This window comes from Delftia sp. HK171, from assembly GCF_001886655.1.
Taxonomy (GTDB): domain Bacteria; phylum Pseudomonadota; class Gammaproteobacteria; order Burkholderiales; family Burkholderiaceae_C; genus Comamonas; species Comamonas acidovorans.
This window is the reverse complement of the sequence record NZ_CP018101.1, coordinates 1819801-2043895: the sequence shown is the minus strand read 5'-3', so window position 1 is coordinate 2043895 and position 224095 is coordinate 1819801. Positions and strand designations below refer to the sequence as shown.

Sequence of the window (224095 nt, the reverse complement as noted above, 5' to 3'; positions counted from 1 at the left end):
CGCCCGAGCCCCGGATGGACAGCCGCGTCTCCGGGCCGTGGCGCGTCTGTGCGAGCACGCCCGGCGCGTAGGCCAGTGCATCGGCGGCGGTGCTGGCACGCCCGGCCGCGTAGCTGGCTGCATCGATGACGGCCGTGCCGCCTGCGCGCTGCGACAGCTCATCGCGCGCAGCCTGCACGGCCTGGGCGGCGCGGGCCTCGGGCGTGGCGGCGGCGCCGCGGGCGCGCACCTCCACATCCGCAAGAACAGGTTCTGCCTGGGCCAGGGCGGAGGATGCCGCGCAAAGGCCTGCGGCGCCGGCCAGAGAAAGTGCAAAGCTCTTCATGCAGCCCCCAGGATCTGCCGCAGATCGGCCGCGCAGTCCTGCGCGTCCTGCTCATGGCGGAACGCCACGCGCAGCCGGCCCTCGGGATCGAAGACATAGGTGATGGCCGAGTGGTCCATGGTGTAGGACGCACCCGTGGGCACCTTCTTGTAGAAGACCTTGAATTCCCTGGCAACCTCGGCCGTCTGCGCCTCGTCACCGCGCAGCGCGACAAAGCCGGGGTCGAAGGCGCCCACATAGGCCTTGAGCACCTGGGCCGTATCGCGCTCGGGATCGATGGTGATGAAGGCCACGGCCAGGCGGGCACCATCGGCGCCCAGAAGCTCGCGTATTTCCAGCGCGCGCGTCAGCGCCGTGGGGCAGACATCGGGGCATTGGGTGAAGCCGAAAAAGACCATCAGGGCCTGGCCCTTGAAGTCGGCCAGCGTGCGCTCGCGCCCATCGGCATCGCGCAGGCGGAAGTCCCGGCCGTACTGCGCGCCGGTCAGGTCGATGCCCTTGAACGGCACGGTGGCGGGCTTGCAGCCGGCCAGCAGCGCCAGTGCGGCCAGGCCGCCGCCAAGGCAGGCGCGGCGAGACAGGGCAACGGGAGCAACGGATGGGAGGGTCGAAGAAAAATCGGCGGCGCGCTGCGGCGCCGCATGGCAATCGGAACGGAACATGGCTTCCCTGCGTGGAATCTTGGCGAAGCCGCACCGCCAAGGCTGCGCCCAGCCGGTGCGGCAATGTTCTGAGACAGGCCAGCGGCCAGACAGCGCGGGACAGCGCTGCACAGCAGCCGAGGGCTCAGGCGATCAGCAGCAGCAAGGGAGGCCCGCGCGGCGGCAGCGGCGCGCCGACCAGGGAGGCAATGCGGGCAGAGACGATGGGCTGCAGCGCGCGGCCCAGCGGCTGCGGTTGTGCCCAGGAGGGGGAGACATGCGCGGGCGGCGGCGTCACCGCCAGGCACAGCGGGCAGTCCAGCGAATGCTGGGCAGACACCGCCTGCCCTTCTTCACCGTTGACCACGACCAGCTTGACGCTGCCGCCAGCCGTGCAGACCAGCTCCATGGCCTGCGGGTGCACCAGGGGCGATGCAATGGCCAGGCCCAGCGTCAACGCGAACCACGCCATGACCAGGCGGGCCAACGAGACGGAGTTGCGCAGGGCGTGCATGGCTGGGGATTATGGGGCTGAGATGCCGGATATGCGTGGTATCCGTAGCCGCCCGCCCGCATGGGCCATCCCATAATCGCCTTTTCCCCAAGCAGTGACCGCCATGTCGAAACTCCATGTTGTGCAGCAGGGCCAAGGCCCGGCCCTCGTTCTGAGCCACGCGCTCGGTTGTGACCTCCAGATGTGGGACGGCGTTGCCCAGGCGCTGGAAGACCGCTTCACCGTGGTGCGCTACGACCACCGGGGCCACGGCCGCTCGCCCGCCATCGGCGAGGCTTTCGACATGAACGACCTGGCAGACGACGCAGCCGGCGTGATCGAGGCGCTGGGCCAGGGGCCGGTGCACTTCGTGGGCCTGTCCATGGGCGGCATGACGGCCCAGGCCCTGGCCGTGCGCCATCCGGCGCTGGTGCGCAGCATCACCATCGCCAATTCGGCCAGCTACTACGACGAGGCCGCGCGCGCGGGCTGGCAGGCGCGCATTGCCACCGTGCACGACCAGGGCGTGGCGGTGATTGCCGACGGCGCCATGCAGCGCTGGTTCACCCCCGAATTCCGCACCGGGCAGGCGGCCCGCGTGGCCACCTTGCGCGCAGGACTGGAGGCTTTGGCGGCCAAGCCCTATGCGGCCGCCTGTGCGGCCGTGGGCGGCATCGATTTTCGCGAGAGCAATCGGCGTATCGCCTGCCCCGCGCTGCTCATTGCGGGCAGTCGCGATGAGGCCACGCCGCCTGCCCTGTCCGAGGACATGCAGGCGCAGATTCCGGGCGCGCAGCTGGTGTCGCTGCCCGCCGCGCATTTGAGTGCCGTGGAAATGCCCGTGGAGTTTGCGCGGTTGGTGAGCGACTTTGTCGCGCAGGTCCGCTAGATCTGCAGCCCCACCCCAACGGTATGCGCGCGCTGAGCGAAGTCGCTATCGTGGAGGACATCACGGAGGGCACCAGGGCCGGCACCAGGGCCGGCATCACGGCCGGCAGATCAACTCCGCCACGTCCATCAGCAGGGCTTCATCGATCTGCTCGCGCAGGTCCACCGCCAGCCTGCGCCGGTAGAACACGCCCAGGTCCAGCCCCACGCCCAGCGCGCGGATCTGCACGTCGCCCGCGCGCTCGTGCCGGGCGATGACCTGGCGCAGGTGCTGATCCAGGTAGTGCTCGTCGTTGGCCTGGTGCGTGGCCGTGTCCATGGGGCAGCCGTCCGAGATGACGAGCAGGATGCGGCGCTGCGCGGGCCGCGCCAGCAGCCGCTCGCAGGCCCATTCCACGGCCTCGCCATCCACGCCCTCGCGAAAGAGGTCGGGCCTGCGCAGCGCGGCAATGCCGTGGCGGGCGTGGCGCCAGGGTTTGGCGGCATCCTTGAAGACGATGTGCAGCCGCTCGTTGAGCCGCCCCGGGATGTGGGGCTGGCCCGCGCGCTGCCAGTCGCGGCGGGCGCGGCCGCCGTTCCAGGCCTGGGTGGAAAAGCCCAGCACGTCCACCGGCACGCCGGCCATGGACAGCGCGCGGCCCAGCAGGTCCACCAGCAGGGACAGCGGGCGCGCATGCGCCTTCATCGAGCCCGAGCAGTCCAGCAGGAGGGCCACGGCCGCATCGCTGACGGGGCGCGGCAGCTCGTTCCTGAAGATGGCGCGCTGCTGCGGATCGCTGACCAGTTGCGCCAGCCGGCTTGCATCCAGGTGGCCATCCTCCAGGCCGAACTGCCAGCCGTCGTGGCGCGGCACGGCCAGGCGCTGCTGCAGGTGGCGGGCCAGCCGGCCCGCGTGCAAGCCGCTGCGCGCCAGCTCCTCATCCATCTGCCCGCGGAACTCGGCCAGTTGCGCTGCGCGGATCAGCTCGGCCGCCTGCGCCTCGCGGTCGTAGGCGCGCGTGAACACGCGGTAGCTGTGGGCCGAGCCGGCCCAGGCGCGGCTGTCGCCGCTGAGCGCCACGGGCGGCGCATCCAGGCTTTGCGATTCAAAGTGCAGCGGCAGCGCGAAGCTGCCCCGCCGGCGCGGCCCGCCAGCGCCGCGCGGCGCCTCTTCCTGGGCTGACCGCACGGCCTGCCCCACCCAGCGGCTGATGGCCAGGGCCGGCGCAATGAAGGCCTGCTGGTCCTGCCGGTGGCGGCGCAGCAGGGCCCACTGCGCGCCCAGTTGCGCCGACAGGCCGGCGCGCGTGGCCTCGGCCAGGTCGGCCAGGGCATCGGGCGGCTCATGGCCGCTCAGGCGGCTCCAGGCGGTCAGCGCCACGGTGAACAGCAGGATGCCCAGGCTGCTTTCGGTCAGGCCCGAATCGGCAAAGGCCTGGCTCCAGTGCACAAAGCGCGCATGCAGGTTGGCGCGTGCGCCGGGCCATTCCTCGGGCGCCAGGCTTTCCACGCGCAACTGCTCCAGCAGTTCGAACACCAGCCGCTCCACCGGGTCTCCGGGCAGGTGGCGCGCGTGCAGGCCGGCATCGCTCAGCCGCAGGCGCAAACTGGCGCCGTCGAGCAGGCCGCGCTGGTCGGCCAGTTGAGCGGGCACGTCGGATTGGTGGGCCGCTGCCAGCACCACGGGCGCCGTGCCCCGGTACAGCGTCTGCCCGCTCCATTGCAGCGAGGCGTCGCCCGCCATGGCGCGCAGCAGCGCGCCGCCCCAGGCCTCCATGCGCGCCAGCGAGGGGGATGCCTCAGCAGGCATGGGCGGGCTCGTCGCGCAGCGCCAGTTCCTGGCCGAAGCAGCGCTGGAAGTACTCGGCCACGATGGCCCGCTCGGCCGGCTCGCACTTGTTGAGGAAGGACAGCTCGAAGGCCAGCCGCAGGTCGTGGAAGATCTGCGCGTTCTCGGCCCAGGTGATGACGGTGCGCGGCGACATCAGCAGCGACAGGTCGCCCACCGCAAATCCCTTGCGCGTGAGCGCGGCCAGCGCCACCATGGCGGCCACCTGCTCGCGCCCCTGCGGCGTGGCCAACTGCGGCACGCGCGCCAGCACGATGGCGGCCTCCTCGGCCGGTGCCAGGTAGTCCAGGCTGGTGACCAGGTTCCAGCGGTCGAGCTGGGCGTGGTTGAGCATCTGCGTGCCGTGGTACAGGCCGCTGAGGTTGCCCTGGCCCAGGGTGTTCATGGTGGCGAAGAGGCGGAACTGCGCATGCGGCTGGAGCACGCGCTTTTGGTCCAGCAGGGTGAAGCTGCCCTCGCGTTCGAGCACGCGCTGGATGACGAACATCACATCGGGCCGGCCCGCGTCGTATTCATCGAAGACCAGGGCCACGGGCCGCTGCAGTGCCCAGGGCAGGATGCCTTCCTGGAACTGCGTGACCTGGCGGCCCTCCTGCAGCACGATGGCGTCCTTGCCCACCAGGTCCAGCCGGCTGATGTGGCCGTCGAGGTTGACGCGCACGCAGGGCCAGTTCAGCCGCGCCGCCACCTGCTCGATGTGGGTGGACTTGCCCGTGCCGTGCAGCCCCTGGATGACCACGCGCCGGTTGTGCGCAAAGCCGGCCAGGATGGCCAGCGTGGCCTGCGGGTTGAAGCGGTAGGCCGGGTCCACGGCAGGCACATGCTCGCTGCGTTCGGCAAAGGCCGGCACCTGCATGTCGGTGTCCAGGCCGAAGGTCTCGCGCACGCCAAGTGTGCGCGTGGGATGCATCAGGGTCAGCTCAGTCATCGTCAGGGGCTCCCGGGGGGACTTCGTCGTTGATGCGCGCAATCGCCTCGGCCGCCGCGCGCAGTTGGGGAAGAAAGGACAGCGCCCGCTCGCGCGTGAAACGCATGATGGGCGCCTGCACGGCCAGCCCCATGTTCGAGGGGCCGCCCTGGATGGAGGGCACGAGCACGCCCAGGCACAGCAGGCCGGGCAGGAACTCCTCGTTGTCGAAGGCATGGCCCTGGGCGCGCACCTGGTCCAGTTCGGCGTCCAGCGCGTCGAAGGCCGTCAGCGTGTTGGCCGTGAAGCCTTCCAGCGGCACGGCCGACAGCAGCCGCCTGCGCTGCGCGGGCGCCATCTGGCTCAGGAACAGCTTGCCCGTGGCCGAGCAATGGGCCGGCACGCGCGAGCCCGGGTGCAGATAAAAGCGCAGCGGCGCGGGCGTTTCCACGCGGTCCAGGTAGAGCACCTCGCTGCCCGAGAAGGCGGTGATGTTGCAGCTCTCGCCGATGTCGCGCACCAGCTGGGCCAGCACCGCGTGGCGCGCGCCATGCGTGGTGTTGTTGAGCAGCACGCTCTCGGCCAGCCGCATCAGGCGCCGGCCTGTGCCGTAGTGCCGGCCATTGCCCTCGCGCTGCAGGATGCCCGCGCCTTCGAGCTGCTGGAGCATGCGGTGCATGGTGGGCTTGGGCAGGCCTGTCTCCTCGACCATGGTCTGCAGCGTGAAGGGCTCGTTCTTCTGGGCAATGGCCTCCAGCAGGGCGAACAGCCGCAGGTTGGGCGTGTCGCCATCGATACGGGCAGGGATGGGGTCACGGGTGTTCATGGTGTTGGTCATCATATGTTTTTCAATTTTTCGAGTCAATTTGTTCCGAAAAAAGAAATTTGTTTGACATCCAGGCGAAGTCAGTCCTAGACTTGCGCCGTAATTTCTTTTTTCGGAACATTAAGTTCCATTTTCAAGGAGACAACATGACTGCAGCCAACAATCGTACGGTGGTCGAAGGCGTCCAGAAGATGACCCCTTCCGAAGCCTTTGTGGAGACCTGCGTTGCCAACGGCGTCACGGAGATGTTCGGCATCATGGGCTCGGCCTTCATGGATGCCATGGACATCTTCGCGCCCGCCGGCATCCGCCTGATCCCCGTGGTGCACGAGCAGGGCGCGGCCCACATGGCCGACGGCTATGCGCGCGTCTCGGGCCGCCACGGCGTGGTGATCGGCCAGAACGGCCCCGGCATCAGCAACTGCGTGACCGCCATCGCCGCCGCCTACTGGGCCCACAGCCCCGTGGTCATGATCACGCCCGAGACCGGCACCATGGGCATGGGCCTGGGGGGCTTCCAGGAAGCCAACCAGCTGCCCATGTTCCAGGAGTTCACCAAGTACCAGGGCCATGTCTGCAACCCCAAGCGCATGGCCGAGTTCACGGCCCGCTGCTTTGACCGCGCCATCTCCGAGATGGGCCCCACACAGCTGAACATTCCGCGCGACTATTTCTACGGCGAAGTGCAGTGCGAAATCCCCAAGCCCATGCGCGTGGAGCGCGGCTCGGGCGGCGAAAACAGCCTGCAGGCCGCCACGGAACTGCTGGCCACGGCCAAGTTCCCCGTGATCCTGGCCGGCGGCGGCGTGGTCATGGGCGATGCGGTCGAGGAATGCAGGCAGCTGGCCGAGCGCCTGGGCGCACCCGTGGTCACGGGCTATCTGCGCAATGACGCCTTCCCCGCCAAGCACCCGCTGTGGGCCGGCCCGCTCGGCTACCAGGGCTCCAAGGCCGCGATGAAGCTCATCGCCCAGGCCGACGTGGTGATCGCGCTGGGCTCGCGCATGGGCCCCTTCGGCACCCTGCCCCAGCACGGCATGGACTACTGGCCCAAGAACGCCAAGATCATCCAGGTCGAGGCCGACCACACCAACCTGGGCCTGGTCAAGAAGATCTCGGTCGGCATCCACGGCGACGCCAAGGCCGTGGCACGCGAGCTGGGCCGCCGCCTGCAGGGCCAGACCCTGGCCTGCGACGCCACCAAGGCCGCGCGCGCCGACACCATCGCCACCGAGAAGGCGGCCTGGGAGAAGGAGCTGGACGAGTGGACGCATGAGCGCGACCCCTACAGCCTGGACATGATCGAAGAGGCCAAGGGCGAGCGCACGCCCACGGGCGGCCAGTACCTGCACCCGCGCCAGGTGCTGCGCGAGCTGGAAAAGGCCATGCCGCCGCGCGTGATGGTCTCCACCGACATCGGCAACATCAACTCCGTGGCCAACAGCTACCTGCGCTTCGACGAGCCGCGCAGCTTCTTCGCGCCCATGAGCTTCGGCAACTGCGGCTATGCCCTGCCCACCATCATCGGAGCCAAGTGCGCGGCGCCCGACCGGCCGGCCATCGCCTACGCCGGCGACGGCGCCTGGGGCATGAGCATGGTGGAGATCATGACCGCCGTGCGCCATGACATTCCCGTCACGGCCGTGGTCTTCCACAACCGCCAGTGGGGCGCGGAAAAGAAGAACCAGGTGGACTTCTACAACCGCCGCTTCGTGGCCGGCGAGCTGGAAAGCGAAAGCTTCGCGGCGATTGCCAGCGCCATGGGCGCCGAGAGCATCGTGGTCGACCAGATCGAGGACGTGGGCCCGGCGCTGCAAAAGGCCATCGACCTGCAGATGAACCACGGCAAGACCTGCGTGATCGAGGTGATGTGCACGCGCGAACTGGGCGACCCGTTCCGCCGCGATGCGCTGGCCAAGCCCGTGCGCTTCCTCGAAAAGTACAAAGATTTCGTCTGAAGCTGTCTGACACCCCCTGAGGCGCTGCGCGCCTTCCCCCTCTCTACCCGCTGCGCGGGGGAGGGGGACGACACCCTCGGTGCGGGGCGGCCCTTCCTCGGTGTCCCTGGGATGGGCCGCGCCGGTTTCATGCGCCTGGGTGAAGCGCAAGGCCCTCGAAAGCCGATTCCCAGATTCCCTGCGTTGCTCGCGCCGGGCCCTGTACTTTCCCGCAGGAGCTTTCATGGTCCCCCCACTTTCACTCGCCGTGGCCGCCGATGATGCGCCCGCCACGCACCGCCCCCATCTCCAGCACTTGCTCGACCAAGCCAAGGCGCAAGGCCCCATTCCGGTGGCCGTGGCCTATCCCTGTGATGCGGGCTCGCTGCAGGCCGCCATGCAGGCCGCGCAGGCGGGCCTGATCACGCCGCTGCTGGTGGGCCCCGAGACACGCATCCGGGCGGCGGCCCAGGCAGCCGGGCTGGATCTGGCGGGCGCCTGCATCCACTCCACAGCCGACGATCCGCGCGCGGCGGCGGCCCAGGCGGCGGCGCTGTGCGGCAGCGGCCAGGCCCGCGCGCTGATGAAGGGCAGCCTGCACAGCGACGAGTTGCTGGGCGCTGCCGTGGCGCGCGAGGCCGGCCTGCGCGGCAGCCGCCGCGCCAGCCATGTGTTCGTGATGGACCTGCCGGGCTTCGAGCGCCCGCTGCTGATGACCGATTGCGTGGTCAACATCTTCCCCACGCTGATGGACAAGCGCGACATTGCGCAGAACGCCATCGACCTGGCCCGTGCCATCGGCATTGCGCGGCCCCGCGTGGCCGTGCTCTCGGCGGTGGAGACGGTCAACCCCGCCATTCCCGGCACCATCGACGCGGCCGCGCTGTGCAAGATGGCCGACCGGGGGCAGATCAGCGGCGCCATCCTCGACGGGCCGCTGGCCTACGACAACGCCATCTCGCTGCGCTCGGCGCATCACAAGGGCATCGTCTCCGATGTGGCAGGCCAGCCCGACGTGCTGCTGGTGCCCAGCCTGGAGGCCGGCAACATGATCTACAAGCAGCTGGTCTACATGGCCGATGCCGAGTGCGCGGGCCTGGTGCTGGGCATGCGCGTGCCCATCGTGCTGACCAGCCGTTCGGACTCGGTGGCCAGCCGCATCGCGTCCTGCGCGCTGGCCGTGCTGGCCGATGCGGCGGGCGGCAAGGAGCAGCCATGAGCCAGGTTCAAGCCCCGTTGGCAGCACAGCCGCCCGTGCCGCGCATGCTGCAATGGCTGAAGCTCCTGCCCGGCACAGGCCTGTCGGGCGTGATTGCGCTGGCAGCCACCTTCGTCTCCACGCTGCACGGCGGGCCGCAACTGCTGTTCGCGCTGTTCTTCGGCGTGGCCTTTCACTTCCTGAGCCAGGACGCGCGCGCCAAGCCGGGCATCGAGTTCTGCGCACGCGGCGTGCTGCGCCTGGGCGTGGGGCTGCTGGGTGCGCGCATCACGGCCACGCAGATCGCGGGCCTGGGCTGGACCACGGCGCTGATCGTTATCGCCGCCGTGGTCACCACGCTGCTGTGCGGCACGCTGCTGGGCCGGCGCCTGGGCCTGACGCGGCCGCAGGGCGTGCTGTCGGGCGGCGCGGTGGCCATCTGCGGCGCCTCGGCGGCGCTGGCCATCTCCTCGGTGCTGCCGCGTGACAAGGACAGCGACCGCTTCACGCTGACCGTGGTGGTCACGGTCACCGTGCTGTCCACGGCCGCCATGGTGCTGTACCCGCTGGTGGCGCGCGCCCTGCATCTGCCGCCCGAGCTGGCGGGCCTGTTCATCGGCGGCACCATCCACGATGTGGCCCAGGTGGTGGGCGCGGGCTACACCATCGACCAGGCCACGGGGGACTACGCCACCATCGTCAAGCTGTTCCGCGTGTCCATGCTGGCCGTGGTGGTGGTCATGGTCTCGGCCCTGTTCAAGCGCCAGCGCGAGGCTGCGGCCGAGCAGCACCACGGCAAGAAGCCGGGCCTGGTGCCCTGGTTCCTGTGGGTGTTCGTCGCGCTGGTGGCCATCAACTCGCTGGGCTGGGTGCCGCCGGGCCTGCAGCACCAGTTGAGCGACCTGTCGCGCAACTGCCTGGTGCTGGCCATTGCGGCCCTGGGCCTGAAGACCTCGTTCCAGCAACTGGCCCAGGCCGGCTGGCGGCCTTTTGCACTGCTGGTGGTGGAGACGCTGTGGATGGCGGCCTTCGTACTGATCGCCATCGAGTTCGAGATGCGGTGAACGCAGGCGCAACACGGCAGTTTTCCAGGGCCCGCCATGCGCGGGCCCTTTTCATTTCTCATGGAACCGGCGCATTTGATGTTCGCGCATTGAGGTGATACATTTGCACACAATTTTTTGACGCACATCAACGCCCAACACGAGCCGTGAACGTTCTTCGCAAGCAAGCCGGCAGATTCCGCAGACGCACTGCCATCCAGGTCCTCGCCCTCCTGCGCAGGCAACAACCCCTGCAAGCTGCCTTGCTGCGGCTGCTTCCGTGCCTGCTGCTGCTGGCCGGCTGCGCCGTGCTGCTGGACTCCCTGGTGCCCATCCCGCTGTGGGCCATCGCCGGCCTGACCGGGGTCATGGCGGGCTACATCGCCCACAACTGCCAGGCGTTTGTTGCATCCCAGCGCAGGAAATCCATGCTGCGCCATCTCGCGCGCTGCTGCCTGCTGCACGCCCAATGAAACACAGGCGTCCGGGTCGTCAGGCGCCGCTGCTGGCATAGGCCGTCAGCGCCTGCGCGACCGCCTTGAAGACCACGGCGCAGCGCTCGCTCTTGCGCAGGTCCTCATGCATGGCCACCCAGGTATCGAGCTTCCATGAGAATGCCTGCGGCAGCACCCGTACCAGGCCCGCGTCCCTGGCCGCCAGCGCTGACTGGCAGATGCCGATGCCAAAGCCAGCGCGGATGGCGCCCAGCTGCGCCAGGTCGCTGTCCGAGCTCAGCGCCATGGCCTCGCGCGTGAACATCGGAAACTGCTGCTGAAACCTGCGGATGAAGGCGTTCTCATGGTCAAAGCCGATCAGCGAATGCCCGGCCAGCTCCTGCAGCGAAGCCGGCACGCCATGCCTGGCCAGATAGCTCTCATGGGCATGCAGCCCCAGTTCGATGGCGCCGATATGGCGGGCCACCAGCGCCTCCTGCTGCGGCCGGAACATGCGCACGGCCACATCGGCCTCGCGGCGCAGCAGGTCATCGACCGCGTTGGACAGCACCAGCTCGATGCGCAGTTCAGGATGGGCCGCGCGCAATTGCGCCAGCACGGGCGGCAGCAGCTCCACGCCCACGACCTCGCTGGCCGTCAGGCGCACCGTGCCGCGCACGCCCGCGCCATGGCTGGCCGCCACGCGGCGCAGCGCGGCAGCCGTTGCGGCCATGCTGGCCGCATAGGGCTGCAATTCATAGGCCGCCTCGGTGGGCGCGAAGCCATCGGACGAACGGGTGAACAGTTGCAGGCCCAGCGCCGACTCCAGCCCGTCAATGTGCCGGCCCACGGTTGGCTGTGCCAAGCCCATGGCCCGGCCCGCCGCTGACAGCGACCCGGACTCCAGCACCTGCAAAAAGCTGCGATACCACTCCCAATGGGGTTCCGACATCACTGATCCATTCATTTATGCATGGACACCAGAAGATTCTAGGCAATTTTCCTTTTGCAGCGTGTTGCGGACACTGGCGTGGTCACCACAGGACACGCACCATGCCATCCATTGCACTTTTCGGCGCCGCAGGCGCCATCGGCCAGAGCCTGGCCGCCGCGCTCAGACAACAGGGCCGCGCCTATCGCGTGGTCGGCCGCAACGCAGCCAGCCTGCGCCAGACCTTCGGCGCCGATCCCCTGGCCGAGATCGCCACCTGGAACCCGGATGTCGCCGGCTCCATCGAGGCGGCCGCCCACGGCGTCGACACCCTGGTCTACCTGGTAGGCGTGAACTACTGGCAGTTTCAATTGCATCCCGAACTGATGCGCAAGACGCTGGAAGGCGCCATTGCCGCAGGCGTGCGCCGCATCGTGCTGATCGGCACCGTCTATCCCTACGGAAAGGCCCGCACCCTTCCCGTGGCGGAAGACCATCCGCGCGAGCCCCATACCTTCAAGGGCCGCATGCGCAAAGCCCAGGAGGACCTGCTGCTGCAAGCCCATGCACAGGGCCGCATCGAGGCCACCGTGCTGCGCCTGCCCGACTTCTACGGCCCCGGAGTGCACAACAGCCTGCTGCACGGCGCCTTCGAGGCGGCGGCCCACGGCGGCCGGGCCGACATGATCGGCCCGCTGGACCGTCCGCACGAGTTTGTCTATGTGCCTGATGTGGGCCCCGTCGTGGCGCGCCTCATCGACACGCCGCAGGCATTCGGCAGGGTCTGGCACCTGGCTGGCGCGGGGGTGATCACGCAGCGCGACATCGTCTCGGAGATCGAACGCCTGAGCGGCAGGCCGTTGAAACTGCGCATCGCGGGCAAGACCGCGCTGCGCCTGGCCGGCCTGTTCAGCCCCTTGATGCGCGAACTGGCCGAGATGCACTACCTGCTGACCGATCCGCTGATCATGGACGACTCGGCACTGCACGCCCTGCTGGGCCCCATCGCCAAGACCCCCTACGCCCAGGGCATACGCGCCACGCTGGATGCCGCCAGGGCGGGCTCGGGCTCAGCTGTGAACTCCAGCCCGCAGCAGGCCACGGCCTGAAAACAAAAAAGCCCTGACAGCAGAACTGTCAGGGCTTTTGTCTATCTGGCAGGGGAGGAAGGACTCGAACCCTCGCATGCCGGAATCAAAATCCGGTGCCTTTACCAACTTGGCGACTCCCCTAGAAGACGTAAATTCTAATACGTTTTTTTGGGCCGAAATCCAAAATTCAGAAAATTTGGTCCAAAACGTTCTTCAATCATTCCGGCGCCAACGCGGCATCCAGCTGGCCACGAATCGCCTGCTGCCCCGCCGCCGTGAAGCAGCCAATGAAGACAAAGGCGGACCCGGCCACCTGCGCCGCGCCCAGATCCGCCACGCGCAGCCGGCCTCCCACCACATGGATTTCTTGCAAAGGCTGCTGCCCCCGCAGCCGCACGATGCCCTTGGCCCGCAGCAGCGGCACCGGCAGGGTGCGCAGTGCCTGCCTGAGGCGCTGCTTGTCGAATTGCCGGTGCGTGGTGTACGAGAAACTGGTGATTCCTGCCATCCCGGCAAGACCTGCCGTGCCATCCACGGCCCTCTTCCAGGCGCCACCTTCACCCGCAAGCGCACCCAGCAGGCGCTGCGGGTGCTGCGGTTGGCGTGGCAGGGGCACAGCGTCCAGGAAGACGGCCAGGGGGATCTCGCCGCCCTGTGTGGTCAGCACCATGGTGTGCGGGGCGATCTCGGCCAGGCGCTGCCTTGCCTTGCCGATCATCGGCGCGCCGGCCAGGTCGGCCTTGGTCAGCACCAGCGCCGTCGCGCCGGCGATCTGGCGGCGGACCATGTCGCCGACCAGCGGGTCGCACAGTTGCTCATCGACGTCCTGGACATCCACCGCCACCAGGATGGCGTTGAGCTGCAGTGCGGGGTCGAGCATGCCGACATGGGCGATGCGCACGGGGTCGGAGACGCCGCTGGCCTCGATGACCAGCAGGTCCGGGCGGTCGGGCCGCACGCCCACGGCGGCCAGGGCCTCGGCCAGCCGCCCGCCGATGGAGCAGCAGATGCAGCCGTTTTCCAGCTGCAGCACGTCGCTGCTGCGTGTGCGGATCAGGGCGGCGTCGATGTTGATCTCTCCGAAGTCGTTGACCAGCACGGCCACGCGCAGGCCATCGGCGCGCTCCAGCAGCCGGTTGAGCAAGGTGGTCTTGCCCGCGCCCAGATAGCCGCCCACGACGACCATGGGAATGGGCGCCCGCTGCGCCGCGGCGGCCGGCGTGCTCATGGCAGGGACCCGGGCGCGGGGAAGATGCGGCCGCCCAGCACGGTGCCCCAGACCTTCACATCCTTGAGCGTCGCTGGCGCCACCGCGCGGGGATCGTCTTCCAGCACGGCGAAGTCCGCCAGCTTGCCGGGCTCGATGCTGCCCACGCGCTGCTCCAGCTTGAGGGTACGGGCCGCGCCCATGGTGATGGCATGCAAGGCATCGTCCACCGACAGGCGCTCGGCCTCGCCCAGCACGCGGCCTGAAGCGGTTTCGCGCTGCACGGCGCACCAGGCGGTGAACAAGGGGTTGATGGGGGTGATGGGCGCATCGGAGTGCATGGAAAAGTCCATGCCCAGGCGCCGTGCCGTGCCCGCCGCATTCATGCGCGACGCCCACTCGATGCCCACGGTCTGCCCGGCGTGCGCATCGCCCCAGTAATAGAGGTGGTTGGAGAAGAAGTTGACGCACATTCCCAAGCGCGCGGCGCGCTGCAGCTGGGCGCTGCTGGCCAGCTGGCAGTGCTGCAGGGTGTGGCGATGGTCGGCGCGCGGGTGCCTGGCCAGCAGGTCCTCGATCACATCCAGCACCACCTCGGTGGCCTCGTCTCCGTTGGTGTGAATGTGCAGTTGCAGCCCGGCCAGGTGGAAGGGCTCGAACAGCGCGGGCAGCTGCGACGGCGGAATCAGCCACAGGCCGTTGGGCTGCCCGCCCGCGTAGCCGGGAGCGCGCAGGCGCGCGGTGAAGCCCTGGATGGAGCCGTCCACAATGAACTTGACGGGGCCGAACTGCAGCTTGTCGCTGGCCGACGATGCGGCAGCGGCGTGCACGCGCGCGGCGCCGCCTTCCGGGTTGCGCTGCGGCGCAAAGGCCGGGACGATGCGCAGCGGATAGGCCGCGTCACCCGTCACCTCGCGCAGCGCGGCCAGGCCCTGGGGCGAGAGATCGCTGACCAGGTCGGTGGCCGTGGTCACGCCCGCGAGCTGGGCCACGCGGCCGAACTTCCAGATCGCCTCGCGCTGCTCGGCAGCGGCCAGCGACAGCGCGCTGCCGATCACCTTCTGTACCGGATACATGGCGGCGAACTCCTGCAGCTCGCCCGTGGGCTGGCCCTCGGCGTCCTTGTGGATGCCGTCGATATCGGTGTCCTCGTCGATGCCGGCCAGCGCCAGCATGGCCGAGTTCACATTCATCAGGTGCACGCTGGCGTGCAGGATGACGATAGGCCGCGTGCGCGAGACACGGTCCAGCTCGCGCACCGACAGCCGGCTGCTGCCAAAGAGGATGGGATCGAACCCCCAGGCCAGCAGCGTGGCCTGCGCGTCGGGCAGGGCACGCTCGGCCTCGGCCAGGCGGGCCAGCACGGCGTCCAGCGTGCGCAGGCCGGGCCACAGCCGCCCGTCGGGATCGCGGCGGTCAAAGTAGCCCAGGTAGACCGCATCCCACATGGCGCCTTCCATCAGGTGGCTGTGGGCCTCGATCAGGCCGGGCATGAGCACCTTGCCGCGCAGGTGGTCGATGCGCTCGGCATCGGGCCAGGCGGCCATGTCGGCCTCCCCGCCCACCGCCAGCACCGTGCTGCCCCGCACGGCCACATGGGTGGCCTGTGGCTGGGCCGGGTTCATGGTGAGGATGGTGCGCGCCGCGAAGATGCGCACGCGCTCGCTGGTTTCGTGGTTCATGGGGATGTTTCCCTCAGGCGGTCTTGACGTGCGCCGCACGCGGCAGGCAGTGGACGATGGCCGTGACCAGCAGATTCAGCGCCAGGCTGATGAAGCCCAGGTTGATGCCGCCGAAGTCCGGTTGCTGCAGGTACAGCACGATGGCCAGCGCCTGCCCGCAGACGATGCCCAGGGCAATGGCCAGGGGCCGGATGCGCCAGCCAAACAGGATGGCCATCATTCCCGGGAAGAACTGCGTCACGCCGTAGTAGGTGGTGTTGATCAGGGTCAGCATCAGGTTGGGCGTGAGCAGCGTCATCACGATGGACAGCAGCAGGTAGATGACGATCACCACCTTGGCGCCCTGCTTTTGCTTGGCCTCGGGCAGGCCGGGCAGCAGGTTGCGCGCCACGATGGGGCCGATGGCCAGGCAGATGCCCGCCAGCACCAGCAGGCCCGACAGCGCGGCGCCTGCGGCGACCAGGCCCAGCAGCCAGTCGGGCAGCAGGCGCACGGCAGCGGCGAAGAAAGCCTCGTTGGGCGATGCCAGTTCCAGGTTCTGGCTGATGGCGTAGTACGAGGCCAGCACCAGGAACGGGTACATCAGCATGTACAGCGGCATGGCGATCTGCGTGCGGCGGATGGTGTGCGAACTCTTGGCCGTGAAGAAGTTCTGCACGGCGAACGGCATCATGTAAAAGCCCAGCGCCTGGAACAGCATGGTGCTCATGGAAAAGCGCAGCTGCGTATCGGTCATGTGGTTGCTGACCTTGGCACTGGCGGCGGCGAACACATCGCCCACCCCGGCATGCCAGCCCACGGCCACGCCCGTGGCGATGATGGCCACCACCATGAGGATGTCCTTCAGGATGGCGATATAGGCCGAGGCACGCACGCCCGAGATGGCGATGTAGGTGAAGGCCAGGCCCGCCGAGATCAGCAGCAGGTGCAGCGGCTGGAAGTTCCAGCCCAGCCCCTTGAGCGCCGCCACCAGCCCCGTGAACTGCAGCTGGCCCCAGGGCAGCAGGAACAGGATGGCCGAGCCGGCCACGATCAGCTCCAGCGCGCGGCTGCCGAAGTGGCCCTTGAACAGGTCCGGCAGCGTGATGGCGTTGTGGCGCAGGCCGGCCTTCCAGATCATGGGGCCGAGGAAGTAGCCCAGCGGATAGGCCAGCAGGATGTAGCCCAGGAACCAGACGCCATAGGTCGGCCCCTTGGCGTAGATGCCGCCCGGAAAGCCGACCATGGTGCCGATGCTGTAGATCTCGCCGGCGGCGAGGAAGAACACCAGGTAGGCGCCGAACTGGCGCGAGGCGACGAAGAAGTCATGCACGCTTTGCGCACCCTTGCCGGTGCGGGAACGGATGGCCAGGTACAGGGACAGTGCGATGAAGCCCAGAAAGACTGCGGTGGTCATGGCGGTGCTCCGTTCAGGCCGACTGCACGTCGTCGGCTTCGTGGCGGTCGAACATCAGCCAGCACACGAGCATGCACAGCGACGTCAGCACGAACCACATGAAGATCCACAGGTAGATGAAGGGCACGCCGAACACGAAGCGATCGACGGACGCGACCCAGGGAAGCAGGCCGATCACCGCGATGTACGGGATGCCTATGCCGATGAACAGCTTGAGCATGATTTGTCTCCTTTGCTCCGATGAAAGAGTTGGCGGTTGTGGCCGCTCTATAGGACGTTTCAATGTCCATGGATGCGATCTTAGGAAGTGCCTACCTATAATTCAAATGAGAAATTTGCCAACAAACCATGAGGACTTCGCATGGATACCCAGAAGCTGCGGCACTTGCTGGCCATCGTCGAGCACGGCACTTTTTCAGACGCGGCGCGTGCCGTGCACCTGACCCAGCCGGCGCTGAGCCGCAGCATCCGCGCGCTGGAAGACGAGCTCCGGGCGCAGCTGTTCGACCGGGGCGCGCGGCGTGCCCGGCTGACGGTCTTCGGCGAACTGGTGGCCGAGCGCGCACGCCGCATGCGGCTGGAGGAAACCCAGCTGCGGCGCGACCTGGAGCTGCTGCGCGGCGGCCAGGAGGGTGCACTGGCCATTGGCGTGGCGCCGGCCCCGGCGGCACTGCTGCTCAAGCCCTTTCTGATCCACATGGCGCAGGCGCATCCGCGCATCAAGGTGCGCACCGAGATGGGTGCCACCAGCGCCCTGCTGGAGCTGCTGCGCAATGAGTCGATAGACGCCATCGTCGGCGACGCCTATGTGCTGCGCGCCGCCGAGGACGTGGACATGGAGCTGCTGGGCGAGTTGCCCGCCGGCCTGGTCTGCCGCGCGGGCCACCCCGTGCTGCAAAACCCCGGCATGGACGAGATCCGCCGCTACCCCCTGGCCACCACCACGCTGAGCACGGCCATGGCGCGGCAGCTGGCCGAGCTGTGGGGCGAGGGAGCCGAGCCCGACAAGCTGTTCACCCTGCACTGCAACAACCTGGAACTGCTGCGCAGCGTGACCCTGGCCACGGACACCTTGCTGTTCGGCGTGCTGTCCATCACGCGCCAGGAGCGCGCCAGCGGCACCATGGCCGAAGTGCCCCTGCCCGCCGATCCCCGGCGCTGCGGCCGCTACGGCATGGCGCGCATGGGCGCGCGCAGCCTGTCACCGGCGCTGGAAACCGTCTATGCATTCACCCGCACGCACTGGCGGGAGCTGTCCGAGCACGACCAGTGAAGCCGGGCAGGCGCAAGTCATGCGTCAGCCCGCGCCAGCGGCAATGTCTGCGTGCGCAGCCACTCCAGCACCAGGGCGAAGCGGGCCTCGTCATGCACCGGCCTGGGTGACATAAGCACGTAGTGCGAGCCGTCGGCCACAAAGCCGCGCGGCGCGCACAGGGTGCCGCTGGCCAGATCGTCGGCCACCAGCGCCAGCGGCCCGATGGCAATGCCCGCCCCGGCAACGGCAGCCTGCAGGCTCAGGTAGAAATGCTCGAAGCGGGCCTCGCGCCCGGGCTGCAGCGGCACGCCGGTCAGCTCGCTCCAATGCCGCCATGCGTCCGGGCGCGATGCCGTGTGCAGCAGCACGCCGCCCAGCGGCCCGGAGCGTGCCAGCGTCTTCGCAAGTGCAGGCCGGCAGACGGGACCCACGTGCTCCTGCAAAAAGGGCTCGGCAACCACATCGGCGCCCATGTCGAAATCCGCGCGGCGTATGGCCAGATCGATGCCTTCACGCGCAAAGGGCACCGAGCCGCCGGCCGACACCAGGCGCAGCTCGCGCTGCGTGCCGATCGCTTCCTGCAAACCGCTCAGGCGGGGAATCAACCAGCGCATCAGAAAGGTGGGCTCGCAGGACAGCACCAGCGGCCGGTCCGGCCCGGCGGCCTGCCGCGCACGGCCCAGCGCGCCGCGCAGGCGCTCCAGCGCCAGGGCCACCTCCTCGGCCAGCACACGCGCCGTGGGGGTGGCAATGATGCTGCGGTTGCTGCGCTGGAACAGCGCAAAGCCCAGCGCCTCTTCCATGTCGCGCACGGCGCGGCTCACGGCGCCATCGGTCAGGTGCAGCTCGCGCGCGGCCTTGGAAACGCTGCCATGGCGCACCGTGGCTTCGAAGGCACGCAGGGCGGACAGCGGCGGCATATGGGTGGGTGGGGCCATGGGACTGGAGGGCGGCATCGGACACATCGGACACATCGAAGAAAGGGAGTGGAGAGAAATTTCAATTGACTTTTGATCAACTGAATACTGAATCCATATCGATTTTCTGCAGTGCGATTTTCATGCAAAGTACCTCCATCGATTGAGCTTTCAGCAATGACCATGAATGAAGCCCCCGCCATCGCCCCCGCACCCCTGGCCATCACCATGGGCGATCCCGTGGGCATAGGCCCCGAGATCATCGTCAAACTGGCCATGGACCCCGCCCGGCCCCGTGCGCCTTTTTTCGTCATCGGCGACACGGGGCGGCTGCAGCGGGCAGCCGACATGCTGGGCGTGCAGCCGCGCATCCACGCCATCGATACGCCGGCCCAGGTTCCCGCCACCGTGCCACCCGCCACCGTCTTCGTGCTCCAGACCGGGGACCGGCTGCCCGCGGACCTGGCCTGGGGACGCATCGATGCGCGCGCCGGGGCCGCATGCCATGCCTACATACAGCGCGGCATCGACCTGGCCCTGGCCGGCGAAGTCGCAGGCCTGGTGACCGCACCCATCCACAAGGAGGCGCTGCGCGCCGCGGGCTGCCCCCACCCCGGCCATACCGAGATGCTGGCCGAGCGCTCGGGCACACGCGACTTCGCCATGATGCTCGCCAATGACGAGCTGCGGGTGCTGCTGGTCTCCATCCATGTGCCGCTGCAGCAGGCCATTGCCGCAGTCACGCCGGACAACGAACTGCGTGCCATCCGCCTTGCGCACCGGGCCTGCCGGGCGTTCGGCATCGCCCGGCCCCGTGTGGCCGTGGCGGGGCTCAATCCGCATGCCGGCGAGAACGGGCTGTTCGGGGACGAGGACCGCTCGGTGATCATCCCCGCCATTGCGGCCGCACGGGCCGAAGGCATAGACGCCAACGGCCCCTGGCCGGGCGACACGGTCTTCATGCGGGCACGCCGGGGCGAGTTCGACGTGGTGGTCGCCCAATACCATGACCAGGGGCTGATTCCCGTGAAGTACCTGGGCGTCGAGCAGGGCGTGAACATTACCGTGGGCCTGCCCTTCGTGCGCACCTCGGTGGACCACGGCACGGCCTTCGACATCGCCGGCACGGGCCGTGCGGACCATGCCAGCCTGGCCTGCGCGCTGCGCCAGGCCGCGGCCATGGTGCAGGCGGGCCGCTCCGGCGCCAGCGGACAGGCGCAGCGCCCGGACTTCATCTTCATGCTCACGCAGCAGGACAAGACCATTGCCGATGCGCGCGAGCGGCTGCGCGAAGTGCTGGCCCAGGGCGTGCGCCATGTGGGCTTCAAGGACATAGGCCTGCCCCTGCCACAGCTGCGCGAGCTGGCCCGGGACATCCGCGCGGGCGGTGCCAGGGTCTATCTGGAAGTCGTCAGCCTGGACGAGGCCAGCGAGGTGGCTTCGGCCCGCGCGGCGGTCGAGCTCGGTGTGGACGTTCTCATGGGCGGCACGCGCCCCGAGGCGGTGCTGCCCGTGCTGCGCGGCAGCGGCATTGCCTACTATCCGTTCCCCGGCAGGATCAGCGGGCATCCGAGCGTGCTTTCAGGGCCGGCCGAGGACATCGTGGCCAGCGCGCGCCGCATCGCGGGGCTGGAGGGCGTTCATGGCCTGGACCTGCTGGCCTACCGTTTCCGGGGCGACGTGCCGGCCCTGATCAAGGCGGTCTGCGATGCGGTGGACAAGCCCGTGGTCGTGGCCGGCTCCATTGATCGCAGCGAACGCATCGCGGCCGTGCTTGCCAGCGGTGCCGCGGGTTTCACGGTAGGCACCGCCGCCTTCGAGGAGACTTTTCCAGCCGCGCGGCCCGGGCTGGCGGCGCAGTTGCAGGCCATACAGGCGCTGGTGGACTGAGAGCGGGCCGGCCATCGCGCGCACCTCCCGCACCTCTGACAACGCACGCAACTCTCGCACCTCCCGTGCCTGCCACGCCTCCCGCACATTCCGCGCGCCGGTGTCATGGGCCAGCAACTGGCGCCGCTCGGCTTCGGCCAGGCGGTGGGTCTTCAGCCGCTGGACCACATGGAACTGGCGCTTCTTGGTCATGAGGGACGCGCCGCCTGCAAAGCCTTCCATGCGGCTTGCCGCCTTGCCATGCTGCGGGGCATTCCAGGGGTACAGGCCTGCCACCAGGGTCACAACGACAGCCAACGCCATGACCACGAGCGCCCGCCAGGGTGCCCGGGGTCTGCGTTGGCCTTGCCTGTGATGCGCCTGAGAGTTCATGAAGACAGGGCAAATGATTGCGGCAGCTTGCATTGGTGCAGGTGCTTTAGCCTGCATCAATGAACCTGGCCTGATACCAGTCCAAAAACCAATCAGAACCTGGCGCACTTCAGTTGCGCCATTCCTTGATTCTCCAGCAGCCGGAATCTGATGAGAACCCTCGTTTTCCAACAGATGCATTGCCTGAAAACGGAGATAACGCCCAGCAGCCTCTATTGCCGCATGAAAAACAAATGATTCATTGCTATCAATAGAAAACCTGAAACCCATCCATGGCAAAAAAGCAAAGCCCGCCAACTGCCCTCTGGGCACTGCCAGCCAGGGACCGCAACGCCACAGATGAACATCGAATAGCATCACCCTTTCCCCTACCATCCGGCAGCATGCCGTCCTACTGGATAAACCATGCCATTTAGGGAACGATGATATTCACCCTGAATACCTCTCATTCGGCACACCATTGACAACGGCCGGTCTTTGAAGTGCAGCGCCGGTATTTGCAGGGCCCAATCGATGGCTGCACGCATTCAGCCATTTTCCGCGGTTTTGTGATCAGTTGTTTTGGCCATATGGCTTGGCATCCGATGAATAAAGCAGGGATCTTGGTTGATGATTCGAACGCTGCCGCGGACCGTTGCCGGCCCCGCTGGAGTCTGGTCGCGCCTGCCGCTCGCGTGCCTTGGGTGGAGCCTGGCAGCCGCTCCCGTCTTTCTGTGCGGCGCACAGGCGCAAACACCTTCTTCGGCGGCCGTTGCCGGTACCTCCATGGCTGAGGCACGCATCGAATCCCTGGACCGCGACCAGGCCGAGCAGGCCCGGCTCAAGGCACTCTCCGAAGGGGCCGCCCCTGCCTACCAGGACCGTTTCATGGATCCGGACGAGATCGCACAGTCCGCTGCCGCCCAGCCCGAAACCGAGCAGCCCGAGGGCTTTCGCGCCTGGGTGGTGGAAAGCCGCCTGGGCCTGGGCGAATCGCGCACCACCGGCTATGGCCGCCAGCGCGCCACAGAAATCGGCCAGCGCCTCGAATACCGCCGCGAGACACTGAACTACGGCGAGTTCACCCTGCAGGCCGAAGGCCGGCACCTGAGCGGCGACAACTTTGGCAATGGCCTGAGTACTGGCGGCTTGAGTATTGGCGGCCTGGGCTATGCCCGGCAAGCCACGAGCGAGCGCTTCACGCTGCGCAACCTTGGCTTTCCGCTGACCACGCAGACCTTCGCCGACACGGCCGTGGGCGACCTCTACAGCGAGCTGACCGATGGCCTGGCGCGCAACTACCGGCTGTCGCTGGGCTCGACCACGGTGCGCGGCGCCTCGGCGCGCATCTTCCGCCCGGATCTGGACCTGCGCGCAGGCTACGGCCAGCGCGGCCTTCTCACGGGAGGGCCCTACCCCGGGTTCGAGAAAAACCAGGGCACGCTGGGCTGGCTGGGCGCCACCGTGCGGCTGGATGGCCCCTGGTTTGCCGCCTTCCAGCTGGACCAGGCCGACGATATTCCCGCCTACTACAGTCCCAGGCACTACCCCGGCGATGACACGCAATACGACCCCGGCTCCGCCCTGGGCCTGGGCAGCAAGCGCGTGACCAGCTGGGCCGCCTCGCTGGGCTACGGGCGCGGCGTGCTGCGCGATGGCGACTTCAGGCTCCGCACCACGCTGCTGGGCAGCCGTACCAGCGCGCCCCTGTCCTCTCCAGCGGCAGGCACCGCCGGCATGGAGGGCCGTAGCGCCCAGGGCCTGTTCATCGAGGCCAGTGCGCGCGCTGGCGCCTACCGCCATGAATTCGGCCTGCATGCAGCCCAGCCCCAGCTGCACTTTGGCGACTACGCGCTGTCCAGCGCGGCGCGCGGCGCCTATTGGCGCGTGGACCGCCATGTCACCCGCCTGAGCTGGGGCATGGGGCTGGACTACGAACGCACGCCGCAAACCACGGCGCAGGATGCAGGCTTTCAACTGTCGGGCTACCGCCGCCTGGGGGCGAATGGCAATGCCCAATACCAGTTCGACCGGCACACGGCCGTGGGCGGCAGCTTCAGCGCCTACCAGACGCGCAACGATGCGGACACCGCAGGCGGCGGCCAATCGCGCAGCCTTTATGGCAGCGCGTTCTACCAGACCCGCTTTTTCGACTGGCCGCGCAGCCGCTTCATGCTGACCGTCCGGCGCAACGAGCTCATCGTGCTGGGCGACTCCTCCGCGACGGGCCAGGAAGTGCAGTGGGAGCAGGACTGGGCCGGTGCACGCCAGGCAACGCTGCGGTCCGAGCTCACCACCACGCTGGGCTATGCGCGCGACCGCAGCGGCGGCATGTCGCGCAACTATCCAACGGCCGGGCTGCAATGGCGCTACTGGCTGGAAAGCGGGCTGCAGCTGGCCGGCAACCTGCGCTACACCTCGCAAAGCGGCAGCCTCTACACCAGCCGGGGCCTGTCGGGCTCGCTGTCGGCCGAGAAGGAACTGGGCCGGGGCTGGCGCATGGGCTTCATGGCGCACTTCAACCAGGCCCGGTCCTCGCTGCTGCCCACGCCCTCTTCCCTGCCCAACCTCTACCGCAGCGACGAGAAGACCGCCTATGTCTACCTGCGCTGGGAAGGCAGCGCGGGCACGGCCTATGCGGCCGCAGGCGCACCCGGCGAAGGCGTGGGCGGCGGCAGCCTGTCCGGCCGCGTGTTCTACGACGCCAACCGCGACGGCGAACAGCAGGCGGGCGAGGTGGGCGTGGCCGGCGTCGAGGTGGTGCTTGACGGCCGCTACCGCACGGTGACCGACCGCGATGGCCAGTTCGAATTCCCGGTGGTGCCCACGGGCCACCACCGGCTGTCGCTCACCCAGGAAAGCGTACCGCTGCCCTCGGGCGCCTCCGGCGACAACACCAGCAGCGTGCACGTGCCCCTGCGCGGCCAGGCCTCGGCGTCGATTGCCGTGGTCAAGGTGGGCGAGTGAGTGAATGAGTGAATGAATGAGTGATTAAGGCGCACAGGCTTCCCAGGCAACCCGTTCCATCCAAGGAGATTCCATGAACCGAACACCCATCGCCCAACGCCTGCTGGCCGCATCGCTCGGCGGCCTCGGCCTGGCCCTGACCACGTTGCCTGCCATGGCCGAGAGCCAGTACGGATCGGGCACCGGAACCATCACGGCCCAGGCCAAGGTCAACCTCAGCGTGACCGTGCCCAAGCTCATCTTGCTGCGCGTGGGCTCGACCAATACCACGGTGGACACGGTGACCTGGACCTCGACGCTGAGCATCCCCGGCGTACCCACCACGCCGCTGGCCTCCGTCAACAACACCAACGTGGACTGGAACGGCGCCGCGCCCACCGTGGCCACCGCCTCGGCTGCCGCCACGCTCACGGTCTATGCCTGGACCAATGCCGGCGCCGGCACCATCAACTGCGCGGTCGGCGCCTGGAATGCCACGGGCGGCCCCGCCAACGCGGACTTCACCGTCACGACCACCGGTAACCTGCCCCACCCCGGGCCCAATCTGGGTGCCTGCGCATCCACCTCGTTCCCCTCCAACGTGGTTGCTACGGGAACCTGGGCATATGCGCTGGGAGGTACGCCGGCCAGCTGGGCTGCCAATACCTATACCAACGTCATCACGTATACGGCCCAGGGCATCTGATGGACAAGGCATTGCCTCGCCTGCTGGCCGCAGCGGCCCTTGCCGTTGCCGTGCCGCCCGTGCAGGCCGTCTTCACCATCGTGACCGACAACGATCCCCTCAACTACAGCCTGACGCTGCGCGTGGGCACGGCCGGCGCCACGGTCGATACCGTGGCCTTCAGCGTCACGGGGGCCAATGTCGGCCTCACGCCGGCCCCTGTGACGGGCACGCCCAGCATCGGCATCTCCGTGGCGCCCACACGCCCCATGCTGGGCACGGCGATCTCCAGGCCCGTGACGCTGGTCGTCGATTCGAGCACCGCCCTGGCATGCCAGTCGGGAGGCTGCGGTAGCGCGACGATTCCCTTCAGCAAGATCAGCTGGGCGGCCACCGGCAACGACACCGCCGCCTCCGGCGACATACAGAGCGGCCGCTTCACCGCCAGCGCCAGCCAGACCATCGCCAGCTACAACGCCAATGCTTCGTTCTGCACGGGCATCCTCTGCCCTGCGTTGGGCTGGACTTTCCAGTCACGGCAACTGACCGGCACCGTGCTGCAGTTCACCTACGACAACGACGTGGTCTACCCGGGCGGCAACTACAAGGGCACCGTGCGCTTCACGGCATCGATGGTATGAGGCGGTTGGCCTGGCCGCTCCTGTGCATGGCACTGGCCTGGGCCACGGCCCTCGCGGCGCATGCCGAAGTGGCGCGGCTGGACGACTCGGCCTCGCCCCGGTCCCAGGTGCGCAGCGACTTCGCCCGGGCCAGGGTTGTCGGCGAACGGCTGCTGGAGCTGCCCATGGGACGCATCGAATACCGGCTGGCCACGGCGCCCCATGTCGGCCGCACGGCGCGCATCTTCTATGTAATTCCCGCCCTGGTCACGGGCCTGCGCTCGCCTGCGGGCATGCAGGTGCAGTGGCACGGCAACGGCGTGTTTGCAGGTGGCACGGGCCGGCCCGGCGACCGGGTCCAGGTCTGGAACGGCGTGGTCCGCACGCCCTGGATGGCCGAGGTTTTCGACATCACGCTGCACATCGACCCCGCCGAGCTGCGCCTGACCCGGGGCTCGGCGCTGAGCTTCGAGTCCTACTTCGAGATCGAGACCCTGCCATGAAAGCCCCTCCCATCGCCGTTTCACTGGCCCTTCTGATCGCCTGCAGCGGCGCCGCCGCCGCACCGTTCGAGCTGGCCGTGGCGCCCTCGCGTTTCGAGCTGTCGGCCAAGCCGGGTGCGCGCACGGGCCAATCGCTGGACATCCACAACCTAGCCTCGGCACCCACCGAGGTGGCCATGCGCACCATCGACTGGACCTATTCCGACACGGGCGACATCACCTACCACGACGAACTGCTGCCCGGCAGTTGCCGGCCCTGGGTGCTGCTGGAGCGGCGCAGCGTCACGATTGCAGGCCGCAGCAAGAAGGCCTTCCGCTTCCAGGTGGAGCCGCCTGCCGATGCGCCGCGCGGCGAATGCCGCTTCATGATCGCCATCGAAGGCGTGGAGCCCGCGCAGCAGACCGTCATACGCAGCGGCGGCGCCAGCCTGAGCCTGCCTGTCACGGGCCGCATCGCGGTGGCCGTCTACGTGACGCTGGGAGGCGCTGCGCCCCAGCTGGACATTCGCCAGCTTTCCATGGCCGAAGACGGCAAGACGCGCCGCGCCCTGGTCACCGTCAGCAACACCGGCGATGCCCATGGCCGGCTGGAAGGCAGCCTGGACGCCGTGGACAACAAGGGCCGCCGCTTCGAACTGGTGCCGGAAGGCACGCCCATACTGCCCGGCCAGACACGCACGCTGGCCCTCATGCCCAAGGGTGAAGACGGCGAGCCCGCCCCGCAGCCCGTGTATCCAGTCAAGGCCAAGGGCAGCCTGGACTGGGAAAAAGGCAGCTTCAAGATCGATGTGGAACTGAAGTGATGGCAACCAGGACGATGGCGTGGCTGGCCCTGTCCATGGCGCTGGGCAGCCTGGGCCACACCGTGCATGCGGCGTCCAGCACCACAGGCCCCAGCCTGCTGGTGCCGCTGAGCACCTCGGTGAACCTGGACTTCACCATCGCCATCGACAAGTTCATCTTCTTTCGCATAGGCGACGGCACCTGGCCCACGCCCGGCGGCACGACCAGCAGCGTGGCCTTTGTGCTCGCCCCGTCCATCCCTGGCGTGCCCACCACGCCCGTGGCGGGCAGCAACACCTCGGTGAACTGGAGCGGCGCGGCCCCCAGCTTCAGCATCACGCCCAGCGGCAATGTGCTGCCGGTGGAGGTGCGCAGCAACGCAGGCCAGGTCACGCTGCGCGCCACCGCCACCACGGCGCTGGCCAGCGGGGCCAATACCATCCCGCTGTCGGAGATCACCATCGCCACCAGCGACAGCAACCTGCCCGCGCCGCTCATACCCAATACGGGAACGGGCGCAGCGGTCAACGTGGTGGCCACCGCCTTTGCGGGGCTGGTCACCCAGCGCACGGCGAACTGGACCCTGTCCTATGCCAACCTGGCCTCCCGCAGGGCAGGCACCTACACGGGGCAGGTCACCTTCACGGCCAGTTCGCCCTGAGCGCCCTGAGCGCTCTGGGCGCTTTGGGCGCGCTCAAAGGCCCAGGTACAGCGCAACCAGCGACACAGCAGCCGGCACTGCCTGCACCCAGAGGATCTTGCGGCTGGCCGTGGCGGCGCCATACACGCCGGCCACCAGCACGCAGATCAGGAAGAAGTACTTGAAGCCCAGGCCATCGGCCCCCTGGGCCAGCCCCCAGATCAGCCCGGCGGCGAGAAAGCCGTTGTACAGGCCCTGGTTGGCGGCCAGTGTCCTGGTCTGCTGGGCAAATTCGGGTGTCAGGCCAAACGCGCGGCGTCCGGCCGGCTTGTCCCAGAGAAACATCTCCAGCACGAGGATATAGACATGGATTGCGGCGACGATGCCGATGAGTACGTTGGCCATCTGGGATGGGAAGAAAGTGGACAGGCCTCTGTATACGGGATGCACCCACACCCGTCCATGGCCGCTGTGCTACACAGGGCCTGCCACCACCCCTTCCCTGTCACCCGGAAGACTTGCTGCCGGGGTGCGACGGTTTTTCCGCGCCCTGCGCAGGTGCCACGGCACCAGCGGCCGCACCGCCCAGCGCACCGGCCACGCTGCCTACCGTGCCACCGACCACCACGCCCACCGGGCCGGCAATCGCAGCACCCGCCGCAGCGCCTGCAGCGGCTCCGGCCAGCACGCCGCCGCCGATGAATACCGAGCGCGACTCGCGCTCTGCATCCTCGGGCGACAGTTCGAACTGCGCGGACGCATCGGGGTCCTGCGAAGGAACACCGTGGCCGGGGCGTGCCTGCTCGGCAAGGTCTTCATCCTCGGGGCATCCGTGGACACCGGCTGGATGGGCTGGATGGGTTGGATGGATGGCTTGTTGCTTGCATTCATGGGGCTCTCCTTCGGGGCATGCGACACGCATGCGGGACTGCATGCGCTTCATTGCCCTGTGGTTTTTGTTGTACGCCTCGCCCTGCCGCGCCGCAGCCGGCCCAGGCTACTGCCCCGCGTCAGCCAAGGCCCGCAGCCCCGCCGACCTTGACTACAGGGGCTCGTAGGACCTGGCCTCCGCCGCCCAAGGCACCTCCTACGCCCGTCGCGGCGGCCCGACTACCCGGTGCCCGCAGATGCCGTCCTAAGCTAGAACCCAGAAGCACACAGGCTTCGACTTCGCCAGGCGATGCACAGGTTTTCTTGACAGGCCGGCTACCGCGCCCCATTCAAAGCCGCATCGCTCAGCCGCCAGACGCACCGCGCTGGCGGGTCAGCACAAACCCACTCACTGGAGAACGTCATGGTCACACCCAACACCGCATCGAGCGTCATTTCTTCCGAAACCGTCAGCGGCACCAATGTCTACAACCCGGCAGGCGACAAGCTGGGGACCATAGACACGCTGATGATCGACAAGCTGTCCGGCAAGGTGCGCTATGCCGTCATGGAATTCGGCGGCTTCCTGGGCATCGGCACGGATCGCTATCCGCTGCCCTGGGAATCCCTCAAGTACGAGCCCAACATGAATGGCTACGTGGTGTCGCTGACGCGTGAGCAACTGGACAACGCGCCCCGCTACGAGCGCGATACGGCTCCGGCATACACCGATGAATATGGCCGCCGCGTGAACGACTACTACGGCGTGCCCTACCTGTAAATCCCGACCCTTGCGGTCTTTGACACAGCCCCGTTCGCGGGGCGTTTTCTTTGGCGCGGATAGCTGCCAGCGAATGGCCAAGGAAGAACGCCCTGCGCGACTTCACTCCCTCATTCCTGGAGAACTGCCATGAATACCACCCCACCTGCCATCGACTACAAGGCTTGCATGGACGCCTGCCAAGCCTGCGTCATTGCCTGCAATACCTGCGCCGCCGCCTGCCTGGAGGAGTCAGACGTCCAGATGATGGCCGCCTGCATTGCCCAGGACCTGGAGTGCGCGCAGATCTGCGAACTGGCCGTGGCCGCAATGGCGCGCCATAGCCCGCATGCGTCGGACATCTGCCGCCTGTGCGCCCAGATCTGCCAGGCCTGCGCCGACGAATGCAGCAAGCATTCCCACGACCATTGCCAGACCTGCGCGGCAGCCTGCCAGCAATGCGCCATGTCGTGCAATCTCATGGGCATGCAGTCGCACTGACACGCCTGGCATGGGCCATGACAGCCGCCCTGGCAGAAATCCTGCAAACACGCAGGAAAAAACGCCACCGGCGCTGTCGCCAAACGCCACGCCTTCGCGGAACCGGGCCTGCCTACACTTTGATGCATATCCAGCACACAGGAGGCAATCATGGCACTCGAAATCAGCGCAGAGGAACGGTTCTTCACCCTGCTGAACCAGTTGAAGCACATGCCTCCCTGCTCATCCCGCCAGGAGGCACACGACATGCTGTTGCTGCTCTGGATGCGCATCTGCGAAGGCGCCGGCGCTCGCCGTGAATTGCTCAACCGCATGCGGCAACGCACGCTGTGCGCAGAACATGGCTGGAAAAACCTCGACAAAAGCCCTTGCCATCTGGATTCGGACACCCTTCCGGGCATCCGCATCTATCTGCATTCCAACGGCACCATCGTCATTCAAAGACAGGGGGGAGCGCAGGATTCCGAAATCCTGCACTTCAGCTCCAGGCGCGAATTTGCCGAGGCCTAGGCCCGGTCCGCGCGCAGCGCATGGGGGCAGTCGGAGCAGAGGCTAGGTGCAAACACCAACGATGTCCCACATGCGACATGGGCCCTGTCTCCATAGAATGCGTCATTGTGTAGCACACTATCCATGAGGAATACATGACAGCAGATTACAAAACCCTCCTCCAGCAGAAGGCCGAGCTTGAGGCAAAGATCGCCGCCACCCTGAAGGCGGAAAAAGGCGGAGTCATCGCCAAGGTCCGCGAACTCGTCGAGCAGTTCGGTCTGACCCAGGATGACATCTTCAGCACCGGCAAGGCCAAGTCCGCCAGCATTGGCGTGGCCAAATACCGCGACCCCGCCAGCGGAGCCACCTGGACCGGCCGGGGCAAACCGCCGCGCTGGATTGAAGGCAAGGACCGCAAGGCCCTCGAGATCTGAGCACGGCCCGCCAACGCGGGCCTTTTTTATGGCCGCAACTGCCTGCTGCGCGAGAACGTGAGCATCCAACTACTGCGCGAGGTATTCGCATCCACCGGCGAAATCGGCTTTACCTGCCACGTCCGCGCTGATGTGGTGATTCCCTACCCGCAGACCTTCGCAGTGGTCAAGGTCGTGCGCGCGTAAGCACAGCCAGGCCCAGATACAACAAAGCCCCGCATGGTTCGCCCAGCGGGGCTCTTTTGAAACATATAGTCAATGCAGCGGAGTGCCCGAGCTGGTCTTAGGTCCAATTGCGAAGAGGTGCATTAAGCCATTCTCCACAGTAGAAGTTATTTGAAGCCCAAGATTGATTGGCTAGCCTCGTAACAAAAACTATGTCATTTCCGTCAACAACTCGAGTTATCAAATCTCTCACTTGGCTTGCTGTCTGGGTTGTGTCAAGCAACCAAACAGACTCCATGCCTTTGAGATAGCCCCCTGATTCCCCGGCCCCGTCCTATCGCTTATCTTTGAAGATAGGAACAGGACTGTGCATATGACTAGGCATACGGAGTCAGTAGAGGTAGTCGTGAAGGACCAGCGCCGCAGGCGCTGGTCTCTCGCAGAGAAGGCGGCGCTGGTGCGCCGAACCTACGAACCAGGCATGAGCGTGTCATTGGTCGCTCGGCAGGAAGGCGTTTCGGCTGGACTGCTGTTCCAGTGGCGCAAGCTCGAACGGCAAGGTGCTTTGACCGCCGTCTCCGCTGGCGAGGCAGTCGTGCCCGCATCCGAACTGGCGGCTGCTCGCGCGGAAATCGCCAAGCTGCAGCGCGTGCTCGGCAAGAAAACCTTGGAGAACGAAATCCTCAAGGAAGCCGTGGAGTACGCCGCAGAAAAAAAGTGGATTGCGCGCTCGCCCTTGTTGCCCGGGGACGACCAGTGAAGACGGTTTGCCGGACGATGGGGCTGGCGCGCTCGCATGTGCGCGACCTGCTTGGGCGCGGTGAAGACTGGACCGATGGCCGCAGCCATCGCACACCCAGCGACGATGCCGGGCTGCTCGCCGAACTGCGCCAGCAAATTGCCGACTTGCCCAGCTATGGCTACCGACGTGCCTGTGCCTTGGTGAACCGCCAGCGTGCGGCACGGGGCGCCCCGAGGGTCAATGCCAAACGCGTCTATCGCGTCATGGCACAAGCCGCTCTGCTGCTGCCCAAGGCGCCTCGCCGGCGCCAGTCCGCACGCTCGCATGAGGGCCGTGTTGCGGTCTCGCGCAGCGACCTTCGATGGTGCTCCGATGGTCTGGAAATCAAGTGCGATTCAGGTCAGACTGTGACGGCCACCTTCACCAAGGATTGCTGCGACCGTGAGGTGATGGCTTGGCGCGCGTGGGAGGGCAAAGGGCTGCCAGGTGAGCCGGTACGCGAGATGCTCATCGAGGCCGTGGAGCGCCGCTTCGGCTCGGTCGAAGCGGTCCCGCAGGGCCAGGAGTTGGAGTTCCTCAGTGACAACGGCGGTGCCTACATCGCCGCCGAAACGAGGGCGCTGGCACGCGCGCTGGGCCTGAAGCCCATCAACACTCCCGTCTGCAGCCCGCAGAGCAACGGCATGGCCGAGAGCTTCGTCAACACCTTCAAGCGCGACTATGTGGCGCGCATGGACCTGAATGACGCGCAGACGGTACTGGCGCAACTGCCTGCGGCCTTCGAGCACTTCAACGAGGTGCATCCGCATTCTTCGCTGAAAATGCGGTCGCCTCGGGAGTTCAGGCGGCAACAGGCTGCAGGGGCTGACCAGCTGCTTTATTGCGAATAGGGTGGGGTCGGGAATACGGGGGCGACATCACCTTTGCAGTAGTTGTATTGCTTCAGCAGGCTGTGCAGCGGCTCGTAATTTCGACCTGGGTTCTTCAAGTCGTAAGTCACCAAAAGTATTGCCATTGAGTCCTCCTAATGGAGCTCGAAACTTATCAGCATTTGCTTACAACTGATGTCAGGGTTTCTTTGGACTCATAGCCACCCAACCTCTCTCACCTCGCGCAGACGACTCACGAAGCAATCATTGACTGCCAGGAGAACGCCTCGGGCGTGCAGGCGCGCCGCTGCAGTTGCTGGAGGCGATAACAGGGCCACGATCTTCCTGGGGCGCCCCAGGGGCATCCGCAGGGCGGCCAAGGGGTAGGGGGCGGCCAAAGTCCGGAGCCTTTGCCGACCTAGACCGCCCTATTCCTCACGCGCAAAAAATTCCCCCCGTTTGAATTTTGTTAATCAAACAGAAACGCCCCGAAACCCAACATCCATTCGGGTTTTCGGGGCGTTCCGATTCTTTGATTCCTTGATTTTTCGTTAAAGCTTTAACATCCAGCCATCGCACCTGACGATGCCCAGCAAGGCGTCAAACTGGTGACTCATTCAAGGTCCACTTGGCAAGACGGTCCCGGAAACCGATCGAGGCAGCAACCGCATCAAACAGCTTGATAGCGAAGTTCTGCAGCAGTGGGTAGTGAGGGATAGTCTTCGCTCCTGTCACGATGTACTCCAGCTCCTTCGTGCTGTACATCACATTGAGCAAAGTCAGCACAGACTCGTCCAGGGCGTGCGATTGAAGCAATGAGTCGAGCCCGTTTTCCTTGCTGGCTGTGAAAGCCTTCTCCAAGTCATGGCCCAGCTTACGGCGAAGGTGCTCAAGCGTGACGCCCTTGCTCAGCAGAAAAGCCTTGAAGGTGAGTTCCAAGCCATGACCCAAGAGATATAGGGCAGGGACAGGGGGCATGACCATGCGGGAATCTAGCTGGGCCGCACGTTCGTACACAACGAAGGCAGCCTCCAGGAACTCATGTCCGTAGCGGACCATCCCCATGGGCATCGTTCGCCCAAGATCGTCATGCGGATCGGGTTGGTTCGCTTGACTGGCCATCGCTTCATCCAGTGATGGGTAGATTGATGGGACAACAAAAAAGCGCCTCGGAAGGCGCTTGTTTGCTGACACATTGGCGGAGAGGGAGGGATTCGAACCCTCGGTACGTTCGCACGTACGCCTGATTTCGAGTCAGGTACAATCGACCACTCTGCCACCTCTCCGCAGCGTCGAAGCTGAAATTATAGCCTAAAAATTCAGGCCTTCAGCAAAGTCTGTCCACCCATGTACGGGCGCAGCGCCTCGGGGATGGTCACCGAGCCGTCGGCGTTCTGGTAGTTCTCCAGCACCGCCACCAGCGTGCGGCCCACGGCCAGGCCGGAACCGTTGAGCGTGTGCACCAGCTCGTTCTTGCCCTGGGCATTCTTGAAGCGTGCCTGCAGGCGGCGCGCCTGGAAGGCCTCGCAGTTGGAGACCGAGCTGATCTCGCGGTAGGTGTTCTGCGCAGGCAGCCAGACTTCCAGGTCATAGGTCTTGGCCGCGCCAAAGCCCATGTCGCCCGTGCACAGGCTCATCACGCGGTAAGGCAGGCCCAGCTTCTGCAGCACGGCCTCGGCGTGGCCGGTCATTTCTTCCAGCGCCTCGTAGCTCTTTTCCGGATGCACGATCTGCACCATCTCGACCTTGTCGAACTGGTGCTGGCGGATCATGCCGCGCGTGTCGCGGCCGTAGCTGCCGGCCTCGGAGCGGAAGCAGGGGCTGTGGGCCGTGAGCTTGATGGGCAGCTGGTCCTCGGCCACGACCACGTCGCGCACGAAGTTGGTCAGCGGCACCTCGGCCGTGGGAATCAGGTAGAGCGCCGCGTTGTCGGGCACGGGCTCGCCGTCCTGGCCGCCCTTCTTGGCGGCGAACAGGTCGCCCTCGAACTTGGGCAACTGGCCCGTGCCCTTGAGCGAGTCGGCATTGACGGCGTAGGGCACATAGCACTCGGTGTAGCCATGCGAGTCGGTCTGCAGGTCGATCATGAACTGCGCCAGGGCGCGGTGCAGGCGGGCGATGGGGCCCTTCATCACGGTGAAGCGCGAGCCCGACAGCTTGACGCCCATGTCGAAATCCAGGCCCAGCGGCTGGCCCACGTCCACATGGTCCTTGACCTCGAAATCAAAGGTCTTGGGCGTGCCCCAGCGGCGCGCCTCCACATTGCCGCTTTCGTCCGCACCGACGGGCACGCTGTCGTGCGGCAGGTTGGGCACGGCCAGCAGCATGGTCTGCAGCTCGCCCTGGATCTGCTCCAGGCGCGTGGCCGACTGGTCCAGCTCGGTCTTGAGGCTGCCGACTTCGGCCTTGGCGGCCTCGGCAGCGTCCTTCTCGCCCTTGCCCATCAGCATGCCGATCTGCTTGGACAGCTGGTTGCGCTTGGACTGCAGCTCCTCGGTCCGCGTCTGCAGGGACTTGCGCTCTGCTTCCAGGGACTGGAAGGCCTCCACATTCAGGAAGGCCTGGGGCTTTTTGCGGGTCTCCAGCCGTGCGACGGCCGAGTCAAGGTCTTTGCGAAGAAGAAGGATATCGAGCATAGCCGGCAATTTTAGGCGGTATCGCCATGGCAGCGCCCGCCCCTGGGCGTTGGGGGTCTTGCCGCTACAGAAATCCCGCGCCAGCGCCGATACTTCCGATATGCCGCCCACAGCGGTTTGCGCACCCGGGAGCACCCATGTTTTTTGTCTTCGGTCCCAACGGACAGATGTTTCGCGGTCCCGCCGAGCGGCTGGGCCAGGTGGCGCCCGTGCGCCGCGTACAACGCCCGCAGGCCCTGCGCACGCGCTCGGCCGATGTGATGGCGGGCGACGCCACCGCCTCGTTCCCCGCCATCCTGGCCGACCTCGCGGGCCAGCCTGCCGCCGCGCCGGAGCCCGCTCCGCGGCTGCGCGGAGCGGTCGATGCCTACCTTTCCACGGAAAAAGGCCCCAGCCAGCCACGCCAGCCCCTGCAGACCGTGGCCGACGTGATGAGCCACGAGGCCGTGACGGTATCGCCCGAGGCCGGTGTCAACGACGCCTGGCGCGTGCTGGCCGAGCACGGCGTGGCCCAGGCGCCCGTGCTGGATGCCGGTGGCCGCGTGGTCGGGCTGCTGCTGCGTGCCGACATGGCGCCGCTGGACCTGCTGCCCGAGCCCGGTGCGATCAAGGACGCCATTGCCCTGGCGCGCCGGCCCGTGAACGAGGTCATGATCTCCCCCATTCCCACGGTGGCCACCACCACCGACCTGCGCCGCGTGGCCGGCGTGCTGCTGGAGACCGGCCTGCCGGGCCTGCCCGTGACCGATGAGCAGGGCCTGCTGGCCGGCTTCATCAGCCGCACCGACATCCTGCGCGCCGTGGCCTCCGATCCTCCGCTGGATCTGTGGAGCTGAGGCTTTCGGCCCCACCATGCAAAACGGGCGCCAGGCGCCCGTTTGCTTTTTGGCCAATGTCCGCTGCGCCTGCGGTTCAGCCGCCCGTCTCGGGCTGCTTGCCCACGGAGATCTCCAGCCCCGTGGCCGCGTCGATCTTCAGGCCCTTGGGCAGCGGGAACTTCACGGTCTCCTCGATGCCATCCATCTTGCGCACCGACAGCGCGCCCAGCTGGCGCAGGCGCTGGATGACCTCGTCCACCAGCACCTCGGGGGCGGAGGCCCCGGCCGTCAGGCCCACGCGCCCGGCATTGGCAAACCATTCCTCGCACAGCTCGCCCGCGTTGTCCACCATGTAGGCGGGCGTTCCCAGGCGTGCGGCCAGCTCGCGCAGGCGGTTGCTGTTGGAGCTGGTGGGGCTGCCCACGACGATGAGCACATCCACCTGCGGCGCCAGCACCTTGACGGCGTCCTGGCGGTTTTGCGTGGCATAGCAGATGTCCTGCTGCTTGGGCTCGCGCACCTGCGGAAAACGGGCGCGGATGGCCGCCGTGATGCCGGCGGCATCGTCCACCGACAGCGTGGTCTGCGTGACCACGGCCAGCTTCTCGGTCTGGCGGGGGGTGACACGGGCCACATCGGCCTCGTCCTCGACCAGGTGGATGCCCTCGGACAGCTGGCCCATGGTGCCCTCGACCTCGGGATGCCCCTTGTGGCCGATCATCAGGAACTCGTAACCTTCCTTGGCGAGCTTGGCCACTTCCACATGCACCTTGGTCACCAGCGGACAGGTGGCGTCGAAGATGGAGAAACCGCGCCGCCGCGCCTCTTCCTGCACCGCCCGGCTCACGCCGTGGGCGCTGAACACCAGGGTGGAGCCGGGCGGCACGTCGTCCAGCTCCTCGATGAAGATCGCTCCCTTGGCCTTGAGATCGTTGACCACGAAGGTGTTGTGCACGATCTCGTGGCGCACGTAGATGGGCGCGCCGAACTTGGCCAGCGCACGCTCCACGATCTCGATGGCGCGATCCACGCCGGCACAGAAGCCCCGGGGCTCGGCCAGCAGGATTTCCTGGGGCGAGGTCGAATCCAGCACCTCAGAGCACCCCGATGATCTGCACTTCGAACGTCACCGGCTGGCCCGCCAGCGGGTGGTTGAAGTCGAACAGCACGGCGCCGTCCTCGCGCACCTGCACCACGGCGCCCGCGTAGCTGCCCAGGCCGTCGGGCGTGGGGAACTGCACCACGTCGCCGGGCGCGTACTGCTCGTGCGGGTCGCCCAGCTCGTTCATCAGCTTGCGCGCCACCCACTGCATCATGTCGCCGTTGCGCTCGCCAAAGGCTTCGCCGGCCGGCATCTCGAACGTGGTGCGCGTGCCTTCGGCCAGGCCCAGCAGGCGCTGCTCGACGGCGGGCGACAGCTCGCCCGCGCCCAGGGACAGCGTGGCGGGCTTGTCATTGAAGGTGTTGATCACATCGCCTGCAGGCCCGGACAGGCGGTAGTGCAGCGTGAGGAACGAGCCGGTCTGGACCGTGGGGAGGGCCGAGGAAGAAGCGCTAGAGGTCATGGAAGTCCCGATAAACTGGCCCGTATTGTAGAAAAACATCCATGCCCCCACGCCCCGTGCAACGGTGTCCCTGCGGCGCCCCCACCTGGCTGAACCATGGCTCTCAAAGACCTGCCCGCCCAGGCCCAGCCGCGCGAAAAGCTCGCGGCGCGCGGCCCCTCGGCGCTTTCCGATATCGAACTGCTGGCCATCGTGCTGCGCACCGGCATGGCCGGCAAGGGCGTGCTGCAGCTGGCCCAGGAACTGCTGCAGCTGCCCGGCCGGGCCGGCCTGTCCGGGCTGCTGCAGGCCGGGCACGCCGACCTGAAGGCCATCAAGGGGCTGGGGCCTTCCAAGTGCGCACAACTCCTGGCCGTGCTCGAACTGGCGCGCCGCGCCATGGCCGAGCAACTGCGCGAGCGCCCGGCCCTGGCCTCGCCCGAGGCCGTGGCGCGCTACCTGCAGCTGCACCTGGCGGCGCGCCAGCATGAGGTGTTCGCCGTGCTGTTCCTGGACGGCCAGCACCGGCTGATCGCGCTGGAAGAAATGTTCCGGGGCACGCTCACGCGCACCAGCGTCTACCCCCGGGAGGTGGTGCTGCGCGCCCTGCACCACCATGCGGGCGCCGTCATCCTGGCCCACAACCATCCCAGCGGACAGGTCCAGGCCAGCGCCGCCGACAAGGCCGTCACGCAGAGCCTGCAGGCCGCCCTGGGCCTGGTGGACATCCAGGTGCTGGACCATGTGATCGTGGCGCCCGGTGCCTCGCTGTCCATGGCCAGCGAGGGGCTGATGTAGGCAGACTCTGTAAAATGAGAAAAATTCTCATTTGCAAAACCGCTGCACCATGCCCTCCCCGTCCACCGCCGACCCGGTGCACACGCTCTACGTCGCCCACCATGACTGGCTGCACGGCTGGCTGCGGCGCAAGCTGGGCAATTCCCACCAGGCCGAGGACCTGGCGCACGACACCTTCGAGCGCGTGGTGGCGTCCCGGCAGGCCCATGCCATCCAGGAGCCGCGCGCCTACCTGACCACGCTGGCCCAGCGGGTGCTCTACAACTTCTGGCGCAGGCGCGAACTGGAGCAGGCCTGGCTCGATGCGCTGGCCACGCTGCCCGAGGAAGTGGCGCCCTCCCCCGAGGACTACGCCCTGGTGCGCGAAGCCATCGAGGCCCTGGACCAATGGCTGGACGGCCTGCCCCCGAAGGTGCGGCAGGCCTTCTTGCTGCGCCGGCTCGACGGCCTCAAGCACGCAGAGATCGCCGAAGCCATGGCCGTGTCCATTGCCACGGTGGAGCGCTACATGAAGCAGGCCCTGGTGCACCTGTACCTCTCCCCGCAGCCCTTCCCCGGTTGATCGCCTGCATGGATGCCGCCACCGATCAGGCCATCGACTGGCTGGTGCGCCTGGACTCGGGCCACGCCAGCGATGACGACCGCCGCGCCTTCGCCCATTGGCTGCGCCAGTCGCCCGGCCATGCCCAGGCCTGGGCCATGGTGCAGCAACGCCTGTCCGCCGGGGTGGAGCCCGCCCTTGTGCAGTTGCGCCGGCAGGGCGGGGGCACGGCGGCCCTGGGCCTGCAGGCGCTGGTGGCGCCCATCCCGAAGGCCGCGCGCAGGCGCGGCCTGTTGCGCGGTGGGTTGGCCGCCCTGCTGGCCAGCACCGCCACGGCCTGGCTGGTGCACCGGCAAACACCGCTGACCACGCTGGCCGCCGACCTGCGCACGGGCACCGGCCAGCGCAGCCACCACCGGCTGCCGGACGGCAGCGAGATCGAACTGGACGCCCGCTCGGCCGCCGACATTGCCTACAGCGACACCCGCCGCCTGGTGCGCCTGCGCGAAGGCGCGCTGCTGGCGCAGGTGGCTGCCAGCGCGCCGGGCCAGCCCCTGCGCCCGTTTGTCGTGCAAAGCGCCCAGGGCACGGCCCAGGCGCTGGGCACGCGCTTCATGGTGCGCCAGGCAGAAGGCAGCACCCTGGTGCATGTGCTGGAGCACAGCGTGCTGCTCACCAGCCTCAACGGCCGGCAGCACCGGCTGCAGGAGGGCCGCAGCGCCTGGATCGACGCCGACGGCATCCGCACGCAGGACACCGCCCACCTGGCGCCGGCCGCCTGGGCCGACGGCGTCATCGACGTGCGCGACCAGCCGCTGGGCGAGGTGATCGACGCGCTGCGGCCCTACCAGGCCGGCATCATCCGCATCAGTCCCGAGGCCGCGCGCCTGCGGATCTTCGGCGTGTTCCAGCTGGCCCGGCCCGACCAGGTGCTGCAGGACCTGGTGGACACCCATCCCGTCAGCGTGCGCCGCTGGGGGGACTGGCTGACGGTGATCGACGTGCGAGACCGGTCCGCTTGAATCTTTTTTGCGCCGCGTGAGGGGTTTTGCCGCCCTTGTCGCACATACGGAATGAAAGCCCTTCATTTCCACCGCAACGACAAGGACCTCCGACTCCATGGCCTCCGCACGCCGCCCTCTCCGTACCCCGCAGCCTGGCAGCACGCCCGCACACCGCAGGCCGAGCCCGCCCTCGCTGCTGCTGCCCGTGGCCGCCGCGCTGGCCTGGTCGCTGTCCGCACCGCCGCAGGCCTGGGCACAGCCGGCGGCGGCCAGCAAATCGCAGGCAGCCGCCACGCTGGAATGGGACCTGCCCGCCGGCGCGCTGGACGACTCGCTGGCGCGCATCGCCCGCCAGGCCCAGCGCAGCATCAGCGCCGATCCAGCCCTGCTGGCCGGCAAGCGCGCGCCCGCCATCCGGGGCAGCTACAGCGTGGAGCAGGCCGCCCAGCTGGCGCTGGGCGACAGCGGGCTGCGGCTGGCACGCACGCCCCAGGGCACGCTCACGGTGCTGGCCTCCGCCGCCGCGCCCGCGGCGTCACCGGCCACGGCAGCGCCGGGCCGCGCCCAGGACCATGCGCTGGCCGAGGTCAAGGTGGTCGCCCAGGCCGACCGGGCAGGCACGACCGAAGGCACGGGCAGCTACACGGCGCGCGGCCCCAGCGGCGTGGCCACGGGCCTGGCGCTGAGCGTGCGCGACACGCCGCAGTCGGTCAGCGTGATGACCCAGCAGCGCATGGAGGACGAAAACCTCACCAGCATCAGCGACGTGCTGGCGCGCGTGCCGGGCATCTCCACCTCGGCGCTGGGCACCGAGCGCAGCAACGCCAATGCGCGCGGCTACCCCATCACCAACTACCAGCTCGACGGCGTCAGCACGCACACCGAATTCCTGGGCCTGGACGCCCTGCCCACACAAAGCATTGCCGACATGGCGCTGTACGACCGCATCGAGGTGCTGCGCGGCGCCTCGGGCCTGACCACGGGCGCGGGCGATCCGTCCGGCATCGTCAACATGGTGCGCAAGAAGCCCACGGCGCAGTTCCAGGGCTCGGCCGAGGCCAGCGTGGGCGCCTGGGGCAACCGGCGCGGCGTGCTGGACCTGTCCTCGCGGCTCAACGCCTCGGGCAGCGTGCGCGGCCGCCTGGTCGCCGTGCACCAGGAGGGCGACAGCCACATCGACTTCTACAGCAAGAAAAAAGACGTGCTCTATGGCGTGATCGAGGCCGACCTCACCTCCACGCTCAAGCTCACCGCCGGGCTGGACCACCAGCGCGGCCGCTCGCGCGGCTCCATGGCCTACCTGGGCTTTCCGCTGTTCAGCAGTGATGGGCGGCAGACCGACTTCCCCGTCTCCTTCAACCCGGCCAGCCGCGACAACCGCTTCAACACCGACTCCACCAGCGCCTTCGTCACGCTGGAGCAGGCGCTGGCCAACCGGTGGCAGCTCAAGCTCTCGGCCAACTACCTGCGCTCCAACCAGCGCGAAGACGCGGTCTACCTGGCCGTCAACAACAGCCTGTTCGACCGGGAGACCGGCGATGGCCTGTCGCTCAACGCCGAGCGGCGCGACTATCGGCTGCGCAACAAATCCGTGGACATCAACCTGCGCGGCCCCTTCAACCTGGGCGGGCGCGAGCACGAGGCGGTGCTGGGCTTCGACTACACCGACTTCCAGAGCCTGACCGACGGCAGCTTCGACATCACGGGCCTGCGCAACAAGCCCGTCAACATCTACCAGTGGGACAGCAGCGGCAGCCCGGTGTTCGGCGACCGCTTCGTGGTCTTCGACAGCACGCGCCGCCAGACCAGCCTGTACGGCGCCGGCCGCTTTGCGCTGGCCGACGACCTCAAGCTCATCGTGGGCGGCAAGCTGTTCAACTACGACAGCGACTACCGCACCGACACCACGGATGGATACCACCAGACCTCGCCCTCGTCCGAACGCCGCGTCTTCACGCCCTACGCAGGCCTGGTCTACACGCTGAACCCGCAGCACACGCTGTACGCCAGCTTTGCCACCATCTACAGCCCGCAGACCTCGCGCGACCGCAACGGCTCCTTCCTGGACCCGCAGGAAGGCAACACCTACGAGGCCGGCATCAAGAGCGAATTCCTGGACGGGCGCCTGGCCACCAGCGCCGCCGTCTACCTCATCCGCCAGGACAACCTGGCCGAGTCCGATCCCGGCCAGTTCATCCCGGGCACCACCACCACCGCCTCGCGCGCCATCAAGGGCGCCAAGACGCGGGGCCTGGACCTGGAAGTCAGCGGCGCCATCAACCGCCAATGGTCGATTGCCGCCTCCTACAACTTCAGCGCCTCCGAAGACGCCACGGGCCAGCGCATCAACACCACCTTCCCGCGCCAGATGGCCCGCCTGTGGACCACCTACCGCATGCCCGGCGAATGGCGCAGGCTGACCTTGGGCGGTGGCGTCAACTGGAGCAGCGGCATCGAGTACAGCGGCGAAGCCTGGCAGGTCGGCAAGCAGGTCAGCGCGCGTCAGGCCTCCTACGCCGTGGCCGGGCTCATGGCGCGCTATGACGTGAGCGACCAGCTGTCGCTGACGCTGAACGTCAACAACCTGTTCGACCGCAAGTACATAGCGGCCATGTCCGGCTGGTGGTACTCGGGCATGTACGGCGCGCCGCGCAACGTCCAGGTCAGCGCCCGCTATCGCTTCTAGGCTCGCCGGCCATTGAGAGGGCGCCATGGCCGCCGGGGTGCCGAAATTGCGGTACAACCGGCGTCACCATGACTTTGAAAGCCACCAGCCTGCAGGACCTCGCGCCAGTGCGCCGCGCACTGGCCGAAGCCGCCGCCCAAGAGGCCCTGCTCCAGCAGCAGCGCGCCGAGGCGGCGCGCCGCCTCCTGGCCGAGCAAAAGCTGTTCGAAAACACCGTGGGCCCGGTGCATGCGCTCAAGTCCGCGCACGCCCGCCACCTCCACGCCCCCGAGCCCCCCGAGCCGCTGCCCCTGCAGCTGGAGCTGGACGAGCAGCGCGTGCTGCAGGAGGCCATGAGCGACGAGTTCGACGTCAGCACCCTGCTGGACACCGACGACCAGCTCAGCTTCCGGCGCCCCGGCATCGGCCTGGACGTGACGCACAAGCTGCGCGCCGGCCAGTGGAGCATCCAGCGCCAGCTGGACCTGCACGGTCTGCGCGTGGACGAGGCGCGCGAGGCGCTGGGCCAGTTCATCCGCCTGTCCCACCGCACCGGCATACGCTGCGTGCGCGTGGTGCACGGCAAGGGCCTGGGCTCGCCGGGCAAGACCCCCGTGCTCAAGGGCCGCGTGCTGCGCTGGCTGGTGCAGAAAAAGGAAGTGCTGGCCTTTGTGCAGGCCCGCCCGGCCGAAGGTGGCGCGGGCGCCCTGGTCGTCCTGCTGCAGCCGGGCAAGCGCCAGCTGTACTGAAGGCGTGGATGGCGTGAACGGTGATGGGGTTCAGGCCGCGGCCACCGCCGCCGCCTTGCGCGCCCGCCCTATCACCAGCGCCATCACCGCCGCCACCAGGCAGGCCAGGCCGGCCGCATACAGCGCGGGCGTATAGGTCAGCAGCAACGTGCGCGTCAGGCCCGCGCCCCAGGCAGCGGTGGCCGCGCCCAGCTGGTGGGCCGCGAAGATCCAGCCGAACACCAGCCCCACCTTCTGCGGCCCGAAATGCTGGGCCGTGAGCTTGACCGTGGGCGGCACCGTGGCGATCCAGTCCAGCCCGTAGAACATGGCGAACAGGCCCAGGCCGTAGAAGGTGAACTCCGAATGCGGCAGCCAGAACAGCGACAGGCCGCGCAGCCCGTAGTACCAGAACAGCAGCTTGCGGTTGTCGTAGCGGTCCGACAGCCAGCCCGACAGCACGGTGCCCACGAAGTCGAAGGCCCCCATCATGGCCAGCACCGACGCGGCGGGCACCGCGCCCATGCCGTTGTCGCCGCACAGCGAGATGAAGTGCGTCTGCACCAGGCCGTTGGTGGACAGGCCGCAGATGAAGAAGGTGCCCGCCAGCAGCCAGAAGGTGCGGTTGCGCGCGGCCTCGGCCAGCACCTTGAAGGGCGTGCCGAAGTTCATGGCCATGGCCGGTGGCGGCGGGGCCGATGTATCGCCGCCAAAGGGCGCCAGGCCCAGGTCCGAAGGCCGATCCCGCACGAACAGCAGGGCCAGCACCGCGATCAGGGCGCTGGCCACGAACACCGGCACCGTGGCCGAGCGCCAGCCCCAGTGCTCGATCATCCAGGCGGCCAGCGGCAGGAAGGCCAACTGCCCCGTGGCCGCACTGGCCGTGAGCACGCCGATGACCAGGCCCCGCCGCGCCGCAAACCAGCGGTTGGCCACCACGGCGCCCAGCACCAGCGCCGTCAGGCCCGTGCCCATGCCCAGCAGCAGGCTCCACAGCAAAAACAGATGCCACAGCTGCGTGGCCTGCGTCACCATCGCCATGGCGCCGCCCACCAGGGCCAGGCCCATGCACATCACGGCACGCAGGCCGAAGCGCTCCATCATCACGGCGGCAAACGGCCCCAGCAGGCCGAACAGCGCAAAGCGCAGCGCCAGGCTGCTCGATATCTGCTCCGTACTCCAGCCGAACTCGCGCGACAGCGGCTGCAGCATGGCGCCCGGCAGGCCCAGCGCCGCCGACATGGTCAGCATGGTGAGGAAAGTGATGGCCGCGACCAGCCAGCCGTAGTGGATGCCGCGCCGCTGCAGCCAGCGCGCCGTGGAGTTGGAGAGCATGGGAGTCTCTTCGGGGGTTGGGAATTCGGTAGGGCCTACGCCTGCGGGCCGTCTGCAGCGTTGCCATCGCCATCGAGCAGCACCAGGCATTCGTCGATCAGCGCATGCAGGGCCGCCACGCGCTCCAGGCCCACGCGGGCGTTGAGCTCGTTCTGTGCGGTCTTCCAGCTTTGCTTGGCCTCTTCGCGCTTGGCCTGGCCCGCGTCGGTGATGTGCACCAGGCGGCTGCGCTGGTCCTCGCCCTGGCCCATGCGCACCCAGCCGGCGTCGATCAGCGGCTTGAGGTTGCGCGTCAGCGTCGAGGCGTCCATGCGCATGCGCCGCGCCAGGTCCGAGGGCCGCACCGGACCGGCGGCCAGCACATGGCTGAGCAGCGAGTACTGCGTGATGCGCAGCCCCGTCTCGTTCAGATGGGCGTCATACACCTGGCCCACGCTGCGCATGAGCTGGCGCACGCGGTGGTTGGTGCAGCCCTGGGGCACGGCGAGGATGTCTGGATTCACTGGCATGGCGCAGATTATTGCATATACAACTGTTGTAGATACAATAATATCCACGCCGCCATCCCAGACAGCCTGGCGCCCGCACTTTTCCCAATGAAAGAGAGACATTCCATGGACACCCGCACCCACTCCCCGGAGCAGGCCGCCCACAGCCTCACCTCCAGCGCCACTTCCAGCGCCACCACCGGCGCCATCTCCCCTGCCCTGCAAGCCTGGCTGGACGAGGAACAGGCGGTCACCCTCCGGCTGGACGCCGGCCCCGGCGCAGGCGTATCGCGCCCGGACCAGGTCGCAGGCCGCAGCGGGCTGGAACTGATGCAGGCCATGCTGCTCGGCGAGCTGCCCTACGCGCCCATTGCACGCACGCTGGACTTCATGCTGATTTCCGTGGGCGAAGGCAGCGCCGTCTTCCAGGGCCGCCCCGGCGCCAACCACCTCAACCCCATGGGCACGGTGCACGGCGGCTGGTTCGCCACCTTGCTGGACTCGGCGCTGGGCTGCGCCGTCCACACCTGCATGCCGCCGGGCCGGGGCTACACCACGGCCGAGCTGGGCGTGAACCTGGTCAAGGCCCTGACCCCGCGCGTGCCGCGCGTGCGCGCCGAAGGCCGCGTGCTGCACTGCGGCCGCCAGCTGGCCACGGCCGAGGCGCGCCTGGTCGGCCCCGATGGCACGCTCTACGCCCACGCCACCACCACCTGCCTGGTGTTCGAGATGCCTCCTGCGCGGTGAGCACGCTGAACAAGCCGAGCACGCTCAACACGCTCAGCGCGCAGAAAGCCGCCACCAATGCAAAAAGCCCCGTGCGCCAGGCACGGGGCTTTTTCCTTGCCGGTCCGGCTTACTTCGACAGATCCAGGCGGTACTTGGACGTGCCCTTGCCCGAGCCGTCATCGGCCGCCACCAGCGAGATGTTGGCCAGGCCCGCCGCCTGCGCCACCGGCAGCGCGTTGGCGCCGGAGCTGAACACCACGTTGGCCGAGGTGGCCACCTTGGTGAAGCGCCAGCTCTTGGCCGCGCCATTGGCAGCACGCGTGATGCTGCCCTTCTTGCGCACGTAGCCGATCACCACGTCGCGGTTGGCGTCCGGCGAGGCCCAGATGGCGCTGGAGCCGTCGAGCTTGGCGATGAAGCTCTTGCCGCTGGTGGCGCGGTAGTTGTTCGTGGCGATCACGAACTCCTGCGCCGGGTCGATGGCCTTGCCCAGGTACTGCAGGTTCCTGATGCGGCTGCCCACGGGCTGGGTCACGTCGATCTCGTACTGCACATCGGCCGTGGTGAACATGTCGAAGTTGTAGCCCGGGAAGGTGCTGATCAGCTGCTGCTCACCCGTCTTGGCCGGATCGATCTGGTTGAAGCGCTTGGCAGCGGCCTCCAGCCAGTCCTTGATGTCGGCGCCATTCACCTTCACCGCATACACGGTGTTGGGGTACAGGTACAGGTCGGCCGCGTTGTAGATGGCCAGCGGGCCCACGGCCACGTCGGTGTAGTCGGCGCCGCCCTGGAAGCCCGACTTGAACGGCGCGCTCACCGACAGCACGGGCAGCTGCGCGTACTGCGGCAGGCTGGCCTTCACATAGTCGGCCACATAGTCGCGCTGCGCCTGGTTGACGATCTGGATGGCGCCCGGGTCGCCCACATCGGCGAACAGCGTGCTCATGCGGAAGTCCGTGCTGCCGATGGGCGTCTTCACGTACTGGATGGCGGCCTGGTGCTGGCTCTCGATCAGCGGCGCCACCGTCGGGTCCACGGCCACGTAGGTGGCCTTGCCTGCGGCGTCCTTGCCGGTCTGGATATTGCGCAGCTCGCTCTTGCCCGCGCTCTTGTCCACGCTCCACTGCTTGCCGTCCCACTTCAGCGCCAGCTGGATCACGCCCAGCGCCTTGCCCCAGGAACTGGCCATCACCGACTGCACGCCGTTGATGGTGCCCGCCTTGTTGTCCACGCCCGCCTGCGTGAACGCCGGCGTGGCCGCCGCATCGGGGAACACGCTGTGCTGGTGGCCCATGACCATGGCGTCGATGCCGGCCACCTTGCTCAGGTGCAGGCCGGGGTTCTCCATCGTCGGCGAGTAGGCCGCGCCGTCCAGGCCGCCGTGCAGCATGGCCACCACCACATCGGCGCCCTTGGCGCGCATCTCGGGCAGGTACTTCTGGGCGGACTCCACGGCGCCTTCGGTGTAGAGCTTGCCTTCCAGATAGCGCTTGTCCCAGTTCATGATGCCCGGCGTGGTGAAGCCGATCACGCCGATCTTGATGGGCAGCTCCACCGCCTTGCCATCCTTGTCCTTGGCCGCGATCTTGCGCTCCAGAATCACGTAGGGCTGCACCAGCGGCTGCTTGGTCTTGCTGCTGTAGACATTGGACAGCGCCATCGGAAAGCCATTGCCCGCGCACTTGAGCGCCTTGTCCACGCCGTCCACATCCAGGCCGCCGCCCAGCACCTGGTTCAGGAAGGGCAGGCCGTAGTTGAACTCATGGTTGCCCAGCGTGCCCGCATCGAAGCCCAGCGCGCCCATGGCCTTGTACATGGACAGCTGCTGCGTGCAGGGGATCTTGGCCACCTCGGCCTCGTAGTCGGCCAGGGCCGTGCCCTGGATGGTGTCGCCGTTGTCCACCAGCAGCGTATTGGCAAACTCCTTGCGCGCCGCACGCACCAGCGTGGCCGTGCGCTCGAAGCCGTAGGAGGCATCCTCGGCCAGCTTGAAATAGTCATAGCTGCGCACATTGAAGTGCAGATCCGTGGTCTCCAGCACGGCCAGCGTGGCCGTCGCGGGCTGGCTGGCCACCGGGGGCGTCGTGCTGTCGTTGCTGCCACCGCAGGCGGCCACCAGCGCGGCGCTGGCCAGGACGCTCAGCGCCAGGCGGCGGGACAGGAGCAGGGATTGCAATGTGGGGAGTTTGCTCAGCGGCATGTGGTTTTTGTGGGGGTGGTGAAGGGGGTGAGTGTGGTGGTGGGGGTTTACAGGGGTGTGACAGGTGGGCTGTTCTGGTCTTGGTCAGGTGCTGTTTTTTGTCCCTGCCGGGAGGGTTCTTTTCGAGGCCGGGTTTCGGCCCGGCGGCCGACCTCCTTTTCTTTGATTCGTCAAAGAAAAGGAGGCAAAAGAAAGACGACCCGGATGTCCGCGACCCCTTCGCTGCGCTGCGGGGCAACCTGCGTCGGGCCACCTGCGGGGTTCGCTGCGGAACTCGCTGCGTTCACTGCGTGAACTCCGCTCAGACAACCGCAGCGAGGCAGATGACGAAGCAGTCCTGTCCTTCGGCAGGACTGCAACCCCGCAGGCGGCCCGACGCAGGCGCTGACATACGGGAGTTGTTGCGGGCCTTCGCTGCGCTCGGCCTGGTTTCTTGATACGCGCCGTTAAACTTGCGGCGAGCCGAAAGGCTTGGTGTGTCGTAACACCAGCACGTAGAGGTTGCAGCCCCCACCTAGAGCGGGGCCTTTGTTTCATACAGGAACCAAGTTATGCACCCTCTCATCGCCGCTCAGGCCGCCCCTCCCCAACCACCTTTTCTTCCCACCTGGCGGCAGGCCATGCATGCCTCGCTGGGCCTGGTGCACAGCACGCTGCAGCAGTTGATCGAACTGATGGTCGACGATCCCGACAGGGACGACAGCGAAGTCGATGTGGACTGCGCCGTGGAGCTGGCGCTGGAGCACATCAAGCGCATGAGTGTCCAGCAGCATGCGGACCGCTATGCCTTCGAGGTGGAGTGGATCAAGGCGACGGCGGCGCTGCGGCTGGCGCAGGGCTCCTTCGGGCGGCCGGAATCACGCTTTGGCCTGCGGCTCAAGGATGCCATCCAGCAGCTGGAGATGCTGCCGGAGCTGGTGGAGTTCGTGGACCAGGACGACGGCGAGTGAACTGTGCGGCGTGCCCGTATCTCTGTGAGAAACTGGCCCGCCGAACACCCCCTTGCCTTCACCCATGGAACTGCGCCAGCTGCGCTACTTTGTCGATATCGCCAAGACCGAGCACCTGACGACATCGGCCAGGAACCTCTATGTCACACAGTCCACGCTCTCGCATGGGCTGCGCCAGCTGGAAGAGGAGCTGGGCATGGCGCTGTTCGAGCGCATTGGCCGGGGGCTGAAGCTGTCGCAGGCGGGCGTGGTGTTCCGCAACTATGCGGAGCGTGCGCTGCATGAGGTGGAGGCCGGGCGCATGGCGCTGGCCGACCTCAGCGAGCTGCAGACCGGCACGCTGACCATCGGCGTGATTCCCACCTTCCTCAACACCCTGGTCGCCCCGGCCGTGGCGGCTTTCATGCGCGCCTATCCCAAGGTCAACGTGGTGGTGATCGAGCTGCTGGCCCCGCCCGTGGAGCAGGGATTGCTGGACGGCAGCCTGGACCTGGGCGTGAGCTTTCACCCGCCCCAGCGCGCCGAGCTGGACGCGCTGCCGCTGTTCGACGAACGCATGATGCTGCTGGTCAACCCATCGCACCCGCTGGCCGGGCGCCGCACGCTGTCCGTCAAGTCGCTGGCCGGCGTGCCCCTGGCCCTGCTGCCGCGCACGTTCTACACGCGCAGCCTGATCGAGGACGGCCTGCGCACCGCAGGCGTCACGCCCTTGCTGCGCGCGGAAATGGGCTCAGTGGAATCGCTGATCGCGCTGTGCCGCTGGGGCGACATGGCCACCATCGTCCCCGAGCGCGCCGCCCAACAGGCCACGGACATGGTGGCCATCCACCTGGTCGCCCCCCAGCTCATCCGCACGGCAGGCCTGCTGTGGCGCCGAGGCGCCAGCTACAGTGCGGCCGCGCGCGAGTTCGCGGCGCAACTGGCCCCCGCCACAAGAACCAACATGCCCCGCTAAAAAAACCCCAGGCCGAGCGAAGCAAAGGCCCGAGCAAACTCCCCGTATGTCAGCGCCTGCGTCGTGGCGGTTGCGGGGTTGCAAGCCTGCCGAAGGACAGGCTTGCTTCGTGATCTGACTCGCCGTGATGTTTGAACGTAGCGCGCAGCGCGAAGTGAGTTTCACGGCGAACCCCGCAACCGCCACGACGCAGGTTGCCCCGCAGCGAAGCGAAGGGGTCGCGGACATTCGGGTCGTCTTTCTTTGGCCTACCTTTCTTCGGCCGGCGTACCGGTGACGAATCAAAGAAAGGTAGGTCGGCCGCCGGGCCGAGACCCGGCCTCGAAAAAACACCACCCGGCAGGGTCAAAAACCCGCTCACTGCAAAGAAGGCCGCTGCCTCTCAGGCACCCGAGTACTCAAAGAAGCCGGCACATAAGCCGCATCAAAACTACACCCCACCCCAAACTTGGCCTCATTCCCCACACAAGCAGCAGCAATCCCCGCCGCAGTCGGCTTCACCCCCGCCTCCACCCACTGCATCAACGCAGTCATCAAAGTGGGATAGGTCGCATCGCTGATATAGCTGTGCGTCCCCTGCCGCGTAAAGGTCTGCACCAGCCGGTCCCCGCTGCCGCCCTGCTGCATCACCGAACGAAACCGCGCATCCAGCTCCACAAAGGCCGTGGGGTCGCTGATCCACTTGGCCGAGAGGACCGGCACGCCAATCTTGCCCAAGGGGTCGGTGTCATCGGCGAACTTGCGGTAGGCCGCAGGGTCGGCGCGGTAGCGCAGCACGCCGGCATTGAGCGCGGCATCGTCGGCCGAGCCGGCATAGACCGCACCCTCGTTGCCGAAGGGGCTGGCGCCGCCCGTGCGCTTGGCCGAGATGTCCTGGAAGTGCATGGTGCCCCAGTTCATGTGCGACTGGATGGCGCTTTCGGGGATCTTGATGACCTTGGTGATGGTGTCGATCTTCGCCTGCTGCGCGGCCGTGCGCTGGGCGGCGGGCTTGTCCAGCGCCAGGCATTCGTTCACGCGCAGGGCCACGTCGGCCTGGCGCATCTTGGCATCTGCGGGCAGGCCCAGGTTGAGCGCGTACTGCGGCTCATTGGGGCGCGGGTGGTTGGCGCACAGGTACTGGTAGACCACGCGCAGGTCGGTGCGGAAGTCATAGGCATGGGTGCCGCCGCCCAGCACGCCGCTGGTCAGCAACACGCCGTCATAGGGGCGCTCGCCCACGGTCTGCTCGTTGAACATTTCCGCGCCCTTGGCCGCCACGCCCGCACCCCAGGACTGGCCGTGCAGGATGGTGCGCTGCGGCTTGGCCACATGCTGGCGGAAGATGCCGCGCAGGCGCTCGGTGTCCTCGGCGGCGGCGCGCACTTCCACGCCGCCCTGGCGATAGGTGGAGCCGGCCCAGGCGTAGCCTGCGCGCACCATGATGGACCAGCGCACCAGGTCTTCGGCCGCACGGTCGGCGGTGGGTGCGGCCAGGTCCGGGCCGCCGTGGGCGTGCAGCACCAGGGTGCCGTTCCACTGCGCGGGCTTGGCGATCAGGTAGTAGGCGCCCTTGGAGTCCTGCCCGGCCCAGCAGCTGATGCCCGCAGGAATCTCGGCGGGGCAGGCCGTGCTCTTGGGCGCGGTCTCGATGGAGGTGACCGGCCCGTGCAGCACGGCCGAGCCGCCGCCGCAGCCGGCCAGGGCGAGCGCGGCCAGCAGCGAGGCGCTGGCGGGACGCAGGGGGAAATACGCGGATGCTTGCATGTCTTGTCTCCTGTCTTGGCTTCTTGTTGGAAGTCACCTGCCGCGCCGCGGCAAGCGGTCGCATCGGTGACTGGATCGGATTCTGTAGAGGCTTGTCCAATATTTCAAAGATTTTTAGGATATCGGCTGGATACTTTTCACATATATGGAACTGCGCCATCTCCGTTACTTCCTGGCCGTGGCCGATACCGGCCACATCACGCGCGCGGCCGAGCTGCTGGGCATGCAGCAGCCGCCGCTGTCGCAGCAGATCCGCGCGCTGGAGGAGGAGCTGGGCATTGCCCTGTTCCGGCGCCACCCCAAGGGCGTGGACCTGACCGACGCGGGCCTGGAGCTGCAGGGCGAGGCCACGCGGCTGCTGGCCGACTTCACCGCCATGCGCGACCGCATGCAGGCCTTTGCGCGCGGCGAGCGCGGGCGCATCCATGTGGGCTTCACCAGCTCGGCGGCGGCCCATGCCTTCACGCCCGAGGTGCTGCGCCTGTGCCGTGGCCGCCATCCCGACATTGCGCTGGATGTGAGCGAGAACAATGCCGCCGAAATCACCGAGGCCGTACAGGCCGGGCGCATGCACTGCGGCTTTCTGCGCGTGCCGGTGGCCCGGCCCAAAGGCCTGGTGTTCGAGACGCTGCTGCAGGAGCCCGCGCTGCTGGCCATTCCCGTGGACCATAGGCTGGCGCGCGATGCATCGCGGCCCGTGGCGCTCAGGCAGCTCGATGGCGAGCGCCTGATCCTTGTGCGGCGCACGGGCGCGCCGGGGCTGTATGCCAATTTGCTGGCGCTGTGCGCCCGGCACAAGGTACAGGTGGAGGTGGCCGCCGAGGTGGAACGCATGATGACCAATGTGAACCTGGTGGCGGCGGGCGTGGGCCTGTCCATCGTGCCGGCCTCGGTGCGCGGCGCCCATCCCGAGGCCGTGGTCTACCGTGCCTTCGAGCCCGCCGTGCGGCTGAGCGCCCCGCTCACCCTGGTGCACCGCGAGGCCGGCACGGAAACCGGCGGCGCAGGACCCGCGGCCACCTTCATCGCCCTGGCGCGCGAGCTGGCGCAGCGCCACCAAGCGCCGGGCGGCTGAAGCATGCAGGCACCGCAAGGCACCGATACCGGCCGGCGCGCCCTGCTGGCGGCGGGTGCCTGCGCGCTGGCCTGGCCCGCCCAGGCATGGGCGGCCCGGCCCGCCTGGCCGGGCGCCAGCGTGCGGATCGTGGTGGCCTACCCCGCAGGCGGTGTCAGCGACATGGTGGCCCGCGCCCTGGCCGAGCAACTGGCGCAGCAATGGGGCACCGCCGTGATCGTGGACAACCGCCCCGGCGCCAGCGGCACCGTGGCGCTGGAGCTGCTGGCGCGCAGCGCGCCCGACGGCCGCACCCTGGTCTTTGCCGCCGCCACCGCCGTGGGCCTGGCCGCAGCCTCCGTGACGCCCGTGGCCGGCGTGATGCGCACGCCCATGCTGCTGGTGGGCACGCCGGCGCTGAAGGCCGCAGATTTCGAAGGCATGCTGGCCGAGGCGCGCGGCATGCCCGGCGGCATCCGCTGGGCCACCACGGGTGAGGGCACGACGGGCCACGCCGTGCTGCAGCGCATAGAGCAGGCCACGCGCATTCCCATCGTGCATGTGCCCTACAAGGGCGGGGGCCAGCAGCTCAACGATGCGCTGGCCGGGCATTTCGAGCTGCTGTCCACCAATGTGGCGCCGCTGCAATTGCAGGCGCTGCGCGCGGGCCGCCTCAAGGCCCTGGCCGTGGGCGCGCCGCAGCGGCTGGCAGCCCTGCCCGATGTGCCCACGCTGGCGCAGTTGGGCCATGCGCAGGCCAATCTGGATTCGCTGTTCGGCCTGTTCGCGCCGCCGCAGATGGCGCCAGCGCTGGCCCAGCGCATCAATGCCGCGGTGGCCCAGGCGCTGCGCGCGCCGTCCATCCGCAGCCGGCTGGAGGCGGCCAGCAACCAGCCGTTCGAGGGTTCGGCCGCAGAGTTCGCGCAGCAGGTGATGCGCGAGGCCGGGCGCTGACCGCCCTGCATCGCTCCCCCCGCACCACGCCCTGCACCACGCCCTGCACCACGCCCTGCACCACGCCGGACTGGCTCAGCGCGCGTACTTCTTCGCCCCGGCCACGCAGACCACGGCCGCCATGGTGACCAGCACCATGCCCCAGCTCACCTGCTCGTGCAGCAGCAGGGCCGCCAGGCCCAGGCCCATGAAGGGCTGCAGCAGCTGGATCTGGCCCACGGCCGCAATGCCGCCCTGGGCCAGGCCCCGGTACCAGAACACAAAGCCGATGAGCATGCTGAACAGCGAGACATAGGCCAGGCCCAGCCATGCAGGCCGGCCCACATCGGCCAGCGATGCCGGCATGCTGATCAGGGCGGCGGGCAGCATGACGGGCAGGGCCAGCACCAGCGACCAGCTGATGACCTGCCAGCCGCCCAGCGTGCGCGACAGGCGCGCGCCCTCGGCATAGCCCAGGCCGCAGACGATGATGGCGGCCAGCATCAGCAGATCGCCGCGCAGCGAGCCCCCGGCCCCGCCCACGGCCGCATAGCCGGCCACGAAGGCCGCGCCCGCCAGCGAAAACAGCCAGAACGCCGGGCGCGGGCGCTCGCCGCCGCGCAGCACGGCGAACACGGCCGTGGACAGGGGCAGCAGGCCCACGAAGACGATGGAATGCGCCGAGGTGACGTACTGCAGCGCCAACGCGGTCAGCAGCGGAAACCCCACCACGCCGCCCAGCGCGCTCAGCGCCAGCGAAGGCATGTCGGCACGCGCGGGCCGGGGCTGGCGCAGCGCCAGCAGCATGGCCAGGGCCAGCAATGCCGCGATGCTGGCGCGCGCACAGGTCAGGAAGGTGGGGTCCAGGTCGGCGACCGCCACGCGGGTGGCCGGCAGCGATCCCGCAAAGATCGCCACGCCGATGAATCCGTTGATCCACCCGCTGCTTGTCTTGTCCATCAAAAAGCTCCTTGGTTTGCAGCAGGCAGTGGGCCATTGCACGGCCGGATCTTCCATAGACAGTCCAATACAATTCAAAAGAACTGTTATGCACACAAATCCACTACAGAAGAGAGAGCAGCCATGCGCAGCGGCACACGCATCCAGGCGGTGATGGAAGAGATCCAGTCGCGCATCGCCGCGCGCACCTACCTGCCCGGCACGCGCCTGCCCTCGGTGCGCGCGCAGGCGCAGGCCATGCAGGTGTCGGTGTCCACGGTGGTGGAGGCCTATGAGCGGCTGGCGGCCGAAGGGGTGATCGCCTCGCGCCCGGGCTCGGGCTTTTATGTGGCGGGGCCGGTGGCGCCGCTGGCGCTGGGCGGTATCGGGCCGCGCGTGGACAGGCAGGTCGACCCCCTGTGGCTGGCCCGCCAGTCGCTGCAGGCAGATGCCCACGCGCTCAAGCCGGGCTGCGGCTGGCTGCCTCCTTCATGGCTGTACGAGGAAGGCGTGCGCCGCGCGCTGCGCTCCCTGGCGCGCTCGGGCACGCTGGAGCTGACGGAGTACGCAACGCCGCTGGGCCACCCGGCACTGCGCCGCCTGCTGGCGCGGCGCATGGCCGCCATGGGGCTGGAGACCTCGCCCGAGCAGATCCTGCTGACGGAGTCGGGCACGCACTCCATCGACCTGGTCTGCCGTTTCCTGCTGGAGCCCGGCGATACGGTGCTGATCGACGACCCCTGCTATTTCAATTTCCATGCGCTGCTCAAGGCGCACCGCGTGCAGGCCGTGAGCGTGCCCTACACGCCGCAGGGGCCCGACGTGGCCCGGTTCGCCGACGCGCTGCAGGCCCACTCGCCACGCCTGTACATCACCAATTCGGCCATCCACAACCCGACGGGCGCCACGCTGTCGCCACTGGTGGCGCACCGCATCCTGAAGCTGGCCGACAGCTCGGACCTGGTGATCGTGGAGGACGACATCTTCTGCGACCTGGAGACCCATGCGGCGCCCCGGCTGGCGGCCTTCGACGGCCTGTCGCGCGTGATCCAGATCGGCAGCTTCTCCAAGACGGTGTCGGCCTCGCTGCGCTGCGGCTTCATCGCGGCGCGGCCCGACTGGACGCAGGACCTGGCGGACCTGAAGATCGCCACCAACTTCGGCGGCGGGCGCATGGCCGCCGACATCGTGCTGCGCACGCTGACCGACAGCGGCTACCGCAGGCACATGGAGTCCGTGCGGCTGCGGCTGGCGCAGGAAATGGAACGCACGGCCGCGCGGCTGCAGGCCCTGGGCATGAAGCCCTGGCTGGTGCCGCAGGCCGGCATGTTCCTGTGGTGCCAGTTGCCCGGGGGCATGGATGCCACGGCGCTTGCGCGCACCTGCCTGGAAGATGGCGTGGTGCTGGCGCCCGGCAATGCCTTCAGCCAGTCGCAGAGCGCAGGCGATTTCCTGCGCTTCAATGTGGCGCAGTGCTCGGATGCGCGGATCTTCGAGGTGCTGGCGCGGGCGCTGAAGGGCTAGGCCGTTTCAGCCTGCAGCAGGCCGCGCACCCGTGCCTGCACGTGTTCCAGGGACGGCGGCAGGTCGAACAGCACGCGGTAGACGATGGGTGCGGCCAGCGCGTCGATCAGGGTGTCCGCAGCGGGCATCGCCTCGCCACGCCGCACTGCGCGCTCGCCGATCTGCGCCAGTTGCCCGCGCAGGATTTCCACGCAGGCGCAGGGCGTGTGCTCGTTGCCCGCTGCGGCGGCCATGTCGCGCAGCATGGTGCGTCCCAGCGGCGAGGCCGATTCCTCCAGGAACTGCTCGGCCCAGGCCAGCAGGTCGCCCTCCAGCGTGCCCGTGTCCAGCGGCGGCGCTGTGGGCCGGATGATTTCCACGGCCACATCGGCCAGCAGCTGCTGTATGTCGCCCCAGCGCCGGTAGAGGGTGGACGGCGTCACGCCCGCCTGGGCGGCGATGAGCGGAAAGCTCAATTCCTCGCGCGGCATGGTTTCCAGCAGGCCCTTGACGGTCTGGTAGACCGTGGCCTGGATGCGCGCGCTGCGTCCGCCGGGACGGGCGGGACCGCCTGTTTTGGAAAGGGATGGGACTTGCGTGCTCATGGTTATTAAAGCTAAAAATTTGCGTTAGCAGCGCACAAGCGCAGAATTCGCTAACGCAAAAACTTTGCATTAATTGTGCAGCAGGGCTCTTAACCATGTCGGTACTGCAACCATCCAACTCCACTCCCGCTGCCCGGCCCGGCCGCAGCCTGGCCGTCCTGGCCTTCGGCCTGGGCAGCTTCTTCGCGGCCTCCAGCGCGCCCACGCCGCTGTACCGGCTCTACCAGCAGGACTGGGGCTTTTCCTCCGGCATGCTGACCCTGGTCTTCGCGGTCTATGCGCTGAGCCTGCTGCTGGCCCTGCTCACCACGGGCGCGCTGTCGGACCACCTGGGCCGCAAGCCCGTGATCCTGGCGGCGCTGGTGCTGGAGATCGTCTCGCTGGCGGTGTTCGCCCGCGCGGGCGACGTGCAGGCCCTGGTGCTGGCGCGCGTGCTGCAGGGCTTTGCCACCGGCATGGCCAGTGCGGCCATGGGCGCGGCGCTGCTGGACCTGCACCGCGAGCGCGGCACGCTGGTGAGCACCATGGCGCCCATGGTCGGCATGGCGGCGGGCATTGTCGTGGCGGGCGAGTTCGCGCAGCTGTGGCGCCAGCAGCTGGGCCTGGTGTTCTGGCTCATGGCGCTGATCTTCGTGGCCGTGGCCGCCGCCATGGCCGTGCTGCCCGAGACGGGCGCGCGCCGCCCCGGCGCACTGGCCGCCATGCGCCCGCGCGTGCGCATTCCGGGCCAGGCCCGGGCCGACTTCATGCGCGTGCTGCCCATGAGCATCACGGTGTGGGCGCTGGGGGGCTTTTACCTGTCGCTGGGCCCTTCGATGATCCGCTCGGTCACGGGCTCGGAGGTCGCCGCCAGCTTTGCCGTGTGCATCAACACGCTGAGCGCCGCCGCCGCCATCTGGACGCTGCGCAGCCGCGCGCCGCGCGCCATGCTGCAGTTCGGCGGCAGCGGCCTGCTGGCCGGGGTGGCCCTGTTGCTGGTCGGCGCCCATCTGCAAAGCCTGCCCCTGGTGCTGGGCGCCTCGGTGGTGGCGGGCGCGGGCTTTGGCGTGGGCTTCCAGGGTGCGCTGCGCAGCGTGATCCCGCTGGCCGAGCCGCACGAGCGCGGCGCCCTGATCTCGGCCATCTACATCGCCAGCTACCTGGCGTTCAGCGTGCCGGCCATCGCAGCGGGCATGGCCGCCGCGCGCTTCGGCCTGTTGCCGGTGACCTATGCCTACGGCCTGATGCTGATGCTGTTCGCGGGCCTGGCGCTGGCGGGGACGCGCCAGCCCAGGCCGGTGGTGGTGTCCTGAGGCATTGGTTGAAAAATAAAACCATAGCAATCCACCCTTATTCCACCTGATGATCAACGGAAAGTAACGGAGAAAATCTCAGCGGCAGCGCAAAAAAAGTTCAGCCGAACTTGCAGGATCGGCAAGGCTTGTTCGGCATACGGGGAGTCACACCACTTTTCCCAGCCCCATGCCCCGCACCCACCCCCACCAACCCCAGGACGGCCTTGCAGTCGCCCGGGGCTGGCCTGCGTCCATGGGGATGGCTGGGGTGGCAGCGGTGCTGGGGGTGGCGATGCTGGTTGCCACGGCAGCGGACTGCGTCCATGCGGCGCCGTCCGCCCAGGCCGCCCAAGCCGGCCAGCGCAGCTTTTCGATTGCGGCCGGCCCGCTCACGCATGTGATCGCGCAGTACGCCAACCAGGCTGGCGTTGCGCTGTCGTTTGATGCCGCGCAGCTGGGCCGGTTGCAGTCCCCGGGGCTGCAGGGCAGCTATGGCGTGGAAGACGGTTTTGCCAGGCTGCTGCAGGGCACGGCGCTGCAGGCCGTGCGCGAGTCCAGCGGCGTCTATACACTGCGGCCGCTGCCAGCGGCGGCCTCGGGCACGGGCGGGCAGACGCTGGGCACGGTCACGGTCCGGGCCACGGCGCCGGCCAGTGCCACGACCGAAACCTCGGACAGCTACGCGGCCAGCCTGGTCACGGGCTACAAGGGGCTTCAGTCGGTGCGCGACATCCCGCAGCCCGTGACCGTGCTCACGCGCCAGTGGCTGGACGAGCAGGCCCTGCCCGACCTGCATGCCGTGCTGCAGCACACGCCGGGCGTGACGGTGGAGTACATCGACAGCGAGCGCATCGCCTATTACTCGCGCGGCTACCAGATCGATTCGCTGCAGGTGGACGGGCTCAATGTGAACCAGGTGGCCTCGGCCTCCACCTTCATCCAGCCCGATACGGCCATGCTGGACCGCGTGGAGGTGCTGCGCGGCGCCACGGGCCTGCTGCGTGGCGCGGGCTCGCCCTCGGCCATGGTGAACATGGTGCGCAAGCGGCCCACGGCGCAATGGCAGGGCTCGGCCGCGCTGACGCTGGGTTCCTGGGACCGCCAGCGCATGGAGGCAGACCTGTCCGGCCCTCTGAACGCAGCCGGCACGCTGCGCGGCCGGCTGGTGGCGCTGGCGGACGACAAGGCATCGTTCCAGACCGCGCGCAAGGAAAAGCGCCTGGGCCTGTACGGCGTGCTGGAGGCGGACCTGGGGCCGCGCACCACGCTCACGGCCAGCCTGCAGCACACGGACCTGCAGGCCACGGGCTCCTGGGGCGGCCTGCCTGCCGCTGCCGACGGCAGCCAGCTCGGTCTGCCGCGCAGCACCTACCTGGGCACGCCCTGGAATACCTGGGACCGCCACAACCAGCAGGCCTTTGCCGAGCTGGAGCACCGGCTGGACAGCGGCTGGCAACTTAAGGCCCAGGCGGCGCACACGCGGTTTCGGTCGGACGGGTTCAAGCAGACCTCGTTTTCCAGGGCCAGCGACAGCAATCCCTACCTGTTCGACGTGAGCACCTCCATCTATGGCGGCGACGGCAGCACGCAGAACGCGCTGAACCTGCTGGCCAGCGGCCCCTTCGAGGCCCTGGGCCGCAGGCACGAGCTGTCGCTGGGCGCCGACCTGCAGCGCATCCGCAGCACGGGCGCCACGGGCTACTGGGGCGTGAGCCCGCTGCGCAATGTGGACATCCGCGGCTGGAATCCGTACATCAGCTATCCGGAGCCGTTCTACAGCGAGGGCAACGGCAACACCTATTCATCGCCCGTGTCCCACATACACCAGTACGGCGGATTCGCGCGGGCCCGGCTGTCGCTGACCGACTCGCTCACCGCCATTGCCGGCGCGCGCCTGAGCTGGTGGAGCTATCTCGAACCCGGCAATGCCCAAAGCGGTTACAGCGTGCGCCGCGAGCTGACGCCCTATGCGGGCCTGGTGCATGCGCTGTCGGACACGCTCGACGCCTATGCCAGCTACAGCGAGATCTTCAGCCCCCAGGACAAGAAGGCCGCCGACGGCAGCATCCTGGCGCCCGCCCGGGGCGAGGACCTGGAGGCCGGGCTCAAGGGCAGTTTCATGGACGGCCGGCTGCAGGGCAGCGTGTCGGTGTTCCGCATCCAGCGCGTGGGCAGCGCCATGCAGGACACGGCATCGGCCATGCCCTGCCTGCCGTACTACCCGACCAGCCACTGCTTCATGGCCGGCGGCAAGAGCCGCAGCCAGGGCTGGGAGCTGGAGCTGTCCGGCGAGCCCGCGCCAGGCTGGCAGGTGCTGGCCGGCTACACCTACACCCAGGCCAGGTACCTGCGCGACACCTCCGAGGCCAACGTGGGCCAGCCGCTGCGGCCCGTGGACCCGCGCCATGCGCTGCGCCTGTTTGCCAGCCACCGCTTCAAGGGGCCCTTGCAGGGATGGACCGCAGGCGCCGGCGTGCGGCTGCAAAGCGATGCATATGCCAGCGTGGGCGATGTCACCACCCGCCAGGGTGGTTATGCGCTTTTTGACGCGCTGCTGGCCTACCGCCTGGACGACACCTACTCGCTGCAGCTGAACGTGAGCAACCTGCTGGACAAGCGCTACTACGCCAAGTTCTCGCCCAACAGCACCTACTTCAACAACTACTACGGCGATCCGCGCAACGTCACGGTGTCGCTGCGCGCGCGCTTCTAGGGCCACGGCCGGCCTGCCCTCCTTTCCCTGTTTTTCTTCCCCGGTTCTTCTTCACGGTTTTTCCAACCTTTGCACATGACTGCCATGACGCACCCCAGCACTCCTGCGGACTCCCGCTTCGCTCCCCATCCCCTCACGCGCCTGATCCGCCAATGCCTGGGCGCCGGCCTGGCCCTGGCCGCCGTGGGCGTGGCGGCCCAGACGGCCGAGGGCCCGGCCCTCAAGGAAGTGACGGTGAGCGACCAGGCCGAGGCCATTGGCGGACTGCAAAAGACCTATGCCGGCGGCCAGATCGCGCGCGGCGGCGACCTGGGCATCCTGGGCAAGACCGACCAGATGAACGTGCCCTTCAGCACCACCAACTACACCTCGGAGCTGATCGAGAACCAGCAGGCGCTGACCATCGCCGACGTGGTGATGAACGACGCCTCGGTGCGCACGCTGCAGGCGCGCGGCGGCTATGGCGATGACTTCCAGGTGCGGGGCTTTTCCCTGTCCATGCGCGATGTGTCGGTGAACGGCCTGTACGGCCTGTCGCCCTCCACGCGCCTGCCGCTGGAGGTGATCGAGCGCGTGGAAGTGCTCAAGGGCCCCGGCTCGCTGACCAATGGCGTGGGTCCCAGCGGCAGCATCGGCGGCAGCATCAACGTGGTGACCAAGCGCGCGGGCGACGTGCCGCTGAACCGCCTGACCGCCACCTACATGGGCAAGGCCCAGTTCGGCACCCACCTGGACGTGGGCCGCCGCTTTGGCGAAGACAACCAGTGGGGCGTGCGCGTGAATGGCGTGTGGCGCAATGGCGAAGGCAACATCGACGGCGGCCGCCAGCGCCTGGGCCTGGCATCGGTGGGCCTGGACTACGAAGGCCAGGGCCTGCGCTGGTCGCTGGACGCGCTGACCACCAGCGGCAAGACCACGGAATTCCGCCCGCAAAGCGCCTTCCTGGCCGGCATCACCCAGGTGCCCGCCGTGCCCGACAGCCGCACCAACTTCAACCCGGGCACGGAGCTGCTGGACAAGGCCAAGACCGTGATCTCGCGCGTGGAATACGACATCAACGCCAACACCTCCGTCTACGGCGGCGTGGGCTACAGCGATGTGTCCAGCGACCAGAGCTTCCCCACGGCCGTGCAGCGCATCGACTCACTGGGCAACTTCACGGTGCGCAACGGCTTCTACGACGAGTTCAACAAGACCACCTCGGCCGACGTGGGCCTGCGCACGCGCTTCAAGACCGGCGCCATCGGCCACACCGTGGTGGCCGCGGCCAACTACATGGACCGCGAGAGCGGCTACTTCTACCAGCTGACCACCAAAGCCGTCCCCTCCAACATCTACAACCCCGCGCCCCTGCCGGCCATCGACTTCGTGCGCGGCGCGCCCACGAAGAACGCCGAGCTGACGCAGCACAGCCTGGCGCTGGCCGACACCATGGCGCTGTTCAGCGACCGCGTGCTGGTGACCGTGGGCCTGCGCGACCAGACCATCGACCAGAAGAACGCCAGCGGCACCACGCTGTACAAGGCCAGCGCCGTGACGCCGCTGGCCGGCGTGGTGTTCAAGCCGCAGAACAATGTCTCGGTCTACGCCAACTACACGGCTGGCCTGTCGGCAGGCGGCACGGCCGGGCCCAACACGGCCAATGCCGGCCAGGTGTTCGCGCCGCAGAAGTCCAAGCAGTACGAAGTGGGCGTGAAGGTGGACTGGGGCCGCATGACCACGCAGGCCGCGCTCTACCAGATCCAGCGCCCGGGCTCCATGACCGACCCGGTGACCAATGTCTACAGCTTCGGCGGCGAGACGCGCAACCGCGGCCTGGAGCTGACCGCCTACGGCGAGATCCACAAGGGCCTGCGCCTGCTGGCCAGCGCGGCCTTCAACAACGCCAAGCTCTCGCGCACGGCAGGCGGCGTGAACCAGGGCAACGATGCCAACGGCGTGCCCGAGCGCACCTTCAACCTGGGCCTGGACTGGGATACGCCCTGGGTGGAGGGCCTGAGCCTGAACGGCCGCGTGATCCACACCTCGTCCATGTACTACGACGCGGCCAACATCCTGCGCATGCCCGGCTGGACACGCCTGGACCTGGGCGCACGCCTGCGCACCCACGTGGCCGGCAAGCCGGTGGTGCTGCGCGCCAGCCTGGAGAACGTCAGCAACAAGAGCTACTGGGTGACTGCCGCCGGCTACACCACCACGGGCGCGCCGCGCACGCTGATGCTGTCGGCACAAGTGGACTTCTAAGCCCCCGGCCACCGGCAACCGCCCCGCCCCCGGCATGGCGCCGGGGGCGCGGTGATGGCGGGGGCCGCAGGCCCCCTTCTGTCAGAGAAAAAAACACCCCATGCAAAGCCACACGATCAAGACCTGGGCCTGGTTGCACAAATGGAGCAGCCTGGTCTGCACCGTCTTCATGCTGCTGCTGTGCCTGACCGGCCTTCCGCTGATCTTCCACCACGAAATCGGCCACCTGCTGGGTACCGAGGTGGAGGCTCCGCCCATGCCCCAGGGCACGCCCCATGCCAGCCTGGACAAGGTGCTGGAGGTGGCCCGCGCCCAGCACCCGGACCGCGTGGTGCAGTTCGTCTCCAAGTCCGACGACACCGACGACCTCTGGTTCGTCACCATGACGCCCACGCCGGCGCCCACGGACGATTTCCGCTCCGTGGTCATCGATGCGCGCACGGCCGAGCTGCTGGCCCAGCCGCGCTTCGACCAGGGCTTCATGTGGGTCATGTTCAAGCTGCACGTGGACCTGTTCGCGGGCCTGCCGGGCAAGCTGTTCCTGGGCCTCATGGGGCTGCTGCTGCTGATCGCCATCGTCAGCGGCGTGGTGCTGTACGCGCCCTTCATGCGCAAGCTCGATTTCGGCACCGTGCGCCGCACGCGCCAGCCGCGCCTGAAGTGGCTGGACCTGCACAACCTGCTGGGCATCGTCACGCTGGTGTGGCTGTTCGTGGTGGGCGCCACCGGCATGATCAATACCTGGGCCGACCTGCTGATCAAGTACTGGCAGCATGACCAGCTCAGCAGCGTGCTGGCGCCCTACCAGGGCCAGGACACGGTGCCGGTAGCGGAGCGCGCCTCGCTGCAGCAATCGCTGCAGGCCGCCCAGCAGCAGGTGCCGGGCACCAAGCTGTACTTCATCGCCTTCCCCGGCACCACGTTCTCCAGCCCGCACCACCACACCTTCTTCCTGCGCGGCAACGAGCCCCTGACCTCGCGCCTGTTCCTGCCCGTGCTGGTGGACGCCAAGACCGCCCAGGTCACGGCCGCGCCCGCCCTGCCCTGGTATCTGACGGCGCTGCTGGTGTCCCAGCCGCTGCACTTCGGCGACTACGGCGGGCGGGCCATGCAGATCCTCTGGGCGCTGCTGGACATCGCCAGCATCATCGTGCTGGGCACGGGCCTGTACCTGTGGGTCAAAAAGGGCAAGAGCCTGCCGGCCCCGCAGCCCGCGCCGCGCGGCAAGGAGGTCTCGGCATGAGCGGCGCGCAACACCGGGGCTTTCTCGCCCTCTGGGGCTGGCCCATCGCACTGGGCGTGCTGACGGCCATCGGCCTGGTCTCGGCCCTGTTCAGCGACGGCGGCCTTGGCGACATGCTGGCCGGCGTCTGCCTGGCCATTCCCACGGCGGCGGGAATCTGGCACGGCTGGGTGCGGCGCAGCCCGCCGCAATGACGGCGGGATGGCGGGATGGCGGAATGGCGGGCGCGGTGTCAGCCGCGCCGGGGCCGCTGGCCCGCGCCGTCCAGCATACCCAGCAGGGCCGCGCCCAGTTGCCGCCAGGCATCGGTGGCGCCGGCCCAGTCGCTGGCCAGGCAGGCCTGCTCCAGCGTCTGCGCCAGGCCGCTGGCCTGCTCGTGCCCCAGCAGGCGCAGCACGCTTTTGAGGTTGTGCGCCAGCCGGCGCAGCGCCGCGGCGTCGCGCGCGGCCAGCAGGTTTTCGCCCAGCGCCACATCGTCGGGCAACTGCGCAAGACAGCTGGCGCGGTAGCTGTGGAACAGGGCGGCATCGCCGCCGAAGTAGCTGGAGACGGCGGCCGGGCCGCCATCCGCCGGCATATCCGCAGGCATATCCGCCTGCATATCCACCGGCACATCTGCACCGGCAGCTTGCACGCTGGCTGGCGCGGGCGAGCCGACCGGTTGCGCCGCCAGCACCGATTCCACGCAGTCCACCAGTTGCGCCACCGACACGGGCTTGCGCAGCACGCCCCAGACCTGCAGTTGCTCCAGCCGCAGCGCCACGTCGGCCCGCACGCCGGCGCTGAAGACCACGGCGCTGCAGCCGGCCTGCGGGGAGCTGCGCAGCCATTCGATGAGCTCGACCCCGGAGGCGCCGGGCAGCATCAGGTCGGTGATCAGCAGGGCAAAGGGCTGGCTCTGCAGCAGGCTCTGCGCCTGCTCCGCACTTGCGCAGGACACCAGGGTGAGGGGCATGCCCTCCAGCGCCAGCGTGACGAATCGCGCAATCGAGGCATCGTCCTCCACCAGCAGGACCGCAGGATGGGCCGGATTCACGCTGCCTGCCTGCCCAGCAGCTCGCCCAGCGCCTCGGGCAGCTCCTGCACGAGCTGGGGTTTGTGGATCACGCGCGCGCCGCCCAGTGCAAAGGCGTAGGCCTCGCGCTCTGCCGCATCCAGCGAGGTGACCACCAGCAGCTTGCAGCGCGCGAACTGCTCATGCGTGCGCAAGGTGGTGATGAGGGCCGCGCCGTCGATGTCGGGCAGCAGGATGTCCACCAGCAGCACGTCGGGCTGGATCTGCCCGTACAGCGCCATGCCGGTGATCCCGTCGTGCGCCACGTGCAGCTGCACGTCGGGAAAGTGGCGCTGCACCAGCAGGCGCACCAGGTTCTGGAAGTGCACGGAGTCCTCGATCAGCAGCACGCGCGGGCCCGTGCCGGCCTGCGCGGGAGCGGGCGCCGGGGCCGCCGCTGGTGCCCCGGACGTGGCGGCCGCATCGCCCTGCCTGCCGCGCCAGCGCTCCACGGAGGCGCGCGTGATGCGCCGGTGCCCCCCGGGGGTCTTCCAGGCCTCCAGATCGCCGCGATCGACCATGAGCTGAACCGACCGCACCGCCATGCCCAGCAGCTTGGCCACCTCAGCGGTCGTGTAGTGCGGAATTTGGCCTGGTGGGGTGCTGTTCTCGGACATGGCAGCAATTTTGCATCAAATACGATTAAAAAAAACAATACAAATTTGATGAATTTGATATTTATGATTCAATCCAACGCAGAACCCTTCAACTGCGTTGCGAAAGGCCCGCCATGAAGAAGATACTGATCGCCGAAGACCAAGCCGACATCCGCAAGCTGTTGCGCATGACGCTGGAGTCCAGCGCATACGAAGTCATGGAGGCGCCGACCGGTGACGAAGCCTGGGCCCTGGCCCAGCGCAGCCAGCCCGATGTCGTGCTGCTGGACATGATGATGCCGGGGACGCTGGACGGCCTGGAGGTGTGCTGCCGCATCAAGACCTCCTACGACCTGCGGCACACGCGGGTGATCCTGCTGACGGCCCGGGGCAGTGCGCAGGACCGCGAGGCGGGCTTCAATGCCGGTGCCGACGAATACCTGCTCAAGCCCTTCAGCCCGAACCGGCTGCTGGAGACCCTGGCCAGTCTTTACAGGAGCGACTGATGACGATGCACACGCAGGCCGCCGCGGGCCGATGGCAGATACCGTCCGGGAACGCCGCGCGCCTGTCCGCGCTGGTGCGGGCCGTTGTGTTGCCCGTTGTACAGGCGCTGCTGCTGGCACTGGTGCCGGTCTGGGTGGCGGTGCTGGCCATGGGGCCTGGCGCAGCACGGGCCGGCGAGGTGCTGGACCGCGTGGCCAGCAGCCACACGCTGAAGGTCTGCATCTGGCCCGACTACTACGGCATCACCTACCGTGACGCACGCACGGGCAGGCTCACGGGCATCGACGCGGAGCTCTCGGCAGAGCTGGCCAAGGACCTGGGCGCGCGGCTGCAGCATGTGGACTCGTCCTTCTCGCGGCTGGTGCCCGACCTGCTGGAGTCGCGCTGCGACGTGGCCATGTTCGCCGTCGGCATCCTGCCGCAGCGCCAGCAGCAGCTGCGCTTCACCCAGCCCTACCTGAGCAGCGATATCTACGGCATCACCACCAAGAGCAACCCCGCCGTGCGCAGCTGGGCCGACATCGACCAGCCCGGCGTGCAGGTGGCCGTGCAGCGCGGCACCTTCATGGAGCCGGTCATGCGCGAGTCGCTCAGGCATGCGCACCTGGTGCTGGTGGAGCCGCCGCAAACCCGCGAAAAGGAACTCATGGCCGGGCGCGTGGACGTGTTCATGACCGACTACCCGTACAGCCGCAAGCTGCTGGACAGCTCGGACTGGGTGCAGCTGATCGCGCCGCCCCAGCCCTTCCATGTGCTGCCCTACGGCTATGCGGCCAGCCCTGCCGACGCCCAGTGGCTGGCGCGCCTGAACCAGTTCGTCTCGGACATCAAGCGCGACGGCCGCCTGGCCAGGGCCGCGCGCCACAACGGCCTGACCGCCATCGTCGCGCCCTGAAACTTCCGATGGAGCACCTTCATCATGTCTGAACGAGCTGCCGCGCATCATTTTCTCGGAGCCCGGCGCAGTGCCCACATCAAGGCGCTGGTGCTGACCTTTGCACTGTGCGTGCTCGCCGGACTGGTGCTCTTCGTCTGGAGCCAGCTGCATGCCGATGCGGACCAGAGCAAGTCCCAGGCCTCGCTGCTGGCCCGCGTGCTGGAGGACCAGACGGCCAAGACCTTCGAGAACACCGAAATGGCCCTGGCCAGCCTGGCGCACAACCCGGCCATCGTGGCCGCAGGCAGTGGGCGCGGCACGCGCGAGGCCGCCATGGCCCTGCTGATCGCCCAGTTGCCCTACCTGCGCAGCATGGCGCTGATCGACGACAAGGGCCTCATCCTGGCCAGCACCCAGGCCGGGGAGGCCGGCCAGCAGATCAACACGCAGGATCTGCTGCACGACAAGGCGGCCGTCCTCGTCCCCGGCAAGCCCCAGCTGGGCCGGCTGGTGCCCGGCCGCAGCCTGTCGTCGCTGGCGCCACGGGCGCATCCGACGCCGCGCGGCGTGTCCTTTCTGCCGCAGTTGCTGACCTTCCACCAGGACAACGGCATGCCCGCCGTGCTGGTGGCCCTGATCAATCCCGACGCCGTGGCCAACTTCTACCAGTCCACGCTGGAGACACTCAGCTACGAGGCCGTGCTGCTGACCTATGACGGCCGACCCCTGGCCAGCACCAATGAGGGCACGGGCGTGCAGGCGGCCGCCGCGCTGCAGACGCCGCTGTTCCAGGAATGGCTGCCGCACAGCGAATTCGGCTCCTACATCGGCGCGGGCATGCTGGGCCGCCACCAGATCGTGTCGTTCCGCACGGTGCGCAACTGGCCGCTGCTGCTGGTGGTGGAGGAGCCCTACGCGGCCATGGTGGCGCGCTGGCGGGACAACGCCTTTGCCTTCTTCGTGGCCGGCGTGGCCCTGCTGGCCCTGGTGCTGGGACTGAGCTGGTCGGTGCTCAAGACCCGCAGGGTCCAGAAGTCGGCACTGCAGGCCATGGAGCAGGCCCAGGCGCGCCTGGCGCGCAGCGAGCATGAGATGGCCGTGCTCATGCGCAGCGTGCAGGAGCTGATCTTTCGCACCGACAGCCAGGGACTGCTGACCTTCGTGAACGCGCGCTGGGAGCAGCTGACCGGCCAGCCCAGCGCCGAGGCCGTGGGCCAGCCGCTGGAGAACATCGTGGACGGCTCGTACCTGGCGCAGATCCAGGCCCTGCTCGATCCACTGGCCCGGCTGGCACCGCGCAACTGCCAGGCCATGTTCCGCCTGCCGGGCAACCGGGAGATGCTCTGCGACATCGCCGTGGTTCCCCTGCTGCGCGACGGCCGGCTGGTGGGCTTTGCCGGCAGCGCCGTGGACGTGACCGCCCGCTGGAAGGCCCAGCAGGAACTGCAGACCCAGCTGGCCTTCCAGCATCTGCTGTTCGAGACCACGCCCCTGCCCATGCTGGTCACCGACGCGGACCAGCGCGTGGCCCTGGTCAACAAGGCCTGGGAGGACTTCTTCGGCCGGGGCCGCTACGCCGTGCTCGGCCACGAGATCAAGGGCCTGCACGCACGCGACGATGCCCTGCTGCAGATGCGCAGCAACCAGGTCGTGATGCGCTCGGGCCAGCGCATGATGGTGGAGGCCCGGCTGCCCCATGTGGACGGCAGCTACCGCGATGTGCAGATCTCCAAGGCAGCCGTCAAGAATGCCCAGGGCCAGATCACCGGCGTGCTCAGCATCTTTGTGGACGTGAGCGAATTCCGCGCAGCCGAGCATGCCACCCGCGAAGCCCGCGACGCGGCCGAAGAGGCCTTCCGCGTGAAATCGGAATTCGTGGCCAACATGAGCCACGAGCTGCGCACCCCGCTGCAGTCCATCATGGGCTTTGCCGAGCTGGGCGGCCTGCGCTCGCGCGGCAATCCCGCCATGGCCGACATGTTCAACGACATCCACGAGGCGGGCATACGCATGCTGGCCCTGGTCAACGACCTGCTGGACGTGGCCAAGCTGGAAAGCGCCGTGGGCACCATCCACGTGGAGCGCACCGACCTCAGGAGCCTGATACGGCCCGTGGTGCGCGAGCTGGAGCCGCAGCAGCAGCAAAAGCTGATCGACCTGCGGCTGGAGCTCGACGACACGCCGCTGATCGCCAAGGCCGACCCCGTGCGCTTCCAGCAGGTGGTGCGCAATGTGCTGGCCAATGCCATCAAGTTCTCGCCCATTGGCGGGCGCATCGATGTGCAGGGCCGCATCGATGAACAGGGCGATATCTGCATCGCCGTCTCCGACCAGGGGCCGGGCATTCCTCCGCAGGAACTGGACAAGATCTTCCAGCCCTTCGTGCAGTCCAGCAAAACCCGCAACGGCTCGGGCGGCACCGGCCTGGGCCTGGCCATCTGCCGCAAGATCATCGACGCCATGGACGGCACCATCGCCGCCAGCAACCGCCCCGAAGGCGGATCGCTGTTTCGCATCACCCTGCCCTGCCGCACCGGCGCATCGGAGACGCGGCCGGCGGAGTTGCTGTAGCGGAGCCAGACAGGGCAAAGCGCGCGTGGGCATTCGGCAACAAATGAGAAAAAGTCTCATTTAGAATGCCGCAACCTTGCTCCCTGAACCTGCCGGTCGGCACGCCCGGCCTCCATTCCCGTTCGTATGACACGCCATCCGACTCCCGCAGCCTGGCTGGGCCTGGACCTGCGCTGGGCCTACGGCAGCCTGCTGCCCGCCATCTGGCGCAGCACGCGCTGCATCCACCGTGCGCAGGATGTGCTGCATGACGCCTTCGTGCGCTACGCCCTCAGCGGCAGGCATGAAGGCATCGCCCAGCCGCACGCCTATCTGCGCGTGGTGGCGCGTACCGTGCTCGCGGACCAGATGGCGCATGAACGCCGCTTCGTGCCCCTGCCCGACCTGGCAGGCGAGCCGGACTCCACGGCCCCCGGCAAGCGCGCGGACGCCATCGCCGTGCAGGAAGCATTCACCGCGCCTTCCGCCGAGGTGCTGGCCGATCTGCAGCAGCGCCTGGCCGCTGCGCAGCGGGTCATCGAAGGGCTTCCCCCGCGCTGCCGCGAGGTGTTCTGGCTGTGCAAGGTGGAAGGCCATTCCCAGCCCAGGATTGCCGCCACGCTGGGCATCAGCCTGAACATGGTGGAGCGCCACCTGATGCGCGCCCTGCTGGACCTGCGCGCCGCGCGCGAGCTGCTCGCGCCATGACCACGCCGCGCGAAGAGGCCGCGCGCTGGTTCATACGCATGCACCGGGATGCGGGAGCGCAGCCCGGCGCCGCCGACGCCGACGCCTGGCGCACCTGGATGGACGCCGACCCGCGCCACGCCGCCGAATACGCCGCCTTCGAGGCGCTGTGGCAGGACTTCGACTCCACGCCCCGCACCGAGGCCCTGGCCACGGCCGTGAACACCGCCGCACGCCAGCGCCGCAACACGCGGCGCGCAGCCATCACCCGCGGCGTGCTGGGCGTTGCCGGCCTGGGCACGGCGGGCCTGCTGGCATGGCGCGGCTGGCTTGAATGGCAGGACACCACCGTGTTCGCCCTGGCCCGCGACAGTGCGATTGGCGAACGCATCGTGCTGAACCTGCCCGACGCCAGCGTGCTGACCCTGGGACCGGCCAGCCGCATCGCCACGCGCTACACGCGCCGCCGGCGCGCCGTGGTGCTGGAGCAGGGCGAGGCCCTGTTCGACGTGGCCAGGGATGCAGACCGCCACTTCACCATCGACGCAGGCCAGGCGCGCATCACCGTGCTGGGCACGCGCTTCACCGTCAACCGCCTGCCGGGCCTGGTGCGGGTGAGCGTGGAGCATGGCACGGTGCGTTTGGCGGTGAAAGGTGCTGAAGGAGAACCGTCCCTGCTGCTGCAGGCTGGCGAAGTGGGGGAACTGCCGGACGAAAGCGCCGGTGCTGTCCCCGGTGCCGATGGCGCCCACGCCAGCCCCCGCCCCCGCCGCGTGCAGCGCGATGCGCGCGACAGCTTCTCGTCCATCGAACGCGGCCTCATCGTCTTCGACAGCGCCGGGCTGGGCGAGATCGCGGCCACGCTGTCGCGCTGGCGCCGCCAGCCCGTGCGTGCGGCCGTAGCCGACGGCACGGGCGGGCCGCGCATCACGGCCGCCGTGCAGCGCGCCGATGTGGAGAGCTTCCTGGACGCGCTGCCGCGCATCGCCGCCGTGCGCGTGCAGGAGCGCGACGGCGCCACCTGGCTGGCCCCGCGCAGCACGGCGCCGGAAAAAATCCGGAAAAACTGAAAAAAAACGGCCAACACACATCAGGGATCCGGCGGGCTGCCCCGTCATACAGGCGAGCACAACCGATTTCCAGGAGAACGTTCCCGCCATGCCTGCCCGCCCTCTTTCCTCCCGCCCGGCACGCGCCTGCCTGTCCCTGCTCGCCTGCGCGGCGGCACTGGCCTGCACGCCAGCCCTGGCCGCCCCTGCCGACATCGACCTGCCGGCCCAGCCGCTGTCCGACGCCATCAAGGCCCTGGCGCGCGCCACCGGCACCAGCATCGCGGCCGACAGCGCCCTGCTGGCAGGCAAGACCGCGCCCGCCGTCCAGGGCCGCCTGGAGCCGGCCGAGGCACTGCAGCGCCTGCTGGCCGGCAGCGGCCTGCAAGCCTCTGCCCAGCCCCAGGGCGGCTGGCTGCTGCGCCCCGCCCCGGCGCGCCCGCAGACCGCGCTGGACGAAGTACGGGTGACGGCCACGGCCCTGCGCGACGGCCGCACGGAAGGCACGGGCAGCTACCGGGCGCCCTATGCCAGCGCGGCCACCAAGATCGAGCTGACGGCGCGGGAGACGCCGCAGTCCGTGTCCGTGATCTCGCGCGCGCAGCTCGATGACCAGAACTTCGTGGAGCTCACCGAAGCCGCCAAGGTGGTGCCCGGCATCGTCGTGCGCCGGCAAAGCAGCACAGGCGGGCGCAGCGACATCCTCTCGCGCGGCTACCAGTCGTCCACCTACCAGTTGGACGGTCTCACCGTCAGCGGCAACCCGGCCACCCAGGAAACGCTGGACCTGGCCCTGTTCGACCGGGTCGAGGCCCTGCGCGGGCCGGCCGGGCTGTTCTCGGGCGCGGGCGAGCCCAGCGTCATGCTCAACCTGGTGCGCAAGCGCGCCCTGCCGGACTACCAGGGCCAGGGCGCCATCGGCCTGGGCTCGCGGGGCCGCAAGCGGGCCGAGGTGGATGTCACCGGCCCGCTGTCCGAAGATGGCCGCCTGCGTGGCCGGGTGGTGGCGCTGCACGAGAACTTCGGCAGCCCCGTGATGGCCATGGACGGCCACAAGCAGGCGCTGTATGGCACGGTGGAGCTGGACATCACTTCCCAGAGCACGGTCTCGGTGGGCGCCACCTGGCAGCGCGGCCGGGGCAACTACGACACCGGCCTGCCCGCCCACGCCGACGGCAGGCTGGCCCCCATTCCGCGCGACGTGGCCATTGCCGCCGATTGGGGCCGCGCCGCGCCCGAGTCGCTGGCCGGCTTCATCGAGTCCGAGACGCGGCTCGACGGCGGCGGCCTGTTCAAGGTGGCCGCGCGCCGTGTGCTGCGCCAGCAGCGCGACAAGTACATCAACGGCTACTCGGCCGTCTCGGATACCGGCATCAGCCGCTTCACCCAGGCCCAGACCGTGGACCGCGACTATGCCGACACCACGGCCGACATCTACTACAGCACGCCCTGGCAATGGGCCGGGCAGACGCACCATTTCATCGCGGGCGCGGACTACCGCAGCTCCAACATGCACCTGCGCATGCTGCGCGGCGCCATGAACACGCCGGCCGACCTGTTCCACTACGACCCCTCCTCCATCCCCGAGCCCAGCTTCAAGCCCTTTGCCGACGACATCACGCGCACCAGCCTGCGCGGCGTCTACGGCCAGTTGCGCATCAAGCCCACGCAGGCCCTCACCCTGGTGGCGGGCGCGCGCAAGAGCTGGTGGAAGACAGAAACCTCGGATCGGCTGCAGAACACGCGCTCGGGCTACGAGGTCGATGGCCAGTTCACGCCCTTCGGCGCCGTGCTCTTCGATCTGAACGACAGCTGGACGCTCTACGCCAGCCAGTCGCGCATCTTCCAGCCGCAAAGCGGGCGCCTGGCTGGCGGCGGCCAGATCGCCCCGCGCGAGGGCCGGCAGGTGGAGGCCGGCATCAAGGGCAGCCTGCTGGACGGACGCCTGAATGCCACCGCCGCCATCTACCGCATGCAGGACACCAACCGCGCGCTGGCCGACCCCGCCGACGCCGCCTTCGTCATCCCCGCAGGCAAGGTGCGCTCCGAAGGCTTCGAGGCCGAAGTGGTCGGCTCGCTGTCGCCGCGCTGGGACGTGGCGGCCAGCTACGCCTACATGCGCTCCAAATACCTGCAGGGCACCGTCACGCAGACGGGCACCGACTTCAGCACCATGTCACCGCGCCACAGCGTGAACCTGTGGGCGCGCTACCGCGTGGCCGGCCCCGTGGCCCAGGGGCTGGAGCTGGGCGCGGGCGTGCGCGCCGTCAGCGAGTTCTACGACACCCTGGGCACCGTGCGCTGGCGCGCGGGTGGCTACGGCGTCTGGTCCGTCTATGCCGCCTACCCGCTCACCCCCAAGGTCAAGCTGGCCGTGAACATCGACAACCTCTTCGACCGCGTCTACTGGGAGCGCGTGAGCACGGCCACGCGCAGCAACTACTACGGCCTGCCGCGCAGCATCATGGTCACGCTGCGCAGCAGTTTCTGAAGGTGCCCAGCCGCGCGCCGAGCCACCCTGTCAGCCCGCCATGCAGCCCAAGCCTCGCGGCAAGGAGGTGGCAACATGGGCGGCGCGCGGCGCCAGAGCCTCCTGCCCACCTGGGGCTGGCCATCGCCCGGGGCATTTCCATGGTGGCAGACATCTGGTACAGAAGGCTAGGGCGCGGACACCGAGCTCGCCGAGTGCCTGCCTCTGGCACCATAGGCTGGTCCGGACATCGGGCCGCAACCTGAGGCAGGCAGGCCATGCACGATGCGACGGGTGGTATTCATCGGCACATCGCTGCGTGCGGCATTGCCGGTAGCCACCTGGTATCCGGTGATGGCCGTGTGCAGTTCACCGCCGGGCTGGCACGATGGCAAGCCCACGCTGTCACAAAAGCCGGCCACGGTTTCGGGAATAGGCTCTCCGCGCAAGAAGGGCAGATTGGGCCTGGCGGCGAAACGATTGAGCGCCTGCGTGATATCTATCCAGCGATACAGCAACTTGACTTGCTCGATGCGCTCATACGCCTCCTTGTCCAAGGGTGCCAGGCCATCGATGAAATGCTGGGCCAACAGCGTGCCGGAAGCAGCGATGCGGCCCGTGAACTTTTCATCTGCCGGCGTTTCCCCGGGAACGACACTGACACCGCGCAGCCATGCGGCGGCTCCGGGCTCAAGCGCCTCGAATGCTGCATCGACCTGCTCTCTCAGGCCATGGGCATCGGCAAGCCGCGCTGCTCGCGCCAACGGCCAGTTCCAATAGCGCCCTGAACTCACGTCGACCAGGCTGCCGGCCGCCTTTGTCAGCGCCAACTGGACCTCTCGTATGGCCCGCCCTCTACGGCCCTGCGGTGAATTGCGCAAGGTATCCCACGATGCAAGCTCCTTTTCGCTGAACGCGTGCTTTGCCAGAACCGGGAGCATTTCGCGCACGGCTACCGAATAGGGCTCCGGCGGCAGATCGGAATATGCTTCGCCTGTCATCCAGCGCAGGACTTCCGTGCTTGCCGCAACCATTGCTGGCGCAGCTTGCTGGGGAAACTTCCGATCCAGTGCAGTGCAGCGATCCAGCAGCAGTACACGGCGCGCATTGTCGTGAGCCATCAACCAGAGATCTACACCGTACGCCATGTTTTCCCGCATGGCAGCCGAGCCATCCAGGCCATGGGGAACCTGAACGGACAGTGCCTGGGCCTGCGCTGGACTCGCTGCCACCAGGCAAGAAAGCAGCGGCACAATGGCCGCTGCATACAGGGATGCACACGCGGTGTGCAAGCTGCGCATGCCGAATGTGGAGCGCTTTGTATTTTGCATTCCTGCATTCTCGGCCAATTGCACGTGCCCTCCGTCCACATCATCGCTTGGCTTCCTGCGTTGCGGCCTCTTCTTCACGATCCGGTGCGTGGCATACCGATGCCGCTTCACTTGATCATCTGGCAAGCCACTGCCGAATTGAAGCGGATGCTCTTTCCTGAATTGCCGATGTGCAATTCATCGGCCGAGCCCACCATCAAGGTGGTCTTCTTGCTGGTCTCCTTGAAATAGGAAGCCTCTTCCGTGCTCGCGAATTCATTGATCTTGCTCACGCCCAGTTTTTTGGCCATCTGCTTGCCGGATTGCCTTTTCAGATAGACCGAGATCTTTTTCTCGCCATCGGAATCCGTCACATCGGCCGCCAGCACTTCATCGCCGAATCATCGCGCCAGACTGCGCACTGCATCACCGCAATTCATCCGCTCCTGCATTGGCTGCAGGGTCAGGCGGGTTTGCCGCTGTCTGCTGCCTCCCCGGGCGCAAGCGCTCCAGTGCAGCCTGCCACATCCCACCGGCCCGGCAGCATCTAGAGTGACGGCACACCGTCGGCACGACGGATTGCCGCACGCACTCAATTCATCGATTTCATCGAACAATTCCTGGAAAATAATTCACTGGAACAGTGCAATACATGCCACTACGCTTGTGGCATGCAAGACCGTTTCCTGATCGAGCGCATCGAGGCGCGGATCCTCGACATTCCCACCATCCGTCCGCACAAGCTGTCGTTCGGCTCCATCAGCCGGCAAAGCCCGGTGATCGTGCAGCTGTGGCTGCGCAATGGCGCCACGGGCTTTGGCGAGGCCGCCACCATCGGCGGCCCGTCGTGGAACGAGGAATCGCCCGAGAGCATCCACCACGCCATCACCAACCACCTGGCGCCCAGCCTGATCGGCCAGGACGGCGCGCGCTTCGAGGCCTGCCTCTCGCGCATGGACCTGGCCTGCAAGGGCAATGCCTTTGCCAAGAGCGCCGTGGAAATCGCGCTGATGGACGCCGTGGCCCGCAGCCTGCAGTTGCCGCTGTGGCAATTGCTGGGCGGCAAGCAGCGCGACAGCCTGCCCCTGGCCTGGACGCTGGCCAGCGGCGACATCGAGCGCGACCTGGCCGAGGCCCATCTGCGCCTGGAACAAAAGCGCCACCGCATCTTCAAGATGAAGATCGGCGCGCGCACGCCCGAGGCCGACGTGGCCCATGTGAGCGAGATCGCGCGCGGCCTGCAGGGACGCGCCACGCTGACCGTGGACGTCAACCAGGCCTGGGACGGCGCCACGGCGCGGCGCTTTCTGCCGCAATTGATCGATGCCGGCGTGACCCTGATCGAGCAGCCCGTGGCCGGCTGGAACGTGCCCGCGCTGCGCGAGCTGACGGCCACGCTGCAGGGCGCGCTGGTCATGGCCGACGAGAGCGTGTGCACGCCCTACGACGCCATGCGCCTGGCGCGCGAGCAGGCCAGCCATGTGTTCTCGCTCAAGGTGGCCAAGCACGGCGGCCTGCTGCGCACGCGCAAGGTGGCGGCCATTGCCCAGGCGGCCGACATCGGCTGGTACGGCGGCACCATGCTGGAGACCTCGATCGGCTCGGCCGCCTCGGCCCATGTCTTTGCCACGCTGGGCGGGCAGCACTACAACTGCGAGCTGTTCGGCCCCCAGCTGCTGGTGGACGACATCGTCACCGAGCGCATGGCCATCCGCGACTTCGAGCTGCAACTGCCCGACGGGCCCGGCCTGGGCTTGGAGATCGACCTGCAGCAGCTGGACCGCTTCGACCGCGCGCTGGCCGGCAGCCAGCCGCAGCACTTCGACATGGGGCAGGCCCGGACCGGGGCTGCGACCTGAATTCCTTTCATTCCTCCTGGAGACAAACATGCTTTATCTGGTCCGCATGGACGTGAAGATTCCCCACGACCTGCCCGCCGACGTGGCAGCCGAGATCAAGGCCCGCGAGAAGGCCTATTCCCAGCAGCTGCAGCACGACGGCCGCTGGCCCCACATCTGGCGCGTGGTGGGCGAGTACGCCAACTACAGCGTGTTCGACGTGGCCTCCAACGACGAGCTGCACGAGCTGCTGCAGGGCCTGCCGCTGTTCCCCTACATGGACATCCAGGTCACGCCGCTGGCAAGGCATCCCTCGGCCATCGCCTGAGCACAGCCCAAACCAAGACCAAATTTTTCGGAGACAACTGAAGTGAATGTGAAACGCCGTTTTCTGACCGCCGCAGCCGCAGGCCTGTGCCTGTCCGCCGTGATGCCCGCCGCCCATGCGCAGGCCCCCGAGGCCAACTGGCCCAGCAAGCCCATCCGCTGGATCGTGCCCTTCCCGCCGGGCGGCGCCATGGACGCCATCGCGCGCACCCTGGGCGAGAAGGCCGGCCGCACGCTGGGCCAGCCCTTCGTGATCGAGAACCGTCCCGGCGCCGGCGGCAACATCGGCGCCGACTTCGTGGCCAAGCAGCCCGGCGACGGCTACACGCTGATGATCACCTCCATCGGCATGGCCACCAACAAGCCGCTGTACCGCAAGCTCAGCTACGACCCGATCAAGGACTTCGCCCCCGTGGGCGTGCTGGCCGTGGTGCCCAACATCCTGGTCACCAACTCCACCCAGCCCAACGTCAAGAGCGTGGCCGACGTGGTGGCCGCCGCCAAGGCCTCGCCCGGCAAGCTGACCTATGCCTCGGCCGGCAACGGCACCTCCATCCACCTGGCAGGCGAAGTGTTCAACTCGCTGGCCGGCGTGGACATCCTGCACATCCCCTACAAGGGATCGGGCCCGGCCGTCTCCGACCTGCTGGGCGGACAGGTCAACTACATGTTCGACTCCATCACATCGGCGCGCCCGCACATCCAGTCGGGCAAGCTGCGCGCCCTGGCCGTGACCACGGCCAAGCGCTCGTCCAGCATGCCCGACGTGCCCACCATGGAAGAGGCCGGCATCAAGGGCTACGAGGTCTCGCCCTGGTTCGCCGTCTTCATGCCCGCCAGCACGCCGCCGGCCATCGTCAAGAAGCTCAACCAGGTCTTTGTGGCCGAGATGAAGCAGCCCGACGTGCTCGAACGCTTCAAGGCCATCGGCGCCGAGGTCGTGGGCTCCACCCCCGAGGAAGCGGCCAAGCACCTGCAGGCCGAGTCCGTGCGCTGGACCAAGGTGATCACGGAGCGCAACATCAGCATGGATTGAGCGCTTCTCTTTTCCAGGACATCCCATAAAACCACGAGGAGACAAACATGTCCGAACTGTCCCAGGACCAGCTGCTGAATCTGGTCAACAGCAAGCAGATCGCCCCTGGCAGCGACCGCGTGCGGGCGCTGACCCAGCGCATCGTCAGCGATCTGTTCCACACCATCGACGAGATGGATGTCACGCCCGACGAGTTCTGGGCCGCCGTGGACTGGCTGGGCCGCCTTGGGAGCAGCGGCCAGCTGGGCCTGATCACGGCAGGCCTGGGCTTCGACCGGCTGCTGGACATCCGCAGCGACGAGGCCGATGCGCGTGCCGGCCGTGCGGGCGGCACGCCGCGCGCCATCGAAGGCCCGCTGTTCGTGGCCGGTGCACCGCTGTCGCAAGCGGAGGCGCGCCTGGACGAGGGCGAGCCCCAAGGCGAGGTCTTCGTGATGGAAGGACGGGTGCTGGATCTTGACGGCCAGCCTCTGCCGCATGCGCTCATCGATGTCTGGCATGCCAATGTCCAGGGCGGCTACTCACACTTCTTCCCGGGCATGAAGCCCTACGAGCTGCGCCGCCGCATAGAAACCGACGACCAGGGCCGCTACCGCTTTCGCAGCTATGTGCCGCCCGGCTACTCCATACCGCCGAACAGCCCCACCTCGGAACTGTTCGACGCGCTGGGACGCCACGGCCATCGTCCCGCCCACATCCACTTTCTCGTGGTTGCACCCGGCATGCGCACGCTGACCACCCAGGTCAACCTGCCCGGCGATACCTACCTGGACGACGACTTCGCCTTCGCCACGCGCGACGGCCTGATCGTCGAGCTGGAGCGCGGCGTGGCGCCGGCCGGCTATGAGTCGCTGGGCGTGAACGCGCCTTTCGTCCGCACGCGCTTCGACTTCGTGCTGCAGCCCGCAGTCAGCGAAGGCGAGTCCTTGCCGCTGACACGCATGGAGCGTGTGCGCGCCTGAGGCTGCGCCACCTTCCGGTGCCTTCCGGCCTGCCATTTTTTCGATTCTTCCGTTCCACAGCAGGCCGCCCCTTGGAGTGCGGCCTGCTTCACCGTACCCGCTTCCCACACCATGACCAGCCTGCATCGCATCGCCGCAACCCTGCTGACCGCCACCGTGGCCCTCGTGCCCGCCCTGGGACACGCCCAGGCTCCGGCAGCCTTTCCTTCCAAGCCGGTGAACATCGTCGTGCCCTACGCGGCCGGCGGCCCCGTGGACAACCTGGCACGCGCGCTGGCCACGCGCCTGAACAAGGTCTGGTCGCAACCCGTGGTCATCCTCAACCGCACAGGCGCCAACGAGATCATCGGGGCCGAGTACGTGGCCAAGAGCGCACCCGACGGCTACACGCTGTTCGCCGCGACCGAAGCGTCGCTGACCATGAACCCGCACCTGTACAGGAAGCTGCCCTACAACCCGCAAAAGGACTTCGCCCCCATCTCCCGCCTGATCAGCGTGCCCATGGTCTTCTTCGTGCCCCAGAGCTCCAAGGCCGGCACGCTGCAGGAGTTCATCGCTCAGGCACGCCAGGCAGGCAAGACCAAACCGCTGACCTATGGCTCATCGGGCGCGGGCGGCATCGTGCACCTGCCGCTGGCCATGTTCGCCAAGCAGGAAGGGCTGGAGATGGTGCACGTGCCCTACAAGGGCGCCGCACCGCTGATCCCCGAAGTCATCGCCGGCCAGATCGACGCAGCGGTGCTGGGCGTGTCGGTGATCGAGCAGCACATCAAGTCGGGCAAGCTCAAGGCCCTGGCCGTGTCCTCGGAGACACGCAGCATCGCCCTGCCGGATGTGCCCACCTTCAAGGAAGCCGGCGTGCGCGACATCCAGGCTGTCTTCAACATCGGCCTGCTGGCACCGGCTGGAACGCCGGCGCCCCTGGTGGAGAAGATCGCCGCCGATGTGCGCCGCGTGCTGCTGGAGCCCGAATTCCGCAAGACCCAGGTGGACGCGTTCTCTTACGTGGCCGTGGCCTCCAGCCCCGCCGAATACCGCGACTTCCTGGCGCGCGACTACCAGGTGCAGGGCGAACGCGTGCGCACCTCGGGCGCCTCGCTGGATTGAACCGGACGGAGTCCGTTCAGCTCTGGACTGCGGTGCGCTTGGCAACCACGTGCACCGCAGCCGCAGGCCTGCGCCCCCAGTTCATCAGCGCCGTGCCGGCCACGGCCATGCCGCCGCCCAGCACGATGCTGGCATCGATGCTCTCGCCCAGCCACAGCGCCGACAGCGCCACGCCGATCACGGGCACCAGGGTGATGTAGCCAGAGGCCGCACCCGCGCCCAGCGCCTTGACGCCATCGAAATACCAGGCATAGGCCAGGGCCGTGGCGCCGAAGGCCAGGAAGGCCAGCGCACCCCAGGCGGTTGCGTTGCCAAGCACGGCGGCCTGCAGGCCGGCCGGCCCCTCGACCACCAGGCTGGCCACCAGCAGCATGGCCGCGCCCATGGTCGAGGTCACGGCCGTGGCCGACAGCGCATCGACACCCGTGAGCAGCCAGCGGCCGATCAGGGTGTAGGTCACCCAGCACACCACGCAGCCCAGGATCAGCAGCTCGCCGGCGCCCACCGATCCCTGCAGCAGCGCCAGCGGCTGGCCATGCGAGATCACCACCACGGCGCCGCAGGCCGCCAGCGCCATGCCCAGGGCAATGGTGCGGTTGAGCCGCTCGCCGAACAGCCAGACCGCCAGCGCCAGCGTGAGCACGGGGTTGAGCGTGATCACCAGGGCCGCCTTGCCGGCCGGCACATGCTGCAGCCCCATGAGGAAAAAGGCCGCATAGCCGAACACGCCCGTGGCGCCGGCGGCCGCCATGCCCAGCCAGCGTTTGGCACTCCATTGCCTGAGACCGGCCATGCCACCGGCCCAGTACAGCCAGGGCAGCAGCACGGCGGCGGCCAGCAGGAAGCGCAGGCTGGCGGCGGCCAGCGGCGGCATGTTCTGTGCCACCACGCGGCCCGCAGGCCAGGAAGCGCCCCACAGCAGGGCCATGCCGACAAGCCGCAGGTGGGGACCGAAGAAGCGTTGAAAATTCATGGCGCGTACTATGTGCTCATATTGATTCATAGACAAATGAGCGAATGCTCATGACCTGGACACCGTGATCCCATGACCTTCACCCAGCTCGAAGTGTTCGCGGCGCTGGCCCGCGCCGGCAGTTTCTCGCGCGCGGCCGCGCTGCTGGGCATTACCCAGAGCGCCGTCAGCCATGCCCTGCGCGCGCTGGAAGGCGAGCTGCAGGTGCAGTTGGTGCGGCGCGAAGGCCCCCACTCCCCACTGACCGACGCAGGCACGCGGCTGCTGCAGCGCGCCAACGACATCCTCCAGCAAAAGGAGGCCTTGCGGCAGGAGGCCGATGCCGAACGCGGCATGGCGCGCGGCACGCTGCGCGTGGCCTCGTTCGGCGCCACCTCTTCGCTGCGTCTGCTGCCACCGCTGATCACCGAATACCGCCGCCGCCAGCCCGCCGTGCTGGTGCAGATCGACGAGCAAAACGACGACACCGTGGTCAAGTGGCTGCTGGAGCGGCGCGTGGAGATCGGCTTCGTCGTGCTGCCCGATGAGCGCTTCGAGACCGTGCCCCTGGTGGAAGACGAACTGGTGGCGCTGCTGCCCGCATCGCACCGGCTGGCGGCCCAGCGCAGCATCCGCGCAGCCGATCTGCAGGGCGAGGCCTTTGTACGCACCTCGGCCGGGTCGGGCGCGCACATCGACCGCTTCCTGGCCGAGGCAGGCGCCCAGCCTGCGGCCATCTACCACTTCGAGCAGATGTCCTCCATGCAGGGCTTCGTGGCCCAGGGTCACGCCATTGCGATTGCCGCACGCCTGGCCGTGCCCGAGCAGGCGCCTGAAGGCATGGTCTACCGCAGCCTCGCGCCCCGCCAGCGCCGCGTCACCGGCCTGGCCGTACGCAGCATGGAACGGCTGTCGCCGGCCGCTGCCGGCTTTGTGGAGCTGGCGCGGGAGATGGCGAAGAAGAAGCAGTTTGGCTAAGCCTACGCCGCCGACGGCAAGGTCAGCGGATGCAGCACCAGCGCCTCGCGCACGATGGGCTTGAGCGCCTGCGCCTCGTCGGGGCTGGCCAGCACGCGGGCCAGTTCGGCGCGCATGCGGGGCTCCCAGAATTTGCGGATGTGTTCGGCAATGCCCTGCAGGGCCTCGTCGCGCTCGGGCATGGCCTCGAAGAACTCGCCGATGCGGTTGGCCATGCGGACCAGGTTGGCGCTGTCCATCACTTGCCTCCCGCCACGGCCATGCTGCCTGCCTGCGCGGCTTGCAACAGGCCGATCTGCTCTTCGTGCATGCGCGCAAAGCCGCGCTGCCAGTCGGACGGCTGGGCGTGCTGGGGGACGGGCAGCACCTGCACGGCCGTGACCTTGTATTCGGGGCAGTTGGTGGCCCAGTCCGAGCTGTCGGTGGTGATGACGTTGGCGCCCGATTCGGGGAAGTGGAAGGTGGTGTAGACCACGCCGGGCTGTATGCGCTCGGTGACGGTGGCGCGCAGCACGGTCTCGCCCGCGCGGCTGGCGATGCCTACCCAGTCGCCATCGCGTATGCCGCGGTCCTCGGCGTCATGCGGATGGATTTCCAGCCGGTCCTCGCTGTGCCAGTGGCTGTTGTGCGTGCGCCGGGTCTGGGCGCCCACGTTGTACTGCGACAGGATGCGCCCCGTGGTCAGCAGCAGCGGAAAGCGCTGGGTGACCTTCTCGTCGGTGGCCACGTACTGGGTGATGATGAAGCGGCCCTTGCCGCGCACGAAGCGGTCCCTGTGCATGATGGAAGTGCCGGCCTCTTCGGTGCTGTCATTGCAGGGCCATTGCACGCTGCCCAGCCGGTCGATCTTGTCGTAGTTCACGCCCGCGAAGCTGGGCGTGAGCGCGGCGATCTCGGCCATGATCTCGCTCGGGTGCGTGTAGTGCATGGCGTAGCCCAGCGCATTGGCCAGCAGCTGGGTGACTTCCCAATCGGCATAGCCGGCCAGCGGCGCCATGACCTTGCGCACGCGCGAGATGCGGCGCTCGGCATTGGTGAAGGTGCCGTCCTTTTCGAGGAAGGAAGCGCCCGGCAGGAAGACATGGGCGTACTTGGCGGTTTCGTTGAGGAAGATGTCCTGCACCACCACGCATTCCATGGCCGAGAGCGCGGCCGTCACATGCTGGGTGTTGGGGTCGGACTGCACGATGTCCTCGCCCTCGCAGTACAGGCCCATGAAGCTGCCGGCCAGGGCCGCCTCGAACATGTTGGGAATGCGCAGGCCGGGCTCGGGGCTGAGCGCCACGCCCCAGGCCCCCTCGAACTCGGCGCGCACCGTGCTGTCCGAGATGTGGCGGTAGCCGGGCAGCTCATGCGGGAAGGAGCCCATGTCGCAGGAGCCCTGCACATTGTTCTGGCCGCGCAGCGGGTTCACGCCCACGCCTTCGCGGCCCACGTTGCCCGTGGCCATGGCCAGGTTGGCAATGCCCATGACCATGGTCGAGCCCTGCGCATGCTCGGTCACGCCCAGGCCGTAGTAGATGGCCGCGTTGACGGGAGTGCCCGCCGCGTGGTCCTCGGCACCCAGCGCATACAGGCGCGCGGCGCCGCGCACCAGGTCAGGCGCCACCCCGGTGACCTCGGCCATGGCCTCGGGCGAGTTCTCGGGCCGGGCCACGAATTCCTTCCACTGCGCGAAGGACTTGGCATCGCAGCGCTCGGCGATGTAGTCCTCGGCCAGCCAGCCTTCGGTGACGATGACATGGGCCAGCGAGGTGATCATGGCCACGTTGGTGCCGGGCCGCAGTTGCAGGTGGTAGTCGGCGCGGATGTGGGGCGACTTGACGAGCTCGATCTCGCGCGGGTCGATGACGATGAGCTTGGCGCCCGCACGCCGGCCGTCGCCGCGCAGGCGCTTTTTCATGCGCGAGCCGAACACCGGGTGCGCGGCCGTGGGATTGGCGCCGATGACCATGACCACGTCCGTGTGCTCGATGGACTTGAAGGTCTGCGTGCCGGCCGAGGTGCCATAGGTCTGGCCCAGGCCATAGCCCGTGGGCGAGTGGCACACGCGCGCGCAGGTATCGACGTTGTTGTTGCCGAAGGCCGTACGCACCAGCTTTTGCACCAGGTAGGCCTCTTCGTTGGTGCAGCGCGAGGAGGTGATGCCGCCAATGGAATCCTTGCCGTGCTTCGCCTGGATGCGGCGGAACTCGCTGGCCGTGTGGGCAATGGCCTCTTCCCAGCTCACTTCGCGCCAGGGGTCGGTGATCTTCGCGCGGACCATGGGCCGGGTGATGCGGTCCTTGTGCGTGGCATAGCCCCAGGCAAAGCGGCCCTTGACGCAGGCATGGCCCTCGTTGGCCTGGCCTTCCTTCCAGGGCACCATGCGCACGACCTGCTCGCCCTTCATCTCGGCCTTGAAGCCGCAGCCCACGCCGCAGTAGGCGCAGGTGGTGATGGCGCTGTGCCCGGCCTGGCCCAGCTCGGTCACGGTCTTTTCCTGCAGCGTGGCCGTGGGGCAGGCCTGCACGCAGGCGCCGCAGCTGACGCAGTCGCTGTCCATGAAGCTGCCGCCCTGCCCCGCCGTGACGCGCGACTCGAACCCCCGGCCCGAGATGGTCAGTGCAAAGGTGCCCTGCGTCTCCTCGCAGGCGCGCACGCAGCGGTTGCAGACGATGCACTTGCTGGGGTCGTAGCTGAAGTACGGGTTGGAGACATCGACCTCGGCGCGCGCCTGGCCCTTGAAGTGGTTGGCGCCGTCGAAGCCGTAGCGCACCTCGCGCAGGCCCACGGTGCCGGCCATGTCCTGCAGTTCGCAGTCGCCGTTGGCGCTGCAGGTCAGGCAGTCCAGCGGATGGTCGGAGATGTACAGCTCCATCACGCCGCGGCGCAGCTCCTGCAGCTGCGGGCTTTGCGTGCGCACCTTCATGCCCGGCTCGGCCGGCGTGGTGCACGAGGCCGGAAAGCCCTTGCGCCCCTCGATCTGCACCAGGCACAGGCGGCAGGAGCCGAAGGGCTCCAGGCTGTCGGTGGCGCATAGCTTGGGCACGCTGACGCCGCCTTCCATGGCCGCGCGCATCAGCGAGGTGCCCTCGGGAACGCAGACCTCGCGTCCGTCGATCTGCAGGGTGATCAGGCGTTCGGACGGGCTGGCGGGCGTGCCCCAGTCGGCTTGCTTCAAATGTTCGAGCATGGTGTTCTCCGTTCAGGCAGCCGCTGCGGCCGTGGTGGACTCGATGCCGAAGTCCTGGGGGTAGTGGTTCAGCGCCGAGCGCACGGGATACGGCGTCATCCCGCCCATGGCGCACATGGAGCCGTGCTGCATGGTGTCGCACAGGCTTTCCAGCAAGGCCACCTGGCCGGCGTGGGCAGCAGGGTCGGTGCCGGCGCGCACGATGCGGTCGATGACCTCCACGCCGCGCGTGGAGCCGATGCGGCAGGGCGTGCACTTGCCGCAGGACTCGATGGCGCAGAACTCCATGGCGTAGCGCGCCAGCTGCGCCATGTCGGCCGTGTCGTCATGCACGACGATGCCGCCGTGTCCCACCACGTTGCCCTTGGCGGCATAGGCCTCGTAGTCCAGCGGCGCATCCCAGTCGGCCGGCGCCACATAGCTGCCCAGCGGGCCACCCACCTGCACGGCCTTGATGGCGCGGCCGGTGGCCGTGCCGCCGCCGAAGTCTTCCACCAGCTCGCGCAGGCTCAGGCCGAAGGCCTTTTCCACCAGGCCGCCGCGCGCGATGTTGCCGGCCAACTGGAACGGCAGGGTGCCGCGCGAGCGGCCCATGCCGAAGCCCTGGTAGAAAGCCGCGCCGCGCGCCAGGATCAGCGGCACCGTGGCCAGCGTGATCACGTTGTTGATCACCGTGGGCCGGCTCCACAGCCCCGCTATGGCCGGCAGCGGCGGCTTGGCGCGCACGATGCCGCGCCGGCCCTCGATGCTCTCCAGCATGGCCGTTTCCTCGCCGCAGACATAGCTGCCCGCGCCCTTGCGCACCTCCATGTGGAAGGCCCTTCCGCTGCCGGCCACGTCGCGGCCCAGCCAGCCTGCGGCCTCGGCGCGCGCAATGGCTTCGCGCAGGGTGGCGATGGCATGCGGATACTCGCTGCGCACATAGACCAGGCCCTGCGTGGCGCCCACGGCCAGGCCCGCGATGGCCATGCCTTCGATCAGCGTGTAGGGGTCGCCCTCCATCAGCAGCCGGTCGGCGAAGGTGCCCGAGTCGCCCTCGTCGGCGTTGCAGGCAATGTACTTTTGCGGCCCCGCTGCGGCGGCCACGGTCTTCCACTTGATGCCGGCCGGGAACGCCGCACCGCCACGGCCGCGCAGGCCCGAATCCAGCACCTCCTGCACGATGGCCGCGGGCTCCATGCGCGCCGCGCGCTCCAGCCCCTGCCAGCCGCCATGGGCCGCATAGTCGGCCAGGTTCAGCGGGTCGATGACGCCCACGCGCGCAAAGGTCAGGCGCTCCTGGCGCGCCAGGTAGGCAATGGCCTCGGTCAGTCCATGGCACAGCGCATGGCTGCCGCCCTGCAGCATTCCGGCATCGATCAGGCCCGGCACCGCATCGGCCGTGACCGGGCCGTAGGCCATGCGGCCTTCGGGCGTCTCGACTTCCACCAGGGTCTCCAGCCACAGCAGGCCGCGCGAGCCGTTGCGCACGATCTGCACCTGAAGGCCGCGCGCCGCGCACTCGCGCTGCAGGGCGCCGGCCACGGCGTCAGCGCCCACGGCCAGCGCGGCGGCATCGCGGGGCACATAGACGCGCACGCCGGGGCCTGCCCCTGCTCCTGCCTCTGCCCCTGCCCCTGCATGCGCAGGCTGGGCCACCGGCTCGCCAGCCTGCTTCGGCTGGCGGCATTGCGCGATGAGTGCATCCAGTCCGTTGGCCGAAACATGCGCATGGGGCTGGCCATCGAGCATCACGGCAGGCGATGACGCGCACAGGCCCAGGCAGTAGACCGGCTCCAGCGTGACGGCGCCATCGGCACTGGTTCCATGCCCATGCCCGTGCCCACTCGATCCGCAGCCCAGCGCCTGGCCTGCGTGGGCCAGCAGCGCGTCCGCACCGCGCGACTGGCAGGCCTCGGCGCGGCAGACCTGCAGCACATGGCGGCCCGCTGGCGTGCTGCGGAAATGGGGGTAGTAGGAGATGACGCCATGCACCTCGGCACGCGAGAGGTTCAGCGCATCGGCAATGCGCGGCACGGCGGCTTCGGGGATATGGCCCAGCATGTCCTGCACGGCGTGCAGCAACTCGATCAGGGGGCCGGGGCGCCGGGCATGGACGGCAATGGCGTGCTCGACGGCCTCGCGCTCATGGGCGCCGAGTGCGCTGTTGGCAACAGCGGCATGGAGGACGGCAATGGGAATGATCTTCCCTTGTGTGGCTGGCATGGGTATCCCTGCTGGCTTTCGTTGTGGGGAGCGGCGCGGTCCGGTCCGCTGGCGCTTTGTCTCTCATGCCATTTCAAGGCCTGCCGGGCAAGCCGTCAAATTCAAACGGATGATTGCGCCATTCAATCGGCAAATGAGCCGCCGGGCAGTGCTGCGCCTGCTGCCTCAGGTCTTGCGGATGCCGCAGCCAGCGCGGGTTTGCGCCACTTGGCAAATGCGCCCGGCTTGTCGCAAATCACACGGTATTTGGTGTGAATTTTGATAAGCTCACGCGCACCATGAACCACCAGCCATCAGCCATGACGCCACAGGATGGCTATCATTTTTCAGACCAGATCGGCCACCTGCTGCGGCGTGTCTATCAGCGCCACACTGCACTCTTCCAGCAATACATTCCCGACTCGCAGCTCACGGCTGCGCAATTCGTGGTGCTGTGCTCCGTGCGCGACAACAGCGGCAGCTCGCTGGCAGACATCGTCAAGGCCACCGTGATCGACCAGGCCACCATCCGCGGCGTGGTGGACCGGCTCAAGCAGCGCGAACTGGTGCAGGTGGACCATGACCGCATCGACCGCCGCAAGGTCGTCATCAACCTCACCGAGGCCGGCCAGGACCTGGTGCGCGACATGGAGCCCTTCGCCAAGCAGATCACCGAAAGCACCTACGGCAAGCTCAATCCGGCCGAGCGGCTGGCGCTGGATTTTCTGCTCAAGAAGATGCTGGAAGGTGGCGAGGCGGATTGAAGAGCCCCTGTTTTCATGAGGATGGCTGCCAGGCGATTTCAAAGGGCTTGGGCCCTCGCCGTCAAAGCCCCATCAACCCAGGCAGTGCCTTTGCGCACGACCTGTAGCAAAGAAAAAACAGATTCTCACGCCCATCTTCCGGATAGAGATACCCGGCGCCTGCTGCATTGATGCTCCACCCATAGACCACGCCATTGCGCCGCAGCTTCCCACTGAAGGCGCAAGGCAGAATGATCGATTCATAGTGGAAGGTGGAGAAGGAAACCTCGGTTGCCGTGGAGAAATAACGGATGACATCCTTGGGCCGCAGCGCAATTTTCTCGCAGCCCATGGTTTGCCCTTCTCCGACCGAACGATGGATCGAGCCGAGCAAAACCACTGGTTCTTCCTGGTTGGCCATCGCCTTTCGGGGAGCGACCAGCACTGAAAGGCAGAGCACAGCCAGGATTGCCGTGGCGACCAGGCCATGCCTGCGATAGCTGCCATTCAATGACATGAGAACAAGGCTCCGCTGAAGATATGGCGCAGCGAATTGCTTGCGCCAGGAGCAGTCATTGTGTCGCATGGACCGGTTGAGCTCACAGGAGCTTCAGTCCATGGAAGTTCTCCAGCAAATCGGACAAACCGCACGCTCTGCCTTCGAAAAAGGCCTGATCCTCATTTGGGGATCCCATAAAAAAAGGCCTGCTTGCGCAGGCCTTTTCCATTCGAAGTTCTTTCTCGGCGTCAATCCAGCGCCCGGTTGCGCGATTCCACATCCACGGCCCAGATCGACAGGGCACCGCCCACCAGCATGGCGGACAGCACGGCCAGCGCCAGGGTGAAGTGGGTGGCCATGATGGGCGCAATGATGGCCGGGGCAAACAGGCCGCCGAAGCGCGCCACGGCGCCGGCCATGCCCATGCCGCTGGCACGCAGGTCGGTGGGGTAGACCTCGGGGGTGAACGCATACAGCGCGCCCCAGGTGCCCAGCAGCGAGAAGCTCATCAGCAGGGTGGAGCCGATGACCACGAAGGGCGACGAGCCCAGGCTGTAGAACATGCAGCCGACGGCGCTGAGCAGCAAAAAGCCGATCAGCGTGGGCTTGCGGCCCCAGCGCTCCACGCCATAGGCCGACAGCGCAAAGCCGGGCAGTTGCACCAGGGCCAGCACCACCAGGAAGACCTGGCCGCGCATGAAGGCAAAGCCCTCGCTGCTGAGCTTGACAGGCAGGTAGACGAAGACACCGTAGTAGGCGATGGAGATCAGCGCCCAGGCCAGGAACAGCGAGAGGCTGCGGCGGCGCAGGTCGCCGTTGAACAGCGCGAGGATGGATTTTCGCTCCTGCTTTTCAGGCTGCAGGGCGGGGATTTCCGCCGTGGTGCCGTTGACCTTGGCCACCCGCTGCAGCACCTTGCGCGCCTCTTCGGACTTGCCGTTGCGGTTGAGGAACATGGGCGACTCGGGGATGTAGAAGCGCAGCACCACGCCGATCAGCGCGGGCAGTCCGGTCACGAAGAAGATCACGCGCCAGGCATCGTCACCCCAGGACACGGCCACCAGCGCCAGGATGGCCAGGAAGATGGTGCCCACGGCCCAGAACGATTCCAGCAGCACCAGCCAGCGGCCACGGCGGTCGCTGGGCAGGAACTCGGCCATCATGGTGTAGTCCACGGGCAGCGTGCCGCCCACGCCGATGCCGGTGATGAAGCGCAGCACCAGCAGCCAGGCGAACTCGGGCGCAAAGGCCGAGGCCACGCCCGCAAAGGCGTCGATCACCACGGCCATCATCAGCACCGGGCGGCGCCCGATGCGATCGGCCAGACGGCCGAAGACGAAGGCGCCGATCAGCATGCCGATGAAGAAGAAGGTGCCGGTCTGCAGCGCCTCAGGCACGGTCTTGCCGAAGGTCTTGGCAATGGACGGCGCGCTGAAGCCGATGGACAGCACCTGCATGGCATCGGCCAGCCAGACCAGCCCGAAGATGACGAACAGCCGATATTGGAACTTGCCGACACCCGCTGTCTGGATGCCTTTTTCCACCGAAATGTATGTAGATGACATGCAGGGACTCCTTTTCTAGCCATCGCAATTGTTGAATCTGTCTTTTCCCAGGCAAGGCCGTTCAGCTTGTGTTGCCGTCTCCTGCCGTGCCTTCCACCCTTCACACATCCGGAGCGAACCGCTCCCTCGGCGCCATCTCCATGGCCCGATGAAAAATTTCCGGATGTCGGTCTCTGCATCCGGGCGATGGGCGCACTGCGGACAGGCTGCACATCGACAGCACCGTCCGTTGTTGCCCATCACCCGTCCCCAGCATCAGATGTCAGGACCCAGACCCTGGAGAGATTCCAGGGCAAGGTGTCCATATCCGCGGCATCGCCCCTGCCGCCGCCCATTGCTGCCCATTGCCGCCCTCAGTGCGCATGCGCCTGTGCCTGCATGCGCAGCCGGTTAATCGTCTTCGTGTCGTCTGGCCAAGCTTTTTCCTCCGGTGCAAATCGTTCGCGCAAATATCCGAGCAGGTCCGCGATCTGCCTGTCGTCCAGGCTGTCCCCGAAGCCGGGCATGTAGCCCAGCGCATCGTCGGCCGGCGCCTGTATGCCGTTCAGGATCACCTGGACCAGGTTGTCGGGGCTGGCCGCATGCAGGTTGGTGTTCAGGGCCAGCTGCGGCTTGACGCCGAACAATGTGGGACCGCTGCCCGCCTCATGGCAGACGGCGCAGGCGTTCTGGTAGATGCGCTCGCCATTGGCGTGGCGGTCCAGGGCCCTGGCAGGTGCGACCGCAGACGCCGCCGCCTGCACGGCGGCCGGTGCCGGTGGCGACATGGCCGGGTCGGCCTGGGCGGCCTGTGGGGCCTGGCCCGGCAGTTCCATCAGATAGGTGGCCATGGCGCGCACATCGGCTTCGGGCAACTGGGCCAGGCCGTGGATGACGGGCGCCATGGGGCCGGCCGCCACGCCGTGGCGGGCCGAGAAGCCGGTGCGCAGGTACTGGTACAGCTCTTCGCGGCTCCAGGGCAGCTTGCCGCCGGCCAGTTGATTAAGCGCGGGCGCCGTCCAGCCTTCGGCCTCGCCGCCGCCCAGGTAGTGGATGCCGGTCTTTTCGGCACCCAGCGCATTGCGCGGCGAGTGGCAGGCCGCGCAGTGGCCCGCGCCTTCGACCAAGTAGGCGCCCCGGTTCCATTCGGCGCTGCGCGCGGGGTCGGCCTTGAAGGGCGTGGCGTCGTGGAACAGCAGGTTCCAGCCCGCCATGGCCGGGCGCAGGTTGTAGGGGAAGGCCAGCTGCGTCTCGGGCGCCTTGGCCTTCACGGCGGGCTGGGACATCAGGTAGCCGTAGAGGGCCTGCAGGTCGCCATCGCTGAGCTTGGCGAAGGCCGTGTACGGGAAGGCCGGATACAGCTGGCGCCCATCCTGGTGGATGCCGTGGCGCATGGCGCGCTCGAAGGCCGCGTAGGACCAGCGGCCGATGCCGGTTTCGTTGTCGGGCGTGATGTTGGTGGAGTAGATGGTGCCGAACGGCGTCTCCAGCCCGAAGCCGCCGGCATTGGCCGCACCGCCCGGGGCCGTGTGGCAGACCACGCAGTCGCCCGCAGCGGCCACCAGGCGGCCGCGCTCCAGGGCCTGCGGCGAGTACAGGGAAACGTCGGGCCCGTCGGTCAGCGGCAGGGCCGGCTTCAGCGGCCAGGCCATGGCCGCCATGCCGGCAAGGCCTGCGGCGCCTGCGGCCAGCCAGCCCCAGCCACGGCCGGGCCGCGCCGCACCGGGCTTGCCGGCGCCCTCGCCCGCCAAGGCCAGGCGCAGTTGCTCGGGCTGGAAGGGCACTTCGCGCAGGCGCACGCCTGTCGCATGGTGAATGGCGTTGGCAATGGCGGCGGCGGCGGGCAGCGTGGCCACTCCGTCCAGCGCCAGATCGCCCTGGCGGATGACCGCGACATCGCCGGGCGCATGCTGCGCCAGGTCGGAGCCGGGCTTGGCGATCACGTCGAAAGAAGCAGCGGAAGCTGTGGCCCCTGCCCAGTCGTCAAAAGCGGGCGCCGTGCCCAGCAGCCGGCGCGCGTCGGCCAGCAATTGCGGGTCCTGCTGGACGATCTCGGGCCGCGTGCTGGCGGCCTGCGCCGCTTGCAGGCTGCGGCTGTCATGGCCGGCCACGACGCGGGTCACTTCGATCTCGCCCGTTTGCGGATGCACGGCCACCTCGGCCACCCAGGCGCTCCAGGCATGGAGATCGGCGCCCTGCACATCCAGGGTCTGCAGCTGGGCGGTGGCAAAGCCCCGGCCCAGCAGGCGGCCATCGGCGCCCTCGTGCGACGGTGCCTGCTGCGATGCCTGCGCACGCTCGGCCACCTGCCGGGCCAGATCGCGCACCGGGCCTTCGGGCAGGTGCTGCAGCCGCCATTGCAGCGGATCACGGCCCTGGTCCAGCGCCTGCTCATGCCAGTGGCTTTCGCGGGCAAAGACCTGGGCGGCATTCAGATCATCAACGCCGGCATGCCGCAGGCTGGCGGCCAGCCTGCGTTCATGCACTTCGCCGGCATCGAGCACGGTGGCCAGGGCCGCGGCGCGCGCCAGCTCGGGCTGGCTCAGCAGGCGCGCCATGCTGGGGCGCACGGCCCAGGGCGTGTCGGACAGCAGCAGGTCTGGCTGCGGCGATGCATTGCCCGGTTGAGGCTGCACCACCGTGTCGGCTTCAAGCCCTTGCGAAGGCTGCGCATCCACGCGCAGCACCAGCTCCCGGCTGTCTGCGCTGCCCGCAGCAGTCCAGGCCTCGCAGGCCACGCTGACAGGCCGGCCCACGGCCTGGGACAGCAGGGCCGCATCGGCCGCAGCGTCCATGAGATCCAGCACATGCGGGGTGCCGGCCGCCGTGGCCGGCAGGCTGAACAGCCGCAGCGCGGACTCGGGGCATTGCAGCAATGCGGCCAGTTCACGGCCGATCATCTGCCGCACATCGGCGTCGCAGGGCGGCAGCCAGACGCTGGCATGGCCGTCCAGGCACCACACGGCTGCGCGTGCGGCACCCTCGCAAGACACGGGCGCCGCCATGCGCCAGACATAGCGGCCGGCATCGGGCAGGTCGGCCTTGTCAGCCTTGTCGGCTCTGTCGGCAGCACGGGGCGCGCTGGCGACCCTGGCTTCCTGCCGGTCATCCCAGGCAGGGGCCAGGCCGGCAGCGGCCTGCCGGGCATGGACAGGCGCCACGGCCACCACACCCAGAAAATGCCCGCGCTGCACCGCAGCCACCACGCCGGCCATGGCCTGGGCGTCCTGCAACCGTGCATGCAGGGGCACGCTGCCCCGGTAGCGCAGACCGTCCCAGGCCGCGACGGGCGGGCGCAGCGCCAGGCCGTGCAGCAGGTCGGAAGGCAGGGCGGGAGTGTTGCCGGCCGGGCTCATGGCTGGACCTCGCCCGCGCTGGAAGATGGAAAACCGGGGGGCGCCTGCAGCGCGGCGCGTTGCGCACGCAGCTGCACGGCGCGCAGGGCGGCCTGCATGATTTCCACATGCGTGCCGCAGCGGCACAGGTTGTGGTGCAGCTCGTTGCGCAGCTCCTGCTCGGTGGGATTGGGGTTGCGGCGCAGCAGGGCCTCCACCGTCATGATCATGCCGTTGAGGCAGTAGCCGCACTGGGCCGCCTGGCAGTCGATGAAGGCCTGCTGCGTGGGGCCGGGGCACTGGCGCGAGCCCAGGCCTTCCAGCGTGGTGACCTCGCGGCCCACGGCCGCCCGCACGGGGATCACGCAGGAACGCGCGGCCACGCCATCGATCAGCACCGTGCAGGCGCCGCATTCGCCCAGGCCGCAGCCGTACTTGGGCCCGTTCAGCTCCAGGTCATTGCGCAGCACATGCAGCAGCGCCGTCCCGGGCGCTGCCGGCACCTCGCATGCGCGTGCATTGACCTGCAGGCGGATGGGGCTGGGTGTACTGCTTGGATGGTCTGGGGTTCCCATGGGACGAGGCTCTTGCAACTTGGCTGCGGTTCAGGATGTCGGCGTTCTGCGGCCGGACAGGAGGGGGGATTCCCTCCCCTCCCCTCGTCCGGCAAGGCAGCGAGTATCAGGCCGCTGCCTTGACCTTGGGCTCGACCAGGGGCACGTTGAACACGTCGTAGCCGAAGCACCAGGACGGATCTTCGTTGGTGCGCAGCCAGGTGTTGTCGTGCGAGATGCGCTGCACCTTGCTGGCGCGCTCGGCACGGTTGGCCTCGTACAGGGCGAAGGCCAGTTCATGGTTGTGCGCGCCGACTTCCTTGAGGCAGCGCGCCAGCATGGCGCCGTCCTCGATGGCCATGGCCGCACCCTGGGCCATGTGGGGCTTCATGGGGTGGCAGGCATCGCCCAGCAGCACCAGGCGGCCACGGCTCCACAGCGGCAGCGGATCGCGCTCGAGCAGCGACCACTTGGTCACTTCCACGGTGGCGTCGATCAGTGCCTGCACGGTGGGATGCCAGCCCGAGAAGGCCTCGCGCATCTCTTCCTTGCTGCTTTCCAGCCAGCGGTCGTTGAGATCCCACTTCTCGACGGGCACGCCGGTCACGTAGTACAGCTCGTCGGCCTTGCCGGTGACGAAGTAGGTCATCATGTGGCGGTCATCGCTCCACCACTTCACGCACGCGTCGAAGGGCAGCATGCCGGCCTTGACCTCGGGCGTGGGGAACACGGCGCGGTGGGCCAGGTAGCCCGCGTACTTGGGCAGCTCCGGGCCCAGCAGTTCCTCGCGGATGCGGGAGTTCACGCCATCGGCGCCGATGACGATGTCCGCCTCCTCGGTCGTGCCGTCCGCAAAGTGCATGACGACCACATTGCCGCGGTCCTCCACCTTGGTCAGGAACTTGCCGTAGGCCATCACGCTGTCGGGCAGGGCCTCGACCAGCAGCGCATGGAAGTCGCCACGGTGCACGGTCAGGTAGCTGGCGCCGTATTCCTTGACGGCATAGTCGCCCAGCGGAATCTGGGCCAGCACGTCGCCAGTCTGCCAGTGGCGGCTGTACCAGTAGTCGGGATGCGAGCCCTGCTCGTTGAGCGCGTCCTCGATGCCGATGCGGCGCAGGATCTTCATCACATTGGGCCCGACGTGGATGCCGGCTCCCAGGCGCGAGAAGCTGGGCGCCTGCTCATAGACGCGGACATTGAAGCCTTCCTGGAGCAGCAGCTTGGCAGCTGCAGCCCCGCCGAGACCGGCGCCGACAACGGCGATTCGAGGGGATTGAGACACAGTTTTCTCCTTGCAGGAATGTTGAAAGCCAGACGGGGCAACCGTTGCTTCGGCGCGTCCTTGCAGGGTGTAGAGCAGGAAGCGTGCCAGGCAACAAAACACTTAATTCAGGTGTATGCGCTTGAATTTTTCAAATCGACGCATGCACCATAGGGCGGCAGAATAAATTGAAGTTCGCCATTTTTGGTGCAATTTCTGCACCAAATCAGTACAAACCCCGAGAAAATTCTCATTTGCAAGGCGGCACGTCTTTTGCAAGAATAAAGCGTACACACTCAGTTGATTCTGATCAGAAACCCTCGAAACTTCGCAAAGGCAAGTCCATGACCAAAACGTTCCGCATCGGCCAGATCGTCCCCAGCTCCAACACCACCATGGAGACCGAGGTGCCGGCCATGCTGCAGGCCCACTCCACGCTGCGCCCGCAGGACCGCTTCACCTTCCACTCCAGCCGCATGCGCATGAAGAAGGTCCAGAAGGAGGAGCTGGCCGCCATGGACGCCGAAAGCGACCGCTGCGCGCTGGAGCTGAGCGACGCGCGCGTGGACGTGCTGGGCTATGCCTGCCTGGTGGCCATCATGGCCATGGGCAAGGGCTACCACCGCGTCTCGCAGCAGCGCCTGACCGAGCGCACGGCCAGCAATGGCGCCACCGCCCCGGTGATCACCAGCGCCGGCGCGCTGGTGGAAGCGCTCAAGGTCATGGGCGCCAAGAAGATCGCCCTGGTGGCGCCCTACATGATTCCGCTGACCCAGCTGGTCATGGACTACGTGGCCGCCGAAGGCTTCGAGATCGTGGACTGGCGCGCGCTGGAGATCCCCGACAACCTGGACGTGGGCCGCCACGACCCCGCCAAGCTGCCCGGCATCGTGGCCGGCATGAACTACGCCGACGCCGATGTGATCGTGCTGTCGGCCTGCGTGCAGATGCCCTCGCTGCCGGCCGTGGCCCAGGTCGAGGCCCAGACCGGCAAGCCCGTGCTGACCGCCTCCATCGCCACCACCTATGCCATCCTCAAGGAACTGGGGCTGGACCCCGTGGTGCCGGGCGCGGGCGCGCTGCTGTCGGGCGCCTATCCCTACGACACCGGCACCAGCGCAGCCAAGGCCTGAGGAACACACGCATGACCAGCCACTCCAGCTCCCCCACCCCCAGCACATTCCGCTACGGCGGCAACGTCCACGCCAACGGCATCCGCCAGCACTACCTGCGCTACGGCGGCGCCGAGGGCGAACGCGCGCAGCGCGACGCCGTCATCCTGATCCCCGGCATCACCAGCCCGGCCGTGACCTGGGGCTTCGTGGCCGAGCACCTGGGCCGCCAGTTCGACACCTATGTGCTCGATGTGCGCGGGCGCGGCCTGTCGTCCTCCGGCCCGGGCCTGGACTACAGCCTCGATGCCCAGGCCGCCGACGTGGCCGCCTTCGCCCAGGCCCTGGGCCTGCAGCGCTGGGCGCTGGTCGGCCACTCCATGGGCGGGCGCATCGCCGTGCGCGCCGCGCGCAGCCAGCCGGTGGGGCTCACGCGCCTGGTCATCGTCGATCCGCCGGTCTCCGGCCCCGGCCGCCGCGCCTACCCGGCCGCCCTGCCCTGGTATGTGGACTCCATCCGCCAGGCCACGCTGGGCATGGATGCCGAGGCCATGCGCGCCTTCTGCCCCACCTGGACCGAAGAGCAGCGCCAGCTGCGCGCCCAGTGGCTGCACACCTGCCACGAGCCGGCCATCGTGCAAAGCTTCGAGGACTTCGGCCGTGACGACATCCATGCCGACCTGCCCCGCATCCAGCACCCGCTGCTGCTGGTCACGGCCGAGCGCGGCGACGTGGTGCGCAGCGAGGACGTGGCCGAGTGGCAAGGCCTGGCACCCCAGACCGAGCATGTGCGCGTGCCCAACGCCGGCCACATGATCCCCTGGGACAACGAGGCCGGCTTCTATTCGGCCCTGGGCGATTTCCTCGGCGCGCGGGTGGACTGAATGTCCAACCGCAGCCCACTCCCATCCATCGCGACACCAAGGAGCCGACCATGTCCGTCAGCGATATCGATCTGATCCACGCCTGGAAGCAGGTGCTCACGCTGTCCCGGCTCGAAGCCGGCCAGACCGTCACCGTGCTCACGGGCGCCGACACGCACCCGCAGACGCTGCGCTGCGCCATTGCCGCCTCCAGCGAAATGGGTGCGCGCGTCAACCGCCTGGACCTGCCGCCCGTCAATGCCGAAAAATCACTGAGCCGCGACTCGCTGGCCTACCTGGGCACGACGCCGCTGACCGGCAACCCCGCCGCCATCGCCGCGCTCAAGGCCAGCGACCTGGTGCTGGACCTGATGACGCTGCTGTTCTCGCCCGAGCAGCACGAGATCCTGCAGACCGGCACCAAGATCCTGCTGGCCGTGGAGCCGCCCGAGGTGCTGTGCCGCCTGGTGCCCACCGAGGGCGACCGTGCGCGCGTGCAGGCCGCATCCAAGCTGATCGAGGCGGCCGGGCAGATGCACATCACCTCGGCCGCGGGCACCGACCTGCGCTGCCGCCTGGGCAGCTTCCCGGCCATCTGCGAATACGGCTTCGTGGACCAGCCCGGCCGCTGGGACCACTGGCCCAGCGGCTTCGTGCTGACCTGGCCCGACGAGGGCGAGAGCAACGGCCGCGTGGTGCTGGACCGGGGCGACATCCTGCTGCCCATGAAGGACTACGTGACCGAGCCCATCGAACTCGTCATCGAAAAGGGCTACGTCACGCGCATCAGCGGCGGCCTGCAGGCCGACATCCTCAAGGAGTACATGGCCTCCTACGAGGACCCCGAGGCCTACGCCGTCTCCCACATCGGCTGGGGGCTGCAGCCGCGCGCCCACTGGTCCATGCTGGCCCACTACAACAAGGAAACCCACATCGGCATGGACGCCCGCGCCTTCGAGGGCAACTTCCTGTGGTCCATGGGCCCCAACAACGAGGCCGGGGGCAGCCGCACCACGGCCTGCCACATCGACATCCCCATGCGCCACTGCTCGGTGGCGCTGGACGGCAAGCCCACGGTCATTGACGGCGTGGTGCAGGACGAGGAAGGACTGGCGCGCGCCGCCAAAAGGTCCAAGCAAGGAAAGGACATCGCATGACCACGACAACTACCGGCCAGGCCACCGGCGCGCAGAGCGTTCCCACCGAGGGCGTGCAAGGCGACATCTCTGCTGACATCTCGGTTTATGCACGCCAGGGCTTCGGCACGCCGCTGCCGCTCAAGGCCCCGTTCGGCCTGCTCATCATCGACTTCGTCAACGGCTTTGCCGACCCGGCCGTCTTCGGCGGCGGCAACATCCCCGAAGCCATCGCGCAGACGCAGCACCTGCTGGCCCATGCACGCGAGCGCGGCTGGCCCGTGGCGCACAGCCGCATCGTGTTCTCGGACGACGATGCCGACCACAACATCTTCTGCCTGAAGGTGCCCGGCATGCTGACCCTGAAGGAAGACAGCCCCAACAGCGCCATCGTGCCCCAGCTGGCCCCGGCCGCTGGCGAATACGTGGTGCGCAAGAGCACGCCTTCGGCCTTCTTCGGCACCATGCTCGCACCCTGGCTGGCCCAGCGCGGCGTGCAGACCCTGCTGGTGGCCGGCTGCGTGACCAGCGGCTGCGTACGCGCCAGCGTGGTCGATGCCATGCAGTCGGGCTTTCGCCCGCTGGTGGTGGCCGACTGCTGCGGCGACCGCGCCCTGGGCCCGCACGAGGCCAATCTGTTCGACATGGCCCAGAAGTACGCGGCCGTGATGTCGCTGTGCCAGGCCATCGCCGACACCGACGCCCTCGCCGCAGGTTGATCCCACCGCGCCAACGCGCCTATGGGGCCGGCCCTGCGCAGCCGGCCTCGGAGTGCATAACATGCACAGGGCACGCCTGAAAGCGTGCCCGCGAAGAACACCGCCCCATGAACCTGCCCCAGCCCCAAGCCCTGCACGCACAGCTGCTCACGCGCGCCGACACCCTGCTCGTGGTGCGCCAGCCCGTGGCGCCGCCGCGCCCTGCGCCCGGCCAGCCCGGCACGGCCACCGACTATGTGCAATCCACGCCCGAGGTCTTCGTGGCCGTGCTGGCCGACGAAGCCGCGCCCCAGGGCTGGCGCGCCCTGGCCTTCAACGGCCATGTGGACCTGGGCACGGGCATACGCACGGCGCTGGCGCAGATCGTGGCGGAAGAACTCGAAGTGCCTTTGGCGCGCCTGGACATGGTGCTGGGCCACACGGCCGCCGCGCCCAACCAGGGCCCGACCATTGCCAGCGCCAGCATCCAGATCTCGGCCGTGCCGCTGCGCCGCGCCGCCGCCCAGGCGCGCGAGCAGTTGCTGGCGCTGGCCGCGCAGCAATGGAGCGTGGCGGCGGACCGGCTCCAGGCACGGGATGGCGCGGTGCGCTTTGCCGATGGCCGCGATGCCCGCGAACTCGGCTATGGCGATCTGCTGCGCGGCCAGCAACTGCAGCTGACGCTGGCCCCGCCCGATCAGGAAGTGAAGCTCAAGCCCGCCAGCGAATACCGGCTGGTCGGCCGTGGCGCGGCGCGCGTGGACATCCCTGCCAAGGCTACGGGCGAGCTGAGCTTTGTGCACGATGTGCGCGTGCCCGGCATGCGCCATGGCCGCGTCATCCGCCCTCCGCACCCGGGCCGCGACGGTGGCGATTTCATCGGCCGCTGCCTGGTGGCCGTGGAGCGCGACTCCGTGGCCCACCTGCCCGGCAACGTGCAGGTGGTCACCGAAGGCGACTTCGTCGGCGTGGTCGCCGACCGCGAGGAACAGGCCATCGCCGCCATGCGCGCGCTGCGCGTGCAATGGCAGGCCGTGCCGCCAGCGCCTGACTTATCCGATCTGGCTGTGGCGATACGCGCCAATCCCGCCCAGCACCGCTCGCTGGTGGACCAGGGGTCTGTGGACGACGCCTTCGCGGGCGTCGGCACGGGTGCGGCCACCGAACTGCGCCGCAGCTACGTCTGGCCCTACCAGATGCATGCCTCCATCGGCCCGTCCTGCGCCGTGGCCGATTTCAGCGAGGGCCGTCTCAAGCTCTGGGCCGGCACGCAGAACCCCCACATGCTGCGCACCGACCTGGACCGCCTGCTGCAACTGGGCGAGGACCGCATCGAGATCGTGCGCCTGGAGGCGGCCGGCTGCTACGGCCGCAACTGCGCCGACGATGTCTGCGCCGACGCCGCCCTGCTGTCCATGGCCGTGGGTGCGCCCGTGCGCGTGCAGCTCACGCGCGAGCAGGAACACCAGTGGGAGCCCAAGGGCACGGCCCAGCTCATGGACGTGAGCGCGGCCATCGATGCCCGGGGCGAACTGCTGGCCTACGACTTTGCCGTGCGCTACCCCTCCAACGACGCGCCGCTGCTGGCCCTGCTGCTCACCGGCCGCATCCCGGGCGAGCCGCGCACGCTGGAGATGGGCGACCGCACCGCCGTGCCGCCCTACCGCTACGCCAGCCAGCGCATCACCTGCCATGACATGGCGCCCATCGTGCGCTCATCCTGGCTGCGCGGCGTCTCGGCCCTGCCCAATTCCTTTGCCCACGATTGCATGATCGACGAGCTGGCCCATGCGGCCGGTGCCGACCCCGTGGACTACCGTGTTCGCCACCTCGATGATCCGCGCGCCGTCGAGCTGATCGAGGCCACGGCACGCCACGCGGGCTGGCAGCAAAACCAGCCGGGAAGCCGGGGCCGCCCCGGCGCCGACGGCCTGCTGCACGGGCGCGGCGTGGCCTATGCGCGCTACATCCACAGCCGCTTTCCCGGCTTCGGCGCGGCCTGGGCCGCCTGGGTCATCGACATCGACGTAGACCCCGCCAGCGGCCGCATCACCGTGCGGCGCCTGGTCGTGGGCCAGGACACGGGAATGATGGTCAACCCCGACGGCGTGCGCCACCAGATCCACGGCAACGTCATCCAGACCCTGAGCCGCAGCCTGATGGAGAAGGTCGCCTTCAATGCGCAAGGCGTGGCCAGCCGCGAGTGGGGCAGCTACCCCATCATCGGCTTCCGCGACCTGCCCCCCATCGAAGTGGTGCTGATGCCGCGTCAGGACGAGCCCCCCATGGGTGCAGGCGAATCGGCCTCGGTCCCCGGCCCGGCCGCCCTGGCCAATGCGCTGTTCGACGCCACCGGCCGGCGCTTCTACGCCGCGCCCTTCACGCCCGACGTGGTGCGCGCCGCACTGAATGCCGCGCCGAACGCCACGCCAGAGACTGCACAGCCCGCCTAGTCTTTCAGCGCCCCCGCATGCCGCAGGCACTGCGCACGCCAACCGGCGTCGTCCTGCAGTTGCAGCGCCGCCTGCAGCGCGCGCGTGGGCGCCACGCCCTGCTGGGCCATGAAGCCTATGGGCGTGACCAGTTCGGGCGAGCGCAGCGGCCGGGCCACCAGGCCCGGCATGTGGCGCACCGTGGCCACCATGGCGCCGGGCAGCACGGTGGTCATGCCATCCGTTCCTTGCGCCACGGCCATCACCAGGGTCAGCACGGAGTTGGTTTCCATGGCGGGCTGCACGGCCATGTCCACGGCGGCGAAGGCCTCGTCGATCACCGTGCGGTTGTGCATGTCGGGCGTGAGAAGGCACAGCGGCATGCCGGCCACTTCGCGCCAGGCGATGTCGGCGCCAAAGGCAAAGGGCCGGCCCTCGCCCTGCCCATCGCAGCACTCGCGGCACAGCAGGTAGTAATGCTCCTCGTACTGGGGCCAGGACTGCAGGCGCGGTCCGCGCGGCGGCATGCGCGCGCTGTAGCCCAGGGCCAGGTCCAGCGACAGGTCTTCGAGCCCGCTCTCGATCTCGGCCGAGCTCATGGACAGCACCACGGGCGTGATGCCCGGATGGTGCTCGCGCAGCAGGGCCGCAAAGCGCGTGAGCATGGGCATGGCCGTGGGCACGGCCGCCATGCGCAGCTGCCCGCGCAGCGCGCCGGCGGCGGCGCTCAGTTCCTGGCGCAGGCCTTCCTCGGCCCGCAGCATGGCCAGGGCCGTGGCCAGCACCTGATCGCCCTCGGGCGTGAAGCCCGCGAACGAGCGGCCCCGGCGCACGATGACCGTGCCGAACTCCTCCTCCAGCGCGCGCAGCGCATTGGACAGCGCCGGCTGGGTGATATGGCATGCCAGCGCCGCGCGGCCGAAATGGCGGTGCTCGTTGAGCGCCGCCAGATACCGCATCGAGGTCAGCAGGTTCATGCCGGCAGCGCCAGAAGGGTCAGGTTCCCTGGCTCACCGTGATGGTGGGGAACTTGCTCGTGAAATCGCGTGCCTTGAGCGCCACCTTCACGGCCAGGTCGCGCGCCACCTTCTTGTAGATCTGCGCGGCCTCGCTGTCGGGCTCGGCCACCACGGTGGGCTTGCCGCTGTCGGCCTGCAGTCGGATCTGCAGCGACAGGGGCAGTGCGCCCAGGTAGTCGATGCCGTACTCGGCCGCCATCTGCTTGCCGCCCTCGGCGCCGAAGATGTGCTCCACATGGCCGCAGTTGGTGCAGACGTGGGCCGCCATGTTCTCCACCAGGCCCAGGATGGGCACGCCCACCTTCTCGAACATCTTCACGCCCTTCTTGGCGTCGATCAGCGCGATGTCCTGGGGCGTGGTGACGACCACGGCGCCCGTCATGGGCACGCGCTGGGCCAGCGTCAGCTGGATGTCGCCGGTGCCGGGCGGCATGTCCACCAGCAGGTAGTCCAGATCCTTCCAGTTGGTCTGGCGCAGCATCTGCTCCAGCGCCTGCGTGGCCATGGGGCCGCGCCAGATCATGGCCTGGTCGTTGTTGACCAGGAAGCCGATGGACATGACCTGCACGCCGTGGCTTTCCATGGGCTCCATGGTCTTGCCGTCGGGGCTTTCGGGGCGGCCGGAGATGCCCATCATCATGGGCTGGCTGGGGCCGTAGATGTCGGCGTCCAGGATGCCCACGCGCGCGCCCTCGGCGGCCAGCGCCAGCGCCAGGTTGGCCGTGGTCGTGCTCTTGCCCACGCCGCCCTTGCCGGACGAGATGGCGATGATGTTCTTGACACCCGGCAGCAGCTGCACGCCGCGCTGCACCGCATGCGCGGCGACCTTGGACGTGATGTTGACCGAGACATTGCCCACGCCCTCGACGGTCTTGGCCGCCGCGACGAACTGGCCGCGCAGCGCCGGCACCAGGCTTTGCGCCGGATAGCCCATCTCCACGTCGAAGGCCACGTCGGCCCCCGTGACCTGCAGGTTGCGCAGGGCGCGGGTGCTCACATAGTCCTTGCCGGTGTGGGGGTCGAGCACGCTGGAGAGCGCGGCCAAGAGCGCTTGTTCTGTGACTGCCATTGCTTTGATTACTCCTAGAGCCGGATAGTCTATCCAAGGCACCATCCCCTCGCTCACGCGAGACAATGCGGGCCTTGCTGCCTTTGCGGCCCCTGTTCCCGCCTTTTTCCGCGAAAGATCCGCCCCGTGAAATTCAAGATGGCCCACAACTCCCTGTTCGCGATCCTGCTGCGCTCGCGCTGGTGGATCAGCATCGCGCTGGCCGCGCTGGTGACCCTGGTGTCCACGGCGCTGCTGCCCAAGGACATCGCGCCGTTCGCCGCCATCACCGCCCTGCCCTTCTTCGGCATAGGCTGCGTTGCCGCCTGGCGCCAGCTGCGCGCGCCCAGCCCCGCCAAGGTGGAGCAGGCCCTGGAGATCGCCGCCCAGCAAAGCTGGCGCGAGTTCGCCGATCGGCTCGATCGCGCCTGGCAGGCCGAGGGCTACACCGTGACCCGCCTGTCCGACAAGGATGGCGCCGACTTCGTGCTGGAACGCGAAGGCCGCACCACCGTGGCCAGCGCCAAGCGCTGGAAGGCCGGCGTGCACGGCATGGAGCCGCTGCGCGCCCTGCTGGCCGCAGGCCAGGCGCGCGATGCGGCCACGGTCTGCTACCTGTCGCTGCAGCCGCCGGCCGAGAATGCGGCCGCCTGGGCCAAGCAGCAGGGCATCGCCCTGATCTCCGGCAAGGACCTGGGCTCCCTGCTGGCCAAGGCCTGATCCCTTCGGGGTCATCCCCTGATCTGATGACGGCCGGCGCGCGGCACACTCCAGGCATGCCCGATGCCGCGCCCTCACCCGACTCCAGCCTCCCTCCCCCCAGCACCGGACTGCTGCTCAGCGGCGGCGGCGCCCGCGCCGCCTACCAGGCCGGCGTGCTGGAGGCCATTGCCGAGATACGCCGCGCCTGCGGCCAGCAGCATGGCCCCAATCCCTTCCCCATCCTGGTCGGCACCTCGGCCGGCGCCATCAACGCGGCGGCCCTGGCCTGCGGCAGCGACCATTTCGACCGGGCCGTGCGCCGCATGTCGCGCATCTGGCGCAACCTGCGGCCCGAGGACATCTACCTGTCCGACTCGCTGAGCGTGCTGCGCAGCGGCGCACGCTGGCTGACCCTGCTGTCCCTGGGCTGGGCCCTGGCGCGCTGGGGCCGCATGCGCCCGCGTTCGCTGCTGGACAACCAGCCGCTGGGCCGGCTGCTGTCGCGCGGCCTGGTTCCGCTGGAACGCCTGCCGCAATTGATCGCGGACGGCCACCTGCGCGCGCTGGCGGTGTCCGCCTCCAGCTACACCACCAGCGAGCACGTGACCTTCTGCCAGGCGCAGGACCAGCTCCAGCCCTGGGTGCGCAACCAGCGCAAGGCCGCAGCCGCCCAGATCACGCACGCGCACCTGCTGGCCTCCTCGGCCATCCCCTTCATCTTTCCGGCCACGCCGCTGCCGCTGGACGGCGCCACCGAATACTTCGGCGACGGCTCCATGCGCCAGACCGCGCCGCTGGCGCCCGCCATCCACCTGGGCGCCGAGCGCATCCTCGTCGTGGGCGCGGGCCGGCGCACCGAGCCGCCGGCCAGGCCGCCGCCAGAAGGCGCAAGCTACCCGTCGCTGGCCCACATCGCGGGCCACACGCTGTCGAGCATCTTCCTGGACGCCCTGTCCCTGGACGTGGAGCGCGCCGAGCGCATCAACCAGACCCTGGCCCTGATCCCGCCCGCCGACCGCGAACGCAGCCGGCTGCGCCCGCTGCAGTTGCTGGTCATCTCGCCGTCCGAGCGCATAGACGCCATCGCCGCGCGCCACGTGGGCCAGCTGCCCCTGCCCATGCGCACCCTGCTGGGCGCCCTGGGCGTGCGCCAGGACGCCAGTGACCCGCGCGGCGCCGCCCTGGCCAGCTACCTGCTGTTCGAGCGCAGCTTCACCCGCGAACTCATGGCCCTGGGCCGGCGCGACGCGCTGGCGCGGCGCAGCGACATAGAGCAGTTCCTGGGCTGGCAGCGACCGCTGGTCGCCAACTGACGGCCTGCAGCCAACAGGCCTAGCGCAGCGAAGGCCCGCAACAACTCCCTCGTATGTCGGCCTGCACGGAAAAGCCATCGCCGCCCCACAACCGCCCAGCCCTTCTAGAATGTCAGGTTCCCCCGAGAAAGCCGCCATCCATGACCGCACGCAAACTCTTCGTCACCACCGCCCTGCCGTACGCCAACGGCAACTTCCACATCGGCCACATCATGGAATACATCCAGGCCGACACCTGGGTGCGTGCGCAGCGAATGCAGGGCAACGCGGTCAACTTCGTGGGTGCCGATGACGCCCACGGCGCGCCCATCATGATTGCGGCCGAGAAGGCCGGCAAGACGCCCCAGCAGTTCGTGGCCGACATCGCCGCAGGCCGCAAGCAGTACCTGGACGGCTTCCACATCGCCTTCGACAACTGGCACAACACCGACGCGCCCGAGAACCACGTGCTGGCCCAGCAGATCTACAGGGACCTGAAGGCTGCCGGCTTCATCGAGACGCGCACCATCGAGCAGTTCTTCGACACCGAGAAGAACATGTTCCTGCCCGACCGCTTCATCAAGGGCGAATGCCCGCGCTGCCATGCCAAGGACCAGTACGGCGACAACTGCGAGGTCTGCAGCGCCGTCTACGCGCCCACCGACCTGATCAACCCCTACTCGGCGCTGTCCGGCGCCAAGCCCGTGCTCAAGAGCTCGGAGCATTTCTTCTTCAAGCTGTCGGACCCGCGCTGCGTGGAGTTCCTGACCGAGTGGACCCAGGACGGCCAGCATGTGCAGCCCGAGGTGGCCAACAAGATCAAGGAATGGTTCGGCGTGCGCACCAACCCGGACGGCACGACCAGCGAGGGCCTGGGCGACTGGGACATCTCGCGCGACGCGCCCTACTTCGGCATCGAGATCCCCGATGCGCCGGGCAAGTACTTCTACGTCTGGCTGGACGCGCCCGTGGGCTACCTGGCCTCGCTCAAGAACCTGCTGGACCGCCGTGGCGAGGACTACGAGGCCTACATGGCCGACCCCACGCTGGAGCAGTACCACTTCATCGGCAAGGACATCATCACCTTCCACACGCTGTTCTGGCCCGCCATGCTGAAGTTCAGCGGCCGCAAGACGCCCACCAAGATCTGCGTGCACGGCTTCATGACCGTGAACAACGGCGAGAAGATGAGCAAGAGCCGCGGCACCGGCCTGGACCCGCTCAAGTACCTGGGCCTGCAGATGAACCCCGAGTGGCTGCGCTACTACCTGGGCGCCAAGCTCAACGGCAAGAATGAAGACATCGACTTCAACCCCGATGACTTCATGGCCCGCGTCAATTCCGACCTGATCGGCAAGTACGTGAACATCGCCTCGCGCGCTGCCGGCTTCATCGCCAAGCGCTTCGACGGCAAGCTGGGCACGGTCAGCGAAGACGGCCAGGCCCTGCTGGCCCAGCTGCGCGGCCAGAGCGAGGCCGTTGTCCAGGCCTTCGAGAACCGCGACACGGCCCGCGCCGTGCGCGAAATCATGCAGCTGTGCGACCGCGTCAACGAATACGTGGATGCCAACAAGCCCTGGGAGCTGGCCAAGCAGGAAGGCATGGACGCCCGCCTGCAGGACGTGTGCACCACCTGCATCGAGGCCTTCCGCCTGCTGACCATCTACCTGAAGCCCATCCTGCCGGCCGTGGCCGAACAGGTGGAAGGCTTCCTGAACGTGGCGCCGCTGCAGTTCGCCGACGCACAGAACCTGCTGGGCGCCGGCCATGCCATCGGCCTGTACAAGCACCTGATGCAGCGCGTGGACGTCAAGCAGCTGGAGGCCCTGTTCGAGGCCCCCGAGCCCGTGGTCGAGAAGGTCCTGCCCGGCGGCGAGGAGATTGCCGAAACCATCAGCATCGACGACTTCGCCAAGGTGGACCTGCGCATCGCCAAGATCGTGGAATGCAAGCCCGTGGAAGGCTCGACCAAGCTGCTGCAGCTCACGCTGGACGTGGGCGAAGGCAAGACACGCAACGTGTTCTCCGGCATCTCCAGCATGTACCAGCCCGAGCAGCTGCAGGGCAAGCTCACCGTGATGGTGGCCAACCTGGCGCCGCGCAAGATGAAGTTCGGCATCTCCGAAGGCATGGTGCTGGCAGCCAGCCACGCCGATGAGAAGGCCAACCCCGGCATCTACGTGCTGGAGCCCTTCCCCGGTGCCACACCTGGCATGCGTATACATTGAAATGCCCCCTGAGTCGCTTCGCGCCTTCCCCCTGAAGGGGGACGACACCCTCGGTGCGGGGCGGCCCTTCCTCGGCGTCCCTGACTTAGGCTCTGCCGGTTTCAAAGATTGCGCACAGTGTGTTGGACGACAATCATGAAGTCTGCAAAGTCCCGCAAGCCCTCACGGTCCCCGGCCCTGGGGGCTTTTCTTTGCCTGTGCGCCGCGGCCCTGCTGTCCGGCTGCACCGTGGTGACCGTGACGGCCACGGCGGTCAGCGTCACGGCCTCTGCCGTGGGGCTGGCCGCGGATGCGGCCGTGGGCACGGTCAAGATCGTCGGCAAGGGAGTGGGCAAGGCCGTCGATGCGATGAGCGATGACGGGGCAGCCGCAGACAACAGCGGCATCACGGTCCGCTACCGCACGCCCGATGGGCAGCCTCTGACGCCCTGAGGCTACTGCCCGGCGTAGCGCCCGGGCCGGTGGCTCACGGCCAGGAACACGCCCATGATCACGGCCGCCAGCACCGACCAGGCCACGCGCTCGAAGGGCACGACCCACAGCGCCAGCAGCACCACGCAGCAGTCGATGGCCATCTGCACCTTGCCGGCGCGGATGCCGTAGCGGTCCTGCAGATAGAGCGAGGCAATGGTGGCGCCGCCCAGGCTGGAACGGTGGCGCGCCAGGAACAGCAGGCCCGAGCCCATGAGCAGGCCGCCCGCGATGGCGGCAAAGGCCGGGTGCAGGTAGTCGATGTGGATGAGGCGCGGCCCCATTTCGGTGATCAGCGACAGCGCGCCCACGCAGATGAAGGTCTTGACCGTGAAGGTGCGGCCCACGCGCGTCCAGGCAAACCAGTAGAACGGGATGTTGATCGCGAAGAAGACCAGGCCGAACGGCCAACCCGTGGCGTAGTGCAACACGAAGGCCAGGCCCGCCGTGCTTCCGGTCAAAAGCCCCGCCTGGGCGAACATCATCATGGCGATGCCCACGAACAGGGTTCCGGTGAAGAGGGCCTGGACATCCTCGAAGAGGCCATGGCGCAGCGAAGCGGTGGCCGGGACAGGCGCAGCAGGCGCGGCAGCGGGTAGGGAAGGCGTGGACATTGTCGGGGTGATGACAGATCTATCGTCGCAAAGGCCCCGGTTCGGGGCCTTCACCGTACCCATGGGGTGTCATAGGTACAAACCCGGATTCTAGAGATTGTTGCCCCGGCGCGCTGTGGCGTGCAGGGTACAGCGCATCGCAGGATGCTTGCAGGAACTTGCAAGGGCCTGCTGTCAGGCGCCGCCGTGCAGTTTCTCGCGGCCCGCGCTGCGCAGCACGCGTCCGTCGGGCCCGAAGGTCACGGTGAACTCCATGTCGCGCGTGGGGGGATCGATGTAGTTCCAGTCCCAGTCGGTTTCCTGCTTGAGCTGGTAGGGCGTGATCTTGGCGGGCTTGCCCAGCATGCGGCGCACCTGCTCCTCGTCCATGCCGGGGCGGATTTTCTCGAAGTTGTGCGGCGCCAGCACCTGGCGCAGCGCGCTCATGCGGCCATCGGTGCCGATGGTGATCATGTAGTTGCGGCTGCCGGCGGGCTGGCGGTTGTACTCGAAGGTGCGCGAGCCGTCGGGCTCGGTCCAGATGCGTTCGGGCTCGCCAAAGCGGGCGCGGACGTCGGCCTCGGTGGACAGGCCTTCTTCGAGTTCCTTGATGTTTTGGGGATCGCAGCCGGGCAGCGAGAGCATGCCCATCACGGCCACGGCAACCCCCAGAAGACGGGAGACTAGGTTCATCGGCGGTGTCCCGGTAAAATCACGCGATTCAAGAGGTTATCAGACTATGTCATTCTTTCGCCGCCCCGACTATCGCTCCGACGCCACCAACTTCATCAACGATCTGAAGAAGCAAAAGCCCGAGCTGCCCAGCCAGCAGCTGGCCGGCCGCTCGCTGCTGTGGGACAAGGACGTGAACCACGAAGTCTGGGAAGACCTGCGCGCCGGCCGCGTGGACCAGAAGCCCTACGTCTACCAGACGAACTCCTGATTGCCCATGCGATGAAAAATCAGCCTGTTCCCACCGTGCACCCTGCGCATGCGGCATTCGCCCAGGCAGCAAGGCATGGCCGAGGCTGAATCCGCGCTGGCGCCTGCGGGCGCCTCCGCCACATCCCCCCCTCCTGGCGACGGCACCCCGGTCGTGATCGACCAGGTGGCTTTGGCGCGCCTGTACGGCGAGCCGTTGTTCGCCCTGCCGCAGGATCTGTACATCCCGCCCGATGCGCTGGAGGTCTTCCTCGAAGCCTTCGAAGGGCCGCTGGACCTGTTGCTGTACCTGATCCGCAAGCAGAACTTCAACATCCTCGACATTCCCATGCTGGACGTGACGCGCCAGTACATGCGCTATGTCGACGAGATCCGCAGCCGCAACCTCGAACTGGCGGCCGAGTACCTGCTGATGGCGGCCATGCTCATCGAGATCAAGTCGCGCATGCTGCTGCCGCCCAAGAAGCAGGAAGGCGGCGAAGAGGCCGAGGACCCGCGCGCCGAGCTGGTGCGCCGGCTGCTCGAGTACGAGCAGATCAAGCTCGCTGCCCACCAGCTCGGCCAGGTGCCGCACTACGGACGCGACTTCCTCCGGGCCCAGATCCACATCGAGCAGAACCTGCAGCCGCGCTTTCCCGATGTGGACGTGGCCGAGCTGCAATCGGCCTGGCGCGACATTCTCAAGCGCGCCAAGCTCGTGCAAAGCCACAAGATCACGCGCGAGGAACTCTCGGTGCGCGAGTACATGAGCCAGGTGCTCAAGGCCCTGCAGGGCCGGCGCTTCGTCGAGTTCGAGACCCTGTTCCAGCCCGAGAAAGGCTCGACCGTGCTGGTCGTCACCTTCATCGCCCTGCTGGAGCTGGCCAAGGAAACGCTGATCGAGATCACCCAGGCCGAAGCCTTTGCGCCCATCTACGTGCGCCTGGCCTATACGCCCGTCTAGCGGGCACGGACACAGGCACGCGCACACCGACAGGCCGGCTCCACCGGCCTCCATGCACCATGACTTACAGCGTCAAAGAAATCTTCTACACCCTGCAGGGCGAGGGCGGCCAGGCCGGCACGCCGGCCATCTTCTGCCGCTTTGCAGGCTGCAACCTCTGGACCGGCCGCGAGCAAGACCGCGCCAGCGCCATCTGCCAGTTCTGCGACACCGACTTCGTGGGCACCGACGGCACGCTGGGCGGCAAGTTCGCCACGGCCGACGCCCTGGCCGAACGCATCCTGTCCCAATGGCCGGCCGGCGACAGCCAGCACCGCATGGTGGTGCTGACCGGGGGAGAGCCCCTGCTGCAGGTGGACGAGCCCCTGATCGCCGCCCTGCATGCGCGCGGCTTTCGCATTTCCGTGGAAAGCAACGGCACCGTGGCCGCGCCCGAGGGCATCGACTGGCTGTGCATCAGCCCCAAGGCTGGCGCCGACTGGGTGCAGCGCAGCGGCCAGGAGCTTAAGCTGGTCTGGCCGCAGCCCGGCTTCGATCTGCAGGCCATCGAGGCCGGCACCCGTTTCGACCGCTATTTCCTGCAGCCCATGGACAACGTCCTTCAGGCCGACAACACGGCCGCCTGCATAGCGCAATGCCTGCAGCGCCCGGCCTGGCGCCTGAGCCTGCAGACCCACAAGCTCACCGGCATCCGCTGATTTTTGCCATGCAGTTCACCGTACACCAGCGCTTTTTCTTCGATGCCGCCCACACGCTGGAGCGCGCCATCGAGACCGAGAGCAGCCGCCGCATCCACGGCCACACCTACTATGCCGAAGTCAGCGTCACCGGCCCGCGCAATCCGGACAACGGCATGGTGATCGACCTGGGCTACCTGCGCTCGCGCCTGAAGACCCTGGGCGACGCGCTGGACCACCGCTTTCTCGACGAAATCCCCGGCCTGGGCAAGCCCACGCTGGAAAACCTGTGCCTGTTCATTGCCGATTCCCTGGCCGACCTGCAGCCCGCCCCCAGCCGCATCCGCGTATGGCGCGACAGCATCGGCGATGGCTGCGTGCTCGACCTGAACTGAAGCCAGGCCCCTCAGCGGCGCCACTGCCGTTGAACAACTTCACGGCCTTCATGGGATTTCTCCTTCGCATATAGACTTGGTGGCTTTTTTTGCCAGCCAAGGCCCCATCAAGACCGCGCAAAGCGCCCCTCGAGAGACAAACATGTTCCGCACCCTGCTCAAATCCAAGATCCACCGCGTCAAGACCACGCAATGCGAGCTGCACTATGAAGGCTCCTGCGCCATCGACGAGGACCTGCTGGACGCCGCCAACATCGTCGAGAACGAGCAGGTGCACATCTGGAACATCGACAACGGCGAGCGCTTCGTCACCTATGCCATCAAGGGCCAGCGCGGCAGCGGCATGATCTCGGTCAACGGCTCGGCCGCGCGCCGCGCCGCCGTGGGCGACCTGCTGATCATTGCCTCCTTCGCCCAGGTGCATGAGACCGACGTGGCCACGCACCAGCCGCAGCTGGTCTTCGTGGACGATGCCAACCGCCAGGTCGAACTGCGCCACCACGTTCCCACGCAGCAGCTGTGAGCTGCGCTGCGGTGTGACAATCGCGCGATGACTCAATCGCTTGCCGCCCGCAGCCTTGCGGCTGTGTGGCACCCCTGCACCCAGATGAAGCGGCACGAGGCCGCGCCCCCCATCGCCATCGCGCGCGCCCAGGGGCCCTGGCTCCACGACACCGAAGGGCGCCGCTACCTGGATGGCGTCAGCTCCTGGTGGGTCAACCTCTTCGGCCACAGCCATCCGCACATCCAGGCCGCGCTCACCGACCAGCTCGCCAGGCTTGACCATGTGATGCTGGCCGGCTTCACGCACGCGCCCGTGGTGGAGCTGTCCGAACGGCTGGCCACGCTCACCGGCCTGGGCCATGCCTTCTACGGCAGCGACGGCGCATCGGCCACCGAGATCGCCCTCAAGATGAGCGCGCATTACTGGCGCAACCTGGGCCGCCCTGCCAAGAGCCGCTTTGCAGGCCTGGCCGGCGGCTACCACGGCGAAACCGTGGGCGCGCTGGCCGTGACCGATATTCCCATCTTCCGCGAAGCCTATGCCCCCCTGGTGCGCCTGGCCGACACCGTGCCCAGCCCCGATGCACGCGGCGCGCAAGGCGGCGAAAGCCCGGTCGATGTGGCACGGCGCGCCGCCGAAGGCCTGCGCCAGTGGCTGGAGCAGCACCACGAGACCACGGCCGCCCTCATCGTCGAGCCGCTGGTGCAGTGCGCGGCCGGCATGGCCATGCACGACCCCGAATACCTGCGCCTGGCGCGCGCCCTGTGCGACCGCTACGAGGTGCACCTGGTGGTGGACGAGATCGCCGTGGGCTTCGGCCGCACGGGCAGCATGTTCGCCCACCAGCAGGCCGGCATACGGCCGGACTTCATCTGCCTGTCCAAGGGCCTGACGGGCGGCACGCTGGCCCTGTCGGCCGTGCTGACCACCGAGACCGTCTACGCCGCCTTCTACGACGATTCCGTGGCGCGCGGCTTCCTGCACTCGCACTCGTACACCGGCAACCCGCTGGCCTGCCGCGCGGCCCTGGCCACGCTGGAGCTGTTCGAGCAGACCGATGCCATCAACGCCAACCTCGCGCTGGCGCAAAGGCTTGACGGCGCCTTCGCCCCTTTGAACCAGCACGCCCGCGTGCGCCACGCACGGCGCCAGGGAATGATCTGGGCCTGGGATGTGCAGACCTCCCTGCCCGATTTCTCGCGCCGCTACAGCGCAGCCGCACTGGAGCGCGGGCTGCTGCTGCGCCCTATCAGCAACACCCTCTACGCCATGCCGCCCTATTTGCTGGACGAAGAAGCCGTGCAGCACTTGGCGGCCAGCGCGCTGGCCGCCCTTGAAGACACCCTGGCCCAGGAGAACCATTCGTGAACGCCCACCGCACCATTGGCTGCTTTGTCACCGGCACCGACACGGGCGTGGGCAAGACCCTGGCCTCCTGCGGGCTGCTGCATGCGCTGGCCCGCCACCATGCCCGCGTGGTGGGCATGAAGGCCGTGGCCGCAGGCGCCGAGCCCGACGGCCACGGCGGCTGGGCCAACGAGGACACGCTGGCGTTGCGCGCCGCCTCCACCCTGGCCGTGCCGCCCGAACTCGACAACCCCGTGCTGCTGCCCGATCCCATGTCGCCGCACATCGCCGCGCAGCGCGCGGGCCGCTCCATAGAGATCGCACACATCGTGGACAGCTACCGGCGCCTGGCCGAACAGGCCGACGCCGTGGTGGTGGAAGGCGCGGGCGGCTTTCTCGTGCCGCTGTCCGACCAGCTCTCGGGCGCCGACCTGGCCTGCGCGCTGGACCTGCCCGTGGTCATGGTCGTGGGCCTGCGGCTGGGCTGCCTGAACCACGCCGCCCTCACGGCCGAGGCCATCCGCGCGCGCGGCCTGCGCCTGGCCGGCTGGATTGCCAGCCGCGTGGACCCCGCCATGCTGGTGCCCGAGGAAAACATGGCCTGGCTGCGCCAGCACCTTGGCCGGCAACTGCAGGCGCCGCTGCTGGCCGACATCCCCTTCCAGCAGCACCCCGACCCGCGCGCCACCACCTATACCCTGCCGGAGCAATGGCAATGAGCGGCTCCTGGCTGGACGACATCCCCGCGCGCATCGCCGAGCTCGACGCGGCCCACCTGCGCCGCCGCCGCCGCGCCACGGCGCCGCTGCAGGGCGCCGCCAGCGGCGCCCACATGGAGGTGGACGGCCACCCCATGCTGGCCTTTTGCAGCAACGACTACCTGGGCCTGGCCGGCCACCCCACCCTGGTGCGCGCCGCCTGCGCGGGCGCCCAGGCCTTTGGCGTGGGCTCGGGCGGCTCGCCCCTGGTCAGCGGCCACAGCACGGCCAACGCCGCGCTGGAGGAACAGCTGGCGCACTTCGTGCAACTGCCGCGCGCGCTCTACTTCTATGCGGGCTACGCCACCAATGCCGGCATCGTGCCGGCCCTGGTGGGCGCGGGCGATGCCCTGTTCTCCGATGCGCTCAACCACGCCTGCCTGATCGACGGCGCCCGCCTGTCGCGCGCCCAGGTCCACCGCTATGCCCATGCCGACCTGACCGATCTGGCCGCGCAACTGGCCGCCAGCACGGCCCGGCGCAAGCTGGTCATCAGCGATGCCGTGTTCAGCATGGACGGCAACGTGGCCGACATCCGCGGACTGCTGGCGCTGTGCGAGCAGCACGACGCGCTGCTGCTGCTCGACGACGCGCATGGCTTCGGCGTGCTGGGCCCACAAGGCCGGGGCAGCCTGGCCGAGGCGGGACTGACGGGCGCAAATGCCTCGCCCCGCGTGCTCTACATGGCCACGCTGGGCAAGGCCGCTGGCGTGGCCGGTGCCTTTGTCGCAGGCAGCGACATGCTGGTCGAGTGGCTGCTGCAAAAGACGCGCAGCTACATCTTCGCCACGGCCGCGCCGCCCATGCTGGCCAGCGCGCTGCAGGCCAGCGTGGCCCTGATCGAGGCCGAGGACGAGCGCCGCGAGGCCCTGGCCGAACGCATTGCCGAGCTGCGCGCCGGCCTCACGCCGCTGCTGGCGCGCACGGGCTGGCAGCTGCTGCCCTCGCGCACCGCCGTGCAGGCCCTGGTCATAGGCTCCAACGCCACGGCCCTGGCCGTGATGGAAGGCCTGCGCGAGCGCGGCCTGTGGGTGCCCGCCATCCGCCCGCCCACCGTGCCCGAAGGCACGGCGCGGCTGCGCATTGCGCTGTCGGCCTCCCACACGCGCATCGACGTGCAGCTGCTGCTGACGGCGCTGGACGAGGTCTCGCGCCTGGCCCCACCCCTCCCCTGAATCCCTCTTCACCACCGGAACGGAGACATCCATGCCCCATCTCTACGTCGAATACACCGACAACCTCGCCGGCCTGCCCGGCCAGCAACTGCTGACCGAACTCAACGCCTTCGTCTGCGGCCACCCCAGCATCCTGGACGAGGCCGACGTCAAGGCCCGCCTGCTGCCGGTCAGCCAGTTCGAGATCGGCTCGGCACCCGCCAACCGCGGCTTCGTCCACGTGCAGCTGCGCCTGCTGGCGGGCCGTACCGACACGGCCAAGAAGGAACTGTCCGAAGGCATTGCCGCGGTGCTGCGCCGCCTCACGCCCCAGCCGGCCGGCATGATGGTCCAGCTCAGCGTGGAAATCGCCGACATGGACAAGCCCAGCTACTACAAGGGTCGCCTGTAAGGCAGGCGCCGGGCCTTGTCCGCCGTGAGCACCCGCGCACGCTGCGCGCAATGCCTGCGCCCTGAGCGCACCTGCCTGTGCCCCCTGGTGCAGCCGGTGCCGCATGCGGTGCAGCTGCTGGTGCTCCAGCATCCCGAGGAAGAACTGCAGGCCAAGGGCACGGGCCGGCTGCTGCACCTGTGCCTGCCCGCCAGCCGCCTGGCGGTGGGCGAGGCCTTCGAGCCAGCGCAGTTGCAGGCACTGCTGCACGCGCCCTGGCAGGCCGGCGACGCCCCGCGGCAGGCCGTACTGCTCTATCCGGAAACGCCGCACGGCGATCAGTTGGGCCTGGCCAGGCAAGCGCCCTGGCCGCAGCCCGCGCCATGCCCCGAGGACCTGTGCCTGGTGGTGCTGGACGCCACCTGGCGCAAGAGCCGCAAGATGCTCTACCTCAACCCCGGCCTGCAGGCCCTGCCGCGCCTGGCACTGCAGGGCGACCTTCCCGCCTCGCGCTACGGCGCCCTGCGCAAGGCCCATGCGCCGGGCCAGCTGTCCACACTGGAGGCAGCGGCCTGCGCGCTGCAACGGCTGGCGCCTGCCGGCCCGTCGCTGCAGCCGCTGCGCGATGCTTTCGAGGGGCTGCTGTCCCTGCATGCCCTGCACAGGCCCGAATGAAAAAACGCCTCGGGGAGCGAGGCGTTTTTCATGGCGGCCGGCCCTGCTTCAGTTTTCCGGCGTGATCCTGGCGAACTTGACCAATTCGGCGTACTTGCCCATGTCGGTACGGATGATCTGGGACAGGTTTTCGTCGCCCGTGGGGGCAATGATGCCCGCCCCTTCCAGGCGCGCGCGCATCGCCGGATCGGCCAGGCCCGCCTTCAAGGCCTTCTGCAGGCTGGCCACCACATCGGCAGGCAGGTCCTTGGGTCCCGCCAGCCCGAACCAGCCGCTCAGCGCGTAGCCCTTGAGCGCCGCGTTCTCGCCCAGTGCGGGCACGTCCTTCATCATGGCGATGCGGTGGGCCGTGGTCACGCCCAGGGCCTTGATCTTGCCGCTCTGGATGAACGGAGCCGCCACCGAGGGAGAGACGATGGCGAAATCCAGGTTGCCGCCCGCCAGGTCGCTGGTCATCGCGGCCGATCCCTTGTAGGGCACATGGACGATGTCCACCCCGGCAATCTTCTTGATCAGCTCGCCCGAGAAATGCGGCGTGGACCCGATGCCCGGGCTGCCGTAGCTGTACTTGCCGGGATGGGCCTTGGCCAGGGCGATGAACTCGTCGATGGTCTTGGCCGGCATCTTGGTGCCGGCCACCCACAGGTTGGGCAGCACGCCGGTCAGCGCGATGCCGGTCAGGTCCGTGGCCGGGTCGTACTTCTGCGCGGCGTTGACGAACTTCGTGCCCGCCAATTCGTTGCTGGAGCCTGCGAGCAGGGTATAGCCGTCGGCCTTGGCACCGACCACGCGCTGCGCGGCCACCACGCCGGCGGCACCGGGCACGTTGTCGACCACGACGGTCGCATTGAGGTGCTTGGCCAGGATGTCCCCCACCACGCGCCCCACCAGGTCGACCGAGCCGCCTGCCGCGTAGCCGACGACGACGCGAATGGGCTTGTTGGGATAGGTGGTCTGGGCGCACAGCGGGCCCGCCGCCAGGACAGCCGCGGCGCTGATCAGCGCGCGGCGGGAAATACGGAATTCATGCATGGATCGATCTCAGGGGAGACAGGTATCAGCCAACAATCAAAATGATATTGCTCAACAATATTCACCGATTGTCTGACATTGCCTTGTGGAATCCATCCCTGAAAACCATGAGTTCCGCCCGTGGGCCTAGCCTGCTATTCAGCGCAGAACCGCCGGCAGCCAGCCGCGCAGGCTGTTGACGAAGGCCCAGCCCTGCACGCGCGGCAGATCGTCCAGCCGCACCGGGTGCTCCACCACGCGGCCCTCGTCCAGCGCCACCGCGCGGCCCACGCCGGGCAGCAGGCCGCTGGACAGCGGCGGGGTCACCCAGCGGCCCGCCAGCAGCACGGCGATGTTGCCGCGCGTGCCCTCGGTGATCTCGCCGTCCTCGTTGTGGAGCACGGTGTCGAACACCGAGGCGTCGGTGGGCTGCAGGCTGTCGTAGTGCGCGCGGCGCGAGGTCTTGAAGCGCACCCAGTCGCCATGCGCCACCGCATTGGCGATGGGCCGGCCGGCCAGCGCCAGCCGAACAGGCGTGGCGGAAGGCGGCAGCGGCGCCGCCTGGGTCTGTATCCGCCCCGTGGCATCCAGCGCCAGGCGCACGCGCCAGTGGCCGCTGGCGTGCGCCTGGCGCAGCTGCTGCAATGCCTGCTCCAGCACGGCATCCGTGCAGGGACGGCCGAAATGCCGCGCCGCGTCCTGCATGCGCGTCACATGGCGCTGCAGGTGGATGAAACCGCCATCCCGCAGGGCCAGGGTTTCCAGAATGTCGAAATCGAAGTCCGTATCCGCCATGGCTGCACGCCCTTTCACACCTTGTCCAGAAAAGCCCTCTTGTGGCGCCATTCCTGCCATTCGGCAGGCGCCTCGGCGCCCGAGGTGATGCCGCTGCCGATACCGCAGCGCAGTTCCGTGCCACGCGCCACCACCGTGCGTATGGGCACATTGAAGGTGGCGTGCACGCGCCCCGCGGCGATGCCGGGCCGCACCACGCCCACGGCGCCGCAGTACACGCCGCGCGGACCCGATTCCAGTTCGTGGATGAGCCGCATGGCCTGGCGCTTGGGCGCACCCGTGATGGAGCCGCAGGGAAACAGTGCCGCAAACACGTCCGCCAAGCCCGTGCCGGGCCGCGTGCGCGCCTGCACGTCGGACGTCATCTGCCACACGGTGGGCAGGGGTTCGGCATGGAACAGGCGCGGCACCTGGACGCTGAAAGGCTCGGCAATGCGCGAGACATCGTTGCGCAGCAGGTCCACGATCATCACGTTCTCGGCCCGCTCCTTGGGCGAGGACCGCATGGCCTGGACATTCGCCTCGTCCTGTGCAGGCGTGGCGCCACGGGGCGCCGTGCCCTTCATGGGGCGCGTGAGGATGCGCTCGCCATCCCAGTCGAAGAACAGCTCGGGCGAGACGGACAGCACCTGCTCGTCGCCGCTGTCCATGCAGGCCACGTAGCCGCCGGGCTGGGCACGGCGCAGCGCGGCGAACAGCGATGGAATGTCGCCCAGCAGCCGGCCCATGAACTGGGCCGTGTAATTGATCTGATAGCAGTCACCGGCCGCAATCGCCTCGTGGATGCGCGCAATGGCGGCATCGAAATCCGCGCGCTCCAGGCCGGGCTGCCATTGCACCTGAGATTGCACCTGAGATTGCACCTGAGGGCCGGTATCGACTGCGTCCGCGTCTTCAGGCCAGGGCCGGGGGCCGTCGAAGACGGCAAACCAGGCCAGCGGCTCGCCTGGCGGCGTGGCATGCAAGGCGCCCGCGTAGGCCGCGTCAAAGGCCGCCGCCGCCTCGTAGCGCACCCAGCCCAGGCACCACAGACCGGCCTGGGCGGCCTGCTCCACGGCGTCAAGCACACCGCGCACCTGCTCGGGCGCATGGGCGGCCAGGCTGCGCAGCGGCGGCCCGAAGCCATGGCGCAGCCGGGCGGCCGAACCGTCATGGGGGTTGGGAAAATCGATCAGAAACTTCACAAAACGGCCGTCAACGCATGCTGTACTTGCATCAGCAGCTTCGCTATCGATAGCAGCCACTGACACGGGGCCGCCCAGTGTAGAGCGAGGGAAACAAAAAAGCGCCCCGAAGGGCGCCAAACCAAGCATCCCGAAAGGACGCTTTCCACCAACAGGCCCGGCACCATGCCGGACCCATATCCATTCACATCACTTCTGCGTGACGGTGTGCTGGCCTTCCAGGCGGGCCACGGCCTCACGGTAGGCGGGGCCGCTGCGCAGTTGCTGGTAGCGGGCCAGGCCGCGCTGGTATTCGGCCGAGTTGTAGCTGATGTCGCGGTCAGCCGAAGGCGAGGGCAGGTAGGTCATGCCCGCCTGGTGCCACATTTCGAGGTCGGCCAGCACTTCGGCGCGGCTCAGGCCTGCGGTGGCGGAGGACGATGGGGAAACGGCTTCTTGGGCCATTGCAGTGCCGGCGAGGCCCAGGGTCAGGGCGGCCAGTGCAGCGGAGAGGGTACGCATGTCAGATCCTTTCAAAAGGCCGCTCGGCATTCATTTCCTCACGGCATGGACGTACTATGCGGCGCTGCAGCATTCTTCGTCTGTGCGTTTTCTCACGTGTTTTCGCATCCGGCCCGGGCGGCCCGCTGCCTTTTCACCCGTGCTCCCCTCGACAGAGGGCGAATTCACGCGTTCCTGAAACAGTGTTTTTCGCGGCTTGAAACAGCCGCGGCAGGCAAAGGCTCAGCGCGCTTCCTCGAGCAGCACGCGCAGGCCTTCGACATGGCAGATGCGCAGGTTGCGGCCTTCGCGCCGCAGCAGGCCCAGGCGCACCAGGCGCGACATCTCGCGCGCCACTTCCTCGCGGCTGGAGCCCAGCATCAGGGCCAGGTCGGTCTGCCGGGGTGCGGGCGCCAGCAGGGCCTGCCCCTGGTCGATGCCCGCGCGCTCGGCACGTTCCAGCAACTGGGTATGCAGGCGGCTGCGCACCGACAGCGTTCCCAGATCCACCATGCGGCGCGCCAGCGCCACGGCCAGGTCGCTGAGCCGGCCGATGAAGGCGCGCAGGACCTGGGGCTCGTTCATGAGCAGGGCTTCCACATCCTCATGGGCCAGCGAGGCAATCAGGCTGGGCACTCCCGCCTCCACCACCAGGGGCATGGCCGTGCAACCCACCTGCTGCTGCGGCAGGCCGCCGAAGAACACGCCCTGGGCAATCTCGCCCAGCGTGAGCCCGCGCCCGTTGGGGGCATAGCTGCTGACGCGCAAGCCGCCCTGCACGAGCATGTAGAGACGCTGATCGGTGTACGCGCCCTCCAGCGTCTGGTGCAGCGCCAGATGCTGCCAGCGGCACTGCGCCGCCAGTTCGGCCAGGCGCTCGTCGGTCAGGCTTTGCAGCACATGGACCTGGCGCAGGCCCTGCCAGGCCACGGCGGGAAGAAGCGGAGATGTCTGTAAGGAACCGGACATGGTGCAACACCGTTGAAGCGCATCCGCAGGGCCTGTGCGGGCCCTGTCGTCCGTCGCGGGAAGTACAGCATAGCGGGATCGCATAGACTCGTCGCGCGCCGGGAATCGCACTGTCCGGCTCCCCGGATGGCCGCACCGCGCAGCACAGAAAAAAGGGAGGGCTTCATGGAATCGAGCATCGAATCGGCACGACCACCCGCGCGCCCGCAGGCCACCGTGGCGGCCTGGGCGCAATCCGTGGAACAGGCGATCGCCAGCCAGCAATGGCATGGCGCGTGGCGTGCACTCATAGACGCCGCCCTGCCGGCCGAAACCGCCGTGCAGCAGAGCCTGCTGACTGCGCTGGATGCCTGGGATGGCCTTGCGGCCGATTCCGGTGCAGAGCCACGCCGCGCGCTGGTGCAGCAGGCCTTCGATGCCCTGCATGCCGCCCATGCCCCGGGCCAGGCGCTGCAGGCCGACTCCGCACCTCCCCGCGCGCACCGTGTACAGGGACGGCAACTGGTCAAGCGCTACCGGCGCGGCGGCTTTGCGCTGGGGCCGGTGGATGTGGCCGTGGAGCCGGGCACCATCCTGGGACTGGTGGGCGAGAACGGCAACGGCAAGACCACCTTGCTGCGCCTGCTGGCCGCCGATCTGGCGCCCGACGCAGGGCAGCTGGACTGGGGCGTTCCCGCCACCGATGCCTACCTGCTGCGCACCCAGCTCGCCTATATCCCCCAGCGCCCGGCCGTCTGGGGCGGGCGCCTGATGGACCATCTGCAATTCGCCGCGCGCAGCCATGGCGCCGTGGGCCCACGCAACATCTGCCTGGTACAGCTGGTCATCGCGCAGCTGGGGCTGCGCGCCTTCCGGGGCCACCAGTGGAAACAGCTGTCCTCGGGCTACAAGATGCGCTTCGAGCTGGCGCGCGCCCTGCTGTGCCGGCCGCGCGTGCTGCTGCTGGACGAGCCCCTGGCCAATCTGGACATCAACGCCCAGCAGACCCTGCTGACCGATCTGCAGTCGCTGGTGCGCTCGCCCTGGCAACCCATGGCCCTGGTGCTGAGTTCACAGCAGCTGTACGAGGTGGAAAAGGTGGCCGATCAGGTGCTGTTCCTGGAGCAAGGCCAGCCGCGCAGCGTTCAGCAGAGCTTTGCCGCCATGGAAGGCTGCGCCATCGAGTTCGAGACCGGCTGGGCCATGGCGCAACTGAAACCCTGGCTGGACCGGCTGCCATCCCATACGCACCAGCTCAGTGGCCAGACCCACATAGTGAGCTTTCACGTGCCGTTCACGGCAGCGCAGTTCCTGGCGCAGGCCGTGCAGGCACAGATGCCCGTGCGCTATTTCCGCGACATCACCGCATCCACCCGCCGCCTGTTCGTGAGGGACTGAGCCATGCCACGTTTTTCCGATATGACGAACCGCTGGGACCAATGGGTGCTGATGCGCTGCCCCCTGCTGTGGCAGCTGCGCCTGCACTGGTATCTGCCGCTGGCGCTGCTGTGGTGCGTGCTGGTGCTGGGCATCTGGATGCAGTGGATGGCCGAGCCGGCGCGCTGGATGGGCTCCCTGCCCGGCGTTGCGTCCACGGCCCCGCAAACGCCCGAGCAATTGGCACTGGACATCGGCTTCGTCGTGGCCTGGATCGTGGCGATCGGCCTGGCGCTGTGGTGGTTGCTGCGCGTGCGCATCCACAACCGCTGGCGCGAACACGCCCCCGTGGGCCGCTGGGGCCTGTGGTGGGAGTACCTGTGGGGAGCCTTGTTCCTATCGCTATTGTTCGCGCCTGCGATCGCCTTTTCGCCCATCTATGAAATGCGGATTCAGCGCCAATGGTCGGACACGGATGTCAGTGCACAGATCCAGACTGTCGAGCAAGTCGCCGCCCTGGAGGCGCTTGTCGCGCCACGCCAGGCGGCCATGCTCGTGGAATGGATACGTGTGCTGCGCGAGGAAGAGGTCGATCCGGCGAAGTACCCGAGCATCCAGGCCCTGGTCTGGTTGATGCGCGGAGACCATGCCGCGATTGCCGCGACACTCGAGCGCTACGGCCAGCCATTGCAGGCCAGAGGCTATGTGCGCCAGTCTGCCAGCTCCGCCCAGGACGAGGCGGAGCACCTGCTGGCCAGCTACCGCAGCGCGCTGCAATCCCCCCTGGCCGAGGAATGGCGCGCCTACTTGGCAGCGAACCCGGAACCAGGGAATGGCGAGAAGGCATCCAGAGCGCAGAACTCCAACTGCAAACCAGCCCTGGGTCGCAGCAGGCCTTTGGATCTGGAGCCGGATCCGCGCAAATGCTTCGGTACCTATCTGGCCCAGAGCAACCGTGAGTGGCTCATGCTGCTGGAGATGTTCGACAGCCGGTGGAGCCCGCTGCAGCATGTGCAATGGAAGCACGCGCGCTACGGCTTGGCCCTGCCGGCCTACCAGGAAAGCCATCTGCGGCGCGCTGACAGGTCCCGCGACGACGAATGGCCAAGGATGTCCCAGTTGCTGGCGGCCGCCAGCGCTGGCTTTTTCCTCGCCTTGGCCCTGGTGCTGGTGCGCCTGATGCCTGCCATGCAGCTGGTGGCCTGGGGCGCATGCCTGGTCCTGACCTTGCTTGGCAGCGTGCTGGCCGGGATGCTGGGAATCACCAACCTCTATGTGCTGGGGCTGTTTCCAGCCGCGCTGATATCGGTCGCCTGGCTGCGCATCCGTGTGCTCAAGCGCCCCTGGGCCGGCGCGGTGCTGCTGGCCCTGGGCATGTCGCTGGCCCTGATATGGCTCGCCGCCGCCTGGTCCAAGTGGTCCGCACTGCTGTTGCCCCAACCCGCCGGCAGCGCAGACCCTTGGACGGATACCCAGCACTGGCTGGACCTGCTGATGGGCGCGCCTGCCGTGGCAGCCAGCACGGCCATGCTCGTGGCCCTGCTGTCTCCGCTGTGGCGCCGATGGCGTGGCCTGCCCGAAAGGTGACGGAACAGCAAAGGACAGCTCAGGGACAGGTGCCCCCCGCGCGCATCGCATAGACTCGCGGCAATTCCATCCCCCTCCGAGCGCCCCATGACCCAAGCACCCGTCACCGCCGGCACGCCCTACGGCACCATCCCTCCCGCCTCGCCGCTGCCCCAGCGCCGCCCCGTGAGCCTTCCGCGCCTGGCGCAGATGCGCGAGGCCGGCGAGAAGATCACCATGGTCACCGCCTATGACGCCACCTTCGCGGCCGTGGCCGATGCGGCCGGCGTGGAGTGCATTTTGGTGGGCGATTCGCTGGGCATGGTCTGCCAGGGCCTGCACAGCACCGTGGGCGTGTCGCTGCAGGACATGTGCTACCACACGGCCAGCGTGGCGCGCGGCCTGCACCGCGTGCAGGGCACGGCCTGGCTGATCGCCGACATGCCCTATGGCAGCTATGCAGAAAGCCGCGAGCAGGCCATGCGCAGCGCCTGCGAGCTGATGCAGGCCGGCGCCCATATGGTCAAGCTCGAAGGCGGCGGCTGGACCGCGCCCACCGTGCAATTCCTGGTCGAGCGCGGCGTGCCCGTCTGCGCCCACCTGGGCCTGACGCCGCAGACCGTGCATGCGCTGGGCGGCTACCGCGTCCAGGGCAAGAGCGACGAGGGCGCGGCCACGCTGCGCCGCCATGCGCTGGAGCTGCAGGATGCAGGCGCCTCCATGCTGGTGCTGGAGATGGTGCCGGCACAGCTGTCGCGCGAGCTCACGGCCGAGCTGCCGCACTGCCACACCATCGGCATCGGCGCGGGCAGCGGCACGGCCGGCCAGGTCCTGGTGCTGCACGACATGCTGGGCGTGAACCTGGGCAAGATGGCCCGCTTCGTGCACAACTTCATGGCGGATGCGGGCAGCGTCAAGGGCGCCTTCGAGGCCTATGTGCATGCCGTGAAGAACGGCAGCTTCCCCGACGACAGCAAGCACGCCTGGTAGTCCGGCAGGCTGCACGATCCGTTTTTCCGCTTTCCGCTTCCCGCTTCCCGTTCCCCCGTTTTCCCATGCAAATCGTCCACTCCATCGCCGACCTGCGCGCCATCCTGTCGAGCAAGGGCCGCCCCGCCTTCGTGCCCACCATGGGCAATCTGCACGACGGCCACCTGTCCCTGGTGCGCGCCGCGCGCCAGCACGGCGACATTGCCGTGGCCAGCATCTTCGTGAACCGCCTGCAGTTCCTGCCGCACGAGGATTTCGACAGCTATCCGCGCACCTGGGAGGCCGACTGCGCCAAGCTGGAGGCCGAAGGCTGCGACCTGCTGTTCGCCCCGCGCGAAGCCGATCTCTACCCCGAGCCGCAGACCTTCAAGATCCAGCCCGACGCGCAGTTGGCCGACATCCTCGAAGGCCATTTCCGCCCCGGCTTCTTCACGGGCGTGTGCACCGTGGTGATGAAGCTGTTCTCGGCCGTATTCTTCGCCAGCGGCGGCGGAACGGCCGTGTTCGGCAAAAAGGACTACCAGCAGTTGATGGTGATCCGCCGCATGGTCGAGCAGTTCGCCCTGCCCGTGAACATCGTGGCCGGAGACACGGCGCGCGCCGACGACGGCCTGGCGCTGAGTTCGCGCAACGGCTACCTGAGCGACGACGAGCGGCAGCAGGCCATGGCGCTGTCGCTGGCGCTCAAGCAACTGGCCGATGCCGCGCGTGCGGGCCAGGCGCCGCTGGCCGAACTGGAAGCCTGGGCCATGCAATCCCTGGCCGCCCAGGGCTGGGAGCCCGACTACCTGACCGTGCGCCTGCGCCGTGACCTGCAGCCGCCCGCCGAGGGCGCGCAACTGGCCGGTGCACCACTGGTGGCCCTGGGCGCCGCGCGCCTGGGCAAGACCCGCCTGATCGACAACCTGGAGTTCTGATCCAGCGCAAAACCCTGGCGGCCATGGCGGTCCAAGCTGGATGCCATGGCCAAGAAATTCCCCATCCACCCCGCCCATCCCGAGCGCACCTGCTGGGGATGTGACCGCTACTGCGCCCGCGACGAGCTGGCCTGCGGCAACGGATCGGACCGCACACAGCACCCGGTGGAGATCTTTGGCGACGACTGGATGGAGTGGGGCCTGCCGCCCGAGCCCGCTGCAGACAAGGCTCCCGGCCTGGACAGCGCGGCGCGCTGAGACCGCACCCCGCCCTCTGCCCTCAGCCGACCGCGGCCACCTCGGCGGCGAGCGCCTCCACCAGCCACTGCACCTCGGCCACGGCCGGCCGGTGCAGCGGCAGCAGCGCATGGACCTGGAAGGGAATGGAAAACGCCAGCGGCCGCACCACCAGCTGCGGCCCGGCGCAGGCACTCGCCGTCAGCGGATTGACGATGGCCACGCCCAGACCGTGCTGGACCATGGCGCAGACCGCCACGGCGCTGTGGGTCTCCAGGTGCAGCTGGCGCTGCACGCCGGCCTGCTCGAACACGGCATCGATCTGCTGGCGATAGGGATCGTCGCGCGCCAGGCTGACAAAGCTTTCCCCGGCAAAGTCAGCCACCTCCAGCACCGGCCTTGCGGCCAGCGCATGGCCTGCGGGCAGCACGGCCACCTCGTCCATGGCGGGCAGCGCAAGGGCACGCGTGCCCGGAGGCGCCTCGGCCAGTTCGGCCAGGCCCAGGTCGTAGCGCTGGGCGGCCATCCACTCCTGCAGCAGCGGCGCCTCCTGCGTGGCCACGCTGACGGCCACTGGGCCGTGCTCCGCATGCAGGCGCGCCAGCGCTGCGGGCAGCAGCGCATGGCTGAGGGCGGGCAGGCACAGCACGTTGATGCGCGCCTGGTGCGGCCGGCCCAGGGCCAGCGCATGCTCGACCACGCGGTCCAGACCCTGCCAGCTGCGCTGCACCTCGGCCCACAGCGAGAGGGCGCGTGCCGTGGGCCGCAGCCGACCCTGGGCACGCTCGAACAGCGCATAGCCCAGCAGGCTCTCCATCCGCGCCAGTTCGCGGCTGACGGTGGGCTGGGAGCTGAACAGCATCTGCGCCGCCGCCGTGGCGCTGCCGCTGAGCATGAGCGCGCGAAACACCTCCAGGTGGCGGTGGGAGATGCGGGGCTCGGGGGACGTGTGCGGCAGCGCGGGGTCTTGCATGGCCAAAGCATATCCAAATCAAATAGACACCATAAGAACAAGCATTGGACTGAATGACTCCCATCCGCCATCATGCGCGGCAGTTCCCCTGAAAGAGACACCATGTCCAATCCCTTCTCGCCCGCCCAGCTCTGGGCCCTGGCCGACCAGCACGGCACGCCGCTGTGGGTCTATGACGCCGCCACCATCCGCGCGCGCATCGCCCAGCTCAAGGCCTTCGACACCATCCGCTTTGCGCAGAAGGCCTGCTCCAACATCCACATCCTGCGGCTGATGCGCGAGCAGGGCGTGAAGGTGGACGCCGTCTCGCGCGGCGAAATCCTGCGCGCCCTGGCCGCCGGCTACGCAGCCGGCCATGGCGACGACCTGCACAGCGACATCGTGTTCACCGCCGACGTGATGGACGAGGCCACGCTGGCCTGCGTGGCCGAGCACAAGGTGCCCGTGAATGCCGGCTCCATCGACATGCTGCACCAGCTGGCCCAGGCCTCGCCCGGCCATCCCGTGTGGCTGCGCATCAACCCCGGTTTTGGCCACGGCCACAGCAACAAGACCAACACGGGCGGCGAGCACAGCAAGCACGGCATCTGGCACAGCGACCTGCTGGCGGCGCTGCAGGCCATCCGCGACGGCGGCCTGAAGCTGGCCGGCCTGCACATGCACATCGGCTCGGGCGTGGACTACGGCCACCTGCAGCAGGTCTGCGGCGCCATGGTCGAGCTGGTGCGCGCCACCCGCCAGGCAGGCCATGACCTGCAGGCCATCTCGGCCGGCGGCGGCCTGTCCATTCCCTACCGCGATGGCGACGCCACCATCGACACCGCCCACTACCACGGTCTGTGGGATGCGGCACGCAAGGACGCCGAGGCCATCGTGGGCCATGCGCTGGGCCTGGAGATCGAGCCGGGCCGCTTCCTGGTGGCCGAGTCGGGCGTGCTGCTGGGCCAGGTGCGCGCCACCAAGAACGCGGGCAGCAACCATTTCGTGCTGGTCGACACGGGCTTCAACGAGCTGATGCGCCCTTCCATGTACGGCAGCTGGCACGGCATGGAAGTGCTGCGCCGCGACGGACAGGCCATGCCCCTGCGCGATGCCGTGGTCGCCGGCCCGCTGTGCGAATCGGGCGACGTGTTCACCCAGGGCGACGGCGGCGTGGTGCTGCCGCGCGCGCTGGCAGGCGCCTCGGTGGGCGACCTGCTGGTCATCCATGACACGGGGGCCTATGGCAGCTCCATGTCCAGCAACTACAACACGCGCCCGCTGGCCGCCGAGGTGCTGGTCGATGGCGACAGCGCGCGCCTCATCCGCCGCCGCCAGACGGTGGAGGAACTGCTGGGTCTGGAGCTGGGCCTGTAACTGGGCCTGTAACTGGGCATGTAGCGCGCCAGGCGCCAGGATTTCTGACGCAAAAAAGCCCCGGGGCCTTCCACCCCCGGGGCTTTTTCATCGCCGGGCCGCCCCAAGATGAAAAGCGGCCCCCTCGGGGGGCAGTGGACCTTGCGCAGCAAGTGTACGTGTCAAGGACATGGGTAACAACTCAGCTCACAGACATGGGTAACACTTCAAGCTCACATAGTCCTTCTGGGGTCCTCGCACATCCTCTTCGTTGAAGCAGCCCAGTCGCACCGGCCCCAGATACACATCCCACTGGCCAGCGGCCACCTCCTGCATCCCGATCCACTGCCCCGCCAGCAGGTAGCCTATGTAGACCCGCAGCGCTCGCCAGTAAATCAGGCCGTTGTGGCTGACTCGAACTCGTTCCCAATGCTTCGGGTACTGCAGCTCGGGTAGCTTTGAGGGGTATGGCCTGGCCGAGTCGCTGTAGTGCTGGGCCGGCATGCTTTGCTGCAAGGCCTCATGCGGGCGCTGCTGGTTGTAGTGCTCCACAAAGGCATCGAGCTGCATCTGCAATGCCGCTTTGTCCGCCGCAGGCTCTTTGCCCAGGGCATGCTTGAGCGTGCGGTGCATCCGCTCGTGGCGACCGTTTTGCTGTGGCTTGCCCCTCTCGATGCGCTCCGGCCTGATGCCCAGCCTTATCCACCATATCGCCAGGCGTGACAGGCCCGCCACGCCAGTAGTCGCGAACGGCGGACCGTTGTCACTGCGTATGCGCTCGGGCAGTCCGTATTGCCGAAACACCTGTTCAAAGCTGCGTTTGGCATCCTCGTAGTTGGGGCTGTCGTAGACATGCACGGCCAGCAAATAGCGGCTGGCGTGGTCCATGATGGTCAATGGATAGCACCAGTGACCATCGGCTGTCTTGAACTGGCCTTTGTAGTCTGCACTCCATTGGGCTGCTTGCTCGTTCGCAAGGGCTGGGCCGTAGGCACCGAGCGTCTGCGTACACGCCTGCTGCAAACAAGCCCCTCAGCCTTCAGCACGTTGTAGATGGTGGTTTTGCTGGGTGTCTCCTGTGGGCCCCAACGCTGCAGGAGCAAAGCGTGCAGCTTCTTGGGCCCCATCTGTGACCTTTGCTGCGTGCGCAACTCAATGATGGCCCGGCGCTGTGCATAGCTGATCGCCTGATTGTTCCCGTGGGGCCTGCGACTGCGCTCTTGCAATCCATCCATGCCCAGTTGGCGGTAACGCTCAACCCACTTGTAGGCCGTCTTGCGGCTGATGCCGTAGCGCCTGCACAGCTCGCTCAGCGGCACGCCACTGCGCAGATGGTCGGCTATGAAGAGCAGTTTCTCGTCCATGGGTGCGCACTCCTTCCAGGGCATGGTGATCGCTCCTTGGCTGCTGTTGGCTACAGCTGCCAAGCTTGGATCTGTTACCCATGTCCTTGTACTGATGTGTCACCTATGAGTGTGAGTCGTACCCAAGGGAAGCGTGTGGGCCATTTTTCATGGACACCGAAGAATCACTCGCCGCGCGGATCGCGCGCCATCAGGTGCTGCACGGCCTCGGCCGCCTGCAGCCGGCCATCCAGCAGCTCGACCACGGTTTCGGTGATGGGCATCTCCACATTCAGCAGCCGCGCGCGCGCCAGCACGGTGCGCGCGCTGTACACGCCCTCGGCCACATGGCCCAGCGAAGCCACGGCCTGCTCAAGCGTGCGGCCCTGAGCCAGCAGCAGGCCCACCTTGCGGTTGCGCGACAGGTCGCCCGTGGCCGTCAGCACCAGATCGCCCAGGCCGGACAGGCCCATGAAGGTCTCGGTGCGCGCGCCCAGGGCCAGGCCCAAACGCGTCATCTCGGCCAGGCCGCGCGTGATCAGTGCGGCGCGGGCGTTCAGGCCCAGCTGCAGGCCGTCGCACAGGCCGGTGGCAATGGCCAGCACGTTCTTCACGGCGCCGCCCACCTCCACGCCCACGATGTCGGCATTGGCATAGACGCGCATGGCGCCGCCGTGGAAGGCGGCCACCAGGGCGTCATTGACCTGGGCATGGCGGCTGGCCGCCACCAGGGCCGTGGGCTGGTGGCGTGCCACCTCGGCCGCGAAGCTGGGGCCGCTGAGCACGCCGCACAGCAGATCGGGCGCCACCTCGGCGCAGACCTCGTGCGCCATCAGTCCATGGGCCGCGGCCGAAGCGCCTGCGGGCACGGCCTCGAAACCCTTGCACAGCCAGGCCACGGGTGCGGGCACATGCTGCAGCCGGCCCAGCCATTCGCGCAGGGCAGCCATGGGCGTGCCGATCACGATCAGGTCGGCGGCCGCCAGATGGCCGTCGATCTCGCCATGCACCACCTGCAGCGCGGCAGGCAGTGCCACGCCCGGCAGGTAGCGTGCGTTCTCGCCGCTGCCGTGCATGGCCTGCGCCTGGGCAGCGTCGCGCGCCCAAAGGGTCACGACACGCCCGTCACCGCGCGAGGCCGCGCTCATCGCCAGCGCCGTGCCCCAGGCGCCTGCGCCAATCACCACAATGTTCATATCTGCTCGACGTTGAAGAAGCGACGTTGATGAAAAAAAGAGGCCCTCGGGCCTCTTTTCTTGTACCACAGCGATGCGACGCGCCTGGGCGCAAATCACATCGTCCGGGAATGGACCGGCTTACTGCGGCAGCGAGTTGCCGTCCGCCTGGGCGGCTGCCTGCTGCTGCTCGTACATGGCCTGGAAGTTGATCTCGGCCAGGTGCACGGGCGGGAAGCCGGCGCGGGTGACCACGTCAGCCACGTTGCCGCGCAGGTAGGGATAGATGATCTGGGGGCAGGCAATGCCGATCACGCCACCCATCTGGTCTTCGGGCACGTTGCGGATCTCGAAGATGCCGGCCTGCTTGGCCTCGACCAGGAACACGGTCTTGTCCTGGATCTTGGTCTGCACGGTGGCGGTCACGGCCACTTCGTAGATGCCTTCGGCCACGGGAGTCGCCTCGACGCCAAGCTGGATGTCCACGCTGGGCTGCTCCTGCTCCAGCAGGATGGCGGGCGAATTGGGCTGCTCCAGCGACAGGTCCTTGAGGTAGACGCGCTGGATCTGGAAGACGGGAGTGTCCTGTTCGGCCATGGAATCAGTCTTTCTGGGCAAAAAACCCTGGTGCGGTGACCAGGGCATCAAAAAAATCACCAACAAAATGCCCGCTGCCAAGAGCTTGCGCAGCGGGCACCTGGGCCAGCATTATGCAGTGCCCGTGTTTCAGCTTTGCAGCAGAGGCACCAGACCGCCGTCGGCGTCCAGCGCCATCAGGTCGTCGCAGCCGCCCACATGGTGGTCGCCGATGAAGATCTGGGGCACCGTGCGGCGGCCCGTGCTCTGCATCATCACGTCGCGCGCGGCCGGATCGGTGTCGATGCGGATCTCTTCGATCTGCTCCACGCCCTTGGACTTGAGGATCTGCTTGGCCCGAATGCAATAGGGGCAGACAGCGGTGGTGTACATCTTCACGGCTTGCATGTGCGTCTTTCTTCGAGTTTGCGGCGTGCCGCCGGCTGGCGCCCGGGGCGCGGAGCAGCGGCTTCCATCGCCGTCAGATGGGGGCGTCTCAGGCCTTTTCAACCGGCATGCCGGCATCGCGCCAGGCCTTCAGGCCACCGGCCAGGGCCTGGGCCTTTTCGTAGCCCAGCTTCTTCGCAATGCCTTCGGCACGGGAGGCGCGGTTGCCCTTGGTGCAGATCAGCACCAGCGGCAGCGCCTTGTTCTTCACGGTGGTGGGCAGCTTTTCCTCGAACTGGCTCAGCGGCACATTCTTGGCGCCGTTGGCATGGGCGGCCGCGTACTCTTCGGGCTCGCAGACATCGATGACCACGGCCTTTTGGCGGTTGATCAGTTGCACGGCCTGCGCCGCCGTCAGCGAGCCGCCGCCTGCGCCGCGCACGAGGGGCAGCAGCAGCATCACGCCGGAAGCCAGCGCGATCAGGATCAAATACCAGTTATCGATGATGAATTTCACGTCATTCCTTGGGTTGGCAAACCTGTCAATTCTAGAATGCTGGCTTTTGCCCCCGCGACAGCCCAGCTTTGTCGCATCGAGAGACTTAGAAAGCCGCCATGTACAAGCTCGTGCTGATCCGCCACGGTGAATCCACCTGGAACCTCGAAAACCGCTTCACCGGCTGGACCGATGTGGACCTGACCGCCACCGGCGTCGAACAGGCCAAGAACGCCGGCCGCCTGCTCAAGGGCGAGGGCTATGACTTCGACCTGGCCTACACCAGCGTGCTCAAGCGCGCCACGCGCACGCTGTGGCACACGCTGGACGAAATGGACCGCACCTGGCTGCCCGTGCAGCACAGCTGGCGCCTGAACGAGCGCCACTACGGTGGCCTGCAGGGCCTGAACAAGGCGGACATGGCCAAGCAATACGGCGACGCCCAGGTGCTGGTGTGGCGCCGCAGCTACGACACGCCGCCGCCGGCCCTGGAGCCGCAAGACCCGCGCAGCGAGCGCAGCGACGTGCGCTACGCCCAGCTGGACCCCAGCCAGGTGCCGCTGACCGAATGCCTGAAGGACACGGTGGCCCGCGTGCTGCCGTTCTGGAACGAGTCCATCGCGCCCGCCATCCTGTCCGGCAAGCGCGTCGTGGTCGCGGCCCACGGCAACTCCATCCGCGCGCTGATCAAGTACCTGGACGGTATCTCGGATGACGCCATCGTCGGCGTCAACGTGCCCAATGGCATTCCGCTGGTCTATGAGCTGGATGCCAATCTCAAGCCCATTCGCCACTATTACCTGGGCGATGCAGAAGCTGCCGCCAAGGCTGCAGCCGCCGTGGCCGCACAGGGCAAGGCCTGAGCCGGGCCCCCTTGAGGTGAGCGCCTGCTGCAGAAATTGCGCTTGCTGCGCCGTTTTTAGGGAACCACGCGGGCGCTTGCCTTTCCAAGCGGGTGTATATTGACGCGGTTAAAGGGGTGATATGGGCCAGAAAATCAAAATTGCCGGCTGGGTTTCCGTAGGCGTAATCGCCGGAGCACTGACCACGGTTTCCTTGCAGACCGTGGCCCGCGGTGCCATGACCCCGCTGCCGCTAGAAGAAATGCAGCAATTGGCGCAGGTCTTCGGCATGGTCAAGGCCAGCTACGTCGAGCCTGTCGATGACAAGAAGCTGATCACCGATGCCATCTCGGGCATGGTCTCCAGCCTCGACCCGCATTCGCAGTACTTCGACAAGAAGTCCTACAAGGAATTCCGCGAGAGCACGTCGGGACGCTTCATTGGCGTGGGCATCGAGATCACCTCGGAAGACGGCCTGATCAAGGTCGTCTCGCCCATCGAAGGCTCCCCCGCCTTCCGCGCCGGCCTCAAGACGGGCGACCTGATCACCAAGATCGACGACACCGCCGTCAAGGGCCTGTCGCTCAACGACGCCGTCAAGCGCATGCGCGGCGAGCCCAACACCAAGGTGCAGCTGACCATCCTGCGCAAGGATGAAAGCCGCAGCTTCCCCGTGACCATCACGCGCGAGGAAATCAAGACGCATTCCGTCAAGGGCAAGGTCATCGAGCCCGGCTACGGCTGGATCCGCCTGAGCCAGTTCCAGGAACGCACGGTGGACGATTTCGTGCGCAAGGTCGAGGAACTGTACAAGCAGGACCCCAACATGAAGGGCCTGGTACTGGACCTGCGCAACGACCCGGGCGGCCTGCTGGACGCTGCCGTCGCCATCTCGGCAGCCTTCCTGCCGCCGGATGTGACCGTGGTCTCCACCAACGGCCAACTCGCCGACAGCAAGGAAACCTACAAGGCCTCGCCCAGCTTCTATGCCCGCCGCGGCATGGGAGACCCACTGCAGCGCCTGCCGGCCTCGCTCAAGAAGCTGCCGCTGGTGGTGCTGGTCAACGAAGGCTCGGCCTCGGCCAGCGAAATCGTGGCCGGAGCCCTGCAGGACCACAAGCGCGCCGTCATCATGGGCAGCCAGACCTTCGGCAAGGGATCGGTGCAGACCGTGCTGCCGCTGGGTGCAAGCACGGAAACCGGCCTGAAACTGACCACGGCGCGCTACTACACGCCCAGCGGCAAGTCCATCCAGGCCAAGGGCATCGTGCCCGACGTGATGGTGGATGAGACGCCCGAAGGCGACCTGTTCGCCGCCCTGCGCATGCGCGAGGCCGACCTGGAAAAGCACCTGTCCAGCGGACAGGGCGCCGAGGTCAAGGACGAGGTGCGCGAGAAAGCCCGCGAGGAAGCCCGCAAGCGCCTGGAAGAGGAAGCCAAGAAGCCGCCGGCCGAGCGCCGCCTGCCCGAGTTCGGCACCGAAAAGGACTTCCAGCTGCAGCAGGCGCTCAACCGCCTCAAGGGCCAGCCCGTCATGGTCAGCAAGACCCTGACCGAGCGCGAGCCCGAGAAGAAGGAAAACTGACAGCGCGGCGCGGACCGGGTCCGCGCCTGCACCAAGCCGGGCCGCGCGCCCGGCTTTTTCACGTCTGGAGACGCGAATGAACGACGATCAACTGCTGCGCTACTCGCGCCACATCCTTCTCGACGAAATCGGCATCGAGGGCCAGGAGCGCATCCTGGCGGCGCATGTGCTCATCATCGGCGCAGGCGGCCTGGGCGCGCCCGCCGCGCTGTACCTGGGCTCGGCCGGCATAGGCCGCATCACCCTGGTGGACGACGATGCGGTGGACATGACCAACCTGCAGCGCCAGATCGCCCACACCACGGACCGCGTGGGCCAGCCCAAGGTGGAATCCATACGCACGGCCGTGCACGCCATCAACCCCGGCATCCGCATCGACTGCCGCCAGCAGCGCGCCGACGACGCCCTGCTCGACGAGCTCGTGCCGCAGGCCAGCCTGGTGCTGGACTGCACGGACAACTACCGCACGCGCCACATGATCAACGCGGCCTGCGTGCGACACAAGGTTCCCCTGGTGGCGGGGGCGGCCATCCGGCTGGACGGCCAGCTCATGGTCATGGACCCGCGCGACGAGAACTGCGCCTGCTATGCCTGCGTGTTCCCGCCCGATGCGCAGTTCGAGGAAGTGCAGTGCTCGACCATGGGCGTCTTCGCGCCCGTGGTGGGCGTCATGGGCACTCTGCAGGCGGCGGAAGCCCTCAAGCTGATCGCGGGATTTGGCACGCCTGCAACAAACCGCCTGACCATGTTCGACAGCCGCAGCCTGGATTGGAGTAGCATGCAAACCACTCGTGTACCGGAATGTCCCGTTTGCGGTAACAAGGCGTAGGAATCGGCTGACCTCCACGCCGATCCCTCACTGGCACAATCGCCCGCTGTCGCGCAGGACAATGGAGGCCGGGCTCCACCGGACTCCGATTGCCATCCGCGTCCCTATTGGATACAGCCGTGAAATTGCGCACCTATCTTGTTGAAGACAACCCTACGATCCGCGAGAACCTGATCGCCACGCTCGAAGAACTGGCCGATGTCGAGGCCGTGGGCATCGCGGAGACGGAGAGCGCGGGGACGGACTGGCTTCAGCAGAACCCCGACGCATGGGATCTCGCCATCGTCGACCTGTTCCTGCGCCAGGGCAGCGGCCTGGGTGTGCTCACTGCCTGCCGCGAGCGCCAGCCGCACCAGAAGATCGTGGTGCTCAGCAACTATGCCACCCCCGACATCCGCAGCCGCTGCGCCCAGCTAGGCGTGGATGCCGTCTTCGACAAGTCCAATGAAATCGACGCACTCATGGACTATTGCATGAATATCGATGCGGCGTCACTCAACCAACTCAAAACAGCCTGAACCCAAAGCACTGCATTTGATTTTTCACCAAAGAAAAAGGCTGCACGACTTGATAATCGTGCAGCCCGTATTTTCTATTGACTGAAAATCAATCGATCAGCCTGTTCTTCAGTGCGTAATACGTCAGATCGCTGTTGGAAGACAATCCCATTTTCTCCATGAGTCGCGTGCGATAGGTGCTGACCGTCTTTACGCTCAGTGAAAGCGACTTTGCAATATCACCTGCGGTTTCGCCACGCGCGAGCTTGAGGAAGACCTGGAACTCACGCTCGGACAGCTGTTCATGGGCTGGCGCGTCATCCTTGCGGTTGAGCTGCTGGGCCAGCAGGTCGGCCACGGCGGGCGTCAGGTAGCGGCGGCCCAGGGCCACGGTGCGGATCGCTTCGGCAATCTCCTGGGGATCGCATTCCTTGTTCAGGTAGCCGCTGGCGCCCTGGCGGATCAGGTTGATCGCGTAGTGCTCCTCGGGATAGCCGCTCAGGATCAGGATGCCCATGTCCGGCGCCTTGGCGCGCAGCATGGCCAGCGCGTCGATACCGCTTTGGCCGGGCATGGACAGGTCCATCAACAGCACGTCGATCTCGTGGGCACGCACCAGATCGATGGCCTCGCGGCCATTGGCGGCCTCACCGACTACACGCAGGTCCACGTGTTCCGAGAGAAACTGACGCAGGCCCGAGCGCACAATTGCATGGTCGTCCACAATGCCAATTCTGATCATGAATACCTCTTTTTCGGGGACCAGCGGGATCGCTGGTCGTGCAAACAATATATGGTAACGGCCGGCGCAGGAACTGCCCCGGCAGCCGATAACACGAATTATGCAGAATATCGGCGAAGATCTTGTAGGTGAGAGGATGCTTATGCGTTGGATAAATTTCCGAAGAATTGCGATCAGCCTGGCATTCGCCATCGTCGCGGCCGTGCTGCTGGTGAGCATTAACGAGGCCAGCTACAAGCGCTCCACCAAGGCGCTGGAGGCCATGACCCAGACCCAGAACACCCGCTCGGAGATCAGCCAGCTGCTGCGGCTGATGCTGGATGCGGAGACCGGCCTGCGCGGCTACCTGCTCACGGGCGAGGAGCGCTACCTGGAGCCCTACAGCAAGGCGATCACGGCCATCAACTACAACATGGACGAGCTGCGCCAGATCTTCATCTACGACCCGCAGGAGCTGGCGATCTTCACGCCGCTGGCGCGCCAGGTCGAACGCAAGATGAGCGAGATGGAACTCAGCCTGCGCCTGTACCGCCAGGGCAACGAGGAGGCCTGGCGCTTCGTCATGTTCACCGACGTGGGCATGGAGAACATGGACGCCATCCGCGACTACACGGGCAAGCTGCTGTCAGGCATAGACCAGCGCTCGGCCAAGAACCTGCAGGACATCGAGCACACGCTGTCGCTGTCACGCATAGGCATCGCCACGGTCACGGCCCTGGGCGTGCTGGGCTTTTTCATGTACCTGCGCCAGGCCCACGCGCTGCAGCAGGCCCACCAGCGCGAGCAGGAGATCCAGCGCGACGAGCGCAACCGCCTCGAAGCCCTGGTGCGCGAGCGCACGGCCACGCTGACGGAACTGGCCAACCACTTGCAGCAGGTGCGCGAGGACGAGCGCGGACACCTGGCGCGCGAACTGCACGACGAGCTGGGCTCGCTGCTGACGGCGGCCAAGCTCGACGTGGCGCGCCTCAAATCCAAGATCGACCTCAGCGCGCCGGACGTGGGCGAACGCGTCAGCCATCTGGTGGAGACGCTCAACAGCGGCATCGCCCTCAAGCGCCGCATCATCGAGGACCTGCGCCCCTCTTCCCTGTCCAACCTGGGCCTGACGACGGCGCTGGAAATCCTGGCGCGCGAGTTCGGCGAGCGCAGCGGCATCGAAGTCACGGCCAACCTGGAGCAGGTGGAGCTGCCGGAATCCACCCAACTCACGGTCTACCGCATCGTCCAGGAGTCGCTGACCAACATCGGCAAATATGCCAAGGCCAGCCATGTCCTGGTCTCCGTGCACAACTATCCGACCTATGTGACGGTGCAGATCCAGGACGACGGCGAAGGCTTCGAGACCTCGGCCATGCGCCCCAACTCCCACGGGCTGGCCGGCATGCGCCACCGCGTGGAGGCCGCAGGCGGCCGCCTGACCGTCTCGTCCGAACTGGGCAAGGGCACGGCGATCTCCGCCGTCATCCCGCTGGCGCCGATCTCCACGGACAAAAGCGCCGGTACGGTCGCCACCGCCTGAAGCGGCAGCATCCGCCATGCAAAAGCCCCTGCGCGCCCACGCGCCAGGGGCTTTTTTCATCGCCCGGCCGCCCCAAGATGAAAAGCAGCCCCCTCGGGGGGCAGCGGACCTTGCGCAGCAAGGGTAGTGTGGGGGCCATTTTCCAGGCGCGCCCCCGAATGGCCGCAGCCGGCGGCGGCTGCAAGCCCTGCGCAGCCGGAGCATTCCTACACTGCCCCCCCGCCTAACCCTGACGCCATGCCACGCCGGCCACCGTCAGATGCACCTTTGGCGGCTCAGTACAGTCGAACCCATGCAAACAGCACTTGGCCCATCCGCCCCGTGCCGTTTCTTGGAAACGAACAACCCAAGGAGTTTTACATGCTGCACTACGCCATCGTGTTCTTCGTCATCGCCCTGGTAGCCGCCATATTCGGTTTTGGTGGTATTGCGGCAGGTGCTGTAGGCATCGCCAAGATCCTGTTCTATATTTTCGTGATCATGGCTGTCGTCACCTTTGTGATGAGCCTGATCAAGAAGTAGCGGCGGCGCCGCCTTCAGCCCCCTGCCAGCCCAAGCCCGCTTACCGCGGGCAGCCAGCCCGGCAGCCCGACCGCCTTTCGCATTCATGCCAGTTTTGAGGAGATAGAACCAATGAGCCAAGCCGAGAAAGCCGTGAACAAAGCCGCCGATACCGCCAAGGACGTTGCCCAGGATGTCGCGGACGCCGCCAAGGAGGCCGTCAACACGACACGCCGCACTGCAGCGAATGCGCTGGACAACGCCGAGGAAGGTGTCCAGTCCATCGAGCGTGAACTGAACCCCGTCATCGATGACCTCGCGGCACGTGCCCAGGAACTGGCCACACGCGGCATCAACTTCTGCGCCGACAGCTCCGACCGCGCCCGCCGCCAGCTGCAATCGGCCACCGAGGCCACCACGCGCTACGTCATCGAGCAGCCTGGCCGCTCCATCCTGCTGGCTGCAGCCACGGGCGCTGCCCTGGCCACCGCGTTCTTCATGAGTTCCCGCTCGCGCAAGTGAGCTGCCGCCGAGTCCCCTGAGTTCCCTCGAGTACCGTTACCCTCAATTTTCTTGTCCAGGAAAGAACTGATCATGCAAAAGTACACCCGTGCCATCGCTTTCGCTCTCGTCGCCGGTGCCACCGTGCTCGGTACCACCGCCTGCTCCGTGGCCCGCGACCAGCAGTCCGTGGGTTCGTATGTGGATGACGCCGGCATCACCACTGCGGTGAAGGCCAAGATGGCAGAGGACAAGAGTGTCTCGGCCACTTCCATCAGCGTCGAGACCCTGAACGGCACGGTGCAGCTGTCGGGCTTTGCCAAGTCCGAATCGGAAAAGGCGCGCGCCGCCGAGATCGCCCGCACCACCAAGAACGTGCGTGAAGTGCGCAACAGCATCGTGGTTCGTCCCTGATGCAGGCCCCTGCGGGGGCTGATCCAAGTACAAGGCCGGAGACTTCCGGCCTTTTTTCATCCAGGGCTCCAACTGCCGCACGGTCCGCCGCGAGGATTGCCGACCATTGCAGCCGACGGCAGGTACGACCCCTTTCCACCGTGCGCCGGACATACGGCGTAAAGTGACCGACATGCGAGTCTTCAACTGCGATGCCTGTGGCCACCCGGTCTTCTTCGACAGCGTTCAATGCGTGCACTGCGGCGCCACCCTGGCCTTCCTGCCCGAGCGACTGCATGTGGCCTGCCTGCGCCCGGTTTCCGGCACGCGGGACAGCGTGCTGTGGGAGAGCCTGTCCTCGCTGACGAGCGGCAAGCCGCCAGGCCGGCTCTACAAGATGTGCAGCCACCGGGGTCCCGTGGGACAGTGCAACTTCGCCCTGCCCGCAGACGATCCCCATGCGCTGTGCGAGTCCTGCCGCCAGACACGCTGGCTGCCCGATCTGTCAGACCCGTCCAATGCGCTGCGCTGGACCCGGATCGAGGCCGCCAAGCGCCAGCTGTTCTACACGCTGGCCCGCCTGGGCCTGGGTCCCCGGCCTGGAGAGGATGGGCCGCGCTTCGAGCTGCTGGCCGACCTGCCGGGGCAGGCGCCCGTGATGACCGGCCATGCCAACGGCACCATCACGCTGAACGTGGTGGAAGCCGACGATGCCGAGCGTGCCCGGCGCCGTCAGGCCCTGCACGAGCCCTACCGGACGCTGGTGGGCCATCTGCGCCATGAATCCGGCCACTTCTTCTGGGACAGGCTGGTGGTGGGCGCGGGCCGTATCGAGGAATTCCGCCGCCTGTTCGGCGACGAGCGCCAGGACTATGGCCAGGCCCTGCAGAACTACTATGCGCGCGACCCGATGGATGAGCAGTGGCGCGACAACTTCGTCAGCGCCTATGCCACCTCCCACCCGTGGGAAGACTGGGCCGAAAGCTGGGCCCATTACCTGCACATGGTGGATCTGCTGGAGACTGCGGCCAGCTATGGCACCTGCATCACCATGCCTGGAGGCTCAGGGACAAGTACAGGCTCGGGCACGCAGCCGGCGCTGTGCGTGCAGGACCCTTTCGCGGTCCATGCACAGCCGGACTTCGGCACCATGCTGGACCAGTGGGTGCCGCTGACGCTGCTGACCAACAGCCTCAACCGCAGCCTGGGCCATGGCGATGCCTATCCGTTCGCCCTTTCGGCCGGGGCCAGGCGCAAGCTGGAATTCGTGCACGCCGCCGTGAATGCGAGCGCCACGCGGCAGGCTGCCTTCTAAGAAGGAACTGCGAGAGGGTCCTGGCCGCCCTTGCCGGGCCTCAGGACAGCCAGGCGGTCAGGGCATCAGGGCGCGGGATCAAGGCGTGCGATCAGGTGGTGCGTCACGACCCACGATTGGCCTGCACCTTCTGCAGAAGGCGGGTACGCACGCTGGGAGAGACGAACTTGTCGATCTCGCCATCCAGCGTGGCGATCTCGCGCACGAAGGTGCTGCTGATGAACTGGTAGCGGTCGCTGGGCGTGAGGAAGACTGTCTCCACCTCGGGCATCAGCGTGCGGTTCATGCCGGCGAGCTGGAACTCGTAGTCGAAGTCGGTGACCGCACGCAGGCCGCGCACCATGGCCTTGCCGCCGCGCTCGACCACGAAGTCGCGCAGCAGGCCATGAAAGCTCTCGACCTGGACATGGGGATAGATGGACACGGCCTCGCGCACCATCTGCATGCGCTCCTCAAGATTGAACATGGTCTTCTTGTGGTGGCCCGCCGCCACGGCAACGATGACGTGGCTGAACAGCTGGGTCGCGCGGCGCACCACGTCTTCATGACCCAGCGTGATCGGATCGAAAGTTCCGGGATAGACGGCAATCACGTCGTGGCTCATGGCGGTCGCTTTCATTGGCTGCGCGTGCCCTGTCCGGCACGGATGGCGCATTATGCATTGCGCTGCAGCATGGCCGGTCGGCTGTGCGACAGCCGCGCTCCTGCCAGGGAACGCGGCCGCCGCAGCGCCCTTTACTCGTCCTGCGGTGCCTTGCGCAGCAGGTGGGCGTGGACGGCGCCCGCCTTCAGATGGCGGAACAGCTGCAGGCCACCGGCCTCGGCCAGTTGCTCCTCGGTCCAGGCCTGGGGCGCCTCCAGATAGACATAGCCCGTGGCGGACACCGCCTGCGCGGCGGCCTTCAGCGCAGGCTCGAACAGATCGGCATGGTCGAACGGCGGATCGATCAGCACCAGGTCCAGCGTGCCCGGCGCCACCTGGCGCAGGCAGCCGATGCCATCGCCGCGCAGCACGCGCACGGACTGGGCGTCCAGGCGCTCGCGCAGGCGCTGCAACTGCTGGACCAGGGTGGCGTCCTGCTCGTTCATCAGCACGTTGGTCGCGCCGCGCGATGCGGCCTCGAAGCCCAGCGCGCCCGTGCCCGCGAAGGCATCCAGGCAGTGCCAGCCCGTCAGGTCCTGGCCCAGCCAGTTGAACAGGGTCTCGCGCACGCGATCCGGCGTGGGCCGCAGGCCCGGGTGCTGCGCCACGGGCAGCCGCGTGCGGCGCCATTGGCCGCCGATGATGCGGACCTCGCCTGCGCCCACCGGCGCCGGCCGTCCGGCTTTCGCCTTGGCGGCAGCAGGCGCTGCGGCAGCTGCCTTGGGTGCTGCGGCCTCGGCCGTGGCCTTTTCCAGCCAGCGCTTGCCGGCAGGGGTATGAATTTTGATGCTGTTGCGGCTCATTGTTTGCCTCCCACGACGACGGTCACCATGCGCTCGGGCTGCAGCATGCGCTGCATGGCCTCGCGCACATCACGCACGGTGAGCGCCTGCACGCGCTCGGTCCAGTGCTCCAGGTAGTCCAGCGGCAAGCCGTTCCAGGCGATGTTGGACACATTGCCCAGCAGCTTGCGGTTGCTGTCGATGCGCAGCGCAAAGCCGCCGATCAGGTTGTCCTTGGCGGCCTTGAGCTCCTTCTCGGTCGGGCCTTCGGCCACGAAGCGGCGCAGCGTGTCCTGCGACACCTTCAGGGCCTCGGCTGCCTGGTCGGGGCGCGTCTGCAGGGCGATCGTGAAGGCGCCTGCGTCCAGGCCCGGCGAGAAATCGCTGTAGACGCTGTAGCTCAGGCCGCGCTTTTCGCGCACTTCCTCGGTCAGCCGCGAGGTGAAGCCGCCGCCGCCCAGGATGTGGTTGCCCACCAGCACTGCCATGAAGTCCGGGCTGTTGCGTGCAATGCCGGGCTGGGCGATCAGCACCTGCGCCTGGGCCGAGGCGAAGGGGATGTTCTCGTTGACTGGCGCCTTGAGCGCCTGCACCTTGGGCACGTCGGGCAGGGGCGCGCAGGCACTGGCGTCCTGGCCCTGCGCCGCCTGCAGCGGAGCCAGCAGTTGCTGCACCAGCTGGTCGGCCTGCTCGCGGCTGACCGCACCGACGATGCTGACCTTGGCGCGGCAGGCCGCGATCAGGCGGCGGTGGAAGGACTGCATGTCGGACAGGTCGATGTGCGCGAGGCTCTCGCCCGTGGCGCGTGCGCCGTAGGGATGGGTGCCGAACACGCCCTGGCTCAGGGCCTTGCCGGCCACCGTGCCGGGGCGCGTGTCCGATTCCTTGATGGCCGCAGTCCAGCGCTCACGCTCGCGCAGCCACACGTCCTGCGGCCAGCTGGGGTTGGCGATCTGGCGCGCCGCCAGCGCCACGGCGCGCTGCAGCAGCGCAGGCTCGGTCAGGGAGCGCAGCCCGTAGCTGAAGCTGTCGCGGCCCGCCTGCGCGCCAAAGCTGGCACCCAGATCGGCCCAGGCCTGGCCCAGGCCGTTCTCGTCCAGCGCAGGCGCATCGCCCTGGGCGGTCACACCCTTGGAGGCCATCAGCGCCACGGCGCTGGCCAGGCCGACCTGGCTGGCGGGATCGCGCCGGCTGCCGGCATCGAAGTCCATCTGCACATCGACCATGGGAATGCCCGGGCTGTCCACCAGCCAGACCTGCGCCCCGCTGGGCTGGGTCCAGTGCTGGATGGGCAGCAGGGCCCATGCGGACGTGGCACCAAAGCCCAGGCCCACGCCTGCCAGCACCGTGCTGGCCACCATTTTTTTCATGTTCTTCATCTTCACTCCAGCGTGCTTCGGGGGCATCAATGCAGGGGTCCGCCGATGCCGGCACCCGCATCGGGGCGACGGGGCTTGCCGCCTTCGGGCAGGGGTTGCGGCACCAGGGTGCCCACCGTGAGCTGGTCATCGCCAAAGTACTTGGCAGCCACACGCTTGACGTCATCGGGCGTGATGGTGCGCAGCTGGGTCAGCAGCTGGTCTTCCGCATCCAGCGGCATGCCCTGTATCCAGTAATTGCCCAGGCTCTGGGCCTGGCCCATGACCGAATCGCGCTCGTAGACATTGGAGGCCATCCACTGCGTCTTCACACGCTCCAGCTCGGCGGGCTCCACACCATCCTTGGCGACCTTGGCCACTTCGGCGCGCAATGCCGCCTCGACCTCGGCGGCAGTCTTGCCTGTGGCGGGCACGCCCGTCAGCATGAACAGGCCTGGGCCACGGCCCATCAGGGACATGGAGCTGCCCGCGCCATCGGCCACGCGGCCTTCGCCCTGCACCAGGGCGCGCTCCAGGCGGGCACCGTCATAGCCGTCCAGCACGGCCGACAGAACCAGCAGCGCCAGCGCATCCCGGTCGTCGGCCTGCAGGTCGCTGACGCGCGTCAGCGAGGGCGCGCGGAAGGCCAGTGCCACCAGGGCCTGCTCGGCCGGCTGCTTGACCTCGATGCGGCGGATGCCGATCTGCGCGGGCTCGGTGCGCGGCTTGCGCACCGGCAGGGCGCGTGCGGGAATGCTGCCGTAGTACTTCTCGGCCCAGGCGCGGACCTTGGCCACGTCCACATCGCCGGCAATGACGATGGTGGCATTGCCGGGCACATACCAGCGGCCGTGGAAGTCGCGCACGTCGCCGGGCGTCAGCGCGTCCAGGTCGCTCATCCAGCCGATCACGGGGCGGTGGTAGGGCGAGGCCACGAAGGTCGCCGCCATCAACTGCTCCATGAGCACGGCGCGCGGCTGGTCCTCGGTGCGCATGCGGCGCTCTTCCTTGATGACCTCGATCTCTTTCTTGAACTCGCTGTCGGGCCAGTGGTTGTTGGCGAAGCGGTCGGATTCGAGCTTCATCACGTCTTCCAGGCGGCTGGACGGAATCTGCTGGTAGTAGCCCGTGTAGTCGCGGCTGGTGAAGGCGTTTTCCTGGCCGCCCAGCGCTGCCACGCGGCGCGAGAACTCGCCGGGAGCCACCTTGCGCGAGCCCTTGAACATCATGTGTTCGAGCGCGTGGGCCACGCCCGAGGTGCCATCGACCTCGTCCACGGAGCCCACGCGCACCCAGACCATGTGCACGGCCGTGGGCGCGCGCCGGTCGGGCTGCACGATGAGCTGCATGCCGTTCTTCAAGGTGAATTGCTGTGCCGAAGTGGCGGTGCGCGTGCCGCCGGCGGCCTGGCTGGCCACCGTCTGCAGCAGCGATGAAGGGATGGAAGAGGATGCATCCGGGGCTGCCAAAGCAGCCCCGGTGCCCATGCAGGCCATTAAGCCCAGGAGGGTGAGTGCATGTTTCATAGAATGCTGTGATTCTAAGAACCTGCCGATGTTCAGTTTTTTCAAGAAAAAGCCCACCCCCTCCGCCGCCGAGATTTCCCCGACGGACAGCAGCGCCGCGCCTGAAAAGGCCGGCATTCCCGCAACCCCACCGCAGGACAGCCCCCCAGCCCTGCCACCGGCCGCGCCAGCGGCCCCGGCCGCCGACACCGGCAGTGCCTGGTGGCGCAAGCCCTTTGGCGGCGGCAAGGGCGATGCCGCGCCCCCCGAGACCCCGCCTGCCCCAGCTGCTGCACCCGCGTCCACCATCGCGCCTGCGGACTTCATTGCCGCGCCCGAGCCCACGGCCAAGCCCGAGGCCGAAGGTGCCAGCCGCCAGAACTGGATGCAGCGCCTCAAGACCGGCCTGCGCAAGACCGGCAGCAGCATTGCCACGGTCTTCACGGGCACGCAGATCAACGATGCGCTGTACGAGGAACTGGAAGACGCCCTGCTGATGGCCGACACCGGCGTCAAGGCCACCGAGCACCTGCTCGCCGACCTGCGCCGCCGCGTCAAGGAGGCCAAGGCCACCGACCCCGCCGCCGTCAAGGCGCTGCTGGCCGATGCCCTGGCCGACCTGCTGCGCCCGCTGGAAAAGCCGCTGGTCATAGGCGAGCACCAGCCCACCGTGATCATGGTGGCTGGCGTCAACGGCGCGGGCAAGACCACCTCCATCGGCAAGCTGACCCGTCACCTGGCCGACGAAGGCCAGAGCGTGCTGCTGGCCGCCGCCGACACCTTCCGCGCCGCCGCGCGCGAGCAGCTCGGCGTCTGGGCCAACCGCAACACGGTGGAGATCGTCAGCCAGGAAGGGGGCGATCCTGCAGCCGTGAGCTTTGACGCCGTCACCGCCGGCCGCGCGCGCAAGAAGGATGTGGTGCTGGTGGACACGGCAGGCCGCCTGCCCACCCAGCTGCACCTGATGGAAGAGCTGCGCAAGATCCGCCGCGTGGTCAGCAAGGCCGACGCCACGGCACCCCATGAGGTGCTGCTGGTCATCGACGGCAACACCGGCCAGAACGCGCTGGCCCAGGTGCGCGCCTTCGACGATGCGCTGCAGCTCACGGGCCTGATCGTCACCAAGCTCGACGGCACGGCCAAGGGTGGCGTGCTGGCTGCCATTGCCCAGGAACGGCCGATTCCCGTGTACTTCATCGGCGTGGGCGAAAAGGTCGAGGACCTGGAAACCTTCAACGCCCGGGAGTTCGCGCAGGCGCTGCTGTCCTGAGGCCACCCGGCACACCACCACCCGAAGGAGCGCGCTGCGCTCCTTTTTTCATGGGCATGCGAGCGCAGCGAAGGCCCAGGCATGCAGGCAAGGGTTTTCCCTTGATTCGAATCAAGCCGCAGGTTTTATGCTTTGCATTGATTTATAAGAAGAACGTTGTTTTATACAAGAAACAATCGATAGCCCTCAGGCATTTCTTTTGCTTGTACCTGCCTTGCCTTGTTCCCCGGAGTTCCCCATGAAAGCCCCCACCTTGCTCGGCGCTGCCGCCCTGCTGGCCGCAGCCGCATGCCAGAGCGCCCTGGCCCAGGATGCCGCCGCGCAGCAGCAACTGGCCGCCAAGCCTTTCACCATCGTCGCGCCCTTTCCGCCCGGAGGCCCGGTCGATGCGCTGGCCCGCCTGCTGTCCACGGGGTTGGCCGAGCGCTACAAGCAGACCTCGGTGGTGGAGAACAAGCCCGGGGCCAACGGCAATATCGGCATCGACATGGTCAAGCGCGCCGCGCCGGACGGCCATACGCTGCTGGTCGTGCCCCAGGGCAACCTGACCATCAATCCCACGCTGCTGGCCAGGCCCGGCTACAGCGTGGAGGCGGACTTCGCGCCCGTGGCCTCGCTGGCCAAGGCGGCCAATGTGATCGCCGTGCACCCTGGCGTGCCCGCCAAAACGGTGCAGGAGCTGGTGGCCCTGTCCAAGGCCAGGCCGGCCACCATCAGCTATGCCTCGCCCGGCGTGGGCTCCAGCCTGCATCTGGCCGGTGAGCTGTTCAAGCAGCAGACCGGCGCCGACATCCTGCACGTGGCCTACAAGGGCACGGCGCCCGGCCTCAACGATGTGCTGGGCGGCACGGTGCCGATGATCGTGGGCAATGTGCCCGCGCTGCTGCCGCATGTGCAGTCGGGCAAGCTGCGCGCGCTGGCCGTGACCGACCCGGCGCGCAGCAAGTACCTGCCTGATGTGCCCACGCTGGCCCAGGCGGGCGTGCCGGGCATTGCCATCTCGTCCTGGTACGGCGTGATGGCGCCAAAGAAGACGCCGCCAGCCGTGCTCAAGCAGCTGGAAAAGGATATTCAGGAGATCTTCAACACGCCGGCCGTGGTCAGGCAGCTGGACCTGCAGGGGATCGAGCCCTGGGTGGTCACGGGCAGCGCCTTCGGCGAGCTGATCCGCAAGGAGACAGCGACCTGGGTGCCCGTGATCAAGGCCGCCAACGTCACGCCGCAGTGATGCGGGGCGCGGCGGCCATGTCTGCAGCGTCCGCCACGTCCCGGGTCGAGACCTGGGAGCGCAGCCACTGCGCATAGTCGGCCATGCAGCGCTCGGTGCGCATGGTGATCTGCGGCACGCTGTAGCTGTGCCCGGCGCGCAGCAGCCGGGCCAGGCGCTCCAGCACGTCGGGCAGGGTCTTGCAGACCAGCCGCCACTCGGGCGTGGCGTGCATCTCGCCCTCCCACACGTAGTGCGAGGTGATGGGCTCCACCTGCACGCAGGCCGCAGCCTGCTGCTGCACCAGGCTGCGCGCCAGATGGGCGGCCTCCTCGGCGCTGGGGACGGTGGTGGCCACCACGCACAGCGTGGACCAGGGCGAGGCGGGGTTCTTGGCGGAAGTCATGGAGGCGTAGTCTACGGTTGCGCGCTGCAGGCCGGTACGGGCCTTTGCGGCGTCAGGCCATCAGCCCCTTTTGCCGCGCCTGCAGCCGCGCCAGGCCCAGCAGCGCATCCGTGAAGGGCGTGTCCACGCCGCACAGCTGGCCCATTTCGCGCACCGCGCCCACGAGGGCGTCGAGCTCCACGGGCTTTCCGGCTTCCACGTCCTGCAGCATGGAGGTCTTGAAGGCGCCCAGCTTGAGCGTGACCGCATGGCGGTCTTCGGGCGATTCGTTGATGGGCAGGCCGATGCGCGCGCCGATCTCCTTGGCCTCCAGCATCACGCGCGTGATCAGGCCGCGCACCAGGTCGTCGCCCAGGATGCGGTCCGAGGTGGCACCCGTCAGCGCGCTGACGGGGTTGACGGTCATGTTGCCCCAGAGCTTGTACCAGGCGTCGCGCTGGATGTTGTCGGAGACCTTGGCCTCGATGCCGCCACGCTGCAGCAGTTGGGCCAGTGCCGCCAGGCGCGGCGTGGGCGGCTGGCCGGGCCCTGTGGCCAGGGGCTCGCCCAGGATGAGGCTGTTGCCGAAGTGGCGGCGCACCACGCCGGGCGCATCGTTGGAGCAGCTGGCATGGACCACCGAACCCAGCACCTGGCCCAGCGGGATGGCTTGCGCAATGCGGCCTTCAGGGTCCACGGCTTTCAGCTGCCTGCCGCGCACGCTGGCATCGACACCGCCGTGCAGAAACCACCAGGGCACGCCGTTCATGGCCGTGAGCACCACGGTCTGCGGGCCGATCAGCGGGGCAATGCGCTCAGCGACATCGGGCATGCCCGGCGCCTTGACGGAGATGATGACCAGGTCCTGCACGCCCAGGGCGGCCGGGTCCTGTTCGGCACGCAGCGCAAAGTGCTCGCGCTGCTCGCCGTGCACCAGGGTCAGGCCCTGGGTGCGCAGGGCCTGCAGCGCGGCGCCGCGCGCCACGGCGCTGAGCTGGCAGCCGGCGCGGGCCAGGGCCGCGCCCATCCAGCCGCCGATGGCGCCGGCGCCGAAGATGCAGGCCTTGTCGAATGAAATGCTTGTCTGTTCCATGGTCATGCGCGGGAAGCTCCGGGTTCAAAGATCGAGATAGCTGCTGTCGCGCCGGTTCACGCGGCGCACCAGGTGGTCGAACACATCGCGGGCACCGCCGTGGCTGTCGTTGAAGGTCAGCGAGTCCTCGTTGCAGCGCTGAGCCATGGCGTCGGAGACCATGCGCGGCGCGCCCATGGACAGGGTGGCCATCTGCACGTCGCAGGCGCGCTGCAGCGTCCACAGCACCACGAAGGCCTGGGGTAGATCGCTGCCCCAGCTGAGCAGGCCATGGTTGCGCAGGATCACGGCCTTGCGGTGGCCGATGCTGGCCAGCAGGCGCGGCCCTTCGTCGGCATGGATGGTGATGCCCTCGAAGTCATGGTAGGCCACCATGCCGTGCAGCTGGGCGCTGTAGAAGTTGCTTTGCGATAGGCCCTGCTCCAGGCAGGCCACTCCCATGCCCGAGGTGGTGTGCGTGTGCATCACACAGTGGGCACCCGGCAGTCCGTCGTGGATGGCCGCATGCACCACGAAGCCGGCCGGATTCACCGGATGCCGCGAGCCGTCCAGCACCTCGCCGCGCACATTGATGCGTACCAGGTTGCTGGCCGTGACCTCTTCGTAGTGCAGGCCGAAGGGGTTGATCAGGAACTGCTTTTCACCGCCCGTCACGCTGTCGGGCAGGCGCACCGTGATGTGGTTGTAGATCAGTTCGTCCCAGCCCAGCATGGCAAAGACGCGGTAGCAGGCGGCCAGTTCGATGCGGGCGGCCCGCTCATCAGGGTGCATGGAGCAATTCATGGTGTGGCTCGTGGGATGGGTTCTGAGGTGGGTCTTGAGGTGGGTTGTGCAGTGGCTTGTGGGTAAATCAGGCATCCAGCCCCTGGTCCAGCGCTTGGGAGGCACGGCCCAGCTTGTCCAGGATGCGGTCCAGCATGGCGCGCTCATCGGCCGTCAGGGCATTGAGCAGGGCCGCCTGGTAGGGGCGTGCGCGGGACAGCACCTCGTCGAAGAGCGCCTGCCCTGCTTCGCTCAGCTGCAACAGGTGGCGCCGCGCGTGCTGCGGATCGGCGCGGCGCAGCACCCAGCCCCGGTCGATCAGCGGCTGCAGCGCGCGGCTGATCTGGGCCTTGTCCATCAGGCTCAGGCGTGACAGCGCGCTGGCATGCAGCTCGCCGTGGCGCTGGATCTGGCCCATGAGCCGCCACTCGGTCAGCCCCACGGGCGATGCCGGCGCGATGTAGTGGCGCGTCACCTGGGTCTGCAGCGCATTGGACAGCGCGCCCAGGCGGAAGGTGATGAAGTCCTCCAGCGCCAGCGTCTGGCTGCAGACCTGCGTGTCCGGTGCAGGGCCGGTGGCGGCATCGGCGGCAGGGATCGTGGATGTGCGTGGGCGGGGCATTGGGCGGAGGGAACCGGGCGGCGACGGCGATTGCGATGGCCGCATGATCCACCAATGTTGACATATCAACATTGGTGGCAACCCTGAGAGCCCTGGCGGCCTGCAGGCCGCCCGCAGGCGCAGGGTGAAACCCGTGCGCCCGCGCCGCGCTCAACGCTTGAGCAGTTCGTTGGAAGGCAGGGTCTCGTCCAGCAGCTTGCGCGCCGTCTCCACGCCGGCCACGGGCAACAGCGCCGGGTCCAGCAGGCCCACCTGCACCAGCACGCTGGCCTGGTCCCAGTAGATGTGCTCGTGGTAGAGCTTGTCGCCCCGGAACTTGACGACGGCCAGCAGCGGGATCTCCACGCGCCGCCCCGTGGGCCGCACGCCGGGCAGCATCCACGGGATCTCGGTGGTGTGCGTGAAGCAGAACAGCATCTCGTCCACCACCTGCGAGGCCCCCACCGTGCGTGAAATCGGCGTCAGCGACGTGTCGGGCGGATTGCTGTTGACGAAGTGGTTCGTATAGAAGGCGTGCAGGTTGCTGAAGCCTACGCCGCCGGTCATGGTGGGGATGTGGTTCACATAGGGCTCGGCCACCATGGTGGCCATGGTGTCGTCCACGTTGCGCGTGGCGAACTCGTACTCGCAGTGCTTGTCCCACAGCGCGGCCAGGTCAAAATGCGGGCCGATGGCGGACTTGAGTGTGGCAATGCTGCGCTCGTGCGCCATCAGGGCCGAGGCGCGGTGGAAGTGATCGCCGCCCTTGCGCGCGAAGGCATGGTCCACGCCCGGATAGACATGCACGGCCACGCCGGGACGCCCGCCCAGCGCCTGGACGATGCGCTGGCGCGCCTCGGGCGGGCAGAAGGCGTCGAGCTCGGCCACATGCAGGGTGAGCGGGCAGCGGATGCGCTCGGCCTCGTCCAGCGCCGCCTCGATGCCCACGCCGTAGTATCCGACCACCGCATCGGCATCGGTGCGGCAGGCGGCCAGGTAGGCCAGCTTGCCGCCCAGGCAAAAGCCCAGCACGCCGGCCTTGCCGTCCGTGACCTCGGGGCGCTGGCGCAAGGCGTTCAGGCAGGCCTGGATGTCCTGCACGCCCAGGGCCTCGTCGAATCCCTTGTAGAAGCCGAAGGCGCGCTCCCAGTCCGCCGGCGTGTAGCCCAGCTCCACATCGGGCTGCTGGCGCCAGAACAGGTCGGGCACCAGCACCACGTAGCCTTCTTCGGCGTAGTAGTCGGCCACCTCGCGCATGGTGGCGTTGACGCCGAAGATCTCCTGCGCCAGCACCAGGCCGGGGCCGCTGCCCGAGGCCGGCACGGCCAGGTAGGCGTTGAAGCTGCCGCTGCCGTCCAGCGCGTTGATGCGCACATGGCGGCTTGCCGGGGGTTCTTTCTGCTGCATGGGGTTGTCTCCGTTTCAAAGGGTGGGGAAAGCTGCGGTGCCGCTTTTTTCATGACCCGTCATACGCATTCGGGGTGCCGCACCGTCACCTGATAGTAGCCCGCGTGAAAGGCCAGGGGCTCGCCGTCGAAGCGTTCGCAGCGCTCGACCTGTCCGATGAAGATGAGGTGGTCGCCGCCATCGTATTGCCGGACGTTGCGGCAGACGAAGCGGGCCAGCACGCCATCGATCAGGGGCACGCCGGCCGGGCCTTCCGCGCAGTCCAGGCCGCCGAACTTGTCTTGCTGCGGCGTGGAAAAGCGCCGCGACAGAAGGTGCTGGCCCGCAGCCAGCACGTGGATGGCGAAATGGCTGGCGCCCTGGAAATCGCAGACGCTGGGCGCCTGGCGCGCCAGGCTCCACAGCACCAGCGGCGGGTCCAGCGAGACCGAGGAGAACGAGTTGGCCGTCATGCCCACGCGCCGCCCGTCCGGCGCGCGCGTGGTGATGACGGTCACGCCCGTGGTGAACTGGCCGAAGGCCTTGCGCAGCTCGCGCGGATCGAAGGAGCAGGCCGGGGCGGCGGCCGGGGTGTCGCATGTGCTCATGGCGGCCTCTGCGGCTAGGCGGGGACGGCTGCCATGGCGGCGATGGCCGCGCAGCTGTCGATGTAGTGGTCTGCCTCGCCCGCGTCCGCGAACCAGGGGAAGAAGGTGCGTGGGTCGTCGAAGCCGTTGGCAAAGGCGCTGGCCAGCGGTGCCAGCGTGCCCGCGCTGGCCAGCAGCTTGAGCACATGGGGTGGCGGTGGCACCAGCAGCATGTTGGTCCACTGCGTGACCCATTGCGCATAGCCGAACCAGTAGCGGTCGAAGGTCTGCTGCATCCAGGCGGCGTCGAATGCGCCATTTCCATCACGATTTCCGTCACCATTGCCGCCGCCATTGCTGCGTGCCAGGATGCTGCGCAGATAGGTGTCGGCGCACTTGGCCGCGTTGTTGGAGCCTTGGCCCGTGATGGGGTCGTTGAGCACCACCACGTCGCCCATGCCCAGCACCTTGCGCCCCGACGGCAGCGTGGCCACGGGCTTGCGCACCGTGGGGGCGAAGCGGCCCGCGAGGATGCCGTTGTCATCGGTCAGCGCAATGTCGCGGCAGCGCTCGGCCTCCCAGGGGACGAAGGTGTCGAGGATCCAGCGGCTGCGCTCCAGGTGCTGCTCCGGTGTCTTCACATCGCCCCAGCAGTCCATGGGGCCGCCGGGCACGCCTTCGAACACCATGATCTCGCAGGGGCCCGTGGTCGTCAGCGCCGGGAACACGAAATACTCGCCCACGCCCGGCAGCAGGTTGAAGGACACGGCGGAGAACGGCTCGCGCGGCTTCATGCCCGTCACATAGGTCAGCGCCAGCGCGCGCTGGGGCTGGTCGAAGCGCGAGCGATGGGCATCGCGCTCGAACAGCCTCGATATCTCGCCCTTGCCGCTGGCGACCAGGGTCAGGTCATGGCTGCGCGTGCATTCCTCCAGCTCGGCGATGCCCGCATCCTTGAGCACCAGCTCGCCGCCCTGGCGGCGGAAGTCGTCCATCCATGCGGGGATCTTCAGGCGCTGGTCCACGGACTGCGCGCCCGCGTTCAGACGCGCCGCCCAGTCGATGGCCTTGTCGACCGCCTTCCCGCCGTGCTGCGCCGGATGCGGCACGCACAGGCCGATGCCCTCGACCACCGGGCATTCGCGCGACCAGTGGTCCAGGCCCAGGCCGCGCTCTATCTGCAGCGCGCTGTCGAACATGCACTGGCTGGACATGACCCGGCCCTGGGCGATGTCCTGCGCCGTGCGGTTGCTCAGTATCGTGACCTGATGGCCCGCGGCCAGCAGGCCCAGGCCCAGTTGCAGGCCCGACTGGCCGGCTCCGACGATGGCGATTTTCTTCATGGCTGTCTCCTTGCGGCTCCGTGTCCGTACTGCGTACTAGTCCATCAATTGGGGAATGGCGGCCACGGCGCGCTCAGGCCCCATGGCGCCGTAGCCGCCGTCCACCGCGTAGTCGGCGCCGGTCACGAAGCTGGCATGGTCCGAGCACAGGAACAGCACCACCTGCGCCACCTCGTGCGGATCACCCACGCGGCCCAGCAGGTGAAAGGGCGCGGCCACGCGGTCGGTCTTGGCGCGGTCGCCGCCACTGAGCCGGTCCATCACCGCCGACCAGGTCCAGCCCGGGCAGACGCTGTTGACGCGGATGCCATCGGCCGCCAGGTCCATGGCCATGCTGCGCGTGAGCTGCTTCATGGCCGCCTTGCTGGCCGGGTAGAGCCAGCGCCCCGTCTGCGCCGCTTCCGAAGAGATGCTGGTGAAATTCACCACGGCCCCGCCACCGGCGGCCACCATGTGCGGGTGCACGGCCTGCAGCATGGCCACGGCGCTGGCGACGTTCACGTTGAACGAGGCCAGCCAGTCCGCGCGCGGCGACTGCAGGCCTTCGTCTACATACGAGCAGGCCAGGTTGACCAGGATGTGCACGCCGCCGTGCCGGCTGCATGCCTGCTGAACGCAGGCGGCGACCTGCGCGTCGTCGGTGATGTCGGTGCGCACGAAAAGCGCGTCCTCGCCCAGCGCATCGGCCAGCACCTGGCCGTTGTCGGCATCGATGTCGGCAATGACCACCTTCACGCCGGCCGCGTGCAGCGCACGCACCACGCCGGCGCCTATCAGGGTGGAGCCGCCGGTGACGATGGCGCTTTTGCCTTCGAGTCCCTTGAACATGACGCTTGTTCTCCCGTGTGGATGCCAGGCCGGGCTGGCCTGTGCAGCACACGTTACGGGGGGCCGGGCCGCGCAGGCATCCGGCAAGCGCAGGCACTGTCCCTGGCGCGCAGAAATTGGCTCCCGGGGAATGGTCCGAATTGTGGGAGCGGGTGGTTTTTGCTACGTTCTGCCCAGCCTATGGAACACGCCATGCACACACCGCTGCCGCTGCAGCGCTACCGGCTTTTCGAGAGCCACGACATGGACGAGGCCCGCGAAAGCGTGGCGCGCGTCTTCTGTCCGCATGGCCTGGGCATGCTGCGCCCGCGCGCCGAGCTGGACGCCTGCCACCACAGCGCGCCGCTTTCCCGCAACGTCAGCCTGAACTATGTGCAGTACGGTCCCGGCGTGCACATCGAGCCCGGCTACCTGCGGGACTTCTTCCTGCTGCAGATTCCCCTGCGCGGCAGTGCCGAGATCCGCTGCGGCGCGCAGCAGGTGGATGCCACGCCGCGCCTGGCCTCCCTGCCCTCGCCGACCGAGCCGCTGTCCATGCGCTGGGCCGACGACAGCCCGCACCTGATCGTGCGCATGGCCCGCCCGGCCCTGGTGGCGCGGCTGGAGGCGCTGCTGCAGGCGCCCGCAGGCCGGCCCCTGGTGTTCGATCTGGGCGTGCCGCTGGACCAGCCGGCGCTGGCACCGCTGGTGCATTTCATCGACTGCCTGCGGCACACGCTGGATGCGGGCAACGCCCTGCAGGCCACGCAGGCACTGGCCCAGCATGCGGAGGAATACCTGCTGACCAGCCTGCTGATGTCGGCCACGCACAGCCACAGCCGCGCACTGGCCGGGGACAGCCGGCGCAGCCTGCTGCCGCGCGGCGTGCGCAAGGCCCAGGAGTACATGCAGGCCCATGCCGACCAGCCCCTGTCGCTGGCCGATGTCTGCCGCGAGGCCGGCTGCAGCGCGCGCACGCTGCAGGCAGCCTTCCGCCAGCACGCAGGCATGGGGCCCATGGATTTCCTGCGCCAGCTGCGGCTGGACCGGGTGCGCGCCGAACTCCAGGCGGCCAAGGGCCCGGGCGCCGCAGCCGGCTCCGGCGTGCGCGACGTGGCGCAGAAATACGGCTTCCTGCACCTGGGCCACTTCGCGGCCCAGTACCGCAGCCGCTTCGGCGAGCTCCCGTCCGAGACGGCGAGCCGCCGCGTGCAGGCCTGAGGGCCTGACTTTGCCGGTTCAGCCCCGGCCCACGAAGGGCATCTTGGTGGCCATCACCGTGTGGAACAGCACATTGGCCTCCAGCGGCAGGCTGGCCATGTAGAGCACGGACTGGCCCACCACATCCGCGTCGATCAGCGGCTCCACCGCGATCTCGCCATTGGCCTGGGGCACGCCCTTGGCCATGCGCGATGCCAGCTCGGTCATGGCATTGCCGATGTCGATCTGGCCCACGGCGATGTCGTAGGCACGGCCGTCGAGCGCAGCGGTCTTGGTCAGGCCCATGACGGCATGCTTGGTGGCCGTGTAAGCGCTGGAATTGGGGCGCGGCGCATGCGCGGAGATGGAGCCGTTGTTGATGATGCGGCCGCCGCGCGGCGACTGGTCGCGCATGGTGCGAAACGCCTGCTGCAGGCAATAGAACATGCCGTTGAGGTTGACATCGACCACCTCGCGCCACTGCTCGGGCGTCCAGTCCAGGAAGGAGCCGGGCGGATTGCCCCGGCCCGCGTTGTTGAACAGCAGGTCCACGCGACCGAAGCGCTGCACCGTGCGTGCGAACAGCTGCTCCACGGCAGCCGGATCGCTGACATCGGTGGCAATGCCCAGCATGCGCTCGCCTGCGCCGTACTTTGCCTGGGCCTCGGCGCAGGTCTCATCCAGCGGCGCCTGGCGGCGGCCCGCCACCACCACCTGGTAGCCAGCGCCCGCCAGGGCCAGCGCCACGGCCTTGCCCACGCCGGTTCCTCCGCCCGTGACCACGGCCGTCTTTGCGTTCTTCATCTCCATTGCTTGTCCATCCTGTAGTGCATGTGTTGCAGCCGCCGCCCGCGCACCGGTGGCGGGCGGCGCCGCTGCATTGTCGGCGACGCGCCGGGCCTGAGGACTGTGCCGCAGGCGACACCATCGCCACACTGCGGACGAAGCTCAGGCAAAGCGCCAGGCAATGGAGCCCAGCGGCCCGTAGTCCACATGGAAGCTGTCGCCGACCTCGGCCGTGACGGGCCGCGTGAACGAGCCGGCCAGCACCACCTGACCTGCGTCCAGCTGCTCATCCCATTGCGCCAGCCGGTTGGCCAGCCAGGCCACGCCCGTGGCCGGATGGTTGAGCACGGCGGCCGCCACGCCGGACTCCTCGATCACGCCGTTGCGCTGCAGCAGCGCCGACACCCAGCGCAGGTCCACCGCGTCGGGGCGCACGGGCCGCCCGCCCATGACGATACCGGCATTGGCCGCGTTGTCGGCGATGGTGTCGCGCACCGTGCGCATGGCCTGGGTATCGCGGTCCTTTTGCTCGATGCGGGCGTCGATGATTTCCACGGCGGGCACCACCCAGTCGGTGGCGGCCAGCACATCGCACAGGGTGACGCCCGGCCCCTTGAGCGTGCGGCCCAGCACGAAGGCCAGCTCCACCTCCACGCGCGGAGCGATGAAGCGCGCAAAGGGAATGTCGCCGCCGGGCTCGAAGAACATGTCGTCCAGCAGGGTGCCGTAGTCGGGCTCGGTGATCTGCACGGCCTGCTGCATGGCACGCGAGGTCAGGCCGATCTTGTGGCCCCTGACCGTGCGGCCCTCGGCGCGCTTGAGCCGCATCCAGGCGCGCGAGATGGCGTAGCCGTCCTGCACCGTCATGTCCGGATGGCGGCGGGAAAAGTGCCGGACCTGCACCCGGCTTTTTTCGCTGGCGTGCAGCTCGGCCGCCAGGCTGTCTATGGTGTGTTGCGCAAGCATGGGCGGCCCTTCAGCGCGCGGCGGCGCCATCGTCGGCCCAGGCCAGGTAGCTGTCGGACACGCCCTGGCGCTGCATGGCATCCCACTGCGCCACCGAAGGCGTGGGCATCTGGAAGGCATCGCCCACGCGGCCATACCAGCCGGGGTTCTGCAGCCGCGCGATCAGCTCCATGGGCGCGGGGTCGAAGTACATGAGCTCGCCATCGACCACGGCCGCATCCATGACATGGGCGGCCAGCACGTCGGCCAGCACCAGGCTGCGCACGCCGTCGATGTCGATGAGCTGGCGCACGCGGCACTCGAATGAAGCAGGGCTGTCCACGATGCGCGGCGCCTTCACCCGCCGTGCATCGCCCAGGACCAGGCCGGCCTGGGCCGACTCGTCCACCTGCGCGCCGAACTCTATGGCCGTCACCGCCATGCGGCGCGCCAGCGGCTCGGACACCAGGTTCACCACGAACTCGCCCGTGGCCGCGATGTTGCGCGCCGTGTCCTTGAGCACGCCCTGGCGCGAGCCTATGCACACGCACAGCAGCGGCGGATCGCCCGACATGGCGTTGAAGAAGGAGAACGGCGCGACGTTGACCGTGCCGTCCACGTCCACCGAGCTGATCCAGGCGATGGGACGGGGCAGAACCAGGGAGTGCAGGATGTTGCTGCGCTGCTCGCTGTTGAGCGATTGCATTTCAAAGTACATGGGATTCCGGAGGGGAAGGGAAAAAGGGAGGGCGTCGCGTCACTCGTTGCCGGCGCGCGCCGCGTCCTGCTCGGCCTGGGCGATGCCCGGGGCGCGCGCATTGGACTGGTGCAGTTCCACCAGGTTGCCGGCCGGGTCGCGTAGGAACAGCTGCTTGAGGCTGGGCGATGCCACGTTGTCCAGCGTGAAGTAATCGACGCCGCGCGCCTGCAGCTCCTGCTCGGCGCCGAGGATGTCGTCCACGGCCAGCGCGATGTGGTTGGACACGGGGTCCTTGCCCGGGCCCTGCGCATAGCGCGACGGCCCCTCGCTGCCGAGGATGTGCAACTGGCTGCCGTTGGGCAGGTTGATCCAGGAGCCGTAGATGCCGGGAATCTTCCAGCGCGCGGCGTCCTGGGGCAGGTTCAGCACTTCGCGGTAGAAGTCGAGCATGGCGTCGGCCTGGGCGTGGTTGACGCCGAATCCGACATGGTGGAGTTCCAGAACTTTGATGGGCATGGGATGTCCTTGCAGATTTGTGTGCCGCCAAATAATACGTTTAACGTACTATACACAAAGCGTAATATATGAAAGCCGTAAAATCAACCGCCCTTTCTTCTTCCGCCTTCAACCCGCCTTCAACCCGGTTTCACCCGCTTCCATCCACTCCCATGAGTCCGCGCAAGACCGCTGCCGCACCGGCCCCCGATTCCACCCCCCTCGCCAACGCCCCCGAAGCGCTGCGCCCGCACCTGGCCCTGATGGCCGAGACCGCGCAGCCCGGCACCGACACGCCGGCCGCCGGCCTGGGCCTGCTGCTGCTGTGGCTGGCCGACGATGTGGAGCAGCGCGCCAACGCATCGCTGCAGGCGTTCGGCCTGTCCGAGAGCAAGCTCGACGTGCTCATGATCTTCGGCCTGGCCGAGCGCGGGCTGCTGGGCGACACGGTGGTCACGCCGTCCTATATCGCCAGCTACGTCGGCGTGACGCGCTCGTCGGTGACGGGCCTGCTGGACTGGCTGGAAAAGCGCTCGCTGCTGGCGCGCAGCCTCAGCCAGGAAGACCGCCGCAGCTTCGACCTGGCGCTCACCGACCAGGGCCGCGAGGTGCTGGCCCGCGCGCTGCCGGCCTTCTGGCGCATGTGCGAGTCCCTGGTCGACTACCTGGACGAGGGCGAGCGTGCCAGCCTGCAGTCCATCCTCTTCAAGGCCTGGACGAGGATGAAGGCGCAGCAGGGCGCTTGATCCTGGGAGCGCGGCAGGCCGCCCTGGCTGCCGCAAGCCTGCGCAGCCGGCACGGTGCCATATTTCGCGCGGGCATAAGCTCAATCTTGCCTGTGCAAAATTTCCTTTGCGATCAATGCCTTGCGCCGCGCATGGCTCGCTATAAGGAAATGTGAATTCCGTCGTGGTGCGCGCCGGGGCCGGGTGTTGCAATGCCTTCAGAGGCCATGCCGGCAGGCGCCATGTGGGCGCCGGCGCCGGGCCTGGCCGAGCTGGAGGAACCACGCCTTGCCCACGCGCAGAAACACATTGCTCTGGTCGCTCGCCGCCACGCTGGCGCTGCCCGGCCTTGCGGCGGCCGCCGCGCTGAAGATAGGCGTCACGCCCGGCTCGCTGGCCGACTCCGTGGAGGTCGCCGCCAAGGAGGCGCGCGCCCAGGGGCTGGACGTGCAGGTCATCGAGTTCACCGACTGGACCACGCCCAACACGGCGCTGGCGGCCGGCGACATCGACCTCAACTACTTCCAGCACCAGGCCTTCCTGGACAACGCCATCCGCGAGCGCGGCTATGCCTTCACCAGCGTGGCCACGGGCCTGCTGCCCAACATCGGCCTGTACTCGCTCAAGACCCAGCGCTTTGCCGACCTGAAGGAGGGAGCGCGCGTGGGCGTGGCAAACGACCCCGTCAACCAGGGGCGCGGCCTGCTGCTGCTGGAGAAGGCCGGCCTGATCCAGCTGCGCGAAGGCAAGGGCCCGCGCGCGGGGCTGGACGACATCGTGTCCAACCCGCGCAGGCTGCGCTTTGTCGAGATCGAAGGGCCGCAGCTGGTGCGCGCGCTGGACGATGTGGACCTGGCCCAGGGCTACCCGGCCCACTTCGTCAACGCCGGGCGGCCGCAGGTGGCCGGCAATGCGCTGCTGTATTCGGGCATTGACGACCTGTACTACGCCATCCGCTTCGTCTCGCGCCAGGACAACGCCAGGGACCCGCGCATTGCGCAGTTCGTGCGCATCTACCAGACCTCGGGCGCCGTGCAGGCGCAGATCCACAAGTCCTTCGCCGCCAACGACAGGCTGTACAGCCTGCCGTGGCGCAAGCCGTGACGCGGCCCCTTCCTGCCTTTTTCGAACCCTTTTTTCCGGAGATCCCGATGAAGCTTTCCCGTGCCCTGATCGCCCCGCTGGCCGCCCTGGCCCTGTTCTCCGCCCACGCTGCCGACAAGCTGCGCATCGGCGTGGTGCCCGGCGCCTACGCCGACTCGGTGGCCGTGGCCGCCAAGGAGGCCAAGGCCCAGGGCATCGATGTGCAGGTGGTGGAGTTCACCGACTGGACCACGCCCAACGTGGCCGTGGACTCGGGCGACCTGGACATCAACTACTTCCAGCACCAGCCCTTCCTGGACAACGCCATCCAGAAGAACGGCTACAAGCTGGCCAGCGCGGGCACGGGCATCCTGGCCAACGTGGGCCTGTACTCGCTCAAGCACAAGGCCATCGCCCAGGTGCCGCAGGGCGGCAAGGTGGGCATTGCCAACGACCCCGTGAACCAGGGGCGCGGCCTGCTCTTGCTGCAGAAGGTGGGGCTGATCAAGCTCAAGCCCGGCGTGGGCTACCTGGGCAGCCTGGACGACATCGTCGAGAACCCCAAGAAGCTCAGCTTCGTCGAGGTCGAGGGGCCGCAACTGGTGCGCATCACGGGCGACGTGGACCTCGCCCAGGGCTACCCGCACTTCATCGTGGCGGCCAAGGCCTTCGATCCGTCCAGCGGGCTTGCATATTCGGGCATCGAGGACGCGCGCTTTTCCATCCAGTTCGTGGTCAAGGCCAACCGCACGCAGGACCCCGTGGTGCAGAAGTTCATCCGCATCTACCAGAACTCCGATGCGGTGAAGGCCGAGGCCCAGCGCGCCTTCTCCAACGACAAGCGCCTGTACAACCTGGCCTGGGTCAAGCCCTGAGCGGCGCGGGGAGGACTTCAGCCATGTCAACCAGCATTGCAGCCAGGCAGCCCCTGGCGGACAGGCCGGCCCACGAGGCGGACAGGCGCTCATCGGCAGCGGCCGGCAGCACGCGGGAATCCATCCGTGGACCCGGCGCCGTTGCCTTCAGCGGCGTGGCCAAGACCTACCAGTCTTCGGCCGGTCCCGTACAGGCGCTGGACGCGATCAGCCTGGAAATCGCGCCGGGCAGCATCTTCGGCATCATCGGGCGCAGCGGCGCGGGCAAGTCCAGCCTGCTGCGCACCATCAACCGGCTGGAGCAGCCCAGCAGCGGCCAGGTGCGGGTCGACGGCGTGGACATCGGCACGCTGGACGAATCGCAGCTGGTGCAGCTGCGCCGGCGCATCGGCATGATCTTCCAGCACTTCAACCTGCTGTCGGCCAAGACGGTGCATGACAACGTGGCCCTTCCGCTGCAGGTGGCGGGCCTGCCGCGCGCACGCATCAATGCGCGGGTCAATGAGCTGCTGGCCCTGGTGGGCCTGCAGGAGAAGGCTGGCACCTATCCGAGCCGGCTGTCGGGCGGGCAAAAGCAGCGCGTGGGCATTGCCCGCGCCCTGGCCACCGACCCCGAGATCCTGCTGTGCGACGAGGCCACCTCGGCCCTGGACCCCGAGACCACGCAGTCCATCCTGGAGCTGCTGCGCACCATCAACCGCAAGCTGGGCATCACCATCATCCTGATCACGCACGAGATGAGCGTGATCCGCGAGATCGCCGACCGCGTGCTGGTGCTGGAGCAGGGCCGCATCGCCGAGCTGGGCGAGGTCTGGAAGGTCTTCGGCAACCCGCAGCACCCGGCCACGCGCGCCCTGCTGGCACCGCTGCAGCACGGCCTGCCCGACGACCTGCGCCAGCGCCTGCTGAGCACCGCGCCCGCAGGCCGCCACGAACGCATCCTGCAGCTGACCTACCGCGGCGAGGACGGGCTGGAGCCCGACTTCCCGCGCATCGCCCAGGCCCTGGGCGGCCGGGTTCGCCTGCTGCATGGCGGCGTGGACCGCATCCAGGGCCATGCCCAGGGGCAGCTGCTGATCGCGCTGGGCGGCGGCACGGCCGCGCATGACTGGCACACATTGACGCAGGGCCCGGCGGCCATTGCGCATGACATCAAGGATCTCGGATATGTCGCTGAATCTGTCCATTCCCATTGAGCGCTACGGCAACGCGCTGGCCGACACGCTGATGATGGTCGGCGTCTCGGGCGGCATCGCGCTGGCGGCGGGCATTCCGCTGGCGGTGCTGCTCATCGTCACCGCGCCCGGCGGCTTCCTGGCCTCGCCGCGCACGCACCGCGCGCTGGGCAGCGTGATCAACGGCTTCCGTGCCACGCCCTTCATCGTGCTGCTGGTGGCGCTGATCCCGTTCACGCGGCTGGTGACGGGCACGACCATCGGCGTGTGGGCGGCCATCGTGCCGCTGGCCATCAGCGCCACGCCGTTCTTTGCGCGCATCGTCGAGGTCAGCCTGCGCGAGGTCGATCCCGGCCTCATCGAAGCCGCCCAGGCCATGGGCTGCCGCAAGTGGGACATCGTGCGCCACGTCTACCTGCCCGAGGCCCTGCCCGGCATCGTGGGCGGCTTCACCATCACCCTGGTGGCGCTGATCAGCTCCTCGGCCATGGCCGGCGCCGTGGGCGCGGGCGGCCTGGGCGACCTGGCCATCCGCTACGGCTACCAGCGCTTCGACACCCAGGTGATGCTGCTGGTGATTGCCGTGCTGATCGCGCTGGTCACCGTGGTCCAGGTCCTGGGCGACCGCTACGTGCGCCGGCTGCGCAGCCGCTGACGCTGAAAACAGGCGCCACGCCTTTCCCTCCGGGCCCCCGCCTGGCGGCCCTCTCCCCACCGACTCAGCAACGAGGCACGGAATGACCACACCGGATGCCCTGGGCGCAGCCTTGCCCGGCAACACACACCACACCCCGGGCGGGGCGCTGCGGCGCCTGCCCCTGCCGCCCTCCCCTCCGCACCGCATCACCAGCGAGGCCGAGGCCCTGCAGGCCGCCCAGACCCTGGCCGATGAATGGCGCGTGGACGCAGCGGCCCGCGACCACGAGCGGCGCCTGCCCTGGCAGGAAATCGAGCGCTACACGGCCAGCGGGCTGGGCGCCATCACCGTGCCCCGCGCCTACGGCGGCCTGGGCGCCTCGTACGAGACGCTGGCCCAGGTCTTCGTCACGCTGTGCGCGGCCGACCCTTCGCTGGGCCAGATTCCGCAGAACCATTTCGCCGTGCTGCAGAACCTGCGGGACATGGGCAGCGAGCCCCAAAAGCGCCGCTGGTTCGCCGACGTGCTGGCCGGCCACCGCCTGGGCAATGCCGGGCCGGAGCGCAAGGGGCGCGCCGCGCATGTGCTGGAGGCCACGGCGCGCCTGTCGCGCGATGCCGAAGGCGGCCTGCGCGTCAGCGGCACGCGCTTTTACTCCACGGGCTCGGCCTTCGCGCACTGGGTTCCGTTTCGCGCCCAGGACGAGGAGGGCCGCATCGTGCAGGTCTGGGTGCGGCGCGATGCGCCGGGCGTGACCGTGTTCGACGACTGGGACTCCTTCGGCCAGCGCACCACGGCCAGCGGCAGCGTGCAGCTGGACCAGGTGCAGGTACAGCCCGAGGACGTGGTGCCTGCCTGGCAGTTCGAGGCCACGCCCTCGCTGTCCGGCCCGGTGTCGCAGCTGATCCAGGCCTCCATCGACGCAGGCATTGCCCAGGGCGCGCTGCGCGACGCGGTGGACTTCGTGCGCGACAAGAGCCGGCCCTGGATGGACTCCGGCGTGGCGCGAGCCAGCGACGATCCCCACCTCATCCACGAGGTCGGCCAGCTGCAGATCGAGGTGGACGCGGCCCATGCCGTGCTGCTGGAGGCCGCGCGCACGCTGGATGCGCTGGCTGCAGCGGCTGGTGGCGCGGTGGACGAGCAGGCCAGCGCCCAGGCCTCGGTGGCCGTGGCCGAGGCCAAGATCCTCACCACCGAGGCCGCGCTGCAGGCCGGCGAGCACCTGTTCGCGCTGGCCGGCTCCTCGGCCAGCCGCGCTGCCCACCGCCTGGACCGCCACTGGCGCAACGCCCGCGTGCACACGCTGCACGACCCCGTGCGCTGGAAATACCACCTGCTGGGCAACTACCTGCTCAACGGCGCCCTGCCGCGCCGCCACCAGTGGAACTGACCGCCATGACACAGACATCGACCCAAGAGCTGCAGGCCCTGGCCTCCACACCGGGCAGCCAGCCCGCTCCCGCAGCGCCTCCGGCCCGGCCCGCCCACATCATCGGCAGCGAGGCCGAGGCGCTGGAGGCGGCCCGCAGTTTTGCCGCCCTCATCGCCCCCGGCGCGCTGGCGCGCGACCGCGACCGCCTGCTGCCCTGGCAGGAGGTGGAGCAGTTCAGCCAGAGCGGCCTGTGGGGCATCACCATTCCCCGGGAGTACGGCGGCGCGGGCGTGTCCACGGCCACGCTGACGCGGGCCATTGCCCTGATTGCGGCGGCCGATGGCAACTTCGGCCACATTCCGCAGAACCACTACTACTCGCTGGAAGTTCTGCGCGTGGGCGGATCGCCCGCGCAAAAGGCCTTCTTCTATGACCGTGTGCTGCGCGGCGAACGCCTGGGCAATGCGCTGGCCGAGATCGGCCACCGCGACTTCCAGCGCCGCACCCGGCTGCTGCGCGAGAGCGGCGGCTGGTTCGTGCAGGGGCGCAAGTTCTATTGCACGGGCGCCCTGTTCGCGCACTGGATTCCCACCCTGGTCAGCGCGCAGGAAGAGGCGCCGGGGCACGGCGAGCGCATGTATCTGGTCTTCATCCCGCGCGATGCGGCCGGCGTCACCGTCACCGACGACTGGGACGGCTTCGGCCAGCGCGTGACGGGCAGCGGCTCGGTGCAGTTCGACCGCGTGCGCGTGGAGCCCGAATGGGTGGTGCCCTTCACCAGTTCCTTCGAGCGGCCCACCACCATCGGCCCCTTCGCCCAGATCATCCATGCCGCCCTGGACGCGGGCATTGGCCACGGCGCGCTGCAGGCCGCCCTGCCCTTCATCCGCGAGCACGCACGGCCCTGGGTGGACGCGGGCGTGGCCAGCGCCACGCAGGACCCGCTGCTGCTGCAGCAACTGGGCAATGTCCACGTGCGCCTGCGCGCCGCCGATGCCCTCGTGGCCCGCGCGGCCCTGGCCGTGGACGCCGCGCAGCGCGCGCCCACGGACGACAGCGTGGCCGCCGCCTCGGTGGCCGTGGCCCAGGCCAAGGCGCTGAGCACCAGCGCCAGCCTGCTGGCGGGCAGCAAGCTGTTCGAGCTGGCGGGCACGGCCTCCACCCTGGCGGGACAGGGCCTGGACCGCTTCTGGCGCAACGCGCGCACCCACACCCTGCACGACCCCGTGCGCTGGAAATACCACGCCGTGGGCAACTACGTGCTCAACGGCATACGCCCGCCGCGCCATGGCGCGCTCTGACCTTTATCAACGACACAGGAATGCAATGATGACAACGACCTCCCCCACCCTCTGGCCCCGGCTGGCCGCCTTCCTGGGCGCTGCCCTGCTCGCGGGCAGCGCCCTGGCCGCGCCCCTGAAGATCGGCGTGGTGCCGGGCATCTTCGCGGACTCGGTGGAAGCCGCCGCCAAGGAAGCCAAGAAGCAGGGCCTGGACGTGCAGGTGGTGGAATTCACCGACTGGGCCACGCCCAACGTGGCGCTGGACGCGGGCGACATCGACCTCAACTACTACCAGAACAGCAACTACCTGGCCAATGCAGCGCGCAGCAAGGGCTTCAAGTTCACCAGCGTGCAGGCGGGCATCCTGTCCTATCTGGGCCTGTACTCCACGCGCCACAAATCCCTGGCCGACCTGCCCACGGGCGCCAAGGTGGCCATTGCCAGCGACCCCGTCAACGTGGGCCGCGGCCTGCGCCTGCTGCAGCACGCGGGCCTGATCACGCTGCGCCCCGACACCGGGCTGCTGGGCACCCAGGCGGACATCGTCTCCAACCCCAGGAAGCTGCAGTTCGTGGAGATCGAGGGCCCGCAGCTGGCGCGCACCACGCCCGACGTGGACCTGGCCCAGGGCTTTCCGTATTTCATCATCGCCTCCAAGGCCTTCGATGCCAGCAAGGGCCTGGCCTACACCAGCTACGAGGACGACTCCTGGGCCATCCAGTTCGTGGCCCGCAGCGACCGCGCGGCCGACCCGCGCATCGCCCGCTTCCTGGACATCTACAAAAACTCCGACGTGGTGCGCAAGACCATCCACGCCTTCTACCTGAACGACCAGAAGCTCTACCGCCTGGCCTGGTTGAAGAACTGACGCAACGGACTGCAGGACCCGCCCCATGACGCAAGCCAAGCGCCACATCCACGTCAACGCCTTCAACATGAACTGCGTGGGCCACATACACCACGGCCTGTGGACCCATCCGCGCGACCGCTCCACCGAGTACGGCACGCTGGCCTACTGGACCCACATCGCCAGGGTGCTGGAGGAAGGCCTGTTCGACGGCATCTTCATCGCCGACGTGGTCGGCTACTACGACGTCTACCAGGGCGGCGTGGACCTGACCCTGCGCGAAGGCATACAGCTGCCCGTCAACAACCCCTGGCTGCTGGTCTCGGCCATGGCGGCGGTGACGCGGCACATCGGTTTCGGCCTCACGGCCACCGTGGGCGCGCACCAGCCCTATACCTTCGCGCGCGACGTGACCACGCTGGACCAGCTGACCAATGGCCGCATCGGCTGGAACATCGTCACCGGCTATGTGGACAGCGGCGCGCGCGGACTGGGCCAGGACGGCCTGGCCGAGCACGACAGCCGCTACGACCGCGCCGACGACTTCCTGGAGCTTTCCTACAAGCTCTGGGAAGGCAGCTGGGAAGAGGGTGCCGTGATCGCCGACAAGGCGCGGCGCATCCACGCCCTGCCCGGCAAGGTACACCCGGTGGTGCACGAGGGGCCGTTCTACCGCGCCAACGCCATCCACATGAGCGCGCCTTCGCCCCAGCGCACGCCCGTGCTGTTCCAGGCCGGCACCTCGCCGCGCGGGCTGCGCTTTGCGGGCCGGCATGCCGAGGGCATCTTCATCGGCGCGCGCACGCCCGAGGCCGCGCGCGAGGCCTCGCGCCAGCTGCGCCAGGCCGCCGTGGACGCGGGCCGGCGTCCCGAGGACATCAAGATCTACGCCGGCGTGGCCGTGGTGCCCGGCCGCACCGAGGCAGAGGCGCGCGAGAAATATGCCGACTACCTGGCCCACGCCAGCGCGGAAAGCGGGCTGGCCCACTTTGCCGCCAGCACCGGCGTGGACTTTGCGCAGTACGGGCTGGACGACCCCATCTCCTTCGGCAACACCAACGCCATCCAGTCGGCGGCCCAGGCCGCGCAGAAGCAGGGCTGGACCACGCGGCGCAAGCTGCTGGAGCAGTTCACGCTGGGCAGCCGCTACGCCACCATCGTGGGCGACCCGTCCCAGGTGGCCGACGAGCTGGAGCGCTGGATCGACGTGGGCGAAATCGACGGTTTCAACCTGACGCGCATCGTCGCGCCCGAGACCTGGGAAGACTTCGCCCGCCTGGTCGTGCCCGAGCTGCAGAACCGGGGCCGCTACCGCACCAGCTACGGCGAGGACGCCACGCTGCGCCAGCGCCTGTTCGGCCAGGGCGACCGCCTGCCCGCCAGCCACGCCGCCGCGCGCTGGCGGCGTTGAAGGCGTTGCAGGCCTTCGCCATCCTCCCCCTACCGGCCCGTTGCCCGGCCCTGCCTTGCAGGCAGGCCGGGTTGGCGGGCCTTTGAATTTGCAAAGCCATGACCACCACCCTCCCCTGCGCCACCGAGCCTGCGGCCTACGCGGCGCCCGGCCCAACCACAGACGGCCCGGCCGATCCCGACGCGCCCTCGCTGCCATCCCTGCAAGCACGCTTTCGCCCTGTGTTCGACCGCATCGCCCAGGGTGCGGCCGAGCGCGAACGCACGCGCAGCCTGGCCCATGAACCCATCGCCTGGCTGCGTGACAGCGGCTTCACCGCGCTGCGCGTGCCGCGCCGCCTTGGCGGGGCCGGCGCCAGCGTGGAGCAGCTGTTCGCGCTGTGGACCGAACTGGCCGAGGCCGACTCCAACGTCGCCCAGATCCTGCGCCCGCACTTCGGCTTTCTGGACCGCGTGCTCATCGACCGCGATGCCGCCACCCAGGCCCGCTGGCTGCCGCTGGCCGCGCGCGGCGCCGTGTTCGGCAATGCCACCACCGAGGTGGGCACGGGCACCCTGGGCACGCTGCAGACCACCCTGGTGCCCGATGCGCAGCCCGGCTGGTGGCGGCTGGACGGGCGCAAGTTCTACAGCACGGGCACGCTGTATGCCGACTGGGTGACCGTGGTGGCGCGCGCGGTGGAGCCGGGCAAGGAAGACCAGACCGTGCACGCCGTCGTGCCCACCTCGGAGGCCGGCGTGCAGCGCTTCGATGACTGGCGCGGCTTTGGCCAGCGCCTGACCGGCTCGGGCACCACCGTGCTCAGCCAGGTGCGCGTGCCCGACGACGCCGTGATCCGCTTCCCGCGCGCCCAGCCCACGCCCCTGGTGGCTTATTTCCAGCTGGCCCACCTGGCCACCCTGGCCGGCATTGCCCGGGCCTTGCAGCGCGATGCCATCGCCTATGTGCAGGCGCGCCGCCGCGTGTTCAGCCACGGCAGCGCCACCCTGCCCAAGGACGATCCGCTGGTGCAGCACATCGTCGGCCAGCTGGCCGGCACGGCCTACATCGCGGGCCTGGCCGTGGCCGACGTGGCCGCCGAGCTGGGCCGCATCGCGCGCGAGCGCGAGGCCGGGCGCGAGGTGCCGCTGCAGCAACTGCATGCTCTGGAGCTGCGCACGGCCCAGGCCCAGGTGGCCGTGGTCGATCCCGTGCTGCAGGCGGCCGCGCGGCTGTTCGAGGTGGGCGGCTCCAGCGCCCTGTCCGAAGACCTGGCACTGGACCGCCACTGGCGCAATGCGCGCACCCTGGCCTCGCACAACCCCGTGCTGTACAAGGCCCGCTCGGCGGGCGACATCCTGCTCAACGGCGCCGACCCCATCTACTACTGGCACGTGGGCGTGACGGGTGTGGCGGCAGTGGCGGGCTGAAGGCCCTTGCGCGGCCGCGCTGCGCAGGGACGGGCGCAGCGGCCGTGCCCATATCGCCAGAACGCATTAGCACATGCCATGCGCCACAAAATCCCCTTCAGAAACAAGCACTTGCCAAGGCACCCAAACCGATAAGCAAATGCGTTAAGTTTCTTTCGCCATACCGGCGTTCGGCCCTGTAATGAAGGCATCCATCCCACCTCATCCGGGCTGGCAGTCTTCGCAAACCGCATGCCGCGCTGCCTCCTGGAACCCACGCCAAGGAGTTTCCATGAGCCGATCGCTGAAGACTGTCATCGTCAATGGCAGCCTGAGCCGCCCCTCCCGTACCCGTGTCCTGCTGGACGCCCTGCATGCCCGCCTGGGCCAGGAGCTGCCGCTGCAGGCACAGGTCATCGACCTGCTGGACCTGCAGCCCCATCTGGGCGCGGCCCTGTCCAAGAACGACCTGCCGCCGGCCACGCTGCAGGCCATCGAAGCCATCGAGCAGGCCGACTTCCTCATCGTCGGCGCGCCGGTCTTCCGCGCCAGCCTGCCGGGCCTGCTCAAGCACCTGTTCGACCTCATCGACCTGGACGCGCTGCAGGGCACGCCCGTGCTGCTGGCCGCCACCGGCGGCAGCCCGCGCCACGCCCTCATCCTGGACCACCAGCTGCGCCCGCTGTTCGGCTTTTTCTCGGCCCTCACCCTGCCCATTGGCGTGTACTCCACGCCCGAGGACATCCAGGACGGCCAGGTCCACAGCGAATCGCTGCGCCAGCGCATCGAGCTGACCGTGCAGCTGTCGGCCCCGGTGCTGCGCGGTGCGCTGCAGCAGCTGGTGCAGGCCCAAATCCAGGCCGAGGCACAGCCGCCTGTTCCCGAAGCCGCCGACCTGGCCCTGGCCGGGCAGCCCGCGTGAGCCAGGCACAGGCCGTCCCTGCGGACCCGATAGCCACTGCGCAGGATCTGGCGCAGCGCCTTGCCGCCACAGCGGCCCTGCGCGATGCCGCAGGCGGCACGCCCAAGGCCGAGCGCGATGCGCTGCGCGCCAGCGGCCTGCTGGCACTGAGCATTCCGCGCGAGCTGGGCGGCCTGGGCGCGGACTGGGTGCAGACGCTGGAGACGGTGCGCATCCTGGCCACGGCAGACGGCTCGCTGGCCCATGTCTACGGCTTCCAGCACCTGCACCTGGCCACCGTGCAACTGTTCGGCCAGCCCGCCCAGTGGCGGCCCTGGCTGCTGCAGACGGCACGCCACCGCTGGTTCTGGGGCAATACGCTGAATCCGCTGGACCGCCGCACCACGGCCACGCGCCAGCCCGGCCACTGGGAGTTTTCGGGCAAGAAAAGCTTCACCTCGGGCGCACTGGACTCGCAGATGCTGGTGGCCTCGGCCATCGATGCCGACAGCGGCCAGTTGCTGATCGGCGTGGTGCCCACGGAGCGCACGGGCATCACCTTGCTGCGCGACTGGGACAACATGGGCCAGCGCCAGACCGACAGCGGCTCGGCCCTGTTCGAGCGCGTGCGCGTGGAGGCGGCCGAGCTGCTGCTGGATCCCGGGCCGCTGTCCACGCCGCATGCCGCGCTGCGCCCGCTGCTGGCACAGCTCATCCTGGCCCATCTGTTCCTGGGCATTGCCCAGGGCGCGCTGGAGCTGGCGCGCGGCTACACGCTGAACGAGGCGCGGCCCTGGTTCAAGTCCCCTGCCGATGCGGCCGGCGCAGACCCCCACATCCAGGCGCTGTATGGCGAGCTGTGGGCCGCGCTGGAAGGCGCGCGCCTGCTGACCCTGCAGGCCGCGCAGCGCTTTGACGCCGCCTGGCGCCGTGGCCCGGCGCTGACCGCCCACGAGCGCGGCGAAGTCGCCGTGGCCGTGACGGCCGCCAAGATTGCCACCACGCGCTCGGGGCTGGACCTGTCCAGCCGCATCTTCGAGGCCACGGGCGCGCGCGCCACGCACGCGGCGCTGCGCTTTGACCGCTTCTGGCGCAACCTGCGCACGCAGACGCTGCACGACCCGCTGCACTACAAGCTGCAGGAGCTGGGCGACTGGGTACTCAACGGAACCCATCCGCAGCCCAGCTTCTACTCGTGACGCCGCGCCATGAACACCCGTCTGCCCACCTGGCCGCCCGGCAAGTCCTCGGCAACACCTGCGCCCGTACCTGCAACCGTGCATGCGCCCGCAGCCTCTGCCGCGCACGATGACGGCGCCACGCCCGCGCCGTGGATACTGCAAGACCCGGCCTCGCAGGCCCTGCTCAAGACCATGGGACAGGTGGCCGCCAGCGAGGCCGGCGTCCTCATCCTGGGCGACAGCGGCGCCGACAAGGAAATGGTGGCCCGCCACATCCACCGCCTGAGCCCGCGCCGCCACGGCCCCTTTGTCGCCGTCAACTGCGGCGCGCTGTCCGAGGCCCTGATCAACGCCGAGCTCTTCGGCCACGAAAGCGGTGCGCTGACGGGTGCCTTCGGCAACCTGCCCGGCCGCTTCGAGGACGCCCACGGCGGCACCCTGCTGCTGGACGAGATCGACGACCTGCCCCTGCACATCCAGAGCAAGCTGGTGCGCGTGCTGCAGGGCAAGGCGGTCACCCGCATCGGTGCCAGCCAGCGCACGCCGGCCGATGTGCGCGTGCTCGCGGCCAGCAGCGCGCCGCTGCACACCAAGGTGGCGGCGCGGCGCTTTCGCGAAGACCTGTACTACCTGCTCGATGTCGTCACCCTCACCGTGCTGCCGCTGCGCCAGCGCCCGGCCGACATCCTGCCGCTGGCGCGCCACTTCATCGCGAGCTACTGCCAGCGCATGCGCTACGCGCCCATGGCACTCAGCCAGGACGCGCAGCGCAAGCTGCTGGAACACGACTGGCCCGGCAACAGCCGCGAGCTGGAGAACGTCATCCACCGCAGCCTGCTGCTGACCCAGGGCATGCACATCGGCGCGGGCGACCTGCATATCGCCAGCAGCCAGGGCGAGCCCGATCCCGTCCCCACACGCGAGGCCGAACACGGCGCCCAGGCCGCCGCCGCCGAACTGGCCCTGGGCGAAGCGCTGGACAGCCTGTGCGACGTGCATGCCGAAGGCCTGGAGCAGCACGTGCTGGGCGCCCTGCTGCTCAAGGCCTGGCAGCGCAACCGCGGCAACCAGGTGCAGACCGCGCGCCAGCTGGGCATCAGCCGCAGCGTGGTGCGCGCGCGGCTGCAGCGCCTGGGCCAGGTGCCGGGCGAGGCCGCGCCACCGTCTTTTCCATCGTCCCCGGAGATCCCATGAGCCAAGACCCCCACGCATCGCCAGACATCTTCTGGTTCCTGCCCACCTCGGGCGACACGCGCTACCTCGGCACCTCCGACTTCGGCCGCGCCCCCACCAACGCCTACATGCGCCAGATCGCCGTCACGGCCGAGGAGCTGGGCTACGACGGCCTGCTGATCCCCACCGGCAGCTCCTGCCTGGACCCCTGGGTGGTCGCCTCCAGCCTGGTGCCCGTCACGCAGCGCATCAAGCTGCTGGTGGCCCTGCGCACCTCGCTGGGCGCGCCCGTCTCCAGCGCACGCCAGGCCGCCACGCTGGACCAGGCCCTGGGCGGGCGCCTGCTGCTCAACGTGGTGCCAGGGGGCGATGCCACCGAGCTGGAGGCCGACGGCATCTTCCTGGCCCACGACGAACGCTATGCCTACGCCGATGAATTCCTGACCATCTGGCGCCGCCTGCTGGCCGGCGAGGCCGTGGATTTCGACGGCAAATACTTCAAGGTCAAGCAGGGCCGCAACTTCTTTCCCCCGGTGCAAAAGCCGCATCCGCCGCTGTACTTCGGCGGCTCCTCGGACGCCGCCCACGACCTGGCCGCGCGCCAGGTTGACGCCTACCTCACCTGGGGCGAGCCCCCCGCCGCCGTGGCCGAAAAGTTCGCCGACATCCGCCGCCGCGCCGCGCAGCAGGGCCGCCAGGTGCGCCTGGGCGTGCGGCTGCACGTCATCGTGCGCGAGACCAACGAGGAGGCCTGGGCCGATGCCGAGCGCCTGATCAGCAAGCTCACCGACGAGGACATCGCCCGCGCCCAGGCCGGCTATGCGCGCATGGACTCCGTGGGCCAGTCGCGCATGGCCGCGCTGCACGGCGGGCGGCGCGACCGGCTGGAGGTGGCGCCCAACCTCTGGGCCGGCGTGGGCCTGGTGCGCGGCGGCGCGGGCACGGCCCTGGTCGGCGACGCGGCCACCGTGGCCGAGCGCCTGCGCGAGTACGCCGCGCTGGGCGCGGACAGCTTCGTGCTGTCGGGCTACCCGCACCTGGAGGAATCCATCCGCTTTGCCGAGCTGGTCTTCCCCCTGCTCGGCAAGCGGGCCGTCACCACCAGCGACCAGGCCCAGACCGGCGGCGCCTTCGACATCCGCAGCATCCAGCGCAGCCAATCCGCATCGTGAGCCGACCGGGGCCCCGGCCCCCGCACAGACCGGAGTCTGTGCACGCAACGCGATCAACGCCACAATCCGCCCGTCCCCCACGATGAGAGCGTGACGTTGCCATGAGCCTGAGAATCGATGACGAAATAACCTTCCGCAGACTGGAGGTGCTGCTCGCCTTCCTGGAGACAGGCAATCTCGCCAAGACGGCGGAACGGCTGGAGACCAGCTCGGTCAGCGTGCACCGCGCCCTGCATGCGCTGGAGGCGGGCATGCGCTGCGCCCTGTTCCGGCACGAGGGGCGCAACCTCAAGCCCACCGAGGCAGCGCAGACCCTGGCCGATGTCGCCAGGGAGGTGCTGGCCACCATGTCCGAGGGCATACGCGCCACGCGCGAGGTGGCAGGCTACTCGGCGGACCGCATCCGCATCGGCTCGCTGTACTCCCTGACCAACCGCACCGTGCCGGCGCTGGTGATGGCGCTGAAGCTGCGCCGCCCCGATCTGCAGACCGAACTGGTGCTGGGCTCGAACGCCGGCCTGCTGGAGCGGTTGCGCAACGGAACGCTGGACGCGGCGCTGATGGCCATGCCGGACAACGCCGCCGACATGCAGACGCAGCTGCTGTTCGAGGACGACATTTTCTTTGCCGCGCCCGTGGGCTCGCCCTATGCGCATCTGGCCGAGGTCGATCTGGGCGCCATGGCGCGCGAGAACTTCGTGAGCCTGGGCGAAGGCTTTGCGACCTATGGCGGCTTCATCGAGTCCTTCCGGGTGGCCGGCTTCACGCCCAACGTGGTGATGAAGACGGATGACATCTTCTCGCTGATGAACCTGGTCAGCGGCGGCGTCGGCTACACGCTGCTGCCCGGGCGGGTGCGCGGCGTGATGCCGCAGAAGGTGCAGCTGATACCGCTGCAGGCCAGGTATCTGATGCGCCAGACCATCGTGCTGACCTTTTTGCGCTCCCGCGAACGCGACCCCAACCTGCTGGCCCTGCTCAGCGTGTGCCGCCTCGCGGACGGGCAGCTCGGCTGACCCGGCGGCATGCCGGGGGCGACAGCCCCGCTTCGCCGGGTTAACCCTTCATTGTTTCTCTCTGCGTAATTGTTGGCGCTCGCGCTTTATTGATGCGCTCCGGGCCGCCGCGTACCGTGCATACCAGCATGCACACGTATTGCAGGCGCATAAAAAACCGGAGACATCGCATGAATTCCCATTGGATATCGATTGGCGCGTTGATAGGCATGTTCATCCTGGCGACGGCACTGCCCATCAACATGGGCCTGCTGGCCTTTGTCGGGGCCTTCCTGGTCGGCACCCTGGTGGCCGGCATGGGGACCAAGGCCATCATTGGCGGCTTTCCCGCCGACCTGTTTCTGACGCTGGCGGGCATCACCTACCTGTTCGCGCTGGCGCAGAACAACGGAACCATCGACTGGCTGGTCCGCATGGCGGTGCGCGCCGTGCGCGGGCGCATTGCCGCCATACCGTGGATCATGTTCTTCATTGCGGCCCTGCTGACGGCGGTGGGCGCCGTCAGCCCTGCGGCCGTGGCCATCATCGCGCCCATTGCCCTGGGCTTTGCCGCCAAGTACGGCATCAATCCGCTGATGATGGGTCTGCTGGTGATCCATGGCGCGCAGGGCGGCGGCTTCTCGCCCATCAGCATCTACGGCGGCATCACCAACAAGATCGTGGCCAAGGCGGGCCTGCCGCTCAACGAGATGGCCACCATGCTGGCCAGCATGGGGGTCAACCTGGCCGTGGCCGTGCTGCTGTTCTTCCTGATGGGCGGCGCCCGGCTGATGCGCATGAAGGCCGATGCCGATGGCAGCGTGCCCGCCACGCCGCGCGTCTCGCATGCCCAGGGCGGCGCCCAGGTGTATGGCGACGCCGAAGGCGAGGCCCTGTCCGAGGAGCGCAACACGGCTGCACGCTCCAGCGACTCGCTGATGCGCGCCGCCCCTGAACAGGACGCCGCCCCGCAATCGCGCAGCTACCAGGTGGCCACCGTGGTCGGCCTGCTGGCGCTCGCGGTCCTCACCCTGTTCTTCAAGCAGGACATCGGCTTTGTCTCCATCACCATCGGCCTGGTGCTGACGCTGATGGCGCCCAACCTGCAAAAACGCGCGCTGGGCCAGGTGTCCTGGCCCGAGATCATGCTCATCGTGGGTGTCAGCACCTATGTGGGCGTGATGGACAAGATGGGCACCATCGACTTCGTAGGCCACAGCGTGGCGCAGCTGACCTCGCCCCTGGTGGCGGCCTTGCTGCTGTGCTTCGTGGGCGCCGTGGTGTCGGCCTTCGCCTCCTCGACGGCGGTGCTGGGCTCGCTGATTCCGCTGGCCGTGCCCTTCCTGCAGGGTGGCTCCGATGTGAGCGCCGTCGGCTTCATCGCGGCCATGGCCGTGTCCTCGACCATCGTGGATGTCAGCCCCTTCTCGACCAACGGCGCCCTCGTCCTGGCCAATGCCAAGGGCGTGGACCGCGACCGCTTCTTCCGCCAGCTGATGGTCTACGGCGGCCTTGTCACCCTGGTGGCGCCGCTGCTCGTGTGGCTGCTGTTCGTGGTCCTCTAGCCAGGCCCTTCGACCGGAACGCCCGCCCCCTGCCCCCTCCATGTCACGCCAACCCCTGATATCCCATGACTGACCCCTCCTGGAACCTCAAAGCCGGGGAGCGCGCCGCCAGGCTGGCGCGCGCCCGGGCCGCCCTCGGGCCGCGCCTGGCCGGCAAGCGCGTCGATGCCGGCGCCATCACCGAGCTGCTGCACGCCGTGCTGGCGCCCGGCGACCGCGTCTGCCTCGAAGGCAACAACCAGAAGCAGGCCGACTTCCTGGCCCGCGCCCTGGTCCAGCTCGATCCGCAGCAGGTGCACGACCTGCACATGGTGCAGTCGGTGCTGGCGCTGCCGGAGCACCTGGATGTGTTTGAAAACGGCATCGCGCGGCGGCTGGACTTCAGCTTCTCCGGCCCGCAAGGGGCGCGGCTGGCCAAGCTGGTCTCGGCCCGGCAGCTGGAGATCGGGGCCATCCACACCTACCTGGAGCTGTTCGCGCGCTACTTCGTGGACCTGACGCCCAAGGTGGCCCTGGTGGCGGCCCACGCGGCCGATGCCCAGGGCAACCTGTACACCGGCCCCAACACCGAGGACACGCCGGCCATCGTCGAGGCCACGGCCTTTTCGGGCGGCATCGTCATCGCCCAGGTCAACGAGATGGTGGATGGCACCACCACGGCGCTGCCGCGCGTGGACATTCCCTCGGACTGGGTGCATTTCGTCGTGCAGGCGCCCCGGCCCAACGTCATCGAGCCGCTGTTCACGCGCGACCCGGCCCAGATCAGCGAAATCCAGGTGCTGATGGCCATGATGGCCATCAAGGGCATCTACGCCGAGTACGAGGTCCAGCGCCTGAACCATGGCATCGGCTTCGACACGGCGGCCATCGAGCTGCTGCTGCCGACCTACGGCGAATCGCTGGGGCTGAAGGGCCGCATTGCGCGGCACTGGGCGCTGAACCCGCATCCGGCGCTGATACCGGCCATCGAGGCCGGCTGGGTGGAGTCCATCCATTCGTTCGGATCCGAGCTGGGCATGGAGGACTACATCCGGGCGCGCTCGGACGTGTTCTTCACCGGCGCCGACGGCAGCCTGCGCAGCAACCGCGCCTTCTGCCAGGCGGCGGGCCACTATGCCTGCGACCTGTTCATCGGCTCGACGCTGCAGATCGACCTGGACGGCAACAGCTCCACCGCGACGCTGGGGCGTATTGCCGGCTTCGGCGGCGCCCCCAACATGGGCGCGGACGCGCGCGGCCGGCGCCACGCCAGCGCCGCCTGGCTCAAGGCCGGGCGCGAGGCGCGGGCGGGCCGCAGCGGCGCGGCAGGCACGCCGCGCGGGCAAAAGCTGGTGGTGCAGATGGTGGAGACCTTCCGCGAGCACATGCAGCCCGCCTTCGTGGAGCGGCTCGATGCCTGGACGCTGCAGGAGCAGGCCGGCATGGACCTGCCGCCCATCATGATCTACGGCGAGGATGTGACCCACATCCTGACGGAGGAAGGCATTGCCAACCTGCTGCTGTGCCGCAGCGACGAAGAGCGCGAGCAGGCCATCCGCGGCGTGGCCGGCTACACGGCCGTGGGCCTGGCGCGCGACCGTCGCATGGTGGAGAACCTGCGCGATCGCGGGGTGATCCGCCGTCCGCAGGACCTGGGCATCGACCCGCGCCAGGCCACGCGCAATCTGCTGGCCGCGCGCAGCATGCGCGATCTGGCCCAGGCCTCGGGCGGGCTGTACCAGCCTCCCCGCCGATTCAGGAACTGGTAGGAGAGACGATATGAGCGAGATACCCGCAGGGCTGGAGTCCCTGAGCTATTGCTTCGCAGGCGGCCGGCCGGCCGGCGCCTTTGCCCCCGTCCTGGTCGGCGTGGTCGGCTCGGGCAACCTGGAGGTGATGCTGGAGAGCACGGGCGGCGATGGCTGCGAAGTGCAGGTGCAGACCTCGGCACACGGCTTCGGCGCCATCTGGCAGGCCGTGGTGGAGGATTTCCGCGAGCGCCACCCCGTGGGCGGCGTGCGCGTGTCCATCAACGACATGGGGGCCACGCCGGCCGTGGTCAGCCTGCGGCTGGACCAGGCCCTGGCCGAACTGCAGGGAGGCCAGCCATGATCAGCTACGCGGAATGCACGGCGCGCGAGCGCCTGGCGAAGCTGCTGGATGCCGCCAGCTTCCATGAATGGCTGCCGCCCTCCGAGCGGCTGACCAGCCCGCATCTGGCACAGCTGGGCGTGCCCAGCGCCTTTGACGACGGCGTGGCCATCGGCCGGGGCCTGCTGGGCGGGCGCACGGTGTTCGTGGCCGCGCAGGAGGGCGAATTCATGGGCGGCGGCGTGGGCGAGGTGCATGGCGCCAAGCTCGTGGGCCTGCTGCGCCGCGCCCTGCTGGAGCGGCCCGCGGCCGTGCTGCTGCTGGCCGAGTCGGGCGGCGTTCGGCTGCATGAGGCCAATGCCGGGCTGATCGCGGTGTCGGAGGTCATGCGCGCCCTGCTGGACGTGCGCGCCTCGGGCATCCCTGTGGTGGTCCTCATCGGCGGGGCCAACGGCTGCTTCGGCGGCATGGGCATCGTGGCACGCTGCGCCGACCAGGTGGTGATGAGCGACATCGGCCGCCTGGCCATGTCGGGACCGGAGGTGATCGAGGCCTCGCACGGCGTCGATGAATTCGATGCGCGCGACCGCGCCCTGGTCTGGCGCACCACCGGCGGCAAGCACCGCTGGCTGTGCGGCGACTGCGATGCGCTGGTGGCCGACGATGTCGAGGCCTTCCGCGCCGCCGCCATCGCCGCGCTGGACCACTCCCGCCCGGTCACCCTTGAAGGAATGCTGCAGGAGCATGCGCTGCTGCGCGCGCGGCTGGACACCCTGGACGCCCTCAAGGCGGGCAGCGCCATCGGCCCGCAGGACGAGGCCATGCGCCTGTGGCAGGCCCTGGGCGTGCCCGACGCCTGGCGCGTACCCGACCTGGACGCCGCCGCCGTGCGTGCCTTGCGCACGACGCCCGCCACGGGCATTTCACAGGAGTAGCCGCCATGCAATGGAACACACTTGCCGAGCACCTGTTCGGCCCGGGCCACCAGATTCAGGCCAACGGCGATTTCCTCGAAGGCCACGCCGTGTTCGATGGCCAGACCCTCGCCATCGTCGGCACCACGGGCCACGCGCCCATCGGCGTGCGGCTGGCCCTGGCCCAGGCCCGGGTGGTGCTGGAGACGGTCGGCGCGCACCCTGGCCGCCCCATCGTGCTGCTGATCGACACGCAGGGCCAGCAACTGCGCCGCCATGACGAGCTGCTGGGCATCAACCGCGCCATGGCCCACCTGGGCACCTGCATCGACCTGGCTCGGCGCCGGGGCCACCGCGTCATCGGCCTGGTCTATGACCAGGCGCTGTCGGGCGGCTTCATCACCTCGGGCCTGATCGCCGATGCCTGCTACGCCCTGCCCGAGGCCGAGATCCGCGTGATGCGCATCCCCGCCATGTCGCGCATCACCAAGCTGCCCGAGTCCCTGCTCAATGCCCTGTCCGAGTCCAACCCGGTGTTCGCGCCCGGCGTGGGCAACTACGTGGCCATGGGCGGCGTGCGCGGCCTGTGGCAAGGCGATCTGCAGGCGGCGCTGCGCGACGCCCTGGCCCACAGCCCGCGCGAGGACATGCGCGCACTGGACGGCGCCGAGCGCGGCGGCCGCAAGCTGGCCGCCGAGGTGGTGCAGCGCGTTCTGGCCGCTGGATGAAGGCAGGCCGCAGCATGCTGGACACCCTGCACCGCCACCAGCTGGTGGACCTGGGCCCGCAGGCCTGGGCGGACCTGCTGGAACGCCCTTGGGATGCGCAGGCGCGCGAGATCCTCACGCACTGGCGCGACCATGCACTGCCGCTGGTGGTCGCGCGGCAGTCGGCCGAGCATGCCGCCGCCGGCCTGATGGCGCTGGGCCTGCCTGCGCCCGGGCGCTGGCAGCGGCGGCGCATGGGCTTCGATGTGGCGCGCGGCGCGGCCATCGGCACCCGCGAATTTCCCTCGCTGGACGAGCTGATGGCCTCGCACACGATCTCGTACTCGGCCTCGCCCCTCGCCACATACGGCACCTTGCAGCAGTGCCTGCGCGCTGCCGGGGCGACGGGCTTTGTCTTCGGCAGCCACGGGTGGCAGTGCATCACGGGCCTGCCCTATCTGCGGCCCGGCTCGGACATCGACCTCTGGGTGCCGGTCGATGGCGCCGAACAGGGCGATCGGCTGGCCAGCCTGCTGCAGGCCATGCCGCAGGAAGGCCCGCGCGTGGATGCCGAGCTGGTGTTTCCCGGCGGCTGGGCCGTGGCCTGGCGCGAATGGGCCGCCTGGCGTGCAGGCAAGGTGCGATCGGTCCTGGTCAAGGGCCTGCACGGGGTGGCACTGCGTGAAGACCATGAATGGTGTGCGTCGGCTGCGGCGCCTGGAGTTCCTGCATGAAACCTGCCCTTCTCCACCCGGCCCGGGCCTTGCCATCGACCGGGCATATCGGCCGCGCGGCCACGCTGGCCCTCTACGACGAGCTGTCGCTGACACCCAAGCCCGGCCTGGTGACCCTGGTGGACCGCGGCAGCCATGACGACATGGATGCCCACAGCTTCATGCGCAGCCTGTTCGCGCTGCGCAGCTACTTCCCCAAAATGGCCCAGGCAGGCAGCCAGGGCGCATCGTTTCCCGTGCTGGAGCGCCTGGGCATCGAGGCGGAGCAGCGCATGCTGGCCGCCACCGGCGGCATCAACACCCACCGTGGCGCCGTCTTCATGCTGGGCCTGCTGTGCGCGGCCGGCGGCGCGGTGCTGGCCGAGCAGGCCCGCATTCCCGGCGCCGCATGGCTGCGCGAGGCCCTGTGCCGCCACTGGGGGGAGGCGCTGCACCAGCGCAGCCTGCGGGCCTCCGCCCTGCCCGGCGGAATCGCCGCGCGCCGCCACGGCCTGCGGGGCGCCTCGCAGGAGGCTGCCCTGGGTTTCCCCATCCTGTTCGAGACCGCCGTGCCGGCGCTGGCCAGAGCGCATGCCAGCGGGCTGCCCGCTCCCTTGGCGCGGCTGGAGGCCCTGTTCCACATCATGGCGGTGCTGGACGACTGCAACCTGGCCCACCGCGCGGGCATGCAGGGGCTGCGCCATGGCCAGGATGCCGCGCGGCGCTTTCTCCAGGCGGGCGGCTGCGCGCATCCCGAAGGCCTGTCCAGGGCGCAGGCCATTTGCGACGATTTCGTGGCGCGCCGCCTTTCGCCGGGCGGCGCGGCCGATACCCTGGCGGCGGCCTGCTGGGTGCTGCGTGTCTGCGAGCGGCCATGAGCTTTGCACTGCTGTTTTCGGGCCAGGGTACGCAGCATCCCGCCATGCTCCCCTGGCTGGCGGACGATGCATGGACACAGGCAGTCTGCGAACAGCTGCAGGTTTCGCACTGGCGCGACAGGTTGGCCGATGCGCCGTGGGCCGAGTCCAACGCCGTGGCCCAGCCGCTGCTGGCGGGCCTGGCCATGGCCGCGTGGATGCAGCTGTCCCCGCAACTGCCCGCGCCTTCGGCCGTGGCGGGCTACAGCGTGGGGGAACTGCCCGCATTCGGTGCCGCGGGCGCGCTGGATGCCTGCGACATCGTTGCCCTGGCCACGCGCCGCGCGGCGGCCATGGACCGCTGCGCGCAGCAAATGCCCGGCGGCGGGCTGCTGGCCGTCAGCGGCCTGCCGCCCGCACGCATGGCCGCCCTGCTGGAGACGACCGGGCTGGCCGTGGCCATACGCAACGGCCCCGAGAACCTCATCCTGGGCGGCTCCCATGCGGCGCTGGAGCAGGCGCAGGCGCTGGCGGCCCGCCAGGGCGCGCATGCCACCCGGCTGCGCGTGCAGGTGGCTTCCCACACCCCGTGGATGCGCCAGGCCGCCCAGGCCTTCGCACAGGACCTGGGCCAGGTGGCCGTGCACGCGCCCGCCGTGGCGCTGTTCAGCAACACGGCCCGGCGGGTGCGTGACGCCGCAGGCGCCCGTGCAGCCCTGTCCGAGCAGATAGCGGGCACGGTGCACTGGGACGACTGCATGGACAGCATTGCCGCACGCCAGGTGCAGTGCGTTCTGGAAATCGGCCCCGGCCAGGCGCTGGCACGCCTGTGGAACCAGCGCCATCCGGACATTCCGGCCCGCTCCTGCGACGACTTCCGCAGCGCGGCGGCCATTGCAGGCTGGATAGGCAGGCACTGCGGGGACTGAAGCCCCGGAGCCTTGCGCCGCAGCCTTTGCGCCTGAGCTTTTTGCACCGGCTTCGTGCCCCTTGATTTCTAGACCCAGGAGACAACCACCATGAGCCAAGACCTTGCACCGTCCCTTGCACCGTCCTATCCCCCATCTGCAGAGCTGGCCCGCAATGCGCGCGTGAGCGGGCGCGCCGCCTATGACCGGCTCGTCGCGGAGGCGGACGCCGACCCCCAGGCGTTCTGGGGCCGGCTCGCACGCGAGTTCGTCGCGTGGAAGCGCCCGTTCACGCGCGTGCTCGATGAAAGCCGCGCCCCGTTCTACGAATGGTTCAATGACGGCACGCTCAACGCCAGCTGGAACTGCCTGGAGCGCAACATCCAGCGGGGGTTGGGCGAGCGCACGGCCCTCATTTTCGAAGCCGATGACGGCGCCGTGACGCAGGTGACCTATGCGCAGCTTCTTGTGCGGGTCAATCGCCTGGCCAACGCCCTGCGCAGCCTGGGCGTCGGCAAGGGCGACCGCGTCGTCATCTACATGGCCATGTCGATTGACGGCGTGGCCGCCATGCACGCCTGTGCACGCATAGGCGCCATTCACTGCGTGGTGTTCGGAGGCTTCTCCGCCACGGCGCTGCGCGACCGCATCGCGGACACGGGGGCCTGCGCCGTCATCACGGCAGACCAGCAAGTGCGGGGAGGACGGCAATTGCCCCTCAAGAGCATCGTGGACGAGGCCCTGGCCCAGCCCGGCTGCGAGCAGGTCCGCCACGTGCTGGTGGCACGGCGCACGGGCGGCGCCATCGCCATGCACCAGCCCCGGGACCTGTGGCTTGAAGAAATCACCGCAGCCCAGAGCGATGTCTGCGAACCTGAATGGGTGCAGGCCGAGCATCCGCTGTTCCTGCTCTACACCTCGGGCTCCACCGGAACCCCCAAGGGCGTCCAGCACGCCACGGGAGGCTATCTGCTGCATGCCGCCGTGACCTGCGCCTGGACCTTCGACCTGCAGCCCTCCGATGTCTTCTGGTGTACGGCGGACATCGGATGGGTGACCGGCCATACCTATATCGCCTACGGCCCGCTGGCGCTGGGCGCCACGCAGGTGGTGTTCGAGGGCGTGCCCACCTACCCGGACGCGGGACGCTTCTGGAAAATGATCGAGGCCCATGGGGTGACGGTCTTCTACACGGCGCCCACGGCCATTCGCTCGCTGATCAAGGCCGCCGACGCCGATGCGCAGGTCCATCCCGCGCGCTACGACCTGGGCAGCCTGCGCATCCTGGGGTCCGTGGGCGAGCCGATCAATCCCGCTGCCTGGCACTGGTACCACGAGCAGGTGGGCGGGGGCCGCTGCCCCATCGTCGATACGTTCTGGCAGACGGAGACGGGCGGGCACATGATCACGCCGCTGCCCGGAGCCACGGACCTGGTGCCCGGCTCCTGCACGCTGGCCTTCCCGGGCATTGCCGCCGCCGTGGTGGACGAGGCCGGCAACGAGCTGCCCTGGGGCGACAGCGGCATCCTGGTGATCAAGCGCCCCTGGCCCTCCATGATCAGGAACATCTGGGGCCATCCCGAGCGGTTTGTCGCCAGCTACTTTCCCGAAGAATTCAAGGGCCGCTACTACCTGGCGGGAGACGGCGCGGTCCGCGATGCGCGCACCGGCTACTTCACCATCACCGGCCGCATCGACGATGTGCTCAACGTCAGCGGCCACCGCATGGGCACGATGGAGATCGAGTCCGCCCTGGTGGCCATGACCGACCTGGTGGCGGAGGCCGCCGTCGTGGGGCGGCCCGATGACACGACGGGAGAGGCCATATGCGCCTTCGTCGTCCTCAAGCGTTCGCGGCCCAGCGGCGCCGAGGCGGCAGACATCGCCAGGCTGCTGCGGGAGTGGGTGGCCAAGGAGATCGGGCCGATCGCCAAGCCCAGGGACATCCGGTTCGGCGACAACCTGCCCAAGACCCGCAGCGGCAAGATCATGCGGCGATTGCTGCGCAGCATTGCACGCGGCGAGCCCATCGTGCAGGACACCTCCACCCTGGAGAACCCGGCGATCCTGGAGCAGCTGTCACAGGCCTGCTGAAGGCCAGGCTGCAATCCACAAGCAATGCAGCCTTGTCAGGCTGCGAGGCCTGCAAGGCAGCCCGCCCGTTCAAGCTCCCAGATGTTGGAAAGCAGCTGCCGGGCACGTCCCTCGCCGGCAACGGGCGCGGCAAGCTCGATGAACTTGTCCTCCAGCGCCCCATCCGACAAAGGCAGCTCGGGATCGCCCTTGCGGTCCGGCTGGAACCAGCCATGGCGGCGGCCATCCCAGGTGACGATTTCCACGCGCGCCGATCTCTTGCCAGGGAAGGCCCGGTCGATCTGCGGGTCCACCGCAACCTGGACGCGCTCGAGCATCGCGCGAACGGCGGGATCGGCCAGGCGCTCCGGGGTGTACGCCGAAAGCCGCACGCTGCCATGGACCAGGGCCGTGGCCACCACGAAACGAAGACTGAAGCGGGCTTCGTTTTCCGTCGCAGGATCGGTGTAGCAGGCAATATCCAGGGCCGGGCCATAGGTGGCCACGGCCACGCTGCAGATGTCGTCCGCCCGCAGGGCATGCTGGCTGCGCAAGGCCAGTGCGGCGTCGATGGCCGCAAAGGTATGGCCGCAGCCGACGTGGTTCTTGAAGGTGAGCCGGGTGATGTGGAAGTCCCTGCCCAGCGTCGCACCGATGTCTGACCAGTCGGGTCCGTCGCTGACTGCGCGGCCCAGGCCCAGCTCTCCATCCAGCACGTCCAGCGATCCCGTCACCCCCTGGTGCGCAAGCTGCGCGGCCAGCAGGCCGGCCTCCGCTGCGCGACCGGCATGCAGGGGCTTGGACATCGAATCCATGCGAAATGCCTGCTGCAAACCCGCAGAGAAGGTGGCCGCCGTGGCCAGTGCATGGGCGAATTGTCCTGCATCCAGCCGCAGCGCATACCCTGCGGCCGCCGCTGCCCCGAAGACGCCCACGGTGCCGGTGTTGTGCCAGAAGCGGTAGTGGGCCCGGCCCAGGGTCACGCCGATGCGGGTGGAGACCTCATAGCCCAGCACCACGGCACGCAGGAAGTCCAGGCCACTGGCCCCTGCCTGCTGGCTTGCCGCCAACGCCGCCGCAATGGTTGCGGCCCCGGGGTGGTACATGGCATCGCGGAAGCTGTCGTCCACCTCGGCGGCATGGGCCGCCGAACCGTTGAACAGTGTCGCCGCCCGCGCCGTGGCCATGCGGCCGTTTCCAAGCCGGCAGGAGCCGCGGTCCAGGTCCTCGGCAAGCACCTGCTCCAACTGTGCAAGAGGGGCCGCGCCCAGCCCCGGGAACAAAGCGGCATACCAGTCGATCACGGCACGCTTGGCATGGTGGATGACGGTTTCGGGAAGCTCGGTACGGTGGTATTGAGCGGCAAACTGCCCGAACACTTCGGTCGCATGCATGTGTGGTTTCCTTGGATTGGCCCTCAATGAGGCCGTCTTTTTCTGGAAGAAATGTGCAGTACCTGGCACCCTCAGGCCAGAACCAGCACACCATCCGCAGCGCACACGCCCTGGCCCTGCGGCAGCACGAACACCGGGTTGATCTCCGCCTCGATCACGCGGTCGCCCAGCTGGGCGGCCATTGCAGAGAACGCGACGATGGCATCGGCCAAGGCATCGACATCCGCCTTGGGGCGGCCGCGAAAGCCGTCCAGCAGCGGCCAGGTCTTGAGCTCCCTGGCCATCTCCAGCGCGTCAGACAGGCTCAGCACCCCCAGCTGAGAGCCGTCGTCCGGCAGCAACCGCAGCGTGGTGTCCTGGAACAGCTCGGCCGTCACGCCTCCCATGCCCAGCATCACGGCAGTACCCAGCGCATCCTTGTGCAGGCCAAGAATCAGCTCGATGCCGCCGGCCACCATCTGCTGCACCAGGAACCGGTCCGGGCGCACGCCCGCCCTGGCCTGCACGTCGTCCACCATCGCGCCCAACCGGGCACCTATGGTTTCCGCCGTCAGGCCGACGGCGACACCGCCGACATCGCTCTTGTGCGTGATCCGGGACGAAAGGATCTTGAGCACCACCCGGCCGCCCAGTTCGCGCGCGGCGGCTTCGGCCTCTTCGGCGGTGCGCACCACGCGCTCGGCCGCGCACGGCACGCCGAAACGGCGGAAAACGGCCTTGGCCTGCGCTTCATCGAGGCAGCCAACGGGCAGGTCCAGTTCCTGCAGGGTGTCCTTGCCGACGACCGGCTCGGAAGGCGCACCCTGGAAGCCGTTGACGCGCAGCATGCCCGCCAGCGCGGCCGTGCAGCTTTCCGCCGCAGCGAAGGCCGGCACGCCGCGTTGCGTGAGCAGCGCGCCGATCTCCGGCGCATGCGGGCTGACGTAGGCCAGCACCGGCTTGTCGGAGTGGGGGAGGCACTCCTGGATGGCACCGGCCAGCAGCTCGGGCATGGCCAAGCTGGAGGAGCCGACGATGATCACCAGCGCGTCGTAGCTCGGGCTTGCCAGCAAGGCATGGATGGCGCCGCGCAGCAGGTCGGGACGCAGGCCCGCCAGGGTCACGTCGATGGGGTTGCGGTCCAGCACGGCCTCGCTGCCGGTCTGCAGCGCACGCAGTGCGTCAGCCGTCGCCTGGTCAGGGGCCGGCGTGTCGAATCCGGCCACGCCCAGATCGTCCGATACCAGGGTGCCCGCACCGCCGGTGGACGTCAGGATGGCGATGCGCCTGCCGCGCAGCCTGCGGCCCGTGGCCAGCGCAGCGGGCACGTCCAGCAGGTCGGCAAAGCTGTGCGCACGGATCACGCCGACCTGCCGGAACAGCGCGTCGTACATGCGATCCGCACCGGCCATGGCGCCCGTGTGCGATACGGCGGCCTTGGCGCCGGCCTCGGAGCGGCCGATCTTGAAGGCCACCACGGGCTTGCCGGCACGCGCGGCCTTCAGGCAGGCGGCACGGAACCTGGCGGGATGGCGCACCGTCTCCACATACAGCGCGATCACCTTGGTGGCCGGGTCATCGGCCAGGTGGTCTATGAAGTCGGCCAGTTCCAGATCGACTTCGTTGCTGGTGGAGATGAGCTTGGACAGGCCGATGCCACGCGCGGCGGCGCGCGACAGCAGCGAGCCCAGGATGCCGCCGCTTTGCGAGACGACGCCGATGCCTCCGACGGGGAACTCGTCCATCTCCAGTGCGCCCGAGGGCGACAGCACGATCCGGTCGGTCAGGTTGACCAGCCCGATGGTGTTGGGCCCCAGCAGGCGCATGCTGCCGGCCGCCTCGATCAGCTGCCGCTGGCGGTGCGCCCCGTCCTCGCCCGTTTCCGTGTAGCCGCTGGCCAGCACGATGGCTGCCGCGCAGCCCAGCGCCGACAGCTCCCTGACGGCCTGGTGCGCACGCTCGGCGCCAAGCAGCACCACGGCCACATCAGGCACTTCAGGCAACGAGGCCACATCGGGATAGCAGGCCAGATCGCCGATGCGCTCCACGCGCGGATTGACGGGAAGAATGCGGCCGGCAAACCCGTGCTTTTGCAGGTAGGCCACCGGGCGGCCCGTGGTTTTCTTCAGGTCGGCAGAGGCGCCTATGACGGCGACACTGCGCGGCGACAGCAGCTTGGCAATGGCTTCGCTCATGGCATCACTCCTTGCCGGCCGTCTTGGCCAGGAAGGCCTCCACCGATGCGCGGTGTTCACTGCTGGTGTAGCAGATGCCCTGGGCCTGGCTGCCCTGGGCGAAGACATCGTGCGAAGACAGCTCGAAGCTCTGGTTCAGGATGGTCTTGGTCAATGCCAGCGCGGTGGAAGAAGCCGAGGACAGCTCGCGCGCCCAGGCCTGGGCGTCTGCCACCAAGGTCTCGGCACTGGCCTGGCGGTCCACGATGCCCAGGGCCAGGGCTTCCGGCAGCTTGACCTGGCGGCCGGTGAAGATCAGCTCCTTGGCCTTGGCCAGGCCCACACGGCGCGGCAGGAAATACATGCCGCCGCCGTCCGGGATGATGCCGCGCAGCACATAGCTCCACGCGAAGCTGGCCCATTCGCTGGCGATCACGAAGTCGCAGGCCAGCGCCGTGTCTGCCCCCAGGCCCGAAGCCGCGCCGTTGACGGCGGCGATCACGGGCTTGGGCATGGTGTGCAGCAGGGCCTGGACATGGTGCACGCGCTGCTGGCGTTGCCAGCCGTTGAAGCCCACCTCGCCCGCGGGAGCATTCATGCGCCTTTGCATTCCGGCAATGTCCCCGCCTGCGCAAAATCCCTTGCCCGCGCCTGTCAGCACCAGGGCCTTGATGGCCTTGTCTGCCGCCACGCGCTCCAGGGCATCGATGAACTCGGTGCGCATGTCGTCACTCATGGCGTTGCGCTTGTCGGGGCGGTTCAGGGTCAGGGTCGCCACCGCGTCGGCGACATTCAGTTGGATCAGTTCGTAGTTCATGGCGTGCTCTGAAAGCGATCGCAGCCAGTGCGATCAATCGGGATGGATGTTGTTTTGCTTGACGATCTGCGCCCAGCGCTTTTCCTCGGCCTGCACATAGGTGTCCAGTTCCGCCGCAGGTCCGGCATTGACCATCAGGCCCTCGTGCTCCAACTTGCGAACGAACTCCGGCGAGCGGGCCGCCTTGCGGGCCGCGGCGTTCAGGCGATCGATCACGGCAGCGGGCGTGGCGGCCGGCGCGTACAGGCCGTACCAGCTCTCGACGCGGTAGCCCGGGACGGTGACGGCGATGGGTGGCACGTTCTTGAATGCCGCAGACGGCTCGGCCGTGGTGACCCCCAGCACGCGCAGCTTGCCGTTGTCGATGAAGGTGGATACCGCCGCCGCCGTGGCAAACATCATGTCCACCTGCCCGCCCATGAGATCGGTGAGCGCCGGGCCTGCGCCGCGGTAGGGCACATGGGTGAGCCTGACCTTGGCAAGGTTGGCGAACAGCTCACCCGCCAGATGCGCCGAAGTCCCGGCGCCCTGCGAGGCATAGGTCAGCTTGTCGGGACTGGCCTTGGCGGCGGCCATCACGTCCGCCACCGTCTTGTACGGACTGGCGGCGGGCACCACCAGCACGTTGGGGCCGCGGCCGATCAGGATCACCGGGGCAAAGGCTTTGTTGCTCCCGTACGGCAGCTTGGCCTGCAACGCCGGATTGACGGCGTGCGCGAACGAAGCCACGACCAAGGAATATCCGTCCGGCGCACTCTTGGCAACGTTGTCGGTGCCGATGATCGTGCCGGCACCGGGCTTGTTGTCCACGATGACGGGCTGGCCCAGGTCCTTGGCCATCTCGGCCCCCAGCGTGCGGGCGATCAGGTCCGTTCCACCGCCTGGCGCAAAGGGCACGACGAGGCGCACGGGCTTTTCCGGGAAGGCTGCAGATGCTGCGCTGCAGACAGTCGCGAGCACGGCAATGAACGCAATGGCCCTTGCACAACGGCGGGCGGCGAAACTGGGCATGGTGTGTCTCCTGGTTCTATGGACAGAGGTCCGGTCACTGCGCCAGCGTTGCGATGACGCTGGCGACTGGCTTGTGAAAGCTTAGGGAAACGCACCGCGCTTGTGACCCCCCATATTCCAACCAGTGAAACTCCAAAGCGGGCGCGCCAGAGCCTGCGGCTGCATTTCCCTTGCATTCGGTGGAATACTTGGCTTCCATCAGGCGCCCGTACCCGGGCAGGAAGAACACAGCTTTCGACACCGGGGCAAGCGCGTCCTCCCACCAGCGGCAGCAGCATGACGAACAGGCGATCCCCCATCCTCCATGACAAGCCGGGACAGTCCCCGAGCAACCGCTCCCTGGAAAGAGGCGTCGAAATACTGCGTGCGTTCAGGCCCGGCTCGGAACTGCTGGGCAACAGCGACCTGGCGGAACGCACCGGCCTGTCCAAGGCCACGGTCACCCGGCTGACGCAGACCCTGGTGGGCTGCGGCATGCTGCAGGCCGACCACCCGAGCCGGGCCTTTCGCCTGGCCCCGGCGGTCCTGAGCCTGGCGCACGCCATGCGCACAGGCTCGACGGTGCTGTCGATTGCGGCGCCCCTGATGCGCACCCTCGCCGAGACACGCAGGATCAACGTGGGCCTGGCATGTCCCGACCGGGACGAGATGGTCTACCTGGAATCCATCCGCTACAACCGCCGGATCGTGCTCAGGCATGTGGTCTCGGGCCAGCGCGTTCCCATGGAACTGACATCACTGGGGCGTGCCTACCTGGCAGCGGCGCCATCGGCCAGGCGCAAGGCCTTGCTCGACAGCTTCAGGCTCAAGAGAGGCGCCCAATGGCCTGCGCTGGAGCAGCAGATCCAGGCGGCGATCAAGTCCGTGAAAAGCCAAGGCTTCTGCGCCGCATCGTGGCAGCCGGAAGTGGTTGCGCTGGCCACGCCGCTGGTGACACCCGATGCCATCTATGTCCTGAACTGCAGCGTCTCCACCACGGAGCCTTTGCCGGCCATCGTGCAGGAGCTGCATCCGGCCTTGCTGCAACTGGGCCGGCAGATTGAAAGCCTGCTGGAAAAACTGTAATGCTCTCCCAGCAATATGCGCCCACCGCTGGCAAGCAGGGTTTCCAAAAATCGCTCAGACTAGGCACAAACGACTTTTGGCACTCCAAAAATGAGTGCAACCGTCTGAAAAACCCACGGAACTTTGGCTTTAGCACTCGGTCATAACGAGTGCTAATATGAAGGAATGGAAGAAAGGAACTCTGCAATGACAAACGCCTCCGGCTCCATTGCGACCACCTTGGCACCCGCTAACCCCTGGGCCCTGGTGCCGCCTCTGGGCAATTTGGATGCCTACATTTCCGCGGTCAACCGCCTGCCCATGCTCACCCTTGAGGAAGAGCAGGACTACGCCCGCAAGCTCAAAGAACACAGCGATCTGGACGCCGCAGGGCGTCTGGTGATGTCCCACCTGCGCCTGGTGGTGTCCATCTCGCGCCAGTACCTGGGCTACGGCCTGCCGCACGGCGACCTGATCCAGGAAGGCAACGTGGGCCTGATGAAGGCCGTCAAGCGCTTCGACCCCGATCAGAACGTGCGCCTGGTGAGCTACGCCATGCACTGGATCAAGGCCGAGATCCACGAGTACATCCTCAAGAACTGGCGCATGGTCAAGGTCGCCACGACCAAGGCCCAGCGCAAGCTGTTCTTCAACCTGCGCTCCATGAAGCAGGGCCTGAAGTCCGACGCCGCCATGGCCGAGGACGGCGCCATGCTGCGTGACACGCTGACCTCGGGCGAGATCGACGCCGTGGCCGAGAAGCTCAACGTCAAGCGCGAAGAGGTCATGGAGATGGAAACGCGCCTGGCCGGTGGCGACGTGCTGCTGGACCCCTCGCCCAGCGACGATGGCGAGCAGGCCTTCGGCCCCATCGCCTACCTGGCCGATGGCGCCCACGAACCCACGGCCATGATCGAGTCGCGCCAGCGTGACCACCTGGCCACCGACGGCATTGCCATGGCGCTGGATTCGCTGGACGACCGCAGCCGCCGCATCGTCGAGGAGCGCTGGCTCAAGGTCAACGACGACGGCTCGGGCGGCATGACGCTGCATGAGCTGGCCGCCGTCTACGGTGTCAGCGCCGAGCGCATCCGCCAGATCGAGGTGGCTGCCATGAAGAAGATGAAGAAGGCCCTGGCCGAGTTCGCCTGATGGCCTGACGGCCTGGGCTGACAAGCCGCTTCAAGACAAACCCGGATAATCTCCGGGTTTTTTATTGCCCGCAGCCTTTGCGGCCCCCACGTACCCCATGCCCGCCAGCGCCATCTCGCCACTACGCCGCCTCTTCGCCAATGCCTTGGCCACCGCCCTGGCCTCGGCCCTGCTGCCTTGCGCTGCCGTGGCGGGCGACAACTGGCCCAGCAAGCCGCTGCACCTGATCGTCGGCTTTCCCGCAGGATCTTCCCCGGACCTCACGGCGCGCGCACTGGCCGAGCCGCTGGAAAAGCGCCTGGGCCAGCCCGTCATCGTCGAGAACAAGGTGGGCGCAGGTGGCAACATCGCAGGCGAGCAGGTGGCCCGTGCGCGCGACGACCATACCTTCAGCGTGATGATCAACGGCAACCTGACGATTGCCCGCCTGCTCAACCCCGCCGTGCGCTACGACCCTGTGAAGGACCTGCAGCCCGTCAGCCTGATCGGCGTGGCGCCCCTGGTGCTGGTGGCTCCGGCCGGCGCGCCCGAGGGCCGGGCCTTCCTGGAGGCCGCTGCCCAGGCCGGCAACCGCTGGAGCTACGGCTCCCCTGGCGTGGGCACGGTGGGCCACCTGGGCATGGAGCTGCTCAAGAGCCGCTCCGCGCTCAGGCCCGAACACATTCCCTACCCCGGCTATCCGCAGGTGTTCAACGCCATCCAGGGGGGCGACCTGCAGCTGTCCATGCTGCCGCCCGCACTGGCCATGGCCCAGGTGCAGGCCGGCAAGCTGCGCGGCGTGGCCGTGACCTCGGCCGCGCGCAGCCCTCTGGCGCCGGGACTGCCCAGCCTCAAGGAGCTGGGCGTGGGGGATTTCGATCTGGAGATCTGGAACGCCGTGGCCGCGCCCAAGGCCATGCCCGCCGCCCATGTGCAGAAGCTGGCCGAAGCGGTCAGCGAGATCGTGCGCTCGCCCGAGATGCGTGCACGCCTGGCCGCCCAGGGCTGGCAGGCTGTCGGCAGCTCGCCCGAGGGCCTGGCCCTGCGCATACGCCAGGACGTGACGGCACTGGGCCGCATCATCCGCGAACAGGGAATCCACGCGCAATGACGTGCTCGATCACACTGCCATGACCGCTGCCCAAGCCTTCACCGAACTCAACGCCTGGCAGGTCATGGCCTGGGGCCTGCTCTTCTTCGGCGTGCTGTACACGGCCGGCGGCCGGGGCATGACGGCGCTCACGCGCTGGCTGCAGCGGCGCGGCGTGGGCCGCGTGCTGGACACGCGCCCGCTCAAGCCCGACCAGTTGCGCCGCGAATGGCGCCAGTCGCTGCATTCGGTGCTGATCTTCGGCATCGGCATGATCGTGCCCTGGGGCCTTCTGCAATTGGGTTGGGCGCGGCTGGAGCCCGATGCAGGCCCCTGGCGCATTGCCATCGAAATCGTGGTGCTGCTGATCTGGAACGATGTGCATTTCTGGATCAACCACCGCCTGCTGCATACGCGGCTGCTGGGGCGCTTTCATGGTGACCATCACCGCTCCATCGTCACCACGCCGTGGTCCACCTACAGCTTCCATCCCATCGAGGCGCTGATGCTGGGCAACGTCATCCTGCTGCCCATGGTGGTGCATGACTTCAGTTTCTGGTCGCTGGCCTCGGTGCCGGTACTCAGCCTGCTGCTGAACGTCATAGGCCACTCCAACTACGACTTCTTTCCCGGGGTGCCCGACACGCATGCGCTGGCCGCCAGCCGGCGCCACCATCTGCACCATGCCCGGCCCAATGGCAACTACGGCTTTGCGCTGGCCTTCATGGACCGGCTGATGCGCACGCGCGTGGCCCTGCCCGCCACGGCCCGGCCCAGGACGGAATGAGCCGACCGCCTGCTCGCCACGTCCAGCCACGGCTGCCCCGGCTGCGCCACTGGCGCGACCTGCAGTCGCTGGCCTATCTGGTGGCGCTGCCGCTGATCGTGTGGTGGCAGTGGCAGCACGGCTGGAACCTGTGGCTCTACGGGATCGAGCTGTTCCTCACGCTGGGCGTGGGCGTCATCCACCACAACCACACGCATTTGCGCATGTGGCGCGGGCGCTGGGCCAACCGCATCACCGACTACTGGCTGACCCTGCTGCAGGGCCACCCGACCTTTGTGTTCTGGCCCGCCCATGTGGCCAACCACCACCGCTTCCGCCACGGCCCGCGCGACATGGCGCGCACCTACCGCTTCGGCGGCGACCACAACCATCTGCTGGGCTACCTGCTCCACCCGCTGCAGGCCGGCTGGGTGCTGTACCCGCTGTTCCTGCGCTGGCTGGGCCAGTTGCGGCGGCATTGGCCCGGCGCCTTTCGCTACTGCATGGGCCAGTACCTGCTGTGGCTGGGCAGCTGGGCGCTGCTGCTGTCGCTGGATTGGCAAAAGGCCTTGCTGCTGGTGATCGTTCCCCAGCTGCATGGCCTGCACTGGCTGCTGGCCACCAACTACCTGCAGCACGCCCATGCCGATGGCCGGCCACTGACGCGCAGCCAGCGGCTGGACAGCGCCACGCCACTGAACTACGCGCGCAATTTCGAGGGCTGGGTCAATCCGCTGCTGTTCAACATCGGCCTGCACACGGCCCACCACGAGCGGCCCCAGGCCCACTGGTCCGAGCTCACGCGCCTGCACAGCGAACACTATCGCCAGCGCGTGGCCCCTGCGCTCAACGAAGGCGGACTGCTACCCTACATGGCCCGCGTCTTCGTGCTCGGCACGGTCTGGCCGCCGGCGCGCACGCGTGCGCAAATGCCTCCCGGAACATACGACTGATACGACCCTGAACCCATGCCCGTCGCCTATTCCAACGTCTATCTGCATGCCGCAGGCATGTTCCTGCCCGGTGAACCCGTGGACAACGCAGGCATGGATGCCTACGTGGCGCCGCTCAACCGCCTGTCCGAGCGCCTCAAGCGCCGCATCCTGGCCGAGAACGGCATTGTCCAGCGCCACTACGCCATAGACGCCGAAGGCCGCACCGTCCACAGCAACACGGCCATGGCCGCCCAGGCCATCCATGACTGCCTGGCACAGGCCGGGCGTGCGCTGGGCGATGTCGGCTTCCTGGCCAGCGGCTCGTCGGGCGGCGATGCGCTCATGCCCGGTTTTGCCAACATGATCCAGGGCGAGATGGCCGCGCCGCCCATGGAGACCCTGTCCGTGCACGGCGTCTGCGCCGCCAGCGTGGGCGCGCTGCAGGCAGCGGCCCAGGCCGTGGACCGTGCGCCCGACTCGCTGGCCCTGGCCGTGGCCAGCGAAATGCCCTCGCGCCTGTTCAAGCGCTCGCGCTTCGCGGCCCAGGGATACAACACGGATTTCGACGCCCACTTCCTGCGCTGGATGCTGTCCGATGGCGCAGGCGCCGTGCTGCTGGGCGGCCCGCAGGCCCTGCCCCAGGCGCCGGGCCTGCGCCTGAAGCTGCGCTGGACGCACCTGCGCAGCTTTGCGGGCGACTACCCTGTCTGCATGCAGCTGGGCCTGACGCCCGACCGCGCCACCAGCCACCTGGACTTTGCCGCCTGGGGCGATGCCGAGGCCGCAGGCGCGCTGTCGCTGCGCCAGGACATCCGCCTGCTGCCGCACCTGTTCGATGTCTGCATCCACGAATACGCCCACCTGGCCCACACGGGCTGGGTGCCCGAGCGCGGCATCGACCATTTCCTGTGCCACTACTCGTCCGAGCGCTTCATCCCCGTGGTCGATGAGCTGCTGGGCAAGGCCCAGCTCGGCATCCCGCGCGAGCGCTGGTGGAGCAACCTGGCCTGGCGTGGCAACACGGGCGCGGCCTCCATCTTCGTGATGCTGTCCGAGTTCCTGCGCACGGAATCGGCACGCCTGAAGCACGGCGACACCGTGCTGTGCTTCATTCCCGAATCGGGCCGCTTCACGGCCGGCTACATGCTGCTGGAAGTGGAGGATGCGGCCCAGGCTCCCACCGCCACCCCGGCCACGGCCGCAGCACGCAGTGCCACCGCCGAAGCTCCCGCTGCCCCGGACCTGCTGCCCGATGTCTCCACCATCGCCCCGCCCCACGACCCGAACCAGGCCCCGGCCACGCTGGCGCCGCTGCTGACCGAACTGGCCAGCCTCTGGCAGGACTACCGCTCGCGCGTGTGGCGCACGCCGCTGCTGCAGCGCATACGCACAGGCAGGCTGCAGACCGCCGACTACGTGCGCTGGATGAGCCACTGGGTTCCCCAGGTGCGCGAGGGCAGCCTGTGGATGCGCGAGGGCGCGGCATCGCTGACCGGAGAACACGCGGCGCTGGCCGCGCTGATCGACGTGCATGCGGGCGAGGAGCAGAACGACTTCCGCATCCTGCACGAGGACTACCTCAAGGCCGGCGGCACCGAGACCGACCTCACCCGCCTGCGCCGCAACCCCGGCGGCGAGGCGCTCAACGCCTACCTGCACGGCCTGGCCGCCACGCCCAATCCGATCGGCCTGCTGGGCGCCATCTACATCATCGAAGGCACGGGCCAGCGCATCGTGCCCAGCCTGCTGCCGCTGCTGCGCGCCAGCCTGCCGCTGCCGCCCGATGCCTTCCGCTTCCTGGAATACCACGGCGCCAACGACGAACACCACCTGGAGCGCTGGCTCATGGCCGTGCAGATGGTGATGGCGCTGGACGACACAGACGGCAGCGGGGGCACGGCGGCGCAGGCCATCGTGCGCACCGCGCGCCACACGGCGGCGCTGTACCTGATGCAGTTCGAGCATGTCCTGCCCGAGGAGCACTGATGCAACCACCAGACTTCATCGAACCGCCCCACGACGAGCGCGACCCCAGCCCCTGGCGCGCGCTGTACCTGGACCAGAGCACGCCGCTGCCCGACGACGTCAAGGCCGCCTGGCTGCGTGACTGCAGCAGCGGCTCGCGCCAGTACCTACTGCCCTTCCTGCGGCCGCTGGCACGCACCAGCATCGTGCTCATCCAGATCCTCAAGGTGCTGCTGCCGCGCAACTGGGCGCACTCCAGGCTGCTGCACCGGCTGCTGGCCTTCAGCATGAACCGCTTCGTCTCGCCCGAGGCCAACTGGCTCATCCTGCGCCATTTCCACCTGGGCTCGCAGATCCTGGCCTTTGTCGCGGCCAATGCGCCCACGCCCGTGTCCACCACACCGCTGGAGCCGGACAGCATCGACGACATCAAGGACGACCTGTTCCTCAGGCACGACCTGAACCTGTTCAACTTCGTCATCCGCCTGAACAACGCGCTGCGCGCCGCAGGCCAGGAACTGCAGCCCGTGGCCGAGCCCGACTTCGCCATGCTGCGCAACCCGCCCCTGCGCCTTGAGGACATGCCGCGCGGGCGCCTGAACCTGCTGGACCTGCAAAGCGCCATCGAGGTCTACACGCCCGTCTACCAGCTGCTGCTGACCGACAACGACTTCTGGCGCGCCAGCAACTCGCTGCAGCTGGACGAGACCGTGGCTATCTATGCGGCCAAGATCCTCGCCTCGCCCGAGCACCTGGTCATGCTCAACAACAAGCACCCGCTGGTGCCCCTGTCCACCCTGCGGGCCGGCCACCGCCTGGTGCTGCACGGCCTGTCCACCGAAATGCTGCACTGCCTGCTGATGAAGGTCGCCAGCGGCGACATCCCGCTGCCAGCCCGCGAGCTGGCACGCATGCGCGAGGCGGCCCGCGCCCACGGCAGTGGCAGCAGTGACGGCAGCGGCAGCGCCAACAACGCCGACAGCACCGCCGCCGTCTGACCCAGGTCAAGAAACAGCGGCAGATGGCCGCCATCACGCGCGAAACGCGTTACATCGCGTTGCATTCAACGGCATAGCCCGCTAGCCTGCACGGCTTCTCCCGGGGCGCGCCGCCCGGGTCCACTGCCGGTGCCCTGGGTGGCTGTCTGCCCGCCCAGGCTGCGGCGCATCCTAGCCTGCGTGCCCCATGCCATCGTCGTCCTCCACGCCTTCAGCGGTTCGCTGCAGCGAATGCATGCGTTCGTCCCATTGCCTGCTGGGCCAATTGCCCGAGCCCGCATTCCAGCAATGGCTGCCGCACATCCGCGAACGCGGCCTGGCCAAGGGCCAGAAGCTCCAGGCGCAGGGCAGCGTCGCCCATGAATTCCAGGTGATCAAGATCGGCTTCGTCCTGGCCATCCGCCGTGGCGGCGACGGCGTGCAGCGGCCCGTGGCCCTGTTCGGCAACGGCCACGCGCTGGGCAGCCCGGGCTGGCTGCAGCAGCCCTCGGCCATGCACTTCGAGGCCCTGGGCCCGGGGCGCATCTGCTGCGTGGACATCGCCACCATCACGCGCCGCGGCCTGGTCGATGCCGCCTTCGTGCGCGCGCTGGCCACCAGCTACACCTGCAACAACGCCCTGCTGGCGGAATGGGCCCACATCGTCCGCATCCCCGGCGTGCTGCGCCAGCTGGCCGCCACCCTGATGCAACTGGCCGTGCTGCAGTCAAGCCTGCTCGTGCGCCTGCCCAGCCAGGGCGCACTGGCCGCCCTGCTGGCCACCACGCGCGAGACCATTGCACGCAGCCTTGTGCGCCTGGTGCAGCTCGGCGCGCTGGAGCGGCCGGATCGATGGCACTGCGTGCTGCAGCCTGCGGTGTTGTTGAGGATCAGTGGGGGTGGGGTGAAGGATTTGGAGTACCAGGGGATGGGAGGCTGAACACCCATACCAGGCTTCTTTTGTAGCCAACTGGCTACAATCCAACCATGTACAGCGTCATCGAAACCGAGACGTTTGCTGATTGGGTAGACAGCATTCGTGACATGCCAACTCGTATCTGCCTGCGTCGTCGCCTGGGCAAAGCCATGCGCGGAAACCTGGGAGACGTGAAATCCGTTGGCGAGGGCCTATGGGAGATGCGCGAGTTTTTCGGGCCAGGTTGGCGCATGTACTACATCCAACGCGATCATGTTCTGATCGTGATGCTTGGCGGCGGAGACAAGTCCAGCCAGGCACAGGACATTGCTGCGGCCAGGGCGATGGCCAGGGAGATCAAGCTATGAGCAACATCAAGATGCGGCCATTCGACATGGCCAACTACCTCGGCACCGAAGAGGAAATCGTGGAGTACCTGCGCCAGGCGCTGGAAGACAACGATCCGGCCGAACTGGCTGCGGCGCTGGGCGACATCGCACGCGCGCGCGGCATGACTCAGCTCGCTCGCGACACCGGACTTTCTCGGGAAAGCCTCTACAAAAGCCTGTCTGGCGAACGGGCGCCCAGTTCCGAGACGCTGTTCAAGGTGATTCAGGCCATGGGCTTCAGGCTCACCATCGCTCCTGCCGCATCGCAGCAGCCAGCAGCCTGACACTCGGATCACCCGCTTACTGTACCAACACCGCCTCTGCAGGCCTTTGCAACAGAGGCGGAATCTGCTCTGCCGGCATGGCGCGGGCGAAGAGCCAGCCCTGGTAGGCGTCGCAGTCCAGGATGCGCAGCAGGCGCAGTTGCTCGGCGGTTTCCACGCCTTCGGCCACCACCTGCAGGCCCAGGGTGCGGGCCAGCGCGATCACGGCCTTGACGATCTTGGCGTCGGCCGGGCTGTCGAGCATGGGGCCGATGAAGGTGCGGTCTATCTTCACGCGCGAGACGGGCAGATCGCGCAGGTGGGCCAGCGAGGAGTAGCCGGTGCCGAAGTCGTCCAGCACCACGCAGACGCCGGCCGCCAGCAGGCTGCCCAGCAGCTCGCGCGCCTGCAGCGGGTCGGTCATGGCGGCGGACTCGGTGACTTCCAGCTCCAGCAGGTGCGGCGGCACGCCATGCCGGGCCAGGCTGGCCATGAGGCGCTGCTGCAGGTCGGCCTGGCGCAGTTGCTGGGCCGAGAGGTTGACCGCCACGCGCAGCGGCATGCCTGCGCGCAGCCAGTCGCCGGCCTGGCGGCAGGCAGCATCGATCACCCACTCCCCCAGGGCCAGGATCAGGCCCGTGGACTCGGCCACGGGCACGAAGCGTTCGGGCGAGACCCAGCCCATTTGCTCGTCGTTCCAGCGCAGCAGGGCTTCCACGCCCTGGACCTGGCCGCCCAGCACCTGCACCTGGGGCTGGAAGTGCAGGCTCAGCAGACCCCGGTCCAGGGCACGCTTGAGGCGTTCGTGCAGAAGCACTTTCTCGGCCATGGCCTCGCCCATGGCGCTGGCATAGCGCGCATAGGAGGAGCGGCTGCGCTGCTTGGCGTCGTACATGGCCATATCGGCATAGCGCATGAGGGTGGCCGCATCGCCCGCGTCCTGCGGATAGAAGGCTGCGCCCACGCTGGCACCGAAGTTCAACGCGTAGTGGCCTATGGTGCAGGGCCGGCACAGCTCGTGCAGCAGCGCGTCGATGCGCTGGCGCAGATCGGGCTCGTTGCAGGGCTGCAGCAGGGCGGTGAACTCGTCACCGCCCATGCGCGCCAGCGTGGCCGAGCCGCCCAGCGCGACCTGCAGGCGGCGCGCCACCTCCTTGAGGACCTGGTCGCCCACGTCGTGGCCATAACCGTCGTTGATGGCCTTGAAGTTGTCGAGGTCGAGCAGCAGCAGCGCAAAGGACGCGGGTCCGGCGCCCGATTCAGACTGCGCCTGCGCCTGCGAGATCGCCTGTTCCACCTGCAGCCCGAACTGCCAGCGGTTGAGCAGGCCGGTCAGCGTGTCGTGGGTGGCGTGGTAGTGCATGCAGGCTTCCATCTGGCGCAGCTGCGACAGGTCGCGCACAAAGGCCACGGCCACGCCACTGCCGTGCGGCGAGTGGCCCAGGGCGATGTCCACCGACAGGCGCTTGCCGTCCTTGCGCAGCAGCCACAGGTCTCGCCCCTGGCCCATGGGCCGGCGCGCGGGCTGGGCGAAGTAGGATTGCAGCTGCGGCCCGTGGGCCGCCTGCGCCTCGGCCGGCAGCAGCATGTGCAGCGAGTGGCCCAGCAATTCGGCGGCGCCATAGCCGCTCATGGCCTGCATGGCGGGATTGGCCAGCAGGATGCGGCCGCTGCGGTCCACAAGCAAGATACCGTCGGGCGCGGCCTCCATGGCCACGCGCTTGAGGTCTTCGTCCAGCGCCTCGCCCGGTGCGGCGGGATCGCAGGCAACCATGCTCCAGCCCGCCGCCATCATGCGGACGCCCCGCTGCCGTGAAAGACCGATGCCGCCGCCTCCAGCGCCTGCGCCTGTCCGGCCAGCAGCTGTGCGTGCCCGATGGTGTCGCGCGCCAGGGCGGCATTGTGTTGGGTCATCTGTTCGAGCTGCTGCACGGCGGCCTGCACCTGCTGCACGCCGCCGGCCTGGGCCTGGCTGGCGGCCTGCATGCCTTCGGCCAGCACCAGTTGCTCGCGCATATCGGCCTGCACGGCCAGCATGGCCTCGCCCACTTCACGCGCCATGGCGCAGCTTTGCGCCACCTGCTGCTGCGATGCCTCGATCAACGCCTTGATCTGGCGCGCGGCGTGGGCGCTGCGCTGGGACAGGCCCCGCACCTCGTCGGCCACCACGGCAAAGCCCTTGCCGTGTTCCCCCGCGCGTGCGGCCTCCACGGCGGCGTTGAGCGCCAGCAGGTTGGTCTGGAAGGCGATGCCGTCGATGAGCGAGCTGATCTGCCCCACCTGGTCGCTGGTCTGGGCCACGCCGCGCATGCCCTGGTCCAGTTGCACGACCATGCGGCTGCTCTGCCCTGCCATGTCCACGCCGTGCCGCGCGCGGGCGGCGGCCTCGCCGGCCTGGGCGCTGCTGCGCTCGATGGCGCTGGCCAGGGCCTGCATGGCCTGGGCCGATTGCTCCAGGCTCGCGGCCGCGGCCTCGGTGCGGTCGCTCAGTTCGGTGCTGCCCTGCTGCACGGACAGCGCGCAGCGGCGCACCTGGTCGCTCTTGCCCTGGATGTCGCCGACCAGGGAGACCAGGTTGAGTCCGGTCTGCCGCACGGCGCTGCCGATGGCACCGATCTCGTCCGTGCGCTGCAGGAACCGTGCATCGGTCTGCTGCCCGCTGGCCACGGCCTGGGCCTGGCCGCGCAGCGCCGCCAGGGGCATGAGCAGCCGGCGGCGCAGCCACTGCCCGGACGCCGCGCAGGCCAGGCTCCAGATCAGCCAGGCCGGCCAGACCTGGGCCAGCGGCACGGCCGATGCCTGCAGCGCGGGTGACCACAGTCCGGCCGACCCCAGCAGCCACAGGCCGGCCACCACGGCCTGCACGCGCCAGGCCAGTGGCCGAAAGCGCCACCACCGCTGCAGTGCGCCCACGGCGCCGCGCCCCACGGGAAAGCCCCGGTGCAGGCCAAGTGAGCGCACGCCGGCATTGATCTGTTCATAGAGCGCCGCATGCTGCTGCACCTCGCGCGGCTCGGGCCGGGTGCGCACGGACAGGTAGCCGACCACGGCGCCCGCATGGCGTATGGGACTGGCGTTGGCGCGCACCCAGTAGTGGTCGCCGTTCTTGCGCCGGTTCTTGACCAGGGCGCTCCAGGGCAGCCCGCGCTGGATGGTGGACCACATGTCGGCAAAGGCGGCAGCCGGCATGTCGGGATGGCGCACGATGCTGTGGGCCTTGCCGTAGAGCTCGGCGGCCTCGAAGCCGCTGACGCGGATGAAGGCATCGTTGGCATAGACGATGCGCCCCTTCAGGTCGGTGACGGAAAGAAGCGTCTCTCCTTCGCTCAGAGGGTACTCACGCTGGGTGACGTACACGTTTCGCCGCATGGATCAGGTCTCTCGGAGATGGGCGGGGCGTCGGCATGACACCCCCAGGCGGGGCCCACTCTAAGCAGTCCTGAGGCGATGCACATCAGGGATGGTGTGCTGCAGCGCACCTAAACGCAGCCAATGTGACGGGGGTCACATTGGCTGCGGCGCGCGCAGGATCAGGAACGCTTTTCCTGCAGCAGGGCCTTGACGTCGGCGCCCAGCACCTGCGGGCCGCCGCCGTATCGCTCATACACGCGCAGGCGGCCGGCCGTGTCATAGACATAGCTGCCGGCCGAATGGTCCAGCGTGTAGGTGCCTTCGGTCTTGCCGGGCACTTTTTTGTAGAAGAGCTTGAAGTCCTTGGCCACGGCCGCCGTCTCGTCCGGCGTGCCGTGCAGGCCGACGAAGCCGGGGTCGAAGTTGCCCAGGTAGGCCTTGAGCACCTCGGGCGCGTCGCGCTCGGGGTCCAGGGTGACGAAGACGCCCTGCAGCCTGTCGCCATCGGCGCCCAGCTGCTGCTTGACCTCGACCAGCTCCTGCAGGGTGGTGGGGCAGACATCGGGGCATTGCGTGTAGCCGAAGAAGACCACGACGACCTTGCCCGCGAAGTCCTTGATGCTGCGCTGCTTGCCGTCCACATCGCGCAGGGGAATGTCCTTGGCGTACTCGGCGCCCGTGACATCGACACCCTGGAAACTGGTCTTTGCCTCGCGCGAGCATCCGCTCAGCGCCAGGGCGCCCCATGCCATGGCGGTCAAGCCCAGAACGCGCAGCGCTGTCCGTTTGTTCATGCTTCCTCAACAAGGTAGTTGCCGCAGGCTGCGTGGCCGCAAAGGCTGCGCGCCGGCCCGGGCTGGAAAGGGAAAAGGCGAAAGCGTCCGCTGAAGGCGCTTTCGCACAGCCGCAAACCATAACCCATAACCGCAAGACCCCGGCGCCGCGGGGCCTGCCGGCCGGCCTACCGGGGCCGGCCAGCCTTACTCGCCGTCGCCCGGACGCCCTGCCGTGTCCCAGGAGGCCGATGCACGCAGCAGCCGGTCCAGGTCGCGCTTGGCCTTGCCGGCATCGGCCATGCCCAGGCCTGCGGGCATGCGCATCATCCAGTGGCCCTGCGGGTCCACCACGTACAGGTGGTCCTGCAGCGCATGGCCGGGCGCCGGCTGCAGCCAGCCGCGCAGCACGGCCTCAGGCACGCGCAGCACCGTGGCCTGGGCCAGCGCGGGGCGCAGGTGCGCGGGCACGGGTGCGTCGTCGGAGATGAGCCAGACCCGGTCCAGCCGGTCCTTTTCGCGGCCAAGTGTCTCGCGCAGCTGGCGCTGCAGATAGAGATGGCTTTCGCAGGCGCTGCCGCAGGCACCGCCCGCCACGCTGAGCAGCAGCCACTGGCCCTTGAGCGACTGCAGCGGCAGCGGCGCGCCGTCCAGCGTGGTGGCCGTGGCCGAAGGCAGGGCCGGCTGGGCCGCGATCAGCTCGCCAAAGCTGCGCTGCTGGCCAGGCCGCAGCACGTAGTAGGTGAAATAGGAGGCCACCACGGGCGCGGCGCAGACCGCGAACACGGCCAGCATCTTCCAGCGGCCGCTGCGCGTGCGCTGCGCGCCGGCAAGGGCCGGCTGCAAGGGTGGCAGGCCATGGACAGTCATCTCCAGGGGAGTCTCAGGAGCGGGCATGGCGCGGGCGGACAAAGCGTCGGACGATTTGGAACCAGACATACAAAAGCGTGATCAGGGCCGCAAGTCCAAACCATTGGAACGCATAGCCATGGTGTTTCTCGACACCGGCCGTCACAACGGGCCAGTCGCGCCGCAGGCCTTCGCTGGCTTCGCCGGTCTGCAGCAGGCTCCATTCGCGCAGCGGCAGCCCGGAGGCCACGGCCCATTCGGCAATGTCCACATTCTGTCGGATGCGCGACTTTTGCCCATCAGGGTCTGCCCCTGCACGGCCGAATTCGTAGAGCCGGGACGGCGCGGCCTCCATGCGCCCGTCAACGGTCACCAGGCCTTCGGGCGTCTGCACCTCGGGCAAGGCCGTGCGGTCCAGGAAGTTGCGCGGCACCCAGCCGCGCTGCACGGCAATCACCACATCTTCATGCGGCGCGGCCAGCCGCAGCGGCGTGAGCACAAAGAAGCCCGGCTGGCCCTGCATCTGGCGGTTGTCCAGGTACAGCGATTGCCCGGCAATCCAGTGGCCCTGCAGTCGCACGGGCCGGTGCAGCCAGGGCGCCGCCTCGGTGTTCAGGGCAGCACCGGGCTGCATGGGCGCCAGCTGCGCGTTGTCCAACGGCGGCAGGCCCTGCTGGCGCTGCACGGCATCGAACAATTGCTGCTTGTAGGCCGCGCGCTGCAGTTGCCAGCGGCCCAGGGACAGTGTGATGGCCACGCCGATCAGCGCAGCCAAGGTGATCAGTACAAACCGCCAGCGGTCTGGCATTCTGGAAACACGCACCGGATAATCCACCCATGAAATTCGTGATCGTTCTCGCCCTGCTGGCCATTGTCGCCAGTCTGGGCAGCGCCTTGTTCTTCATGATGCGCCGCAATCCCGAAGACCAGGAGGGTCCGGGCGACGACAGGCGCCGCAGCCGCGCCATGTTCCGCGCACTGGCGCTGCGCGTGGGCCTGTCCATCACGCTGTTCCTGTGCGTGCTGCTGGCGGCCAAGCTGGGCTACATCCACCCCACGGGCTGGACCGCCGGGCAATAGACAAGCCCCCTGCCTCCGCAAACAAAAAGAAGCGCCCAGGCGCTTCTTTTTGCATGGGGCGGGCAGACCCTCACATCCAGTACACGAGGACGTAGAGGAACAGCCAGACCACGTCCACGAAGTGCCAGTACCAGGCCGCGCCCTCGAAGCCGAAATGCCGCTCGGAGGTGAAGTGCCCCGCATGCAGGCGCATGGTGATGAAGAACAGCATCAGCATGCCCACGAAGACGTGGAAGCCGTGGAATCCTGTGAGCAGGAAGAAGGTCGAGCCGAACACGCCCGAGGACAGCTTGAGGTTCAGCTCGGTGTACAGGTGGTAGTACTCGTAGCCCTGCACGCACAGGAAGACGAAGCCCAGGATCACCGTCATCCACATGAAGGCGATGGTGCGGGCGCGGTGGCCGGCCTGCAGCGCATGGTGGGCAATGGTCAGCGTCACGCCCGAGGTCAGCAGCAGCGCCGTGTTGATGGTGGGCAGCCAGAACGGGCCCACGGTCTGGAAGGGCTCGACGCTGTTCGCCGGCGAGGCCGTGGCGCCCGCTGCCATGCTGGGCCAGACGGCCTTGAAGTCGGGCCAGAGCAAGGCGTTGTCCAGGCTGCCCAGCGCAGGCACCGAATGCGAGCGCGCCCACCACAGGGCGGTGAAGAAGGCGCCGAAGAACATCACCTCGGAGAAGATGAACCAGCTCATGCTCCAGCGGAAGGACAGGTCGATCTTGCGCCCGTACTTGCCCGACTCGCTCTCATGCGCGGCTTCCCGGAACCAGAAAAAGAGCACGGCCAGCCACCAGACCAGGCCAAGGCCCAGGCTGTACATGCCCCATTCATGCCCATTGATCCAGTTGCCCGCGCCCAGGATCAAGAAGAACAGCCCCGCCGCCGCCATGACGGGGTGGCTGGACTCGGCCGGCACGTAGTAGTAAGGCGTTTTGCCGTGGGTGGTTGCACTCATTGCTCAGCTCCTGAAATTCTTGGTTCTCGGTTTCCCGTCTATCACTCTCTGTCCCCGATGGCCGCGCCGCTCAGACCACGAGCTTGACCAGCGCGATCAATCCCAGCACCAGCACGAAGATGGCCGCCAGCCCCACCGCAATCACATGCAGCGGCGTGATGCGCTCCCCGTCCTGCTGGTACTCGCTTCCCCTGCGCACGCCGAAGAGCGACCAGGCCACGGCGCGCACCGTGCGCCACACGCTGGGCGGGCGGCGCGGCTCCCGTGGCTGCGGCGCATTCATGAGGCGGGCTCCTGCTTCGGCCCTGCCGCCACCGGCGCCTCGCCCGTGGGTGCGGCCGGCGTCCTGCCGCCCACCTCGAAGAAGGTATAGGACAGCGTGATCGTGGTCACATCCTTGGAGATGCGCGGATCGATCACGAAGGCCACCGGCCACTCGCGCTTTTCTCCGGGCTCCAGCGTGTACTGCGAAAAGCAAAAGCACTCCAGCTTGTTGAAATGCGCGGCCGCCTGGCGTGGCGCATAGCTCGGTATCGCCTGGGCCGCCATGCGGCGGTCCTGCACATTCTGGAACTCGTACATGACCGTGGCCAGCTCGCCCGGATGGACCTGGATGGAGCGCTGCGCCGGCTTGAAGTCCCAGGGCCCGCGCGCATTGGCGTCGAACTCCACGGTGATGGTGCGGCTCTTGTCCACCTGCGAGTTGGCGGGCAGCTTCACATCGCGCCCGGCCGTGCCGTTGCCCGGCACCTGGCGCTCGGACAGCGACAGGATGTTGATGCCCGTGAGCTCGCAGATGTGCTTGTAGATGGGAATCAGCACGTAGCCGAAGGCAAACATGCCCAGCGCCACCACGGCCAGCTTGCCCACCATCTTCGCGTTTTCACTGCGCACGCTCACGGACGTCCCTCCTGTTGCCTGCCCTCAATGGAGCACGGTGATCTTGATCACGAAGCCGGCCAGAAAGACCAGCGCCACCGATACCAGGATCAGCGCCAGCCGCAGGTTGGCTTTTCGTTGCTGTGCGTCCATGTGCATCTCCCTTGGGGCTTGCATCAACCGATGATGCGGGTGGCGGTGGCATCGAGCTTGGGCGGCGTCTCGAAGGTATGGAACGGCGCCGGCGAGGGCACTTCCCACTCCAGGCCCTCGGCGGCCTCCCAGGGCTTTTGCGGCGCCTTCTCGCCCTTGCCGCGCATGGCGGGCACGACGACGAAGAGGAAGAAATACACCTGCATCAGGCCAAAGCCCAGCGCGCCCAGCGAGGCCACCATGTTGAAGTCGGCGAACTGCATGGGATAGTCGGCATAGCGGCGCGGCATGCCGGCCAGGCCCAGGAAGTGCATGGGGAAGAAGGTGACGTTGAAGAAGATCAGCGAGCCCCAGAAGTGGATCTGGCCGCGCGTCTCCGAATACATCACGCCGGTCCACTTGGGTGCCCAGTAGTAGTAGGCCGCGAACATGGAGAACAGCGATCCGGCCACCAGCACGTAGTGGAAGTGGGCCACCACGTAGTAGGTGTCCTGCAGCTGGATGTCGATGGGCGCCATCGACAGGATCAGGCCCGTGAAGCCGCCCATGGTGAACACGAAGATGAAGCCCACCGAGAACAGCATGGGCGTCTCGAAGGTCATGGAGCCGCGCCACATGGTGGCCACCCAGTTGAAGATCTTCACGGCCGTAGGCACCGAGATCAGCATGGTGGCGTACATGAAGAACAGCTGGCCCGTGACGGGCATGCCGGTCGTGAACATGTGGTGCGCCCACACGATGAAGGACAGGATGGCGATGGACGAGGTCGCATACACCATGGAGGCATAGCCGAACAGCTTCTTGCGGCTGAAGGCCGGCACGATCTGGCTGATGATGCCGAAGGCCGGCAAGATCATGATGTAGACCTCGGGGTGGCCGAAGAACCAGAAGATGTGCTGGTACATCACCGGGTCGCCGCCGCCTGCGGGGTTGAAGAAGCTGGTGCCGAAATGGCGGTCCGTCAGCGTCATGGTGATCGCGCCGGCCAGCACGGGCATGACGGCGATCAGCAGGTAGGCCGTGATCAGCCAGGTCCAGGCGAACATGGGCATCTTCATCAGCGTCATGCCGGGCGCGCGCATGTTCAGCACGGTGACGATGATGTTGATGGCGCCCATGATGGAGCTGGCGCCCATGATGTGCATGGCCAGGATGGAGGTGTCCATGGACGGGCCCATCTGCAGCGTCAGCGGCGCATACAGCGTCCAGCCTGCGGCGGGGGCGCCGCCGGGCATGAAGAACGAGCCCACCAGCATCAGGCCGGCCGGGATCAGCAGCCAGAAGCTGAAGTTGTTCATGCGCGCGAAGGCCATGTCGGAGGCGCCGATCTGCAGCGGCAGCATCCAGTTCGCAAAGCCCACGAAGGCCGGCATGATGGCGCCGAACACCATGATCAGGCCGTGCATGGTGGTCAGCTGGTTGAACAGCTCGGGGTTGACGATCTGCAGCCCGGGCTGGAACAGCTCGGCGCGGATCAGCAGAGCCAGCACCCCGCCCACCATCAGCATGGTGAACGAGAACAGCAGGTACAGCGTGCCGATGTCCTTGTGGTTGGTGGCGAACATCCAGCGCCGCCAGCCCGTGGGCGTGGCGTGGTGGTGATGGTCGTCATGCCCGTGTCCATGCTCGTGCTCATGCGCATGTTCGTGGCCCTCGCCCGCAGGGCTGTGGATGGGGGGAAGTACGGCGCTCATGCTGTTATCTCCAATCGCTCATCTGTCTTGCGGGCTCACTGGCCGGGGAACTTGCCGGTGCGGGCGGCCACGAACTCGGCCGGCTGCACCAGCTGGCCGGTCTTGTTGGACCAGTGGTTCTTGGCAAAGGTGACCACGGCGGCCAGCTCGGTATCGCTCAGCTGTTTCCAGGCGGGCATGGCGCCGTTGGCACGGCCTTCCAGCACCACATGCATCATCTCGGCCGTGGGGCCCAGGACGATGGGACTGCCGTCCAGCGGCTTGATGGGACCGGCGCCCTTGCCGTTGGCCTGGTGGCAGGCCGCGCAGTTGGCCGCATAGACCTTCTCGCCACGTGCCATCAGGTCGGGCAGGCTCCAGACCTTGCTGGGGTCGTCCTTCTTGGCGGCGGCGATCTTCTTTTGCTCGTCCACCCAGGCCTTGTAGCCGTCGCTCGACAGCACCTTCACGTGGATGGGCATGTAGGCATGCTCCTTGCCGCACAGCTCGGCGCACTGGCCGTAGTAGTCGCCGGTCTTTTCGGCACGGAACCAGGTGTCGCGCACAAAGCCCGGGATCGCGTCCTGCTTGATGCCGAAGGACGGCACCATGAAGGAGTGGATCACGTCATTGGCCGTGGTGATGATGCGCACCTTGCGGTCCACGGGCACGACCAGCGGGTTGTCCACCTTGAGCAGGTAGTCGTTGGGTGCCTTGGAGACATCGCCGCTGTCGGACAGCGCGCGGTGGCTGCTGTCCAGCGTGGAGATGAAGCTCAGGCCCTCGCCTTCGCCGTTGATGTAGTCGTAGCCCCATTTCCACTGGTAGCCCGTGGCCTTGATGGTGACATCGGCGTTGGTGGTGTCCTTCTGCGCCACCAGCACCTTGGTGGCCGGCAGCGCCATGAGCACGACGATGATGAACGGCACGATGGTCCAGACCACCTCGACCGTGGCCGATTCGTGGAAGTTCGCGGCCTTGGCACCGCGCGATTTGCGGTGCTTCCAGATCGAATAGAACATCACGGCGAACACGCCGATGAAGATCACCGTGCAGATGATCAGCATCATCCAGTGCAGGTAATGCTGCTCATGCGCGATGCGCGTGACCGCCGGATGAAGGTTGAGCTGATTGACGGCCGGGCCGCCTGGCAGATCTGTCGTCGCATGCGCAAGGGAGCCTCCCCCTGCCACACTCATCAAGCCCCAGAGAACCAGCTTGGTGGAAATGCTTTTCATAGTTTTCACTTACATCTAAGCCTCGGGTTATCCACTCGCTCCGCTGCGCCGGCGTGGGGGCCCGCGCAGCCAGACCGTTCAACGCCTGCCCAAAGGGCAACTCCCGGCCTCAACTGTCCGAGCATGCATGAAAGCGCCGCAGATGTGCCTGCGCGCAATCACCAATAGCGTGCCAGCCGGCATCAACGGCAGCTCGGACGTGGGACCAGGATTCGGGCGTACAGCCATCCCCGCCTGCGCCTGCAGGCGCATGAATTCGGAGGACAGCAGCAAGGTGGACGGAAGAATGCGCGCACGCCGGCCATTCAGGGCATGTGTGCCATGGGGGCCGGGAGCGGATTGGAAAAGGGGGCGCATGCGGCCCGGCATGCGACGCAGAAGAGGGGACAGCAGGGACAGAAAGACCAGTGCCCGCTCCCAGAGGAACAGGCACTGCTGCAGCCGGTGATGATCAAACTCGTGGGCGGGCCGCTCCTGGATGGGTCGGCCCGTTCTCGTTCCCGTGGCAAAACGAAACACCAAATCGTCTCCCCTTTCGGCCTGCGGACCGCTGGTCTTTTCCCGGCCCGGGAAAGCGAGCCCAGGGAAAAGCTGTTGTCTCTGTCAGCTCGGGAAAAGTGTAGACGTTTTTGTTTTCGATCAATGACCGGAAAGCGACATTGGGGCTATCGCAAACCCGTGTTGCGCGGCTGGCGCAGCATGCTGCGCATGTCCTCCAGCGATACGGCGCTGCTGGACTCCAGGCGCACGCGCGGCTGCGGCTTGTAGGCGTGGCCGTAGACGATCTCGAAGGTCAGCGCCAGTTGCCCGTCGGGGCCGGCCAGGCGCTCGCGCAGGGCATCGTGCAGGCGCTGCTGCCAGCGGCGGCCGCGCAGCGCGGAAAAGCGCTGCGGATGGAAGTTGCGGCCCAGTTCGCGCAGCTCCTGCAGCAGCCGCTCGGGCGTGGCAAAGGTCAGCGTGATGTGCTCCATGTCCATCACCGGCTCGCTGAAGCCTGCGTGCACCAGCATGTCGCCCCAGTCATGCATGTCGGTGAAGGCCTGGCCGGCGGGCGGCCAGCCCAGCTGGGCGTAGATGGCGTGCAGCTCGCGCAGCGTATCGGGCCCCAGGCAGGAGAACATCACATAGCCGTCCACGGACAGCGCCTGGTGCCAGCGCGTGATCAGCGCCTGCGGGTCGGCCTGCTGGTGCAGGGCCATGTTGGCCCACAGCATGTCCACGCCGGCAGGCTCGGGCTCGCCGAAGCGCGTGGCGCCCCCGGTCCAGCGCGCGGGCTGCCACCAGCGCGCGCCCAGCTGCTCGCGGGCTGCGGCCTCGTGCAGCGGCGAGGCTTCATAGACCAGGCATTCGGACTGCGCATAGCGCTGGCGCAGCAGCGCATGGGCCTGAAGGCCGCCGCGCACGGGCTGCCAGTGGCACCAGCGCTGGGGCGGCTTGACGATCCAGTCCAGCCGCTCCTGCATGCGGCGCGCCACCTCCTCATGCAGCCACGGCGAGGCCGCAGGCGCGGCCTGCTGCCAGCGCAATGCGGCGGCCGGATCGATGGTGGGGGGCAATTCGTGGGACATGGCTGGGCGGGGAATCCGGGCTCCTCGAAAGACAGGCGCCCGGCCCCGGAGCAAAGGGGTGGCGGACGCGGCGCGAGTATATTGACTCCATGCCCAACCTGCCTGCGTCATGGCTTTCGCACTGGCATGCCGGCCTGCCCAGCCAGTGCGCCGTCTGCCGCCGCTGGCCGGCGCAGCGCCTGTGCCAGGACTGCCGCTTGCGCTGGGCCAGGCCGCTGCCGCGCTGCGGGCTTTGTGCCATGCCGCTGCCAGCGGGGCACGGCGCCAGCGGCGGCCAGCAGGTCTGCGGTGCCTGCCTGGTCAAGCCTCCGCCACTGACGCACTGCCTTGCCGCGCTGGACTACGCCTATCCCTGGCACACGGTGATCGGCGACTTCAAATTCCGGGGAGACACCGGCCTGGCACGCAGCCTGGCCGCCCTGCTGCTGGAGCAGCACGGTGCCCGCGAGCAGCTGGAGCAATGCGATCTGCTGCTGCCCATGCCCCTGTCTGCCCAGCGCCTGCGCGAACGCGGCTTTCACCAGGCCCTGGTGCTGGCCCGTGCGCTGTCCGGCCCATCCACCCGCGGCAAGCTGCGGCACCAGGCCGTGCAGCGCGCCCACACGGCACAGGCCCAGCATGACCTGCCGCGCGCCCTGCGCCTGCGCCAGCTGCGCGGGGTCTTCGCGGTGCCGCCGGCGCAACTGCCCCATGTGCGCGGCCGCAAGGTCCTGCTGATCGACGATGTGATGACCACGGGCGCCAGCCTGCATGCGCTGGCCACCTGCCTGCGCCGCGCAGGCGCGGCCGAGGTCAGCGCCCTGGTGCTGGCGCGCACGCCCTGATCGTGGGGTTCGGGGCCCGGGGGCATAGGCCGCCGCGAGACAATACGGGCCATGTTCCATATCGTTCTCGTCGCGCCGGAGATCCCCCCCAATACCGGCAATGTGATCCGTCTGGCCGCCAACACCGGCTGCAGCCTGCACCTGATCGAGCCGCTGGGCTTTTCCATGGAAGACCGCCTGATGCGCCGTGCCGGCCTCGACTACCACGAGTACGCGCCCGTGCGCCGCCATGCCGACTGGCAGACCTTCCTCCAGGACTGCCAGCCAGACCGCCAGCGCATGTTCGCCATGACCACGCACAGCAGCAGCCCCGCCCACGCCATCGGCTTTCAGCCTGGCGACTGGCTGGTGTTCGGCTCCGAAAGCAAGGGTCTGCCCGCCGAGGTGCGCGAGCAGTTCCCGCCGCAGCAGCGCCTGCGCCTGCCCATGCTGCCGCAGCAGCGCAGCCTGAACCTGTCCAATGCCGTGGCCGTGACCGTGTTCGAAGCCTGGCGCCAGCAGCAATTCGTGGGCGCTGCCCTGGCCGAGGGAGCAGCCGGCGCGGCCTGAGCGATCGGCCGGACCGGGCGGAAAGTTCCCGGCCGATTGTTTCAACAGCTGAAAAAGCGCATTGCCAATCCAAGGGTTTTTCCCGATTCCAAGCCGTCCTACATTTGAGTCATGGGCTCTACGTTACCAAGCGATTTCCGCAAAGAACGCCCTGTCCCAGAAACAAAACAAAGGACTTGAATCATGAAGAACACCCGCCGTTTTGCCGTCCTGGCCGCCCTCTCCATCTCCGCCATCGCCGCCCAGGCTGCCGGCTTCGACTACGCCGACAACAGCAGCTACCCGCCCGAAGTGAAGACCCAAAGCACGCTGACACGTGCCCAGGTCATGGCCGACCTCAAGGCCGCCCAGGCCAATGGCACCATGCCCTCCGTCGCAGAAGGCTACCTGCCCATCCAGAACACTGCCACCGCCACCGTGAGCCGCGATGAAGTGCGCCGCGAAGCCGCCGCCGCCGAGCGTTCGGGCCAGCTGAACTTCGGCGCCTGAGCCTCAGCCCCCCGCAACCGCTGCCACCACGCAGCCAGCCCGCAGGTGCCCCCTGCGGGCTTTTTTCATCGCCGGGCCGCCCCAAGATGAAAAGCGCCCCCTTCGGGGGCAGCGGACCTTGCGTAGCAAGGGCAGCGTGGAGGTCAGTTTTGATTCAGGCCTTGGCGCCGTAGTTGCGGGCCACGGACTCGGCCACGCAGGCGGGCTTGTCGGCGCCTTCGCGCTCCACGGTCACCAGCCAGGTCATCTGCAGGCCACCGGGCTCGATGGGCTCGGCGGCCTGCAGCGTCAGGCGCGCACGCAGGCGGCTACCCACGGGCACGGGAGAGGTGAAGCGCACGCGGTTGAGGCCGTAGTTCACGCCCATTTGCGCGCCTTCGATGTGAAAGCAGTTCTGGAAAAACTGGGGGATCAGCGACAGCGTCAGAAAGCCGTGCGCAATCGGCGTGCCGAAGGGGCCCTTGGACGCGCGCTCGGGGTCCACATGGATCCATTGCTGGTCGCCCGTGGCATCGGCGAACAGCTGCACCTGCTGCTGGGTGATGGTGATCCAGTCGCTGACGGCGACTTCCTGCCCCACGCAGGCACGCACTTCGGAATAGGAATGGAAGGTTTTCATGCCCCAAATGGTAGGGGCCGGTGCCGCGCGCTCCATGTCGGGCGCGCGACAGGCTAGGGTTAGTCCAGGGTGGATGTCACCTGGACGCGCGCTGAACAAAGAACAGGCCTGTGCCCACGGCCATCAGCAGTGCGCCGAAGACCCGGTTCTGGCTGCGCACCGCACGCGCGCTGCGCATGAAGCCGCGCAGGGCGCTGGCGCTGGCCGCATAGCCGTGCATGACCATGGTGTCCACGGCCAGCATGGTGGCGGCCAGGATCAGCAACTGCAGCCACAGCGGGCGGCTGGTGGTCATGAACTGGGGCAGCACGGCCACCATGAAGATGATGCCCTTGGGATTGGTGGCATTGGTCAGGAAGCCCGTGAGCACGCGGCGGCGCACGCTGAGCTCGGGCATGGATTCCTGGGTGGCCAGGGGTGCGGCACCCGAGCGCCATTGGCTGATGCCCAGGTAGATCAGATAGCAGGCGCCGACGATCTTGACGGCGTTGAACGCCCATTCGGAGGCCAGCAGCAGCGAGCCCACGCCCGCACCGGCGATCAGCAAGATGGTCAGCAGCCCCAGCTGCAGCCCGAAGATGGTGGCGCTGCTCTTGCGCACGCCATACGACAGGCCATGGCTCATGGACAGCACGGCGCCCGAGCCCGGGGAGACCGCAATGATCCAGCAGGCCACAAAGTAGGCGATCCAAGTATGCCAATCCATGCCAAACACCTTAAAAATACGGAGCAGGCCGGCATCTTAAAACTGTGCAGCCGATGTGGCGCACTGCCGCAGCAAAGCCGGATGGGGCGGTGAAGCATTCGATGGCATTTTTCATCGCCGGGCCGCCCCAAGATGAAAACGGCCCCCTCGGGGGCGCCCGGCCAGGGGCAGCGGACCTTGCGCAGCAAGGGGAGCCTGGGGGCATTTTCAACCCTGTCAGGAAGCTGACCCGGCTGTGAGAGTGACACAATCAATTGCCCCAGGGTAAACACCAACTCCAAGATCCCAAGCTCCCATGGAACACAGCGCCCCCATCTGGCTGACCTACGGCTTTCTCTATCTCACCGCCGCCGTGCTGGCCGTGCCCATTGCGCGTGCCCTGGGCCTGGGCGCCATCATTGGCTACCTGGGTGCCGGGATTGCCATGGGCCCCTGGGGACTGTCGCTTGTCAGCAATGTGGATGACATTCTTCACTTTGCCGAGTTCGGCGTGGTGCTGATGCTCTTCGTGATCGGGCTGGAGCTGCAGCCCAGCCGCCTGTGGGAGCTGCGCCGGCCCATCCTGGGATGGGGGCTGGCGCAGATGCTGGCCTGCACGGGCGTGCTGTTCCTGGCGGCCTGGGCCTTCGGCTTTTCCTGGCGCGTGAGCCTGATCGCGGGCATGGGCCTGGCCCTGTCGTCCACGGCCATCTGCCTGCAGGTCATGGCCGAGCGCAACCTCATGCGCACGCCCAGCGGCCAGGCCGGCTTTTCCATCCTGCTGTTCCAGGACGTGGCCGCCATTCCCATCCTGGCGCTGATCCCCATCCTGGGCGCGGTCAAGGCCGCCAATGCCACGCACACCGACAGCCACCTGTGGCTGCAGGTGCTCAAGACCGTGGGCACCATCGCTGCCGTGGTGGTGGGCGGCCGCCTGCTGCTGCGCCCCCTGCTGCGCTGGATCGCGCGCAGCCGCACGCCCGAGATCTTCACGGCCACCTCGCTGCTGCTGGTGGTGGGCATTGCCATGCTGATGGTGCAGGTGGGCCTGTCCATGGCGCTGGGCGCCTTCCTGGCCGGCGTGCTGCTGGCCGACAGCGAGTACCGCAGCGAGCTGGAGACCAACATCGAGCCCTTCAAGGGCCTGCTGCTGGGCCTGTTCTTCATGGCCGTGGGCATGAGCATCGACTTCGGCGTGCTGCTGCGCGCGCCCTGGGCCATGGCGGCCATGGTGCTGGGCTTTCTGGCGCTCAAGGGCGCCGTGCTCTACACCCTGGCCCGCGTGCTGAAGCTGCCCTGGCGCGAGCGCCCGGTGTTCGCCCTGCTGCTGGCCCAGGGCGGGGAGTTCGCCTTCGTGGTGTTCCAGACGGCGGCGCAGTACAAGGTGTTCCACCACAGCATCTCGTCCATGCTGGTGGCCGCCGTGGCCCTGTCCATGCTGATCGGCCCGCTGGTGCTGGTGCTGATGGACAAGCTGCTGCTCAAGCGCTTTGCCGACATGAAGGATTGCCAGGTCGACGGCGCGGGCCAGCCTGCCAGACCCCATGAAATATCGGAGCCGCAGGACGCGCAAATCATCATTGCGGGCTTTGGCCGCTACGGCCAGATCGTGGCACGCGTGTTGCTGACCCAGGGCGTGCCGGCCACCATCCTCGACCACAGCGTGGAGATGCTGGAAGTGGCCCACACCTTCGGCTACCGCGTGTTCTTCGGCGATGCCACGCGCATGGACCTGCTGCGCATTGCCGGCGCGGACAAGGCGCGGGTGCTGGTCATTGCCGTGGACTCTTCCGAGCAATCACTGAAGATCGCTGCCCGCGTGCGCAAGCGCTTTCCGCACCTGGAGATCGTGGCCCGCGCGCGCGACATGGCCCACTGGTACCAGTTGCGCGACCTGGGCGTGCACCATGTCGAGCGCGAAGTCTTCGAGTCCAGCCTGGTCTCGGCGCGCACCGTGCTGGAACTCGCCGGCCACAGCCCTGCCGAGGCCCAGCGCACCACCACGCGCTTTCGGGAGCACAACCTGGAGCTGATCGAGCGCATGTACCCCCACCACAAAGACCAGGCCCAGCTCATTGCCGTGGCCAAGCAGGGCCGCCAGCAGCTGGTCGAGCAGATGGCCAAGGAGCGGCAGGAGGCCCAGGCGCAGCAGGAGAAGGACCAGGCGCCGCAGGAAGCCCCGCCGCCGCCCGGCCCCTGAAAACCGGGCCTCAGGCCGCGCCCAGCGCCCGCACCATGTGGTCCACGAACTGCGCCAGCTTGGGCAGCTGGCGGCGGTCCGGCAGATAGACCAGGTGCACCGGGCGCGGCAGTGGCACGCAGTCCTGCAGCAAGGGCACCAGCCGGCCCGCGGCCATGTCGGCGGCCAGCAGCACCTCGGGCTGCAGGATCAGGCCCAGGCCGCGCAGCGCCGCATGGCGCAGCCCGTCGCCGCTGTTGCAGCGCAGGCGGGCGTCTTCGGGCCACTGCACCGAACCCGAGCCGTCGCCGCGCAGAATCCATTCCGAGCGGCGCTGCCAGACCGCGTAGCTCAGGCAGTCATGGCGCGCCAGATCGTCCACGCCACGCGGATGCCCGCGCCGCCGCAGGTACGAGGGCGCCGCCGCGATCACCATGCGATAGGGCTGCAGCGGCCGCGCCACCAAGCCTTCGCCGCCCACGGGGCCGATGCGCACGGCCACGTCGATGTTCTCGCCCACCAGGTCGGCCATGCTGTCGCTCAGTTGCAGGTCCACGCGCACCAGCGGATTGGCCAGCTGGTAGTCGGCCACCAGCGGCGCGATCACATGGTTGCCCAGCGTGGTCGGCGCGCTGATGCGCAGCAGGCCCTGGGGTGCGCTGCGGCTGCGCTCCACGGCAGACTCGGCCCAGCGCAACTGCTCGAAGACCTGGCGGCTGTCCTCGTAGAAGCTGCGCCCTACCTCGGTCAGGCTGTGGCGCCGCGTGGTGCGCTGCAGCAGGCGCGCGCCCAGGTGGGCTTCCAGTTGCTGCACATGCTTGCCCACCATCACGGCCGAGATATCCAGGCGCCGCGCGGCCTGGGCAAAGCTGCCGTCCTCGACCACGGCCATGAAGACCTCCATATTGCGCAGCTTGTCCATGGATTACTAACCAATGCTTAGTAGTACAAAAAGATTTCGCTACTTTATGGCATGAGCGATTTGCAAAACACTGGAGGCCTGTTCACTCCTTCCGAAAGAAAACCGCATGAAGATCCTGCTCATCGGTGCCACCGGCACCATCGGCCGCGCTGTCCACGCCCTGCTGGCCCCGCGCCATGAGATCGTCACCGTGGGCCGCAACAGCGGCGACCTGCGCGCCGACTTCACGCAGCCCGAGACGCTGCAGAAAATGTTCGAAGCCGCCGGCCAGGTGGACGCCATCGTCAGCACGGCCGGCAAGCTGCACTTCGGCCCGCTGTCCGAGATGACGGCCGAGCAGTTCAACTCCGGCCTGCAGGACAAGCTGCTGGGCCAGGTGCGGCTCGCCCTGCTGGGCCAGCGCTGGCTGCGCGACGGCGGCTCCATCACGCTGACCAGCGGCGTCGCCGCCACCGAGCCCATCCGCCACGGCGCCAATGCATCGACGGTGAATGCCGCCCTCCACGGCTTCGTCACCGGCGCTGCGGTCGAACTGCAGCGCGGCCTGCGCATCAATGCCGTGAGCCCCACCCTGCTGACCGAATCGGCCCAGGCCTATGGCTCGGTCTTCCCCGGCTTCGAGACCGTGCCCGCCGCCCGCGTGGCCCTGGCCTACCAGCGCAGCGTGGAAGGCGCCCAGACCGGCAGGGTCTTCGAGGTGCTCTGATCCCTGTCTTGCGGCGGGCCCTCGGCAAAGTCCTTGCGTGCCCGCCCAAAAGGGCTGCGTGCTACGCTGCGCGCCACCATGTTCAACCCCACCCAAGCCGATGTGCGGCGCTTTTTCTGCGGCGTGCGCACCAAGATGCTGAACGGCGCGCCGATGGAGGCCATAGAGACGCTGGCCAGCCTCTGGATTGCCGAGCATCCCGAGTATTTCGATGACCTCGCCGACGTGGACGCCGCCCTGCTGCGCGACTACGACGCCACGCCCGGCGTGACCAATCCGTTTTTGCACCTGTCCATGCACCTGTCCATCAGCGAGCAGTGCAGCATCGACCAGCCGCGCGGCATACGCCAGGCCGTGGAGCTGCTCAGCCGCCGCCTGGACTCGCTGCACGACGCCCACCACGCCACCATGGAATGCCTGGGGCAGATGCTCTGGGAAAGCCAGCGCTCGGGCCGCCCCCCGGATGGCGAGGCCTACATTGCCGCCGTGCAGCGCCGCGCCACCAGCGACGGCGCCAAGGCCACGGGCGGCGCATAGTCCGGGCCGTTCAGCGCCTCAAGACAAAGCCCGAAACAAAGCCCGAAAAAAGCCCGCAATTGCGGGCTTTTGCTTTGGAGGAAAGGCGCGACCTACTGCGATTTCTGGCCCAGGCGGAAATGGGGCTGGGGCAGGGTCTGCAGCTCGCCATCCAGGCTGCCGATGTAGTTGGCCAGCGCCTTGAGTTCGCTGTTGGTGAACTGCTTGGCAATGCCGGCCATCACGCCGTTGCTGCGGCCGATGTGGGGGTTGCCTTCGGTCTTGTAGGACTTGAGGGCAGAGTACAGATAGTCGGCATACTGGCCCGCCACCTTCGGGTAGCTGGGGTCGATGGGCTTGGAAAAACCCTGGCCGTGGCAGGAGACGCAGGCCCCTTTTTGCAGCAGCGCGGCAACCTGGGTGCTGGGCTCGCGGACCTTGGCGTCGGCAGCCTTGGCCAAGCCATGCTCGGCGTAGTACGCGGCCACGTCGGCCATGTCCTGCTCGGTCAGCGGATCGGCGATGCCGCGCATGGTGGGATGCTTGCGCTCGCCCTTCTGGTAGGCCTGCAGCGCGGCCACGATGTAGGGCGCGCCCTGTCCTGAAATCTTGGGGACCTTGTACACCTCGGGGAAGCTGGCCTGGTAGCCCTGGATGCCATGGCAGCCAATGCACATGGCGATCTTCCCCTCCCCTGCCTTTGCGTCACCTTTGCTTTGCTGGGCCTGTGCCACAGGGGTCACAGATGCGACAGTCAGCGCCAATACCGTGGTCAAAGTTTTTATCATTTTGCGCGCACAATCCTTCAAGAGTTCTGACGGATGCCTACTGCTGAGCGGGTAGCGCGAACGATTATGGCAGTCACCGTCAAGCGTCCCCATCAATACTTACGCTGATACCGCCCATGAAATTTCAAGGTTCCGAGAACTACGTCGCCACCCAGGATTTGATGCTCGCGGTGAATGCCGCAGCCACCTTGCAGCGCCCGCTGCTGGTCAAGGGAGAGCCCGGCACGGGCAAGACCATGCTGGCCGAGGAAGTGGCCGCAGCGCTGGACATGCCGCTGCTGCAGTGGCACATCAAGTCCACCACCAAGGCCCAGCAGGGCCTGTATGAATACGACGCCGTCAGCCGCCTGCGCGACTCGCAACTGTCCGACATCGACGGCGGCGAGCGCGTCAAGGACATCCACAACTACATCATCAAGGGCGTGCTGTGGCAGGCCTTCACGGCAGACCGGCCCGTGGCCCTGCTGATCGACGAGATCGACAAGGCCGACATCGAATTCCCGAACGACCTGCTGCGCGAGATCGACCGCATGGAGTTCTATTGCTACGAGACGCGCGAGATGATCCGCGCCAAGCACCGGCCGCTGGTGTTCATCACCTCCAACAACGAAAAGGAGCTGCCCGACGCCTTCCTGCGCCGCTGCTTCTTCCACTACATCAAGTTCCCCGACGCCGACACCATGCGCCAGATCGTGGCCGTGCACTTCCCCAAGCTGCAGGGCGAGCTGCTGACCGCCGCGATGAAGGTGTTCTACGACGTGCGCAACCTGCCCGGCCTCAAGAAGAAGCCCTCCACCAGCGAGCTGATCGACTGGCTCAAGCTGCTGGTGGCCGAGGACATTCCCGTGGAGTCGCTGCAGACCGCCGAGGGCAAGGTTGCCGTGCCGCCGCTGGTGGGCGCCCTGCTCAAGAACGAGCAGGATGTGAGCCTGTTCGAGAAGCTGGTCTTCATGAACCAGCGCAACCGCTGAGGCCTGCGCCCATGCCCCATCCCGAACACACCAACGACACGGGCGTGCCGGCCCTCACCGGCCAGGTGACGACCATTCCCGTGGCCGGCGCGGTGGCGCACCAGGGCTTTGTGCGACCCGTGGTCATGCGCTTCAACGGCGTGCGGCTGGAGCCCCTGGCCCTCGCCCATGAAGCCGGGCTGCGCGAGGCCGTGCAGGACGGCCAGCTGTGGCGCATCCGCGTGACCTCGGCGCCCGAGCCCGGTGATGTGCGCGCCTATATCGAGGCCGCGCTGGAGCAGCGCAGCCTGGGCAAGCGCTTCGCCTTTGCCGTGCTGGACGACGACAGCGGCAAGGTGCTGGGCACCAGCAGCTACCACGACATCCTGCCCGAGGTGCGCCGCGTGGAGATCGGCTACACCTGGTACGCGCGCAGCGTGCAGCGCACCCATGTCAACACCTCGGCCAAGCTCATGCTCATGGGCCATGCGTTCGACACGCTGTCCTGCCATGTGGTGGGCTGGCGCACGGACTGCTTCAACTTCGCCAGCCAGCGCGCCATCGAGCGCCTGGGCGCCAGGAAGGACGGCGTGATCCGCGGCCACGCGCTGCGCCGCGACGGCACCATCCGCGACACCGTGATGTACAGCCTGCGCAGCGGCGAATGGCCCGAGTCGCGCGCCCAGCTGCTGGACCAGTTGCAGCGCCATTCGGACGGCAGCACCGCCGTGGCGCGCACATGAGGGCGCGTACGCCGGGCCTTCGGGAGATGCCATGCTGATCGACTTCTTCTACACCATGCGCGCGGCCAAGCTGCCCGTCTCGGTCAAGGAGTTCCTGACCCTGCTGGAGGCACTGCAGGCCGGCGTGGTCGGCCCCAAGAGCGACGACGCCTGGAGCCTGGACGACTTCTACCACCTGGGCCGCACCGTGCTGGTCAAGGACGAGAAGCACTACGACAAGTACGACCGCGCCTTTGCCGCCTACTTCAAGGGCGTGGAGATGGTGGCCGACCTCACGCGCGAAATTCCCCAGGATTGGCTGAAGAAGCTGCTGGAGCGCGAGCTCTCGCCCGAGGAAAAGGCCGCCATCGAGGCCATGGGCTGGGACGAGCTGATGGAGACGCTCAAGAAGCGGCTCGAAGAGCAAAAGGAGCGACACGAAGGCGGCAACAAGTGGATAGGCACGGGCGGCACCAGCCCCTTCGGCCACGGCGGCTACAACCCTGCCGGCGTGCGCATCGGCGGGCCGGGCCGCAACAAGAGCGCCGTCAAGGTCTGGGAGCAGCGCGCCTACCGCGACTACGACGATACGCAGGAGCTGGGCACGCGCAACATCAAGGTCGCGCTGCGCCGGCTGCGCAAGTTCGCCCGCGAAGGCGGCGAGCTGGAGCTGGACCTGCCCGACACCATCCGCAGCACGGCCGCCAACGCGGGCTACCTGGACATCAAGATGATCCCGGAGCGCCACAACAACGTGAAGGTGCTGCTGCTCATGGACGTGGGCGGCACCATGGACGAGCATGTGCAGCGCGTGGAAGAGCTGTTCTCCGCCGTCAAGAGCGAGTTCAAGCACCTGGAGTTCTACTACTTCCACAACTGCGTCTACGACTTCATGTGGAAGAACAACCGCCGCCGCTTCGCCGAGAAGTTTCCGACCTGGGACATCATCCGCAAGTACAACAAGGACTACAAGCTGATCTTCGTGGGCGACGCCACCATGAGCCCCTACGAGATCCTGCAGCCCGGCGGCAGCGTGGAGTACATGAACGAGGAGCCCGGCGCCGAATGGCTGCAGCGCCTGACGCATGCCTTCCCGCGCTTTGCCTGGATCAACCCCGAGCCGCCCGGCGTCTGGCAGTACCGCCAGAGCATCAGCATCATCCAGCAGCTCACGGGCAACCGCATGTACCCTTTGACACTCAAAGGTCTGGAAGACGCCATGCGCCTGCTGTCAAAATAGGCCGATGCCCAAGCTCCCCCCCGCGACAGCGCCGGCCCGAGGGCCGGCGTTTTTGTTTCTGTTGAGTGCAGCCCTGATGCTCGGTGGCTGCAGCCTCCTGCCGTCCAAGAATGATGACAAGGACACGGACCCGTCGCTGATTGCAGCGACCGGCGACCCGGCCTTCTCGCTCGTCGTCGATGCGCCCAAGGAAGTGCGCGAGCTGCTGGAAAAGCACCTCGAACTGCGCCGCTACCGCTACCAGAGCGATCTGCAGCGGCGCGAA

At 68.1% G+C, this 224095-nt stretch carries 220 protein-coding genes, 2 tRNA genes and 1 pseudogene (2 of these 223 running past the window's edge); 132 read left to right on the top strand and 91 right to left on the bottom strand.

What is annotated here, in order from left to right:
- From BO996_RS09290 to BO996_RS09280, 3 genes are all read right to left on the bottom strand, one after another.
- Positions 1-325, bottom strand: the 5' portion of a protein-coding gene (locus BO996_RS09290; protein WP_071954568.1) for a TonB-dependent receptor family protein. 1718 nt of this gene lie to the left of the window's left edge; 325 of the gene's 2043 nt are visible here — the first part of the coding sequence; its start codon is at positions 323-325; its stop codon lies beyond the left edge, outside the window.
- Positions 322-987, bottom strand: a complete 666-nt coding sequence (locus tag BO996_RS09285) for an SCO family protein (protein ID WP_071954567.1) — start codon at positions 985-987, stop codon at positions 322-324. The genes BO996_RS09290 and BO996_RS09285 overlap by 4 nt, the downstream gene beginning before the upstream one ends.
- Before the next feature lie 124 nt (positions 988-1111).
- A complete protein-coding gene (locus BO996_RS09280; protein ID WP_012203922.1) occupies positions 1112-1480 on the bottom strand; it encodes a DUF2946 family protein in 369 nt (122 codons plus the stop codon).
- A gap of 103 nt (positions 1481-1583) precedes the next feature.
- On the opposite strand from BO996_RS09280, the gene BO996_RS09275 reads away from it, so the two are divergent.
- Complete coding sequence (locus BO996_RS09275) at positions 1584-2348, top strand: alpha/beta fold hydrolase (protein WP_071954566.1); 765 nt, start codon at positions 1584-1586, stop codon at positions 2346-2348.
- Between the two features lie 96 nt (positions 2349-2444).
- On the opposite strand, the gene BO996_RS09270 is transcribed toward BO996_RS09275, so the two are convergent.
- Genes BO996_RS09270 through BO996_RS09260 form a run of 3 tightly spaced genes read right to left on the bottom strand, consistent with a single transcriptional unit; the run spans position 2445 to position 5923 of the window.
- Complete coding sequence (locus BO996_RS09270; RefSeq protein WP_071954565.1) at positions 2445-4136, bottom strand: cobaltochelatase CobT-related protein; 1692 nt, start codon at positions 4134-4136, stop codon at positions 2445-2447.
- Positions 4126-5103, bottom strand: a complete 978-nt coding sequence (locus tag BO996_RS09265; protein ID WP_013803829.1) for an AAA family ATPase — start codon at positions 5101-5103, stop codon at positions 4126-4128. The genes BO996_RS09270 and BO996_RS09265 overlap by 11 nt, the downstream gene beginning before the upstream one ends.
- Positions 5096-5923: an IclR family transcriptional regulator gene (locus tag BO996_RS09260; RefSeq protein WP_012203918.1), complete on the bottom strand. Its 828-nt coding sequence runs from the start codon at positions 5921-5923 to the stop codon at positions 5096-5098. Before BO996_RS09260 ends, BO996_RS09265 begins: the two co-directional genes overlap by 8 nt.
- Positions 5924-6054: 131 nt before the next feature.
- On the opposite strand from BO996_RS09260, the gene xsc reads away from it, so the two are divergent.
- From xsc to BO996_RS09240, 4 genes are all read left to right on the top strand, one after another.
- A complete protein-coding gene (gene xsc / locus BO996_RS09255) occupies positions 6055-7866 on the top strand; it encodes a sulfoacetaldehyde acetyltransferase (protein ID WP_065346922.1) in 1812 nt (603 codons plus the stop codon).
- A gap of 223 nt (positions 7867-8089) precedes the next feature.
- Positions 8090-9064, top strand: a complete 975-nt coding sequence (locus BO996_RS09250; RefSeq protein WP_071954564.1) for a bifunctional enoyl-CoA hydratase/phosphate acetyltransferase — start codon at positions 8090-8092, stop codon at positions 9062-9064.
- Positions 9061-10107: a YeiH family protein gene (locus tag BO996_RS09245; protein ID WP_013803832.1), complete on the top strand. Its 1047-nt coding sequence runs from the start codon at positions 9061-9063 to the stop codon at positions 10105-10107. The genes BO996_RS09250 and BO996_RS09245 overlap by 4 nt, the downstream gene beginning before the upstream one ends.
- A 242-nt stretch (positions 10108-10349) precedes the next feature.
- Complete coding sequence (locus BO996_RS09240) at positions 10350-10559, top strand: hypothetical protein (RefSeq protein ID WP_232240490.1); 210 nt, start codon at positions 10350-10352, stop codon at positions 10557-10559.
- Positions 10560-10578: 19 nt separating this feature from the next.
- Here BO996_RS09240 and BO996_RS09235 read toward each other — a convergent pair whose 3' ends face one another.
- Positions 10579-11472 carry a LysR family transcriptional regulator gene (locus tag BO996_RS09235; RefSeq protein WP_071954562.1) on the bottom strand — a complete coding sequence of 298 codons (894 nt, stop codon included), beginning with the start codon at positions 11470-11472 and terminating at the stop codon, positions 10579-10581.
- A gap of 101 nt (positions 11473-11573) precedes the next feature.
- Here BO996_RS09235 and BO996_RS09230 point away from each other — a divergent pair, with 101 nt between their 5' ends.
- Positions 11574-12560 (top strand): NAD-dependent epimerase/dehydratase family protein, encoded by a 987-nt coding sequence (locus BO996_RS09230; protein ID WP_071954561.1) that lies wholly within the window; start codon positions 11574-11576, stop codon positions 12558-12560.
- A 46-nt stretch (positions 12561-12606) separates the two neighbouring features.
- On the opposite strand, the gene BO996_RS09225 is transcribed toward BO996_RS09230, so the two are convergent.
- From BO996_RS09225 to BO996_RS09205, 5 genes are all read right to left on the bottom strand, one after another.
- A tRNA-Gln gene (locus BO996_RS09225) sits at positions 12607-12683 on the bottom strand.
- Between the two features lie 76 nt (positions 12684-12759).
- Positions 12760-13770: a CobW family GTP-binding protein gene (locus BO996_RS09220; protein WP_071954560.1), complete on the bottom strand. Its 1011-nt coding sequence runs from the start codon at positions 13768-13770 to the stop codon at positions 12760-12762.
- Entirely contained in the window at positions 13767-15431 is a 1665-nt protein-coding gene (locus tag BO996_RS09215) for an amidohydrolase (RefSeq protein WP_071954559.1), read from the bottom strand. The genes BO996_RS09220 and BO996_RS09215 overlap by 4 nt, the downstream gene beginning before the upstream one ends.
- A 13-nt stretch (positions 15432-15444) precedes the next feature.
- Entirely contained in the window at positions 15445-16827 is a 1383-nt protein-coding gene (locus BO996_RS09210; protein WP_013803838.1) for a sodium:solute symporter family protein, read from the bottom strand.
- A gap of 13 nt (positions 16828-16840) precedes the next feature.
- On the bottom strand, positions 16841-17047 hold the full coding sequence (locus BO996_RS09205) for a DUF3311 domain-containing protein (RefSeq protein WP_034390877.1): 207 nt from the start codon (positions 17045-17047) through the stop codon (positions 16841-16843).
- 141 nt (positions 17048-17188) lie between these two features.
- On the opposite strand from BO996_RS09205, the gene BO996_RS09200 reads away from it, so the two are divergent.
- Entirely contained in the window at positions 17189-18100 is a 912-nt protein-coding gene (locus BO996_RS09200; protein WP_034390875.1) for a LysR family transcriptional regulator, read from the top strand.
- Between the two features lie 17 nt (positions 18101-18117).
- Here BO996_RS09200 and BO996_RS09195 read toward each other — a convergent pair whose 3' ends face one another.
- Entirely contained in the window at positions 18118-19020 is a 903-nt protein-coding gene (locus BO996_RS09195) for a LysR family transcriptional regulator (RefSeq protein WP_071954558.1), read from the bottom strand.
- A gap of 156 nt (positions 19021-19176) precedes the next feature.
- On the opposite strand from BO996_RS09195, the gene pdxA reads away from it, so the two are divergent.
- From pdxA to BO996_RS09160, 7 genes are all read left to right on the top strand, one after another.
- The gene (gene pdxA / locus BO996_RS09190; protein WP_071954557.1) at positions 19177-20889 is read left to right on the top strand and encodes a 4-hydroxythreonine-4-phosphate dehydrogenase PdxA; all 1713 of its coding nucleotides are present in this window, start codon (positions 19177-19179) and stop codon (positions 20887-20889) included.
- A 1137-nt stretch (positions 20890-22026) separates the two neighbouring features.
- Positions 22027-24207, top strand: a complete 2181-nt coding sequence (locus tag BO996_RS09185; protein ID WP_232240488.1) for an SdrD B-like domain-containing protein — start codon at positions 22027-22029, stop codon at positions 24205-24207.
- Between the two features lie 73 nt (positions 24208-24280).
- Positions 24281-24892, top strand: a complete 612-nt coding sequence (locus BO996_RS09180) for a hypothetical protein (RefSeq protein WP_071954555.1) — start codon at positions 24281-24283, stop codon at positions 24890-24892.
- A complete protein-coding gene (locus BO996_RS09175) occupies positions 24892-25512 on the top strand; it encodes a hypothetical protein (RefSeq protein WP_071954554.1) in 621 nt (206 codons plus the stop codon). The genes BO996_RS09180 and BO996_RS09175 overlap by 1 nt, the downstream gene beginning before the upstream one ends.
- 26 nt (positions 25513-25538) lie before the next feature.
- Positions 25539-25994, top strand: a complete 456-nt coding sequence (locus BO996_RS09170) for a hypothetical protein (protein WP_232240487.1) — start codon at positions 25539-25541, stop codon at positions 25992-25994.
- Positions 25991-26797, top strand: coding sequence for a hypothetical protein (locus tag BO996_RS09165; RefSeq protein ID WP_071954552.1), 807 nt, complete (start codon positions 25991-25993; stop codon positions 26795-26797). The genes BO996_RS09170 and BO996_RS09165 overlap by 4 nt, the downstream gene beginning before the upstream one ends.
- Complete coding sequence (locus BO996_RS09160; RefSeq protein ID WP_083571129.1) at positions 26797-27438, top strand: hypothetical protein; 642 nt, start codon at positions 26797-26799, stop codon at positions 27436-27438. The genes BO996_RS09165 and BO996_RS09160 overlap by 1 nt, the downstream gene beginning before the upstream one ends.
- Before the next feature lie 33 nt (positions 27439-27471).
- Here BO996_RS09160 and BO996_RS09155 read toward each other — a convergent pair whose 3' ends face one another.
- Both BO996_RS09155 and BO996_RS09150 read right to left on the bottom strand, forming a co-directional pair.
- A complete protein-coding gene (locus BO996_RS09155) occupies positions 27472-27822 on the bottom strand; it encodes a DUF1304 domain-containing protein (RefSeq protein WP_071954550.1) in 351 nt (116 codons plus the stop codon).
- A 100-nt stretch (positions 27823-27922) separates the two neighbouring features.
- Positions 27923-28339 (bottom strand): bacteriocin, encoded by a 417-nt coding sequence (locus tag BO996_RS09150; RefSeq protein WP_232240486.1) that lies wholly within the window; start codon positions 28337-28339, stop codon positions 27923-27925.
- 372 nt (positions 28340-28711) lie between these two features.
- Here BO996_RS09150 and BO996_RS09145 point away from each other — a divergent pair, with 372 nt between their 5' ends.
- From BO996_RS09145 to BO996_RS09115, 6 genes are all read left to right on the top strand, one after another.
- Positions 28712-29068, top strand: a complete 357-nt coding sequence (locus BO996_RS09145) for a PRC-barrel domain-containing protein (RefSeq protein ID WP_013803850.1) — start codon at positions 28712-28714, stop codon at positions 29066-29068.
- Between the two features lie 129 nt (positions 29069-29197).
- A complete protein-coding gene (locus tag BO996_RS09140) occupies positions 29198-29548 on the top strand; it encodes a four-helix bundle copper-binding protein (RefSeq protein ID WP_071954549.1) in 351 nt (116 codons plus the stop codon).
- A 150-nt stretch (positions 29549-29698) separates the two neighbouring features.
- The gene (locus BO996_RS09135; RefSeq protein ID WP_071954548.1) at positions 29699-30058 is read left to right on the top strand and encodes a hypothetical protein; all 360 of its coding nucleotides are present in this window, start codon (positions 29699-29701) and stop codon (positions 30056-30058) included.
- A gap of 134 nt (positions 30059-30192) precedes the next feature.
- Positions 30193-30474, top strand: coding sequence for an H-NS histone family protein (locus tag BO996_RS09130; protein ID WP_012203893.1), 282 nt, complete (start codon positions 30193-30195; stop codon positions 30472-30474).
- A 57-nt stretch (positions 30475-30531) separates the two neighbouring features.
- On the top strand, positions 30532-30660 hold the full coding sequence (locus BO996_RS29935) for a hypothetical protein (protein WP_269667649.1): 129 nt from the start codon (positions 30532-30534) through the stop codon (positions 30658-30660).
- A 352-nt stretch (positions 30661-31012) separates the two neighbouring features.
- A protein-coding gene (locus BO996_RS09115) for an IS3 family transposase (protein WP_232240349.1) occupies positions 31013-32271 on the top strand; the annotation gives its coding sequence in 2 pieces (ribosomal slippage) (positions 31013-31343 and positions 31343-32271; 1260 coding nt in all).
- 579 nt (positions 32272-32850) lie between these two features.
- On the opposite strand, the gene BO996_RS09110 is transcribed toward BO996_RS09115, so the two are convergent.
- The 3 genes from BO996_RS09110 to serS all read right to left on the bottom strand — a co-directional run bounded on the left by BO996_RS09110 (position 32851) and on the right by serS (position 34886).
- Positions 32851-33372: a hypothetical protein gene (locus tag BO996_RS09110; RefSeq protein WP_232240485.1), complete on the bottom strand. Its 522-nt coding sequence runs from the start codon at positions 33370-33372 to the stop codon at positions 32851-32853.
- Positions 33373-33446: 74 nt separating this feature from the next.
- Positions 33447-33536: transfer RNA gene (locus BO996_RS09105), tRNA-Ser, on the bottom strand.
- A gap of 33 nt (positions 33537-33569) precedes the next feature.
- Positions 33570-34886: a serine--tRNA ligase gene (serS, locus tag BO996_RS09100; protein WP_012203833.1), complete on the bottom strand. Its 1317-nt coding sequence runs from the start codon at positions 34884-34886 to the stop codon at positions 33570-33572.
- A gap of 137 nt (positions 34887-35023) precedes the next feature.
- Between serS and BO996_RS09095 the strand changes: the two genes are divergently transcribed.
- Positions 35024-35722: a CBS domain-containing protein gene (locus tag BO996_RS09095; protein ID WP_043824815.1), complete on the top strand. Its 699-nt coding sequence runs from the start codon at positions 35024-35026 to the stop codon at positions 35720-35722.
- A 76-nt stretch (positions 35723-35798) separates the two neighbouring features.
- On the opposite strand, the gene ispH is transcribed toward BO996_RS09095, so the two are convergent.
- Together ispH and BO996_RS09085 are read right to left on the bottom strand one after the other, a co-directional pair.
- The gene (gene ispH / locus BO996_RS09090) at positions 35799-36797 is read right to left on the bottom strand and encodes a 4-hydroxy-3-methylbut-2-enyl diphosphate reductase (protein ID WP_012203831.1); all 999 of its coding nucleotides are present in this window, start codon (positions 36795-36797) and stop codon (positions 35799-35801) included.
- Between the two features lies 1 nt (position 36798).
- Positions 36799-37269: an FKBP-type peptidyl-prolyl cis-trans isomerase gene (locus BO996_RS09085; protein WP_012203830.1), complete on the bottom strand. Its 471-nt coding sequence runs from the start codon at positions 37267-37269 to the stop codon at positions 36799-36801.
- A gap of 96 nt (positions 37270-37365) precedes the next feature.
- On the opposite strand from BO996_RS09085, the gene radC reads away from it, so the two are divergent.
- The 5 genes from radC (at position 37366) to BO996_RS09060 (ending at position 43005) form a co-directional block, all read left to right on the top strand.
- A complete protein-coding gene (gene radC / locus BO996_RS09080) occupies positions 37366-38046 on the top strand; it encodes a RadC family protein (protein WP_063327045.1) in 681 nt (226 codons plus the stop codon).
- Between the two features lie 49 nt (positions 38047-38095).
- Positions 38096-38608 (top strand): sigma-70 family RNA polymerase sigma factor, encoded by a 513-nt coding sequence (locus BO996_RS09075; RefSeq protein WP_063327994.1) that lies wholly within the window; start codon positions 38096-38098, stop codon positions 38606-38608.
- Between the two features lie 8 nt (positions 38609-38616).
- The gene (locus tag BO996_RS09070; protein WP_043824818.1) at positions 38617-39609 is read left to right on the top strand and encodes a FecR family protein; all 993 of its coding nucleotides are present in this window, start codon (positions 38617-38619) and stop codon (positions 39607-39609) included.
- Between the two features lie 97 nt (positions 39610-39706).
- Positions 39707-42277, top strand: coding sequence for a TonB-dependent siderophore receptor (locus BO996_RS09065; RefSeq protein ID WP_071954546.1), 2571 nt, complete (start codon positions 39707-39709; stop codon positions 42275-42277).
- Positions 42278-42345: 68 nt separating this feature from the next.
- A complete protein-coding gene (locus tag BO996_RS09060; protein ID WP_013803859.1) occupies positions 42346-43005 on the top strand; it encodes a Smr/MutS family protein in 660 nt (219 codons plus the stop codon).
- A 30-nt stretch (positions 43006-43035) separates the two neighbouring features.
- Here BO996_RS09060 and BO996_RS09055 read toward each other — a convergent pair whose 3' ends face one another.
- Both BO996_RS09055 and BO996_RS09050 read right to left on the bottom strand, forming a co-directional pair.
- Positions 43036-44319: an MFS transporter gene (locus BO996_RS09055; RefSeq protein ID WP_071954545.1), complete on the bottom strand. Its 1284-nt coding sequence runs from the start codon at positions 44317-44319 to the stop codon at positions 43036-43038.
- 35 nt (positions 44320-44354) lie between these two features.
- Positions 44355-44828 (bottom strand): MarR family winged helix-turn-helix transcriptional regulator, encoded by a 474-nt coding sequence (locus BO996_RS09050; protein ID WP_071954544.1) that lies wholly within the window; start codon positions 44826-44828, stop codon positions 44355-44357.
- A 105-nt stretch (positions 44829-44933) separates the two neighbouring features.
- Here BO996_RS09050 and BO996_RS09045 point away from each other — a divergent pair, with 105 nt between their 5' ends.
- On the top strand, positions 44934-45554 hold the full coding sequence (locus BO996_RS09045) for a PaaI family thioesterase (RefSeq protein ID WP_071954543.1): 621 nt from the start codon (positions 44934-44936) through the stop codon (positions 45552-45554).
- Positions 45555-45663: 109 nt separating this feature from the next.
- Here BO996_RS09045 and BO996_RS09040 read toward each other — a convergent pair whose 3' ends face one another.
- Positions 45664-47736, bottom strand: a complete 2073-nt coding sequence (locus BO996_RS09040; RefSeq protein ID WP_071954542.1) for a bifunctional 2',3'-cyclic-nucleotide 2'-phosphodiesterase/3'-nucleotidase — start codon at positions 47734-47736, stop codon at positions 45664-45666.
- Between the two features lie 551 nt (positions 47737-48287).
- Here BO996_RS09040 and BO996_RS09035 point away from each other — a divergent pair.
- A complete protein-coding gene (locus BO996_RS09035) occupies positions 48288-48686 on the top strand; it encodes a hypothetical protein (RefSeq protein WP_071954541.1) in 399 nt (132 codons plus the stop codon).
- Between the two features lie 64 nt (positions 48687-48750).
- Positions 48751-49641: a LysR substrate-binding domain-containing protein gene (locus tag BO996_RS09030; RefSeq protein WP_016450106.1), complete on the top strand. Its 891-nt coding sequence runs from the start codon at positions 48751-48753 to the stop codon at positions 49639-49641.
- Positions 49642-49998: 357 nt separating this feature from the next.
- On the opposite strand, the gene BO996_RS09025 is transcribed toward BO996_RS09030, so the two are convergent.
- Complete coding sequence (locus tag BO996_RS09025) at positions 49999-51387, bottom strand: hypothetical protein (protein ID WP_071954540.1); 1389 nt, start codon at positions 51385-51387, stop codon at positions 49999-50001.
- Between the two features lie 145 nt (positions 51388-51532).
- Here BO996_RS09025 and BO996_RS09020 point away from each other — a divergent pair, with 145 nt between their 5' ends.
- Complete coding sequence (locus tag BO996_RS09020; RefSeq protein ID WP_071954539.1) at positions 51533-52462, top strand: LysR family transcriptional regulator; 930 nt, start codon at positions 51533-51535, stop codon at positions 52460-52462.
- A 3-nt stretch (positions 52463-52465) separates the two neighbouring features.
- Positions 52466-53395, top strand: a complete 930-nt coding sequence (locus BO996_RS09015) for a tripartite tricarboxylate transporter substrate binding protein (RefSeq protein ID WP_071954538.1) — start codon at positions 52466-52468, stop codon at positions 53393-53395.
- Positions 53396-53470: 75 nt separating this feature from the next.
- Here the strand turns inward: BO996_RS09015 and BO996_RS09010 are convergent, their stop codons facing one another.
- Positions 53471-54334, bottom strand: a complete 864-nt coding sequence (locus BO996_RS09010; RefSeq protein WP_043825296.1) for a DMT family transporter — start codon at positions 54332-54334, stop codon at positions 53471-53473.
- Between the two features lie 123 nt (positions 54335-54457).
- On the opposite strand from BO996_RS09010, the gene BO996_RS09005 reads away from it, so the two are divergent.
- Positions 54458-55837, top strand: a complete 1380-nt coding sequence (locus BO996_RS09005; RefSeq protein ID WP_071954537.1) for an aminotransferase-like domain-containing protein — start codon at positions 54458-54460, stop codon at positions 55835-55837.
- On the opposite strand, the gene BO996_RS09000 is transcribed toward BO996_RS09005, so the two are convergent.
- Positions 55834-56421 carry a TetR/AcrR family transcriptional regulator gene (locus tag BO996_RS09000; protein ID WP_071954536.1) on the bottom strand — a complete coding sequence of 196 codons (588 nt, stop codon included), beginning with the start codon at positions 56419-56421 and terminating at the stop codon, positions 55834-55836. The two genes, BO996_RS09005 and BO996_RS09000, sit on opposite strands and share 4 nt — an antisense overlap.
- Before the next feature lie 95 nt (positions 56422-56516).
- Here BO996_RS09000 and BO996_RS08995 point away from each other — a divergent pair, with 95 nt between their 5' ends.
- From BO996_RS08995 to BO996_RS08975, 5 genes are all read left to right on the top strand, one after another.
- Complete coding sequence (locus tag BO996_RS08995) at positions 56517-57713, top strand: MFS transporter (RefSeq protein WP_013803871.1); 1197 nt, start codon at positions 56517-56519, stop codon at positions 57711-57713.
- 169 nt (positions 57714-57882) lie between these two features.
- Positions 57883-60408, top strand: a complete 2526-nt coding sequence (locus tag BO996_RS08990) for a TonB-dependent siderophore receptor (protein WP_071954535.1) — start codon at positions 57883-57885, stop codon at positions 60406-60408.
- 75 nt (positions 60409-60483) lie between these two features.
- The gene (locus BO996_RS08985; protein WP_071954534.1) at positions 60484-62652 is read left to right on the top strand and encodes a TonB-dependent receptor; all 2169 of its coding nucleotides are present in this window, start codon (positions 60484-60486) and stop codon (positions 62650-62652) included.
- A gap of 100 nt (positions 62653-62752) precedes the next feature.
- Positions 62753-63895 (top strand): PepSY-associated TM helix domain-containing protein, encoded by a 1143-nt coding sequence (locus tag BO996_RS08980; protein WP_071954533.1) that lies wholly within the window; start codon positions 62753-62755, stop codon positions 63893-63895.
- The gene (locus BO996_RS08975; protein ID WP_063327065.1) at positions 63892-64089 is read left to right on the top strand and encodes a hypothetical protein; all 198 of its coding nucleotides are present in this window, start codon (positions 63892-63894) and stop codon (positions 64087-64089) included. Before BO996_RS08980 ends, BO996_RS08975 begins: the two co-directional genes overlap by 4 nt.
- Positions 64090-64127: 38 nt before the next feature.
- Here the strand turns inward: BO996_RS08975 and BO996_RS08970 are convergent, their stop codons facing one another.
- Positions 64128-64931, bottom strand: a complete 804-nt coding sequence (locus BO996_RS08970) for a response regulator (RefSeq protein WP_071954532.1) — start codon at positions 64929-64931, stop codon at positions 64128-64130.
- Complete coding sequence (locus BO996_RS08965) at positions 64928-65566, bottom strand: response regulator (protein WP_013803877.1); 639 nt, start codon at positions 65564-65566, stop codon at positions 64928-64930. Before BO996_RS08965 ends, BO996_RS08970 begins: the two co-directional genes overlap by 4 nt.
- Before the next feature lie 113 nt (positions 65567-65679).
- On the opposite strand from BO996_RS08965, the gene BO996_RS08960 reads away from it, so the two are divergent.
- The 6 genes from BO996_RS08960 to BO996_RS08935 all read left to right on the top strand — a co-directional run bounded on the left by BO996_RS08960 (position 65680) and on the right by BO996_RS08935 (position 73706).
- Positions 65680-66051 (top strand): response regulator transcription factor, encoded by a 372-nt coding sequence (locus BO996_RS08960; RefSeq protein ID WP_012203798.1) that lies wholly within the window; start codon positions 65680-65682, stop codon positions 66049-66051.
- Entirely contained in the window at positions 66051-66947 is an 897-nt protein-coding gene (locus tag BO996_RS08955) for an ABC transporter substrate-binding protein (RefSeq protein WP_083571128.1), read from the top strand. Before BO996_RS08960 ends, BO996_RS08955 begins: the two co-directional genes overlap by 1 nt.
- A 24-nt stretch (positions 66948-66971) precedes the next feature.
- Positions 66972-69500, top strand: a complete 2529-nt coding sequence (locus tag BO996_RS08950) for a sensor histidine kinase (protein WP_071954531.1) — start codon at positions 66972-66974, stop codon at positions 69498-69500.
- A 126-nt stretch (positions 69501-69626) separates the two neighbouring features.
- Positions 69627-70187 carry an RNA polymerase sigma factor gene (locus BO996_RS08945; protein ID WP_071954530.1) on the top strand — a complete coding sequence of 187 codons (561 nt, stop codon included), beginning with the start codon at positions 69627-69629 and terminating at the stop codon, positions 70185-70187.
- Positions 70184-71236 (top strand): FecR family protein, encoded by a 1053-nt coding sequence (locus tag BO996_RS08940; RefSeq protein WP_071954529.1) that lies wholly within the window; start codon positions 70184-70186, stop codon positions 71234-71236. Before BO996_RS08945 ends, BO996_RS08940 begins: the two co-directional genes overlap by 4 nt.
- Positions 71237-71324: 88 nt before the next feature.
- On the top strand, positions 71325-73706 hold the full coding sequence (locus BO996_RS08935; protein ID WP_071954528.1) for a TonB-dependent siderophore receptor: 2382 nt from the start codon (positions 71325-71327) through the stop codon (positions 73704-73706).
- 167 nt (positions 73707-73873) lie between these two features.
- Here the strand turns inward: BO996_RS08935 and BO996_RS28925 are convergent, their stop codons facing one another.
- Positions 73874-75040 (bottom strand): hypothetical protein, encoded by a 1167-nt coding sequence (locus BO996_RS28925; RefSeq protein WP_143290086.1) that lies wholly within the window; start codon positions 75038-75040, stop codon positions 73874-73876.
- 83 nt (positions 75041-75123) lie between these two features.
- On the bottom strand, positions 75124-75384 hold the full coding sequence (locus BO996_RS08925; RefSeq protein ID WP_049801454.1) for a hypothetical protein: 261 nt from the start codon (positions 75382-75384) through the stop codon (positions 75124-75126).
- A gap of 282 nt (positions 75385-75666) precedes the next feature.
- Between BO996_RS08925 and BO996_RS08920 the strand changes: the two genes are divergently transcribed.
- From BO996_RS08920 to BO996_RS08900, 5 genes are all read left to right on the top strand, one after another.
- Positions 75667-76854 carry a muconate cycloisomerase family protein gene (locus BO996_RS08920; protein WP_071954527.1) on the top strand — a complete coding sequence of 396 codons (1188 nt, stop codon included), beginning with the start codon at positions 75667-75669 and terminating at the stop codon, positions 76852-76854.
- A 28-nt stretch (positions 76855-76882) separates the two neighbouring features.
- Entirely contained in the window at positions 76883-77161 is a 279-nt protein-coding gene (catC, locus tag BO996_RS08915; RefSeq protein WP_012203794.1) for a muconolactone Delta-isomerase, read from the top strand.
- Between the two features lie 42 nt (positions 77162-77203).
- On the top strand, positions 77204-78196 hold the full coding sequence (locus tag BO996_RS08910) for a Bug family tripartite tricarboxylate transporter substrate binding protein (protein ID WP_012203793.1): 993 nt from the start codon (positions 77204-77206) through the stop codon (positions 78194-78196).
- A gap of 47 nt (positions 78197-78243) precedes the next feature.
- Positions 78244-79158 (top strand): dioxygenase family protein, encoded by a 915-nt coding sequence (locus BO996_RS08905; protein WP_071954526.1) that lies wholly within the window; start codon positions 78244-78246, stop codon positions 79156-79158.
- Between the two features lie 111 nt (positions 79159-79269).
- Positions 79270-80265, top strand: a complete 996-nt coding sequence (locus BO996_RS08900) for a Bug family tripartite tricarboxylate transporter substrate binding protein (protein ID WP_071954525.1) — start codon at positions 79270-79272, stop codon at positions 80263-80265.
- A gap of 16 nt (positions 80266-80281) precedes the next feature.
- On the opposite strand, the gene BO996_RS08895 is transcribed toward BO996_RS08900, so the two are convergent.
- On the bottom strand, positions 80282-81238 hold the full coding sequence (locus tag BO996_RS08895; protein WP_071954524.1) for a DMT family transporter: 957 nt from the start codon (positions 81236-81238) through the stop codon (positions 80282-80284).
- A 72-nt stretch (positions 81239-81310) separates the two neighbouring features.
- Between BO996_RS08895 and BO996_RS08890 the strand changes: the two genes are divergently transcribed.
- Positions 81311-82195 carry a LysR family transcriptional regulator gene (locus tag BO996_RS08890; protein ID WP_071954523.1) on the top strand — a complete coding sequence of 295 codons (885 nt, stop codon included), beginning with the start codon at positions 81311-81313 and terminating at the stop codon, positions 82193-82195.
- Between the two features lie 2 nt (positions 82196-82197).
- Here BO996_RS08890 and BO996_RS08885 read toward each other — a convergent pair whose 3' ends face one another.
- The 3 genes from BO996_RS08885 to BO996_RS08875 are packed head-to-tail and all read right to left on the bottom strand — an operon-like array spanning position 82198 to position 87575.
- Positions 82198-82434, bottom strand: coding sequence for a formate dehydrogenase subunit delta (locus tag BO996_RS08885; protein ID WP_071954522.1), 237 nt, complete (start codon positions 82432-82434; stop codon positions 82198-82200).
- Positions 82434-85370 carry a formate dehydrogenase subunit alpha gene (fdhF, locus tag BO996_RS08880; protein ID WP_071954521.1) on the bottom strand — a complete coding sequence of 979 codons (2937 nt, stop codon included), beginning with the start codon at positions 85368-85370 and terminating at the stop codon, positions 82434-82436. The genes BO996_RS08885 and fdhF overlap by 1 nt, the downstream gene beginning before the upstream one ends.
- Before the next feature lie 12 nt (positions 85371-85382).
- Positions 85383-87575, bottom strand: a complete 2193-nt coding sequence (locus BO996_RS08875; RefSeq protein WP_071954520.1) for a formate dehydrogenase subunit gamma — start codon at positions 87573-87575, stop codon at positions 85383-85385.
- A 299-nt stretch (positions 87576-87874) separates the two neighbouring features.
- Here BO996_RS08875 and BO996_RS08870 point away from each other — a divergent pair, with 299 nt between their 5' ends.
- Positions 87875-88318: a MarR family winged helix-turn-helix transcriptional regulator gene (locus tag BO996_RS08870; protein WP_016449026.1), complete on the top strand. Its 444-nt coding sequence runs from the start codon at positions 87875-87877 to the stop codon at positions 88316-88318.
- 61 nt (positions 88319-88379) lie between these two features.
- Here BO996_RS08870 and BO996_RS08865 read toward each other — a convergent pair whose 3' ends face one another.
- From BO996_RS08865 to BO996_RS08845, 5 genes are all read right to left on the bottom strand, one after another.
- The gene (locus BO996_RS08865; protein ID WP_071954519.1) at positions 88380-88814 is read right to left on the bottom strand and encodes a hypothetical protein; all 435 of its coding nucleotides are present in this window, start codon (positions 88812-88814) and stop codon (positions 88380-88382) included.
- Positions 88815-89044: 230 nt separating this feature from the next.
- Entirely contained in the window at positions 89045-90361 is a 1317-nt protein-coding gene (locus tag BO996_RS08860; RefSeq protein ID WP_012203781.1) for an MFS transporter, read from the bottom strand.
- Between the two features lie 353 nt (positions 90362-90714).
- Positions 90715-93696: a cytochrome c gene (locus BO996_RS08855; RefSeq protein ID WP_047326011.1), complete on the bottom strand. Its 2982-nt coding sequence runs from the start codon at positions 93694-93696 to the stop codon at positions 90715-90717.
- A complete protein-coding gene (locus BO996_RS08850; protein ID WP_071954518.1) occupies positions 93693-94250 on the bottom strand; it encodes a (2Fe-2S)-binding protein in 558 nt (185 codons plus the stop codon). The genes BO996_RS08855 and BO996_RS08850 overlap by 4 nt, the downstream gene beginning before the upstream one ends.
- Positions 94251-94356: 106 nt before the next feature.
- Positions 94357-95514 (bottom strand): FAD-dependent monooxygenase, encoded by a 1158-nt coding sequence (locus tag BO996_RS08845; protein ID WP_012203778.1) that lies wholly within the window; start codon positions 95512-95514, stop codon positions 94357-94359.
- A 323-nt stretch (positions 95515-95837) separates the two neighbouring features.
- On the opposite strand from BO996_RS08845, the gene BO996_RS08840 reads away from it, so the two are divergent.
- From BO996_RS08840 to BO996_RS08820, 5 genes are all read left to right on the top strand, one after another.
- On the top strand, positions 95838-96626 hold the full coding sequence (locus BO996_RS08840; RefSeq protein WP_012203777.1) for a maleate cis-trans isomerase family protein: 789 nt from the start codon (positions 95838-95840) through the stop codon (positions 96624-96626).
- Positions 96627-96637: 11 nt separating this feature from the next.
- Positions 96638-97489: an alpha/beta fold hydrolase gene (locus BO996_RS08835; protein WP_065346158.1), complete on the top strand. Its 852-nt coding sequence runs from the start codon at positions 96638-96640 to the stop codon at positions 97487-97489.
- A 50-nt stretch (positions 97490-97539) separates the two neighbouring features.
- Complete coding sequence (locus tag BO996_RS08830; protein ID WP_012203775.1) at positions 97540-98625, top strand: hypothetical protein; 1086 nt, start codon at positions 97540-97542, stop codon at positions 98623-98625.
- The gene (locus BO996_RS08825; RefSeq protein WP_071954517.1) at positions 98622-99323 is read left to right on the top strand and encodes an N-carbamoylsarcosine amidohydrolase; all 702 of its coding nucleotides are present in this window, start codon (positions 98622-98624) and stop codon (positions 99321-99323) included. The genes BO996_RS08830 and BO996_RS08825 overlap by 4 nt, the downstream gene beginning before the upstream one ends.
- Before the next feature lie 107 nt (positions 99324-99430).
- Positions 99431-101755: a xanthine dehydrogenase family protein molybdopterin-binding subunit gene (locus tag BO996_RS08820; RefSeq protein ID WP_071954516.1), complete on the top strand. Its 2325-nt coding sequence runs from the start codon at positions 99431-99433 to the stop codon at positions 101753-101755.
- Here the strand turns inward: BO996_RS08820 and BO996_RS08815 are convergent.
- Both BO996_RS08815 and apbC read right to left on the bottom strand, forming a co-directional pair.
- A complete protein-coding gene (locus BO996_RS08815; RefSeq protein ID WP_047217954.1) occupies positions 101752-102711 on the bottom strand; it encodes a LysR family transcriptional regulator in 960 nt (319 codons plus the stop codon). The genes BO996_RS08820 and BO996_RS08815 overlap by 4 nt on opposite strands.
- Positions 102712-102730: 19 nt before the next feature.
- Entirely contained in the window at positions 102731-103822 is a 1092-nt protein-coding gene (gene apbC, locus BO996_RS08810; protein WP_012203771.1) for an iron-sulfur cluster carrier protein ApbC, read from the bottom strand.
- A gap of 138 nt (positions 103823-103960) precedes the next feature.
- On the opposite strand from apbC, the gene BO996_RS08805 reads away from it, so the two are divergent.
- The 4 genes from BO996_RS08805 to BO996_RS08790 all read left to right on the top strand — a co-directional run bounded on the left by BO996_RS08805 (position 103961) and on the right by BO996_RS08790 (position 108455).
- Positions 103961-104521 (top strand): restriction endonuclease, encoded by a 561-nt coding sequence (locus BO996_RS08805; protein ID WP_034398227.1) that lies wholly within the window; start codon positions 103961-103963, stop codon positions 104519-104521.
- Between the two features lie 56 nt (positions 104522-104577).
- Positions 104578-105816, top strand: coding sequence for a patatin-like phospholipase family protein (locus BO996_RS08800; RefSeq protein WP_013803901.1), 1239 nt, complete (start codon positions 104578-104580; stop codon positions 105814-105816).
- A gap of 140 nt (positions 105817-105956) precedes the next feature.
- Positions 105957-108023 (top strand): methionine--tRNA ligase, encoded by a 2067-nt coding sequence (gene metG, locus BO996_RS08795; protein ID WP_071954515.1) that lies wholly within the window; start codon positions 105957-105959, stop codon positions 108021-108023.
- Positions 108024-108158: 135 nt separating this feature from the next.
- Entirely contained in the window at positions 108159-108455 is a 297-nt protein-coding gene (locus tag BO996_RS08790; RefSeq protein WP_071954514.1) for a hypothetical protein, read from the top strand.
- A 2-nt stretch (positions 108456-108457) separates the two neighbouring features.
- Here the strand turns inward: BO996_RS08790 and BO996_RS08785 are convergent, their stop codons facing one another.
- Both BO996_RS08785 and bamE read right to left on the bottom strand, forming a co-directional pair.
- Positions 108458-109108 carry a YitT family protein gene (locus tag BO996_RS08785; protein ID WP_063327090.1) on the bottom strand — a complete coding sequence of 217 codons (651 nt, stop codon included), beginning with the start codon at positions 109106-109108 and terminating at the stop codon, positions 108458-108460.
- A gap of 174 nt (positions 109109-109282) precedes the next feature.
- A complete protein-coding gene (gene bamE, locus BO996_RS08780) occupies positions 109283-109780 on the bottom strand; it encodes an outer membrane protein assembly factor BamE domain-containing protein (protein WP_012203765.1) in 498 nt (165 codons plus the stop codon).
- A 46-nt stretch (positions 109781-109826) separates the two neighbouring features.
- Between bamE and BO996_RS08775 the strand changes: the two genes are divergently transcribed.
- The 10 genes from BO996_RS08775 to BO996_RS08730 all read left to right on the top strand — a co-directional run bounded on the left by BO996_RS08775 (position 109827) and on the right by BO996_RS08730 (position 116874).
- Complete coding sequence (locus BO996_RS08775) at positions 109827-110030, top strand: DUF3460 family protein (RefSeq protein WP_012203764.1); 204 nt, start codon at positions 109827-109829, stop codon at positions 110028-110030.
- 75 nt (positions 110031-110105) lie between these two features.
- Complete coding sequence (locus BO996_RS08770; RefSeq protein ID WP_013803906.1) at positions 110106-110972, top strand: segregation and condensation protein A; 867 nt, start codon at positions 110106-110108, stop codon at positions 110970-110972.
- A 59-nt stretch (positions 110973-111031) separates the two neighbouring features.
- Positions 111032-111670 carry a 7-carboxy-7-deazaguanine synthase gene (gene queE, locus BO996_RS08765; protein ID WP_034390787.1) on the top strand — a complete coding sequence of 213 codons (639 nt, stop codon included), beginning with the start codon at positions 111032-111034 and terminating at the stop codon, positions 111668-111670.
- 8 nt (positions 111671-111678) lie between these two features.
- Positions 111679-112044: a 6-pyruvoyl trahydropterin synthase family protein gene (locus tag BO996_RS08760; RefSeq protein WP_012203761.1), complete on the top strand. Its 366-nt coding sequence runs from the start codon at positions 111679-111681 to the stop codon at positions 112042-112044.
- A gap of 142 nt (positions 112045-112186) precedes the next feature.
- Complete coding sequence (panD, locus tag BO996_RS08755; RefSeq protein WP_012203760.1) at positions 112187-112567, top strand: aspartate 1-decarboxylase; 381 nt, start codon at positions 112187-112189, stop codon at positions 112565-112567.
- Positions 112568-112594: 27 nt separating this feature from the next.
- The gene (bioA, locus tag BO996_RS08750) at positions 112595-113917 is read left to right on the top strand and encodes an adenosylmethionine--8-amino-7-oxononanoate transaminase (protein ID WP_065346165.1); all 1323 of its coding nucleotides are present in this window, start codon (positions 112595-112597) and stop codon (positions 113915-113917) included.
- Positions 113914-114615, top strand: coding sequence for a dethiobiotin synthase (gene bioD / locus BO996_RS08745; protein ID WP_071954513.1), 702 nt, complete (start codon positions 113914-113916; stop codon positions 114613-114615). Before bioA ends, bioD begins: the two co-directional genes overlap by 4 nt.
- Positions 114612-115829 (top strand): 8-amino-7-oxononanoate synthase, encoded by a 1218-nt coding sequence (gene bioF / locus BO996_RS08740; RefSeq protein WP_071954512.1) that lies wholly within the window; start codon positions 114612-114614, stop codon positions 115827-115829. Before bioD ends, bioF begins: the two co-directional genes overlap by 4 nt.
- A gap of 31 nt (positions 115830-115860) precedes the next feature.
- Positions 115861-116220 carry a 5-carboxymethyl-2-hydroxymuconate Delta-isomerase gene (locus BO996_RS08735; RefSeq protein ID WP_012203756.1) on the top strand — a complete coding sequence of 120 codons (360 nt, stop codon included), beginning with the start codon at positions 115861-115863 and terminating at the stop codon, positions 116218-116220.
- Between the two features lie 15 nt (positions 116221-116235).
- Positions 116236-116874, top strand: coding sequence for a tRNA-uridine aminocarboxypropyltransferase (locus BO996_RS08730; RefSeq protein WP_071954511.1), 639 nt, complete (start codon positions 116236-116238; stop codon positions 116872-116874).
- A gap of 48 nt (positions 116875-116922) precedes the next feature.
- On the opposite strand, the gene BO996_RS08725 is transcribed toward BO996_RS08730, so the two are convergent.
- The 5 genes from BO996_RS08725 to BO996_RS08705 form a co-directional block, all read right to left on the bottom strand.
- Entirely contained in the window at positions 116923-117906 is a 984-nt protein-coding gene (locus BO996_RS08725; RefSeq protein WP_071954510.1) for a Bug family tripartite tricarboxylate transporter substrate binding protein, read from the bottom strand.
- Positions 117907-118044: 138 nt separating this feature from the next.
- Positions 118045-118680: an aminotransferase class IV gene (locus BO996_RS08720; RefSeq protein ID WP_013803914.1), complete on the bottom strand. Its 636-nt coding sequence runs from the start codon at positions 118678-118680 to the stop codon at positions 118045-118047.
- 14 nt (positions 118681-118694) lie between these two features.
- Positions 118695-119864: an aminodeoxychorismate synthase component I gene (gene pabB / locus BO996_RS08715; RefSeq protein ID WP_071954509.1), complete on the bottom strand. Its 1170-nt coding sequence runs from the start codon at positions 119862-119864 to the stop codon at positions 118695-118697.
- 189 nt (positions 119865-120053) lie between these two features.
- Positions 120054-120365 carry a DUF4148 domain-containing protein gene (locus BO996_RS08710; RefSeq protein ID WP_013803916.1) on the bottom strand — a complete coding sequence of 104 codons (312 nt, stop codon included), beginning with the start codon at positions 120363-120365 and terminating at the stop codon, positions 120054-120056.
- A 222-nt stretch (positions 120366-120587) separates the two neighbouring features.
- Positions 120588-121313 (bottom strand): Crp/Fnr family transcriptional regulator, encoded by a 726-nt coding sequence (locus tag BO996_RS08705; RefSeq protein ID WP_043781030.1) that lies wholly within the window; start codon positions 121311-121313, stop codon positions 120588-120590.
- A gap of 165 nt (positions 121314-121478) precedes the next feature.
- On the opposite strand from BO996_RS08705, the gene BO996_RS08700 reads away from it, so the two are divergent.
- The 5 genes from BO996_RS08700 to BO996_RS08680 all read left to right on the top strand — a co-directional run bounded on the left by BO996_RS08700 (position 121479) and on the right by BO996_RS08680 (position 126400).
- Positions 121479-122690, top strand: coding sequence for an ATP-binding cassette domain-containing protein (locus tag BO996_RS08700; protein ID WP_071954508.1), 1212 nt, complete (start codon positions 121479-121481; stop codon positions 122688-122690).
- A 3-nt stretch (positions 122691-122693) separates the two neighbouring features.
- On the top strand, positions 122694-124256 hold the full coding sequence (locus BO996_RS08695; protein ID WP_071954507.1) for a hypothetical protein: 1563 nt from the start codon (positions 122694-122696) through the stop codon (positions 124254-124256).
- An 87-nt stretch (positions 124257-124343) separates the two neighbouring features.
- Positions 124344-125225: a 3-methyl-2-oxobutanoate hydroxymethyltransferase gene (gene panB, locus BO996_RS08690; protein ID WP_012203749.1), complete on the top strand. Its 882-nt coding sequence runs from the start codon at positions 124344-124346 to the stop codon at positions 125223-125225.
- Positions 125226-125290: 65 nt separating this feature from the next.
- Positions 125291-126142, top strand: a complete 852-nt coding sequence (gene panC, locus BO996_RS08685; protein WP_012203748.1) for a pantoate--beta-alanine ligase — start codon at positions 125291-125293, stop codon at positions 126140-126142.
- Positions 126143-126187: 45 nt separating this feature from the next.
- The gene (locus BO996_RS08680; protein WP_013803920.1) at positions 126188-126400 is read left to right on the top strand and encodes a DUF3079 domain-containing protein; all 213 of its coding nucleotides are present in this window, start codon (positions 126188-126190) and stop codon (positions 126398-126400) included.
- Between the two features lie 22 nt (positions 126401-126422).
- Here BO996_RS08680 and BO996_RS08675 read toward each other — a convergent pair whose 3' ends face one another.
- Positions 126423-127352, bottom strand: coding sequence for a LysR family transcriptional regulator (locus BO996_RS08675; RefSeq protein WP_071957055.1), 930 nt, complete (start codon positions 127350-127352; stop codon positions 126423-126425).
- A 102-nt stretch (positions 127353-127454) separates the two neighbouring features.
- Between BO996_RS08675 and lysA the strand changes: the two genes are divergently transcribed.
- Positions 127455-128708: a diaminopimelate decarboxylase gene (lysA, locus tag BO996_RS08670; RefSeq protein ID WP_061288232.1), complete on the top strand. Its 1254-nt coding sequence runs from the start codon at positions 127455-127457 to the stop codon at positions 128706-128708.
- Between the two features lie 186 nt (positions 128709-128894).
- Here the strand turns inward: lysA and BO996_RS30035 are convergent.
- The 5 genes and pseudogenes from BO996_RS30035 to BO996_RS08645 form a co-directional block, all read right to left on the bottom strand.
- Positions 128895-130075 (bottom strand): annotated as a pseudogene (locus BO996_RS30035) (integrase core domain-containing protein).
- Positions 130076-130215: 140 nt separating this feature from the next.
- Positions 130216-131226 (bottom strand): NAD(P)H-dependent glycerol-3-phosphate dehydrogenase, encoded by a 1011-nt coding sequence (locus tag BO996_RS08660; protein ID WP_013803923.1) that lies wholly within the window; start codon positions 131224-131226, stop codon positions 130216-130218.
- Positions 131227-131346: 120 nt separating this feature from the next.
- Complete coding sequence (gene secB / locus BO996_RS08655; protein ID WP_013803924.1) at positions 131347-131802, bottom strand: protein-export chaperone SecB; 456 nt, start codon at positions 131800-131802, stop codon at positions 131347-131349.
- A gap of 129 nt (positions 131803-131931) precedes the next feature.
- Positions 131932-132189, bottom strand: coding sequence for a glutaredoxin 3 (grxC, locus tag BO996_RS08650; protein ID WP_034390758.1), 258 nt, complete (start codon positions 132187-132189; stop codon positions 131932-131934).
- A gap of 88 nt (positions 132190-132277) precedes the next feature.
- Positions 132278-132685 (bottom strand): rhodanese-like domain-containing protein, encoded by a 408-nt coding sequence (locus tag BO996_RS08645; protein WP_013803926.1) that lies wholly within the window; start codon positions 132683-132685, stop codon positions 132278-132280.
- A 98-nt stretch (positions 132686-132783) separates the two neighbouring features.
- On the opposite strand from BO996_RS08645, the gene gpmA reads away from it, so the two are divergent.
- The 4 genes from gpmA to BO996_RS08625 all read left to right on the top strand — a co-directional run bounded on the left by gpmA (position 132784) and on the right by BO996_RS08625 (position 136438).
- On the top strand, positions 132784-133527 hold the full coding sequence (gene gpmA, locus BO996_RS08640) for a 2,3-diphosphoglycerate-dependent phosphoglycerate mutase (RefSeq protein WP_071954506.1): 744 nt from the start codon (positions 132784-132786) through the stop codon (positions 133525-133527).
- 121 nt (positions 133528-133648) lie between these two features.
- Positions 133649-135091, top strand: a complete 1443-nt coding sequence (locus tag BO996_RS08635) for a S41 family peptidase (protein WP_071954505.1) — start codon at positions 133649-133651, stop codon at positions 135089-135091.
- 76 nt (positions 135092-135167) lie between these two features.
- Entirely contained in the window at positions 135168-135920 is a 753-nt protein-coding gene (locus BO996_RS08630) for a HesA/MoeB/ThiF family protein (protein WP_012203738.1), read from the top strand.
- A gap of 119 nt (positions 135921-136039) precedes the next feature.
- The gene (locus BO996_RS08625) at positions 136040-136438 is read left to right on the top strand and encodes a response regulator (protein WP_013803928.1); all 399 of its coding nucleotides are present in this window, start codon (positions 136040-136042) and stop codon (positions 136436-136438) included.
- An 88-nt stretch (positions 136439-136526) separates the two neighbouring features.
- On the opposite strand, the gene BO996_RS08620 is transcribed toward BO996_RS08625, so the two are convergent.
- Positions 136527-137159, bottom strand: a complete 633-nt coding sequence (locus BO996_RS08620; RefSeq protein WP_012203736.1) for a response regulator — start codon at positions 137157-137159, stop codon at positions 136527-136529.
- A gap of 142 nt (positions 137160-137301) precedes the next feature.
- Here BO996_RS08620 and BO996_RS08615 point away from each other — a divergent pair, with 142 nt between their 5' ends.
- The 5 genes from BO996_RS08615 (at position 137302) to BO996_RS08595 (ending at position 141391) form a co-directional block, all read left to right on the top strand.
- Positions 137302-138681, top strand: a complete 1380-nt coding sequence (locus tag BO996_RS08615; RefSeq protein ID WP_013803929.1) for a sensor histidine kinase — start codon at positions 137302-137304, stop codon at positions 138679-138681.
- 360 nt (positions 138682-139041) lie between these two features.
- Positions 139042-139203, top strand: a complete 162-nt coding sequence (locus BO996_RS08610; protein WP_013803930.1) for a DUF1328 domain-containing protein — start codon at positions 139042-139044, stop codon at positions 139201-139203.
- Positions 139204-139314: 111 nt separating this feature from the next.
- On the top strand, positions 139315-139704 hold the full coding sequence (locus BO996_RS08605; RefSeq protein WP_071954504.1) for a hypothetical protein: 390 nt from the start codon (positions 139315-139317) through the stop codon (positions 139702-139704).
- Positions 139705-139776: 72 nt separating this feature from the next.
- Positions 139777-140097: a BON domain-containing protein gene (locus BO996_RS08600; RefSeq protein ID WP_013803932.1), complete on the top strand. Its 321-nt coding sequence runs from the start codon at positions 139777-139779 to the stop codon at positions 140095-140097.
- Between the two features lie 172 nt (positions 140098-140269).
- Positions 140270-141391, top strand: a complete 1122-nt coding sequence (locus BO996_RS08595; protein ID WP_071957054.1) for a zinc-binding metallopeptidase family protein — start codon at positions 140270-140272, stop codon at positions 141389-141391.
- Positions 141392-141494: 103 nt separating this feature from the next.
- Here BO996_RS08595 and coaD read toward each other — a convergent pair whose 3' ends face one another.
- From coaD to BO996_RS08575, 4 genes are all read right to left on the bottom strand, one after another.
- Positions 141495-141995, bottom strand: coding sequence for a pantetheine-phosphate adenylyltransferase (coaD, locus tag BO996_RS08590; protein ID WP_013803934.1), 501 nt, complete (start codon positions 141993-141995; stop codon positions 141495-141497).
- Positions 141996-142126: 131 nt separating this feature from the next.
- Positions 142127-142837, bottom strand: a complete 711-nt coding sequence (gene rsmD / locus BO996_RS08585) for a 16S rRNA (guanine(966)-N(2))-methyltransferase RsmD (protein ID WP_012203729.1) — start codon at positions 142835-142837, stop codon at positions 142127-142129.
- A complete protein-coding gene (locus tag BO996_RS08580) occupies positions 142834-144195 on the bottom strand; it encodes a M16 family metallopeptidase (protein ID WP_013803935.1) in 1362 nt (453 codons plus the stop codon). The genes rsmD and BO996_RS08580 overlap by 4 nt, the downstream gene beginning before the upstream one ends.
- A 26-nt stretch (positions 144196-144221) precedes the next feature.
- Positions 144222-145700, bottom strand: a complete 1479-nt coding sequence (locus BO996_RS08575; RefSeq protein ID WP_013803936.1) for a M16 family metallopeptidase — start codon at positions 145698-145700, stop codon at positions 144222-144224.
- Between the two features lie 28 nt (positions 145701-145728).
- Between BO996_RS08575 and ftsY the strand changes: the two genes are divergently transcribed.
- A complete protein-coding gene (ftsY, locus tag BO996_RS08570) occupies positions 145729-146949 on the top strand; it encodes a signal recognition particle-docking protein FtsY (RefSeq protein WP_013803937.1) in 1221 nt (406 codons plus the stop codon).
- A 238-nt stretch (positions 146950-147187) separates the two neighbouring features.
- Positions 147188-148177: a Bug family tripartite tricarboxylate transporter substrate binding protein gene (locus BO996_RS08565; RefSeq protein ID WP_071954503.1), complete on the top strand. Its 990-nt coding sequence runs from the start codon at positions 147188-147190 to the stop codon at positions 148175-148177.
- Here the strand turns inward: BO996_RS08565 and cutA are convergent.
- The 8 genes from cutA to BO996_RS08525 form a co-directional block, all read right to left on the bottom strand.
- Complete coding sequence (gene cutA, locus BO996_RS08560; protein ID WP_065346176.1) at positions 148164-148562, bottom strand: divalent-cation tolerance protein CutA; 399 nt, start codon at positions 148560-148562, stop codon at positions 148164-148166. The genes BO996_RS08565 and cutA overlap by 14 nt on opposite strands.
- Positions 148563-148614: 52 nt before the next feature.
- Positions 148615-149640 (bottom strand): 2-dehydropantoate 2-reductase, encoded by a 1026-nt coding sequence (locus BO996_RS08555; RefSeq protein ID WP_071954502.1) that lies wholly within the window; start codon positions 149638-149640, stop codon positions 148615-148617.
- Between the two features lie 18 nt (positions 149641-149658).
- Entirely contained in the window at positions 149659-150417 is a 759-nt protein-coding gene (locus BO996_RS08550) for a class II aldolase/adducin family protein (RefSeq protein WP_016454137.1), read from the bottom strand.
- 67 nt (positions 150418-150484) lie between these two features.
- Positions 150485-151018 carry a MarR family winged helix-turn-helix transcriptional regulator gene (locus BO996_RS08545; protein WP_013803942.1) on the bottom strand — a complete coding sequence of 178 codons (534 nt, stop codon included), beginning with the start codon at positions 151016-151018 and terminating at the stop codon, positions 150485-150487.
- A 150-nt stretch (positions 151019-151168) separates the two neighbouring features.
- Positions 151169-152404, bottom strand: a complete 1236-nt coding sequence (locus BO996_RS08540; protein WP_016449084.1) for a dienelactone hydrolase family protein — start codon at positions 152402-152404, stop codon at positions 151169-151171.
- Between the two features lie 59 nt (positions 152405-152463).
- Positions 152464-152991 (bottom strand): flavin reductase family protein, encoded by a 528-nt coding sequence (locus BO996_RS08535; RefSeq protein ID WP_043824614.1) that lies wholly within the window; start codon positions 152989-152991, stop codon positions 152464-152466.
- A 14-nt stretch (positions 152992-153005) separates the two neighbouring features.
- Positions 153006-154313 (bottom strand): styrene monooxygenase/indole monooxygenase family protein, encoded by a 1308-nt coding sequence (locus BO996_RS08530; RefSeq protein WP_071954501.1) that lies wholly within the window; start codon positions 154311-154313, stop codon positions 153006-153008.
- A gap of 36 nt (positions 154314-154349) precedes the next feature.
- Entirely contained in the window at positions 154350-155141 is a 792-nt protein-coding gene (locus BO996_RS08525; RefSeq protein ID WP_071954500.1) for an SDR family oxidoreductase, read from the bottom strand.
- A gap of 192 nt (positions 155142-155333) precedes the next feature.
- Between BO996_RS08525 and BO996_RS08520 the strand changes: the two genes are divergently transcribed.
- Entirely contained in the window at positions 155334-156341 is a 1008-nt protein-coding gene (locus tag BO996_RS08520) for an AraC family transcriptional regulator (RefSeq protein ID WP_013803946.1), read from the top strand.
- An 18-nt stretch (positions 156342-156359) separates the two neighbouring features.
- Here the strand turns inward: BO996_RS08520 and BO996_RS08515 are convergent, their stop codons facing one another.
- The 4 genes from BO996_RS08515 to BO996_RS08500 form a co-directional block, all read right to left on the bottom strand.
- Entirely contained in the window at positions 156360-157130 is a 771-nt protein-coding gene (locus BO996_RS08515) for an SDR family oxidoreductase (protein ID WP_013803947.1), read from the bottom strand.
- 138 nt (positions 157131-157268) lie between these two features.
- Complete coding sequence (gene hpaH / locus BO996_RS08510; protein ID WP_071957053.1) at positions 157269-158072, bottom strand: 2-oxo-hept-4-ene-1,7-dioate hydratase; 804 nt, start codon at positions 158070-158072, stop codon at positions 157269-157271.
- A gap of 10 nt (positions 158073-158082) precedes the next feature.
- Entirely contained in the window at positions 158083-158769 is a 687-nt protein-coding gene (locus BO996_RS08505; RefSeq protein ID WP_071954499.1) for a flavin reductase family protein, read from the bottom strand.
- A 39-nt stretch (positions 158770-158808) separates the two neighbouring features.
- Positions 158809-159267 carry a VOC family protein gene (locus BO996_RS08500; protein WP_012203712.1) on the bottom strand — a complete coding sequence of 153 codons (459 nt, stop codon included), beginning with the start codon at positions 159265-159267 and terminating at the stop codon, positions 158809-158811.
- A gap of 152 nt (positions 159268-159419) precedes the next feature.
- Between BO996_RS08500 and BO996_RS08495 the strand changes: the two genes are divergently transcribed.
- The 24 genes from BO996_RS08495 (at position 159420) to acs (ending at position 185295) form a co-directional block, all read left to right on the top strand.
- Positions 159420-159992, top strand: coding sequence for a MarR family winged helix-turn-helix transcriptional regulator (locus BO996_RS08495; protein WP_016454129.1), 573 nt, complete (start codon positions 159420-159422; stop codon positions 159990-159992).
- Positions 159993-160259: 267 nt separating this feature from the next.
- Positions 160260-161075, top strand: a complete 816-nt coding sequence (locus tag BO996_RS08490) for a MetQ/NlpA family ABC transporter substrate-binding protein (protein ID WP_016449091.1) — start codon at positions 160260-160262, stop codon at positions 161073-161075.
- Positions 161076-161122: 47 nt separating this feature from the next.
- The gene (locus BO996_RS08485) at positions 161123-161929 is read left to right on the top strand and encodes a MetQ/NlpA family ABC transporter substrate-binding protein (RefSeq protein WP_017404209.1); all 807 of its coding nucleotides are present in this window, start codon (positions 161123-161125) and stop codon (positions 161927-161929) included.
- 23 nt (positions 161930-161952) lie between these two features.
- Positions 161953-163125, top strand: coding sequence for a methionine ABC transporter ATP-binding protein (locus tag BO996_RS08480; RefSeq protein WP_071954498.1), 1173 nt, complete (start codon positions 161953-161955; stop codon positions 163123-163125).
- The gene (locus BO996_RS08475) at positions 163097-163759 is read left to right on the top strand and encodes a methionine ABC transporter permease (protein WP_012203707.1); all 663 of its coding nucleotides are present in this window, start codon (positions 163097-163099) and stop codon (positions 163757-163759) included. The genes BO996_RS08480 and BO996_RS08475 overlap by 29 nt, the downstream gene beginning before the upstream one ends.
- Positions 163760-163841: 82 nt before the next feature.
- Positions 163842-165134: an SfnB family sulfur acquisition oxidoreductase gene (locus BO996_RS08470; RefSeq protein WP_071954497.1), complete on the top strand. Its 1293-nt coding sequence runs from the start codon at positions 163842-163844 to the stop codon at positions 165132-165134.
- A gap of 5 nt (positions 165135-165139) precedes the next feature.
- Positions 165140-166417, top strand: coding sequence for an SfnB family sulfur acquisition oxidoreductase (locus tag BO996_RS08465; RefSeq protein ID WP_071957052.1), 1278 nt, complete (start codon positions 165140-165142; stop codon positions 166415-166417).
- Positions 166418-166442: 25 nt separating this feature from the next.
- Positions 166443-167267, top strand: a complete 825-nt coding sequence (locus BO996_RS08460; RefSeq protein WP_012203704.1) for a MetQ/NlpA family ABC transporter substrate-binding protein — start codon at positions 166443-166445, stop codon at positions 167265-167267.
- Positions 167268-167292: 25 nt separating this feature from the next.
- Positions 167293-168657, top strand: coding sequence for an LLM class flavin-dependent oxidoreductase (locus tag BO996_RS08455; RefSeq protein WP_013803957.1), 1365 nt, complete (start codon positions 167293-167295; stop codon positions 168655-168657).
- A gap of 98 nt (positions 168658-168755) precedes the next feature.
- A complete protein-coding gene (locus tag BO996_RS08450) occupies positions 168756-170066 on the top strand; it encodes an acyl-CoA dehydrogenase family protein (protein ID WP_071954496.1) in 1311 nt (436 codons plus the stop codon).
- 271 nt (positions 170067-170337) lie between these two features.
- Positions 170338-170967, top strand: a complete 630-nt coding sequence (msuE, locus tag BO996_RS08445) for an FMN reductase (protein WP_016453782.1) — start codon at positions 170338-170340, stop codon at positions 170965-170967.
- Entirely contained in the window at positions 170964-172145 is a 1182-nt protein-coding gene (locus BO996_RS08440) for an acyl-CoA dehydrogenase family protein (protein ID WP_071954495.1), read from the top strand. The genes msuE and BO996_RS08440 overlap by 4 nt, the downstream gene beginning before the upstream one ends.
- A 9-nt stretch (positions 172146-172154) precedes the next feature.
- On the top strand, positions 172155-173321 hold the full coding sequence (locus tag BO996_RS08435) for a sigma 54-interacting transcriptional regulator (protein ID WP_071954494.1): 1167 nt from the start codon (positions 172155-172157) through the stop codon (positions 173319-173321).
- Positions 173318-174472 (top strand): FMNH2-dependent alkanesulfonate monooxygenase, encoded by a 1155-nt coding sequence (ssuD, locus tag BO996_RS08430; protein ID WP_012203698.1) that lies wholly within the window; start codon positions 173318-173320, stop codon positions 174470-174472. The genes BO996_RS08435 and ssuD overlap by 4 nt, the downstream gene beginning before the upstream one ends.
- A 101-nt stretch (positions 174473-174573) precedes the next feature.
- Positions 174574-175488, top strand: a complete 915-nt coding sequence (locus BO996_RS08425; protein ID WP_012203697.1) for a LysR family transcriptional regulator — start codon at positions 174574-174576, stop codon at positions 175486-175488.
- 170 nt (positions 175489-175658) lie between these two features.
- Entirely contained in the window at positions 175659-177032 is a 1374-nt protein-coding gene (locus tag BO996_RS08420) for an SLC13 family permease (RefSeq protein ID WP_071954493.1), read from the top strand.
- Positions 177033-177097: 65 nt separating this feature from the next.
- Positions 177098-178780: a malonate decarboxylase subunit alpha gene (gene mdcA, locus BO996_RS08415; RefSeq protein ID WP_013803961.1), complete on the top strand. Its 1683-nt coding sequence runs from the start codon at positions 177098-177100 to the stop codon at positions 178778-178780.
- A gap of 10 nt (positions 178781-178790) precedes the next feature.
- Positions 178791-179123: a malonate decarboxylase acyl carrier protein gene (gene mdcC / locus BO996_RS08410; protein ID WP_012203694.1), complete on the top strand. Its 333-nt coding sequence runs from the start codon at positions 178791-178793 to the stop codon at positions 179121-179123.
- Entirely contained in the window at positions 179120-180037 is a 918-nt protein-coding gene (locus BO996_RS08405) for a biotin-independent malonate decarboxylase subunit beta (RefSeq protein WP_071954492.1), read from the top strand. Before mdcC ends, BO996_RS08405 begins: the two co-directional genes overlap by 4 nt.
- 5 nt (positions 180038-180042) lie before the next feature.
- Positions 180043-180744 carry a biotin-independent malonate decarboxylase subunit gamma gene (locus tag BO996_RS08400; protein WP_043824644.1) on the top strand — a complete coding sequence of 234 codons (702 nt, stop codon included), beginning with the start codon at positions 180043-180045 and terminating at the stop codon, positions 180742-180744.
- A 14-nt stretch (positions 180745-180758) separates the two neighbouring features.
- Positions 180759-181457, top strand: a complete 699-nt coding sequence (gene mdcG, locus BO996_RS08395; protein ID WP_232240483.1) for a malonate decarboxylase holo-[acyl-carrier-protein] synthase — start codon at positions 180759-180761, stop codon at positions 181455-181457.
- On the top strand, positions 181454-182314 hold the full coding sequence (gene mdcB / locus BO996_RS08390; RefSeq protein WP_071954490.1) for a triphosphoribosyl-dephospho-CoA synthase MdcB: 861 nt from the start codon (positions 181454-181456) through the stop codon (positions 182312-182314). Before mdcG ends, mdcB begins: the two co-directional genes overlap by 4 nt.
- The gene (locus BO996_RS08385; RefSeq protein WP_071954489.1) at positions 182311-183222 is read left to right on the top strand and encodes an acyltransferase domain-containing protein; all 912 of its coding nucleotides are present in this window, start codon (positions 182311-182313) and stop codon (positions 183220-183222) included. The genes mdcB and BO996_RS08385 overlap by 4 nt, the downstream gene beginning before the upstream one ends.
- Before the next feature lie 90 nt (positions 183223-183312).
- Positions 183313-185295 (top strand): acetate--CoA ligase, encoded by a 1983-nt coding sequence (acs, locus tag BO996_RS08380; protein ID WP_071954488.1) that lies wholly within the window; start codon positions 183313-183315, stop codon positions 185293-185295.
- 35 nt (positions 185296-185330) lie between these two features.
- On the opposite strand, the gene BO996_RS08375 is transcribed toward acs, so the two are convergent.
- The 4 genes from BO996_RS08375 to BO996_RS08360 all read right to left on the bottom strand — a co-directional run bounded on the left by BO996_RS08375 (position 185331) and on the right by BO996_RS08360 (position 190649).
- On the bottom strand, positions 185331-186668 hold the full coding sequence (locus BO996_RS08375; RefSeq protein ID WP_071954487.1) for an MmgE/PrpD family protein: 1338 nt from the start codon (positions 186666-186668) through the stop codon (positions 185331-185333).
- Positions 186669-186739: 71 nt separating this feature from the next.
- On the bottom strand, positions 186740-188842 hold the full coding sequence (locus BO996_RS08370; protein ID WP_071954486.1) for an acetate--CoA ligase family protein: 2103 nt from the start codon (positions 188840-188842) through the stop codon (positions 186740-186742).
- Between the two features lie 4 nt (positions 188843-188846).
- Positions 188847-189638 carry an enoyl-CoA hydratase/isomerase family protein gene (locus BO996_RS08365; protein WP_046239522.1) on the bottom strand — a complete coding sequence of 264 codons (792 nt, stop codon included), beginning with the start codon at positions 189636-189638 and terminating at the stop codon, positions 188847-188849.
- A 33-nt stretch (positions 189639-189671) separates the two neighbouring features.
- Entirely contained in the window at positions 189672-190649 is a 978-nt protein-coding gene (locus BO996_RS08360; RefSeq protein ID WP_071954485.1) for a tripartite tricarboxylate transporter substrate binding protein, read from the bottom strand.
- 276 nt (positions 190650-190925) lie between these two features.
- On the opposite strand from BO996_RS08360, the gene BO996_RS08355 reads away from it, so the two are divergent.
- The 10 genes from BO996_RS08355 to BO996_RS08310 all read left to right on the top strand — a co-directional run bounded on the left by BO996_RS08355 (position 190926) and on the right by BO996_RS08310 (position 200146).
- On the top strand, positions 190926-191714 hold the full coding sequence (locus BO996_RS08355) for an IclR family transcriptional regulator (RefSeq protein ID WP_034390686.1): 789 nt from the start codon (positions 190926-190928) through the stop codon (positions 191712-191714).
- A 186-nt stretch (positions 191715-191900) separates the two neighbouring features.
- Positions 191901-192845 (top strand): RNA polymerase sigma factor RpoH, encoded by a 945-nt coding sequence (rpoH, locus tag BO996_RS08350; protein ID WP_012203622.1) that lies wholly within the window; start codon positions 191901-191903, stop codon positions 192843-192845.
- Between the two features lie 97 nt (positions 192846-192942).
- Positions 192943-193935: a Bug family tripartite tricarboxylate transporter substrate binding protein gene (locus BO996_RS08345; protein ID WP_071957051.1), complete on the top strand. Its 993-nt coding sequence runs from the start codon at positions 192943-192945 to the stop codon at positions 193933-193935.
- 19 nt (positions 193936-193954) lie between these two features.
- Positions 193955-194701, top strand: a complete 747-nt coding sequence (locus BO996_RS08340; RefSeq protein WP_071954484.1) for a sterol desaturase family protein — start codon at positions 193955-193957, stop codon at positions 194699-194701.
- A complete protein-coding gene (locus tag BO996_RS08335) occupies positions 194698-195633 on the top strand; it encodes a fatty acid desaturase (RefSeq protein ID WP_071954483.1) in 936 nt (311 codons plus the stop codon). The genes BO996_RS08340 and BO996_RS08335 overlap by 4 nt, the downstream gene beginning before the upstream one ends.
- Before the next feature lie 15 nt (positions 195634-195648).
- The gene (locus BO996_RS08330; RefSeq protein WP_071954482.1) at positions 195649-197601 is read left to right on the top strand and encodes a StlD/DarB family beta-ketosynthase; all 1953 of its coding nucleotides are present in this window, start codon (positions 195649-195651) and stop codon (positions 197599-197601) included.
- Positions 197601-198578, top strand: a complete 978-nt coding sequence (locus BO996_RS08325; RefSeq protein WP_071954481.1) for a DUF6999 family protein — start codon at positions 197601-197603, stop codon at positions 198576-198578. The genes BO996_RS08330 and BO996_RS08325 overlap by 1 nt, the downstream gene beginning before the upstream one ends.
- A gap of 235 nt (positions 198579-198813) precedes the next feature.
- Complete coding sequence (locus BO996_RS08320; RefSeq protein ID WP_071954480.1) at positions 198814-199497, top strand: Crp/Fnr family transcriptional regulator; 684 nt, start codon at positions 198814-198816, stop codon at positions 199495-199497.
- A gap of 47 nt (positions 199498-199544) precedes the next feature.
- Entirely contained in the window at positions 199545-199841 is a 297-nt protein-coding gene (locus BO996_RS08315) for a type II toxin-antitoxin system RelE/ParE family toxin (RefSeq protein ID WP_071954479.1), read from the top strand.
- On the top strand, positions 199838-200146 hold the full coding sequence (locus BO996_RS08310; RefSeq protein ID WP_063327131.1) for an addiction module antidote protein: 309 nt from the start codon (positions 199838-199840) through the stop codon (positions 200144-200146). Before BO996_RS08315 ends, BO996_RS08310 begins: the two co-directional genes overlap by 4 nt.
- A 16-nt stretch (positions 200147-200162) precedes the next feature.
- On the opposite strand, the gene BO996_RS08305 is transcribed toward BO996_RS08310, so the two are convergent.
- The 5 genes from BO996_RS08305 to BO996_RS08285 all read right to left on the bottom strand — a co-directional run bounded on the left by BO996_RS08305 (position 200163) and on the right by BO996_RS08285 (position 205906).
- Entirely contained in the window at positions 200163-201920 is a 1758-nt protein-coding gene (locus tag BO996_RS08305; protein ID WP_071954478.1) for a putative bifunctional diguanylate cyclase/phosphodiesterase, read from the bottom strand.
- Complete coding sequence (locus BO996_RS08300) at positions 201917-203494, bottom strand: methyl-accepting chemotaxis protein (protein WP_071954477.1); 1578 nt, start codon at positions 203492-203494, stop codon at positions 201917-201919. The genes BO996_RS08305 and BO996_RS08300 overlap by 4 nt, the downstream gene beginning before the upstream one ends.
- A 161-nt stretch (positions 203495-203655) precedes the next feature.
- Positions 203656-204270, bottom strand: a complete 615-nt coding sequence (locus BO996_RS08295) for an SCO family protein (RefSeq protein ID WP_071954476.1) — start codon at positions 204268-204270, stop codon at positions 203656-203658.
- A gap of 186 nt (positions 204271-204456) precedes the next feature.
- Positions 204457-205146: an SCO family protein gene (locus BO996_RS08290; RefSeq protein ID WP_043783264.1), complete on the bottom strand. Its 690-nt coding sequence runs from the start codon at positions 205144-205146 to the stop codon at positions 204457-204459.
- Positions 205133-205906: an SURF1 family protein gene (locus BO996_RS08285; RefSeq protein ID WP_071954475.1), complete on the bottom strand. Its 774-nt coding sequence runs from the start codon at positions 205904-205906 to the stop codon at positions 205133-205135. Before BO996_RS08285 ends, BO996_RS08290 begins: the two co-directional genes overlap by 14 nt.
- A 29-nt stretch (positions 205907-205935) precedes the next feature.
- On the opposite strand from BO996_RS08285, the gene BO996_RS08280 reads away from it, so the two are divergent.
- Positions 205936-206178, top strand: a complete 243-nt coding sequence (locus BO996_RS08280; RefSeq protein WP_013803982.1) for a twin transmembrane helix small protein — start codon at positions 205936-205938, stop codon at positions 206176-206178.
- A 70-nt stretch (positions 206179-206248) separates the two neighbouring features.
- Here BO996_RS08280 and BO996_RS08275 read toward each other — a convergent pair whose 3' ends face one another.
- From BO996_RS08275 to BO996_RS08250, 7 genes are all read right to left on the bottom strand, one after another.
- On the bottom strand, positions 206249-207130 hold the full coding sequence (locus BO996_RS08275) for a cytochrome c oxidase subunit 3 (protein WP_071954474.1): 882 nt from the start codon (positions 207128-207130) through the stop codon (positions 206249-206251).
- 70 nt (positions 207131-207200) lie between these two features.
- Positions 207201-207413, bottom strand: coding sequence for a DUF2970 domain-containing protein (locus BO996_RS08270; RefSeq protein WP_013803984.1), 213 nt, complete (start codon positions 207411-207413; stop codon positions 207201-207203).
- Complete coding sequence (locus BO996_RS08265) at positions 207410-208030, bottom strand: cytochrome c oxidase assembly protein (protein ID WP_013803985.1); 621 nt, start codon at positions 208028-208030, stop codon at positions 207410-207412. The genes BO996_RS08270 and BO996_RS08265 overlap by 4 nt, the downstream gene beginning before the upstream one ends.
- A gap of 24 nt (positions 208031-208054) precedes the next feature.
- Positions 208055-208162: a cytochrome oxidase small assembly protein gene (locus BO996_RS29615; protein WP_012203604.1), complete on the bottom strand. Its 108-nt coding sequence runs from the start codon at positions 208160-208162 to the stop codon at positions 208055-208057.
- Between the two features lie 23 nt (positions 208163-208185).
- Positions 208186-209856, bottom strand: coding sequence for a cytochrome c oxidase subunit I (gene ctaD / locus BO996_RS08260; RefSeq protein ID WP_012203603.1), 1671 nt, complete (start codon positions 209854-209856; stop codon positions 208186-208188).
- A gap of 35 nt (positions 209857-209891) precedes the next feature.
- A complete protein-coding gene (coxB, locus tag BO996_RS08255) occupies positions 209892-211073 on the bottom strand; it encodes a cytochrome c oxidase subunit II (RefSeq protein WP_013803986.1) in 1182 nt (393 codons plus the stop codon).
- A gap of 665 nt (positions 211074-211738) precedes the next feature.
- Positions 211739-212641 carry a class I SAM-dependent methyltransferase gene (locus tag BO996_RS08250; RefSeq protein WP_071954473.1) on the bottom strand — a complete coding sequence of 301 codons (903 nt, stop codon included), beginning with the start codon at positions 212639-212641 and terminating at the stop codon, positions 211739-211741.
- Positions 212642-212730: 89 nt separating this feature from the next.
- Between BO996_RS08250 and BO996_RS08245 the strand changes: the two genes are divergently transcribed.
- The 3 genes from BO996_RS08245 to BO996_RS08235 all read left to right on the top strand — a co-directional run bounded on the left by BO996_RS08245 (position 212731) and on the right by BO996_RS08235 (position 214503).
- Positions 212731-213465 carry a ComF family protein gene (locus BO996_RS08245; protein WP_013803988.1) on the top strand — a complete coding sequence of 245 codons (735 nt, stop codon included), beginning with the start codon at positions 212731-212733 and terminating at the stop codon, positions 213463-213465.
- 51 nt (positions 213466-213516) lie between these two features.
- Positions 213517-214014 (top strand): tRNA (uridine(34)/cytosine(34)/5-carboxymethylaminomethyluridine(34)-2'-O)-methyltransferase TrmL, encoded by a 498-nt coding sequence (trmL, locus tag BO996_RS08240; RefSeq protein ID WP_071954472.1) that lies wholly within the window; start codon positions 213517-213519, stop codon positions 214012-214014.
- Positions 214015-214197: 183 nt separating this feature from the next.
- Positions 214198-214503 carry a DUF4148 domain-containing protein gene (locus tag BO996_RS08235; protein ID WP_013803990.1) on the top strand — a complete coding sequence of 102 codons (306 nt, stop codon included), beginning with the start codon at positions 214198-214200 and terminating at the stop codon, positions 214501-214503.
- A gap of 154 nt (positions 214504-214657) precedes the next feature.
- On the opposite strand, the gene BO996_RS08230 is transcribed toward BO996_RS08235, so the two are convergent.
- Both BO996_RS08230 and BO996_RS08225 read right to left on the bottom strand, forming a co-directional pair.
- Positions 214658-215122, bottom strand: coding sequence for a MaoC family dehydratase (locus BO996_RS08230; protein WP_071954471.1), 465 nt, complete (start codon positions 215120-215122; stop codon positions 214658-214660).
- A gap of 76 nt (positions 215123-215198) precedes the next feature.
- Positions 215199-215828: a LysE family transporter gene (locus BO996_RS08225; protein WP_012203595.1), complete on the bottom strand. Its 630-nt coding sequence runs from the start codon at positions 215826-215828 to the stop codon at positions 215199-215201.
- A gap of 295 nt (positions 215829-216123) precedes the next feature.
- On the opposite strand from BO996_RS08225, the gene kefC reads away from it, so the two are divergent.
- Complete coding sequence (kefC, locus tag BO996_RS08220; RefSeq protein ID WP_071954470.1) at positions 216124-218007, top strand: glutathione-regulated potassium-efflux system protein KefC; 1884 nt, start codon at positions 216124-216126, stop codon at positions 218005-218007.
- Positions 218008-218017: 10 nt separating this feature from the next.
- On the opposite strand, the gene BO996_RS08215 is transcribed toward kefC, so the two are convergent.
- A complete protein-coding gene (locus BO996_RS08215; RefSeq protein WP_071954469.1) occupies positions 218018-218908 on the bottom strand; it encodes a LysR family transcriptional regulator in 891 nt (296 codons plus the stop codon).
- 106 nt (positions 218909-219014) lie between these two features.
- On the opposite strand from BO996_RS08215, the gene BO996_RS08210 reads away from it, so the two are divergent.
- Both BO996_RS08210 and BO996_RS08205 read left to right on the top strand, forming a co-directional pair.
- The gene (locus tag BO996_RS08210) at positions 219015-219614 is read left to right on the top strand and encodes a short chain dehydrogenase (protein ID WP_012203592.1); all 600 of its coding nucleotides are present in this window, start codon (positions 219015-219017) and stop codon (positions 219612-219614) included.
- 78 nt (positions 219615-219692) lie between these two features.
- Complete coding sequence (locus BO996_RS08205; protein WP_012203591.1) at positions 219693-220151, top strand: DUF1841 family protein; 459 nt, start codon at positions 219693-219695, stop codon at positions 220149-220151.
- Between the two features lie 92 nt (positions 220152-220243).
- Here the strand turns inward: BO996_RS08205 and BO996_RS08200 are convergent, their stop codons facing one another.
- Positions 220244-220918: a c-type cytochrome gene (locus BO996_RS08200; protein ID WP_071954468.1), complete on the bottom strand. Its 675-nt coding sequence runs from the start codon at positions 220916-220918 to the stop codon at positions 220244-220246.
- Positions 220919-221034: 116 nt separating this feature from the next.
- On the opposite strand from BO996_RS08200, the gene BO996_RS08195 reads away from it, so the two are divergent.
- The 4 genes in view from BO996_RS08195 to BO996_RS08180 are tightly spaced (at most 31 nt apart) and all read left to right on the top strand, a layout consistent with a single transcriptional unit that may run on beyond the window.
- The gene (locus BO996_RS08195) at positions 221035-221889 is read left to right on the top strand and encodes an AAA family ATPase (RefSeq protein ID WP_012203589.1); all 855 of its coding nucleotides are present in this window, start codon (positions 221035-221037) and stop codon (positions 221887-221889) included.
- Between the two features lie 11 nt (positions 221890-221900).
- A complete protein-coding gene (locus BO996_RS08190) occupies positions 221901-222611 on the top strand; it encodes a GNAT family N-acetyltransferase (protein WP_043824433.1) in 711 nt (236 codons plus the stop codon).
- A 31-nt stretch (positions 222612-222642) separates the two neighbouring features.
- On the top strand, positions 222643-223830 hold the full coding sequence (locus tag BO996_RS08185) for a vWA domain-containing protein (RefSeq protein ID WP_012203587.1): 1188 nt from the start codon (positions 222643-222645) through the stop codon (positions 223828-223830).
- A 4-nt stretch (positions 223831-223834) separates the two neighbouring features.
- Positions 223835-224095, top strand: the 5' portion of a protein-coding gene (locus BO996_RS08180) for an autotransporter assembly complex protein TamA (protein ID WP_198041275.1). Its footprint extends 1662 nt past the window's final position; the window shows 261 of its 1923 coding nt (coding positions 1-261); the start codon lies at positions 223835-223837; its stop codon lies off the right edge, out of view.

Coding starts and splice junctions, on each gene's coding strand:
- BO996_RS08955 (WP_083571128.1), top strand. CDS start 66,051: ATGACGATGCACACGCAGGCCGCCGCGGGCCGATGGCAGATACCGTCC.
- BO996_RS09015 (WP_071954538.1), top strand. CDS start 52,466: ATGCAGGCACCGCAAGGCACCGATACCGGCCGGCGCGCCCTGCTGGCG.
- BO996_RS09025 (WP_071954540.1), bottom strand. CDS start 51,387: ATGCAAGCATCCGCGTATTTCCCCCTGCGTCCCGCCAGCGCCTCGCTG.
- msuE (WP_016453782.1), top strand. CDS start 170,338: ATGAGCCGATCGCTGAAGACTGTCATCGTCAATGGCAGCCTGAGCCGC.
- BO996_RS08370 (WP_071954486.1), bottom strand. CDS start 188,842: ATGAGCGAAGCCATTGCCAAGCTGCTGTCGCCGCGCAGTGTCGCCGTC.
- BO996_RS08400 (WP_043824644.1), top strand. CDS start 180,043: ATGCAATGGAACACACTTGCCGAGCACCTGTTCGGCCCGGGCCACCAG.
- BO996_RS08455 (WP_013803957.1), top strand. CDS start 167,293: ATGACGCAAGCCAAGCGCCACATCCACGTCAACGCCTTCAACATGAAC.
- BO996_RS08830 (WP_012203775.1), top strand. CDS start 97,540: ATGTCCGTCAGCGATATCGATCTGATCCACGCCTGGAAGCAGGTGCTC.
- BO996_RS08465 (WP_071957052.1), top strand. CDS start 165,140: ATGACACAGACATCGACCCAAGAGCTGCAGGCCCTGGCCTCCACACCG.
- BO996_RS08480 (WP_071954498.1), top strand. CDS start 161,953: ATGTCAACCAGCATTGCAGCCAGGCAGCCCCTGGCGGACAGGCCGGCC.
- BO996_RS08595 (WP_071957054.1), top strand. CDS start 140,270: ATGCGAGTCTTCAACTGCGATGCCTGTGGCCACCCGGTCTTCTTCGAC.
- BO996_RS09055 (WP_071954545.1), bottom strand. CDS start 44,319: ATGCTCTCCAACTCCACGGCGCGCTGGCTGCAGCGGCGCGGCATCCAC.
- BO996_RS08425 (WP_012203697.1), top strand. CDS start 174,574: ATGAGCCTGAGAATCGATGACGAAATAACCTTCCGCAGACTGGAGGTG.
- lysA (WP_061288232.1), top strand. CDS start 127,455: ATGTCCAATCCCTTCTCGCCCGCCCAGCTCTGGGCCCTGGCCGACCAG.
- BO996_RS08705 (WP_043781030.1), bottom strand. CDS start 121,313: ATGTCCGGTTCCTTACAGACATCTCCGCTTCTTCCCGCCGTGGCCTGG.
- BO996_RS08660 (WP_013803923.1), bottom strand. CDS start 131,226: ATGAACATTGTGGTGATTGGCGCAGGCGCCTGGGGCACGGCGCTGGCG.
- mdcB (WP_071954490.1), top strand. CDS start 181,454: ATGAAACCTGCCCTTCTCCACCCGGCCCGGGCCTTGCCATCGACCGGG.
- BO996_RS08975 (WP_063327065.1), top strand. CDS start 63,892: ATGAGCGGCGCGCAACACCGGGGCTTTCTCGCCCTCTGGGGCTGGCCC.
- secB (WP_013803924.1), bottom strand. CDS start 131,802: ATGGCCGAACAGGACACTCCCGTCTTCCAGATCCAGCGCGTCTACCTC.
- mdcC (WP_012203694.1), top strand. CDS start 178,791: ATGAGCGAGATACCCGCAGGGCTGGAGTCCCTGAGCTATTGCTTCGCA.
- BO996_RS08770 (WP_013803906.1), top strand. CDS start 110,106: ATGGCCGAGGCTGAATCCGCGCTGGCGCCTGCGGGCGCCTCCGCCACA.
- BO996_RS09210 (WP_013803838.1), bottom strand. CDS start 16,827: ATGACCACCGCAGTCTTTCTGGGCTTCATCGCACTGTCCCTGTACCTG.
- BO996_RS08725 (WP_071954510.1), bottom strand. CDS start 117,906: ATGCATGAATTCCGTATTTCCCGCCGCGCGCTGATCAGCGCCGCGGCT.
- BO996_RS09245 (WP_013803832.1), top strand. CDS start 9,061: ATGAGCCAGGTTCAAGCCCCGTTGGCAGCACAGCCGCCCGTGCCGCGC.
- radC (WP_063327045.1), top strand. CDS start 37,366: ATGGCTCTCAAAGACCTGCCCGCCCAGGCCCAGCCGCGCGAAAAGCTC.
- BO996_RS08550 (WP_016454137.1), bottom strand. CDS start 150,417: ATGAATTGCTCCATGCACCCTGATGAGCGGGCCGCCCGCATCGAACTG.
- BO996_RS08600 (WP_013803932.1), top strand. CDS start 139,777: ATGCAAAAGTACACCCGTGCCATCGCTTTCGCTCTCGTCGCCGGTGCC.
- ftsY (WP_013803937.1), top strand. CDS start 145,729: ATGTTCAGTTTTTTCAAGAAAAAGCCCACCCCCTCCGCCGCCGAGATT.
- kefC (WP_071954470.1), top strand. CDS start 216,124: ATGGAACACAGCGCCCCCATCTGGCTGACCTACGGCTTTCTCTATCTC.
- acs (WP_071954488.1), top strand. CDS start 183,313: ATGAGCCAAGACCTTGCACCGTCCCTTGCACCGTCCTATCCCCCATCT.
- BO996_RS08825 (WP_071954517.1), top strand. CDS start 98,622: ATGACCACGACAACTACCGGCCAGGCCACCGGCGCGCAGAGCGTTCCC.
- coaD (WP_013803934.1), bottom strand. CDS start 141,995: ATGAGCCACGACGTGATTGCCGTCTATCCCGGAACTTTCGATCCGATC.
- BO996_RS08815 (WP_047217954.1), bottom strand. CDS start 102,711: ATGAACCTGCTGACCTCGATGCGGTATCTGGCGGCGCTCAACGAGCAC.
- coxB (WP_013803986.1), bottom strand. CDS start 211,073: ATGAAAAGCATTTCCACCAAGCTGGTTCTCTGGGGCTTGATGAGTGTG.
- BO996_RS09280 (WP_012203922.1), bottom strand. CDS start 1,480: ATGCACGCCCTGCGCAACTCCGTCTCGTTGGCCCGCCTGGTCATGGCG.
- BO996_RS08340 (WP_071954484.1), top strand. CDS start 193,955: ATGACCGCTGCCCAAGCCTTCACCGAACTCAACGCCTGGCAGGTCATG.
- BO996_RS08520 (WP_013803946.1), top strand. CDS start 155,334: ATGCACACACCGCTGCCGCTGCAGCGCTACCGGCTTTTCGAGAGCCAC.
- BO996_RS08695 (WP_071954507.1), top strand. CDS start 122,694: ATGCCACGTTTTTCCGATATGACGAACCGCTGGGACCAATGGGTGCTG.
- BO996_RS09075 (WP_063327994.1), top strand. CDS start 38,096: ATGCCCTCCCCGTCCACCGCCGACCCGGTGCACACGCTCTACGTCGCC.
- ctaD (WP_012203603.1), bottom strand. CDS start 209,856: ATGAGCGCCGTACTTCCCCCCATCCACAGCCCTGCGGGCGAGGGCCAC.
- BO996_RS08835 (WP_065346158.1), top strand. CDS start 96,638: ATGACCAGCCACTCCAGCTCCCCCACCCCCAGCACATTCCGCTACGGC.
- BO996_RS08530 (WP_071954501.1), bottom strand. CDS start 154,313: ATGAAGAAAATCGCCATCGTCGGAGCCGGCCAGTCGGGCCTGCAACTG.
- BO996_RS08270 (WP_013803984.1), bottom strand. CDS start 207,413: ATGAATGCGCCGCAGCCACGGGAGCCGCGCCGCCCGCCCAGCGTGTGG.
- BO996_RS09195 (WP_071954558.1), bottom strand. CDS start 19,020: ATGGCCCCACCCACCCATATGCCGCCGCTGTCCGCCCTGCGTGCCTTC.
- BO996_RS08205 (WP_012203591.1), top strand. CDS start 219,693: ATGTTCAACCCCACCCAAGCCGATGTGCGGCGCTTTTTCTGCGGCGTG.
- BO996_RS08330 (WP_071954482.1), top strand. CDS start 195,649: ATGCCCGTCGCCTATTCCAACGTCTATCTGCATGCCGCAGGCATGTTC.
- BO996_RS08555 (WP_071954502.1), bottom strand. CDS start 149,640: ATGACCATGGAACAGACAAGCATTTCATTCGACAAGGCCTGCATCTTC.
- BO996_RS09065 (WP_071954546.1), top strand. CDS start 39,707: ATGGCCTCCGCACGCCGCCCTCTCCGTACCCCGCAGCCTGGCAGCACG.
- BO996_RS08855 (WP_047326011.1), bottom strand. CDS start 93,696: ATGAGCCCGGCCGGCAACACTCCCGCCCTGCCTTCCGACCTGCTGCAC.
- BO996_RS08365 (WP_046239522.1), bottom strand. CDS start 189,638: ATGAACTACGAACTGATCCAACTGAATGTCGCCGACGCGGTGGCGACC.
- BO996_RS08355 (WP_034390686.1), top strand. CDS start 190,926: ATGACGAACAGGCGATCCCCCATCCTCCATGACAAGCCGGGACAGTCC.
- BO996_RS09130 (WP_012203893.1), top strand. CDS start 30,193: ATGACAGCAGATTACAAAACCCTCCTCCAGCAGAAGGCCGAGCTTGAG.
- BO996_RS08565 (WP_071954503.1), top strand. CDS start 147,188: ATGAAAGCCCCCACCTTGCTCGGCGCTGCCGCCCTGCTGGCCGCAGCC.
- BO996_RS08285 (WP_071954475.1), bottom strand. CDS start 205,906: ATGCCAGACCGCTGGCGGTTTGTACTGATCACCTTGGCTGCGCTGATC.
- BO996_RS08245 (WP_013803988.1), top strand. CDS start 212,731: ATGCCCAACCTGCCTGCGTCATGGCTTTCGCACTGGCATGCCGGCCTG.
- BO996_RS08210 (WP_012203592.1), top strand. CDS start 219,015: ATGAAGATCCTGCTCATCGGTGCCACCGGCACCATCGGCCGCGCTGTC.
- mdcA (WP_013803961.1), top strand. CDS start 177,098: ATGACTGACCCCTCCTGGAACCTCAAAGCCGGGGAGCGCGCCGCCAGG.
- BO996_RS08230 (WP_071954471.1), bottom strand. CDS start 215,122: ATGAAAACCTTCCATTCCTATTCCGAAGTGCGTGCCTGCGTGGGGCAG.
- BO996_RS08235 (WP_013803990.1), top strand. CDS start 214,198: ATGAAGAACACCCGCCGTTTTGCCGTCCTGGCCGCCCTCTCCATCTCC.
- BO996_RS08680 (WP_013803920.1), top strand. CDS start 126,188: ATGGCCAAGAAATTCCCCATCCACCCCGCCCATCCCGAGCGCACCTGC.
- BO996_RS08850 (WP_071954518.1), bottom strand. CDS start 94,250: ATGGGAACCCCAGACCATCCAAGCAGTACACCCAGCCCCATCCGCCTG.
- mdcG (WP_232240483.1), top strand. CDS start 180,759: ATGCTGGACACCCTGCACCGCCACCAGCTGGTGGACCTGGGCCCGCAG.
- BO996_RS08575 (WP_013803936.1), bottom strand. CDS start 145,700: ATGAAACATGCACTCACCCTCCTGGGCTTAATGGCCTGCATGGGCACC.
- BO996_RS08215 (WP_071954469.1), bottom strand. CDS start 218,908: ATGGACAAGCTGCGCAATATGGAGGTCTTCATGGCCGTGGTCGAGGAC.
- hpaH (WP_071957053.1), bottom strand. CDS start 158,072: ATGCTTGCGCAACACACCATAGACAGCCTGGCGGCCGAGCTGCACGCC.
- BO996_RS08890 (WP_071954523.1), top strand. CDS start 81,311: ATGACCTTCACCCAGCTCGAAGTGTTCGCGGCGCTGGCCCGCGCCGGC.
- BO996_RS08700 (WP_071954508.1), top strand. CDS start 121,479: ATGGAATCGAGCATCGAATCGGCACGACCACCCGCGCGCCCGCAGGCC.
- BO996_RS08405 (WP_071954492.1), top strand. CDS start 179,120: ATGATCAGCTACGCGGAATGCACGGCGCGCGAGCGCCTGGCGAAGCTG.
- BO996_RS09180 (WP_071954555.1), top strand. CDS start 24,281: ATGAACCGAACACCCATCGCCCAACGCCTGCTGGCCGCATCGCTCGGC.
- catC (WP_012203794.1), top strand. CDS start 76,883: ATGCTTTATCTGGTCCGCATGGACGTGAAGATTCCCCACGACCTGCCC.
- BO996_RS09150 (WP_232240486.1), bottom strand. CDS start 28,339: ATGCGTGTCGCATGCCCCGAAGGAGAGCCCCATGAATGCAAGCAACAA.
- BO996_RS08360 (WP_071954485.1), bottom strand. CDS start 190,649: ATGCCCAGTTTCGCCGCCCGCCGTTGTGCAAGGGCCATTGCGTTCATT.
- BO996_RS08545 (WP_013803942.1), bottom strand. CDS start 151,018: ATGCCCCGCCCACGCACATCCACGATCCCTGCCGCCGATGCCGCCACC.
- BO996_RS09010 (WP_043825296.1), bottom strand. CDS start 54,334: ATGGACAAGACAAGCAGCGGGTGGATCAACGGATTCATCGGCGTGGCG.
- panB (WP_012203749.1), top strand. CDS start 124,344: ATGACCCAAGCACCCGTCACCGCCGGCACGCCCTACGGCACCATCCCT.
- BO996_RS29615 (WP_012203604.1), bottom strand. CDS start 208,162: ATGGACGCACAGCAACGAAAAGCCAACCTGCGGCTGGCGCTGATCCTG.
- BO996_RS08985 (WP_071954534.1), top strand. CDS start 60,484: ATGACTGCCATGACGCACCCCAGCACTCCTGCGGACTCCCGCTTCGCT.
- BO996_RS09230 (WP_071954561.1), top strand. CDS start 11,574: ATGCCATCCATTGCACTTTTCGGCGCCGCAGGCGCCATCGGCCAGAGC.
- BO996_RS08315 (WP_071954479.1), top strand. CDS start 199,545: ATGTACAGCGTCATCGAAACCGAGACGTTTGCTGATTGGGTAGACAGC.
- BO996_RS08870 (WP_016449026.1), top strand. CDS start 87,875: ATGACGCCACAGGATGGCTATCATTTTTCAGACCAGATCGGCCACCTG.
- BO996_RS08535 (WP_043824614.1), bottom strand. CDS start 152,991: ATGAGCACATGCGACACCCCGGCCGCCGCCCCGGCCTGCTCCTTCGAT.
- BO996_RS08290 (WP_043783264.1), bottom strand. CDS start 205,146: ATGCCCGCTCCTGAGACTCCCCTGGAGATGACTGTCCATGGCCTGCCA.
- BO996_RS08805 (WP_034398227.1), top strand. CDS start 103,961: ATGGCCCACAACTCCCTGTTCGCGATCCTGCTGCGCTCGCGCTGGTGG.
- BO996_RS08295 (WP_071954476.1), bottom strand. CDS start 204,270: ATGAACAAACGGACAGCGCTGCGCGTTCTGGGCTTGACCGCCATGGCA.
- BO996_RS09035 (WP_071954541.1), top strand. CDS start 48,288: ATGCACCCTCTCATCGCCGCTCAGGCCGCCCCTCCCCAACCACCTTTT.
- BO996_RS08580 (WP_013803935.1), bottom strand. CDS start 144,195: ATGAAGAACATGAAAAAAATGGTGGCCAGCACGGTGCTGGCAGGCGTG.
- rpoH (WP_012203622.1), top strand. CDS start 191,901: ATGACAAACGCCTCCGGCTCCATTGCGACCACCTTGGCACCCGCTAAC.
- BO996_RS08300 (WP_071954477.1), bottom strand. CDS start 203,494: ATGCGGCGAAACGTGTACGTCACCCAGCGTGAGTACCCTCTGAGCGAA.
- trmL (WP_071954472.1), top strand. CDS start 213,517: ATGTTCCATATCGTTCTCGTCGCGCCGGAGATCCCCCCCAATACCGGC.
- BO996_RS08605 (WP_071954504.1), top strand. CDS start 139,315: ATGAGCCAAGCCGAGAAAGCCGTGAACAAAGCCGCCGATACCGCCAAG.
- BO996_RS08900 (WP_071954525.1), top strand. CDS start 79,270: ATGACCAGCCTGCATCGCATCGCCGCAACCCTGCTGACCGCCACCGTG.
- BO996_RS09185 (WP_232240488.1), top strand. CDS start 22,027: ATGGCTGAGGCACGCATCGAATCCCTGGACCGCGACCAGGCCGAGCAG.
- bioA (WP_065346165.1), top strand. CDS start 112,595: ATGACTCAATCGCTTGCCGCCCGCAGCCTTGCGGCTGTGTGGCACCCC.
- BO996_RS08320 (WP_071954480.1), top strand. CDS start 198,814: ATGCGTTCGTCCCATTGCCTGCTGGGCCAATTGCCCGAGCCCGCATTC.
- BO996_RS08450 (WP_071954496.1), top strand. CDS start 168,756: ATGACCACCACCCTCCCCTGCGCCACCGAGCCTGCGGCCTACGCGGCG.
- BO996_RS08190 (WP_043824433.1), top strand. CDS start 221,901: ATGCCCCATCCCGAACACACCAACGACACGGGCGTGCCGGCCCTCACC.
- BO996_RS09020 (WP_071954539.1), top strand. CDS start 51,533: ATGGAACTGCGCCATCTCCGTTACTTCCTGGCCGTGGCCGATACCGGC.
- gpmA (WP_071954506.1), top strand. CDS start 132,784: ATGTACAAGCTCGTGCTGATCCGCCACGGTGAATCCACCTGGAACCTC.
- BO996_RS08945 (WP_071954530.1), top strand. CDS start 69,627: ATGACACGCCATCCGACTCCCGCAGCCTGGCTGGGCCTGGACCTGCGC.
- BO996_RS08905 (WP_071954526.1), top strand. CDS start 78,244: ATGTCCGAACTGTCCCAGGACCAGCTGCTGAATCTGGTCAACAGCAAG.
- BO996_RS09050 (WP_071954544.1), bottom strand. CDS start 44,828: ATGCCAGTGAATCCAGACATCCTCGCCGTGCCCCAGGGCTGCACCAAC.
- BO996_RS09205 (WP_034390877.1), bottom strand. CDS start 17,047: ATGCTCAAGCTGTTCATCGGCATAGGCATCCCGTACATCGCGGTGATC.
- BO996_RS08875 (WP_071954520.1), bottom strand. CDS start 87,575: ATGCCAGCCACACAAGGGAAGATCATTCCCATTGCCGTCCTCCATGCC.
- BO996_RS08275 (WP_071954474.1), bottom strand. CDS start 207,130: ATGAGTGCAACCACCCACGGCAAAACGCCTTACTACTACGTGCCGGCC.
- BO996_RS08200 (WP_071954468.1), bottom strand. CDS start 220,918: ATGATAAAAACTTTGACCACGGTATTGGCGCTGACTGTCGCATCTGTG.
- BO996_RS09060 (WP_013803859.1), top strand. CDS start 42,346: ATGACTTTGAAAGCCACCAGCCTGCAGGACCTCGCGCCAGTGCGCCGC.
- BO996_RS08760 (WP_012203761.1), top strand. CDS start 111,679: ATGCAGTTCACCGTACACCAGCGCTTTTTCTTCGATGCCGCCCACACG.
- BO996_RS08990 (WP_071954535.1), top strand. CDS start 57,883: ATGCCCCGCACCCACCCCCACCAACCCCAGGACGGCCTTGCAGTCGCC.
- BO996_RS09095 (WP_043824815.1), top strand. CDS start 35,024: ATGTTTTTTGTCTTCGGTCCCAACGGACAGATGTTTCGCGGTCCCGCC.
- BO996_RS08435 (WP_071954494.1), top strand. CDS start 172,155: ATGAACACCCGTCTGCCCACCTGGCCGCCCGGCAAGTCCTCGGCAACA.
- BO996_RS08840 (WP_012203777.1), top strand. CDS start 95,838: ATGACCAAAACGTTCCGCATCGGCCAGATCGTCCCCAGCTCCAACACC.
- BO996_RS08920 (WP_071954527.1), top strand. CDS start 75,667: ATGCAAGACCGTTTCCTGATCGAGCGCATCGAGGCGCGGATCCTCGAC.
- BO996_RS09235 (WP_071954562.1), bottom strand. CDS start 11,472: ATGTCGGAACCCCATTGGGAGTGGTATCGCAGCTTTTTGCAGGTGCTG.
- ssuD (WP_012203698.1), top strand. CDS start 173,318: ATGAGCCAAGACCCCCACGCATCGCCAGACATCTTCTGGTTCCTGCCC.
- fdhF (WP_071954521.1), bottom strand. CDS start 85,370: ATGCTCGAACATTTGAAGCAAGCCGACTGGGGCACGCCCGCCAGCCCG.
- BO996_RS09260 (WP_012203918.1), bottom strand. CDS start 5,923: ATGATGACCAACACCATGAACACCCGTGACCCCATCCCTGCCCGTATC.
- BO996_RS09145 (WP_013803850.1), top strand. CDS start 28,712: ATGGTCACACCCAACACCGCATCGAGCGTCATTTCTTCCGAAACCGTC.
- BO996_RS08305 (WP_071954478.1), bottom strand. CDS start 201,920: ATGATGGCGGCGGGCTGGAGCATGGTTGCCTGCGATCCCGCCGCACCG.
- BO996_RS08885 (WP_071954522.1), bottom strand. CDS start 82,434: ATGGACAGCGCCAACCTGGTCCGCATGGCCAACCGCATCGGCGAGTTC.
- BO996_RS08615 (WP_013803929.1), top strand. CDS start 137,302: ATGCGTTGGATAAATTTCCGAAGAATTGCGATCAGCCTGGCATTCGCC.
- BO996_RS08820 (WP_071954516.1), top strand. CDS start 99,431: ATGAACCTGCCCCAGCCCCAAGCCCTGCACGCACAGCTGCTCACGCGC.
- BO996_RS09045 (WP_071954543.1), top strand. CDS start 44,934: ATGGACACCCGCACCCACTCCCCGGAGCAGGCCGCCCACAGCCTCACC.
- BO996_RS09085 (WP_012203830.1), bottom strand. CDS start 37,269: ATGACCTCTAGCGCTTCTTCCTCGGCCCTCCCCACGGTCCAGACCGGC.
- BO996_RS09285 (WP_071954567.1), bottom strand. CDS start 987: ATGTTCCGTTCCGATTGCCATGCGGCGCCGCAGCGCGCCGCCGATTTT.
- BO996_RS09275 (WP_071954566.1), top strand. CDS start 1,584: ATGTCGAAACTCCATGTTGTGCAGCAGGGCCAAGGCCCGGCCCTCGTT.
- apbC (WP_012203771.1), bottom strand. CDS start 103,822: ATGGCAGTCACAGAACAAGCGCTCTTGGCCGCGCTCTCCAGCGTGCTC.
- BO996_RS08965 (WP_013803877.1), bottom strand. CDS start 65,566: ATGTCCGAGAACAGCACCCCACCAGGCCAAATTCCGCACTACACGACC.
- BO996_RS08500 (WP_012203712.1), bottom strand. CDS start 159,267: ATGCCCATCAAAGTTCTGGAACTCCACCATGTCGGATTCGGCGTCAAC.
- BO996_RS08470 (WP_071954497.1), top strand. CDS start 163,842: ATGACCACACCGGATGCCCTGGGCGCAGCCTTGCCCGGCAACACACAC.
- BO996_RS08515 (WP_013803947.1), bottom strand. CDS start 157,130: ATGGAGATGAAGAACGCAAAGACGGCCGTGGTCACGGGCGGAGGAACC.
- BO996_RS08195 (WP_012203589.1), top strand. CDS start 221,035: ATGAAATTTCAAGGTTCCGAGAACTACGTCGCCACCCAGGATTTGATG.
- BO996_RS09160 (WP_083571129.1), top strand. CDS start 26,797: ATGGCAACCAGGACGATGGCGTGGCTGGCCCTGTCCATGGCGCTGGGC.
- BO996_RS09165 (WP_071954552.1), top strand. CDS start 25,991: ATGAAAGCCCCTCCCATCGCCGTTTCACTGGCCCTTCTGATCGCCTGC.
- BO996_RS08775 (WP_012203764.1), top strand. CDS start 109,827: ATGTCATTCTTTCGCCGCCCCGACTATCGCTCCGACGCCACCAACTTC.
- BO996_RS09155 (WP_071954550.1), bottom strand. CDS start 27,822: ATGGCCAACGTACTCATCGGCATCGTCGCCGCAATCCATGTCTATATC.
- BO996_RS08310 (WP_063327131.1), top strand. CDS start 199,838: ATGAGCAACATCAAGATGCGGCCATTCGACATGGCCAACTACCTCGGC.
- BO996_RS08185 (WP_012203587.1), top strand. CDS start 222,643: ATGCTGATCGACTTCTTCTACACCATGCGCGCGGCCAAGCTGCCCGTC.
- BO996_RS08385 (WP_071954489.1), top strand. CDS start 182,311: ATGAGCTTTGCACTGCTGTTTTCGGGCCAGGGTACGCAGCATCCCGCC.
- BO996_RS08495 (WP_016454129.1), top strand. CDS start 159,420: ATGAGTCCGCGCAAGACCGCTGCCGCACCGGCCCCCGATTCCACCCCC.
- BO996_RS08250 (WP_071954473.1), bottom strand. CDS start 212,641: ATGTCCCACGAATTGCCCCCCACCATCGATCCGGCCGCCGCATTGCGC.
- BO996_RS09215 (WP_071954559.1), bottom strand. CDS start 15,431: ATGAACCACGAAACCAGCGAGCGCGTGCGCATCTTCGCGGCGCGCACC.
- BO996_RS08525 (WP_071954500.1), bottom strand. CDS start 155,141: ATGTTCAAGGGACTCGAAGGCAAAAGCGCCATCGTCACCGGCGGCTCC.
- xsc (WP_065346922.1), top strand. CDS start 6,055: ATGACTGCAGCCAACAATCGTACGGTGGTCGAAGGCGTCCAGAAGATG.
- BO996_RS09250 (WP_071954564.1), top strand. CDS start 8,090: ATGGTCCCCCCACTTTCACTCGCCGTGGCCGCCGATGATGCGCCCGCC.
- BO996_RS09200 (WP_034390875.1), top strand. CDS start 17,189: ATGGATACCCAGAAGCTGCGGCACTTGCTGGCCATCGTCGAGCACGGC.
- BO996_RS08960 (WP_012203798.1), top strand. CDS start 65,680: ATGAAGAAGATACTGATCGCCGAAGACCAAGCCGACATCCGCAAGCTG.
- BO996_RS08460 (WP_012203704.1), top strand. CDS start 166,443: ATGATGACAACGACCTCCCCCACCCTCTGGCCCCGGCTGGCCGCCTTC.
- BO996_RS09170 (WP_232240487.1), top strand. CDS start 25,539: ATGGCACTGGCCTGGGCCACGGCCCTCGCGGCGCATGCCGAAGTGGCG.
- BO996_RS08620 (WP_012203736.1), bottom strand. CDS start 137,159: ATGATCAGAATTGGCATTGTGGACGACCATGCAATTGTGCGCTCGGGC.
- BO996_RS08375 (WP_071954487.1), bottom strand. CDS start 186,668: ATGCATGCGACCGAAGTGTTCGGGCAGTTTGCCGCTCAATACCACCGT.
- BO996_RS08225 (WP_012203595.1), bottom strand. CDS start 215,828: ATGGATTGGCATACTTGGATCGCCTACTTTGTGGCCTGCTGGATCATT.
- BO996_RS09265 (WP_013803829.1), bottom strand. CDS start 5,103: ATGACTGAGCTGACCCTGATGCATCCCACGCGCACACTTGGCGTGCGC.
- BO996_RS08895 (WP_071954524.1), bottom strand. CDS start 81,238: ATGAATTTTCAACGCTTCTTCGGTCCCCACCTGCGGCTTGTCGGCATG.
- pdxA (WP_071954557.1), top strand. CDS start 19,177: ATGACCATGAATGAAGCCCCCGCCATCGCCCCCGCACCCCTGGCCATC.
- BO996_RS08345 (WP_071957051.1), top strand. CDS start 192,943: ATGCCCGCCAGCGCCATCTCGCCACTACGCCGCCTCTTCGCCAATGCC.
- BO996_RS08325 (WP_071954481.1), top strand. CDS start 197,601: ATGCAACCACCAGACTTCATCGAACCGCCCCACGACGAGCGCGACCCC.
- BO996_RS09000 (WP_071954536.1), bottom strand. CDS start 56,421: ATGAGCACGCAAGTCCCATCCCTTTCCAAAACAGGCGGTCCCGCCCGT.
- BO996_RS08280 (WP_013803982.1), top strand. CDS start 205,936: ATGAAATTCGTGATCGTTCTCGCCCTGCTGGCCATTGTCGCCAGTCTG.
- metG (WP_071954515.1), top strand. CDS start 105,957: ATGACCGCACGCAAACTCTTCGTCACCACCGCCCTGCCGTACGCCAAC.
- queE (WP_034390787.1), top strand. CDS start 111,032: ATGACTTACAGCGTCAAAGAAATCTTCTACACCCTGCAGGGCGAGGGC.
- rsmD (WP_012203729.1), bottom strand. CDS start 142,837: ATGAGCCGCAACAGCATCAAAATTCATACCCCTGCCGGCAAGCGCTGG.
- BO996_RS09270 (WP_071954565.1), bottom strand. CDS start 4,136: ATGCCTGCTGAGGCATCCCCCTCGCTGGCGCGCATGGAGGCCTGGGGC.
- grxC (WP_034390758.1), bottom strand. CDS start 132,189: ATGCAAGCCGTGAAGATGTACACCACCGCTGTCTGCCCCTATTGCATT.
- BO996_RS08505 (WP_071954499.1), bottom strand. CDS start 158,769: ATGTACTTTGAAATGCAATCGCTCAACAGCGAGCAGCGCAGCAACATC.
- BO996_RS09220 (WP_071954560.1), bottom strand. CDS start 13,770: ATGAGCACGCCGGCCGCCGCGGCGCAGCGGGCGCCCATTCCCATGGTC.
- bamE (WP_012203765.1), bottom strand. CDS start 109,780: ATGAACCTAGTCTCCCGTCTTCTGGGGGTTGCCGTGGCCGTGATGGGC.
- BO996_RS08540 (WP_016449084.1), bottom strand. CDS start 152,404: ATGCAGCAGAAAGAACCCCCGGCAAGCCGCCATGTGCGCATCAACGCG.
- BO996_RS09040 (WP_071954542.1), bottom strand. CDS start 47,736: ATGCCGCTGAGCAAACTCCCCACATTGCAATCCCTGCTCCTGTCCCGC.
- BO996_RS08940 (WP_071954529.1), top strand. CDS start 70,184: ATGACCACGCCGCGCGAAGAGGCCGCGCGCTGGTTCATACGCATGCAC.
- serS (WP_012203833.1), bottom strand. CDS start 34,886: ATGCTCGATATCCTTCTTCTTCGCAAAGACCTTGACTCGGCCGTCGCA.
- BO996_RS09005 (WP_071954537.1), top strand. CDS start 54,458: ATGCGCAGCGGCACACGCATCCAGGCGGTGATGGAAGAGATCCAGTCG.
- BO996_RS08420 (WP_071954493.1), top strand. CDS start 175,659: ATGAATTCCCATTGGATATCGATTGGCGCGTTGATAGGCATGTTCATC.
- BO996_RS08335 (WP_071954483.1), top strand. CDS start 194,698: ATGAGCCGACCGCCTGCTCGCCACGTCCAGCCACGGCTGCCCCGGCTG.
- panC (WP_012203748.1), top strand. CDS start 125,291: ATGCAAATCGTCCACTCCATCGCCGACCTGCGCGCCATCCTGTCGAGC.
- BO996_RS08720 (WP_013803914.1), bottom strand. CDS start 118,680: ATGGCGGATACGGACTTCGATTTCGACATTCTGGAAACCCTGGCCCTG.
- BO996_RS08735 (WP_012203756.1), top strand. CDS start 115,861: ATGCCCCATCTCTACGTCGAATACACCGACAACCTCGCCGGCCTGCCC.
- BO996_RS08860 (WP_012203781.1), bottom strand. CDS start 90,361: ATGTCATCTACATACATTTCGGTGGAAAAAGGCATCCAGACAGCGGGT.
- BO996_RS08980 (WP_071954533.1), top strand. CDS start 62,753: ATGCAAAGCCACACGATCAAGACCTGGGCCTGGTTGCACAAATGGAGC.
- BO996_RS08630 (WP_012203738.1), top strand. CDS start 135,168: ATGAACGACGATCAACTGCTGCGCTACTCGCGCCACATCCTTCTCGAC.
- BO996_RS09110 (WP_232240485.1), bottom strand. CDS start 33,372: ATGGCCAGTCAAGCGAACCAACCCGATCCGCATGACGATCTTGGGCGA.
- BO996_RS08800 (WP_013803901.1), top strand. CDS start 104,578: ATGCCCGATGCCGCGCCCTCACCCGACTCCAGCCTCCCTCCCCCCAGC.
- BO996_RS08710 (WP_013803916.1), bottom strand. CDS start 120,365: ATGCGTACCCTCTCCGCTGCACTGGCCGCCCTGACCCTGGGCCTCGCC.
- bioF (WP_071954512.1), top strand. CDS start 114,612: ATGAGCGGCTCCTGGCTGGACGACATCCCCGCGCGCATCGCCGAGCTC.
- BO996_RS08995 (WP_013803871.1), top strand. CDS start 56,517: ATGTCGGTACTGCAACCATCCAACTCCACTCCCGCTGCCCGGCCCGGC.
- BO996_RS09030 (WP_016450106.1), top strand. CDS start 48,751: ATGGAACTGCGCCAGCTGCGCTACTTTGTCGATATCGCCAAGACCGAG.
- BO996_RS08475 (WP_012203707.1), top strand. CDS start 163,097: ATGTCGCTGAATCTGTCCATTCCCATTGAGCGCTACGGCAACGCGCTG.
- BO996_RS09140 (WP_071954549.1), top strand. CDS start 29,198: ATGAATACCACCCCACCTGCCATCGACTACAAGGCTTGCATGGACGCC.
- BO996_RS08785 (WP_063327090.1), bottom strand. CDS start 109,108: ATGTCCACGCCTTCCCTACCCGCTGCCGCGCCTGCTGCGCCTGTCCCG.
- BO996_RS08950 (WP_071954531.1), top strand. CDS start 66,972: ATGTCTGAACGAGCTGCCGCGCATCATTTTCTCGGAGCCCGGCGCAGT.
- BO996_RS09135 (WP_071954548.1), top strand. CDS start 29,699: ATGGCACTCGAAATCAGCGCAGAGGAACGGTTCTTCACCCTGCTGAAC.
- BO996_RS08485 (WP_017404209.1), top strand. CDS start 161,123: ATGAAGCTTTCCCGTGCCCTGATCGCCCCGCTGGCCGCCCTGGCCCTG.
- BO996_RS08790 (WP_071954514.1), top strand. CDS start 108,159: ATGAAGTCTGCAAAGTCCCGCAAGCCCTCACGGTCCCCGGCCCTGGGG.
- BO996_RS09175 (WP_071954554.1), top strand. CDS start 24,892: ATGGACAAGGCATTGCCTCGCCTGCTGGCCGCAGCGGCCCTTGCCGTT.
- cutA (WP_065346176.1), bottom strand. CDS start 148,562: ATGACTTCCGCCAAGAACCCCGCCTCGCCCTGGTCCACGCTGTGCGTG.
- panD (WP_012203760.1), top strand. CDS start 112,187: ATGTTCCGCACCCTGCTCAAATCCAAGATCCACCGCGTCAAGACCACG.
- BO996_RS08865 (WP_071954519.1), bottom strand. CDS start 88,814: ATGTCATTGAATGGCAGCTATCGCAGGCATGGCCTGGTCGCCACGGCA.
- BO996_RS09070 (WP_043824818.1), top strand. CDS start 38,617: ATGGATGCCGCCACCGATCAGGCCATCGACTGGCTGGTGCGCCTGGAC.
- BO996_RS08935 (WP_071954528.1), top strand. CDS start 71,325: ATGCCTGCCCGCCCTCTTTCCTCCCGCCCGGCACGCGCCTGCCTGTCC.
- BO996_RS08610 (WP_013803930.1), top strand. CDS start 139,042: ATGCTGCACTACGCCATCGTGTTCTTCGTCATCGCCCTGGTAGCCGCC.
- BO996_RS08675 (WP_071957055.1), bottom strand. CDS start 127,352: ATGCAAGACCCCGCGCTGCCGCACACGTCCCCCGAGCCCCGCATCTCC.
- BO996_RS08635 (WP_071954505.1), top strand. CDS start 133,649: ATGGGCCAGAAAATCAAAATTGCCGGCTGGGTTTCCGTAGGCGTAATC.